This is a genomic window from Pseudomonas sp. KH_017, assembly GCF_057840285.1.
Window position 1 is genome coordinate 285,579 of sequence record NZ_CM174509.1, and the last position, 230,110, is coordinate 515,688.

Sequence of the window (230,110 nt, forward strand, 5' to 3'; positions counted from 1 at the left end):
TGCGTCGCTGTTGCAGGTGACTTCGGTGTTTGTCAGGCCGATTGTCACGAGGGGGAATGCCGCAAAGCCTTGTACGAGTTGGGCTGCAGCAGTGGTAGGAGCGCCCGTCTCTTTCCGGGAGAAAGAGACGGGCGCAGGTTGGCGCAAGGAAATGGCCAAGCGGATAGGTTGCTGCAGGGCAGCTATGAAAGGGGGAAGTTGCCGCAGTGGGCACACTGGTAAAAGTAGGCATCCATCACATCGCTGTGAGCGTGCGAGCCGCCGGACGCTAATCGCACTTTGGGAGAACCACCACGGTGTGGCGTAACCTTAAAGGTTCTGGCTACCTGGGTTGCTGTCAACGACAGCACTTGCCCGATCTTTTCTACGCCTGTGGACAATTTGGGTCAAGGCTCGAATTTTCGAGAGTTCTGCGGCTGTGGATGAAATTATTCACCTGTGGAAATCAGTGGTTTTCGACAGACAGTTGCGTGGGCTTTAGATTTTTTAAGTGAGGTCCATCCAAGCAGGGCGGCTTTGCAGCCCCGCTTGGATGGACCCGCGTGGAAGGGCGGACTGCGGTGATCTCATTGGCTTACCCACGTTTGGATGCGCCACGGCTATTTTTTAGGGTGGTGATGTTGTTGCCGACTGGGTGAGCGAATTCGTGAGGCGTTACATGGCCGCTGCGATTGGCATCAATGTAGTTGCTCCACCACGCCATGATCAGCCGGCGCTGCTCCAGAAATTCAGCTTTGTGGATATACGCGGCGCGCACACGGTTGCGTTCCTTGTGGCTCATTTGTCTTTCGATGGCTGCGTCGGTCCATAACCCGGACTCAAGCAGGGCGCTACAGGCCATGGTCCTGAAGCCGTGGCCGCACACGTCCTTGCTGGTGTCATAGCCGACGTTGCGGAGCATGGTGTTCACCGTGTTCTCGGACATGGGCTTCCAGTACTTGTGGTCGCCCGGTAGCACCAACTCTGAAAAGCGACTGAGGCTGCGCAGGCGCTCCAGTATTTCGATGACCTGCGGCGATAACGGAACCATTTGAATGTCGCCGTTCATCTTGGTCCCGCGTGTGGAGTTGCGTACCCCTTCAATCGACGCGCGGGTATCGGGGATTTCCCACATGGCGCGTTGGAGGTCGAACTCACTCCATCGAGCGAAACGCAGTTCGCTGGAGCGGACAAATACATGCAACGTCAACAGGACGGCAAGGCGCGTCAGTTCGCGGCCGTTGTAGTTGTCGATACGGTGTAGCAGTTCGGGTAGGCGGTTGAGGGAGAGGGCCGGGCGATGGACTGTGCGCGGCGCGTGAATCGAGCCTGCCAGATCCAGTGCAGGATTCATGGTGATCTGCCGGGCTCTTTTGGCCCCGCGCATGATGGTGGATAAGTAGTTCTGTACCCTTAACGCCACATCCATGGTGCCGCGTTCCTTGATGCGCTGGGTGATTTCTAGCAGGTCATGGGTATCGAGTTCAGCGATGGGGCGTTGGCCGATCAGCGGGAAGACGTGGGTGCGCAGTCGGCTCATTACGGTTTTTGCGTGGCCTTCGGTCCAGCGGCGGGACATATCAGCGTGCCACTCTAGGGCAACGGTTTCGAAAAGCAGTGCCGCCCGCTGGGCTACGATCTTGGCCTTCTTCTTTTCTTCCATTGGGTCGAGGTTGTCGAGCAGTAATGCCTTGGCTTCGTCTCGCTTACGCCGTGCGACTGAAAGGGTAACTATGGGGTAATTGCCGATGATGAGCGTACCTTCCTTGCCGTTGGGCTTGGTGTACTTCAAGCGCCAGGTCTTCACGCCATTGGGTTTGACGAAAAGGTACATGCCGCCGCCGTCGAACAGTTTGTAGGCGCGTTCGCGGGTTTTGGCCGTGCGGCATTGCAGGTCGCTGAGGGGGATCGCTAGACGTGGCATAGGGGTACGCGCTCCTGACCGGGAAATCGCAGTACCCCTAACATACCCTTGGGGAAGGGGGATTTTGTTGGATCCCGACAGAGGGTCCTGGAACGAAAAAACCCGCCAAAGGGCGGGTTTTCGGGGCTTCCAGAGCATTCAGTGGAATGCAATGGAGCCTAATGTGGTGCCGGCACCAGGAATCGAACCCGGGACCTACTGATTACAAGTCAGTTGCTCTACCATCTGAGCTATACCGGCGTGTCAGGGCGACGATTATAGCGATTGGTTGGCTTCTGTAAACCCCTGAATTTTGACTATTTTTGCGCGGGCTTCAGGTCAGGTGCGCAGCAGGGTTTTCTTGAGTTTCTGAATGGCTTGCCAGGTTCGACTGTTTTGCATCGCGCGCAGCTGTGCTTCGGCCTGTTCGGCGCGTTGCAGGGCGGCGGCGAGTTGGTGTTCGGCGTCGCTGACGGGGTGGCTGAAGTTGTGGCCTTTGCAGAACTGGAACTCGTCCAGGTTGCACGGCGGGATGTCGAAGGCGGGTTTGAGGTTCAGGTGTTCTTCGGCGAGGTAGTAGGTGTTGATGCCGTCGAACAGGATGGAGTGGTAGCCGGCGTCGGTGACGAGGGTTTCCCAGGTCTGGTCGCGGGCCCAAGGGGTTTCGATGAGGATCACCCATGGCCGCCATTGGCTGAAGTCCATGCCGCGCAGGACGGTTTCTTCGTGGCCTTCGACGTCGATTTTCAGGAAGTGAATGGCGCGGCCCTGGGCGTGTTCTTCGCAGATGGAGGCCAGGGTACGGGACTTGATCGTTTGGCTGCGCACGTCCATGCCGGCGTCTTTGTGCAGTTTGGCCATGGCCGGGTCGAGGGTCGAGAGGCCGGTGCCGGCGATGCCGTAGAAGGTCAGGTCGTCAGCGCTTTCCCCGGCCGCGCATTGCAGGTTGGTGTCTTTGGGGCGTTGCTGGCACAGGGCTTCGTAGTAGTTGGGCATCGGTTCGACGTTGATGCCGGTCCAGCCATGGTCATAGAACGCCTTTGTGACCGAATCATGGGTGGGATGATTTGCCCCGACGTCGATGTAGAAGCCGTTTTCGACGGTTTTGAGGGCGCGCCACAGGCGTATGTCTTCGAAATTCTGTGCGTAGGAAATGAACGTCACTGGCGCATCCTGTCGGAAGAATGTTCTTGTTCGTGGCCGCGCTGCTGGCGCCCTTGCATGTGTGTATATCAAGAGTAATGAAAGGGTGCAATTTCCCCTGTCTGCGGTCCGGGATTAGGCATTTATGTCGTTTTGATTAAATGCTTATGCACAATGCCATTGGCAGCGCACTGGGTTTAGGCCGAATTTGTGGATCTGTTCTCATTTGTCCGCAAATACCTGTTTTTTCGATTTTTTATGCCTGTGTATAAAAAATGAACAGTATGGATTTTGCCCTGAAACCGGCGTGGATATTGGATCCACGATAATTCCATCAACAGAGTTATCCACAGGTCGGATGCGTTTAGGCGCGTTCGGCCAGGAGCAGGAAATTACGCGGCGTGAGCGGGGTTTCGCAGAAGGTGCCGACGCGGACGCTGTAGCCCTGCTCGGCGAGGAAAAGTGCCCGGTCAAGGACCAGCCAAAGCTCCAGCGGGCGTCGGAAAAGTCCGCGCAGTAGTTCAAGGTTGCGCACTTCGGCCAGTCGCTGCCAGCCGGCGGCTTCGAGACTTGGCCAATCCTGCGGGCCGATTGTGGATAACTCTTTGAGTGCGGCCAGGTGATGGCAGTAATCGGCGAAGGGTTTGTCCAGCCAGGCGCTGGGCAGGGAAGGGGTTGGCAGGTACTCGTCCTTGCCGCGCAGTTGCCGTTGCAGCAAGTCGAAGCCCAGGCGCCGGGCCATGGAGGTGTCGCGTTGACGTCGCACGCGGGCACCGGCGGTAACGGTTTCACTCATGGGCAGCGCGAGGTCATCGAGCGATAGCTGTAGGCCAGAGCCTTTGGCGGCCGAGGAAATCGGCGAGTATTGGGCAAGACTGATCCGGTTGTAGCAGCACGGCGCAATGGCGAGCTGTTTACAGCCTGTGGCGCTGGCGAGTTGAATCAGCCGCACATGCAAATCACCGCAGGCGTGTAGTGCGACGGGCGTGTGATACGCACTCAGTAGACAAGCTGCGTCTGCCGCGAGCACATCCTGTTCGATATGCAGCGCATGCAGGTGATGGCGTTGGCTGAGTGCCTGGCCGCTGGTGACCAGTGCCGGGTCGTATTCCAGGCACGTCAGTTGTTGCCCCGGTTGCAGCAGGCGGCGCCCCAGATGTCCCTTGCCCGAGCACCAGTCCAGCCAATGCAGCGGAGCTTCGGAAAACTGCAATCGGCTGGCGAAGGCTTCGATCTGTTGCCATTTGCGCCCCGGTACATCGACGTTCAATCGATGGCCCGCCACTTCAAGCGCGCGTGCGGGCAATTCATCCACGGCACTCAAGGCAACGGACATCCTTGCCAAGGAAGCAAAGGGTTCCGGTGCATTCAGGAGGGCTGGTTGGTTGTGAGCGTTTTCCGCATCGTCCAGCGTTCGCTCACGTAGCCATGCGGCTAACTCTGGGTAGGACGCTTCCCAGGGTAACTGTAGATGAGTGAACGGCCGAGGTTTCCACAGTGCCTGATGCTCTGTCAGAAAAGCATCCAGCGCGGTGAAACGGGCGAGCAGATCCTCGCCCGTCAACACGCCGGTATCAACGCCCTTGGCAGGCATCGACGCGTAACCAGCGCTCCAGCAACTTGAAACCGCGCACCAGCACATAGGCCATTACCAGGTAGAACATGCCCGCGGCGAAGAAGATCTCCACCGGCAGGTAGGTCCGGGCAATGATGGTGCGGGCCATGCCGGTCAGTTCCAGCAGGGTCACGGTGCTGGCCAGGGCGCTGGCCTTGAGCATCAGGATCACTTCGTTGCTGTAGGCCGGCAGGCCGATGCGCGCGGCCCGCGGCAGGATGATGAAGAACAGCGCCTTGGGTCTGGACATGCCCAGCGCCCTTGCAGCCTCGATCTCGCCCGGTGGAATCGCCTGGATGGCTCCCCGCAGGATTTCTGCAATGTAGGCCGCGGTGTGCAAGGTCATGGTCGCCGTGGCGCACCAGAACGGATCGCGCAGGTACGGCCACATCGAACTGTTACGGATCGCGTCGAACTGCGCCAGGCCGTAGTAGACCAGGAACAGCTGAACCAGCAACGGCGTTCCACGGAAAAAGAAGATGTAGCCGTAGGGAAATGCCCGCACCCACCACAGGCGCGACGAGCGGGCGATGCCCAGTGGAATGGCCAGCAGCAAACCGGCGATCACGGCGATGGCCACCAGTTCCAGGGTCAGGGTTGCGCCCTGGGCCAGTTTCGGCAGCCACTTGATGATGACTTCCCAGTTCATTGGGTGCTCCTCGCGAAGCCGCGAGCGGCGCGTTTTTCCAGGAAGTGCATGCCGGTCATCGCCAGCACCGTCAGGCTCAGGTACATGAACGCGGCCACCATATAGAAGGTGAACGGCTGTTTGGAGACGGTCACGCCGATTTGTGCGTGACGCATGATTTCTTCCAGGCCGATCACCGACACCAGCGCGGTGTCCTTCATCAGGATCATGAACAGGTTGCCCAGGCCGGGCAGGGCGATGCGCCACATCTGCGGCATGATCAACTTGGTGAAGATGCGCCACTTCGACAGGCCCAGGGCCACGCCGGCTTCACGATGGCCTTTCGGGATGGCGAGGATCGCGCCGCGAAACACTTCCGTGGCGTAGGCGCCGAAGCACAGGCCCAGCGCAATCACGCCAGCGGCGAAGGCGTTGAGTTCAAGGTCGGGGTTGCCGAAGAACTCGCCCAGGGCACGCATCAGGTTGACTGTGCCGAAGTAGATCAACAGCACCCAGAGCAATTCCGGGATACCGCGAACCAGGGTCGAATAAGTGCCGCCAAGCCATTGCAGCGGCTTGTACGGGGAAGTCTTGGCCAAGGCGCCGAGCAGACCGAGTACCAGCCCCAGGCACAGGGCCGAGAGTGCCAGTTTCACAGTCATCAGCGCGCCAGCGGCGAGCGCCGGGCCGAATCCGTAGAGGTCGATAATCATGGATTTCTTTTCAAATCGCGGCAGGCAAGGCCGAGAACCGGCGCCATCAGGCGCCGGTCTGGCAGGTCAGTATCAATAGATGCTGAACGGGAAGTACTTGTCGTTGATCTTCTTGTAGGTGCCGTCAGCGACGATTTCTTTCAGCGCGGTGTTCAGCTTCGCGCGGATCGCATCGCCTTTTCGTACGGCAATACCGATCTTGTCGCTTTCTTCCACCGGGTCGCCCTTGAACTCGTAGCTACGGCCAGCGTCGCTTTTCAGCCATTCGTAGTTGACGTACTTGTCGGCCAGGATGCCGTCCAGACGACCGGAAGTCAGGTCGAGGTAGGCGTTTTCCTGGGTGTCGTAGAGCTTGATGGTGATGTCGTCACCATAGTTGTCTTCCAGGAAGGTGCCGGCCAGGGTCGCGCGCTGGGCGCCGATGATCTTGCCTTTGAGTGCGGCCTTGTCGGTTTTGAAGTCGATGTCTTTCTTGGCGATGAACTGCAGCTTGTTGGAGTAGTACGGGTCGGTGAAGTCCACCGCTTGCTTGCGCTCGTCGGTGATCGACATCGAGGAGATCAGGAAGTCGAACTTCTTGGCGTTCAGGGCCGGGATGATGCCGTCCCAGTCGGAGGTCACGACGGTGCACTCGACTTTCATCTTGGCGCACAGGGCGTCGCCGATTTCTTTGTCGAAGCCGACGACATTGCCACTGGCATCTTTATTGTTGAACGGCGGGTAAGCCGCTTCGATGCCCATCTTCAGGGTTTCGGCCATGGCACCGGCGCTGAACGCCAGGGTGACGGCGGCAGCCAGGAAGACCTTTTTGTAGTTCTGCATGTGGGTAGCTCCGTTAGCGGTTGCTGGACATGAATTGTTTGCAGCGCGCCGAAAGCGGGTTTTCGAACACCTGCTGTGGCGATCCTTGCTCTTCTACCAGGCCCTGGTGGAGGAACACCACTTCGCTGGAGACCTGACGGGCGAAGCCCATTTCGTGGGTCACGAGCAGCATGGTGCGGCCTTCTTCGGCCAGCGCGCGGATGACATTAAGTACTTCCTGGACCATTTCCGGGTCAAGCGCCGAGGTCGGCTCGTCGAACAGGATGACCTTGGGCTGCATGGCCAGGGTGCGGGCGATGGCCGCCCGTTGTTGCTGGCCGCCGGACAACTGCGCCGGGTAGGCATGGCGCTTGTCGGCGATGCCGACCTTGGCCAGCAGGGCTTCGGCCACTTCGATGGCTTCGGCCTTGCTCTGGCCGAGCACGCGGCGCGGGGCTTCGATGATGTTGTCGAGCACGCTCATGTGCGGCCACAGATTAAAGTTTTGAAACACAAAACCGATTTCGCTGCGCAGGCGATTGATCTGCTTGCCGTCGGCGGCCACCAGTTCACCGTTCTTCGCGGCCTTGAGCTTGAGTTCTTCGCCGGCGACCAGGATTTGCCCCTGGTGCGGGTTTTCCAGCAGGTTGATGCAACGCAGGAACGTGGACTTGCCGGAACCGGAGGAACCCAGGATCGAGATCACATCGCCGTCGCGGGCGGTCAGCGAGATGCCTTTGAGCACCTCCAGCGAACCGTAGCGTTTGTGCAAGTTGCGGATTTCAAGCGCGGGCGTGGCCTCAGCCATGTGCGTTCCTCATATATGTTGCGCTCCTGCTGTTGGCGGCCTTCCTGGCGAGGCGGCCAACCTAGCATAGCGTTTCAATGGCAGCCAACAGCGCTACGGACGGTAAACGGCTGGTGTGTGGCAGGTTGTCGCATCGGCGCAGCAGACTGTCGCCCCATCAACAACCGAACAACTGTTTGAACCTTGCCTGTCGATAAAAAGCGCGGTGGCTGCCGCAAAAAAAGGCGCGATGTTGCCAGCTTTGACAGGGTGTTGGAAGCGCTATCCGGCCAAATGCACCGCTTGTGCACTTTTAATGTGCGCGGAGCCATTTTCAGGTGTGTTTCCGGTGCGCTGATTCACCACACAAAGTGGGTGGCAGGGTAACGCTCTGGCGAAGTGCCATTAAATTCAATGGGTTGCGATGACTGTCCGGTCTGGTTGGAATCACCGGGCTAGAAGGATTTGAAATATTTTGGCGCAATTATTGCGTGCAGAATCCAGAACGCCCTGTTGGCTTCTTTTTACGAGAAGGTCCGCCGAACGGGATGCACGCATTCGCTTCTCCTTACAAAGGTAGTTTTAATGAGCAGTACCCAAAGCTCTAATGGCCTCGAACAGGGGCTCAAACCGCGCCACGTAACCATGCTATCGATTGCCGGGGTTATCGGTGCCGGCTTGTTCGTTGGCTCGGGTCACGCCATCGCCGCTGCAGGTCCGGCTGTTCTGTTGGCTTACGCCGCCGCTGGCATGTTGGTGGTGCTGGTGATGCGCATGCTCGGCGAAATGGCCGTTGCCTCGCCGGACACCGGTTCGTTTTCGACTTACGCCGACCGCGCGATCGGTCACTGGGCCGGTTTCACCATCGGCTGGCTCTACTGGTGGTTCTGGGTGCTGGTGATCCCGCTGGAGGCCAACGCCGCAGCGACCATCCTGCATGCCTGGTTCCCTGGCGTGGACATCTGGGCCTTCGCCCTGGTCATCACGATGCTGCTGACCGTGACCAACCTGTTCAGCGTGAAGAACTACGGTGAGTTCGAGTTCTGGTTTGCCCTGATCAAAGTGTTGGCCATCATCGGTTTCATTGTTGTGGGCCTCATGGCGATCTTCGGCTTCCTGCCGGGCAGCCAGGTCAGCGGCGTTTCCCATCTGTTCGACACCCAGGGCTTCCTGCCAAACGGTATGGGCGCGGTGTTGGGTGCCATCCTGACCACCATGTTCTCCTTCATGGGTACCGAGATCGTGACCATCGCGGCCGCGGAGTCGAAGAACCCAGGCAAGCAAATCTCCAAGGCCACCAACTCGGTCATCTGGCGGATCGGCTTGTTCTACCTCGTATCGATCTTTATCGTCGTGGCTCTGGTGCCTTGGAACGACCCGGTACTGGCAAGCCTGGGTTCCTACCAGACTGTGCTTGAGCGGATGGGCATCCCGAACGCCAAGATGATCGTCGACATTGTGGTACTGGTTGCTGTGACCAGCTGCCTGAACTCGGCGCTCTACACTTCGTCGCGGATGTTGTTCTCCCTGGGCAAGCGCGGCGATGCGCCGGCCATGTCCAACCGCACCAACAAAAGTGGTACGCCTTACTGGGCGGTGATGTTGTCCACTGGCGCTGCGTTCCTGGCAACTTTCGCCAACTACGTGGCCCCGGCTGCCGTGTTCGAGTTCCTGCTGGCCAGCTCCGGCGCCATCGCATTGCTGGTGTACCTGGTGATTGCGATTTCGCAACTGCGCATGCGTAAGCAGCGTATAGCGTGCGGCGAGAAAATCGCCTTCAGCATGTGGCTGTTCCCGGGCCTGACCTACGCGGTGATCGTCTTCATCGTCGCGGCGCTGACCATCATGCTGTTCCAGGATGCCCATCGCGTGGAAATTCTCGCGACCGGCTTGCTCAGTGCCCTGGTGGTAGCGACCGGCTTGCTGGTGGCTCGCCGTCGCAAGCTGGAAAAGCGTGGCGCGGTAGTGCTGAACTGATTCATGCCGCGTAATGCAAAACGGCCGCTGTCAGTGATGACGAGCGGCCGTTTTTGTTTCTGTCGATTGTTCTGTGTTCAGTCGACATGAACCCAGTCTTCTACACGTAACCCCAGAACGCGCTCGAACTCCCGCAGGTTGTTGGTGACCACGATAAACCCGCGTGAGCGTGCGTGCCCGGCAATCATCTGGTCGTACGGGCCTATGGGTTTGCCTGCCTTTGCCAGCTCGGATCGAATCATCCCGGTGTGTGCTGCTGCTTCGTTGTCGAAGGGCAGGACTTCAAGTCGGGCGGCGAAACCCTCGATGACCTCCAGGTTTTTTTCGGGGGCTGCCGATTTTTCCGCGCCGTAAATCAGCTCCATCAGCGTGACCGCACTGATGCACAGTTGACCGTGATGACGATTGAACGCCTCCCGTACCACCTGTGGTTTGTTCTTGATGGTGAAGATGCAGATGTTGGTATCGAGCATGTACTTGATCATCAGAACGACTCACGCTCCTGATCGGCGGGTTGCTCGCGATCGGTCATGAAGTCTGCCGTGATGCTTTCGCCATCGAACCAACTGTCCCAGGTTTCACCGGCGGGCGTGATGATGCGGCTTCTGCCGACGGCGACGACGTCGACTCGTTTCACGTCGCTTGGCATGGCTACAGCTTTCGGCAGGCGAACGGCCTGGCTTCGATTGCTCATGAAAAGGGTTGTCTGTTCCATTTGGACCTCCTGCGCTTTTGCTGGCGCGATGAGTCCAAAGGATAGGTTTTGCGTTGGATATGTCAACGGGATATACGTTGTGTCTGACGGAAGGAAAGTGCTCGATTCAGAGCCCAAAAAAGGCCGCTGTCAGTGATGACGAGCGGCTTTTTTTGTTTAAGTCGTAACCTTTACTCGGCTTTTTCTTCCGCTACTTCCAGCGACTCACGGTAGACATCCAGCGCAGCGCTGAAATCGGCGATGAACTGCGGCTCGCTCAGCCAGGCTTGGGCGGTCTCGCGATCCATGCCGTCGGCCCACATGCGGTAGTCGATCAGCATGTCGGCGGCCAGGTGGGTGGCGGCCATGCCTTCGTCGTCGGCGTTTTCCATGTCCAGCAGTTCTGGATGGTCGATGATGATAAAGGCGAGATTCGTCAGCAACACCGAGAGCATTTCGCTGCGGCTGACGGCTTCTGCGTCGCGCATTTTGCTGAACATCGCCAGGGTGTATTCCGGGATCGGCTCGGCGAGGTGACCAAGGTCATCGTCCAGCGCGGCGGGTTTGCGGCCGTGGATATTGATCTGCTTGGCTTTGGCTTTTGCGCGCTTGGCGCGTTTCTGTTGCTTGTTCAGGGAGGCCATGGGAACTCAGTTCGGTTTCTGTTGGGTTTGCGCGGCAATGGCGTCGGACGCCGCCACGTAGTCGGCCTGGAAGGCCGGTGATTCGATCCACGCCAGGGCGCCGGCTTCGTCGGTTTCGGCCGACCATTGGCGATATTCGATCAGAGCAGCGAGGATGAAGTCTGTCGCTGTTTCCTCACCTTCCTGCTCCAGTACCAGTGCGATAAGCGGATGTTCCAGAAAGGCCGCACACATGGCCTGCTGGCTGATCTTTTGTGCGTCGATCATCTCTTTGAACATGTCGGTCAGATCCACCGACTCGAAGTCGATGCGATCGTCGTTCGGGTCCAGTTCCACCGGCGCGGCAGCCCGCTGGGTGCGGTTCTGCTTGGCCTTGGCCTTGGCGCGGGAGGCGCGTTTGTGCTGCTTGTTGGCGGAGGCCATGGGTGTCGTTCCGTATTCGTTGAAAGGGCAAAAGGCCTAACTGCGTGGCACTCGCCGCCCGGGAGTATCGGGGGCCAGTTCGCCGTTTTGCAGCCAGGCCAATGCAATGGGCCATAGTGTGGCTTGGTATGCGCTGCGAAAAAAGGCGAAATGTCCGACTTCTTCTTCGCCGATGTCTTCGGGATGGATGCGCAGGTGAGAGTTTGTGCTGCTGGTGAAGTAGCCGAGCAGGCGTTCGATGGCCGGGACCGTGCCGTAGGGGTCGTCGCTGATGCTGATGGCCAGGGTTTGCGCGGTGACGCCGGCAAAGGGCAACGGTCCGGCGGCTTTGCTGATTGTGCGGCCGCTGGAGCGCTTCTCGAAACGGGCAGTGGAGAAGCTCCAGTCACGGACCACGCCGGCGGGTGTGTCTTCCAGCCAGCCAAGGCGTTTGCCCGGAAAGTAGCCGTAGATCATCGTCACCAGTGGCATCAGCACATGCCACTTGGCGAACATGCGCCAGCGATGGGCCGGCGCATAGTCGCGCCAGTAGGCGAATTGTGCACCGACCGTCACCAGACGCCGGATCAGGTGCCCGGACGCCCCCAGGCCCGCTGCACAGCCGCCAAAGCTGTGGCCGACCACATCGATAGGCTGCCTTGGGAACTCACGCTGTGCGCGCTTGAGCATCGCCTCGAAATCCAGCGCTCCCCAATCGGTCCACGAGGCTTGAAGCCCTTTGAGTGATGCCGGTCGCGACTCGCCGATGCCGCGGTAGTCATAGGTGATGACATCGAAGCCGTGGGCGAACAGGTAGTCGGCGAAGCGCGAGTAATGGCGACAACGGACCGAGGTGGCGGCATTGATGATCACGACCGGACGAGCGGCGTCCCGAGAAGGGTGTCGCCAGGTGAAGCCGCCGAGGATGAAACCGTCCGAAGCGGTTTCCTTGAACGGTTTGCCGGGGGTGGTATCCGGCAGTGGTAACTCGATGCGAGTGGGGGCCAGTGGAGGCGTGTCCTGCAAATTCATCGGCGTCAGTCCTTTGCGGGTAGCTGCCAACGATAGTCTTGATGCCGTTGATGAACAATCCATTCGCCTCAATGCGGTTGTTGATCGAGCAGTCGTTCTTCAAGTGCCGCCCGTTGCCGATCCAGTTCGTTACGCAGTTCCTCTTCACTCGGCAGGACAAGCTTGTACTTGCTGGCGAGTAGTTGCTCGTTGCCTTCCAGCACTGAGTAACGCACCACGGATTGATCCTTTTGCGCACAGAGAATGATGCCGACGGTGGGGCTGTCTTGCGTGCCGCGCTTGAGGTCGTCGTACATGCGCACGTACATGTCCATCTGCCCCACATCCTGATGGGTCAGTTCGCCGCGCTTGATATCGAAGATGACGAAGCACTTGAGCAAGTAGTTGTAGAACACCAGGTCGATGCAGAAATCTTTGCTGCCGATACTGATGCGTTGCTGGCGGGCAATGAACGCGAAGCCCTTTCCCAGTTCCAGCAAGAAGCCCTGCAGTTGTTCGATCAGCGCTTGTTCGAACTCGCTTTCCTGAAGCTTGCCGGCATTGGGTAAACCAAGAAACTCCAGTACCACCGGATCACGGATGAAATCCCGAGGGCTGGCCTTCATGTTTTGAATGTGGGTGGCGGCCTCCTGCTTGACGCTGCCGCGATCGCGGCTCGCCAGCAGGCGTTCGTAGTACAGCGTATTGATCTGGCGCTCCAGCGCTCGGCTTGACCAGTTTTGGGTGGCTGATTCGTTCATGTACCAGAGACGAGCGCTGTCGTTGTCGACCCGAAGCAGATGGCGGTAGTGGGTCCAGCTCAATTCGGGGTGCAGTGCGTCACGAATTGGAAAGGCTTGATAGAACAGACGCATATACCGAAGGTTGGAAGCGTCAAATCCCATTCCGAACTCCGCAGTTAGCACTTTGGCCAAGGTCGACAGTAACTCTTTGCCACGCCTCGCCCGTCGCGCGCCGCTCTGTTCGAACTCAACGATGTGCCGGCCAATTTGCCAACAGGTTTGCACTTGAGCGGTATCGACCGCCCGAAGCACCTTCTGACGTGCCTGATGGATCAATTTTCCAAGGTTGCCAGGCAGTGATGCGAGATTGCGGTCGTGAGTATCGTTGGGTGTGAGGGCCGTCATGAGGTCTTCCGCAGCAGGTTGAACAGCGAAAGAGAATGACAAGTGAGCACCCTTCGAAGATGCCGGGAGTTACTGAGAAACAGGCAGGAAATACCGGGTTCGTCGGCAGGACGGGTCTGAATTTGGGCGAGGGCTGAGGAACAAGTGGTGTAGTACGTTTCGTACTCAGGCCAAATCAATCTAAACCCCTCCCTCCGGCTGGAAATCCAAAGAGTGTAACGATTGGGTTCTGCAGAACCCGGGAGTCGTCATCATGAAATACCTCCCGGCAGGACGTTGCCGATGTTGGCAGTGGTGCAGTCCGTAACCTGGTTTTCCATTGGAATGATGCGAGTTAATCAGAGGCTCTGAACCATAGGTGCTCCAGGCTCAAGACCTGAAGCGACAAAACCCGTGATCCCGGTGATGGATGCACGGGTTTTCTCAAATGAAGATTGAGAGTCTGGCGACGTGGAGTGGGTGCATCGTCAGATCCCAAGCAAAAGGAGGCGCTGGTCATCACCGAGTGATGATCATAACGAAGCCAGTGTCTGGATGAGTGCAACGCGTAAAGGGTTGGTTTCTACGCTCAGCAGCTTGATGGCCAAGGCGCAGCAGACCACGATCAACATAGGTTTGATCAGCCGTGGTCCGACCCGGACAGCGGCCCGTGCACCCAATTGAGCACCGACGAAGGCCGCCAAAGCCATGGCAATGGCTACCGGCCAGATAATCACACCTTTGGTGATAAAGACCGACAGAGAACCGAGATTGCATGAGGCATTGGCAAGTTTGGTAAAGCTCATGGCCCGCATCATGCCCAAGCCGCAGAGCAGTACGAATCCGACGATAAAGAAAGAGCCCACACCGGGGCCAAATATACCGTCGTAGAAGCCAAGAGTCGGCGCAACGCTAAACGAAAAAAGCAGAATGCCGATTCTCTTGCGTCGATCTTCATTGGCCAGCTTTGGAGAGAGCGCAAAATAGATGGCTACCAGGATCAGCATGATAGGTACGCAAACTTCCAGATAGCGCTTATCAATAGAGCTGACCAGCAAGGCACCACTGGCGCCGCCAATAAATCCGCAGATAACCAGGAAGCGGCCTTCGCGCCACTCGATCATTCCTTTGCGAGCAAAGGTTACAGTTGCCGAAACAGTTGCCGAAGCGGCCTGGAACTTGTTCGTGGCAATCGCACTGATAGGGTCCACCCCAGCCAGAAACAGTGCAGGCAATGTGATCAATCCGCCCCCACCAGCTATTGCATCAAAAAAGCCGGCGCAAAATGCGACGAGCGCTAACAGGCTAATTACATCCCAAGACATTCCGATCCCTCTTTTACAGTTACTGGCAAGTCATCCCAAAGTCAGCCCTGCAGCCTCAGCGGGTCTTCTGAAATAACGATAGGAGACGAAAACTTCGACAGGCCAAAAATGCGAACTAGCACCCGTCTGTTGTCTTGGATGATGTCCCGGCCGTGGAGCGCCCGAACGTTATTGATGAGCAAGGCGGACTCTTGCGTCAGCGTGTATTCGATTGGAGTTGCTTCGCCTACGCTCTGGCAAAGAGCGGCGTAGGCCGTTTTGACAAAGCGAGAGGCGTTATCGCTGACCGAAAATCGGTATGAGTTGAAACGGGCCGCGAATCCGACCTTGTCATCGAACTCCAGTATCGAAACATTGCGCCCGTCCCCTCCCTTGCCACTGACGAAGGAGTCACTGCGGGTGAACTGAAAATTCCCTGTAGTCAGGGCGAGGCAGTTGGTTACACCGATTTTTTCCAGCACGGGTGGCAGCGCAATTACCGAAGTCGGTTCCAGGCTCGGGTTCCAAAGGGCGGAGAGTATGAGCGACGACGGCGATGGGGAGTGCCCGTTTTTTGCGTTTATGGCGCACCAGTAAGGCGCCTCGGTGTGTGGGCCGAGCGCCAGGCCTGAGTGGGAACTCAGTTCTTTGATGTCCGGCTCGGTAGGGATTTTGCTCAGTCCGCCCCCCTTGAAGTTGGCCACCAGTCGAACCAGTTTTCCTTCATTGTCCATGTCGTAGGCAAAGGCCCTGTTATCTACCAGTTTCAACAGGATCTGATTACGGGCGGCCAGACAAAGGACGTCGCTTCGGTTTTCCAGGGAAGTCTGGTCTGGTAGTTCATCTGGAGGGCAGACGTCTGAGATTTTTTGCAACCCATCAAAGATCAACGCGGAAACAAGGCCATCGGAATAGGCACTCAACAGTTCGCATTGGTCTTTCGAGAACGAGAACTTCAATTCAATAGCTGCCAAAGCGGCTTTGGACTTGGCTCCGGGTGCCTGCGGCCCGCCGATGGCGGCCAGTTCTTCGGCGAACATGTGCAGCAATGCTGACTGCTGGATATCAAAGCTGAACGTTCTGATTTCTTGTTCGGTAAAAAACTCAGCGGTTTCGACGTCTGGTTGAATGGCCTCAGTCATTGTCTTCCCTGTTGTGTCTCTGCTCCCGCCTGTGCGGCAGCTTATTCTCCGATTCTGCACAAGCCGATGATCAGCGTATGTCATCCAATTCCGTTAAAGCATACGGAGCGTTCCGACAAACCAAGACACTGTCAGGAAGGGCCGATTTCCAATGTCTGAAGCTTTTGGGGGGACTCAGCCCCGGCAACCATTACGGGCACTTGCTGGCGTGGCGAGAGGAAGTGGGGAAGTGTCGCTTCGATGGTGGCTGGACCGGTGCCTCATCAAATCGCAGGCATAAAAAAACCCTGAATCTTGCGATTCAGGGTTTTCGGTATTTGGTGCCCAGAGACGGAATCGAACCGCCGACACGGGGATTTTCAATCCCCTGCTCTACCGACTGAGCTATCTGGGCAACGGGGCGCATTAAACGGGTTTTTCAGGGGGTCGTCAAGCAAGTTTTCAAAAAAATTTTAATTATTACCGTCGCTTACGTTCCGACCCCCGATAAATCGGGGTTATTCCGACGGCGGCACGTAGCCTTCGGCCTTGGCGTAATCCTCGCCGGAGAAGTACTTGTCCATCTCGCCCTGAAGATATTTGCGATCTTCGGCGTTCATCATGTTCAGGCGTTTTTCGTTGATCAGCAGGGTCTGGTGTTTCTGCCAGTCAGCCCAGGCCTTTTGCGAGACGTGGTCAAAAATGTCCTGGCCTTTGGCGCCCGGGAACGGAGCGCGCTCCAGGCCTGGTAATTCTTCTTTGTACTTGCGGCACATGATGGTGCGGGTCATGACGACTCTCCTGCGTTCAATACGGCGGCCGCGCGTTCGAGCAAGGTTTTGACCGGGGCGGCAAGGCCCAGGCGCGGCGGGGTGGCGAGGTTATACCAGAGCCAGTCAGCCTCGGCCACGTGATGGCCGGACTCCTGGACCTGAACCAGCCAGGGTTCGATGGATAACTGAAAATGGCTGAAGGTGTGCACCAGGCTCGGTAGTGCCTGTTGGGTGCCCAGTTCCAGCGAATGCTGCGATGCCAGATGCGGCAGGTCGTCGAGGTCGTCGAGTTCCGGCAGGCTCCACAAACCGCCCCACAGGCCCGTGGACGGGCGACGGTAAAGCAGGATCGCACCCTCGCCGTTGGCGAGCATCGGCATCAATGTGCGTTTCTGCGGGATGGCTTTGCGCGGCTTGGGGATCGGGTAGCGGGTTTCCAGGCCGAGCATGCGCGCCTCACAGCCCTTTTCCAGCGGGCACAGCAGGCAGCTCGGTTTGCTGCGGGTGCAGAGTGTGGCGCCCAGGTCCATCATCGCCTGGGTGTAGGCGTTGACGCGGGTCTGCGGCGTAAAGCGCTCAGCGTTGGCCCAGAGCTGTTTGGCGACCTTCGGCTCGCCGGGGTAGCCCTCCTGCGCGGTAAAGCGCGCCAGCACCCGTTTGACGTTGCCGTCGAGGATCGGCGCGCGCAGGCCCATGCTGATGCTGGCAATGGCGCCAGCGGTGGACAGGCCGATCCCCGGCAGATCAGTGAGTTTTTCCACGTCCCGGGGGAATTCGCCGCCGTACTGCTCGACGACGATCTTCGCGGTCTTCTGCAAATTGCGCGCGCGGGTGTAGTAACCCAGGCCAGTCCATAGGTGCAGCACTTCATCTTCCGGTGCCGCCGCCAGGGCTTCGACCGTTGGCAACGAGGCCATGAAGCGGTCGAAGTAGTTCAGCACGGTGCTGACCTGGGTCTGCTGCAACATGATTTCCGAGACCCATACCCGATACGGGTTGATGTCTTGCTGCCAGGGCAAATCGTGCCGGCCGTGGCGGTCGAACCAGTCCAGCACCGCCGTTGAAAACTGCTCGGCTCTCATCGCTTGAACAGCTCCTTGAGCGCGTCTTTCATTTTCGGGTCGACCTTGTCGCCCCATTTCTCGTCGATTTTTTCGCTGATCCTGTCGCCAGCCAGTTTGGCCGCGACCTGGCTCATGCGGTCGTTATCCAAACGGCAAGCCTTGGCGCCCAGTTCCAGCGGGCCGCGGCAGCGCAGTGGCCACTCGACACCGACAAACTTGTCGCCAACCTGACAGGCCGGGTCCGGCATGGCGCTGGTATCGCCTTCGACGATGATGCCGACGCGGTAGTCCATGCCCAGCACGCGCAGATCGATGTCACCGTCACCGTTGACGGTCATGCCCGGGATGCGCGCTTTCAGGTCGGGGTTGCTGGCCACGCCGTTACGCAAGGTCAGGTTGCCCTTGAGCTCCTGGAACGGTGTGTCTTTGCCCCGCGGCTCACCGTTGAGGGATTTGCGGTTGAGCGTGGCGATGCCTTTGCACAGCTGTTGCTCAAGGTTGGCGTTGAGCAGCACGCCATTGTTGATGACAAAACTGGCATTGCCGTTGAGGGTTTCGATCAAGGCTTTCTGGCTGTTGCCGCTGCCGGTCAGGCTGCTGTTGAGCGTGACCAGGCCTTTGACCGGCGGGTTCTTGCCCTGGCTTTCGAGGATTTTTTCTGCCGGTACCCGGCTGATCTTCGTCTGCAGGTTCAGCGCCGGCACTGGCTGGCGTACATCGAGTGTGCCGGTGGTTTCGAAGTTACCCTCGTACAGGTCGCCGCGCAGGTTGGCCAGTGTCAGCAGGCCTCCCTGGCCGGTGGCCTTGAGCGCGGCGTTATGGATCGGCAGTTTTTGCAGGGTCAACTGGCCGAAGGTCAGGTCGGCGTCCACATCGAGCTTGCTCAAGCGTTCCACGGGCAACAGGCGCTCGCTGCTCCAGGCGTCCTTGGTCGGCGCGGGTGGTAATGGAGTGCTGCCGGCACCGGCCATGGCATTGGCTTCGGTGCTGGCGACTTCGGCCTGGCGTACTTGTGTCGCGCTATTGGCCTCGGCGGATTTCGGTGGCAGGTAACGGTCGACGTTGAAGGTGTCGGCCTTGAGCACGGCGCGCAGCGACTGCTTGGCGTAGTCTTCGACGGCAATGCGGCCGCTGAAGGTGCTGTCGTCGACTTTCAGGTTGAGGTCGTCGAACGCCAGGCTGGTGGGTGTTGCTGCCAGACGGCTGACCAGTTCGACCTTGCTCAGGCTGCCTTCGGCCATGGCCGGGAGTTTCTGGCCGATGCTGTCGACGAATTTCGCCAGGTCGAACTGGGCAATCGAGATACCGCCGCTGACCTGTGGGGTCTTGTCGAGGTCGTTGACCTTCAGTTCACCCAGTGCCCGCAGTTGGTTGGCGGAGATCTTGATGCCGGTCCACTCGGCGACATTGGCGGCCCTGTCCAGCACCAACTGGCCCTGGGCGGAGAAGGTCATGGTCTTGCCTTGCAGCGGGTCGCCGGTCACTTCGCCGGACAACTTCATGTCTTCGAGCTGATAGCGCTGCAGTGCACGTGCGATGCGCACCTCACCGTTGAGCTCGGTGCGCACTCGCAATGCCGGCTGGTTGGCTGACAGGAAAGCCGTGAGCTTGAGCGGAATGTTGACGGAGTCGTGAACCGCACCGGTGCTCAACTGAATGCTTTCGGCGCTGAAGCTCTTGCCGGTTTTTTCGTCGCTGTATTCGACCCGTGCGTTGTTCACGGTCAGGCTGTCGATGTCCAGGCGGATCGGCTGAGCCGGTTTTTCCGCCGCGACGCTGGCTTCGGGCGCAGGTTCGCCAGCGGCCGGCGGGGTGCTGGTCGCGTCGGAGTTGGCCGCTGCCGGCAGTTTGCCGACGTCTTGCCAATTGCCGTGGCCGTCCTTGTCGCGGATCAGGCGCAGGTTCAGGCCCTCGACGCGCACGTCGCTCATCTGCACTTCACGGCGCAGCAGCGGCAGTACGCGCACCGACAGGCCGAGCATCTGCAAATCGGCAAACGGCTCGGTCGGCTTGATCAGGGTCGCCACACTGGCGTCGTGCAGCTCCAGGCCCAGCCACGGGAACAGGCTCCAGCCGATATCGCCATTGAGCGTCAGCTCGATGTGGGCCTTGTCGCGGGCAATCTGGCGAATCTCGTCTTTGTAGTCGTTGGGATCGAAGAGGTGGGTCAGGGCAAAGCCCAGCGCCACAATGATCAGCAACAGCCCGAGAAGTACCAGACCCAGGATTTTGCCGAACGCTTTCATGGGCGAGTCCTTGTAGTTAATCGAATTCAAAATTTAGCCGAGGAGTATAGCGCCCCCGAACAGACGACCGGTCAGTGATCACGCCGGCAATACGTCCAGCGGCAGTTTCAGCTTGGCGGCCAGCGCCTGAGCCTCCAGATGTCCGGCAGGCGCGAGCAGGCGCAGGGTCATGCCCGATTGCGCAGCCATTTTCTGGGCTTCGGCGACCAGTCGTTCGGCAACACCACGGCGGCGGGTAATTTTTCGCACACATATTTGGGACAAGTGCCAGGCGTCTTGGTGCCTTTGCAAGCGGGCCGCGCCCAGCAGGCGATCATTGAAGCGTCCGGCGATCAGTGTGCCGTCGCGCAAACAGTCCTCGATCAACTGCGCTTCCCCGGAAAACGGCGCGAACAACCAGTCCGGGGCGTCGCGGTAGATCTTCTGCAGATCCTGCCGATCCTGGGCAGTGGCGTGGTTCAGCGGCTCGACAATGATCGGCATGGTGATTCCTGTGAGGTCATGAAGCGATGGAGATCAGATGACGTACAAAACGTGATGTCAGTTTGGTTTTTCTGCCACTTGCAGATGGTAACCTTTGCCCGTTCGTCCGTCCTTCTGCGACCTGTTGTCGCACAACTAGGCGCTCCACCGAAAAAAAACGGTCATGCCTGCGTGCATAAAGGCCGGGAGCGGACTGTGGCTGGCGAACCATACTGATAATTGGGGGATACACAATGACCACGAGCATCACGGCGGACGGCTTCAGTGCCGACCAGCCTGCGTTCCTGTCCAAGGAGCGGATCATCGCCAAGCCCGGTTTCAACCGTTGGCTGGTGCCACCGGCCGCGCTGGCCATCCACTTGTGCATCGGCATGGCCTATGGCTTTTCGGTGTTCTGGTTGCCGCTGTCCAAGGCGCTGGGCGTCACCGCTCCAGCGGCCTGCGCACCCGACATGAGTTTTATCGCACAAGTCTTTTCGTCCCAGTGTGACTGGCCGATCTCGATGCTTGGCTGGATCTACACCCTGTTCTTCATCTTCCTCGGTTGTTCGGCCGCCATCTGGGGTGGCTGGCTGGAACATGCCGGACCACGCAAGGCGGGTGTCGTATCGGCACTGTGCTGGTGTGGCGGCCTGCTGATTTCGGCGCTGGGGGTGTATACCCACCAGATCTGGCTGATGTGGATCGGCTCCGGGGTCATTGGCGGTATCGGCCTGGGCCTGGGCTACATTTCGCCAGTGTCGACCCTGATCAAATGGTTCCCGGACAAGCGCGGCATGGCGACCGGCATGGCGATCATGGGCTTCGGCGGCGGCGCTATGGTCGGCGCTCCGCTGGCGGCGGCGCTGATGGGGCATTTCGCTTCGCCAACCAGCGTCGGCGTGTGGCAGAGCTTCCTGGTGATGGCTGCGATCTACTTCGTGTTCATGATCGGTGGCGCGCTGTCCTACCGCGTTCCGCCAACTGGCTGGAGGCCAGAAGGCTGGACGGCCCCGGCGAAAAAAGCCTCGAACGCGATGATCACACATCGTCATGTTCACGTGAATGTGGCCTGGAAGACGCCGCAGTTCCGTCTGGTGTGGCTGGTGCTGTGCCTGAACGTATCGGCCGGTATCGGCATCCTCGGCATGGCGTCGCCGCTGTTGCAGGAAGTGTTCGCTGGCAAGTTGCTGGGCAATGACCTGACTTTCGGTCAACTGGACGCCTCGCAACTGGCTTCGATTGCCGCCATCGCTGCCGGCTTCACCGGTTTGCTCAGTCTATTCAACATCGGCGGGCGCTTCTTCTGGGCTTCGTTCTCGGACTACCTGGGCCGTAAAAACACTTACTTCGTGTTCTTCGCCCTGGGCTTTGCCCTGTACGGACTGATTCCGAACCTGGGTCACCTGGGCAGCATCGCGCTGTTCGTGGCGGCGTTCTGCATCATCCTGTCGATGTATGGTGGTGGTTTCGCGACTGTTCCGGCGTATCTGGCGGACCTGTTCGGTACGCAAATGGTTGGTGCGATTCACGGTCGACTGCTGACGGCGTGGGCTGCTGCCGGTGTGCTCGGTCCGGTGCTGGTGAACTATCTGCGTGAATATCAGCTGAGCATCGGCGTCGAGCGTGCGGCGGCTTACGACATCACCCTGTACATCCTCGCCGGCCTGCTGGTGCTGGGTTTCCTGTGCAACCTGCTGGTGCGTCCGGTGGCGGACAAGTACTTCATGACCGACGCCGAACTGGCCGCCGAACAGGCGCTGGGCCATGACAAAGGCGCTGACAGCAGCACCGTGCTGGAGTGGAAAGCCGCACCGGGCACCAAGCCGCTGGCGCTTGCGGCGTGGCTGGTGGTGGGCATTCCGCTGGCGTGGGGTGTTTGGGTGACCTTGCAGAAGACGGCGGTGCTGTTTCACTAAAATCAAGGTGAGCCGCAGCCCCTGTGGGAGCGGGCTTGCTCGCGAAGAGGGAGTATCAGTCGACTTAAGTGTGGGCTGGTCCACCGCTTTCGCGAGCAAGCCCGCTCCCACATTTGTTTTGTGTGACCTCAAATGGCTTGTACTGACATGTACATCGCCACCAGCGCCGAATTCACTCCGTCAGGGATATCACCTCGCGTGTTTCTGTTTGGCGCCCGCACGCCTATAATGGCTGCCTTTTTCGCCCAATGATTTTGCGGAGCTGGTGATGGCCGAACGTAAGGCGTCTGTCGAGCGCGACACTCTGGAAACCCAGATCAAAGCCTCGATCAACCTCGATGGCACCGGAAAGGCCCGATTCGATATCGGTGTTCCTTTTCTTGAGCACATGCTGGACCAGATCGCCCGTCACGGGTTGATCGACCTGGATATTGTCAGCAAGGGCGACCTGCATATCGATGACCACCACACGGTGGAAGACGTCGGTATCACCCTCGGCCAGGCATTTGCCAAAGCCATCGGCGACAAGAAAGGCATCCGCCGCTACGGCCACGCCTACGTGCCGCTCGATGAAGCGCTGTCGCGCGTGGTGATCGACTTCTCCGGTCGTCCAGGCCTGCAGATGCACGTGCCGTACACCCGCGCCACCGTTGGCGGCTTCGACGTTGACCTGTTCCAGGAGTTCTTCCAGGGCTTCGTCAACCATGCATTGGTCAGCCTGCACATCGACAACCTGCGTGGTACCAACACCCACCACCAGATCGAAACCGTGTTCAAGGCTTTCGGTCGCGCCCTGCGCATGGCAGTGGAGCTCGATGACCGCATGGCAGGGCAAATGCCATCGACCAAGGGCGTCCTGTAATGCAGACAGTCGCGGTTATCGATTACGGCATGGGCAACCTGCACTCGGTGGCCAAGGCCCTCGAGCACGTCGGTGCCGGCAAGGTCCTGATCACCAGCGATGCCAACGTGATTCGCGAAGCGGACCGGGTGGTTTTCCCCGGCGTCGGCGCGATTCGCGATTGCATGGCGGAGATCCGTCGCCTCGGCTTCGATTCGCTGGTGCGTGAAGTCAGTCAGGACCGTCCGTTCCTTGGTATCTGCGTGGGCATGCAAGCATTGCTCGACACCAGCGAAGAGAACGACGGTGTCGACTGCATTGGCCTGTTCCCGGGCGCGGTGAAGTTCTTCGGCAAAGACCTGCATGAAGACGGCGAACACCTGAAAGTCCCGCACATGGGCTGGAACGAAGTGAAGCAGAAGGTCAGTCACCCGCTGTGGCACGACATTCCGGACCTGGCGCGGTTCTACTTCGTGCATAGCTATTACATCGCTGCCGCCAACGCGCGGCAGGTGGTGGGTGGCGGTCACTACGGTGTCGATTTCGCTGCGGCGCTGGCCGAAGGCTCGCGTTTCGCCGTGCAGTTCCACCCGGAGAAAAGCCATACCCATGGCCTGCAGTTGCTGCAGAACTTCGCTGCGTGGGACGGTCGCTGGTAAATGGCAATCAAGAAGAAACCGCCGATCCTGACCCTCACTCCCGAGCAGGAGAGCGAGGCCAATCGCAAGATCAAGCGCTTCATGGAAGACCGCTTCGAACTCGACCTCGGCTCGTTCGAGGCGGCGGAGATTCTTGAGCTGTTTACCCGTGAAATTGCTCCGCACTATTACAACAGGGCGATTTTCGATGTGCAGGCGCACCTCAAAGAGAGGTTCGAAAGCATCGAAAGCGACCTGTGGGCGCTCGAGAAAAACTGATTTCCGAGCCAAGCTGAACATTCAAATTTGAAGGTTTGCCAGATGCTGATTATTCCCGCTATCGATCTTAAAGACGGTGCCTGTGTTCGTCTGCGCCAGGGCCGCATGGAAGATTCCACGGTGTTCTCCGATGACCCGGTGAGCATAGCTGCCAAGTGGGTGGAGGGCGGTTGCCGTCGTCTGCATCTGGTCGACCTGAACGGCGCCTTCGAAGGCCAGCCGGTCAACGGCGAAGTGGTCACTGCCATCGCCAAGCGCTATCCGAACCTGCCGATCCAGATCGGCGGCGGTATCCGCTCCCTGGAAACCATCGAGCATTACGTGAAAGCGGGTGTGAGCTACGTGATCATCGGCACCAAGGCCGTGAAAGATCCAGCCTTCGTCGCCGAAGCCTGCCGCGCGTTCCCGGGCAAAATCATCGTGGGTCTGGATGCCAAAGACGGTTTTGTCGCCACTGACGGCTGGGCTGAAATCAGCACCATCCAGGTGATCGACCTGGCCAAGCAGTTTGAAGCCGACGGCGTGTCTTCGATCGTTTATACCGACATCGCCAAAGACGGCATGATGCAGGGTTGCAACGTACCGTTCACCGCCGCACTGGCTGCTGCAACAAAGATCCCGGTGATCGCTTCCGGCGGCATCCACAACCTGGGTGACATCAAGACCCTGCTCGACGCCAAGGCGCCGGGCATCATCGGTGCGATCACAGGCCGTGCGATCTACGAAGGCACCCTCGACGTCGCTGAAGCGCAAGCTTTCTGCGATTCGTACAAAGGCTGAGGACTGATCATGGCGCTGGCCAAACGCATCATCCCTTGCCTGGACGTGGACAACGGCCGGGTGGTCAAGGGTGTGAAATTCGAAAACATCCGCGACGCCGGTGACCCGGTGGAAATTGCCCGTCGCTACGACGAGCAGGGCGCCGACGAGATTACCTTTCTCGACATCACCGCCAGCGTCGATGGCCGCGACACCACGCTGCACACCGTTGAGCGCATGGCCAGCCAGGTGTTCATCCCGCTGACCGTGGGCGGTGGCGTGCGTACCGTGCAGGACATCCGCAACCTGCTCAATGCCGGTGCCGACAAGGTCTCGATCAACACTGCAGCGGTGTTCAACCCGGAGTTCGTCGGCGAAGCCGCGCAGCATTTCGGTTCGCAATGCATCGTGGTGGCCATCGACGCGAAGAAAGTTTCCGGCCCGGGCGAAGCCCCGCGCTGGGAAATCTTCACCCATGGCGGTCGCAAGCCAACCGGCCTCGACGCCGTTGAGTGGGCGAAGAAAATGGAAGGCTTGGGTGCCGGCGAAATCCTGCTGACCAGCATGGACCAGGACGGCATGAAAAACGGTTTCGACCTGGGCGTCACCCGAGCGATCAGCGATGCGCTGGGCATTCCGGTGATCGCCTCCGGCGGTGTCGGCAACCTGCAACACCTGGCCGACGGCATTATCGAAGGCCACGCCAGCGCGGTACTGGCGGCGAGTATTTTCCACTTCGGCGAATACACGGTGCAGGAAGCCAAGGCCTACATGGCCCATCGCGGAATCGTGATGCGCTAAGCACCAAAATCGATACAGGCCAGTGGACACCATGGCGTACCCAAGGCACTCTTGGGTACGCCATGGATTTCGGTAGCCAGACATGCTTAAACGCTTTCTTCTCGTCCTTGCCAGCGCTTCTCTGTTGCTCATCAACGGGGCGCACGCTGCCGACAGCCGCGATACCGACCTGGTGTTGCTGACGGAAAACTTCCCGCCGTACAACATGGCGAAGAACGGCAAGAACTTCGCTCAGGACGAGAACATCAATGGCATCGCCACCGATATCGTCCGCGAGATGTTCAAGCGCGCCGACATTACCTACAGCCTGACGCTGCGTTTCCCTTGGGAGCGAATCTACAAACTCACCCTGGAGAAACCCGGTTACGGCGTATTCGTCATGGCGCGGTTGCCGGATCGCGAGAAGCTATTCAAGTGGGTCGGCCCGATTGGCCCGGACGACTGGATCATGCTCGCCAAGGCTGACAGCAAGATCACCCTCGAAACCTTGAATGACGCGCGCAAATACAAGATCGGCGCCTACAAGGGCGACGCCATTGCCGAGACCTTGGCCAAGCAAGGCCTCAACCCGATCGTTGTGCTGCGTGATCAGGACAACGCCAGGAAACTGGTCAACGGCCAGATCGACCTGTGGGCCACCGGTGACCCGGCCGGGCGCTATCTGGCGCGCCAGGAAGGGGTCAGCGGGTTGAAAACCGTACTGCGTTTCAACAGTGCCGAACTGTACCTGGCACTGAACAAGGACGTGCCGGACGAGACAGTGGCCAAGCTCCAGGCGGCGCTGGATCAGATGCGCAAGGAAGGTCGGGTGGACGAGATCATGGCGCAGTATTTATAACGATCCTGCACATACCAGTGTGGGAGCGGCGGTGCGACGATTCGACTTGCTCGCGAAAGCGGTATACCAGGCAACAATGATGTTGACTGACACGCCCTCTTCGCGAGCAAGCCCGCTCCCACAATTGTTCTGCGGTGCGCAGACTTAGCGGTATACCCCATCCTTGCCATGCGCCGCCGTCGCCCGGTTACCGCGCACACTGATCATCTGCCGGATATCAATCCACTCGATCCCCTGAGCCTTGAGCCTGGGTAGTTCGCGTTCCAGCACCGCCAATGTCTGCGGATACGGATGCCCGATCATCACCGCCGAACCCTGCTTGTGCGCGAGGCTGATCGCTGTCTGCAACTGGGTCAGGATCGCAGCTTCTGTACGCTCATCGTCGAGAAACACATCCCGCGAAACGCTCGCCAAACCGATCTTCTGCGCTTGGGCGGCGGCCACGGTCTGGGCGCTGGTGCGGCTGTCGACGAAGAATTTATGCCGACGCTGCAAATCCGCCATCAACCACGCCATGGCGGCTGGCTGTGCGGTCATGCGGCTGCCCATGTGGTTGTTGATGCCGCTGGTGTACGGGACCATTTTGAATGCGGCGTTCAGGCGTTTTTCCAGCTCGTCGACGGGCAACTCGGGATGCCAGGCGAACGGCCCGGTGGCCGGATCCATGGGCATGTGCAGGATGACGATCTTGCCGGCGCGATGGGCTTCGCGGGCGAATTCAGTGGCGTGGGGTGTGTCGGGCATGATTGCCGTGGTCACCGGGCCGGGCAGGGCGAGCACGCGGCGATCCCGGGGCAGGTTCTGCCCCAGGTCATCGATGATCAGGCTCAGGTAGGCTTTGTGGGGCGTCGATCCGGCGGGCTCTGCGTGAGCAACACCCGCCAGGCAACACAACAGACCGATCAGCAACCGCAGAAACATCTCAACGGCCGGAGGTGATGCTCAGCCCTTTGAGCAGGCTCAGGGCCTGGGCCAATTGGTAATCATCGTCCTGTGGCATAGGTTTGGCTTTGCCACTGGTGCCGGTCGGTTTGTCGGCGCCGCCGTTGCCGTTGCCCAGGTGACCCTGCAAGTCAGCTTCCTTGAAGTAATCGCTGTCCTGCTCGCTGGTGATCTTGGCCTTGCGTACTTCAATATCCGGCACGATGCCCTGGGCCTGGATGGAGCGGCCGTTCGGCGTGTAATACAGCGCCGTGGTGATCTTCAATGCGCGCTCGTTGTTAAGCGGCAGAACCGTCTGTACCGAGCCCTTGCCGAAACTGGTGGTGCCCATCAGCACGGCGCGTTTCTGGTCCTGCAGGGCGCCGGCGACAATTTCCGAAGCCGAGGCGCTGCCGCCGTTGATCAGCACGACCATTGGCACGGCTTCGCTTTCGTCCTTGCCGGTGGCAGAGAAGCGCAACTCGGAGTTGGCGATGCGGCCCTTGGTGTAAACGATCAGACCCTTGGTGATGAAGTGGTCGACCACTTCCACCGCTGCCTGCAACACGCCGCCCGGGTTGTTGCGCAGGTCGAGAATGATGCCCTTGAGCTTCTTGCCGTTGTCCTTGCGCAGCTTGGCCAGGGCCTTGGAGACTTCCTCGCCGGTCTTGACCTGGAACTGGGTGATGCGGATGTAGCCGTAGCCCGATTCCAGCAACTGGCTCTTCACGCTCTTCACCTGGATGACGGCGCGGGTCAGGGTCACGTCGAACGGCGTGCCACCGTCGCGCACCAGGGTCAGGGTGATTTTCTGGCCGATCTTGCCGCGCATCTTGTCCACGGCTTCGGTCATGCTCTGGCCACGGGTTGGCTGGCCGTTGATCTTGACGATGAAGTCGCCGGCCTGAATGCCGGCCTTGGAGGCCGGAGTGTCGTCAATGGGCGACACCACCTTGATGAAGCCGTCTTCGGCGCCGACTTCGATGCCCAGGCCGCCGAATTCACCGCTGGTGCTTTCCTGCAGCTCGGCGAAATCTTCAGGGCCCAGGTAGGCCGAATGCGGGTCGAGGTTGCTGAGCATGCCCTTGATGGCATTTTCCAGCAGGGTCTTGTCGTCCACTGGTTCGACATATGCGGCCTTGATCCGGTCCATCACCTCGGCAAAGGTGCGCAACTCATCCAGTGGCAGTGGCGCCTTGGTGGTCGCAGCAGTGCCCGCAGGCGCAACCGCCGGCGCTGGTTGAGCGGCAAACGCCAGAGGCGCGCCGATCACCAGGGCGATCGTCAGGGCCAGCGAGGTAAGGCGGGACAAATGCAGCATGTCTAACAAACTCCTGAATTAGGTAACGCACTTATCCTTGCGCGCGGCACCATTGCGCCGGATCACTCGGGTGACCCTGCTGACGAATCGCGAAATACAATGCCGGTGTATCTTGTCCGCCACTGCTACCCACAGTGGAGATGGACTCACCGGCTTTTACCACGTCACCCGCAGACTTGAGCAGCGTCTGGTTGTGACCATAAAGACTCAAAAAACCGTTGCCGTGGTCGAGGATCACCAGCAACCCGGCGCCTCGCAGCCAGTCGGCAAACACTACGCGACCACCATGCACCGCATGCACGGTGCTGCCGGCAGATGCGCCGATCATCACGCCATCCCACTTGGTCCGGGCATCGTCGCCACGGCTTTCACCGTAGCGCGCCAGCAGTCGACCATCGACAGGCCAGGGAAGTTTGCCGCGGGTTGACGCAAACGGGCCGCCGAAGGTCTCGCCGGAACTGGAAACCAGTGCGCCAGGTGTCGATCTGACCGGTTTGCGTGGGGCATCGTCGCTGGCATCTGCCTGCGCCTGGGCCTCACGTAAACGCTTTTTTTCGGCTTCCTGCTGGGCAATCAGCGCTTTTTGTCGCGCTTCTTCTGCCTCACGGGCCTGGCGGGCCAGGGTTTCTTCAATGGTTTTAAGGACTTTAGACAGGTCTGCCTGATCCTGCTCGCGCGCCGCCAGTTTCTGATCGCGAGCCTTTACGTCGTCATTGAGCTTGGCCAGGACTTGCTGGCGCTCCTTGCGGACTTTCTCGAGTTCGTCACGCTGGGTGTCGAGACTGCTTTGCTGCACCAGCAATTGCGCCTGCTGCATGGCGATGTCTTTCTCGACATTGGACAGTTGGCGCAGGGTTTCGTTGAAATTCTTCAACTGTTCCAGGCGAGCCTGGCTCAGGTAGTCGTAATAGGTGAGGGTGCGGGCGAATCTTTCCGGATTCTGCTGGTTGAGCAGCAGCTTGAGGTATTCCTGGCGACCGTTCTGGTAGGCCGCCCGGGCCTGAATGGCGATCAGTCGTTGCTGTTCAATGCGCGCGCTCTGGAGTTTTTTTTTCTCCGCATCGAGTCGCTGCAGCTCGGCTTCGCTTTTCTTCAGCTCTTTTTGCAGGGCATCGACCTGCTTCTCGAGCTTGCCCATTTCGGTTTCGGTGCCCTTGAGCTCTTTCTGCACACCGGACTTTTCTTCCTGCAGCTTGCCCAGCAGCTTCTTCAGCTCGGCAATGTCCTGACGCGTGGCGTCCAACTGTTGTTGGGTATCTGCGCGCTCGTCAGCAAAGGCCGGTTGGAGCAGGCATGTCAGAGCTAGGGCTATCAGGACGCGGAGCATAGGGGCGGGCGGCACCAGGGAAAGGGACGGCCTAGTATGCCCGCCATGGGCGGCAAAAAAAATGCCCATTTCTGACTGTGTGATGACTGGGCCGAAAAACACCGCAAAACCAATGTGGGAGCGGGCTTGCTCGCGAATGCGGTGTGTCAGGCAACGTTGATGTCGACTGGCACAATGCCTTCGCGAGCAAGCCCGCTCCCACAGGGTATTTCGGTGTTTGAGCGGCCGGGTTACACCAGTATCGAAGTCCCGGTCATTTCCGCCGGTTGTTCAAGGCCCAGCAGCTTCAGCATGGTCGGCGCCACGTCCGCCAGCACGCCGCCTTCGCGGACCTTCAGGTCGCGCTTGCCGACATAGATGAACGGTACCGGCTCGGTGGTGTGCGCAGTGTGCGCCTGGCCAGTGGTTGCATCGGACATTTGCTCGACGTTGCCATGGTCAGCGGTGATCAAGGCTTCGCCGCCGACTTTCTCCAGGGCATCGACGATACGACCCACGCACAGGTCCAGGCATTCAACGGCCTTGACCGCCGCTTCGAACACGCCGCTGTGGCCGACCATGTCGCCGTTGGCGTAGTTGACCACGATCACGTCGTAACGCTGGTTTTCGATGGCGTCGACGATGCGGTCGGTGACTTCCGGTGCGCTCATTTCCGGCTGCAAGTCATAGGTGGCGACTTTCGGCGACGGAATCAGGATGCGCTCTTCGCCCGGGAACGGTTCTTCGCGGCCGCCGGAGAAGAAGAAGGTCACGTGGGCATATTTTTCGGTTTCGGCGATGCGCAGCTGGGTCTTGCCGTTTTTTGCCAGGTAGTCGCCCAGCACGTTTTCCAGGCTGCCGGCAGCGAAAGCCGACGGCGCAGGGATGCTGGCGGCGTATTGGGTCAGCATGACGAAGCCGGCCAGTTTCGGCTGGCGGGCACGCTCGAACTCACTGAAGTTGTCTTCGACGAACACGCGGGTCAGCTCGCGGGCACGGTCGGCGCGGAAGTTCATGAACACCACGGCATCGCCGTCTTCGACTTTTACCGGCTCACCGATGGAGGTGGCCTTGACGAATTCGTCGCTCTCGCCACGCTCGTAGGCCGCTTGCAGGCCTTCCTGGGCGGTGGCGGCGTTGAATTCGCCCTGGCCATCGACAATCAGGTTGTAGGCCTGGGACACGCGGTCCCAACGGTTGTCGCGGTCCATGGCGTAGTAGCGGCCGATGATGCTGGCGATGCGGCCTTTGCCCAGGGCCTGGAAGGTCGCGTCGAGCAGTTCGATCGACGACTGCGCGCTTTTCGGCGGCGTGTCGCGGCCGTCGAGGAACGCGTGCAGGTAGATGTTTTGTGCGCCGCGCTTGAAGGCCAGTTCGGCCATGGCGACCAGGTGATCCTGGTGGCTATGCACGCCGCCATCGGACAGCAGACCCATGAAGTGCACGGCTTTGCCGGCAGCGACGGCTTTGTCCACGGCAGCGCAGATGGTCGGGTTCTCGAAGAACTCGCCGTCGCGGATCGATTTGGTCACGCGAGTGAAGTCCTGGTACACCACGCGGCCGGCGCCCAGGTTCATGTGGCCGACTTCGGAGTTGCCCATCTGGCCATCCGGCAGGCCGACGTCCATGCCGCTGCCCGAGATCAGGCCGTTCGGCACGGTGGCCCACAAACGGTCGAGTACCGGCTTCCTGGCCGCATAGATGGCATTGGATTCGGGGCTGTCACTGTGACCGAAGCCGTCGAGAATCATCAGGACCAAAGGTTTAGGCGTGGTAGTCATGGAATCCACTCGTGGCTGAGGTAAAAGGGGTAATGGAAAAGGGAGTCGCAGTTTAAAGCGAAGTTCCGGCCGCGTCACCGCCGGACGGGGTTTGGCCCACCATAGTGGCTGTGTATACTGGCCGACATTTTAACGCCCTGGAACCTCCTTCGATGGTTGCTCACCTGATTGAATTCGCCACTAACCACTACATTCTCGTCGGTATCTTCGTCGTTCTGCTGGCGTTGCTGATTGCCTATCAAATGCAGGGCGGCGGCCGCAGCCTGAGCACCGGCGAACTGACCGGCCTGGTCAACAAGGACGCAGGCGTAGTGATCGACATTCGTCCGACCAAGGATTTCGCCGCCGGTCACATTGTCGGTGCGCTGAACATTCCTCAGGACAAACTGACCGCCCGCGTTGGCGAGCTGGAAAAGCACAAGGCCAAGACCATCATCCTGGTCGACGCCATGGGCCAGACCGCTGGCACCCACGCCCGCGAATTGATGAAATCCGGCTTCACCGCCGCCAAGCTGTCCGGCGGTATCTCCAGCTGGAAAGCCGACAATCTGCCGTTGGTGAAGTGATATGAGTAGCGTCGTCGTCTATTCCAGCGATTACTGCCCTTACTGCTCGCGAGCCAAGTACCTGCTCGAGAACAAAGGCGTGGCCTTCGAAGAGATCAAGGTCGATGGCAAGCCGCAGGTGCGCGCTGCGATGGCCCAGAAGGCCGGACGTACGTCCGTGCCGCAAATCTGGATCGGCAGCACTCACGTGGGCGGTTGTGATGATTTGTTCGCCCTGGACCGCGCCGGCAAGCTCGACGCGCTGCTCAGGGCCTGACGGCAATACCCCAAACAAGCAAACCTAAATGAACACTGGATCAAGAAGGATCTGCGATGACTGACCAACAGAACACTGCTGCGAACGAAGAAGAAACTGCACCGCAATTCTCCTTGCAGCGCATTTATGTGCGTGACCTGTCCTTCGAAGCTCCGAAAAGCCCGGCGATCTTCCGCCAGCAGTGGGAGCCGAGCGTCGCTCTGGATCTGAACACCCGTCAGAAGACGCTGGAAGCTGACTTCCACGAAGTCGTGCTGACCCTGTCGGTTACCGTGAAAAACGGTGACGAAGTGGCGTTCATCGCTGAAGTGCAACAGGCCGGGATCTTCCTGATCAAGAACCTGGATGACGCTTCGATGAGCCACACCCTGGGTGCGTTCTGCCCGAACATCCTGTTCCCGTACGCTCGCGAAACCCTGGACAGCCTGGTGACTCGCGGTTCGTTCCCGGCACTGATGCTGGCTCCGGTGAACTTCGATGCGCTGTACGCGCAAGAGCTGCAACGCATGCAGGCTGCTGGCGAGACTCCGACCGTTCAGTAAGCATTTCTGAACGTCGAAGCAAGTCCAATGTGGGAGCGGGCTTGCTCGCGAAAGCGGTTTTTCAGTCAACATTCATGTTGAAGCTGATGACCCCTTCGCGAGCAAGCCCGCTCCCACATTTATTATGCGGTGTTATTTGAAGTCGTTCTGACGCCAGGCTTCGTAAACGGCCACCGCCACGGTATTCGACAGATTCAGGCTGCGGCAGCCCTCGCGCATCGGCAGGCGCAGGCGTTGCTCGCCGGGCAGGGCGTCCAGCACTTCGGCGGGCAAGCCCCGGCTTTCCGGACCGAACAGGAACGCGTCGCCCGGAACGAAGCTGGCATCGTGGAACGGCCGCGAGCCCTTGGTGGTGAAGGCGAACAGTCGTGGATGGCCGAGGCTCTCCAGGCAGCTGGCGAGGTCCGCGTGGCGTTGCAGGGTGGCATACTCGTGGTAATCGAGGCCGGCCCGGCGCAGACGCTTGTCGTCCATCTCGAAGCCCAGCGGTTCGATCAAATGCAGGTGGCAGCCACTGTTGGCGCACAGCCTGATAACGTTGCCGGTATTCGGCGGAATTTCTGGTTGGAAAAGGATGACGTGAAACATGCACGGCTCCGAAGGTAAAGATGACGCGCATTCTACGCCGCAAGCCGGCGTGCGTTCGAAACTATTCCTGCGGGTAATGGGCTCGCTGGCGATTGTCGGGGTGATGGTCGGGATGATGATCGGTCGCCTGACCACGCCAGACCCCAGTCAGTTGCAGCAGGTGGAAGTGACGAACGACGGGCTGGTGGTGTGGTTCAACAACGAACCCAAGACCCACGGCGAGATGGTTGATGGCAGTGTCGCGCTGCTGTTTGGCGCCGAGGGCAAGGCGCACAAAGGTCAGCTCAAGCTCGGCGGCAAGGACGTGAACTGGCGGGTACGTTTGAGCGATGGGGGGTTGTTGCTGACACTGGTAGCGGCCCGGCCCCTGCAGGGTGAGTGGGCCGGTAGTGAGGTCGATGACCGCTGGCGGCTGGAGATCCATCTCCGAGAGCAATAAAAGAGGGAATCCCCGGCCTGCCTGTACCAAGGTTCCCGAAACGGGAGGCTCGTCGCGAGTGCGGTGTGAGCCTGGTGTAAAGAAGGAACCCCTGACCTGCCTGTATCAAGGGCCCCAAAACGGCTGGGCTCGTCGCGGGTGCGGTGTGAGCCCGATGTAAAGAGGGGAATCCCCGGCCTGCCTGTACCAAGGTCCCCGAAACCGGGTAGGTGAACTGATTCACTTGAAAGGGTTATTGCAGGGGGCGTGCCAGGTTTTAACAATGCGAAACAAAAAATGCCTTAAAACGCTGAAAGCCCCGTAGAACGGGGCTTTCGTGTTTTTGGGTGGCAGGTTGTGTCGAGTTTTTCGGCGAGGTTTCAGGACAGTGTCCGTGCGCGATTGCGGTTCACGGTGCATTCAGTCGGTGCACGCAGCTCTGAATGTGGGAGCGGGCTTGCTCGCGAAGAGGCCATCAGATTCAACATCGATGTTGAATGACACACCGCTTTCGCGAGCAAGCCCGCTCCCACATTGTTTGGTGTGAACCACAAAGAGGTCCGTCACCAGCGATTGTTGAAGGGCTTAGCCCAACTTAACCCTCATCCCCCTCATCATCATCCCCGCCATCCACCTTCATCCCCAATTCCTTGATCTTGCGCGTCAGGGTGTTGCGGCCCCAACCCAGCAAGACGGCGGCATCGCGGCGGCGACCGGCGGTGTGCTTGAGGGCAGTCTCGATCATGATCCGCTCGAAGGCCGGCACGGCGCTGTCGAGCAGGCTCGACTGACCACGGGCCAGCGCCTGGTCAGCCCACTGACGCAGGGCCTGTTCCCAGTTGGTAACCGGTGCCGAGTCCTGCGGCAGGCTCAGCAGCTCCGGCGGCAGGTCGCCGATGTGCACTTCGCGACCCGAAGCCATCACCGTGATCCAGCGGCAGGTGTTCTCCAGCTGACGCACGTTGCCGGGCCACGGCAAGTTCTTCAGGTATTCCTCGGTTTCGCTTTTCAGCAGTTTCGGCTCGACCGCCAGCTCCTGGGCGGCGCGGCCGAGGAAGTGCTTGGCCAGGGTCGGGATATCTTCGCGGCGATCGGACAGGCGCGGGATATGGATGCGGATCACGTTGAGGCGATGGAACAAGTCCTCACGGAACTTCCCGGCGTGCACCAGGGTTTCCAGATTCTGGTGAGTCGCGGCGATGATGCGCACATCGACCTTCACCGGCACATGGCCGCCGACGCGGTAGAACTCGCCATCGGCCAGTACCCGCAGCAAGCGGGTCTGGGTATCGGCTGGCATGTCGCCGATTTCATCGAGGAACAGCGTGCCGCCGTCAGCCTGTTCGAAGCGTCCGCGACGCAGGTTGGCCGCACCGGTGAACGCGCCTTTCTCGTGGCCGAACAGTTCGGATTCCATGAGGTCTTTGGGGATCGCCGCCATGTTCAGCGCGATGAACGGCGATGCTGCCCGCGGGCTGTGACGGTGCAGGGCGTGGGCCACCAGCTCTTTACCGGTACCCGATTCGCCGTTGATCAGTACGGTGATGTTGGAGTGGCTCAAGCGCCCGATGGCGCGAAACACTTCTTGCATCGCCGGCGCCTCGCCGATGATTTCCGGGGTGCGGGTCAGGGTCGGGGCAACTTCCAGGCCTTGTTGTTCCTGAGCGTGCTGGTTGGCGCGCTTGACCAGGGAAACCGCCTCGTCGACATCGAACGGCTTGGGCAGGTACTCGAAAGCGCCGCCCTGATAGGACGCGACAGCGCTGTCCAGATCGGAGTGCGCGGTCATGATGATCACTGGTAGCCGTGGGTGCTGTTCGCGAATCCGCGCCAGAAGCTCCAGGCCGCTGGCGCCGGGCATGCGGATGTCGGAGATGATCACGTCCGGCTGCTGGCGCGCCAGACGGCTCATCACGCCATCGGCGCTGTCGAAGCTTTGCGTGGTCATGCCTTCCTGTTGCAAGGCTTTTTCCAGGACCCAACGGATAGAACGGTCGTCATCGACGATCCACACGGTTTCACTACGGCTCATGTCGATGTGGCTCCTTGTTCCAGTGGCAGAAAGATCGAGAAGGTGGTGTGGCCGGGGTGGCTGTCACATTCGATCAGGCCCTGGTGCTGGCTGATGATGTTCTGGGTAATGGCCAGGCCCAGCCCGGTACCGTCCGGACGACCGCTGACCATGGGGAAGAAAATGGTTTCCTGAAGTTCTGCAGGGATGCCCGGACCGTTGTCGATGATCTCGATCTTGGTCACCAGGCGATGGCGCACGTGGCCGATGGTGAACTGGCGCATGGCGCGGGTGCGCAGGCTGATGCGGCCCAGGCGCAGTTCGTTCTGGCTGCTGATGGCCTGCATGGCGTTGCGCACGATGTTCAGGACAGCCTGAATCATTTGTTCGCGATCGATCAGGACGTCGGGGATGCTTGGATCGTAGTCCCGCACCAAGGTGATGCAGCCCTGGCTTTCAGCCTCCACCAGATGGCAGACACGCTCAAGCACTTCATGGACATTGCACATGGCCAGCGACGGCAGCTTGTTGGAGCCGAGCATGCGATCGACCAGATTACGCAGGCGGTCGGCTTCTTCAATGATGACGTTGGTGTAGTCGCGCAGGCTTTCTTCCGGCAGCTCCCGGGCGAGCAATTGTGCCGCGCCGCGAATCCCGCCCAAGGGGTTCTTGATTTCATGGGCAAGGCCGCGCACCAGCATCTTGCTGGTTTCCTGTTTCGACAGCTGCGCTTCTTCCTTGGTGATCCGCAGCAGGCGGTCACGAGGGTGGACTTCGAGCAGCAGCAGCGTGTCGCCGTTGCTCAGGATCGGCGTTACCGCGTAGTCGACGGTCAGGGTCTGGCCGGTGAGGGCGGTGAGCATGGCTTCGCGCTTGGTGAACGGGTGCGCTTGCTCGACGGCCTGGCGCAACGAGTTCAGCGCCTCGGTCGACTCGGTGAACAACTCACTGATGAACTGCCCATGGCTGCGCTGGCCGCTGATGGCCAGCAGCATCTCCGCCGCCGGGTTCATGTACTCGAGGCGAAGTTCGGCGTCGAGCAGGATGGTGGCAGTGGTGAGGTTGTCGAGTAGCAAACGGTGGAGTGCGTCGCTAATGGTCATCGGGACCTCTTTTAGGGCAGAGCATGCGCAAAAAAAACGCTGGTACGGGCAAAATGCAAAAACCAAACCAAGGCTCCGAAAAGAAGCGTTCAGCGCCTGAAACAGGCGTTTGACGCTCGTTTGCGTGGCGCTCTGCCAGCTTTTGCGGGTACTTTCGAACCAAAATGGGTTGGAATGTGAGTACGGTGCAAGCAATTGCACCAATATAGTGCGCAAAGCTGAACGAGGTTAGAAAAGTCGCAGGAAAGGATTTTTTTCTTCGCCGGGCTTGTCGCTGAGCGGGCATTCCGGCCGCTGGCCGTAGTCTTCGAGAGTGCAGGGTTTGATCCTGCGCTTCTGGGCGAGAGACGTGCGCTGCATGTGGAAAGGTTGGTTGGCGGTGCGTTCGAGGATGCGCCCCTGTTCGTCGAGGATTTCCACAGACAGGGTATGGCTGCCGCGATCGATGTTGCTCAACGGGAACACCGGGCTCAGGCCGGGTTCGGCGGTGGGCTGGCCGTCGAGCAGCAAACGGTAGCGGTGACCGGGTTGCAGGGCGGGTTCGTTGGTGGCGCTGACGATGACTTCGCCGGTGTTGCTGCGGATGGTTGCGTCGGGTTCCGGGATCAGGATGCGCAGCACCTCATAGTGGAACAGCGCTTGTGCTTCGGGACTGCTCTGGGCAAGCAACGGCGCTGCACTGGAGGGTTTGGCCGCCATTCGATTGCTCGTTGTCAGCGGTACGCGCTTGGCGTTGCCGGGTTTGGGCTGGTCGGTGAAAACCCGATTGCCCTGGGCGTCGACATACATGAAGACCTCTGCCGACGCGGGCAGGGCGATCAGGCAGGCGATCAGTAGCCAGGCCTTCATGGCTTGTGCACCCGCTGTACAGTGAATGTCACCGCAGGGCTCTGCTGCACAACGTTTTCACCATCGATCACTTGCACGGCGAGGCGGTGTTCGCCGCGATCGATGTTCACCAGTTGCAGGGTCGGCACGTTGCCTGGCTGGCCGTAGGGCTGACCGTCCAGCAGCAGGCGCAGCAGGTGGGGACCTTGCAGGCGCGGTTTGATCAGCACACTTACCGTGAAAGTACCGTTGTTTGCGCGCAGGGCTTCGGTGGTGGGCAGGCCGGTGAGTTCCAGTTTTTTGTAGGCACCGTGGATTGGCTCGGCGTCATTACCTGCCTGAGGTTGTGCAGGATCGCTGGGCGGTTGGCGTTCGATGCTGTTGAGCGGCGGCAAATCAACCGCCCGGGCTTCAACACCCGCGGGCGGTTGATTGCTGTAGGCGGTATTACCGGTGGCATCGGTGTATTTGTAGATTTGGGCCATCACGGGAAAATTGAAGGACAGCAGTAGAAGTAATAACAGTGGCCGCATTCGGACTCCCTGTGTGAAGCAAAGACTACTCCGCCAATGGAATGCCTTCGCTGCCAGCATAGAACACAACAAGGTCTACCGGTTCATCGCCGGTGACGCCGCGATGAGTGATATTGACCATTTCGGCCAGCGCTTCGCCTTGTTTGATGCGCCGGGTCTGGCCGCTGTTCCTGTCTTCGACTGTCAGCTCGCCTGAGAGGATGTAAGCCGCGTTGGGAATCGGATGGGTGTGCCAGGGGAGTTTGCTATTGGCAGGGATCGTGAGTTTGAGCACTGTCAGCTCGGGCGCGGCATCCGGGTAGCGAATGTAAGGTGTGCTATCCCACGACTTGCTGCTTTGAAGCAGGATTTCCCGTTTGATTTCTGTCGATGGGGGTTTTGTGGTGCAGCCTAGAAGGGCGAGGGCGGTGAGAGCGGCCAGTAGCGTCTTGAGTGGGAAGGTTTTCATCATTCCATCCGTTGATTGCAGGTAGTGAGCAGGCTACGAGTCATTCAAGCTGGTTGATGCCGGACGATGCTGTGTGTGCCCGAGGAGATGTCGAGTTTCATTGTCGGAAGTTGCCCACAAAAAAGGCCTCCCGAAGGAGGCCTCTTTTTGTCACGCCGCGTATTGCGGCGCTACCGGATCAGCAGCTGTAGTACAGCTCGTATTCCAGTGGGTGTACGAAGGTACGTACCTTGATTTCTTCTTCGCTTTTCAGGGCGATGTAAGCGTCGATGAAGTCGTCGCTGAAAACGCCGCCTTTGGTCAGGAACGCACGACCTTTGTCCAGCTCTTCCAGGGCTTCTTTCAGGCTGCCGCAAACTTGTGGGATCTCTTTGGCCTCTTCAGGCGGCAGGTCGTACAGGTTTTTGTCAGCGGCGTCGCCAGGGTGGATCTTGTTCTGGATGCCGTCCAGGCCAGCCATCAACAGTGCGGCGAAGCACAGGTACGGGTTGGCAGCCGGATCCGGGAAGCGTGCTTCGATACGGCGGGCTTTCGGGCTCGACACGTAAGGGATACGGATCGAAGCGGAGCGGTTGCGAGCCGAGTAGGCCAGCATCACTGGAGCTTCGAAGCCTGGAACCAGACGCTTGTAGGAGTTGGTCGCCGGGTTGGTGAAGCCGTTCAGGGCCTTACCGTGCTTGATGATGCCGCCGATGAAGTACAGAGCGGTATCGGACAGACCGGCATAGCCTTCGCCTGCGAAGGTGTTCTTGCCATCTTTCCAGATGGACATGTGTACGTGCATACCCGAGCCGTTGTCGCCGTACAGAGGCTTAGGCATGAAGGTCGCGGTGCGGCCGTAGGCATCGGCTACGTTGTGTACGACATACTTCAGGGTTTGGGTTTCGTCGGCTTTCTTCACCAGGGTGTTGAACTTGACGCCGATTTCGTTCTGGCCGGCAGTTGCCACTTCGTGGTGGTGAACTTCAACGGTCAGGCCCATTTCTTCCAGTGCGTTGCACATGGAGGTACGGATTTCGTGATCGTGGTCGAACGGTGGAACCGGGAAGTAGCCGCCTTTGACGCCAGGACGGTGGCCTTTGTTGCCGCCTTCGATGTCCTGGTCGGACATCCACGAACCTTGTTCAGAGTAGATCTTGAACATGGAGCCGGAAATGTCGGACTTGAACTTGACCTGGTCGAAGATGAAGAACTCTGGCTCTGGACCGGCGTATACGGTGTCACCGATAGCGGTGGCTTTCAGGTGCTCTTCGGCGCGCTTGGCGATCGCACGTGGGTCGCGGTCGTAGCCTTGCATGCTCGAAGGCTCGATGATGTCGCAGACCAGGATCAGGGTCGGTTCTTCGGTGAACGGATCCAGAACAGCGGTGGAGTCGTCCGGCATCAGGATCATGTCGGAGGCTTCGATGCCTTTCCAGCCAGCGATGGAGGAACCGTCGAACATTTTGCCGACTTCGAAGAAGTCGTCATCCAGCGCATCGCGAGCCGGCATGGTCACGTGGTGCTGAGTGCCTTTGGTGTCCGTGAAGCGCAGATCAATCCACTTGACGTCATGATCTTTGATGAGTTGAACCGACTTCGACATAGTGTCCTCCGGGTGGCTTCGGGCTAGTAATGGATGCCCTTAAATGTGGGTGATGCCGGCGCGAATACTCTGCCAAGGCAACCTGCCTCACAAGGGAGCAAATTGCATGCCAGTGCCCCACCATGGGTTTTTTGCCCCAATTTCACGCCTGTCAGGCGGAAAAGTACCTTAAAGCGGAAAATCCCGCCCTACAATGTGGCGTTCATTTCAATAAATGACCTGTTTTGGTGCGCTCAAAACCTTCTGCACATTAACTGGTTAAACCTTGAGCAATTTCCGCTATAATCCGCGCCCCCCTTTTTCGGCAGGCAATGCGCGCGCTGTTTCCATGAAATTAATCGTAAAAGTCTTCCCCGAGATCACCATCAAGAGCCGCCCGGTACGGATGCGTTTCATCCGTCAATTGGCCAAGAACATCCGTGCCGTGCTCCGCGATCTGGACCCGGCCGTGGTGGTGAACGGCGTGTGGGACAACCTCGAGCTGGAAACCCGCGTCAGCGACCCCAAGGCCTTGAAGGAGATGGGCGAGCGCCTGAGCTGCATGCCGGGCATCGCGCATTTCCTGCAGATCGATGAATACCCGCTGGGCGATTTCGACGACATCGTTGAAAAGTGCAAGCAGCACTACGGTGATGCACTGGCCGGCAAGATTTTCTCGGTGCGTTGCAAGCGTGCCGGCAAGCACCCATTCAGCTCGATAGATATCGAAAAATATGTCGGCAGCCAGTTGCGCCGTCAGTGCGGTGCCGCCGGGATCGACCTGAAAAAGCCGGAAATCGAAGTCCGGATCGAAGTTCGCGACCAACGGTTGTTCGTGATCCACAGCCAGCACAACGGCATCGGCGGATATCCGCTAGGCGCGCTGGAGCAGACCCTGGTGCTGATGTCCGGCGGCTTCGATTCCACCGTAGCGGCCTACCAGATCATGCGCCGCGGCCTGATGGCGCATTTCTGCTTCTTCAATCTGGGCGGACGTGCCCACGAACTGGGCGTCATGGAAGTCGCGCATTTCATCTGGAAGAAGTACGGCAGCTCCCAACGCGTGCTATTTGTCAGTGTGCCGTTCGAAGAAGTGCTGGGCGAAATTCTCGGCAAAGTCGATAACAGTCATATGGGCGTAGTATTGAAGCGTATGATGTTGCGCGCTTCCTCCCAAATTGCCGATCGACTGCACATCGAGGCGCTGGTTACTGGTGAGGCGATCTCCCAGGTATCGAGCCAGACGCTGCCGAACCTGTCAGTGATCGATTGCGTGACCGACAAGCTGGTGTTGCGTCCGCTGATCGCCAGCCACAAGCAGGACATCATCGACCTGGCCAACGAAATCGGTACCGCCGATTTCGCCCGGCACATGCCGGAATACTGCGGCGTCATCTCGGTCAATCCGAAGACCGCGGCCAAGCGCTATCGCGTCGAGCATGAAGAGAAAGAATTCGATATGGCGGTACTCGAGCGTGCGCTCGAAAACGCCAAACTGGTGCCGATCGATCGTGTGATCGATGAATTGGGCCAGGACTTGCAGATTGAAGAAGTCAGCGAAGCGCTGGCCGGTCAGATCGTCATCGACATCCGTCACCCGGATGCCGCTGAAGACGACCCGCTGGAACTCGCTGGCATCGAGGTACAAACGATGCCGTTTTATGCAGTGAACGCTCGTTTCAAGGAACTGGACCCTACTCGCCAGTACCTGCTGTATTGCGACAAAGGCGTGATGAGTCGCCTGCATGCCCACCATTTGCTCAGTGAGGGGCATGCCAATGTGCGCGTTTATCGACCGAGCTAAGTGCCCGGGGCTGTTTGCCTGTGGCCTGCGTCACCGGCCCCCCGATGCCACCGTCAAGCTGTAACGGCTTTCACGGACGCTACTGTTAATCGCTGCCAAGACTTGTCAGCACACCGAATCCTCTGATCGAGATACACAAGTGATCGAAAATCTACGCAACATCGCCATCATTGCCCACGTTGACCATGGTAAGACCACCCTGGTAGACAAACTCCTGCGTCAATCCGGCACCCTGGAGCGCAACGAGCTCAACGACGAGCGCGTGATGGACTCCAACGACCAGGAAAAAGAGCGCGGTATTACCATTCTGGCGAAAAACACCGCCATCAACTGGAACGGCTACCACATCAACATCGTGGACACCCCGGGCCACGCCGACTTCGGCGGCGAAGTTGAACGTGTAATGTCGATGGTCGACTCCGTTCTGCTGCTGGTTGACGCTCAAGACGGCCCTATGCCGCAAACCCGTTTCGTGACCAAGAAGGCTTTCGAAGCCGGCCTGCGTCCAATCGTGGTCATCAACAAGGTTGACCGTCCAGGCGCGCGTCCGGACTGGGTTCTGGACCAGATCTTCGACCTGTTCGACAACCTGGGTGCTACCGAAGAACAGCTGGACTTCAAAGTCGTCTACGCCTCGGCCCTGAACGGTATTGCCGGTCTGGACCACACTGAAATGGCTGAAGACATGACCCCGCTGTACCAGTCGATCGTCGACAACGTACCAGCGCCGAAAGTCGACCGTGACGGTCCGTTCCAGATGCAGATCTCCGCACTGGACTACAACAGCTTCCTGGGTGTGATCGGCGTTGGCCGTATCGCTCGCGGTCGCGTCAAGCCGAACACTCCGGTCGTCGCTATCGACGCTGACGGCAAGAAGCGCAACGGTCGTATCCTGAAGCTGATGGGTCACCACGGCCTGCACCGCATTGACGTTGAAGAAGCTTTGGCTGGCGACATCGTCTGCATCAGTGGCTTCGACCAGCTGTTCATCTCCGACACCCTGTGCGACCCACTGAACGTCGAAGCGATGAAGCCGCTGACCGTTGACGAACCAACCGTTTCCATGACCTTCCAGGTAAACGACTCGCCTTTCTGCGGTAAAGAAGGCAAGTTCGTGACCAGCCGTAACATCAAGGAACGTCTGGACAAGGAGCTGCTGTTCAACGTTGCTCTGCGCGTTGAAGAAGGCGACACCGCCGACAAGTTCAAAGTCTCCGGCCGTGGTGAGCTGCACCTCTCGGTACTGATCGAAACCATGCGTCGCGAAGGCTTCGAAATGGGTGTTGGTCGTCCGGAAGTGATCATCCGTATGGTTGATGGCGTCAAGCACGAACCGTACGAAAACGTGACCATCGACCTGCCGGAAGAATCCCAGGGCGCGATCATGGAACAGATCGGTATCCGTAAAGGCGACCTGACCAACATGGTTCCGGATGGCAAGGGCCGTGTGCGCCTTGAGTACAACATCCCGGCCCGTGGTCTGATCGGTTTCCGTAACGAGTTCCTGACCCTGACCTCCGGTGCAGGCATCCTGACCTCGATCTTCGACCGTTACGACACCATGAAGTCCGGTGACATGTCCGGCCGTCAGAACGGCGTGCTGGTATCGGTTGCTACCGGTAAGGCACTGACCTACTCGCTGGAAACCCTGCAGTCGCGTGGCAAGCTGTTCATCGAACACGGCCAGGACATCTATGAAGGTCAAATCGTTGGTCTGAACAGCCGCGACAACGACCTGGGTGTTAACCCAACCAAAGGCAAGAAGCTCGACAACATGCGTGCTTCGGGTAAAGACGAAACCATCGCTCTGGTTCCGCCTGTACGCTTCACTCTGGAGCAAGCTCTGGAATTCGTACAAGAAGACGAGCTGTGTGAAGTCACGCCTAAGTCCATCCGTCTTCGCAAGAAGATCCTGGGCGAAAGCGAGCGTACCCGCGCTGCCAAGAAGTCCGGTAACTAAGTCATTTAGTTAGCTGACAAAAAAACGCCCCCGACCGCAAGGCCGGGGGCGTTTTTGTTTGTCTGGGGTTTATGTGGTGTTTGTGCTGGCCCCTTCGCGAGCAAGCCCGCTCCCACAGGGTTCAAGGTGAGGCACACATTGTGTGAACACCAAAAATACCTGTGGGAGCGGGCTTGCTCCGGGCGGCGTTCCGACGAAGGCGGCCGATCAACCGCTGCAAATTTCAGGAAATATCAGAACCGCTCGATACTCCGCGAATGACGCTCGCGCTCCACTTCCTTGGGCTTGTACGCGCAATACCCCGGCCGCGGGCCGATTTTCGGGTGATTGCGGCAGGTATCCGGGCGCTTTTCATAAATAGTGCACAGACGGCTCTTACGATCCAGATACAGGCAATCGTTGTTGCTCATGCGCTGGAGGGTAAAGATTCCTGACTTCTGGTTGAAGCGCTCGACCAGACCTTCCTTTTGCAGGCGCTTGGCGATGTTCTTCGGCGGATCGCCCAGCTCGAACTCATCGACCACGCCGATGCGAATCAGATCCTTGATCTTGACCTCGACCGGCAGGGTGCAGCAGCTGGACATGCACGAGCCGCACATCGGGGCAGAGTACTTGGCCCAGGTATCGAGGCGGTCGATCTCTGCGGCAGCGATCAGGTTCGGCTTCATCATCGTTTGTTACCAGCGTGTGCATCAGGGCGCGCGATCATACCGGGACTGGTGGATTTTTGAACAACCTTTCGCCAGTTTTTTTCACAGACGGCGCAAACAACCGGAAAATAGGCACGAGCCCTGCATTGATTCAGGCACAAGGCAACGCAATGTCGATCCAGCTCGCATTCAAAGGAAAAACTGCCGAACCAGAGCCTCTACCGCCTGTCAGACCGACTAGGCTCAGACAATTCCAAGCTCGCTCGAGGTCCTATCGATGACTCAAGAACCACTTGTTCGCGAAGCAGAGGTGGCCGCATTCCGCGACGCCGTCTTGACCAAACTCACTTATGCAGTGGGTAAAGACCCGGATCACGCCTTCGACCACGACTGGTTCGAAGCCATTGCCCTGGCCGCGCGGGATCACATGGTCGAGCACTGGATGGACCACACGCGGCAGATCTACCGCAAAGGCCAGAAGCGCGTTTATTACCTCTCCCTGGAATTTCTCATCGGCCGGTTGCTCTTCGACAGCCTGAGCAACCTCGGCCTGCTCGACGTGGCCCGCGAAGCCCTGACCGAACTCGGCGTCGACCTTGAGCGCATTCGCTTGCTGGAGCCCGATGCGGCCCTGGGCAACGGCGGCCTCGGGCGTCTGGCAGCGTGTTTCCTGGAAAGTATGTCGACCCTTGGCATCGCCGGTCATGGCTACGGTATTCGTTACGAACACGGCTTGTTCCGCCAGGCGATTGTCGACGGCTGGCAACAGGAGCAGACCGAACACTGGCTGGATTTCGGTAACCCGTGGGAGTTCGAGCGCCCGGAGGTGGTTTACCCGATCGGTTTCGGCGGCAGTGTCGAGACCGTGACCGATGAAAACGGCAAGTCCAGGCAAGTCTGGCACCCGGTGGAAACCGTACGGGCCATTGCGTATGACACGCCGGTGGTCGGTTGGCGCGGGGCAAGCGTCAACACGCTGCGTTTGTGGCGCGCACGGGCCATGGAAGATCTGCATCTGGAGCGTTTTAACGCCGGCGACCACCTGGGCGCCGTGGCCGAAGTGGCCCGGGCCGAAAGCATCTCTCGGGTACTGTACCCGGCGGACAGCACCGAGGCCGGCCAGGAATTGCGCCTGCGCCAGGAGTATTTCTTCGTCGCCGCCTCATTGCAGGATCTGCTGCGCCGCCATCGCAACATGCACACCTCGGTGCTGACCCTGGGCGATCACGCTTCGATCCAGCTCAACGACACCCACCCCTCGATTGCCGTGGCCGAACTGATGCGGCAGCTGGTCGACGTCTATGATGTGGCGTGGGATGCGGCGTGGCAGGTCACCGTCGATACGCTGTCCTACACCAACCACACGTTGCTGCCCGAAGCGCTGGAAACCTGGCCGGTCGGCTTGATGGAACGCATGCTGCCGCGGCACATGCAGATCATTTACCTGATCAACGCCCAGCACATCGACTCCCTGCGGGCCAAAGGCATCCACGACTTCGACGTGCTGCGCGCGGTGTCGCTGATCGAGGAAGACAACGGACGCCGTGTGCGCATGGGCAACCTGGCGTTTCTCGGTTCCCACAGCATCAACGGTGTGTCCGGGTTGCACACGCAACTGATGCGTCAAACGGTGTTCTCCGAACTGCACAAGCTCTACCCGGAGCGGATCAACAACAAAACCAACGGCATCACCTTCCGCCGCTGGCTGTATCAGGCCAACCCCGAGCTGACCTCGATGCTGGTCGATACCCTCGGGCCCGAAGTGCTGGATAACCCGGAACAGCGTTTGCTCGCCCTCGAACCGTTCGCCGAGAAAAGTGCATTCCGCAAGGCGTTTGCCGAGCAACGCCTGCACAGCAAGAAAGCCCTGGCGTACCTGATTCATGAGCGGTTGGGCGTGGCGGTCAACCCGGCGGCGATGTTCGACGTGCAGGTCAAGCGGATCCACGAATACAAACGCCAGTTGCTCAACCTGATGCACACCGTGGCGTTGTACCAGGCGATTCGCGCGGAACCTGAAATCGACTGGGTGCCACGGGTGAAGATCTTCGCCGGCAAGGCGGCCGCGAGTTATCACCAGGCCAAACTGATCATCAAGCTGACCAACGACATCGCCCGGGTGGTGAACAACGACCCGACCGTGCGCGGCTTGCTCAAAGTGGTGTTCCTGCCCAATTACAACGTCAGCCTGGCGGAGAGCATCATTCCGGCGGCGGATTTGTCCGAGCAGATCTCCACCGCCGGGTTCGAAGCGTCAGGCACCAGCAACATGAAATTCGGCCTGAACGGCGCGTTGACCATCGGCACCCTGGACGGGGCCAACGTGGAAATGTGCGACCGCATCGGCGCCGAGCACATGTTCATCTTCGGCCTCAGCGCGCAGCAGGTGGAAGCGCGCAAGCAGAACCATGAGTTCAACGCCACACCGGACATCGCTGCGTCCCATCGTCTGAACGATGTGCTGCAAGCGATTCGTGGCGGGGTGTTCTCGCCGGATGATCCGTCCCGTTATGCCGGGTTGATCGATTCGCTGGTGGACTACGACCGCTTCCTGGTCTGCGCCGACTTCGATTCCTACTGGCACGCCCAGATGCGCGTCGAAGCCCATTGGCACGATTCGAAGGAGTGGTGGCGTTCAGCGGTGTTGAGCACGGCACGGATGGGCTGGTTCTCGTCGGACCGGACCATTCGCGAGTACGCCACGGAAATCTGGAAGGCATTGGAGTAGTTTTACGCCCGTATTGCCGGGCTTGGTCGATATACTATGCGTCACCTTCATCCCCTGTGGGAGCGGGCTTGCTCGCGAAAGCGGACTGACATTCACTATCAATGGTGAATGTGATGTCCGCTTCGCGAGCAAGCCCGCTCCCACTTTGGGTTTGTGGTGCAGATGCAATCTGCTGTCACACTGGATTCCGGGTGTCTGGCCACTAGACTGAACCAGACGCTGTACCACCCGGACTTGCCCCACGATGGGGCCGCTTAGGGATATCGACCATGCAATGGATGTTCATGCTGATAGGGCTGGTGCTCGGCTGGATACTCGACGAGTCATTCAGCGATGCGCTGTTGGGGGCGTTACTCGGATTGGGTGTCGGCCAGGCCCTTCGCATGGCTCGCATGGACTCGCAGGCCGTCGAGCAGCAGCGTTTGCTGGAACAGGCGCAGGTCGCGCTGCACGCGGTCGAGCAACGGCTGGCGCTGCTCGAAGCATCGGGCGCCAAGGCTTCGGAAGCCCGCGAACCGCTTGTCTCACCTGAAACCATCCTCGATGAAGCACCTGTCGCGGCCCAGGATTTGCTCTGGGAACTGCCGCCCGAACTCGAACCGATCACCACAGCGACCACCGAAACCAACCGTTCGCAGCCCGCCGATGCCTGGAAGGCCGAGACGACCGCTCGCCAGTCACAACCACCTGTCCCCCCGCGTGGCCCGAACCTCATCGATCGCGCCATCAGCCGTGCCCGCGCCTGGTTGTTCGGCGGCAATACCGTGTTGCGTGTCGGCGTGGTGCTGCTGTTCCTCGGCCTGGCCTTTCTGCTGCGCTATGCCACCGAAGGCGTGGTGGTGCCGGTTGAATTGCGTTACGCAGGTGTCGCGGCGGCAGCCTTGGGGTTGCTCGGGCTGGGTTGGTGGTTGCGAGCGCGCAACAGCAGTTATGCGTTGATCCTGCAAGGCGCCGGGATCGCCGTGTTGTACCTGACGGTGTTTGCCGCGATGCGCCTGCATCCGCTGCTCGACCCTTCGGCGGGGTTTGGCCTGCTGGTGGCGGTGACGATCTGTTCAGCAATTCTGGCCCTTACCCAGGACTCCCTGGGGCTGGCCGCCGCTGCCGCACTGGGTGGATTCGCCGCGCCGCTGCTGGCCTCCACCGGCGCCGGCAGCCACGTCGCGCTGTTCAGCTACTTTGCCCTGCTCAATGCCGGCATCTTCGCCATCGCCTGGTTCAAGGCCTGGCGGCTGTTGAATGTCATCGGGTTCACCGGCACCTTCGGCATCGGTTTCGCCTGGGGTCTGCGCTCCTACTCGCCGGAGCAGTTGTGGAGTACCGAGCCGTTTCTGATTTTGTTTTTCCTGATGTACCTGGCCATTGGTTTGCTGTTCGCCCGGCGCAGGCTGCTGGAGATGGGCGATGCACCGGCAGAGGACAGTCGCGAATCGCTGCTGCAGTGGTCGGTGCGCAAGGGCGACTATGTCGACGGCACGCTGCTGTTCGGTCCGCCGCTGGTGGGTTTCGGCTTGCAGTTCGCCTTGGTGCAGCATCTGGAGTTCGCAGCGGCGTTCAGTGCCTTGGCGCTGGGCATGATTTACATGGGGCTTGCCCGCTGGCTGATGGCCGGGCGCACGCTGTTGCTGGGGGAAACCTGCCTGGCCCTGGGCGTGATCTTCGCCAGCCTGGCGATTCCGCTGGGGCTCGATGCACGCTGGACGACAGCGGCATGGGCGGTGGAAGGCGCGGGGATCTACTGGCTCGGCCTGCGCCAGCAAAGGCCCTTGGGCCGGGCGTTTGCCTTGCTGCTGCAATTGGGCTCGGCGCTGGTGTTTCTCAGCCAGCTGCACGACAGCGAAAGCAGCCTGCTCGGCGGTGTACCGCTAGGTGCGCTGTTACTGGGCGTCGCGTTGCTGTTCAGCTTCTACCTGTTGCGTAAAGCCTTGCCGGAACAGATCAGGCCTTGGGAACTGAAAGGCCTGCCAGTCCTGGCGTGCCTCGGGCTGGCGTTTCTTTATTTGCTGGCACCGTTGTTTTTCTTCAGCCACGGCACGGTGATCAGTTGGGCCTTGGCCGGGGCGCTGACGTTGTTGGTTGGCGTGCGCCTGCCATCGCGCACCTTCGTGTTCACCGCGCTCGCTGTGCAACTGTTGGGTGGCGCGCTGTTCCTGGCGACGGGGCCGCTGTTCAGTGAAGGGCTGAATCCCTTGGCTCATGCTGGATTCTGGGCGCCGCTGGTGCTGGGGCTGGCCGCGATGGTCGGGGCTTGGCGTTTGCAGATTGGTCATGTGCGTGGAGCGTTGGAAGGGCTGGGTCTGTTGCGATTGTCCCAGGCGTTGCTGGTATGGGGTGCTGGCTGGTGGGCATTGGCCTGGGTCATCGAAGTGCTGCATTTTGCGCCGCTGCCGACGCAGGCGACTTTGTTGTTGGGCATCGCTGCCGTGAGTGTGGCGCTGTGGGCGGTGTTGGCGCTGCGCCTGAAATGGCCGTCACTGGGTGTGCTCTGCACGGCGTTGATTCCCGCTGCAGCGTTGGTGCTGCTGGCGGCCTGGCACTCGCGTTATCACCCGGCGGCCAACGTCGGCTGGCTGGCGTGGGCCGCCGTGTTCGTGGTGCATTTCATGTCCCTGCGCCGCTTGGCACCCATGCTGCCGGCGCGGGTGACGAGCGTCGCCCATGTGCTCGGCTGTTGGCTGTTGATGGGTGTGCTGGCTCTGGAGCTGCGTTATGGCTTGCTGGTGTTGTCCGAGCAATACAACGCCTGGCGCTGGTTGGGCTGGGCGATTCTGCCAGGTCTTTATCTGGTGTTGATGGCGGCACCTCGCGCGTGGCCGTGGCCGGTGTCGGCGTATCCGCGCGAATACCGTGTATACGCCGCCGCGCCGCTGGCGTTGTTGATGCTCGGCTGGTTCTGGCTGGCGAATGTCGCCAGTGACGGCAACGCCGAGCCACTGCCTTACGTGCCATTGATCAACCCGCTGGAGCTGGGCCTGCTGTTTGCGTTGTTCGGCGTCTATGTCTGGTCCCGCAGCGCCATGACACAACTGGCGGTCCGCGAGGATTACGCCGTTATCGCCACGCAAGGGGTCGCGGGTGCCTCGCTGTTCGTGTTCTTTACGGCATTGGTGATGCGTACGGCGCACCACTGGAGCGGGGTGCCGTTCGAGCTGGACCTGTTGCTGGCGTCGATGCGGGTGCAGGCCGGCCTGTCCATCGTCTGGACCTTGATGGCCCTGAGCCTGATGATCGGCGGCCATTTGCGTCGCCGCCGCGAAGTCTGGTTGATCGGCGCGGCCTTGATCGGTGTGGTCGTGGCCAAGCTGATCTTTGTTGAATTGAGTAATCGCGGCGGGCTGGCGCGGATCGTGTCGTTTATCGGTGTCGGTGTGTTGCTGCTGGTGGTGGGTTATTTCGCCCCGTTGCCGCCCAAGCGCGCCGAAGCTGTGCCGGATATCGAGAAACCGGTCCCGGAATCCGAAGGAGTGTCGTCTTGAGTCAGAAGCTGAACCTGGGTTGGCTGGGCGCTGTTGCCATGGGCGTGGTGTTGTCGGCGGTTGCCCAGGAAAAACCGGCGGACTTCACCACCCAAGTGCCATTGTCGGTGGCGGGCGAAGGCCCCTGGTACCGCCTTGAACTGCCCCTGAACGTACAACTGAATGCACGGCAGGCTGACCTGAGCGACGTGCGTGTGTTCAACGCCGTGGGCGAAGTTCAGGCTTACGCCTTGGCCCGGGAGTCGGCGCGGAGCAATGAAACGCGCACCTTGACCGAGGTGAAATGGTTTCCGCTGTACAACTCGGTGGACGCCACTGAAACCGCGCCGAGCGTGCGGGTGCAATCGAACACCAACGGCACATTGGTCCAGGTGCAGCCCTCCAGTCAGCTGGAGGCGGGTGAGGAGGAGCTGCGCGGCTGGTTGCTCGACGCTTCCGCCATCAAGGCGCCGTTGCAGCAATTGATTCTCGACTGGACCAGCGAGCGCGACGGCTTCCAGCGTTTCACCGTCGAAGCCAGCGATGATTTGCAGCATTGGCAGTCCTGGGGTGAAGGGCAGGTGGCGCGCCTGACCTTTTCCGACGAGCGGGTCGAACAGCATGAAGTCAACCTGCCGGACCAGTCGGCGCGCTACCTGCGGTTGCTGTGGATCACCCCGCATTCGGCGCCGACACTGACTTCGGCGCAACTGCAGAGCGCCAGTACCCGCAGCCTGCCGCTGCCGTTGGTCTGGTCCCAGGCATTGGCCGGCAGCAGCGTGAAGGCGGGTGAATACACCTGGCAGTTGCCGATGGGGCTGAATGTCGAGCGGGTGCAGGTCGAGTTGAGCCAGCCCAACAGCCTGGCACCGGTGAGCCTGGCCGGCCGGCGCGACAGCAGCCTGCCGTGGCAGTCGTTGGGCAGCGGTTTGCTCTATCGCCTGACCCAGAACGGTCAGGATGTGGTGCAAAACCAATTGCAGCTGTCTGGGCAAATCGTCCAGCAATTAAAACTGACCGTGGACGAACGCGGCGGCGGCCTGGGTGATCAGGCGCCGACGCTGAAGTTTGCCGTGCGCGCCACGCAACTGGTGTTCCTGGCGCGCGGGCCGGGGCCTTACACGTTGGTCGTGGGCAATACGACGGCGAAGGCGGCGAACTTGCCGCTGTCGACGCTGATTCCGGATTACAGCCCGGCGAAGCTCGCGACTTTGGGCCGGGCCATGGTGGATGTCGGGGCGGTGGTCTCGAATGCATCGACAGAGAAAACGCTGGCGACGACGGACACCCAGTGGAAGAAGTTCGGCCTGTGGGCGGTGTTGTTGCTCAGTGTCTTGTTCCTGGCGGCGATGGCGTTCAGCTTGTTGCGCAAGCCACCAGCCAAGTCCTGAAGAAAGCCGGCGCTGCGCGCCATTCGCGGGCAAGCCCGCTCCCACAGGTATTGCGCTGTCCTTGTGGGAGCGGGCTTGCTCGCGAAAGCGTTCGCCCAGTCACTGAAAATGCCGAAATGACCGCAGTTCCCAGGCTCGCATCCAGCCCATTTCCTACTACGCTCATCCCCGCGCATGAACTCTCTTCAGCCGATCACGTCTGATAGGAGGAAATGCGCCCCGACTCGCGTTAAACTGCGCGGGTTTTTAGCCCCCCCCATTCCACCGGAGCCTTCCATGTCCCGCGTTACCTTGAGTCGCTATTTGATTGAGCAGACCCGCAGCAACAACACTCCTGCCGATCTGCGCTTCCTGATCGAAGTGGTGGCGCGTGCCTGCAAGGAGATCAGCCACGCCGTATCCAAAGGCGCCCTGGGTGGCGTTCTGGGCAGCATGGGCACTGAAAACGTCCAGGGCGAAGTGCAGAAGAAGCTCGACGTTATCTCCAACGAAATCCTGCTCGAAGCCAACGAATGGGGCGGTCACCTGGCCGGCATGGCGTCCGAAGAAATGGACAATGCCTACCAGATCCCTGGTAAATACCCAAAAGGCGCCTACCTGCTGGTATTCGACCCGCTGGACGGTTCGTCGAACATCGACATCAACGCCCCGGTCGGAACCATCTTCTCGGTACTGCGTTGCCCGAACGAATACCTGAGCCAGAACGAACCTTTGAATGAAAAGGCCTTCCTGCAGCCAGGCACTCAGCAAGTGGCCGCCGGTTACGCGATCTACGGTCCACAGACCATGCTGATCCTGACCCTGGGCGACGGCGTGAAAGGCTTCACCCTGGACCGTGAAATGGGCAGCTTCGTCCTGACCCACGAAGACATCACCATTCCTGAAAGCACCCAGGAATTCGCCATCAACGCGTCCAACCAGCGTCACTGGGAAGCCCCGGTACAGCGCTACGTCGACGAGTTGCTGGCAGGTGAGACCGGCCCGTTGAAAAAGAACTACAACATGCGCTGGGTCGCCGCGATGGTGGCCGACGTGCACCGCATCCTGACCCGCGGCGGTCTGTTCATGTACCCACGCGACAGCCGCGAGCCGTCGAAGCCGGGCAAACTGCGCCTGATGTACGAAGCCAACCCGATGTCGTTCCTGGTGGAACAAGCGGGCGGCGCGTCCACCGACGGCCACCAGCGCATCCTCGACATCCAGCCTGAAGGCCTGCACCAGCGTGTTGCGGTGTTCCTCGGTTCGAAAGAAGAAGTTGCCCGCGTCACGGCTTACCACAAGGAATAAACCATGACCGCGCCCTGGCAGCCGTTGCTTGATTGGTGGTTCGGAAGTTCCGGGTCAGCGAGCGAAGTGGCGGCGCAGAAGGGCAAGTTATGGTTTGGCAAGCGCGACAGCCAGGACCTCGAAGCGCGTGAGCGTTTCGGGGCCCAGGTCGAGCAGGCACTGGCCGGCGGATTGACCGAGTGGATGCAACGTCCCGAAGGTTGGCTGGCCCTGGTGCTGTTGCTCGATCAAATCCCGCGAATGATCTTTCGCGATACTCCCAAAGCCTTTGCAGGCGATCTCCGGGCGCAAAAGCTGGTAGCCCAAGGCATTGCTGCGGATTTCGATCGGCAGTTGCAGCCGATTCAGCGGGTGTTCATCTATCTGGTATTCGAGCACAGCGAGAACCTCGCGGTGCAGAACGAAGGCGTCTCGCGCTATATCGAATTGGTGGCGCAGCAGCCTGAAGGTGACCGGGCGTTGTTCGCAGATTACCTGGACTATGCCGAGCGGCATCAGCGGGTGATTGCGCAGTTTGGGCGGTTTCCCCATCGCAATGCGGTGTTGGGAAGGGAGTCTACGGCTGAGGAGTTGGCGTTTCTCTCCAAGCCGGGGTCGAGGTTCTAGATCTTCATTGCTGCTGATGCCGTCTTCGCGAGCAAGCCCGCTCCCACAGGGATCTTTGTTGCACTGGAGATCTACTGTGGGAGCGGGCTTGCTCGCGAAGAGGCCCGCTAGTGCACCTCAAATCCTGAAGCTACCAACCAGCTGCTTCAACCGCGCCGCCTGCCGCTCAAGATCGGCACACGCACGCAAGGTCGACTGCAGGTTCTCCACACCTTCCTGGTTCAGCGTGTTGATCTCGGTAATGTCGACGTTGATCGACTCCACCACCGCCGTTTGCTCTTCAGTGGCGGTGGCGACCGACTGGTTCATGCCATCGATCTCGCCGATGCGCTGTGTCACGCTGCCCAGGCGTTCGCCCGCCTGGTTGGCGATACCAACGCTGCTTTCGCTCTGGCGCTGGCTGTCGGTCATGATGCCCACCGCTGCCCGGGCGCCGACTTGCAGCTCTTCGATCATCGTCTGCACTTGCTGCGCCGAGTCCTGGGTGCGGTGAGCGAGGTTGCGCACCTCATCGGCCACCACGGCAAAACCACGGCCGGCTTCACCGGCGCGGGCCGCTTCGATGGCTGCATTCAGTGCCAGCAAGTTGGTTTGCTGGGAGATGCTGGTAATCACTTCCAGAATCTGCCCGATGTTGACCGTGTTGCTGTTGAGGGTTTCGATGTTGCCGCACGAGTCGCTGATCTTGGCCGACAGCTGTTGCATCGCCGCGATGGTTTTATCCACCACCTGTTGACCGTCTTCGGCCAGGCTGCGGGCATCGCTGGAATGTTGCGAGGCGAGGGCGGCGTTCTGGGCGATTTCCTGGGCGGCGGCACCGAGCTGGTTGATCGCCGCGGCCACGCTGCTGGTGCGCGAGGCTTGCTGGTCTGAGTTGAACATCGACGAGTTCGAGGCGGCGACTACCCGCAGCGCCACTTCGTTGACCTGGCCGGTGGCCGAGGACACTTCGATGATCGAGGTGTGAATGCGCTCGACGAAGCGGTTGAACGACAGCCCCAGCGCGCCGAATTCGTCGTGGCCGTGAATGGTCAGGCGTTTGGTCAGGTCCCCTTCGCCTTCGGCGATGTCGTGCATGGCGCGGCCCATGGTCAGCAGCGGCTGCATCAACAGGCTGATCAGCATGCCCAGCAGCACAATGATGATCACCACGGCAATCACCATGGCAATGATCGCCGAGGTGCGGAATTCGCTGAGCATCGAGAACGCGGTGTCCTGGTCGAGCACCAGCGCCACGTACCAGTCCGCCGATGGCACGCCGTTGACGTGGGTGAAGGAGATGAACTGGCGTTTGCCGTCGATCTCGACTGCTTTCATGCCCGGGCTGACTTTCGGCACTCCGTTGGGGTAGGCCTCGGTCAGGTTCTTGAGTACCAGCTTGCTGTCCGGGTGAATCAGGATCTTGCCGTCGGCACCGACGATGAACGCATGGCCGTGACCGCCGAAGTTCAGCGAGTTGATGATCGCACTGACGCTGGACAGGTCGATGTCGGCACCGGCGACACCGATCATCTGGCCCTGGTGCTGCACCGGGGTAGCCACGGTGATCACCAGTTTGCCGGAGGAGGCGGCGATGTAGGGTTCGGTGACGATGGTCTGTTGCGCGCTATTGGCCGCCTTGTACCAGCCACGGGCGCGCGGATCGTAGTCCGCCGCGCGGTTGCCCGCCGGGACCGAGAACATCACGCCGTCGGCGCCACCGAAGTAACTCAACTGGAAGTTGCCGGTGTAGGCGGGCAGGTCGATGATCCGTTTCAGGCTGGCGGGAGAATTGCCATCGGCAGAGACCTGTTGGGCCATCGACTGCAGCAATTGCATGCGGCTTTCCAGCCAGGTCTGGATGTTGCTGGTGGTCAGGCTGCCGAGTTCCTGCATCGAGGCTTCGGTACTGTTGCGCAAGGTTTCGCGCTGGCGATAGTCGTTGAACAGGATGAAACAAGCGAATGCGACGGCCACCACGAGGGCGGCAGCCAGCAATATCTTGTGGCTGAACTTCATGTTTCTGGTCATGGATGAGCTACCGCAGAGGGGCTGTTCTACAAAATGGGGAGCAAATGCCACCGACGTGGCTTTGCGTTGCATTTATGTCGACTGAACGGCGCCAAAGATTAGCGGAATCTCTGAAAAACGACGAAATGCTCGGTAAACAGGCAAAGTGGCTGATTTTCGGCAAAAGGTAGACGAGTGGCCCGATAAATAGCCTGCCGGGCAGGGAACCTGACAGGGGTTTTCTCTTCTAAGCTTCAGCTTGGCAGCCATGCCAATCCCCTACGCCCCCGGAGTTTCACCATGTCGTTGCGTTCCATCGCCCTGCTTTCGTTCTGCGTATTGCTCGCTGCCTGCAGCAAGGTCAATCAGGAAAACTACTCGAAGCTCTCTGCCGGCATGGCCAAGGCCGACGTGGAGACCCTGTTGGGCAAACCCGCCGATTGTTCAGGTGCGCTCGGCATGTCCAGTTGCACCTGGGGCGACAAGAACAGCTTTATCAGCGTGCAGTTCGCCGGTGACAAAGTGCTGATGTTTTCCGGCCAAGGCCTGAAGTAAACCGGGGCGATTGCCCACGGGAGAAAAATAATGAAGCGGTTATTGATCATCCTTTTTGCCGGCCTGGTGTTGGCCGGCTGTGCCACGTCTGGCCAGGACCCATTGGCCCCCAAGACTGTCAATAGCGTCAACCTCAAGCGCTACCAGGGCACCTGGTACGAGCTGGCTCGTATGCCGATGTACTTCCAGCGCGACTGCGCGCAGTCCGAAGCCCATTACACGCTCAAGCCTGACGGCAATGTCGCGGTGTTGAACCGCTGCCTGACGGCGCAGTGGCAATGGGAAGAGGTCAAGGGCACGGCTTATCCACAGGTGCCCGGCAAGGGTGACAAACTGTGGATCGAGTTCGATACCTGGTTTTCCAGGCTGATCCCGGGTACAGCGAAGGGCGAATACTGGGTGCTGTACGTCAGCGATGACTACAAGACCGCCATTGTCGGTGATCCGAGCCGGAAGTATTTGTGGCTGTTGTCGCGCACACCGACCGTGAACGGTGTGGTGCGTGAGGAGCTGCTGAGCAGGGCGCGCCAGCAGGGTTACGACACCACGCGGCTGATCTGGCGGGCGTCGGAACAGCAGATGGCCGAGACGTCGAACTAATCGTCAGCACATATCCAAATGTGGGAGCGGCGGTGCGGCGATCCGACTTGCTCGCGAAGAGGACATCACATTCAACAGAGATGTTGACTGACAGTCCGCCTTCGCGAGCAAGCCCGCTCCCACATTTTGTTTTGTATTAGCCTAAAAGTTCGCGCAGGACTTGAGTGAAGGCGCGGCTGCTTTCTTCCTCGTCAGCATGCCGCCCGTCACGCACCACCCACTGACCATTCACCAGCACATCCCGCACCTGGCGATCGCCACCGGCAAACAACCAGCGGTTGAGAATCCCGTCGCCGCTGGCCGTTGCCAGGTACGGGTCGTTGCCGTCGAGCACCAGCCAGTCGGCGCGCTTGCCGACTTCCAGAGCGCCAATCGGCTGACCCAGTGCCTGGGCGCCGCCATCCAGCGCGGCATCAAACAGCGTGCGACCGACCATTGGCTGGTCCGCGCCATACAAACGATTACGCCGCTGGTCGCGCAGACGCTGGCCGTATTCCAGCCAGCGCAATTCTTCCACCACGCTCAACGACACATGGCTATCGGAACCGATACCCATGCGACCGCCCTGGGCGAGGAAATCCACCGCCGGGAAAATCCCGTCGCCCAGGTTGGCTTCGGTGGTCAGGCACAGGCCGGCAATGGCACGACTCTTGGCCATCGACGTGACTTCTTCCGGGTTGGCGTGGGTCGCGTGGACCAGGCACCAGCGCTGATCGACGTCGATGTTTTCGTACAGCCATTGCAGCGGACGACGACCGCTCCAGGTCAGGCAGTCGTCGACTTCCTTCTGCTGCTCGGCGATGTGGATGTGCACCGGGCATTGCTTGTCGCTGGCTGCCAGCACTTCGCTGATCTGCTGCGGCGTGACCGCGCGCAGCGAGTGGAAACACAGGCCCAGGGCTTGCGCCGGCTGCTGCGCCAGCACCGGTTGCAGGCGCGATTGCAGCTTGAGGTAGTTTTCTGTGCTGTTGATGAAGCGGCGCTGACCTTCGTTCGGAGCCTGGCCGCCGAAACCGGAGTGGCTGTAGAGCACCGGCAGCAGGGTCAGGCCGATACCGGCGGAGCCTGCGGCCTGGCTGATACGCAGGGCCAGTTCGGCCGGGTCCGCATAAGGCTGGCCATTGATGTCATGGTGTACGTAATGAAATTCCGCCACCGAGGTGTAACCGGCCTTGAGCATTTCGATGTACAGCTGACGAGCGATGACGCCGAGTTGTTCCGGGCTGATTTTTCCGACGAGGCGATACATCAGGTCGCGCCAGGTCCAGAAACTGTCGTTCGGATTGCCCGCCACTTCCGCCAGCCCGGCCATGGCCCGCTGGAAGGCGTGGGAGTGCAGGTTCGGCATGCCAGGCAGCAGCGGACCGCTTAACCGTTCGGCGCCATCTGCGTTGGAATCGGCCTGAATATGGGTCAATACGCCGTCGGCGTTGACCTCAAGACGTACATTGTTGGCCCATCCACTAGGCAGCAGCGCGCGTTCGGCAAAGAAGGCGGACATGGTTCAGCACCCCATCGTGTGTTATTTGTATATACATATACAGACGTTTGCCTGCCCGGTAAACTCCGGCAAGCTAGCGACATTTACTAAACGACCAAGGATTAACCGTGCCGACTCCGCCTCCAGTCTCTCCGTTGGCCGCGAACATGGGCGACAGTCCGGCGCCCTTGTACGCCCGCGTCAAACAAATGATCACCCAGCAAATCGACAGTGGAAACTGGCCGCCGCACTACCGCGTTCCGTCGGAAAGCGAACTGGTCAGCCAGCTGGGCTTCAGCCGCATGACCATCAACCGCGCCCTGCGCGAGATGACTGCCGATGGCCTGCTGGTGCGCATGCAAGGCGTCGGCACGTTCGTCGCCGAGCCGAAAAGCCAGTCCGCCCTGTTCGAAGTGCACAACATCGCCGATGAAATCGCCTCTCGCGGCCATCGCCACACCTGCAAGGTCATCACTCTTGAAGAAGAGGCCGCCGGCTCCGAGCGCGCCCTGGCCCTGGACATGAGGGAAGGGCAGAAGGTGTTCCACTCGCTGATCGTGCATTTCGAAAACGACATTCCGGTGCAAATCGAAGACCGTTTCGTCAATGCGCTGGTGGCGCCGGACTACCTCAAACAGGACTTCACCCTGCAAACGCCCTATGCCTACCTGAACCAGGTCGCGCCGCTAACCGAAGGCGAGCACGTGGTCGAGGCGATCCTGGCCGAGTCGTCCGAATGCAAATTGCTACAGATTGAAAAGGGCGAGCCGTGCCTGCTGATTCGTCGCCGCACTTGGTCCGGTCGTCAGCCAGTGACGGCTGCTCGCTTGATCCACCCCGGTTCCCGTCATCGTCTGGAAGGTCGGTTTCATAAATGAATCAGTTGAAGGTTTTACGCGCCAAAGATTACCCGCGCATGCCCTGGAAAAACGGCGGCGGAAGCACCGAAGAAATCACCCGCGATGCTGGCACTGGCCTGGATGGGTTTGGCTGGCGTCTGTCGATTGCCGAGATTGGCGAGTCGGGTGGGTTTTCCATCTTCGCCGGTTACGAGCGGATCATCACCGTGTTGCAGGGCGACGGTATGACCCTGACGGTGGACGGCCAGGATACCCGCCCACTGTTACCGCTGGACCCGTTTGCCTTCAGCGGTGAAAGCAAAGTTTCCTGCACATTGCTGGGTGGGCCGATTCGCGATTTCAACCTGATCTACGCGCCGCAGCGTTACGGTGCGCGGTTGCAGTGGTTGAGCGGTGAGCAGCGGTTTTTCAGTTCGGCGGGCACGGTGTTGGTGTTCAGCATTGGCGATGCGCTGGACGTGGTGGTCGATAGCAACGCTTCGCAACTGGGCCGGCATGATTGCCTGCAACTTGTCGGTAACACCGGGTTGCTGGAGGTCTCCGTCAGCGGACCATGCTGTGTGATTGAAATGACTGAACGCTGATTTACAAACCTTGGAGGGTCGAAGTCTTCGGCAGCTCCGACGTATGGCAGCTTGCAACCAAGAACGGTCTGCTCGCAATCAATGTAATTTACGGCTTACATTGACTGCGAGTAGCCGATCTGGCTCAGATCGGCAAGAGCGACGCGAGCGCCTTGTAGTCTGCTCTGGTGCGAGCCACATCAAGCAAGACCACCCTCGGGCGAAAACGTTGCTACATTTTTGCGCAAATCTCCACATCAGCTTGAGTTTTTACCTCTGTTTCAATTCCCAATCTGTATTTGCAATAATCAATTATGTCCTGTCGTAACTCGTCGCTTAGTTTATCCACTTTTCGATATTCACCATCATTAGCGTGGATGTTGTAAAACTTCATCTGAAATGTCGGGTATTTCTTGATGAACAAAATGGTCTCAACATCACCATCTTCAAGGGCTTCGTAGTAACCGATGTAAAGCACAATCAGCGCTGCCAACACTGCCGCAGTTAATAGTTTTTTCATTCTCGCGGAGACGGTGGGGGCAACAGTTGGCCTTGGTTCTAAGGTCAAGGAAGTCGACTTTACTTTTTTTTTGCATTCTTCAAGTTCTCGTTGGCTTTGTAATGTTGTTGTTATGCCTAATCTATGCTTGCAGTACTGGATTATCAGATGCCGATCTGTATCGCTTAGCTCGTTTCAAATTTTTATCATCTGATTCATACGCGAAAATATTTTCAAATTTCATTTGAAGAGTCGGGCTTTTTTTGATGAAGAATACTTTTTCTGGATAGGCATTTTCCATCTTTTCGTAAAATCCTATATAGAGGGCAGCGACGAATGTGATGGAAAGAATGATAAGTACAGATTTCATGATGAAGGCGACCGTAAAAGATTGGTTTTAGCTCGGAGGTTCCTCACCAGTTCCATCCCAATGTTTACAGGGCAAATTTTCCCCTCGCCAGCTCACATAGGGAATTCACGGTGTCCCCCTAAAGTTGTCACCATGAAAACGCTTGTTAGGTGTAAGTGCTTGTAAACAAAAACAGCCGTGCTCGCAATCAGCGCACTTTTCGGCTCAAATTAACTGCGAATGAAAGGGCTGGGTTCATATCGTTAAACCCGTAGCGAGCATTTTGTCGCGTAGTTCAGCAGAGCGCGCCGTATCGAGCGCATTGCTAAACAGCGCCTTGATTTCGGCGGGCCTGGCGTCGAACTGCTCCACTAGATCCTTGGTGCGGTAGCCATGGCGTGTCAGCGTGGGTTCCAGGACATGCAGTTGCCACGAGAGCACGGACTCAAGGCCTGGAGGCAACAGTATGGCGCTGACACGGTTGAAAGCTGGCCTCATAAATAACCAGCGACTGCCTGTTAGCCTCACTGCTTAGCAAAAAGCCCCTAAAGGGCTTTTTTATTTGAACTCGAATAACGCATCTACTACTTGGCGCACATCACAATGTCGGCCTGTGTTTTCACCTCTGTTTCTATACCCAATCGGTACTTGCAGTAGTCCTTGATCTTCTGTCGTCGCTCATCGCTCAATGTTTCTATTTGCCGATAGTCTCCGTCATTGGCATGAATGTTAAAAAATTTTACTCTTAATGTAGGCGTCTTTTTTACAAAGAAAATGGTATATGTTTCATGCTCGGAGTGTTCCTCGTAATAGCCAACATTTAGAATCGCCAGCAAGGCAAGCACACCCGATAATATGAAGTACTTCATTTTGCGACTGCCCGAGGGGGTGGCAGTAGCTGCGTTTGGGTGCGAATATTTCTCACCAGTTCCATACCGATGTTTCCAGGGCAAATTTTTCCATCGTTGTCCTGACCTGGAAATTCTCGGTGCCCGCCAAATCGCTCGATGATAAAAACACTTTTCAAGGCTTCCACTAGGTGCAGCAGAGCGTCGATTTGTGTGGCGGGTATCACGTTTGATGTGTTGTTGCCGTAGTACTCAAGTGTTTCACGCCATTTAGCAACGACGTCCCCTCCCTCTTCTGCGGTTGTCAGATTATCCAGAAGCACGATTCCAATAACGCCTTTGTTGAACAATTTGACGCTTGAGGCCTGTAACCGAATATCACGCCCTTCCAGTACCGTGCCGTCACAAGCGATCCCGTAGTGGTAGCCAATGTCGTCAAAGTCTTTACCCATGTGGTCGGCTTGAACGCCCTGCATTTGCTTGACTCCCCCTGGAGTACATGCGTATGACCGGCCAGCATGGTGCAGTGCAATCATGGTGTAATCCCAATCCATGACCATGTCGGGCTTTTCTTTCACCGCTCCCCAAGATGATCGCTCGACGAAAGTTGCCTTTAGTGATCGCACCTTTTTGATGATGGCCTCGCGCGTGGCGGCGCGATCGTTAACGGTAATCGAGACAGGAGTTGCCCGCTGACCGGGCTTCACTTCCTGTGCCCTCGTTGTTGTTGTAAAGGTCACTCCACTCATACGATCTCCTCCGAAAATTCAGTCAGCTCGCGAGCAGGAGCCTTGAACATCACATGAAGTTCGATCACAGAGCTGGCAGTAGATGCCTCGACTGAGGCTATGCCGTTAGAGTCCGTGACCCCTAGCTTTCGATGTCCATCAACCAGCGCAATATAAGTGCGATTGGCCAGCGGTTTGCCGGTGTGGCTATCGGTAACGGCAAAAGATTGAGAGTAGGATTTCTTGAAGTGGGCAGGTGCAGGGGTGTGATTTTCGGGTGTCGATGTTTGAGTAGGAGTATGTGCAGAGTTGGATGCGACAGTGGTGTACTGAGTAGTTGACGCGTACACAACGTGATCGGAGCACCCACAGGCTACCTTGTCGCCCATTGCAACGTAGGGTTGTTGTTCTGACCAGTCGTAAGCCGTCCCTATGATGGGAAACGCCCCCTTGCACTGACTGCATCGAGCAAGGTCGCCCGATTGAGCAATTGGTTTGTTACCTTCAAACGATGTTGCTGAGGCTGTTATGACCTCACCGTATGTGGTTTTGTCTCCAAGACAAGCTAATGCTCTCAATCTGAATCCCTCCGGGAAGATGAATTGACTCATCCATGTCTGACTAGATTATTGGTCGACTCCGACGCTCCGAATTGGTCGAAAATCAACGCAATGAGGGCGAAACCATAGGGCTTTGATTACCTAAAGTAAGTAGGACGCTTCTGAAATTGCCTGTTGGAATGCAACGTCCACTGAATGTGCCTGCCGAAGATTGGCATTGAGATGCGCATTTGGGCCGGTTTCTTCGCTTTGTCTTTGGGCCCGAGCGATTCAAGGTCGCCGTGGATGACCACGGGGGCAGTGTCGGCGCAATTTTTTAATGACCCCCAATCCTTTCAGGATCTGCGAAGCCTGCGAGATTTTTTGCTTTTCAGCGTTCCCCAAAGCGCACTATTTTGTTACCGAACGCCCCAGCGTGGCGCAAAACCACGCTCCAGTAACAAAATCCCCGCCCCACAAAAACCCTCCCGAAAAATTTCATCTGCGCCAGAACCCTTGTTCCAGGCGCTCTCCAGCCGTTTCAGAATTTTTCTTGAATACTCATCCAACAAGTTGGCCGCTTGATTGCATATGCTTGTATGTACAAGTAAAGACGTATGCGTATGAGTCACGAGGACTCAACCATCGTCCACTGATTCGCTGGTGTGCACTGATGCCCATTGGCTTGCTCGCCCACTGCCTGGGTTGGTTTGGATTGATTGCTGAGGAGTCTTTTTCGTGACTGACATTAAACGTACCAAGTTTCGTGACGTTGAAATCCGTGCCGCACGCGGTAACAAGCTGACCGCCAAGAGCTGGCTGACCGAAGCGCCGCTACGCATGCTGATGAACAACCTCGACCCGGAAGTCGCCGAGAACCCTAAAGAACTGGTGGTTTACGGTGGTATCGGTCGCGCTGCACGTAACTGGGAATGCTACGACAAGATCGTCGAAAGCCTGACCAACCTGAACGACGACGAGACCCTGCTGGTGCAATCCGGCAAGCCGGTCGGCGTGTTCAAGACCCACAGCAACGCCCCGCGCGTACTGATCGCCAACTCCAACCTGGTTCCACACTGGGCGAGCTGGGAACACTTCAACGAACTGGACGCCAAAGGCCTGGCCATGTACGGCCAGATGACCGCCGGCAGCTGGATCTACATCGGCAGCCAGGGCATCGTCCAGGGCACCTACGAAACCTTCGTCGAAGCCGGTCGCCAACACTACAACGATGACCTGAAAGGTCGTTGGGTCCTGACTGCAGGCCTCGGTGGCATGGGCGGCGCCCAGCCTCTGGCTGCAACCCTGGCCGGCGCTTGCTCGCTGAACATCGAATGCCAGCAGGTCAGCATCGACTTCCGTTTGAAAAGCCGTTATGTCGACGAACAGGCTACCGACCTCGACGACGCTCTGGCCCGCATCGCCAAATACACCAAGGAAGGCAAGGCGATTTCCATCGCGCTGCTGGGCAACGCGGCTGAAATCCTGCCGGAACTGGTCAAGCGTGGCGTGCGCCCGGACATGGTCACCGACCAGACCAGCGCCCACGACCCGCTCAACGGCTACCTGCCGGCCGGCTGGACCTGGGACCAGTACCGCGCTCGCGCCAAGACTGAACCTGCCGCTGTGATCAAGGCCGCCAAGCAATCGATGGCCGTGCACGTCAAAGCGATGCTCGACTTCCAGAAAATGGGCGTACCGACCTTCGACTACGGCAACAACATCCGTCAGATGGCGCAGGAAGAAGGTGTGGAAAACGCATTCGACTTCCCGGGCTTCGTACCGGCCTACATCCGTCCGCTGTTCTGCCGTGGCATCGGCCCGTTCCGTTGGGCTGCACTGTCGGGTAACGCTGAAGACATCTACAAGACCGACGCCAAGGTCAAAGAGCTGATCCCGGACGACGCCCACCTGCACAACTGGCTGGACATGGCCCGCGAGCGCATCAGCTTCCAGGGTCTGCCGGCACGTATCTGCTGGGTTGGCCTGGGCCTGCGCGCCAAGCTGGGCCTGGCATTCAACGAAATGGTCCGTAGCGGCGAGTTGTCCGCGCCAATCGTGATCGGTCGCGACCATCTGGACTCCGGTTCGGTATCGAGCCCGAACCGCGAAACCGAATCGATGCAGGACGGTTCCGACGCTGTTTCCGACTGGCCACTGCTCAACGCCTTGCTCAACACCGCGAGCGGCGCGACCTGGGTTTCCCTGCACCACGGCGGCGGCGTCGGCATGGGCTTCTCCCAGCACTCCGGCATGGTGATTGTCTGCGACGGTACTGACGAAGCGGCCGAGCGTATCGCTCGCGTGCTGCACAACGACCCGGCCACTGGCGTTATGCGTCACGCCGATGCCGGTTACCAGATCGCCATCGACTGCGCCAAGGAACAAGGGCTGAACCTGCCGATGATTACCGGCAAGTAACGCAGATTGCATTACCTGTGGGAGCGGGCTTGCTCGCGAAGAGGCCGGCACATTCAACATCTGTGCTGGCTGATCCACCGCTTTCGCGAGCAAGCCCGCTCCCACAAAAAAGCAGTTCCACAATGGCTTCCCATAACAATCCACAGAGGTTGAATCATGGCTGTTAACAGCGAACGTGCAGGCAGTAAACCGTTGATCGAGACGCGCTCGATCGACTACATCCCGGAAGCGGAAAGACACGGTCGTCTGTTAAGCCAGTTCACCCTGTGGATGGGTGCCAACCTGCAAATCACCGCGATTGTCACCGGTGCCTTGGCAGTGGTGCTTGGCGGTGATGTGTTCTGGTCATTGATCGGTCTGTTGATCGGTCAATTACTGGGTGGCGGCGTGATGGCGCTGCATGCCGCGCAAGGCCCCAAGCTGGGTCTGCCGCAGATGATCTCCAGTCGCGTGCAGTTCGGCGTTTATGGTGCGGCTATCCCGATCGTGCTGGTGTGCCTGATGTACCTGGGCTTCACCGCGACGGGCACCGTGCTGTCCGGTCAGGCGCTGGGTCAGTTGTTTGGCGTCAGCGACACCGTCGGTATCCTCCTTTTCGCCAGTGTCATCGTGCTGGTCACGGTGCTCGGTTACCGGGTGATCCATTGGATCGGCCGTGTTGCCAGTGTCATTGGCGTGATTGCCTTTGTTTATCTGTTCAGCCGCCTGATGAGCCAGGTTGACGTTGGCGCCCTGTTGGAAATCCGCCACTTCAGCTGGAGCAGTTTCCTGCTCGCGGTGTCGCTCGCGGCGTCCTGGCAGATCGCCTTCGGCCCGTATGTGGCTGACTATTCCCGTTACCTGCCGAGCAAGATTTCCTCGGTGAAGACCTTTTTTGCCGCAGGCGCAGGTTCGGTCATCGGTGCTCAAGTGGCGATGGTCCTTGGCGTGTTTGCTGCAGCTTCTGCCAATGGGCAATTCGCCGGGCACGAAGTGGCCTACATCGTTGGTTTGGGCGGTACCGGTGCCACCGCGGCATTGCTGTACTTCAGCATCGCGTTCGGCAAGGTCACCATCTCCACGCTGAACTCCTACGGCAGCTTCATGTGCATCGCGACCATCATCAGCGGTTTCCGTGGTGAGCTGAAGGTAACGCGCTTGCAGCGTCTGGTGTTCGTGCTGGTCATCGTCGGCGCTGCGACCCTGATGGCGTTGCTCGGCCAGCACTCGTTCCTCGGTGCATTCAAGTCCTTCATCCTGTTCTTGCTGGCGTTCTTCACACCATGGAGTGCGATCAACCTGGTGGATTACTACTGCATCACCCGCGAACGCTATGACGTGCCGGCGCTGGCCGATCCGAACGGTCGCTACGGCCGCTGGAACACTCTCGGGATCAGCGTCTATGTGTTCGGTGTGTTGGTGCAGCTGCCGTTCATCTCCTCCAAGTTCTATACCGGTCCGCTGGTGGATGCCCTGGGTGGTGTGGATATTTCCTGGATCATCGGCCTGGTGCTTCCTGCAGCCCTGTATTACCTGTGTGCGAAACGATGGCACGGCAGCGTGCCCGATCAATTGATTCTGCCGGTCGAGCAGGACAGCGTTGTACAACCTAAAACAAGCGAGGCTGGTCGCGCTGCGGCGCAGGCCTGAGTGGACGTGGACAGGGCTGGATGCCTCTTGACTGCCGTAAGCCAATTCATGATTAGGAGCGTCATTACAATGAAATCGAACAAGACCCTGCTGACCACTTTGCTTTCCATGGGCCTGCTGGCCAGTGCCGGCGCCACTCAGGCGGCGGGTTGGTGCGAATCGGGGAAACCTGTGAAATTCGCCGGCCTGAACTGGGAAAGCGCCATGCTCCTGACCGACGTGATGCAAGTCGTGCTGGAGAAAGGCTACGACTGCAAGACCGACAGCCTGCCGGGCAACTCCATCACCATGGAAAACGCCCTGAGCAGCAACGATATTCAAGTGTTTGCCGAAGAATGGGTCGGCCGTAGCGAAGTCTGGAACAAGGCCGAGAAAGCCGGCAAGGTCGTCGGTGTCGGCGCGCCGGTTGTTGGCGCAATTGAAGGCTGGTACGTGCCGCGCTACGTGATTGAAGGCGACGCCAAGCGCAAGCTGGAAGCCAAGGCCCCAGACCTGAAAAACATTGCTGACCTGGGCAAATACTCCGCGGTGTTCAAGGACGCCGAAGAGCCTTCCAAGGGCCGTTTCTACAACTGCCCGGCCGGTTGGACTTGTGAGCTCGACAACAGCGAAATGCTCAAAAGCTACGGCCTGGAAAGCACCTACACCAACTTCCGCCCAGGCACCGGCCCGGCGCTGGATGCCGCCGTGCTGTCGAGCTACAAGCGTGGCGAGCCGATCCTGTTCTACTACTGGTCGCCAACGCCGCTGATGGGCCAGATCGACGCGGTGAAACTCGAAGAGAAACCAGGCGTGAACAAGACCGTGACCATTAAGGTCGGCCTGTCCAAGACTTTCCACGACGAAGCGCCTGAACTGGTGGCCGTGCTGGAAAAGGTCAACGTGCCAATCGACCTGCTGAACCAGAACCTTGGGCGCATGAGCAAAGAGCGGATCGAATCACCAAAACTGGCCAAGATCTTCCTGAAGGAACATCCTGAAGTCTGGCACGCGTGGGTGAGCGAAGACGCAGCCAAGAAAATCGACGCGGCCTTGTAGGTTGAGCTTCTCCGGCTGTCGGCAACGGCAGTCGGATGCTTGATCGCAACCCCTTGATTGAGAGTCTCTTATGTTTCCCGAAAGCTTTACCTTTTCCATCGCCGACTGGGTCAACGGTTGGGTCGATTCGCTGGTCACCAACTACGGCGACGTGTTCCGCAGCATCTCCGACACCCTGTTGTGGGCCATCGTCAATCTCGAAGGCCTGCTGCGCGCTGCACCCTGGTGGCTGATGCTGGCGATCGTGGCCGGTGTGGCCTGGCACGCGACTCGCAAGGTCGTGACCACTGCCGTCATCGTCGGTTTGCTGTTCCTGGTGGGTGCGGTCGGCCTCTGGGACAAGCTGATGCAGACCCTGGCGCTGATGATGGTGGCGACGATCATCTCGGTGTTGATCGGCATTCCGCTGGGCATTCTCTCGGCCCGCAGCAACCGCCTGCGTTCGATACTGATGCCGTTGCTGGACATCATGCAGACCATGCCGAGCTTCGTGTACCTGATCCCGGTGCTGATGCTGTTTGGCCTGGGCAAGGTCCCGGCGATTTTCGCCACCGTGATCTACGCCGCGCCGCCGCTGATCCGCCTGACCGATCTGGGCATTCGCCAGGTCGACGGCGAAGTGATGGAAGCGATCAACGCCTTCGGTGCCAACCGCTGGCAGCAACTGTTCGGCGTGCAACTGCCGCTGGCCCTGCCGAGCATCATGGCCGGGATCAACCAGACCACCATGATGGCCCTGTCGATGGTGGTGATCGCCTCGATGATCGGTGCCCGTGGCCTGGGTGAAGACGTGCTGGTGGGGATTCAGACCCTCAACGTCGGACGCGGCCTTGAAGCCGGTCTGGCGATCGTGATTCTGGCTGTGGTGATCGACCGCATTACACAGGCGTACGGTCGCGCACGGCATGAGGTGAGCAAATGAACAACGCAACCGTGAGCAAGATCGAAGTCAAGAACGTCTTCAAGATTTTCGGCAACCGTGCCAAGGACGCGCTGGCCATGGTCGGCCAGGGCAAGACCAAGGACCAGGTGCTGGCCGAAACCGGCTGCGTGGTCGGCGTGAATGATCTGTCGCTGAGCATCGGCAGCGGCGAGATCTTCGTGATCATGGGCCTGTCGGGTTCCGGCAAGTCGACCTTGGTCCGCCACTTCAACCGCCTGATCGACCCGACCAGCGGCGCGATCCTGGTGGACGGCGTGGACATCCTGCAATACGACATGGAAGCCCTGCGCGAATTTCGTCGGCGCAAGATCAGCATGGTGTTCCAGAGCTTCGGCCTGTTGCCGCACAAGAGCGTGCTGGACAACGTCGCCTACGGCCTGAAAATCCGTGGCGAAAGCAAAGCCATGTGCGCCGAGCGTGCGCTGCACTGGATCAACACCGTGGGCCTCAAGGGCTACGAAAACAAATACCCGCACCAGCTCTCCGGCGGCATGCGTCAGCGTGTGGGCTTGGCCCGCGCCTTGGCGGCGGACACCGACATCATCCTGATGGACGAAGCGTTCAGCGCCCTCGACCCGCTGATCCGCGCCGAGATGCAGGACCAGTTGCTGGAACTGCAAAAGACCCTGCACAAGACCATCGTCTTCATCACCCACGACCTCGACGAGGCCGTGCGCATCGGCAACCGCATCGCGATCCTCAAGGATGGCCGCCTGATCCAGGTCGGCACGCCGAGAGAGATCCTGCATTCGCCGGCGGATGAGTATGTCGACCGCTTTGTGCAGCGTCGGGCGGCGGTGGTTTAAAAGGTTTGTGCCGGCTGTGCTGGCCCCATCGTCGGAACGCCGCCCGGAGCAAGCTCGCTCCCACAGGGATTTTGTGAACACCGGAGATCCATTGTGGGAGCGAGCTTGCTCGCGATGAGGCCGGAAAAGCTGCATCAAAATTCAAGTTTGTACGCAGAGGTTGAAGATGTCCCAGGCTGAAAAAATCGTTATCACCGAGGCGCAGGTCAGTTGGCAGGACGTGGTCGCCGTTGCTCGTCATGGCGCACAGCTTGAGCTGTCGGCGCCGATCTGGGCGCGCATCGAAAACGCGCAGGCCATCGTCCAGCGCATCGTCACCAGCGGCGAACGTGCCTACGGCATCAACACCGGCCTGGGCGCGCTGTGCAACGTCTCGCTGCAGGACGAACAACTCAGCCAGTTGTCGCGCAACACCTTGCTCAGCCACGCCTGTGGCGTTGGCGCGCCACTGACCAACGAGCAGACCCGCTCGATCATGTGCGCCGCCGTCGTCAACTACAGCCATGGTAATTCCGGCTTGCACCGTCAGGTCGTCGAAGCACTGCTGGCGCTGCTCAACCGTGGCATCACCCCGCAAGTACCGTCCCAGGGTTCCGTGGGCTACCTGACCCACATGGCGCACATTGGCATCGCGCTGCTGGGTGTCGGCAATGTCAGCTATCGCGGCCAGGTCGTTTCCGCGCAGCAAGCGCTGGCCGAAGAAGGCCTGCAACCGGTCAAGCTTGGTGCCAAGGACGGTTTGTGCCTGGTCAACGGTACGCCATGCATGACCGGCCTGAGCTGCCTGGCGATTGCCGATGCCACGCGCCTGCTGGAATGGGCTGACGTGATTGGTGCCATGAGCTTCGAAGCCCAGCGTGGGCAGATCGACGCGTTCGATGCCGAGATCATCGCGCTCAAGCCGCATCCGGGCATGCAACAGGTCGGGATCAACCTGCGGGCCCTGCTCGACGGCAGCGAAGTGATTGCCCAGAGCAAAGGCATACGTACCCAGGATGCCCTGAGCATTCGCTCGATCCCGCAGGTACACGGCGCCGCTCGCGACCAATTGGTACACGCGACCAGGCAAATCGAAACCGAACTCAATGGCACCACCGATAACCCGATGGTGCTGGGCACCGCGGACAATTACCGCGTGGTGTCCCAGGCCAACCCCCACGGCCAGTCCGTGGCAATGGCGGCGGACCTGCTGGCGATTGCCATGGCGGAAATCGGCTCCATCGCCGAGCGTCGCCTGGACCGCTTGATCAACCCGCACGTCAGCGGTCTGCCGGCGTTCCTGGTGGCCAACCCGGGGGTGAACTCCGGGATGATGATCGTGCAATACGTCGCCGCTTCGCTGTGCGCGGAGAACCGTCAACTGGCACAACCGGCGGTGCTGGATAACTTCGTGACGTCGGGCCTGCAGGAAGATCACCTGAGCCTGGGCACCAACGCCGCGCTGAAGCTGCACCGCGCGCTGGAAAACTGCACGCAGATCCTCGCCATCGAGTATTTGCTGGCGGCCCAGGCGTTCGAGTTCCTCAAAGAACAACGCTTCGGCGCGGGCACCGATGCTGCCTGGCGTCTGCTGCGCGAGCACGTTGCCCCCTACGACCAGGATCGCTGGTTGGCACCGGACATCGCCGCCGCTGCCGCGGTATTGAAAGACCCGATTTTGCTGCACAACGCTTTTCCAGAACTGAACTGATTTCAATAACACCAGCGTGCCAAGGCGCGTCTCCCCAAAAGGCAGACGCGACGGACAACGGACATCTCCGGAGCGTCTGGTGAGTTAATAACAACTCTCAAAAGGAGCACAAAATGACTGCGCTAAACCTGATTCCCGGCCAACTGACCCTCGCCCAACTGCGTGACGTCTATCAGCAGCCGGTGAAACTGACCCTCGACCACAGCGCCTCGGCCCAGATCGAAGCCAGCGTTGCCTGCGTGGAACAGATCCTCGCCGAGAACCGCACCGCCTACGGTATCAACACCGGTTTCGGCCTGCTGGCCTCGACCCGCATCGCCAGCGAAGACCTGGAAAACCTGCAGCGCTCGCTGGTGCTGTCCCACGCCGCCGGTGTCGGCCAGCCGATCAGCGATGAGCTGGTGCGTCTGATCATGGTGCTCAAGGTCAACAGCCTGAGCCGTGGTTTCTCGGGTATCCGCCGTGTGGTGATCGACGCGCTGATCGCCCTGATCAACGCCGAGGTTTACCCGCACATTCCATTGAAAGGTTCGGTCGGTGCTTCCGGTGACCTGGCGCCGCTGGCCCACATGTCGCTGGTACTGCTGGGCGAAGGCAAGGCGCGCTACAAAGGCGAGTGGATGGAAGCCACCGAAGCGCTGAAAGTTGCCGGTCTGACCCCGCTGACCCTGGCCGCGAAAGAAGGCCTGGCGCTGCTCAACGGCACTCAGGTGTCCACCGCTTTTGCCCTGCGTGGCCTGTTCGAAGGCGAAGACCTGTTCGCCGGTGCCTTGGCACTGGGCGGCCTGACCGTTGAAGCGGTCCTGGGTTCGCGTTCGCCGTTCGATGCCCGCATCCACGCTGCCCGTGGCCAGAAAGGCCAGATCGACGCCGCCGCCGCTTACCGCGACTTGCTGGGCGAGCGCAGCGAAGTCTCCGACTCCCATGAAAACTGCGAGAAGGTACAAGACCCGTACTCCCTGCGCTGCCAGCCACAAGTCATGGGCGCCTGCCTGACCCAGTTCCGTCAAGCGGCCGAAGTGCTGGCGATCGAAGCCAACGCCGTTTCCGACAACCCGTTGGTGTTCGCCGCTGAAGGTGACGTGATCTCCGGTGGCAACTTCCACGCCGAACCGGTGGCCATGGCGGCTGACAACATGGCGCTGGCCATCGCTGAAATCGGTTCCCTGAGCGAACGCCGTATCTCGCTGATGATGGACAAGCACATGTCGCAACTGCCGCCGTTCCTGGTGGCCAACGGTGGCGTGAACTCCGGTTTCATGATTGCCCAGGTGACTGCGGCGGCACTGGCCAGCGAGAACAAGGCGCTGTCCCATCCGCATTCGGTGGACAGCCTGCCGACTTCCGCCAACCAGGAAGACCACGTATCGATGGCTCCGGCGGCTGGCAAGCGCCTGTGGGAAATGGCCGAGAACACCCGCGGGATTCTCGCCGTGGAATGGCTGGCGGCGGCTCAGGGCCTGGATCTGCGCGACGGCCTGAAAACCTCGCCAAAACTGGAAAAGGCTCGTGCCATTCTGCGTAACGAAGTGCCTTTCTATGAGAAAGACCGCTTCTTCGCGCCGGACATCAATGCGGCGACTGAATTGTTGGCCTCGCGTTGCCTGAACGAGCTGGTGACGGCGAAGTTGCTGCCTAGCCTGTAATGGCCCCTTCGCGGGCAGGCCTGCTCCCACATGGATCGCGCTGAACCTGTAGGAGCTGGCTTGCCAGCGATTCGATTTTGCGTCGAATAACAATAATTAGGGACGAGAAATGCAACAGCCAGAAAAAGGTTTGAAACGCGGGCTCTCTGCCCGACATATTCGCTTCATGGCGCTGGGGTCGGCGATCGGCACCGGGCTGTTTTATGGATCTGCCTCGGCCATTCAAATGGCCGGGCCTGCAGTACTGCTCGCTTACCTGATCGGTGGCGCGGCGGTGTTCATGGTCATGCGCGCCCTCGGTGAGATGGCGGTGCACAACCCGGTGACCGGCTCTTTCGGCCAGTACGCCAGCACCTACCTGGGGCCAATGGCGGGCTTCGTCCTCGGCTGGACCTACGCATTCGAAATGGTCATCGTCGGCATGGCCGACGTTACCGCGTTCGGGATTTACATGGGCTTCTGGTTCCCGGAGGTTTCCCGCTGGATCTGGGTGCTGGGTGTCGTTTCCATCGTTGGCGGCCTGAACCTGTGCAACGTCAAAGTCTTCGGTGAAATGGAGTTCTGGTTGTCGCTGCTCAAGGTCGCGGCCATCGTCGCGATGATCCTGGGTGGTTTCGGCATCATGTGGTTCGGCATCAGCTCGGCACCCGGCCAAGCGACCGACATCAGCAACCTCTGGAGCCACGGCGGCTTCATGCCCAATGGCATGGGCGGTCTGATTGCTTCGTTCGCGGTGGTGATGTTTGCGTTTGGCGGTATTGAAATCATCGGCGTAACGGCAGGTGAAGCCAAGGACCCGCAGCACGTGCTGCCCCGGGCGATCAATGCTGTACCGTTGCGGATCCTGCTGTTCTACGTACTGACGATGCTGGTGCTGATGTCGATCTTTCCATGGCAGCAGATCGGTAGCCAGGGCAGCCCGTTCGTGCAGATCTTCGACAAGCTGGGGATCAGCTCGGCAGCCACCATCCTCAATATCGTGGTGATCACGGCGGCGATTTCGGCGATCAACAGTGACATCTTCGGCGCTGGCCGCATGATGTTCGGTCTGGCCCAGCAAGGGCATGCACCCAAGGGCTTCGCCCGCCTGTCGCGCAATGGCGTGCCATGGATGACGGTGGTGGTGATGAGTGCCGCGCTGTTGCTGGGCGTGTTGCTGAATTACCTGATCCCGGAAAACGTGTTCCTGCTGATCGCTTCCATCGCGACCTTTGCCACGGTATGGGTCTGGCTGATGATTCTGGTGACCCAAGTGGCCATGCGCCGGTCCATGAGCGCCGAGCAGGTTGCACAACTGAAATTCCCGGTACCGCTCTGGCCCTATGCGCCGGCGGCGGCGATTGCCTTCATGCTGTTCATCTTCGGCGTGCTGGGCTATTTCCCTGACACCCAGGCAGCGCTGATCGTCGGCGTGGTCTGGATCGTGTTGCTGGTGCTGGCTTACCTGACGTGGGTGAAACCGGCGGCGGGCCAGGCAGCCCTGGTGACGCAGGATCCTACTTTTTCTCATCGATAACCTAATGGAGGCCAAGGATGAAAACTCTCTGGCAACACTGTCACGTCGCAACCATGGCACAAGGCGTCTACTCGATCATCGAGGACGCGGCCATCGTGACGTCAGGAGCGCACATTGAGTGGATCGGCCCGCGCGGTGAGTTGCCGGCGGGCGAGTACCCGGCCGTCAATGATTTGAACGGGGCCTGGGTCACACCGGGCCTGATCGACTGCCACACTCACACGGTGTTCGGCGGTAACCGCAGCGGCGAATTCGAACAGCGCCTGCAAGGCGTCAGCTACGCGCAAATCGCCGCCAGCGGTGGCGGCATCGCCAGCACCGTGCGCGCCACCCGCGCGGCCAGCGAAGACGAGTTGTTCGCCAGTGCCACCAAACGCCTGAAAAGCCTGATGCGTGATGGCGTCACCAGCATCGAAATCAAGTCCGGCTACGGCCTGGACCTGGCCAACGAGCGCAAGATGCTGCGTGTTGCCCGTCGCCTCGGCGCCGAACTGCCGGTCAGCGTGCGCAGCACCTGCCTGGCGGCTCATGCCCTGCCGCCGGAGTACAAGGACCGCGCTGACGACTATATCGATCACATCTGCGCCGACATGCTCCCGGTCTTGGCCGCCGAAGGTCTGGTGGACGCGGTGGATGCATTCTGCGAATACCTGGCGTTCTCGCCTGCGCAGGTTGAGCGTGTATTCCTCACCGCCCAGAAGCTGGGCCTGCCAGTGAAGTTGCACGCCGAGCAATTGTCGTCGCTGCATGGTTCGAGCCTGGCGGCGCGTTATCACGCGTTGTCCGCCGATCACCTGGAGTTCATGACCGAGGACGACGCCATCGCCATGGCCAAGTCCGGCACGGTCGCGGTGCTGTTGCCCGGCGCCTTTTACTTCCTGCGCGAAACCCAATTGCCGCCGATGGAAGCCCTGCGCAAGCACGGCGTGAAAATCGCCATCGCCAGCGACCTCAACCCGGGCACCTCGCCGGCACTGTCGTTGCGCCTGATGCTGAACATGGCTTGCACTTGTTTCCGCATGACCCCGGAAGAAGCCCTGGCCGGCGCGACGATTCACGCCGCCACCGCGCTGGGCATGGCCGACACCCATGGTTCGCTGGAAGTCGGCAAGGTCGCGGATTTCGTCGCCTGGCAAATCGATCGTCCGGCCGACCTGTGTTATTGGCTGGGCGGCGACCTGGAAAAACGCGTCGTGCGCCACGGCGTCGAATCAAGTCTGTAGGAGATCTGTTGTGGATAAGGTTCTGAACTTCAAACAAGGCCGCGTGCCGCTGCTGATCAGCATGCCTCACGCTGGTGTACGCCTGACGCCTGCGGTCGAAGCCGGGTTGATCCCTGACGCGAAAAGCCTGCCGGACACCGACTGGCACATTCCGCAGTTGTACGATTTCGCCGCTGAACTGGGTGCCAGCACCTTGGCCGCCGAGTACTCGCGATTTGTCATCGACCTGAACCGGCCATCCGACGACAAGCCGTTGTACGTCGGCGCGACCACCGGTCTGTATCCGGCCACGTTGTTTGACGGCATACCGTTGTTCCGCGAAGGCCTGGAGCCTTCTGCCGATGAGCGCGCGACCTATCTTGAGCAGATCTGGACGCCGTACCACAGCACCCTGCAGCAGGAACTGGCGCGATTGAAAGCCGAGTTCGGCTACGCGCTGTTGTTCGATGCGCACTCGATCCGCTCGATCATCCCGCACCTGTTCGACGGCAAGTTGCCGGACTTCAACCTCGGCACCTTCAACGGCGCCAGTTGCGATCCACAACTTGCGACCCGACTGGAAGCGATCTGCGCGCTTCACGACAATTACACCCACGTACTCAACGGGCGCTTCAAGGGCGGGCACATCACCCGCCATTACGGCAACCCGGCCGAGAACATCCACGCGGTGCAACTGGAGCTGGGGCAGTGCACCTACATGGAAGAGTTCGAGCCGTTCCGTTACCGCCAGGACCTGGCGGAGCCGACGCGGGTGGTGTTGAAGGAGTTGCTGCAAGGGCTGTTGGCCTGGGGCGAAAAACACTACCAGCGCTAAAGCCTGGCGCAAAACCCTGTGGGAGCGAGCTTGCTCGCGATAGCGGACTGGCAGGCAACATCAATGTTGAATGTCATGGCCTCATCGCGAGCAAGCTCGCTCCCACAGGTTTTCATATGCCTCAATATCTGCTCATGACAGTCGCCACCGTGCAAAACACGGTCGCCACAGGTCGCTTCCACCGCTCGTCTGCTGCGTAATGTTCTGGCCACGGTGCACAAAGACACCGCCCCGACAATAATCCGCTGCCGCACGAGAATGCTCTCCATGACAAGCCCCAAAGGTCTGTTCACCCGCTGTCTCTCAATCTTCTGCGGTACCGCTCTGTTGAGCGCCGGCGCCATGGCCGCGGACGACGCCTCCTGCAAAGCCGTACGCATGGGCGTGGTCAACTGGACCGACGTGATCGCCACCAGTGGCATGGCCGATGTGCTGCTCAACGGTCTGGGTTATGAAAGCAAGCAAACCAGCGCCGTGCAGCAAATCATCTTCGCCGGCATCCGCGACAAGCGCCTGGACATCTTCCTCGGTTACTGGAAACCGGCGATGGATAAAAACATCGCCCCCTTCGTGGCTGCCAATCAGGTCAAGGTCATGGACAAACCGAGCCTGGCCGATGCCCAGGCCACCCTCGCGGTTCCTGACTATGTGGCAGCGGCTGGTCTGAAAACCTTCTCCGACATCGCCAATTTCAAGGAACAGCTCGGCGGCAAGATCTATGGCATCGAGCCGGGCAGTGGCGCCAACACCACGATCAAGACCATGATCGAAACCAATCACTTTGGCCTCAAGGACTTCAAGCTGATCGAGTCCGGTGAAGCCGGCATGCTCGCGGCCGTGCAGCGCGCCGTGAATCGCAAGGAGTTCGTGGTGTTCGTCGGCTGGACCCCGCACCCGATGAACATCAACATGAAGATCGACTACCTGACCGGCAGCGAAGACGTGTACGGGCCGAATGAAGGCGCCGCGACCGTTTCCACTGTAATCGCACCGGATTACGCCCAGCGCTGCCCGAACGTCAATCGGCTGCTGGAAAACCTGACCTTCACCGCCGCCCAGGAAAGCCAGTTGATGGTGCCGATCATGGAGCGCCAAACGGCTCAGGATGTCGCGAAAAAATGGCTGCGTGACCATCCCGAAGACTTGCAGCGCTGGCTGGCGGGTGTCAGCAGTTTCGATGGCAAGGATGGCGTAGCCACGGTTCAGGCCAGCCTGAAGAACTGACCCCCGTCTGCTCTGTGCAAGACCTGTGGGAGCGAGCTTGCTCGCGATAGCGGTAGGACATTCAGAATTGATGTCGACTGACACGCCGCCATCGCGAGCAAGCTCGCTCCCACAGGGTGGGTCCCACACATTTCCCTGAACGGGCACCCGGCTCATGGCTCAATACCCGCTTTCCAAGCAAATGACAGCTTTCGTCGACAAAACCCTGAGTTTCAACAGCACCGACAGCAGTATCACCGGATTGCGCCAGGCCTACAGCGAGATGTGCCGGGCGTTTACCCCGGCACGCCCCGCCGGGTTGCATGTGGTCGATTTCGAGTTGGCCGGTGTTGCTGTTCGTTCCTATCAGCCACTGGTCAGCGGTGCGTCGTGCATCGTTTATCTGCATGGCGGCGGCTGGGTGCTGGGGGACCTGGACTCCCACGATTTCATCTGCGCCGAATGGGCATCGACACTCGGTGTACGGGTGATCGCCGTCGATTACCGCCGGGCACCGGAGCATCCGTTTCCCGCCGCGTTCGATGATTGCCTGAAGGTCTGGCGAGCACTGCGCGCCGGGCCGTTTCAACTCGATCCTTCGCGCACGCTGGTGGCCGGCGACAGTGCCGGTGGCAACCTCGCGGCGGCGTTGTGCCTGGCGCTGCGCGATGCCGGCGAGCCGCTGCCGTGCGCGCAGGTGCTGATCTATCCGGGGTTGGGTGGCGATCACCGGCTGCCGTCGCGCAGCGAGTGCATCGACGCGCCGTTACTCAGCAGCAGTGACGTCGATTGCTATCACGCGCTTTACCTGCAAGGCACCCGTCATCCGAACGCCTGTGCCATGCCACTGCTCGCCACGGATTTCAGCGGACTGCCACCGGCATTGATCGCCGTGGCGCAATTCGACCCGTTGCGTGATGACGGCGTGCTGTATGCCGAGCGACTGAATGCCGCGGGCGTTGCTGCCACACTGTATGTCGGCGAGGGTTTGGTCCATGGCTGTTTGCGGGCCCGAGGGCAGGCGGCCGAGGTCGATGCGCTGTACGAAACCTTGTTCGGATATCTGTCGGCAAAACTCTGACTCTGCACGGGCATGCTCATTGACGTAATTCGGGTTTATGATGCCGGACGGCAGAATAATAGAAGTCCCCCCAGGGATGACCTCGACCCCTTACGGAGTGCGCAATGCAGACTTTGTACCCGCAGATCAAACCCCACGCCCGGCACGATCTGGCCGTCGACGAAACCCACACGCTGTATGTCGACGAAAGCGGTTCACCGGAAGGTTTGCCGGTGGTGTTCATCCACGGCGGCCCCGGTGCCGGATGTGATGCCCAGAGTCGTTGCTTCTTCGATCCCAATCTCTATCGCATTGTCACTTTCGATCAGCGCGGCTGCGGTCGCTCCACGCCCCATGCCAGCCTGGAAAACAACACCACCTGGGATCTGGTCGCCGACCTGGAGCGGATTCGACAGCACTTGGGCATCGACAAATGGGTGCTGTTTGGCGGCTCCTGGGGTTCGACCCTGGCACTGGCTTACGCGCAAACCCATCCTGAGCGTGTGCACGGCCTGATCCTGCGCGGGATCTTTCTCTGCCGTCCGCAGGAAATCGAATGGTTCTACCAGGCCGGCGCCAGCCGCCTGTTCCCCGATTACTGGCAGGACTATATCGCGCCGATCCCGCTGGACGAGCGCGACGACTTGCTCACCGCGTTCCACAAGCGCCTGGTCGGCAACGACCAGATCGCCCAGATGCACGCGGCCAAGGCCTGGTCCACCTGGGAGGGCCGCACCGCGACCCTGCGTCCCAACCCGCTGGTAGTCGACCGTTTCTCCGAGCCACAACGTGCGTTGTCGATTGCCCGCATCGAATGCCACTACTTCAGCAACCACGCCTTCCTGGAGCAGAACCAGCTGATCCGCGACATGGGCAAGATCGCCCATTTGCCCGGCGTGATCATCCATGGTCGTTATGACGTGATCTGTCCGCTGGATAACGCCTGGGAATTGCATCAGGCCTGGCCGAACAGCGAACTGCAGGTCATCCGCGATGCCGGTCATGCCGCTTCCGAGCCGGGCATCACCGACGCGCTGGTACGCGCCGCCAATCAGATGGCCCGGCGTCTGCTCGATCTGCCGCCTGAAGAAGCATGAAGGGCTTGCTGCAACGGGTGCGCGGCGCACGGGTCGAGGTCGCGGGCGAGATCGTGGGTGCCGTCGATCAGGGATTGCTGGTGCTGGTAGCCGTCGAGCCCGACGATACGCGGGCCAGCGCCGACAAACTTCTTAATAAACTGCTTAACTATCGGGTGTTCAGTGACGCTGAGGGCAAGATGAATCTGTCCCTGGCGGATGTGGGCGGCGGACTGCTGCTGGTCTCTCAGTTCACCCTGGCTGCCGATACCAAAAGCGGGCTGCGTCCGGGTTTCTCGACCGCGGCCCCTCCGGCGCTGGGCGAGGAACTGTTCGACTATCTATTGAACAAAGCGAAACAGGTGCATGGCACTGTGGCATCAGGTAGATTCGGCGCGGATATGCAGGTGCACCTGGTCAATGATGGCCCGGTAACCTTCCTGTTACAGACCTGAAAGCGTTTGAAACAAGTTTTTACGTTCATTTCGACTGAAAACAGGGCTTTTTCGCGATAAATACTTTGTTACCCCTGATGCGTTGTAACGCGGCCTACTAGATAATCCCGCGCTACGGGGATCAGCGTTCGTTGGTCCATTTTGACTTAGGTAGAGACTTGTCCGAATCCGATTGGGGAATCATTTCGCCCCAGCGGAGTCGGAACAATGCTCGCCAACTTGGCAAGAGTGGTTTGCAAGGGCGGTTTTTTCATACCGTACACCGTGCAGGCCCTTTAACTGGCCGTTGGTTTTTTGATCTGTTTTCGGCGAGGGTTGCTCGTGATTGTTAGTCCCTGTAACGCACCAAAATTGTCTGCCAAACGGTTACGCAGCGCCCTGGTAGCGGGCTCTGCACTGCTCTGCCTGCTCAGCGCCGGTCAGCTTTGGGCATTCAGTCTGGATGATGTATCGGCCAAGGCAAAAGAGCTGGCCGCGCAGAAATACGAAGCGCCGCGCAGTAACCTGCCGAACGAGTTCCGCGACATGAAATTCGCGGACTATCAGAAAATTCGTTTTCTGACGGAAAAAGCCGAGTGGGCTGATCAGAAGACGCCGTTCAAGCTGTCCTTCTATCACCAGGGCATGCATTTCGATACGCCGGTGAAAATCAACGAAATCACCGCGAACACCGTCGAAGAGATCAAATACGATCCGAGTCGTTTCGACTTCGGCGACATGCAGTTCGATCCCAAGGCCACTGAACAACTGGGTTATGCCGGTTTCCGTGTGCTGTACCCGATCAACAAGGCCGACAAGCAAGACGAAATCATGACCATGCTCGGCGCGAGCTACTTCCGCGTCGTCGGCAAGGGTCACGTCTATGGTTTGTCCGCTCGCGGCATGGCGCTTGATACCGCATTGCCGTCTGGCGAAGAATTCCCGCGTTTCCGCGAATTCTGGATTCAGCAGCCCAAGCCAGGCGACAAGCACCTGGTGATTTTCGCCCTGCTGGACTCGCCTCGTGCCACCGGCGCCTATCGCCTGACCCTGCGTCCGGGCAGCGACACCATCGTCGACGTCAAGGCGCAGATGTTCCTGCGTGACAAGGTCGGCAAACTGGGCATCGCTCCGTTGACCAGCATGTTCCTGTTCGGCGCCAACCAGCCGTCGAAAGTACTGAACTACCGTCGCGAGCTGCACGACTCCAGCGGTCTGGCGATCCATGCCGGCAACGGCGAGTGGATCTGGCGTCCGCTGAACAACCCGAAACACCTGGCCGTGAGCAACTTCAGCGTGGAAAACCCGCGCGGCTTCGGTCTGCTGCAACGTGGCCGCGACTTCAGCCACTACGAAGACCTCGACGACCGGTACGACAAGCGCCCAAGCGCCTGGATCGAGCCGAAGGGTGACTGGGGCAAGGGCACAGTCGACCTGGTCGAGATTCCGACCGCCGACGAAACCAACGACAACATCGTTGCCTTCTGGAACCCGGAAAAACTGCCGGAACCTGGCCAGCCGCTCGATGTCGCTTATCGTATGCACTGGACCATGGATGAAGCCTCGATTCACGCGCCGGACAGCGCCTGGGTCAAACAGACCCTGCGTTCCACCGGTGACGTCAAACAGTCCAACCTGATTCGTCAGCCGGACGGCAGCGTTGCCTACCTGGTGGACTTCGAAGGCCCGTCCCTGGCGGCATTGCCGGCTGATGCGGAAGTTCGCAGCCAGGTCAGCGTCGGTGACAACGCCGAGCTGGTGGAAAACAGCGTGCGCTATAACCCTGAAACCAAGGGCTGGCGCCTGACCCTGCGGATGAAGATCAAGGATCCGAGCAAGTCCACCGAGATGCGTGCCGCGCTGGTGCAGAACATCGTGCCGGCGGACCTGGCCAAGACTTCGATTCCGTCGTCGAACTCGTCGGTTGCCAAGGCCGACAAGGTTGCCGCCAAGCAACAAGAGAAAGCGGACAAGGAAGCCAGGCAAGCGGAGGCCAAGCAGGCCGAAGCGAAGCCTGTTGCAGATGCCAAGGACAAGGCCAATCAAGACGCCAAGCAGCCTGCCGCTGCCGACGCGGCCCCAGCCACACCGGAATCGGCCCCGACTGAAGAAGTCCTGACCGAGACCTGGAGCTATCAGTTGCCTGCCGATGAGTAACTCACAAGTACGGCCAGAAACTCTTTCCGAGTATCTGGCGCATCTGCCGATGACCGACCAGCAGCGCGCGGAACTCGCAGGCTGCCAGTCTTTCAGCGAATTGCATGAACGCCTGTCATCGTCGACGTTCGACGCCCCGACCGAAGCCGCCCAGGCTTCGGTGGGCAAACGCCTGACCCTGAGCACTGCCGAAGAGCTGCAGGACGCGGAAATGCTGGTGCTCGACGCCAACGGCCGGGTCTGCCTCAAGGCGACCCCGCCGATCCGGCGGACCAAGGTCGTGCCGGAGCCGTGGCGCACCAACATTCTGGTACGTGGCTGGCGCCGGATGACCGGTCGTACCAACCCGCCGAAGCCGCCGAAGGACGAACGTGTCCTGCCGGCCGCGCGCTGGCGTACCGTAGGTTCGATCCGTCGCTACATCCTGTTGCTGCTGATGCTCGGCCAGACCATCGTCGCCGGCTGGTACATGAAAGGCATCATGCCGTACCAGGGCTGGTCGTTCGTCGACCTCAACGAAGTGCTGCACCAGCCACTGCTGCAAACGGCCACGCAAGTGCTGCCGTATGCGTTGCAGACCAGCATCCTGATCCTGTTCGGGATTCTGTTCTGCTGGGTGTCGGCCGGTTTCTGGACCGCGCTGATGGGCTTCCTGGAATTGCTGACCGGCCACGATAAATACCGTATCTCCGGTAAAAGTGCCGGCAACGAGCCGATTCCAAAGGATGCGCGCACCGCACTGGTGATGCCGATCTGCAACGAAGACGTGCCACGGGTATTCGCCGGCCTGCGGGCGACCTTTGAGTCGGTGGCGGCCACTGGCGACCTGGACCGTTTCGACTTCTTCGTTCTCAGCGACAGTAACGACGCTGATATCTGTGTCGCCGAGCAACAGGCCTGGCTGGACGTCTGCCGTGAAGCCGGGGGCTTCGGCAAGATCTTCTATCGCCGTCGTCGCCGTCGCGTTAAGCGTAAAAGCGGCAACCTCGACGACTTCTGCCGTCGCTGGGGCGGTGACTACAAGTACATGGTCGTACTCGACGCCGACTCCGTGATGAGCGGTGAGTGCCTGACCAGTCTGGTGCGCCTGATGGAAGCCACGCCGGACGCCGGGATCATCCAGACCGCGCCACGGGCGTCGGGCATGGACACCCTGTATGCGCGCATGCAGCAGTTCGCCACTCGCGTGTATGGCCCGCTGTTCACCGCCGGCCTGCACTTCTGGCAACTGGGCGAGTCGCACTACTGGGGCCACAACGCGATCATCCGCATGAAGCCGTTCATCGACCACTGCGCCCTGGCGCCGTTGCCGGGTAAAGGCGCGTTCTCCGGCTCGATCCTGTCCCACGACTTCGTTGAAGCCGCGTTGATGCGCCGTGCCGGCTGGGGTGTGTGGATTGCCTACGACTTGCCGGGCAGCTACGAAGAACTGCCGCCAAACCTGCTGGACGAACTCAAGCGTGACCGTCGCTGGTGCCACGGTAACCTGATGAACTTCCGCCTGTTCCTGGTCAAGGGCATGCACCCGGTGCACCGCGCGGTGTTCCTGACCGGCGTGATGTCCTACCTGTCGGCGCCGTTGTGGTTCTTCTTCCTGGTGCTGTCGACCGCGCTGCTGGCGGTCAACACGCTGATGGAGCCGCAGTACTTCCTCGAACCGCGCCAGCTCTATCCGCTGTGGCCGCAATGGCACCCGGACAAGGCGATTGCGCTGTTCTCGACCACCATCGTGCTGCTGTTCCTGCCGAAACTGCTGAGCATCATCCTGATCTGGGCCAAGGGCGCGAAAGAGTTCGGCGGCAAGTTCAAGGTGACCCTGTCGATGCTGCTGGAGATGCTGTTCTCCATGCTGCTGGCGCCGGTGCGGATGATTTTCCACACCCGTTTCGTCCTCGCCGCGTTCCTCGGCTGGGCCGCGACCTGGAACTCGCCGCAACGTGACGACGACTCCACACCATGGAGCGAAGCGGTCAAGCGCCACGGCCCGCAAACCCTGCTGGGCTTCTTCTGGGCCATGCTGGTGATCTGGCTGAACCCGAGCTTCCTGTGGTGGCTGGTGCCGATCGTCGGTTCGTTGATGCTGTCGATCCCGGTTTCGGTGATCTCCAGCCGTGTCGGCCTGGGTCTGAAGTCCCGTGACGAGAGCCTGTTCCTGATCCCTGAGGAATACAATCCGCCACAGGCCTTGCTGGCCACCGACCAGTACACTCACGAAAACCGCTGGCACGCGCTGAACGACGGCTTTGTCCGTTCGGTAGTCGATCCACAGCAGAACGCCCTGGCGTGCTCGTTGGCGACTTCCCGGCACAATCAGGCCGAGCCGATTGAATGGCTGCGGATCGAGCGGGTTCGCCACGCGATGAAGGTTGGCCCGGAAGGGTTGACCAACAACGAGCGTGTGCAACTGTTGAGCGACCCGGTGGCATTGGCGCGCCTGCATGAGCAGGTCTGGAGCGAAGGTCACCCAGAGTGGCTGGGCGCATGGCGCAAATCGGTCAAGGCCGATCCGCACGCGCCGCTGCTGCCGCTCAAACCGATGAGCGAACAGCCTCAGTTGGCATAATAAAAAAACCCGCGAAAGCGGGTTTTTTTATGGCTTGAAGTTTGTTCTTGAACTTGCACCAGATGCTGTACCGGCAGCGTCTGGTCGGACGCTTTCGCGGGCAAGCCCGCTCCCACAAGGTTGTGTGTACAACGCAATTCCCTGTGGGAGCGGGCTTGCCCGCGAAGGCATCACCTCGGTCCTGAGTAAACCGAGGTATGCAGATCACCTCAAACCCTGAACTTTCCCACCAACATCTGCAAATGCGTTCCCAACCTTGCCAGCTCAACGCTCGACGCCGCTGTCTCTTCACTCGCCGCAGAAGTCTGATCCGACACATCCCGCACATTCAACACACTACGGTTGATCTCCTCAGCCACCGCGCTCTGCTGCTCGGCGGCCGCCGCGATCTGCTGGTTCATCGCCTGGATCGCCGACACCGTGCGGGTGATGCTTTCCAGTGAGCCACCGGCGCGGCGGGTCAGTTCGACGCTGCTGTCGGTCAGGGTGCGGCTGTTGTCCATGATGGTCGCGACTTGCTGCGTGCCGTTTTGCAGGCCGACGATCAGCTCTTCGATCTCTTCGGTGGACTTCTGGGTGCGCTGGGCCAGGCTGCGGACTTCGTCTGCCACCACGGCAAAACCACGCCCGGCTTCACCGGCACGGGCAGCCTCGATGGCCGCGTTGAGCGCCAGCAGGTTGGTTTGCTGGGCCACGGACTTGATGACGTCGAGCACGCTGCCGATCTTGTCGCTTTCGCGCTGGAGTTCGCCCATGGCTTCGGTGGAGTGGCCGACTTCCTTGGCCAGACGTTCGATCTGGGCGATGGCTTCGCCGACCACTTTATCGCCCTCACGGGCCTGCTGGTCGGCGGCGACGGCGGCTTCAGAGGCTTCTTCGGCGTTGCGCGCAACTTCCTGCACGGTGGCGGCCATTTCGTTCATGGCAGTGGCGACCTGATCGGTCTCGACCTTCTGGCTGTTGACCCCGGCGCTGGTCTGCTCGGTGACCGCGGACAACTCTTCGGCGGCGCTGGCGATCTGCGTGACGCCATCGCTGATGCCGCCGATCAGTTCGCGCAAGCCCTGGGTCATGCTCTGCATGGCACGCTGCAACTGGCCGAGTTCGTCGCGGCGCTGCGACGTCAGGTTGTGGGTCAGGTCGCCACTGGCGACGCGCTGTGCCACGACCAGGGTCTGGTTCAATGGAATGATGATCTGCCGGGTGATCGCCCAGGCGGCCAGCAAGCCGAAGGCGATGGCCAGAGCGGTGGCGAGGGTCAGCATGTTCTTGGCATGGGCGGCGTCGGTGTCGCGCACGACGGTTTGCGAGACGGTGAGTTTCTGGCTCATGTCCACCAGGATGTCGCCTTGGGCAGACATGCGTACCAGGGCCTTGGCGCTGGCCACCTGGGAGTCGCGGAACTGGCTGACGGCGGCACGGTAGGCCTTCAGTGAATCAGTCGCCTGCTGCAGGTTGGCGATGTGTTCTTCAGGCAGTTTGGCCGGCAGGCTCTCGAGGTTCTTCAGGGCGTTGTCGATCGCGTCGAGGGCTGGCTGTTCGGCTTCGCTCTTGCCGCTGTAGGTGTAGCCGCGAACCTGGAAACGCGCCTGCTGGATCAGTTTGCTCAGGTCGATCACGCTGTTGAACGCCGCCACGCTGTCGCCTTGGAGTATGGATTTCTCCACTTCGGCGACGCGGGCCACGGCATTGTCGGCGGTGGCGCCGAGTTTGCTGCGGGCGTCTTCACGCTGGGCGCCGGCCTGGCCCATGTCGCTGAAGGCGCGACGGAATTCAGCGACCGCGGCCAGTTGTTGATCGACCATGGCCGTATCAGCCGGTTGCTCGATCAGGCCGCGGGCGGTCTGCAGGCCGCTTTCGAGTTTGCCCAACAGATCGTTGACGGCGCCGGGACCTTGTTCAGCGCGACGCATCTCGTAATCCAGGCGTGCAATGCGCAGGTCCTTGGTCAGGTCGTTGAGACTGGCGATGAACCCCAGTTTATCGCCACGGCTGGTCACGCCGCTCAGGCCGCTCCAGCCGGTGAAGGTGATCAGCAGGGTCAGCAGCAGCACCAGACCGAAGCCGATGCCCAGCTTGCGTTTGACGCTGACGTTTCCCAGATTCTCGGCTAGCCATTGATACATGCTGAAACTCCCCGGACCGCAATTTGGTTTTATGGGGGATATATCGGCAGGGGCGCGGGGTTCTGTAGGCGCTGCCCGATATACGGGCGGGTGATTATCTTGAGTAGAAGTTGGACCTGTGGGAGCGGGCTTGCTCGCGAAAGCGGAGTGTCAGTCACTTCAATGCCGACTGATACACCGCCTTCGCGAGCAAGCCCGCTCCCACAGGGGGAATTGTGTAGGGGATTTAGAAAAGTCGTGCCAGCAGTGCGGTCACGGCGGTTTCGACGCGCAGGATGCGCTCGCCCAGCTGCACCGGTTGCAGCCCGGACTTGCCCAGCAGGTCGATTTCGTAGGGAATCCAGCCACCTTCCGGGCCGATGGCCAGGGTCACCGGTTCGCTGAGTGCGCGAGGGCAGGGCGGGTAATTGCCCGGATGCCCCACCAGGCCGAGGGTGCCTTCGGTGATCGCGGGCAGACGGTCTTCGACGAACGGCTTGAAGCGCTTCTCGATCACGACTTCCGGCAGCACGCTGTCCCGCGCCTGTTCGAGGCCGAGGATCAACTGCTCGCGAATCGCCTCTGGTTCCAGGAATGGAGTCTGCCAGAAGCTCTTCTCGACGCGATAGCTGTTGACCAGCACGATCCGTGGCACACCCATGGCCGCCACGGTCTGGAACACCCTGCGCAGCATCTTGGGCCGTGGCAGGGCCAATACCAGGGTCAATGGCAGCTTGGCTGGTGGCGGCTGGTCGAGGGTGACGCGCAATTCCGCTTCATCGGCGTCCAGGCGCAGCACTTCGGCTGAACCCATCAGCCCGCCGATCCGCCCGACGCGCATGCTGTCACCGACTTCGCAGCGGTGGACTTCCTGCATGTGGGTCAACCGGCGATCACGCAGGACCACCCGGTCGGCCGCAATGAAATCGGCCTCTTCAAGAAGCAGCAGGTTCACGCTTGGGTCGCTGGCGGCTGGTCGTTATGGTCGTCAGCCGGCTGATCATCCGGGTGCTCGCCACGTTTGCTGATCAGGCTGCCAAACAGGATGCCGATCTCGAACAGCAGCCACATCGGCACGGCCAGCAGGGTCTGCGAGAAGATGTCCGGCGGTGTCAGGATCATGCCGACCACGAAGCAGCCGATGATCACGTACGGGCGGATTTTCTTCAGGTATTTGACGTCGACCACGCCGATCCACACCAGCAGCACCACGGCCACCGGGATTTCGAACGCCACGCCAAAGGCGAAGAACAGCGTCATGACGAAATCGAGGTAGCTGGTGATGTCGGTCATCATTTCCACGCCGGCCGGGGTGGCGGCGGCGAAGAACTTGAAGATCAGCGGGAACACCAGGAAATAGGCGAACGCCATGCCGGCGTAGAACAGAAAGATGCTGGAGACCAGCAAGGGCACGGCGATGCGTTTTTCATGCTTGTACAGGCCCGGGGCGATGAAACCCCAGATCTGGTGCAGGATCACCGGGATCGCCAGGAACAGCGAAACCATCATCGTCAGCTTCAGTGGCGTCAGGAACGGCGACGACACGTCGGTGGCAATCATCGTCGCGCCGGCGGGCAGGTACGCGCGCAGCGGTGTGGAGACGAAGGTGTAGATCTGCTGGGTGAAGGCGAACAGCCCGGCAAAGATGATGAAGATCGCCGCTACGCAGCGCAGCAGACGGGTACGCAACTCGGTGAGGTGCGAAACCAGCGGCATGTGCTGGTCGTTTTCAGGAAGATCGCTCATGGGGCTCGCGGCGGCAGTGTTGGGTCATGAGGGGCCGGCGCAACGGGCGCAGCCGCAGGTGTAACGGGTTCAACCGGAGTGGCTGCAACAACGGGCGCAGGTTCAACAGGCGCTACAACGGGAGCAGGTGTCGGGTCGACGGCAGCGGCAGGCGCATGAATCGTCTGCGCGCCCACGTGCTCCACCGGTGTCGGCTCCTGCTGGGTCGGCGTGAAGATCTTCCGCGCCTCCTGCTCAAGCGACAGGATGTGCTCGTTGTGCAGTTGCCGACGAATCTCGTCGGCACCGATTTCACGTTCAACTTCCTGTTTGATTGCGTTGAAGCTGCGCTTCAGACGCCCGACCCACAGGCCAGCGGTGCGCGCAGCGCCCGGCAAGCGCTCGGGACCCAGCACCAGCAGGGCGACGAGGCCGACGAGCAGCAGTTCAGAGAAGCTGATACCAAACATTAGTCAGTGCTCACACGTCTTTGCGGATCGGCTCTTCGACTTTCTGTGCCTGCACGTCGATGGTGTGCGGCTGGTTCACGGATGCCTGTGGCTGAACCGGAGGAACCGGTTGGGCCGGGGTCGCATTCGGATCGGCCGGTTTTTCGTCGTCGTTCATGGCTTTCTTGAAGCCCTTGATCGACTCGCCGACGTCGGTGCCGAGGTTTTTCAGCTTCTTGGTGCCGAATACCAGGACCACGACAACCAGGATGACGATCCAGTGTTTCCAGTCAAAAATGCCCATGCTGCTGCTCCTCTCTAATAGTTATTCAGGCGGACGGGCGCGAGGCTTTCTCGGCGTGTCCGGAGAGACCGAAACGACGGTCCAGTTCATCGAGTACAGCCTGTGGATGCTGCCCCAATTGGGCGAGCATGACCATGCTGTGGAACCACAGATCGGCGGTTTCGTAGATCACATCGCTGCAGTCGCCGCTGATGGCGGCGTCCTTGGCGGCAATGATGGTTTCGACCGACTCTTCGCCGACTTTTTCCAGAATCTTGTTCAAGCCCTTGTGGTACAGGCTGGCGACGTACGAGCTGTCGGCGGCGGCGCCTTTGCGCTCCTCCAGTACCTCGGCGAGGCGGGTGAGAGTGTCACTCATGTTTATGCCCTGCGGAATAGATGGCGTGCGGATCTTTCAGGACCGGGTCGACGGTTGTCCAGTCGCCGTTCTCATAGACGCGGTAGAAGCAGCTCTGGCGGCCGGTATGACAGGCGATGTCGCCGATCTGCTCGACCATCAGGATGATGACGTCGGCGTCGCAGTCCAGGCGCATCTCGTGCAGGGTTTGCACATGGCCAGACTCTTCGCCCTTGCGCCACAGCTTGCCACGGGAACGTGACCAGTAAATGGCGCGGTTCTCGGCAGCGGTCAGTTCCAGTGCTTCGCGGTTCATCCAGGCCATCATCAGGACGCGCCCGGTCTTGTGATCCTGGGCGATGGCCGGCACCAGGCCGTCAGCGTCCCACTTGATCTCGTCCAGCCAGTTTTTCATCTACGACTCCGATACGGGCCCGCACTTCAATAATCGGGGGGCCTACGTTCAATGCAGCGTCCAAACAGTGTGCCAGCGTGTTGCGCGACTGGCTATCGGCGCACGACCAGATACAAACCGACCGCCATCATGATGCCAGCTGGCCAATAGTCCAACTGATTCAGCGGTCCGCCAGCGGCAAGGATGGCGCCTCCGGCCAGATGGGCCGTGCCGAGCAGGCGCAGGAACCAGTCGTCTCGGCGTCGATGCCACGCTGGCGGCGGGACGTAGGCGTGGGGTTGGGACATGCGTTCGAGCAGGTCGCGGGCCATGTTGGCCAGGTGCGGGATCTGTTCGAACTGGCTGTGCACGTTGCCGAGCAGGGCTTTGGGGCTGACCCGCTCGCGCATCCAGCGTTCGAGGAACGGCTGCGCGGTGTTCCACAGATCGAGGTCCGGGTACAGCTGGCGGCCCAGGCCTTCGATGTTCAGCAGGGTTTTTTGCAGCAGGACCAGTTGCGGCTGCACTTCCATGTTGAAGCGGCGCGCGGTCTGGAACAGGCGCATCAGCACCTGACCGAAGGAAATATCTTTTAACGGTTTTTCGAAGATCGGCTCGCACACGGTACGGATCGCTGCTTCGAATTCGTTGAGTTTGGTTTCCGCCGGCACCCAGCCCGAATCGATGTGCAACTGCGCCACGCGACGGTAATCGCGCTTGAAGAAGGCGAACAGGTTGCGCGCCAGATAATCCTGGTCTTCCGGGGTCAGGCTGCCGACGATGCCGCAGTCGATCGCAATGTATTGCGGGCTCCACGGGTTCACTGTGCTGACGAAAATGTTGCCGGGGTGCATGTCGGCGTGGAAGAAGCTGTCGCGGAACACCTGGGTGAAGAAAATCTCCACGCCACGTTCGGCGAGCATTTTCATGTCGGTGCGCTGGTCGGCCAGGGTCGCCAGATCGGTCACCTGAATGCCGTAGATGCGTTCCATTACCAGCACTTTCGGCCGGCACCAGTCCCAATAGACTTGCGGCACGTACAGCAACGGCGAGCCGTCGAAGTTGCGCTTCAACTGGCTGGCGTTGGCCGCCTCGCGCAACAGGTCGAGTTCGTCGTAGATGGTTTTTTCGTAATCGCTGACCACGTCCACCGGGTGCAGCAGGCGCGCATCGGCGGAGAGTGTTTCGGCGGCGCGGGCGAGGATGAACAGCCACGCCAGGTCCTGGGCGATCACCGGTTTGAGGCCCGGGCGGATCACCTTGACCACCACTTCTTCACCGGTTTTCAGTTGCGCGGCATGCACCTGCGCCACCGAGGCCGAGGCCAGCGGCTCGACGTCGAAACGGCTGAACACGTCGCTGATTTTCTTGCCCAGCTGTTCTTCGATCAGTTTGACCGACACTTGCGAGTCGAACGGCGGCACGCGGTCCTGCAGCTTCATCAGTTCGTCGGCGATGTCTTCGGGCAACAGGTCGCGACGGGTGGACAGGATCTGCCCGAACTTGATGAAGATCGGCCCCAGGTCCTGAAACGCCAGGCGCAAGCGCGCGCCACGGCTCAGGTCCAGGGTCTTGCGCGGGAACCAGCGCCACGGCAAGGCATAACGCAGCGCCCGCAAGAACCAGGGCAGCGGCAGGGCGAACAGCAGGTCATCGAGGCGGTAGCGGATCACGACGCGCTGGATGCGCAACAAACGGCGGACGGCAAGCAGCTTCATGCGTTATCGCTTGGGTCGAGGGATCGGGAAAGGCGCTCGAAACGCGCCTCGAGACGTTCCAGATCGAGCTTGATCTGGTCCAGTTCACTGAATCGGGCTTCGGCTTCGCGCTGGCCGACGAGGGTGCGCGATTCTTCGGCCAAGTATTCGCCCAGGTTCTGGCCCAGGCTGGCAAAGCCTTGCTGATACCAGCGGGCGCGGCTGCGCAGGTGACCGCCGACCAGTTGCGTGGCCACCGGGCCCAGCACGCGTGCGAGTTCGTACTCCCAGTCCAGCTCAAGGTCCTGGAGGATCGCCGCCAGTTCCAGCAGCACGCCGCTGTCGCCGTCGAGTTCGACTTCAGGGCTGTGCAGGATCGAGGTCTTGTCCTTGCTCATGGCCAGCTTCAGCAGGCTCGAGGCGGGTGCACGCAAGGTGCAGTCGGCGCCGGTTTCCCACTGGGAGGCGAGCATCAGGCCTTCGTCGCTGGGCAGGATGAACAGTTGCAGCGCCGGGCTGCGACAGTCGACGGCAATCACTCTGCCGCTCAAATGCGCCAGCCGCGGCAGCGCCGTGCTGTCGAGGCGCAGCACCCGGTTCAGGCCGAGTTCAACGCTGGCGAGCAGGCCGGCGAGCAGCATCAGGGTTTGATGCCGCGGTGCAGGGCAACGATGCCTGCGGTCATGTTGTGATAGGTCACGCGGTCGAAACCGGCCTCGACCATCATCGACTTCAGGGTTTCCTGGTTCGGGTGCATGCGGATCGATTCGGCCAGGTAGCGATAGCTTTCCGAGTCATTGGTGATCAGCTTGCCCATCAGCGGCATGAAGGCGAACGAGTAGGCGTCGTAGGCCTTGGACATCAGCGCGTTGGTCGGCTTGGAGAATTCCAGCACCAACAGGCGGCCACCAGGTTTGAGCACGCGCAGCATCGAGCGCAGGGCATCTTCCTTGTGGGTCACGTTGCGCAGGCCGAAGGCGATGGTCACGCAGTCGAAATGGTTGTCCGGGAACGGCAGCTTTTCCGCGTCGGCCTGGACGAATTCGACGTTGCCGGCCACACCGAGGTCCAGCAGGCGGTCACGACCGACCTTGAGCATGGATTCGTTGATGTCGGCCAATACGACCTGGCCGGTCGGGCCTACCAGATGCGAGAACTTTCTGGTCAGGTCGCCAGTGCCGCCGGCGATGTCCAGCACGCGGTTACCGGCGCGAACGCCCGACAGTTCGATCGCAAAGCGCTTCCACAGACGGTGCATGCCGCCCGACAGAAGGTCGTTCATCAGGTCGTACTTGGCGGCTACCGAGTGGAAAACCTCAGCGACTTTTTCCGCTTTCTGGCTTTCCGGAACGTTTTTGAAGCCGAAGTGAGTGGTGGGTTCGGCATCGCTGCCTTTGCGCTGATCAGTCATATCGCTGTCACCAAAAGAGAATGCGCGACATTCTAATCCCCAAGGCATGCTTTGTCTTGGCAAGGCTGAAGGTAAGATGGGCAACCATCGGGACGTTTTGACGCAGCAGAGGTCAAGATGCCTCGGGAAAGCATCCATAAAGCAGGAGTCATTCGATGGCCCGTATTAGTGTTGAACGTGCCCATGGCCTGGGTAAGGAAGCCGCTCGCGAAAAGGCCGACAAGCTGGCGCAGAAACTTTCCGATCAATATGGCCTGGAGCCGCAGTGGTCCGGCGACACCCTGAACCTCAAGCGCTCGGGTGTTAAGGGCGCAGTGCATATCAGTGAAGACTCGATCAAGGTCGACGTGGAGCTGGGCCTGATGATGTCGGCCATGAGCGGCATGATCAAAGCGGAAATCGAAAAGGCGCTGGATAAGGTCCTGGTCTGATTTCCCCTTGAAATGAGATCCCCTGTGGGAGCGGGCTTGCTCGCGAAAGCGGTGTGTCAGTGAAATTTCTATCAACTGATACACCGCTTTCGCGAGCAAGCCCGCTCCCACATTTTGGTTTGTGGTGTGACCAAGGCTTTATGTCATTTGTTAGGGTGCCGTTTCTAATTTTTCTCCCTACTTTGTGCCAGAGCCCGACACTTACCCGGGCAGTTCCTCAAACCTTCTGCGCGTGAGGTGCACCATGGCCAAAGTTATTTTGAAGAAAAAAATCGACCCGTCGACCGGCACGCTGAGCGACGTCAAATCCTATGCCCGCAAGATCTGGCTGGCAGGCCTGGGTGCCTACACCAAGGTCGGCCAAGAGGGTAGCGAGTACTTTCAAGAGCTGATCAAAGCGGGTCAGGTTGTTGAAAAAAAAGGCAAAAAGGTAGTTGCTGAGAAACTTGAAGCGGCCAATGCCGAGATCGATGAAGCCAAGAGTGAAGTCAGTACTTTCAAAGGCCGCGTCGAAGTTCAACTCGACAAGGTCGAGAAGGCGTTTGACACGCGTGTCGCAAGTGCCTTGAATCGTATCGGTATTCCGTCTAAACATGACGTTGAGGCACTCTCTGCTAAGCTCGATGAGCTGACGGCATTGCTCGAACGTGTCGCGCGTAAATCTTAAGGAGAACGGGATGGCTGTTAAAAAGAACACCGAAAAAGAAGGCAGCTCGTGGATCGGGAAGGTTGAAGATTACTCCCGAAAAATCTGGCTGGCTGGTTTAGGCGTGTACTCGAAGATCGACACTGACGGCAGCAAACTCTTCGATGCATTGGTTAAGGACGGCGAGAAAGCCGAGAAGCTCACCAAGAGCGCTGTTGGCAAGACTGTCGACGCCGCCAAGGACTCCGCTTCTTCGGCCAAGTCGCGTATCAGCGGCGTGAAAGATCGCGCACTGGGCAAGTGGGATGAGCTGGAAGGTGCTTTCGACAAGCGTCTGAACAGCGCCATTTCGCGTCTGGGCGTACCGAGCCGCAACGAAGTCAAGGCACTGCACAGCAAGGTCGATACCCTGACCAAGCAAATCGAAAAACTGACCGGTGCCAAGGTTGCGCCTGTTGCGGCGAAAACCGCGGCAGCCAAGCCTGCTGCCAAGCCGGCCGCCAAAACCGCAGCCAAGCCACTGGCAAAAGCAGCGGCCAAACCTGCTGCCAAGCCTGCGGCTAAAACTGCAGCCGCCAAACCGGCCGCCGCAAAAGCCGCCGCCAAACCAGCGGCTAAACCGGCCGCCAAGCCTGCAGCAAAAACTGCAGCGGCCAAACCCGCTGCGGCGAAAAAACCAGCGGTGAAAAAGCCGGCCGCTCCAAAAGCCGCCGCGCCAAAACCAGCAGTGGCAGCTGCCAAACCGGCAACGCCGGCAGCTCCGGTCAGCGCATCGAACTCCGCTACCGCACCGACCCCTGCTGTCACCCCGACTGCCGCGCCGGCTCCATCGACGCCAACCAGTCAGTCCTGATTCTCAGGGCTCAAGAAAACGCCCGGCCTGTGAAGGCCGGGCGTTTTTGTTTGTGAGTGCATTCGGGAACACGACAAAGATCCACTGTGGTAGCGAGCAAGCCCGCTCCCACAGGGAATAGTTGTGGTCAGGGTTATTCGTGGTCTTCCAGATACTCCATTGCCATCTGTTCGGTTGCAGCCTTCATCGACGGCAGCAGGTGCGGCGCCACCAGCATCATGATCTGGTAAACCACCAATCGCACCTCGCCCTGACGATCAAGAATCCGCTGGTAATCCAGCGAGAACAGCAGGGTCATGGTGATCTGTTCCACCAGTTGCCCCAATGCCTGGGTATCGCTGACCAGCAGCCCTTGCGCCTGCAATCGTGCCAGCAGCGATGCCAGTGTGCGCTTGAGTGCATTGAGCAAGTTGCGAATGCCCTTGGCCAATTTCGGCAGGCGCCCGGCGAGGTTCGACAGGTCCTGGAACAGGAACCGGTAATGGGACAGGCGTTCGACGATCAGGTGCAGGAACAGCCAGTATTCTTCGGGTGCCAGTTCAGCATCGGCCGGTGGATCGAGCAAGGGCGCCAGTTCGCCCTGAAAACGCTCGAACAGCCCGAGAATCAGCGGTTCCTTGCCGTGGAAGTGGTAGTAGAGGTTGCCCGGGCTGATGCCCATCTCATTGGCAACTTCCATGGTGGAGACATTCGGTTCGCCCTTTTGATTGAACAACTGCAGGGCACATTCGAGGATCCGGTCGCGGGTTTTCATCCAGTCTTCTTAATGATCGGGTCTTGCCACGGCCGGCAGAGGCCGTGGCTCGTTGAACGTCAGCGCACGCGCACGTAAGTACCGGGTGCTGCCTCCATCGGTGGATAGTTCTGGTTGCCGAGCGCCATGTGGGTTTCTTTCTGCGCGCCGGAACGTTCCTGAATCCAGCTCAGCCATTGGGTCCACCAACTGCCGTCGACATGCTTGGCGTCGTAGTACCAGGCACGGGGGTCGCTGCTCAGTTTGCCGTTCTCGACGTAGTTGGCTTTCGGGTTGCTCGGCGGGTTGAGGATGCTCTGCACATGACCGCTGTTGGACAGCACGAAGCGCCGCTCGCCACCGAGCAACAGCGTCGAGCGATACACCGCGTCCCACGGTGTGATGTGATCGTTGATGCCGGCGACGCTGAAGCTGTCGACGGTGACCTTTTGCAAATCGATCGGCGTGCCACACACTTCCAGCCCGCCCGGGTGGGTCAGCGGGTTGTGCTTGAAGAAGTCCAGCAGGTCGCCATGCAGGGCGGCCGGCAGGCGCGTGTTGTCGTTGTTCCAGTAGAGAATGTCGAACGCCGGTGGCTCCTTGCCCAACAGGTAGTTGTTGACGAAGTAGCTCCAGATCAAATCGTTGGGGCGCATCCACGCGAAGACCTTGGCCATGTCGCGGCCGTCCAGCACACCTTTCTGATAGGAACGGCGCTTGGCGGCTTCCAGAGTCTGTTCGTCGGCGAACAGCGTAGCGGGGCTGTCCATCTGACTGTCGAGCAAGCTCACCAGGTAAGTCGCGCTGGACACCCTGCGCAGCTGCCGCTTGGCCTGCAAGTGACCCTGCAACGCGGCAATGGTCAGCCCGCCGGCGCAGGCGCCCATCAGGTTGACCTCGCGTGCGCCGGTGATCGCCCGGCAGACATTCATGGCCTCTTCCACGGCTTCCACGTAGCTCGAGAGCCCCCATTCGCGGTGACGCACATCCGGGTTGCGCCAACTGATCATGAAGGTTTGCAGGCCGTTTTTCAGGGCGTACTGGACAAAGCTGTTATGGGGGCTCAGATCGAAAATGTAGTACTTGTTGATTTGCGGCGGCACCACCAGCAGGGGCTTGGAATACTGCTTTTCGCTCATCGGCTTGTACTGGATCAACTCCAGCAGCTCGTTGCGAAACACCACGGCACCGGTGGTGGTGGCGACCGTCTTGCCGACCTCGAACGCTTGCTTGGTGACTTGCCGTGGCAGGCCGTCGTTGTGCAGCAGATCGTCCACCAAATGGCTGATGCCACGCACCAGGCTGTTACCGCCGGAATTGAACAGTTCCTTGACCGCCAGTGGATTGAGCAGGGTGTTGGAGGGCGATACGGCATCGTTGAGCAGGGCGAAAGCGAAGTGGGCGCGGGCGCGGTCGTCCGGGCTCATGTCGCTCTCGTCGATCCAGCTCTTGACCTGTTTCTGCCAGCTCAGATAGGCCTGCAGGCTACGGCGATAAAACGGGTTGAGGCTCCACGCCGGGTCGGTGAAGCGAGCGTCCTGCGGGTTGGTCGGGTGCAGGGTTTCGCCCAGCAGCACACGGCCAAGCTGACCGCCGAGTTTGAGGGCATGTCGGGCACTGTGTACCGGATTGCGCAAGCCATGAGCGGCCACACTGCGCAGGGTCGACAACAGATCCCGACCGCGCAGGCCGGTAATCGCACTCTGTGCATTGATGAACGCGGCGGGAGTCGGTAGGGAATCCCTCGCTGGTTTCTCGCGCATGAGTCAACACTCCTTCGTCTTCAGGCCAAAAACAAATACACCGAACCAGAACACCATAGACGCTGTAACGGGTTGTTGCGCGGCGTGACGTCCTGCCGACCGCTGAGGCAGCGGTTTAGCTGCCCAATGGTGCCGGACGCGGATGCATCACCGCGCGCTGGCGCTCCTCTTCCAGGAATTTCATGATGATCGGGGCCACCGCTTCGGCCCGGGTAATCAGGAACAGATGCCCGTCATCGATGATGTGCAGCTGGGCGTTGGGAATTCGCCAGGCCAGCAAGCGCATGTTGACCAACGGGATCAGTGGGTCATCGTCGCCGGCCAGTACCAGGGTCGGCTGGCGGATCTTGTGCAACCAGTGAATGCTGGTCCAGCCGAGGCCGGCGAACAGCTGCCAGTAGTAACCGAGCTTGCCCGCTGAACGCACCTTGGCCGCATGGCTGGCGGCCAGCGTCGGGTCGCGACGGAACGCACCACCGTAGATCATCGGCGCAATGCGGATCACGTGGGACGGCTGGATGTAACGTCGCGGGCTGGCCATCATCCACAGCACTTTCGGTTTGCCCGGCACCATCACCGCACCTGCCGCCGTTGCGGCCAGCACGAGTTTCTTGCAGCGCTCCGGATAGTCGAAGGCGAACTGCTGGGCCAGGGCGCCACCCCAGGACACGCCGATGACGTTGACCTGCCCGTAGTCGAGATAGTCGAGCATCCGCGCCGTAAGTTTCGCCAGGCTCGGAAAACGATACGGCCGGTTCGGTGTCGACGAACCGCCGACGCCGGGTACGTCGAAGGCGATGACTTCCAGGTCCGGGTCCAGCGCCGCGATGAACGGAAACACCAGCTCCAGGTTGGCGCCGATGCCGTTGAAAATCAGCAGGGGCGTCAAGTGAGGCTTGCCGGGGCGTACCGCCGTGCGAAGCGTCTGGCCATCCAGATCGACGGTACGGAATATGAAGGGTTGCGGCATGCTTCTGGCCCTGTGGGTCGCTATCTCAAATTCTTCCTCGATCCCCTTGTGGGAGCGGGCTTGCTCGCGAATGCGTCAGGTCAATCGACATCAATGTTGAATGATCAATTGCTTTCGCGAGCAAGCCCGCTCCCACAGGAGGATGAGGTGTGTCAGTTACCGCTCATGCACATAGGTGCCTGGCGCGGCTTCACCCGCTGGATAGGCCTTGTTGCCCAACTTCAGTGGTGCTTTTTTCAGGTTGCCCGCACGCTGTGCCTGCCACGCCTGCCAGTGCAGCCACCAGGAGTCGGCGTGCTTGGTCGACTCCTCTTGCCAGTCATCGGCATTGGCGGTCATTTCGGTGCTGGTCATGTAACGCGATTTCGGATTGCCCGGCGGGTTCAGGATGCTCTGGATGTGCCCGCTGCTGGACAGCACGAATTCAACGTTGCCGCCGAACAGTTGCGCCGATTTGTAGCAGGAACGCCACGGGGTGATGTGGTCGTTGGTGCCGGCCAGCGAGAAGATGTCGGCGGTGACCTTCTTCAGATCGATTGGCGTGCCGCACACTTCCAGTGCATCGGCACGGGTCAGCGGGTTACTTTTGAACATCTCGATCAGGTCGCCATGGAACGCAGCGGGCAACCGGGTGGTGTCGTTGTTCCAGAACAGAATGTCGAATACCGGCGGTTCGTTGCCCAACAGGTAGTTGTTGACCCAGTAGTTCCAGATCAGGTCGTTGGGGCGCATCCAGGCGAAGACTTTCGCCATGTCGCGGCCTTCGAGGACACCGGCCTGGTAGGAGTGACGCTTGGCGGCTTCGAGGGTTTGCTCGTCGACGAACAGGGCCACGTCGCTGTCCAGGGTGGTGTCGAGCACGCTGACCAGCAGGGTCAGGGCGTTGACCTTGTTCTCACCGATTGCCGCGTAGTGGCCCAGCAGCGCGGTGCAGGTGATGCCGCCGGAGCAGGCACCGAGCATGTTCACGTCTTTGCTGCCGGTGATCGAGGTGACCACATCAACCGCTTCCTTGAGCGCTTCGATGTAGGTCGACAGGCCCCACTCGCGCTGCTCCTTGGTCGGGTTGCGCCAGCTGACGATGAAGGTCTGCACGTTGTTGCGCAGGCAGAACCGCGCCAGGCTCTTTTCCGGGCTCAGGTCGAAAACGTAGAACTTGTTGATCTGCGGCGGTACCACCAGCAGTGGGCGTTCATGCACCTGTTCGGTGATCGGCTTGTACTGGATCAACTCCAGCACGTCGTTGCGAAAGACCACCGCACCCTCGGTCACGCCAAGCGTCTTGCCGACCTCGAATGCGCCCATGTTGACCTGGCTCGGCATGCCGCCGTTATGCACCAGGTCCTTGGCCAGATGCGAGAGGCCATCGAGCAGGCTCTTGCCACCGGTTTCGAAGAAGCGCTTGACCGCCGCCGGGTTGGCCGCCGTGTTGGTCGGGGCGAAGGCTTCGGTCATCAGGTTGATCACGAAGTGCCCGCGGCTGACGTCCTTGGCCGGCAGGTTGCTGTCGTCGATCCAGTCGTGGAGTTCCTTGCGCCACGCCAGGTAGGTTTGCAGATAACGTTTGTAGAGCGGGTTCTGGCTCCAGGCCGGATCCGCAAAGCGACGGTCATCGCTGCCCGGTTGCAGCTCGGATTTGCCGAACAGCACGTTCTTGAGTTCAAGGCCGAAATGAGCGACATGTTTGGCGCTGTGAATCGGTTGTTTGATGGCCTGCCTGAGCACCATTCGAGCAGAAGCCAGTAGATCCTTTCCACGCAGTCCAACGACAGGATTCAGCCCCAAGGTGTTTTCCGAGGCTTGACTCTTCAAGTCATCGTTATTCTTGTTACTCATCTACGACGCTCCATTGTCCTGAGACGAGTACCGGGTCCTGCTGTGTAGTCACACAGCCAATGCCAGGTACTACTGCTCGGGGTGACCGTTAATACTGCATCGCTGCTTTTTTAATGCAGAGAGCACTGCAGGGAACTTGCCAGTTCCATTGGTTACCCGAGTTTAATTTTTTTCGCAAGCAGGCCAATCGGCGGCCCTGAAGCGGAGCATTCAAACAGATGAAATTAGAAAATGCCCTCTAAAGAGCAAGAGGCTCGGATTAGAGCATCAGCTTGACGACGGATTCGTTCGGATCGCGGGTTTTTCCGGCGGCTTTGAGCTCGGCCAGATAATCTTCCCAGAGTGCGTCATAACGTCGCCCCAGCTCGTACAGATATTCCCAGGTGAACAAGCCGCTGTCGTGGCCGTCGTCGAAGGTCAGTTTCAGTGCGTACTGACCGGCCGGTTCTACCTTGGTGATGCCGACATTGATCTTGCCGAATTGCAGGATGGGTTTGCCGTGGCCCTGGACCTCGGCGGAAGGCGAGTGCACGCGCAGGAACTCGGCGGGCAGGGTGTATTCCTCGCCGGACGCGTATTTCAGCGACAGGGTTTTCGAGGCTTTGTGCAGCTTGATGTCGGTGGGGAGTTGAGTCATGAGCGGATGTCCGATTGTGTGTGGGACCCCGATTCAAATGTGGGAGCGGGCTTGCTCGCGAAGGGGCCTTAACATTCAACAGTGATGTTGATTGTCAGACCGCTTTCGCGAGCAAGCCCGCTCCCACAGGGTCCGTCATCGTTGTAAGTATGGCTTACAGGATATAACGGGACAGGTCTTCGTTCTGCGCCAATTCGCCCAGGTGGCTGTTGACGTAGTCGGCGTCGATCTGGATCACCTTGCCGTCATGAACGCTGGCCAGGTCGCCGGCGCTGAACGACACCTCTTCGAGCAAGCGCTCAAGCAACGTGTGCAAACGGCGGGCACCGATGTTTTCGGTTTTCTCGTTGACCTGCCAGGCGATCTCCGCGATGCGCTTGATGCCGCTCGGCTGGAACTCGATGCCCAGGCCTTCGGTTTTCAGCAGTGCGCAGTATTGCTCGGTGAGCGAAGCGTGAGGCTCGCTGAGGATGCGTTCGAAGTCTTCCGGGCTCAGGGCCTTGAGTTCGACACGAATCGGCAGGCGGCCTTGCAGCTCGGGCACCAGGTCGCTCGGCTTGCTCAGGTGGAACGCACCCGAAGCAATGAACAGGATGTGGTCGGTCTTGACCATGCCCAGCTTGGTGTTGACGGTGCAGCCTTCGATCAGCGGCAGCAGGTCGCGCTGCACGCCTTCACGGGACACATCGATGCCACCCGAATTACCGCGCTTGGCCACCTTGTCGATTTCGTCGATGAACACGATGCCATGCTGCTCGACCGCTTCCAGGGCCTTGGCCTTCAACTCTTCATCGTTGACCAGGCGGCTGGCTTCTTCGTCGCGCACCAGCTTGAGCGCTTCCTTGACCTTGAGCTTGCGGGCTTTCTTCTTGCCCTTGCCCATGTTGGCAAACAGGCTTTGCAGCTGGTTGGTCATTTCTTCCATGCCCGGTGGCGCGGAGATATCGACGCCGGCCATTTCGGCGACTTCGATTTCGATCTCCTTGTCATCCAGCTGACCTTCGCGCAGGCGCTTGCGGAACAGCTGGCGGGTGTTGGAGTCGGCAGTCGGGGCGTCGTCGTTGCTGAAGCCCATGCGTGCCGGTGGCAGCAGGGCGTCGAGGATGCGCTCTTCGGCGGCGTCTTCGGCGCGGTGGCGAACCTTGACGATTTCCTGCTCGCGCAACAGCTTGATCGCGGCATCGGCCAGGTCACGAATGATCGATTCGACGTCGCGGCCGACATAGCCGACTTCGGTGAACTTGGTCGCTTCGACCTTGATGAACGGCGCATTGGCCAGTTTTGCCAGGCGACGGGCGATCTCGGTTTTACCGACGCCGGTCGGGCCGATCATCAGGATGTTCTTTGGTGTTACTTCAACACGCAGCTCTTCAGGCAGCTGCATGCGGCGCCAGCGGTTGCGCAGGGCAATGGCGACGGCGCGCTTGGCATCGTCCTGGCCGATGATATGGCGATTGAGTTCGTGGACGATTTCACGGGGAGTCATGGACATAATATTCAGTGGACCTCAAGCAAGAATGAGCCGTGGCGCGATGGCTGCACGGGCTTACTCGGCGCAGTCCTGCTCCTCAATGGTCTGGGTGTGATTGGTGAATACGCAGATGTCGGCGGCGATGCCGAGGGCGGTTTCGACGATTTCCCGGGCCGACAGATCGGTTTTCTTCAGCAGCGCGCTGGCAGCGGCCTGGGCGTAACCGCCGCCGGAACCCATGGCGATCAGGCCTTCTTCGGGTTCAACCACATCGCCGTTGCCGGTGATGATCAGGGAGGCGTCTTTGTTGGCGACGGCGAGCATGGCTTCGAGGCGGCTCAGGGAGCGGTCGGTGCGCCATTCTTTGGCGAGTTCGACGGCGGCGCGCACCAGGTGACCCTGGTGTTTTTCAAGCTGGCCTTCGAAACGTTCGAAGAGGGTAAAGGCGTCAGCGGTAGCGCCGGCAAACCCGGCAATGACCTGACCGTGGTACAGGCGGCGAACTTTTTTCGCGTTGCCTTTCATCACGGTATTACCAAGGGAAACCTGGCCGTCGCCGCCCATGACGACTTTGCCGTGGCGGCGAACTGAAACGATGGTGGTCAAGGGAAGAGTCTCCACGCAGCGGGGCGAAAATGCCTTATGCCCATTCATATGGGGGTGGTGGAGTGGATTTCAACTGTAGGAAGGGAGAGGGGACGAGTGGTGTGAGTCAGATGGGGCTGTGGTGTTTGTCAGGGCCCCTTCGCGAGCAAGCCCGCTCCCACATTGGAATGCGGTCGAATGTGGGAGCGGGCTTGCTCGCGAAGAACGATAACGCGGTGATCCTGAAGGAGTCAGCGGCTCTGGCGTTGTTGTAACAACAGATTGCTGAAGCCGGCACCGGCCAATTGTTTCTGCGCGGTGGTCAGTTGTTCGCGGTTGCTGAACGGTCCGACCAATACTCGATACCAGGTTTCGTCTTTCACCGTGCCGGACTCAACCGCCACGGCCTGGCCCAGCAGAATGATCTGCGCCCGCACCTTGTCCGCATCAGTCTCTTTGCGGAACGAGCCAGCCTGCAGGAAAAACTTCGTCACAGGTGCAGCCTTGACCGGTGGCGCAGGAGGCGGAGTAAGCCCGGCCAGGGCTGCCTGGGCGCGAGCCGTGTCGATCTTCGCCGCTTCGGCCGGGGTGACCGGCGTTGTCGGGATGGCCGGTACTTGCGGCGTCGGCAGGGTTTTTTCCGGCACGGCATCCGGCGGCACGATGACTTCCGATTCCGGCAGCAAGGTGTAGAAGTCGTACTTCGGCTTCACCGGTTGCGTCGGGCTTGGCGGGGTCTTGTTGGCCTCGGCGATCTTGCTGGCTTTCTGCTGTTGCTCGACTTTCTCACGCTTGACCGTGTCGCTGCCCTTGCCCGGCTCCAGTTTCATCAAAAACACAAGGAACGCGCCGACCGTGAGGCCGATGACCATCCACAACCAACCCGGAATCGGTTGCTTTGCAGGAGCTTGGTAACGGCTGGCGCCACGCTTGGGTGCAGGTTTTTTCTTGGCAGCCAACTTACATACGCTCCAGAGTTTCCAGGCCCAAGAGTTCCAGGCCTTGCTTGAGAGTGCGTCCGGTCAGCGCGGCGAGGCGCAGACGGCTCTGCATTTGTGCCGGGGTATCGGCGGCGAGGATCGGGCAGTTCTCGTAGAAGCTGGAGAACAGGCCGGCGACGTCGTACAGGTAGGTGCAGAGGATGTGCGGGGTGCCTTTTTCGGACACGTTGTTCAGGATCTCGCCAAACTGCGCGAGCTTCGCTGCCAGTTCGTGCTCGTGCGCTGCTTCGAGGACGATCTGGCCGTCGACTTCGCTGAAGTCCTTGCCGAGCTTGCGGAATACGCCGGCCACGCGGGTGTAGGCGTACAGCAGGTACGGTGCGGTGTTGCCTTCGAAGTTGAGCATCAGGTCGAAGTTGAAGCTGTAGTCACTGGTGCGGTGCTTGGACAGGTCCGCGTATTTCACCGCGCCGATGCCCACCACCTTGGCGATGTTGCGCAACTCGGCTTCGGCAAGTGTAGGGTTCTTGTCCTTGACCAGGGTGTAGGCGCGTTCCTGGGCTTCGGTCAGCAGGTCGATCAGCTTCACGGTGCCGCCATCACGGGTCTTGAACGGACGACCGTCCGCGCCGTTCATGGTGCCGAAGCCCATGTGTTCCATTTCCATCGGATGGGTCACGAAACCGGCCTTGCGCGCCACGGCGAACACTTGCTGGAAGTGCAGGGCCTGACGCTGGTCGACGAAGTACAGCGCGCGATCGGCCTTGAGTTTGCCGCTGCGGTAGCGCACGGCGGCCAGGTCGGTGGTGGCGTAGAGGTAGCCGCCGTCGGCCTTGACGATGATCACCGGCAACGGGTCGCCGTCGGCGTTCTTGAACTCGTCGAGGAACACGCACTGGGCGCCGTTGCTCTCGACCAGCATGCCTGCGGCCTTCAAGTCGTTGACCACGTTGATCAGGTCGTCGTTGTAGGCGCTTTCGCCCATCACGTCGGCCATGGTCAGTTTGACGTTGAGCAGTTCGTAGATCTTCTGGCAGTGGGACAGCGAGATGTCCTTGAACTTGCTCCACAGCGCCAGGCAATCGGCGTCGCCGGCCTGTAACTTGACCACCAGGCCACGGGCGCGGTCGGCGAACTCTGCGGATTCGTCGAAGCGTTGCTTGGCGGCGCGGTAGAAGTTCTCCAGGTCCGACAGCTCGTCGCTGGTGATCGGGTTTTCCTGCAGGTAAGCCATCAGCATGCCGAACTGGGTGCCCCAGTCGCCGACGTGGTTCTGACGGATCACGGTGTCGCCGAGGAATTCCAGCACACGGGCCACGCCGTCGCCGATGATGGTCGAGCGCAGGTGGCCGACGTGCATCTCTTTGGCCAGGTTCGGCGCCGACAGGTCGACCACGGTGCGCTGCACCGGGCCGGCCTTGCGCACGCCGATGTGGGCGTCGGCCAGGGCGGCGTCCAGGCGGGTCGCCAGGGCGTCGGTGTTCTGGAAGAAGTTCAGGAAGCCCGGGCCGGCGATTTCGGTCTTGGCGACATTTTCGTCAGCCGGCAGCGCGGCGATGATTTTTTCCGCCAGATCGCGCGGCTTCATGCCGGCCGGCTTGGCCAGCATCATGGCGATGTTGCTGGCGAAATCGCCGTTCTTCTTGTCGCGGGAGTTTTCCACCTGGATCGCCGGCGACAGGCCTTCAGGCAACACACCTTCGTTGACGAGTTGGGTGATGGCTTGTTGGATCAGCTGGCGAATGGTGTCTTTCATGGTCTTCTCTTTCGACCGCAGGTGCGGCGGCGCATCATGCGCTGGTGGAAAAACTGGGCATTATCCGTTGCGAAGACGGGCTTGCCAACCATAGCAGGCAGGATATGGATGTGTGGTGACAATTAGGGCCTCTTCGCGAGCAAGCCCGCTCCCACAGTAGATCCTGGGTGTGCATAGGTTCTGCATTCAGCACAATTCCCCCTGTGGGAGCGGGCTTGCTCGCGAAAGCGATCTCAAAATCAATATAGATCTACGGGATCGACATCCAAAGACCAGCGCACCGCCCGTCCGCTCGGCATCTGCTCCAGTACCAGCAACCAACTGGCCAGCAATCGATGCAAGGGTGCCCGCGCCGTAGCCTGTACCAACAGTTGCGCACGATAACGCCCGGCCCGGCGCTCCATCGGCGCCGGGACCGGTCCCAGCAATTCAATGCCGGTCAGATTCTGCTCGGCCAGCAAACGTTCGGCCTCGCTGCACGCCTCATCCAGGAATCCTTCGGCCTGACCCGGTTTATGCGCCTCGGCCCGCAGCAGCGCCAGGTGCGCAAACGGCGGCAACCCGGCCGCACGGCGTTCACTCAAGGCCTGTTCGGCAAAGGCGAAATAGCCTTGCTCGGTCAATTGCACCAGCAGCGGATGGTCGGCCAGGTGCGTCTGGATAATCACCTTGCCCGGCTCTTCGGCGCGACCTGCGCGGCCGGCGACCTGCACGATCAGCTGAGCCATGCGCTCACTGGCGCGGAAGTCGCCGGAGAACAGGCCGCCGTCGGCGTCGAGGATCGACACCAGCGTCACCCGTGGAAAGTGGTGACCTTTGGCAAGCATCTGCGTGCCGATCAGGATGCACGGCTGGCCTTTTTGAATGGTTGCGAACAACTGGTTCATCGCATCCTTGCGCGATGTGCTGTCGCGGTCGACCCGCAGCACCGGATAGTCCGGAAACAGAATCGCCAGGCGTTCCTCGGCCCGTTCGGTGCCGGCGCCCACGGGGCGCAGATCGACCTTGTTGCACTTCGGGCACTGGCGCGGCACGCGTTCGACGTAGCCGCAATGGTGGCAGCGCAGCTCGCCGTAACGCTGATGCACGGTCATCCGCGCGTCACAGCGCTGGCACTCGGACATCCAGCCACAGTCATGGCACAGCAGGGTCGGGGCGAAGCCGCGGCGGTTGAGGAACACCAGGACTTGTTGTCCGGCGGCCAGGGTCTGGCCGATGGCTTGTTGCATCGGCCCGGAAATGCCGCTGTCCAGCGGGCGGCTTTTGACATCCAGACGCAGGAAGCGCGGCTGTTTGGCGCCGCCGGCGCGCTCGTTCAAACGCAGCAGCCCGTACCGCCCGGTGTAGGCGTTGTGCAGGCTTTCCAGCGAAGGGGTGGCGGAGCCGAGGACAATCGGGATGTTTTCCTGTCGCGCCCGCACCAATGCCAGATCACGGGCGTGGTAGCGCAAACCTTCCTGCTGTTTATAGGAACCGTCGTGTTCTTCGTCGATGATGATCAGGCCGGGGTTCTTCATCGGTGTGAACAGGGCCGAGCGGGTGCCGATAATGATATCGGCCTCACCGTCCCGGGCGGCCAGCCAGGCCTCGAGGCGTTCGCGGTCATTGACCGCCGAATGGATCAGCGCGATACGGGCATTGAAACGCTGTTCGAAGCGCGCCAGGGTCTGCGGGCCGAGGTTGATTTCCGGGATCAGCACCAGCGCTTGCTTGCCGGCCTCGAGGGTTTCGCGGATCAACTGTAGATAGACTTCGGTCTTGCCGCTGCCGGTGACGCCGGCCAGCAGGAACGCGTGATAACTGTCGAAGCCGGCGCGAATCGCCTCATAGGCGGCGCGCTGCTCCGGGTTCAGCGGGAGTTCCGGTTGCGCCAGCCAGTGTTCGTGGCGCGCGCCCGGGGCGTGCCGGCGGATCTCGACCTGCACCAGATCCTTGGCCAGCAGCAAATCCAGGCTGTCCTTGCTCAGCATCAGTTTGCTCAGCAATTGATGGGCGACGCCATGGGGATGCTGGGCCAGCGTGGCCAGGGCTTCGCGCTGGCGCGGGGCGCGGGCGATACGCGGATCATCGAGGCGGGCCCCCGGCGCGGCGGACCAGAAACGCTCCTGGCGCGCTTCGGCCAGCTCGCCCTGGCGCAGCAGCACCGGCAGCGCCCAGCTCAAGGTGTCGCCGAGGCTGTGCTGGTAATACTGGGAGGTCCACAAGCACAGCTTGAACAGCGCTGGCGGCAGCGGTGGCGTAGCGTCGAGCAGGGCCAGGGCCGGCTTGAGCTTCTCGGCCGGGACTTCGCTGGTGTTGGTGACTTCCACCAGAATACCGATCATCTCGCGCCGGCCGAACGGTACCCGCAGGCGCATGCCGGGGTGCAGCTGGGTGCGCAGGACGCCGGCCGGAGCGCGGTAGTCGAACAGGCGGCGCAGCGGCGAAGGCAGGGCGAGGCGCAGAATGGCGTCGGGCACGCGGGGGGATCTCGATTAGCAGGCAACAAAAGAAGGGGTGGACGCGGATCAATTGTGGGAGCGGGCTTGCTCGCGAAGAAGGAGTGTCAGTCAACGCATTTATCGCCTGACACACCGCTTTCGCGAGCAAGCCCGCTCCCACAGGGGAATGCGCTTGAGGCCGGGAGCCTAGCAGACGGTCGGTCTCAGCGACAGCTTGCGTGAATGGGATTGTCTGGTAGAATCCGCGGCCTAATTACGTGCGGTATTCAACAATAGTGTTGGGTGGCGGCACGCTAGCCCGAGGAAGACACCATGAAAGCTGATATCCATCCAGAATACCCAGCAGTTGCTGTTACCTGCAGCTGCGGCAACAAGTTCGAAACCCGTTCGACCTTCGGCAAAGCCCTGGCGATCGACGTTTGCAACGAATGCCACCCGTTCTACACCGGTAAGCAGAAGACTCTGGACACTGGCGGCCGCGTTCAGCGCTTCGCCGACCGTTTCGGTGCTTTCGGCAAGAAAGCTCCAGCTGCTGCAGAGTAAGGTTAAAAAGCCTTATGGGCTTTTCCTTGCTGTTAAAAAAGGCGTCCCTTGCGGGCGCCTTTTTTGTGTCCGCGATTTGGCTCTCCGGCGCCCAGGCTTTCTGCCCGGCACCCGAGGGGCTGGCCTCTGTCGCCGTGGAGCGGGTGGTCGATGGCGACACTCTGCGCCTGGACGATGGCCGCAACGTGCGCATGATCGGCCTTAATACGCCGGAGCTGGGCAAGAAGGGCCGTTCCGACGAACCGTTCGCAGTGGCGGCGCGCAAGCGTCTCGAAGCGCTGGTCGCGGCCAGCGACGGGCAGGTCGGTTTGTTGCCCGGTAAAGAAAGCAAGGATCGCTACGGCCGCACCCTGGCCCACGTCTATGGTGCAGATGGCGCTAACCTTGAGGCGCAAATGCTCGCCGAGGGCCTCGGTTTCCTGGTGGCGGTAGCGCCGAATGTCGATCTGGTCGCGTGTCAGCAGGCGGCGGAGCGTAGCGCCCGTCAGGCCGGGCTCGGTGTGTGGCGCCAGTCACCTGTACTGAAGGCGGATCAGATCAGTGCGTCCGGGTTTGCCGTGCTCAGTGGTCGTGTGAGCAAGGTTCAGCGCAATCGCGGCGGGGTTTGGATCGAGTTGCAGGATTCGGTTGTATTGCGTGTTGCACCCAATCAACTGGCGCGATTCGATATCGCCTCGCTGGAACGCTTGGAAGGCAAGCAGGTCGAGGCGCGCGGCTGGGTGCTGGACCGTTCGCGCCGCGGCGGACTCAAGGAAGGCCAGCCGCGCTGGATGTTGCCCTTGACCGACCCGGCGATGCTTCAAGCGGTACAGTAACAAAAAATTGTAGACATTTTTTCTGTCGATTGTGAACAGTCTATCCCTTGTGTTCCGTGGCTCTTGGCCCAAAGTCGTAGGGGTCGGCGCTTGACAGGGGTGACCGGTCAGTCTTGTGGGGACTTTGCGAGGCGCGTATCCTCGCTGACCAGTCTGTCCAACAGTAAAAGCGGAATGCCAAAATGTCTGATCTGAAAACTGCCGCTCTCGAATATCACGCCAATCCTCGTCCAGGGAAGCTGAGTGTCGAGCTCACCAAGGCCACTGCTACCGCTCGCGACCTGTCGCTGGCGTACAGCCCGGGCGTAGCCGAACCAGTACGCGAGATCGCCCGCGATCCTGAACTGGCCTACAAGTACACCGGCAAAGGCAACCTGGTTGCAGTCATTTCCGATGGCACCGCGATTCTCGGCCTGGGTAACCTCGGCCCATTGGCTTCCAAGCCAGTGATGGAAGGTAAAGGCGTGCTGTTCAAGCGCTTCGCCGGCATCGACGTTTTCGACATCGAAGTCGACTCCGAAAGCCCGCAAGCCTTCATCGACACCGTCAAGCGCATCTCCATCACCTTCGGTGGCATCAACCTGGAAGACATCAAGGCGCCAGAGTGCTTTGAAATCGAACGCGCTCTGATCGAGCAGTGCGATATTCCGGTGTTCCACGATGACCAGCACGGCACCGCTATCGTGACGGCGGCCGGCATGATCAACGCCCTGGAAATCGCTGGCAAAACCCTCGCTGATGCCAAGATCGTCTGCCTGGGCGCCGGTGCGGCCGCCATCTCCTGCATGAAATTGCTGGTGAGCATGGGCGCCAACATCGAAAACATCTACATGGTCGACCGTACCGGCGTGATCCACTCCGGCCGTGACGACCTGAACCAGTACAAGGCAGTGTTCGCTCACGCGACCGACAAGCGCACCCTGGCTGACGCCCTGCAAGGCGCTGACGTGTTCGTTGGCCTGTCCGGCCCGAACCTGCTGAGCGCTGAAGGCCTGCTGTCGATGGCGCCTAACCCGATCGTGTTCGCCTGCTCCAACCCGGATCCGGAAATCTCCCCGGAACTGGCGCACGCCACCCGTAACGACGTGATCATGGCCACCGGTCGTTCCGACTACCCGAACCAGGTCAACAACGTACTGGGCTTCCCGTTCATCTTCCGTGGTGCCCTGGACGTTCGCGCCAAGCGCATCAACGAAGAAATGAAAGTGGCTGCGGCCAACGCCCTGCGTGAACTGGCCAAGCTGCCAGTACCTCAGGAAGTGTGCGACGCCTACGGCGGCATCAAGCTGGAATTCGGTCGTGAGTACATCATTCCGAAGCCAATGGATGCCCGTCTGATCACCCTGATCTCCGATGCCGTGGCTAAAGCCGCCATCGAGACCGGTGTGGCGACCCTGCCGTATCCGAAGAACTACCCGCTCAAAAGCGTGGATGACGTGTTCAACGGCTAAGCCGTTGTAGCGCTTCGATGAAAAGCCCCGGCTTGTGAGAGTCGGGGCTTTTTTGTACCTGACAGTTTTGTGCCGCCTGTGAGGGCCTCTTCGCGAGCAAGCCCGCTCCCACAGGGTTAGAAGCGTACATAAAACCTGTGCTCACCATCGCCCAATGTGGGAGCGGGCTTGCTCGCGAAGAGGCCGGGCCAGACAGCATCAAAACCGGCAGGCAAAAAAAGCCCCGCACTTCTTTCGAAGACGGGGCTTTTCAGTGCTGCGGCAATCAGAACAAATCGATCGGCGCCGCTTCATCCGCCGGCAGCGGGCTGCCAGGTGCCAGGCCGTTGCCCAGTTCGTTCCCCGACGGTGGTGTATCTTCGACCTTGAACAGTTCGAAGTAGGCCCCCGGCGTGCCCGGGCTGGCTGCGCGGCCGCTGATCGGGTCGACTCGCAGGCTGAGGATGCCTTCCGGCTCCTGTTGCGTATGCGGCGGTTTGCCTTTGAGCGCGGCGCCCATGTAGTTCATCCAGATCGGCAGCGCGACGGTGCCACCGAACTCCTTGCGACCCAGGCTTTCCGGCTGATCGAAACCGGTCCACACGGTGGTCACGTAATCGGCGTTGTAGCCGGAGAACCAGGCGTCCTTGGATTCGTTGGTCGTACCGGTCTTGCCGGCAATGTCAGGGCGGCCCAGGGCCAGCGCGCGGCGGCCGGTACCGAGCTTGATCACGTCCTCAAGCATGCTGTTGAGGATGTACGTGGTGCGCCCGTCAACGATGCGTTCGGCCACGGCGGGAGCTTGTGGCGCCTGCGTAGCGCCCGGGGCTTCGCCTGGCGTTGCGTTGACCGTGAAGGCTTGAGGGGCGGGCACGGCAATGCCATCGCTGGCCGCACCGCCCTGAGGCACGCTCCGCGGGTTGGCGACGAACAGTGTGTCGCCGTTGCGGCTTTCGATCTTGTCGATGATGTACGGGGTGATCTTGTAGCCGCCGTTGGCGAAGGTGCTCCAGCCAGTGGCGATTTCCATTGGCGTCAGGGTCGCGGTGCCCAGCGCCAGGGACAGGTTGGGTGGCAGGTCCTGTTTGTTGAAGCCGAAGCGCGTGATGTAGTCGATGGTCTTGCCAACGCCCATCGCTTGCAGCAGGCGGATCGATACCAGGTTGCGCGACTTGTACAGCGCTTCACGCAGGCGGATCGGGCCGAGGAAGGTGTTGGTGTCGTTCTTCGGACGCCAGACCTTGTCCAGGTACTCGTCGACGAACACGATCGGTGCGTCGTTCACCAGGCTGGAGGCGGTGTAGCCGCTATCCAGTGCGGCGGCGTAGACGAAGGGTTTGAAGCTCGAACCCGGCTGGCGCTTGGCCTGCAATGCGCGGTTGTAGTTGCTCTGCTCGAAGGCGAAACCGCCGACCAGCGAACGAATGGCACCGTTCTGTGGGTCCAGGGATACCAGCGCGCCCTGGGCCTGCGGGATCTGGCTGAACTTCAGCGATTTGTCCGGCTGACGCTGCACGCGAATCAGATCGCCGACCTGGGCCACGTCCGAGGGTTGTTTCGGGTTGGCGCCCATGCTGTTGGTATTCAGGAACGGCCGGGCCCACTTCATGGTGTCCCAGTTCACGTGTTCCTGGCCGGTGCGGGTCAACACTTGCAGGCCGTTCTTGTCGACCTGGGTCACGATGGCCGGTTCCAGGCCACTGATGGTGCGTTGTTTGGTCAGTTCGGTGGCCCAGGCTTCGCGAGTCTTGCCCGGCAGCCGCGACTCTGGCCCGCGATAGCCGTGGCGCTGATCGTAGGTCATCAGGCCTTCATGGACCGCAGTGTTGGCCAGTTCCTGGAGGTCGCTCGGCACCGTGGTGGTGACGCGGAAGCCTTCGGTATACGCCTCGCTGCCATAACGCCCGACCATTTCGGCACGGGCCATTTCGGCGATGTACGGGGCGTTCACTTCCGGGGTCGGCACGTGATAGCTGGCGTTCAGCGGCTCGTTGATCGCAGTGGTGTAGTCGGCCTCGCTGATTTTTCCGAGCTTGTACATGCGTCCCAGGATCCAGTCACGACGCTCCTTGCTGCGCGCCGGATTGGCCAGCGGGTTGAAACGCGACGGCGCCTTGGGCAGACCGGCGATCATCGCCATCTGCGCCAGGCTGACATCGCGGATCGATTTGCCGTAATAGACCTGTGCCGCCGCCTCGATGCCGTAGGCACGGTTACCCAGATAGATCTTGTTGACGTACAGCTCGAGGATCTCGTCCTTGGTCAGCTGCCGTTCGATCTGCAGGGCCAACAGGATCTCGGTGGTTTTGCGCGAAAAGCTGCGTTCGCTGGTCAGGAAGAAGTTCTTTGCCACCTGCATGGTGATCGTGCTGCCGCCGGACTGGATGTGTCCGCTTTTGATCAGCTGGGTCGCGGCACGCATCAGGCTGCTCGGATCGACGCCATAGTGGTTGGCGAAATTGTCGTCTTCAGCACTTAGTAACGCATTGATGAAGTTGGGGGGAATTTCGGCGAAACGGATCGGTGTGCGGCGCATTTCGCCGAATTCTGCGATCAACTTGTTATCGCTGCTGTAGACCCGCAAAGGGATCTGCAACTGGATGCTTCTCAGCGCCTCCACGGACGGTAGTCCGGGACTAAGGTAAAGGTACGCCCCGCTCAGACCCAGAAGGAGTCCGCAGAAAACCGCGACGATGGACCAACCGAAAAACTTCAGCAGACGAATCAAGGCTTTTGGATATCCAGGGCAAAAATGAATTGGGCAACAGGGTTCGGGCTAAATGAGAACGACCTGCGCTTGAGCAAATGCGGAAAAAAAACGTTGGGCATTATAAGCATTTTTCTGATCGGGAGCGTCATTGGCGCTGCTGTCAAGACGGGTGGATTGAACGCAATGGATATTGCAGAGTCCGTAACTCACGGAAAGTCATAGGGAATTGGTAGTGCTAGGACTCTTCAACAAAAAATCCAATACGCTCCTGGGAATCGACATCAGCTCCACCTCGGTGAAACTTCTTGAGTTGAGCCGTCAGGGTGAGCGTTTTCGAGTCGAGGCCTATGCGGTCGAGCCGTTGCCGGTCGGCGCGGTGATCGAAAAGAATATCGCTGAGCTTGAAGGCGTGGGGCTGGCCCTCGCGCGCGCGCTGGCCAAGGCCAGAACCGGCCTCAAGAACGCGGCCGTGGCCGTGGCGGGCTCAGCGGTGATCACCAAGACCATCGAGATGGATGCCGGTCTGTCCGAGGACGAGATGGAAAGCCAGCTGAAGATCGAGGCTGATCAGTACATTCCTTATCCCCTGGACGAAGTCGCGATCGACTTTGAAGTCCAGGGCACCTCCGTGCGCAATCCGGATCGCGTCAAGGTGCTGCTAGCCGCTTGCCGCAAGGAAAACGTCGAAGTCCGCGAGGCAGCCCTGGCCCTGGCGGGGCTGACCGCCCGCGTGGTCGATGTCGAGGCCTACGCGCTGGAGCGTTCATTCGAATTGCTGGCCAGTCGGCTCGCGGTTACCGAGGAGCGTTTGACGGTCGCAATGGTGGACATCGGCGCCACCATGACCACCCTGAGCGTCCTGCACAACGGGCGGATTATCTACACCCGCGAACAACTGTTCGGCGGTCGGCAGTTGACCGAGGAAATCCAGCGTCGCTATGGCCTGACGCTGGAGCAGGCGGGGCTGGCGCAAAAGAAGGGCGGTCTGCCGGATGACTATGCCACTGAGGTCTTGCAGCCATTTCGAGAGGCACTTGTGCAGCAGGTGTCGCGCTCGTTGCAGTTCTTCTTTGCCTCAGGCCAGTACAGCGCCGTCGACCATGTCCTGCTGGCCGGCGGTACCGCGTCGATCCCGGGGCTGGACCGTTTGATCGAGCAGCAATTGGGTACGCCGACCCAGGTCGCGAATCCTTTTTGCGAAATGACTCTGGGCAGCAAGGTCAATGGTGCTGCCCTGGCGAGTGATGCCCCGGCGTTGATGATCGCCTGTGGTCTGGCCCTCAGGAGCTTCGACTGATGGCACGGATCAACCTTTTACCTTGGCGTGAGGAGCGGCGTGAAGTCCGTCGCAAGCGCTTCCTGCTGGTCCTGGTGGCCGTGATGGTGGGCACGATGGGCGCGGTGCTGGTCGCGAACCAGGCCATCAGCGGTGCCGTCGACCGGCAAGTCGCCCGTAACGATTACCTCGGCAAGCAAGTCGCCGTAGTCGATGAGCGGATCAAACAGATCAATGATCTCAAGGCGCGCCGTCAGCAACTGGTCGAGCGCATGCGCATCATCCAGGACCTGCAAGGCAATCGCCAAATCAGCGGGCGAATATTTGACCAGCTGGCGCGAGCCCTGCCCGACGGCGTGTATTTCACCGAAGTGAAAATGACCGCAAAGACCTTGTCCATCACCGGCGCTGCGCAATCCAACAACCGTGTTTCAGACTTGATGCGCAACCTCGAAGCATCAGACTGGTTCGACGCGCCGAGCCTGACCGAGGTCAAGGCCACAGCTGCCGGCCAGGTGGTGCAGGCTAATGTCTTCCAGTTGACCGTTCGCCAGGTTCAGCCCGCAACACCGGAGGGGGGTAAATGAGTCCGTCCGAATGGTTCGAAGAGCTGCGCAAGATCGACATCAATGATCTGGATACCAGCAACATGGGTTCCTGGCCGCCGGCGATCAAGTTTCTGGTGGCTGGTTTGCTCGTGCTTCTGGTGCTGGCCCTGGGCTACAACTTTTCCAGTCGCGACCTTATGAGTCAGCTCGATCTCAAGCGCGAGGAAGAGTCGACACTCAAGGAGCAGTTCGCCGACAAAGCCCGCATGGCGGCGAATCTGGATCTCTATACCCGGCAGTTGAAGGAGATGGAGAACGCCTTCGGCGTGCTGTTGCGGCAACTGCCCGGCGACACCGAAGTGCCCGGCTTGCTGGAAGACATCACGCGTACGGGCCTGGGCAGTGGCCTGGAGTTCGAAGAGATCAAGCTGCTGCCGGAGGTCGCCCAGCCGTTCTATATCGAACTGCCGATCCAGATCACGGTCACCGGGGATTACCACGACCTGGCCACCTTCGTCAGTGGTGTGGCCGGGTTGCCGCGAATCGTCACCTTGCACGATTTCGATCTTGCGCCCGTCAGCCCCGAGGGTGGTCCGAAGCTGCGCTTGACCATCCTCGCCAAGACCTACCGCTACAACGACAAGGGACAGCATCAATGAGCCCGGCACGTTGTTTTTTTGTGGTGGTGTTGCTGTCTGCCCTGTCCGGTTGTGGCGCGGGCGATGACTACACCGATCTGGACGCGTACATGAACGAAATGCGCCTGCATGGGCCGGGGAAGATTGAACCAACGCCGGTATTCCGGTCTTACCCGGCATTCACTTACAACGTGACGAATCTGCGCAGCCCGTTTTCACCGCAGATCAGCACTGATCTGGCGGCCCGGCGGCGGGGTTCGCATAACGTCAAACCCGACCCTGGTCGGGTCAGGCAATACCTCGAAGGCTTCAACATCGAGCAATTTGAAATGGTCGGTACCCTTTCCAATGCAACGGGCTCCTATGCCTTGCTGCGCGGGGCGGGTGGGGTGCACCGGCTGAAAGTCGGCGATTACCTGGGGCGTAACGACGGACGGATCGTTGCGATCAGCGGCTCGCAAGTCGATGTGGTTGAAATTGTCCCTGATGGTCAGGGTGCTTGGCTGGAGCGTCCCCGGACCATTTCTTTGAAAGAGCACTCATAGTGGAACTCCAATAATGAACAGGATTCTTTCCACCGTCGGCCTTTCGCTATGGATAGCGTTGTTGTCGCCGATGGTACAAGCGGCCAATCTCAAGGCGCTGGATGTCGCGGCGCTGCCGGGTGACCGTGTCGAGTTGAAGTTGTCGTTCGATGCGCCGCCCCCGGTGCCCCACGGCTACACAACGGATTCACCGGCCCGGATTGCCCTGGATTTGCCGGGTGTCGCCAGTCGGCTGGCCAGCAAGACTCGCGATCTCGGCAGTGGAAATGCCCGCAGTGCTACGGTGGTGGAAGCCAGGGACCGTACGCGATTGATCATCAACCTGACCCAGCCGGCCCCATACGACTCGCGAATTGAAGGCAACAATTTGCTGGTAGTTGTCGGGCAGGGAGTCAAACCGTCGACATCCAGGCCGGCGGCCGCAGCAATGCCGGTTCCGGCACGAGCCGCCGCGACGGCAGGCAAGGCCATTCGGGGTGTGGATTTCCAGCGGGGAACCCAGGGCGAAGGCAACGTGGTGATCGACTTGTCGGATCCATCGATTGCGCCCGACATACAAGAGCGCGAGGGCCGGATCATCGTCGGGTTTGCCAAAACCCGATTGCCTGAGGCATTGCGCGTGCGTCTGGACGTGAAGGATTTCGCCACGCCAGTGCAGTTCGTCAATGCCAGCGCGAGCGGCGATCGAGCCACCATCAGCATTGAACCCGGAGGCACGTTCGATTACTCGACCTATCAAACTGACAATAAGCTCACGGTCAGCGTTCGCCCGGCGACGGTCGACGAGCTGCAAAAGCGCAATGCCGGGCAACAGGCCTACAGCGGCGAGAAGCTTTCGCTGAATTTCCAGGACATCGATGTGCGCTCGGTGCTGCAACTGATCGCCGATTTCACCAACCTCAATCTGGTGGCCAGCGACACGGTACAGGGGGGAATTACCCTGCGCTTGCAGAACGTGCCGTGGGATCAGGCGCTGGATCTGGTGCTGAAAACCAAGGGGCTGGACAAGCGCAAGGTCGGTAATGTCCTGCTTGTTGCGCCGGCCGATGAAATTGCTGCCCGTGAGCGTCAGGAGCTCGAATCACAGAAGCAGATTGCCGATCTGGCGCCGTTGCGTCGGGAGCTGTTGCAGGTCAACTACGCCAAGGCGGCGGACATCGCCAAGCTCTTTCAGTCGGTGACCAGTGCCGAAGCGAAACCCGACGAACGAGGGTCGATCACCGTCGATGAGCGCACCAACAACATCATCGCCTACCAGACTCAAGACCGGCTTGATGAGCTGCGCAGGATCGTCACGCAACTGGATATCCCGGTGCGCCAGGTGATGATCGAGGCGCGCATTGTCGAAGCCAACGTCGACTATGACAAAAGCCTCGGGGTGCGCTGGGGCGGTTCGATACAGAACAAGGGCAACTGGAACACCTCCGGCGTCAGCAACGGACTGAATGGGTCATCGACCATCGGCACGCCCGGCAGTACCAGCACCAACTCACCGTTCGTCGACATGGGCGTAGCCAACAACACCTCGGGAATCGGCATCGCGTTCATCACCGATAACGTCTTGCTGGACCTGGAGCTGACGGCGATGGAGAAAACCGGTAACGGGGAAATCGTCTCGCAGCCCAAGGTGGTCACGTCCGACAAGGAAACCGCGAAAATCCTCAAGGGCACCGAGATTCCCTATCAGGAAGCCAGTTCCAGCGGCGCGACTTCGGTGTCGTTCAAGGAGGCTTCGCTGTCGCTGGAGGTGACGCCGCAGATCACGCCCGACAATCGGATCATCATGGAGGTCAAGGTCACCAAGGACGAACCGGACTTCCTGAACAAGGTCCAGGATGTACCGCCCATCAAGAAAAACGAAGTCAACGCCAAGGTCCTGGTCAACGATGGCGAGACCATCGTCATTGGCGGGGTTTTCTCAAATACTCAGAGCAAGGTTGTAGATAAGGTGCCATTTCTTGGCGATGTGCCGTATCTTGGCCGCCTTTTCCGGCGTGACGTGGTTTCGGAGAAAAAATCCGAGCTGTTGGTATTCCTCACTCCGCGTATCATGAATAATCAGGCGATTGCTGTGAGTCATTGATTCTGTGCGAAATTTGATTCTTGTTGGACCGATGGGTGCTGGAAAAAGCACCATCGGCCGGTTGCTGGCCAAAGAGCTGCGCCTGCCATTCAAAGATTCCGATAAGGAAATTGAATTGCGCACGGGCGCCAATATCCCTTGGATCTTCGATAAAGAAGGCGAACCGGGCTTTCGTGATCGCGAGCAGGCAATGATTGCCGAGCTGTGCGATTGCGACGGTGTGGTGCTGGCGACAGGCGGGGGCGCGGTCATGCGCGAAGCCAATCGTCGGGCACTGCATGCCGGTGGGCGGGTGGTTTATCTGCATGCGTCGGTCGAGCAGCAGGTCGGCCGCACGTCCCGCGACCGCAATCGACCACTGTTGCGTACCGCCGATCCGGCCAAGACCCTTCGGGATCTGTTGGCGATCCGCGATCCGCTTTATCGGGAAATTGCCGACCTGGTGGTCGAAACCGATGAGCGGCCGCCACGAATGGTCGTACTCGACATTCTAGAGCGCTTGCAGCAGTTGCCACCCCGTTAAAGCGCCGCGCGAAATGCGCTATCCTCGGCGTCCCGCCATGACCGCTCAAGGTTGTGGCGGATGGCTACCGAACGGCGTCACACCAGCAGAGGCCGTGGATATTCGTTAACTCAAGGCAGAACGCCTGATTCCATCTTCACTGTGGGGACACATGCAGACACTCAAGGTCGATCTAGGCGAGCGCAGCTACCCGATTCATATTGGCGAAGGTTTGTTGGATCAGCCCGAACTGCTGGCCCCGCACATCCGCGGACGGCAAGTAGCGATCATCTCCAACGAGACTGTTGCGCCGCTCTATCTCGAGCGTCTGACCCGCAGCCTGGCGCAGTTCTCGGTGATTTCCGTGGTACTGCCCGACGGTGAAGCCTTCAAGACCTGGGAAACCCTGCAACTGATTTTCGATGGTCTGCTGACCGCCCGGCATGACCGCCGTACCACGGTGATCGCCCTCGGTGGCGGTGTGATCGGTGACATGGCCGGCTTTGCCGCCGCCTGCTACCAGCGCGGCGTCGATTTTATCCAGGTTCCGACCACGCTGCTGTCGCAGGTCGACTCCTCGGTGGGTGGCAAGACCGGGATCAACCATCCGCTGGGCAAGAACATGGTCGGCGCCTTCTATCAGCCGAACGTGGTGCTGATCGATACCGCCAGCCTCAATACCCTGCCGGCGCGCGAACTGTCCGCCGGGCTGGCCGAAGTCATCAAGTACGGGCTGATCTGTGATGAGCCGTTCCTGACCTGGCTCGAAGACAACGTCGATCGCCTGCGCAGTCTGGACCAGCAAGCCCTGACCTATGCCATCGAGCGCTCCTGCGCGGCCAAGGCGGCGGTGGTCGGTGCCGATGAGAAAGAGACGGGCGTTCGTGCCACATTGAACCTGGGCCACACGTTTGGCCACGCCATCGAAACCCACATGGGCTATGGTGTATGGCTTCATGGTGAGGCGGTGGCTGCTGGCACTGTAATGGCGCTGGAAATGTCCGCGCGACTGGGCTGGATCAGCGAGCAGGAACGTGATCGCGGCATTCGTCTGTTCCAGCGTGCGGGGCTGCCGGTCATTCCGCCGGAAGAGATGACAGAAGCCGATTTCCTCGAACATATGTCCATTGATAAAAAAGTGATCGACGGTCGTTTGCGCCTGGTGCTGCTGCGCCACATGGGTGAAGCGGTGGTGACCGACGATTATCCGAAAGAGGTTCTACAGGCCACGCTGGGGGCAGACTACCGCGCCCTGGCCCAGCTTAAAGGTTAATAAGAACACGATGACTAGTTTGCATGCCGACGAGGCTTTCCTCGGCCATTACCAGTTGAGTCATGACCCTTTTGCTCCACGGGTGCCTGGCTTCAAATTTTTCCCGGCCCAGCGCAAACCCGTGCTGGGGCAACTGCATCACCTGGCGCGTTATAGCCAGTTGTTGCTGGTGGTCACTGGCCCTCAGGGCAGCGGCAAGACTCTGCTGCGCCAGGCCCTGGTGGCCAGCACCAATAAGCAATCGGTACAGAGTGTGGTGGTTTCCGCCCGTGGTGCCGGTGATGCGGCGGGCATCCTGCGTCAGGTCGCCCAAACGTTGAACGTGGCCCACGCCGAGATCGACACGATCCTGGGTCAAGTGGTGCAGCTTGCGCTTACCGGTCAGGAAGTCTATTTGCTGGTGGATGATGCCGAGCAGCTCGACGAATCTGCGCTCGAAGCCTTGATGGCCCTGGCTGCTGGTGCACCGGAAGGGCGACCCCATGTGTTCCTGTTCGGCGAGTCGTCGCTGATCGCTCAGCTTGATGCTTTGCACCTTGAGGAAGAGCGTTTTCACGTCATCGAGTTGCAGCCCTACACCGAAGAAGAGACCCGCGAATATCTGGATCAACGGCTTGAGGGGGCGGGTCGGGGTATCGAACTTTTCACCGCGGATCAGATCTCTGATATTCACGAAAGCTCCGACGGTTGGCCTGGCAACGTCAACCAGGTTGCCCGCGATGCAATGATCGAAGCCATGATTGCCAGCCGTTCAGCGGTGAAGCGTCCAAAAATGGGGTTCAATATGCCGAAGAAACACGTATTGGCGATTTCCGCCGTCGTCGTGGTCGCGGTAGCTGCCGCTTGGTTGATGCCGGGTCGCAACAAGGCACCGACCACAGGTGCACCGGCCAACGAACAGGCGCAATTGCCGCTTGGTCAGGGGCAGCCACCAGCAAATGGCGGTGCTCCGGCCGTCGAATTCGCCGGCAACACGCAGCCGATGCCATTGCCGTTGGTCGGTAACTCGCAACCGGTCATGCGCGGTCCGCTGGCTGAAGCGGCGGGTGGCATTACCGAGGGCGACGATGGCGTGCCGGTTGAAGGCTCCAGCGCCACACCGCCGACGGTGACCACCACTGCGCCTCCTGTGGGCGTTCCTGCCGGCCCTGCGCCGACGCCAGCGGCCAAGCCGGTGCCTGCGCCAACTCAGGTCGCCACCGCCAAGCCAGCGCCTGCTCCAGTGGCCAAGCCAGCCCCAGCCAAGCCAGCCGTTGCTGCGGCGGCCAAGCCTGCCGAGAAACCGGCTCCGGCTCCGGCGGCCAAGGCTGCAGGCGGTACCTGGTACGCCGGTCAGGCACCGGGCAACTACGTGGTGCAAATCCTCGGCACCAGCTCCGAAGCGTCCGCACAAAACTTCGTCAAGGAGCAGGGCGGCGAGTACCGTTACTTCAAGAAAGTCCTCAATGGCAAGCCGCTTTACGTCATCACCTACGGTAACTTCGCCAGCCGCGATGCAGCCGTAACCGCCATCAAGGCCTTGCCAGCGAAGGTTCAGGCTGGTAAACCTTGGCCTCGCACTGTCGCCAGCGTCCAACAGGAACTGGCAACAACTCGCTGAAGATTCGGCGGCCTTACCCAGGCCGCCTCTCCAAGCACCTCAAAATTTCTACAAGTGCGCGCCGCCTTCCGGGCTGCGTGCCTTGTGGTGTCTGCGTCATAGTAGCTTTTGAGTCGTAGCGGTCAAAATTAAAAAAAGTTTTGACTAGCACAGCAGATCGCTTTAAACCTTTCACAAATGCGACATAGATTTGCGACATTTCGTCGTCAAATTTGTGGGGCTAAGTGTCGGTGTGTACAATGACCTCCCTTTTGCTCCCGCAAAGCTGGCGTACGTTCGGCGTGGATTGCAAGTGGTTGAATTGAAAAGAAATTTGCCTCGAAAAGAGGCAGCCTGGTGAGAAAGTGTCTATGAAAGCAGGTCTGTACCAACCAGATGAATTCAAGGATAACTGCGGTTTCGGCCTGATTGCTCATATGCAGGGCGAGCCCAGTCATACCCTTTTGCAAACGGCCATCGAGGCCCTGACCTGCATGACCCACCGCGGTGGGATTAATGCCGACGGCAAGACCGGTGACGGTTGCGGTCTGCTGATTCAAAAGCCGGACGTGTTCCTGCGAGCCATCGCCCAGGAAACCTTCGGCGTCGAAATGCCCAAGCAATATGCAGTGGGCATGGTCTTCTTCAACCAGGACCCGGTCAAAGCCGAAGCCGCTCGCGAGAACATGAACCGCGAGATCCTGGCCGCCGGCCTGCAACTGGTCGGCTGGCGCAAAGTGCCGATCGACACCAGCGTCCTCGGCCGCCTGGCCCTTGAGCGCCTGCCGCAGATCGAGCAAGTGTTCATCGGCGGTGAAGGCCTGAGCGATCAGGACATGGCCGTCAAGCTGTTCACCTCCCGTCGTCGCTCGTCGGTGGCCAACGCCGCTGACACCGACCACTACGTGTGCAGCTTTTCGCACAAGACCATCATTTACAAAGGCCTGATGATGCCGGCGGACTTGACCGCCTTCTATCCGGACCTGAGCGATGAGCGCCTGCAAACTTCGATTTGCGTGTTCCACCAGCGCTTCTCCACCAACACCCTGCCGAAATGGCCGCTGGCTCAACCGTTCCGCTTCCTGGCGCACAACGGCGAGATCAACACCATCACCGGCAACCGCAACTGGGCCGTGGCCCGTCGCACCAAGTTCACCAACGATCTGATGGACCTGGAAGAGCTCGGCCCGCTGGTCAACCGCGTGGGTTCCGACTCCTCGAGCATGGACAACATGCTCGAGTTGATGGTCACCGGTGGCATCGACCTGTTCCGTGGCGTGCGGATGATCATTCCGCCTGCGTGGCAGAACGTCGAGACCATGGACCCGGATCTGCGTGCGTTCTACGAATACAACTCGATGCACATGGAGCCGTGGGACGGTCCGGCCGGCGTGGTAATGACCGACGGTCGTTACGCGGTGTGCCTGCTCGACCGTAACGGTCTGCGTCCGGCGCGTTGGGTCACCACCAAGAACGGCTTCATCACCCTGGCCTCGGAAATCGGTGTCTGGAACTACCAGCCTGAAGACGTGATCGCCAAGGGCCGTGTGGGGCCGGGCCAGATCTTTGCCGTGGACACCGAAACCGGTCAGATCCTCGACACCGACGCCATCGACAACCGTCTGAAGTCCCGTCATCCGTACAAGCAATGGCTGCGCAAGAATGCCCTGCGCATCCAGGCGACCATGGAAGACAACGACCACGGTTCGGCGTTCTATGACGTCGATCAGCTCAAGCAATACATGAAGATGTACCAGGTCACGTTCGAAGAGCGCGACCAGGTGCTGCGTCCGCTCGGCGAGCAAGGCTACGAAGCCGTGGGCTCGATGGGCGACGATACGCCGATGGCCGTGCTGTCCCAGCGCGTGCGCACGCCGTACGACTATTTCCGCCAGCAGTTCGCCCAGGTCACCAACCCGCCGATCGACCCGCTGCGTGAAGCCATCGTCATGTCGCTGGAGATCTGCCTCGGTGCCGAGCGCAACATCTTCCAGGAGTCGCCGGAACACGCCTCGCGCGTGATCCTCAGCTCGCCGGTCATTTCCCCGGCCAAGTGGCGCTCGCTGATGAACCTCGATCGTCCGGGCTTCGAGCGCGCGATCATCGACCTCAACTACGACGAAAGCGTCGGTCTCGAAGCGGCGATCCGCAACGTGGCCGATCAGGCTGAAGAAGCCGTGCGTTCTGGTCGTACCCAGGTCGTGCTGAGTGACCGTCACATTGCCCCGGGCAAGCTGCCGATCCACGCGTCCCTGGCCACCGGCGCGGTGCACCACCGCCTGACCGAGAAAGGCCTGCGTTGCGACTCCAACATCCTGGTGGAAACCGCGACCGCTCGCGATCCGCATCACTTCGCCGTGTTGATCGGTTTCGGAGCCTCTGCCGTCTATCCGTTCCTGGCCTACGAAGTGCTGGGCGACCTGATCCGTACCGGTGAAGTACTGGGCGACCTCTACGAGGTGTTCAAGAACTACCGTAAAGGCATCACCAAGGGCTTGCTCAAGATCCTGTCGAAGATGGGCATCTCGACCATCACTTCGTACCGTGGTGCGCAGTTGTTCGAAGCCATCGGCCTGTCCGAGGAAGTCTGCAACCTGAGCTTCCGTGGCGTGCCAAGCCGTATCAAGGGCGCGCGTTTCGTCGACATCGAAGCCGAGCAGAAAGCCCTCGCCACCGAAGCCTGGAGCCCGCGCAAGCCGATCCAGCAGGGTGGTTTGCTGAAGTTCGTCCATGGTGGCGAATATCACGCGTACAACCCGGACGTGGTCAACACCCTGCAGGCCGCCGTGCAGCAGGGCGACTACAGCAAGTTCAAGGAATACACGTCGCTGGTGGACAACCGCCCGGTGTCGATGATCCGTGACCTGCTGAAAGTCAAAACCCTCGACACTCCATTGGATATCAGCGAGATCGAACCGCTGGAATCGGTGCTCAAGCGCTTCGACTCCGCCGGTATTTCGTTGGGCGCCCTGTCGCCAGAAGCTCACGAAGCCCTGGCCGAAGCCATGAACCGCCTCGGTGCGCGTTCCAACTCCGGTGAAGGCGGCGAAGACCCGGCGCGCTACGGCACAATCAAGAGCTCGAAAATCAAGCAGGTTGCCACCGGTCGTTTCGGTGTAACCCCGGAATACCTGGTCAACGCTGAAGTGCTGCAGATCAAGGTCGCCCAGGGCGCCAAGCCCGGCGAAGGTGGTCAACTGCCGGGCGGCAAGGTCAACGGTCTGATCGCCAAGCTGCGTTACGCAGTGCCGGGCGTGACCCTGATCTCGCCACCGCCGCACCACGACATCTATTCGATCGAAGACTTGTCGCAGCTGATTTTCGACCTGAAACAAGTCAACCCGAAGGCACTGGTCTCGGTGAAGCTGGTTGCAGAAGCGGGCGTCGGCACCATCGCCGCCGGTGTGGCCAAGGCCTACGCGGACCTGATCACCATCTCCGGCTACGACGGCGGCACCGGTGCATCGCCGCTGACCTCGATCAAATACGCGGGCGCTCCGTGGGAACTCGGCCTGGCCGAAACCCACCAGACCCTGCGCGGCAACGACCTGCGCGGCAAAGTCCGGGTGCAGACCGACGGCGGCCTGAAAACCGGCCTCGACGTGATCAAGGCGGCAATCCTCGGCGCTGAAAGCTTCGGCTTCGGCACCGCGCCAATGATCGCCCTGGGCTGCAAATACCTGCGCATCTGCCACCTGAACAACTGCGCCACCGGCGTCGCGACCCAGAACGAGAAGCTGCGCAAGGATCACTACATCGGTACCGTCGACATGGTGGTGAATTTCTTCACCTACGTCGCCGAAGAAACCCGTGAGTGGCTGGCCAAGCTGGGCGTGCGCTCCCTCGAAGAGCTGATCGGTCGTACCGATCTGCTGGAAGTCCTCGAAGGCCAGACCGCCAAGCAGCATCACCTGGACCTGACCCCGTTGCTGGGCAGCGACCACGTGCCGGCGGACAAACCGCAGTTCTGCGGTGTGGAACGCAACCCGCCGTTCGACAAAGGCCTGCTGGCCGAGAAAATGGTCACCATGGCCACCTCGGCGATCAATGACCTGAGCGGCGCCGAGTTCGACCTGGAAATCTGCAACTGCGACCGTTCCATCGGTGCACGGATCTCCGGCGAAATCGCGCGCAAGCACGGCAACCAGGGCATGGCCAACGCGCCGGTCACGTTCCGCTTCAAAGGCACGGCCGGGCAGAGCTTCGGCGTGTGGAACGCCGGTGGCCTGCACATGTACCTGGAAGGCGACGCCAACGACTACGTCGGCAAGGGCATGACCGGCGGCAAGCTGGTCATCGTTCCGCCGAAGGGCAGTGTCTACCGCACCCAGGACAGTGCCATTATCGGCAACACCTGCCTGTACGGCGCCACCGGCGGCAAGCTGTTCGCCGCTGGTACCGCGGGCGAGCGTTTCGCCGTGCGTAACTCCGGTGCCCACACCGTCGTGGAAGGCACTGGCGATCACTGCTGCGAGTACATGACCGGTGGTTTCGTCTGCGTATTGGGCAAGACCGGTTACAACTTCGGCTCTGGCATGACCGGTGGTTTCGCCTACGTGCTCGACCAGGACAACAGTTTCGTTGACCGGGTCAACCACGAACTGGTGGAAATCCAGCGGATCAGCGGCGAGGCAATGGAAGCCTACCGTAGCCACCTGCAACGCGTGCTGAACGAGTACGTCGAGGAGACCGACAGCGAGTGGGGTCGTGAACTCGCCGAGAACCTCGATGATTACGTGCGCCGTTTCTGGCTGGTCAAGCCCAAGGCTGCCAACCTGAAGTCGTTGCTTTCCAGCACCCGTGCCAACCCGCAGTGATATGCGCCTGAAGAGTTTGATGAGGTTTTAAAATGGCTGAACGTCTGAATAATGACTTCCAGTTCATCGAGGTCGGGCGCAAGGATCCGAAGAAGAAACTGTTGCGTCAACGCAAGAAAGAGTTCGTGGAAATCTACGAACCCTTCAAACCCCAGCAGTCGGCCGACCAGGCCCACCGCTGCCTGGGTTGCGGTAACCCGTATTGCGAATGGAAGTGCCCGGTGCACAACTTCATTCCCAACTGGCTGAAACTGGTGGCCGAGGGCAATATCCTCCAGGCCGCCGAGCTGTCGCACCAGACCAACACCCTGCCGGAAGTCTGCGGCCGGGTGTGCCCGCAGGACCGTCTGTGCGAGGGTGCCTGCACCCTCAACGACGGCTTCGGCGCGGTGACCATCGGCTCGGTGGAGAAGTACATCACCGACACCGCGTTTGCCATGGGCTGGCGCCCGGACATGTCCAAGGTCAAGCCGACCGGCAAACGTGTCGCGATCATCGGTGCCGGGCCTGCGGGCCTGGGCTGTGCCGACGTGCTGGTGCGTGGCGGTGTGACTCCGGTGGTGTTCGACAAGAACCCGGAAATCGGCGGTCTGCTGACCTTCGGCATCCCCGAGTTCAAGCTGGAAAAGACCGTGCTGAGCAATCGTCGCGAAGTCTTCAGCGGCATGGGCATCGAGTTCCGCCTCAACACCGAGGTGGGCACGGACGTGACCATGGAGCAATTGCTCGAAGAATACGATGCGGTATTCATGGGCATGGGCACCTACACCTACATGAAAGGCGGCTTTGCCGGTGAAGACCTGCCGGGCGTGTACGACGCGCTGGACTTCCTGATCGCCAACGTCAACCGCAACCTGGGCTTTGAAAAGTCGCCGGAAGATTTCGTCGACATGAAAGGCAAGAAGGTCGTGGTACTCGGCGGCGGCGACACGGCGATGGACTGCAACCGCACCTCGATCCGTCAGGGCGCCAAGTCGGTGACCTGCGCCTATCGTCGTGACGAAGCGAACATGCCGGGCTCGCGCAAAGAGGTGAAGAACGCCAAGGAAGAGGGCGTGAAGTTCCTCTACAACCGCCAGCCGATCGCCATTGTCGGTGAAGACAAGGTCGAAGGCGTGAAAGTGGTCGAGACCCGTCTCGGCGAGCCGGACGCCCGTGGCCGTCGCAGCCCCGAGCCAATCCCGGGTTCCGAAGAGATCATCCCGGCCGACGCCGTGGTCATCGCTTTCGGCTTCCGCCCAAGCCCGGCGCCGTGGTTCGAGCAGTTCGAGATCCAGACCGACAGCCAGGGCCGCGTGGTGGCGCCGGAACAAGGTCAGTACAAGCACCAGACCAGCAACCCGAAAATCTTCGCCGGTGGCGACATGGTGCGCGGTTCCGACCTGGTGGTGACGGCGATCTTCGAAGGCCGTAATGCCGCCGAAGGGATCCTGGATTACCTGGGGGTCTGATTACTTTCCTGAATTGGAATGCAATCAAATGTGGGAGCGGGCTTGCTCGCGAAGGCGGTTTGTCAGTCAACATCTCTGTTGAATGTGACGACCTCTTCGCGAGCAAGCCCGCTCCCACATTGGTTTTGCGGTGTTGCGCAAACCGCATTTAACCGCGACAAATTGACCGGATAGACAAAAGGCTGACCTGCAACCGTGCCTTTTGCGCCCGGCTCTGAGAAAATGCCCTCACTTTTTTTCCGGATGCCGACATGACTGCCCTGAAGAACGACCGTTTCCTGCGCGCCCTGCTCAAGCAACCTGTAGACGTCACCCCCGTGTGGATGATGCGTCAGGCCGGTCGCTACTTGCCTGAATACCGCGCCAGCCGTGCCAAGGCCGGCGATTTCATGAGCCTGTGCATGAACCCGGCGTTCGCTTGCGAAGTCACGATGCAGCCGCTCGACCGTTATCCACAACTGGACGCGGCGATCCTCTTCTCCGACATCCTGACCATCCCCGATGCCATGGGCCAAGGCCTGTATTTCGAAACCGGCGAAGGTCCGCGCTTCAAGAAAGTCGTCAGCACCCTGGCCGACATCGAAGCCCTGCCGATTCCTGATCCACAGAAAGACCTGGGCTATGTGATGGATGCGGTCAGCACCATCCGCCGCGAACTGAACGGCCGTGTACCGCTGATCGGCTTTGCCGGCAGCCCATGGACCCTGGCAACTTACATGGTCGAAGGCGGCTCGTCGAAAGATTACCGCAAGACCAAAACCATGCTCTACGACAACCCGCAAGCCTTGCACCTGCTGCTGGACAAGCTCGCGCAGACGGTCACCAGCTACCTCAACGGCCAGATCATGGCCGGCGCGCAAGCGGTGCAGATCTTCGACAGCTGGGGCGGCAGCCTCTCTGCTGCGGCGTATCAGGAATTCTCCCTGGCCTACATGAAGAAAATCGTTAGCGGCCTGATCCGTGAGCACGAAGGCCGCAAGGTGCCGGTGATCCTGTTCACCAAGAATGGCGGCCTGTGGCTGGAAAGCATCGCCGATGCTGGCGCCGACGCATTGGGCCTGGACTGGACCTGCGACATCGGCAGTGCCCGCGCCCGCGTGGGCGATAAAGTCGCGTTGCAAGGCAACATGGACCCGACCGTGCTCTACGCAAAACCGGAAGCCATCCGTACCGAAGTCGGGCGCATCCTGGCCAGCTACGGCAAAGGCAGCGGCCACGTGTTCAACCTCGGCCATGGCATCACGCCGGAAGTCGATCCGGAACATGCTGGCGCGTTCCTGCGCGCGGTACATGAGTTGTCGGCGCAGTATCACGAATAACGCTTGACCCCGTTTTCGCAAAAACCTGTCCCGCCTCGTGCCGGACAGGTTTTTTTGTGCCGTTTAAAAGCTCAATCGATAAAGCATCACTAGCTGTAAGAATGTTTTCTTTCTTTGTCGGGCCGAGGAATGGAGAGACTGTTCCTGCCTCGCGCGGTGATTACTCCTACATAGAATTTTCCTCCATCCCCGTAAGGTTCCAGGCCCTTGTCCGGCGTATTGCCGAACAATCACGAAGCGAACAGGGGCGCCCACAAGGCGCCCTGTTTTCGATAAGCAGTCTGGAATACATCATGAAAATTACATTTGATAAAAGAAGTACTTTAACGGCCTGCACTTCATCGATGATCCTGTTATCGGCAATGCTGGCCTCTCAAACCGTTTCCGCCCATGGCTATCTGGAAGTGCCGCCTTCGCGCGCGTTGGCTTGCCAGAAAGGTTTGAACACTAACTGCGGTGGCGCCCAGTACGAGCCGCAGAGTGTCGGTGAAACCTTCAAAGGCTTTCCGGCGGGCGTCGGTGGTGCTCCCTTGCAGGGGCCGGTCGATGGCAAGATCGCCAGCGGTGGTCACTCGCTGTTCTCTGCCATGGACGCACAGTCCGCCACCCGTTGGCACCTGACGGAAATCAAGGACCGCAACATCGATTTCAAGTGGCATTACACAGCGGTTCACCCGGCCACCAAGCACGAGTATTTCATCACCCGCAACGGCTGGAATCCGAACGAATCACTCAAGCGCGCCACTTTCGAAAGCACGCCTTTCTGCACTATCGACGGCGGTAACAAGCGTCCGGAGTCCAGCGACAAGCACAACTGCAACATTCCGGCAGACAAGTCTGGCCATCACGTCGTCCTGGCCATCTGGACCGTGGGCGATACCGATGCCGCGTTCTACAACGCCACGGATCTGAACATCCTGGCGGAGCCTGAGCTGCCTGGCGGCTGGTCCTCCGTAGGCAGCATTGCGCCTTCTACTGCGCTGCTGGTGGGCGACAAGGTCAAGGCCCGCGCGTTCACCGCCAATGGCGAGAGCCCGGACTACAGCGTCGAAATCAGCATCGATAACGCTGAAGACGGCACGCCGCAAAACTGGTCGTTCAAGCTGGCCGAAAAAATCAACCAGACCCACACCCTTGTTCGCGCCGGTATCCGCGACGAGAGCGGCAATGTCGAGCCGATCAAAGGCACCAACAGCCTCTACGCACAAAAAGAAAGCGGAGTGGTCCGCTACGAAGTGCAACTGGACATGAAGGAAGACACCGCTGCGCGCATGGCGGTGGCCTCGCAGCAAGCCGAATACGTTCTGGATAAAGGCCGGGCGAAGGTCGAGTTCAGCATGATCGCGAACCGTGCGATGAACGTCGAAGCCACCTTGCTCGACCAGAACAACAAACCGGTAGGCACCACCTCGGCACAAGTGGCCAGTGGCTCCACCTCGCTGTCCATGGATGTGCGCAGCAATCCGGGCGCACACACTCTGACCCTGGTCGGCACCACCCTGGATGGCCGCACGACCCGTCAGGACACCCAGACCACCCAACTCACCGGTGAAGGCGCGGGCATCGAATACGACTTCGTGTTCCCTGAAGGTCTCAGCGACTACACCGCCGGCACCAAGGTGCTGCATCCGAAGACCAACGAAGTCTTTGAGTGCAAGCCATTCCCCGAGTCGGGTTACTGCAAGCAGTACAGCCCCTCCGCCAACGGCTTCGAACCGAGTGTCGGTGCTCACTGGCACATGGCCTGGAACAAGTTGTAAGTCCCCCTCGTAGCACTTCAGGCGATCGGTAGCCGATCGCCTGAAGCTTTATTCCCTTGATGTTGATCGAGTTGAAAATGACGGTTTCGGGTTATTCCAGGCAGCGACGGATTGCGCCTGTGTGGCAAGCCTGGGTCCGGGCGACTTGAGTGAGGCCATGGTGAGGTTTTCGCGCGAACGTTTGACCGGACTGGCCTTGCTTCTGAGCAGGGCGAGCCTGCTGGTCGTGCCGCTGGCCTATGGGGCGTTCCTGGGCTGGCAGGAGTGGCGCTATCGCGAACAGTTGGTGCTGCCGGCACCGGTCGCAACCTCGCGAACCGCTCCTGCACCCCGTCAAGCGCTCGACGCAACGGCGGTTGCAACGGTGCTCGGTCTGACGACTGGTGCCGAATTGCTGCCAAGCGCGGAACCGCTGACCTTGCAGGCGAGCTTCGTCGTCACTCACGGCTTGTCCCGGGTGCTGCTGGCGGACTCGCAAGGCGCGCGCATCTACCAGGTCGGCGAGCGCTTGCCGGGTGGCAGCGTCTTGCGTCGCATCGAGGCCGATCATGCGGTGTTGTGGAGCAAGGGCCGGGAAGAACTGTTGACGCTCCAGCCTCCCGTCACGGGTTTTCTGCAACGGTTCGACCCTCACGGCAAGCCCCAAGTGCCCAGCGGTTCTCCGCGTTTTTTTAGCCCGTTTGCCGGGTCGACAGAGTGATCAAGTTCATGAATAGCTTTCTCGGTGCGCAAGCACTGCGACCGGTGATTTTTTTCGTCGCCATGGTGGTAACGCTTTCCCACGGCGCGCTTCAGGCCGAGGAAGAAAAATGGCAGCTGGCGATGAACAACGCTGAGCTGCGCGACATCGTCGAAGAGATCTCCGGCATTCTGGGAACCACCGTGGTGCTGGACCCCAAAGTCTCCGGTCGTATCACCGTCATGTCCCGGCAGGCCCTCGATCGTGAGGGGGTGCGTCGGTTGTTCTATTCAGTGCTCGACGCCCACAACTTCACGGTGATCGATGAGGGCGACCGGATTCTCATCACCCCGGTTGCCGAGGCCAAGACCCGGGCCGGCCAGGGCACGGTGAAAACCACTACGGCGTCGCAGTTCGTGACCGAGGTCATCGGCTTGAACACCAGCAGTGCCTCCGATATCGCCGGGCTGGTGCGACCGTTGGTGTCTGCCAATGGTTATGTCGGCCCTTCGGTGTCGGCCAACGCCTTGGTGCTGACCGATACGGCTGCCAATGTGAAGCGCATTGCCCGGGTGATCCGCGAGCTGGACTCCGGGCAGAACAACCTGCACGCGGTGGTTCAGCTCAAGCATGCCCAGGCGGGCGATGTCGCGCCGGTGATCGAGGCGTCCATGGGCAAGCGCAATGCCGAGTCAGCCATACAGGTACTGGCTGACACCAGGGCCAATCGCCTGATTTTCATCGGCCCGCCGGTCGTTCGCCAGCGCTTGATCGAACTGGCCCGAGGTCTCGATACGCCGGCTACCACGACGCTCGACAATGCCCGGGTGATTCGCCTGCGTCACAGCGATGCCAAGCAGTTGGCCGAGATCCTGGAGTCGATGGGGCAGGGCAGAAAGCAGACTTCCGCCGTCGGCAGCGCCAAGGACACGTCTGGCGCTGCAACCTTCATGATCAAGGCCGACGAAAGCCAGAACGCGCTGGTGCTGATTGCCGAACCGGCGCAGGTGCGGACCATCGAAAACATCGTGCGTCAACTGGACCAGCCACGGGCCCAGGTGTTGATCCATGCCGCCATCGTCGAGATTTCCGGCGACATCGCCGAGGCCGTCGGCGTGCAGTGGAACCTCAATACAGGCGACGCCAAGGGCTTCATCAACTTTCCCGGCACCGACATTCCGATCGTCGGCGGGCTGAAGTTCGACGAGAAAAGATCGGCGCCGGAAGGGGCGATCCTGCAACTGGGCGGCGACCGCTTCGGTGCGCTGGTTTCGGCCCTGGCCAGCAACACCCACAGCAACCTGCTGTCCACGCCAAGCCTGTTGACCCTGGACAATCAGGAAGCCGAAATCATCGTCGGCCAGAACGTGCCGTTCAAGACCGGCTCCTACGCCACCAACAGCAACGGCGCGGAGAATCCGTTCACCACCGTCGAGCGCAAGGACGTCGGCATCAGCCTGAAGATCAAGCCTTACATCAACGAAGGGTCGACGTTGCGCCTGGAGGTCGAGCAGGAAGTGTCGGACATCGCGCCGTCGGTGTCGGGCATTGATTCCTCGGACCTGATCACCAACAAGCGAGCGCTCAAGAGCACCATCCTTGCCGACGATGGCGAAATCATCGTGATCGGCGGCCTGATCAGGGACAGCGTGCGCACCCAGAAAAGCGGCGTGCCGCTGCTGCGTGACATTCCCTACCTCGGCGCGTTGTTCCGCTGGAGTCGCGACACCCAGACCAAAAGCAACCTGATGGTGTTCTTGCGCCCGACCATCGTGCGCAGCAAGGAAGACCTGTCCCAGGTCAGCCAGCAGCGTTACAACGCGCTGCGTGACTTGAGCAAATCAGGGGCGGGGGAAAACAACTCGTTGTTGCTGCCGTCCGAGGCGCGCGGGTTGTTCGAACCGGCCAGCGACGCGCCAGTGTTCGATTTGCGCGGCAAGGCGCAGTGAATCCATGAGCGAACTATGCGAGCAATTGCCCTTCGGCTTCGCCCGGCTTTTTGGCGTGTTGCTGGAGCATGACGGCGACGACCTGCGCCTTGCCCTGCGCAGTGATGCGCCGCTCACCGCATTGGCGGAAGCGCGGCGGGTCTGCGGACGCGCATTGCCGTTTCAAATTGTCGAGGCCGATGAGTACGCCTCGCGCCTGGCGGCGGCCTATCGCGAGGGGCACAGTGCGGTGGAGCAGGTTGCCCAGGGGCTGGACGAAGAACTGGACTTGCTCAGCCTGGTCGATCAGGTCCCGCAAACCGCCGACCTGCTGGAGCAACAGGGCGACGCGCCGATCATTCGCCTGATCAACGCGCTGCTCGGTGAAGCGGTGCGTGAGCATGCCTCGGATGTGCACCTGGAAACCTTCGAGCAGTACCTGTCGGTGCGCATGCGGGTGGATGGCCAACTGCGTGAGATGCTCAGGCCCAAGCGCGAACTGGCGACGCTGCTGGTGTCGCGGATCAAGGTCATGGCGCGCCTGGACATTGCGGAAAAGCGCGTGCCCCAGGATGGGCGAATGGCCTTGCGCCTGGCCGGGCATGAAGTCGATGTGCGGGTCTCGACGCTGCCTTCGGCCCATGGCGAACGGGTGGTGCTGCGCCTGCTCGACAAGCAGGCCGGGCGCCTGGACCTGCATCGGCTGGGCATGCCGGACGATACCCTCGCGGTCCTGCGCCAGTTGTTGGGCAAACCCCACGGCATTTTGCTGGTGACCGGGCCGACCGGCTCCGGCAAGACCACCAGCCTGTACGCCGCGCTGAGCAGCCTGAATGACCAGACCCGCAATATTCTCACAGTCGAAGACCCGATCGAATATCACCTGCCGGGTGTCGGCCAGATGCCGGTCAATCCGAAGGTCGACATGACCTTCGCCCGGGGCCTGCGGGCGATTTTGCGCCAGGATCCGGACGTGGTGATGGTTGGCGAAATTCGTGACCGCGAAACCGCCGAGATCGCTGTCCAGGCGTCCTTGACCGGGCATCTGGTGCTCTCGACCCTGCACACCAACAGCGCGGCCGGCGCGGTCACGCGGCTGGTAGACATGGGCGTCGATGCCTATCTGCTGGCGTCCTCGCTGGTGGGCATTCTGGCCCAGCGCCTGCTACGCACTTTGTGCCCCCATTGCAAGGTTTCGTACCTCGCCGACGCGGCGGCCTGCCAGCGCCTGGGGCTCGACACGAGCACGCCGCACACCCTGTTCAAGGCCTCGGGCTGTGAACAGTGCCAGCACGGGTATCGCGGACGTATCGGCATTTACGAACTGATCAGCGTGACACCCACCGTCTCGGCGCTGATCCATCAGGGCGCCCGCGAGCAAATCCTCGTCGACGAAACGCGCAAGGTCTCGCGCAGCCTGTTTCAGGACGGGCGCCAGCGGGTGCTGGAAGGATTGACCAGCCTCGATGAGTTGCTGCGTGTGACGCAGGAGAACTGACCGGTGCCGACCTTCGACTACCGCGCCCACGACGCCCAGGGACGATCCTGCAGGGGACGACTGGAGGCCGATGGACCCCGCCATGCGCGACAGTTGTTGCGTGAGCGCGGCTTGTGGCCACGTGTGTTGACCGAAGTCCGGATCGGCAGTGGCACAGGCAGGCAACCTCGCGGAGGAAGCCTGAGCGCAGCTGATCTGGCGCTGTTGACGTTGCAATTGTCAACGCTGGTTCAGGCCGGACTGCCCCTGGAAGAAGCGCTTGATGCGGTGGCGAAGCAGAGCTCAAAGCGCAAGGTGGCGGGCTTGCTCTCGGCGGTCAGGAGCCGGGTGATGGAAGGCCACGCCCTGGCCTCGGCGTTGGGGCAGTTTCCCAGGGCCTTCCCCGAGTTGTTCCGCGCCACCGTTGCCGCTGGAGAACGCTCGGGGCATCTTGGCCATGTGCTGGAGCAACTGGCGGCCTACACTCAGGCCCGCCAGGCCTCGCGGCAAAAGATCCAGATGGCCCTGGTGTACCCGTTGATCCTGATGTTGGCCAGCCTGGCAATCGTCGGTTTTCTGCTCGGTTATGTGGTACCGGATGTGGTGAAGATCTTCGTCAACAGCGGCCAGCCGTTGCCCTGGCTGACCCAGGCGCTGATCGGCGTGAGCAACGGCCTGCGCAACCATTTCCTGTTGTTGATGAGCGTGCTGGCGACGTTGTTCGGCCTGTGGCGCTGGAGCTGGCAGCAGCCGCAGTGGCGTCTGCGCTGGCATCGTTGGGTGCTGAATGCACCAGTCATCGGTGAAGTGCTGCGTGCCATGGAAGCCGCGCGGTTTGCCAGCACCCTGGCAATCCTCGGCAAAAGTGCCGTGCCGTTGGTGGACGCACTGGAAATTGCTGCCGCGGTCATTGGCAACCTGACCATCCGCGCGCGGATGGTCGATGTCGCCCGCTCGGTCCGCGAAGGCGGAACACTGACCCGTGGCCTTGAACTGAGCGGGGACATCCCGCCGATGATGCTGCACATGATCGCCAGCGGCGAACGTGCCGGCGAACTCGACCGCATGCTCACCCGGGCCGCCGAACAACAGGAAAACACCCTCGCCGCGCGCATTGCGCTGGTGGTGAGCCTCTTCGAGCCGGCGATGCTGGTGCTGATGGGCGGCGTCGTGCTGCTGATCGTCATGGCCATCCTGCTGCCGATTCTCAGCCTCAACCAATTGGTGAATTGATCCATGCAACCTGTCCGTAAAAACCTTTCCCGCGTCCAACGCGGTTTTACCCTGATCGAAATCATGGTGGTGGTGGTCATCATCGGCGTGCTGGGGGCTATCGTGGTGCCACAGTTCATGAGCCGCCCTGATCAAGCCAAGGTCACTGCCGCCAGAATCGATATCCAGGCCATCGCCACCGCCCTGGAAATGTATCGCCTCGACAACGCTCATTACCCTTCGACCCAGCAAGGCCTGGAAGCGTTGGTCAAACGTCCCTCCGGACTGCCCGCGGCACGGGGCTGGAACCCTCAGGGTTACCTCAAGAGCATGCCGGTCGATCCGTGGAGTACGCCTTACCAGTACCTCAATCCGGGTGTGCGATCGGCAGATGGCACTTACGACCTTTTTTCCCTGGGCGCTGATGGCATTGCGGGCGGCGAAGGGTTTGCAGCCGAAATCGGCAATTGGGGCAATTGATCCGTGGGCTACCGCTGTCGGGGGTTTACGTTATTGGAGCTGATGATCGTGATTGTCGTGGTTGGCGTCTTGCTGGGCATGGTGAGCTTTGTCGGTGGGGGCAGTCCCGCGCGCGAGGTCAGGCAGGAAGCCGAGGCGATGGTGCAGGTGATTCATCAATTGCGTGAGCGTGCGGTGTTCGAGGGGCAGGAGTATGGCTTGCGGCTGGGTACCGATGGCCACCGGGTGATGCGCCGGGGTGATGGCGGGTGGGAGCCGGTGGAGGAGCTGACTGCCTGGCCTTTGAGCGTGCGAGTACGTTTGCAGCAGGACGGCTATGGGGTAGAGCTGGACGCTGAAGAAGGCGCGCCGCAGTTGCTGTTGCTCAGCAACGATGAAACCAGTGCCTTCACGCTGACATTCGAGTCCGGCAACAGGACCTGGCTGAGCGTGACCGGCGATGGCATCGGCGAGGTGGCGATCGATGACTAGCCGGCCATCCTTGTCGTCCATGGCTGGCTTCACGCTGCTGGAAATCATGGTGGCCCTGGCGGTCTTCGCGACACTGGCGGCAGCCGTGCTGTCGGCCAGTCAATACGCGGTGAAGCAGCGCGGCGCAGTTGAGGAGCGACTGTTTGCGGCGTGGCTGGCGGACAACCGGTTGAGCGAGCTACGCCTGCAATCCGGCCTGGCGGCCGGTCAGCAACAACAGGTCGTGTCCATGGATCAGCGTGACTGGGTGCTGCAACAGCGCATCAGCGCCACCGGCGATCCGCGTTTGCTCCAGGTCGACATCCAGGTCAGCCCGGCGAACAGTGCGCACGCCTTGCATCGTGCCAGCGGCTGGATACTCGCGGTTCATGAATAAGCAGCGCGGGTTCACCTTGCTGGAGCTGGTCATCGCCATGGCCATCTTCGCCGTGCTGGGGCTGGCCAGTTGGGGCTTGTTCGATAGCGTGCTGCGAGTGCAACAGGGCACGACAGCCCACGAGCGAGCACTCAGGAGCCTGCAACGAGCGATGGCGGTGATCGAGCGGGATCTGCTGCACGTCACCGCACAGCCGATGGTGCTCGCACCGGCGCTTTTGCAGTTCCGGCGCAGTCACTGGCGCAATCCTCTGGACCAACCGCGCAGTGAGCGTCAGGCGCTGACCTATCGACTCGATGGCGGCGTGCTGTGGCGCGAAAGCCAGGGTGAAGGTACGGAGTTCGTGCAGCGGCGAAAACTGCTCGAAGATGTTCGTGAGTTGCGCTGGCGTCTGTTCGACAGCCAGTCCGGCTGGGCCGCTCATTGGCCGGCCGGGCAGGACGCGAAGGCGCCCATGGCGCTGGAAGTGCAAGTGTCGGTCGGGCGCTTCGAATCGATTCGTCGGGTGTTGCCGATGCCGGGTGCATTGCCGTGAACGGTCGCCAACGCGGCATTGCGTTGATCAGTGTATTGCTGGTCATGAGCCTGGCACTGCTGATCATTGGTGGCGTGTTGCGCAGCCATCACCTTGCGCTGCAAAGCAGTGGGCAACAGTTGCAGCAGATACAGCTGCGGCAACTCGCATTGGGCGGGGAAACCTGGGCGTTGTTGCTGTTGCGCGATGCGTTGCAGGACGCGAAAAAACCCGTCGAGCGGATTCAAGGCTGGACGGCCATGGCACCGGGTTTCGACGTTGAAGATGCACAGATCCGAATCGATATCGATGACCTTGCCGGGCGCTTCAATCTCAATGCTTTGTTACGCCAGGGGCAGGTGGATCAAGTCACCCTCAACCGTTGGGCGCACCTGCTCGAGCTGCTCGAACTGCCTCCTCTGCAACTGAGCCAGGTCGGGCCGCTGGAGGAACTGAGCCAGCTGCGCTTGCTGCCTGACATTGACGCTCGCCTGCTGCAGCGGCTGGAACCCTGGGTGGCGCTGTTGCCCACCGACGCCGCCTTGAACATCAACACCGCACCGTCGCTGCTGTTGAGAACGCTCGGCGAGGTGGACGCCGCGACCGCCGATGCGCTGGCGCGTCAGGCTGCAACGACACCCTGGGCGAGCGTCCAGGCGTTTACCCAGGACCCGTTGCTCTCCGGGCAGGGCCTGAGCAATCACGGACTTGGTATCCAAAGCCGCTGGTATCGGATAAGGGTGCAGGTGACCCGGGGCGGTCGCGAACTGCACCTGGCCACGGATGTCGGGCACGACCCCAAGACTCAACAGCTGTCGGTGCTGCAACGACGATTTCTTCCCATGAATAGCCACGAGAGGTCGCGATGAACACTTGGCTTTACCTGACCGCCGAAGGCCAGGACGCGCCATCGAGCCTTTGGCCTTGCGTCCTGTGGTCACAAACCGGTCAACGCCAGCCGATGCCCTTGAATCAGGTGGCCTCGGCATTGAAGGGGCAGGCGGTCGATGTGCTGCTGCCCATGGAACTGTGCAGTTGGGTTCGCAGCGAGCCATGGCTGGCGCGGCGTAAACCTGAGGCCCAAGCCATAGCCTTCGCCGTGGAAGATCAACTGAGTGAAACGCTGGAGAGGGTGCATCTGAGCGTTGGTGCTCGTGATCGTGACGGCTGCTACCCGGTCATGGTCATTGGCCACGAACGCTTGGCCGCCGTGCTCGACTTGCTGCACGAGGCGGGTATTGAGGTGCGCGGGGTGTTCGTCGATGCCGATCTATTGTCCGGCGATCAGCCGTGCGGCGCATGGTGGTTCGGTCGCTGGTTGTTGGGGGCAGGCCTGTCGGCGCGCCTGGCGATGTCGCAAGACCACCTAGCACTCCTCACCCCGTTATTGCCCAAGGACATGCAATGGCTGGACGACCGTGAGGACCCCGCTGTCATCGACCAATGCCTGACCCACCGCCCAACCCGGGCCATCAACCTGCTGCAAGGCGCATTCGCCCCACAGGGCAAGCGTCTGCCATGGCGTGCCGGCGGGTGGGTGCTGTTGATGCTGGCGCTGTTGACCTGGGGTGCCAGCGAGACGCGGATCCGCTTCCTCGACAGCGAAGCCCGTCGCCTGGCCGCCCAAAATGAACAGCGATTCAAGGCGCTTTACCCGGAGCAAAGCCGCATCGTCGATATGGCAGCGCAACTCAAGGCCCTGCAAAACCAGCCTGTGGATTCGCAAAACGCCCGCATTGCCGGACTGCTCCAGTTGATTGAGCAGGTGATTGGCGCCAGCCCGGTCGAGGTCCAGCGCATCGAGTTTCGAGCAGGCGAAGGCTGGAAAATCCAGCTGACCGCCAGCGGCTTTACCGAGCTGGAGCAGTTGCGGGAACGCGGGCGACAACAAGGCATGCCCGTCCGGCTCGACAGCGCTAATAAAGCCGCTGACCGGGTGCACGCCACCCTTACTGTGGAGGACGAAGCATGAAGCAGGCATGGCGGCGCATTTCCGCGCGCGAACAACGGCTGTTGCAGGTGTTGGGGGCTTTTTTGTTGGCAGTTGTGGCTTTCAGCCTGATCTGGCAACCAACCCGGCAGCGGCTGGAAACTGTCGAACGACAATACCAACAGCAGACAGGGCTGGCCGCGCAACTGCAGCGGGCATTACCGCGCAGCCATGTCCCCGTCGACAGCGAAAAACCGCTATCGCTGCGCATCAGCGAAAGCGCCACGACGGCGGGGCTGGAAATCCGTCAGATGGAGAGCGACAGCGATCTGCTGCGTCTGACCCTCAATGGCAATGCGCAGCCCTTGATGCTGTGGCTCGATGGCATGGAGCGCGATGGAGTCGCGCTGCAAACCCTGACGCTGGAGAAGCGTGACGATGCCCTGGAGGCGCGGGTGGTGCTCAAGTAGTTGCACTACCGCTCAATGAAAAACACCCGGCTTATGCTGGGCGTTTTTCAATGTGCAGATTTTCAGTGTCCAATGAGCTGTTCGGCGTAGCGGGCGATCACGTGATCGAAAGCTTTTTGCTCAAGGATACTGTTAGAACGAATAGCAGCAACGAGGCGGACCAGGTCTTCCTCACTGGCCTGTGTGATGAACTCGTCATCGAATAAGCCACGGATTGTGCTCTGTCGGCGATTGTTGAGGTAGGCAATATTGAGTGCCAGTACTTCAATCATTTTCGTTGCCGGCAGATCGTCCCGCTCGGTTGCTTGAATTTCGCCGGTCTGCAAATAACGGAAACGGTGCTCGCAATGCTCATCCATCGGTGAGATATGTTGCGCTTCGTCAAACCAGTTGCCTTTGCGATGACCGCAGTGCAATGGATTGCCAGGTGTTGTCTCTCGCAGGCAGGAGGCGTGGAGGTTATGGTACTCCAATGCCAACTCCTCATAGTGTTCTTGAGGCCTGAAGTGTTCGATATGACTGCTGGCAGCATCTATCTCTCTACCGCAGTAGCAACAGAAGAAGCCTTGTTCTTGCAGCAAACTGTTGTGCAAATCACGCTTTTGCGGATTTTGCAGTGTTGGATAAGTAGGACTCCACTCTTCGTTTGCCGAGCTTTTCCATCTTGTAAATGAAGCGGGTTCAATTCCTTTGAGCACTCGTTTCATTTGCCGAGGATCTCCTTGCGTCTGATCAGCGCCTCTGCTCCAGCGAATTCCGGAAGATCAGGGGCTCTCAACTTCAGTGCCTTGAGTTGCGCCTTGGCTTTCTTCAGGTCGTTGTCTTCCAGTGTTGAAAACAGTTCCGAGAGCATTTTTTCAATTTCGGGTTCGCGTTGGGTAACCCCCATCACTTCCTCCAGCACGCTGCTGGAGTCCAGACCGTAGGTGACCCGTGGGTGGGACGGATCGCCGTTGTGCAGAATGATGACTTCTTCGGGTTGGAGGCTGCCGATGATTTGAGGGGAGTGGCTGGCGGCGATGAATTGGACTTTCGGGAAAGCTTGTTTCAGCGCAGGCACGATGTTGCGTTGCCAGGCTGGGTGAAGATGGATGTCCAGTTCGTCGATGATGACTACGCCTGAAGTGTTTTTCAGGACGTCCTTGCCCATGTGAGGGTTGAGGATGCACATGCGGCGGGCGATGTCTGCGAAGAGGGCGACCATGCCTCGCTGGCCGTCACTAAGGTTGTTGAAGGGAATGGTTATGCCTCCTTCAACATCTATCAATAGGCTTTGAAGCCTGAGGTCGTAACGAAGGTTTTTAGCATTCGGCAGAGCTATCCCGATTGCTTGATTGACCAACGTCAGTTCGTCATCGAATGTCGGTATTGCCGTTTTTGAATCCAGCAAACTTTGCATGCGTTCGAGCGTCTTGCCGATCAGCCAGCTTTCGAAGTCTTTTAAGTCGGTAACTGCATCAAACCAATTCGTATATCCGTCCAGGCGGGAGATTTTTTGCTGTGCCGCAAACTCGGCCGAAATATTTGCGCCTTTCCATTGACGATTAGATCGATAGAAAGCGAGAACGGGTAGCTCGACACTTTCTCCGAGATCGAACTTTGCGAGCTGTTTATCTGTTGCAAGCATTAACTCAAGATCTACCAAAGGTGGGAGATGCTCACCCGCTTGAGTGGTTTCCCATTTATTGACTCCTAAAATATCTCCCTGAGCTGCAAGCAGAAGCGGGAACTTTCTTTCGAAGCGGCTACGGCTTTCAAATTTGTTGATGACAAAGCGCACGTCGTTCAGGTCTAAGCCGATGGGCTGTAGTTTTATCGAATTCGCATATTCAATGAACGAAGCGGCCGCAGCCTGCAGCAATGAAGTCTTCCCGCTCCCATTAACCCCCACCACCAGATTGAAACCCGGTTGAAAGTCGAAAGTGACATCTTCGTAACAACGAAAATTCTGAATGTGGAGACGGTCCAGGCGCATTCTGGCTTCCCTTTACCAAGACTGACGAATGCCGTCAGTGTACCTTGGCTCGCGATTACCGCTAGGGTGCAGTTGTGGCTAAACCTTCGCTGTACCCGGCAACAACGGCAACTTCGCCAGCTTCAACGCGACCAGCAGCGCAATCACCAGCAGCGTGCCGATGAACAACCCGATGCCGTTCCAGCCGCCCAGGTGCCAGAACACGCCACCCGCCGTACCGGCGATGCTTCCCCCGGCGTAGTAGCTGAACAGGTACAAGGACGATGCTTGCCCCTTGGCCCTGGTGGCGCGGCGGCCGATCCAGCTGCTGGCCACCGAGTGGGCGCCAAAGAAGCCGAAGGTAAAGATCAGCATGCCGATGATCACCAGCGGCAAGGGCGTAAACATCGTCAGGGCCAGGCCGCCGATCATCAGCGCGATGGTGCTCCAGAGCACTTTGCGGCGACCGAGTCTGTCGGCCAGCGAGCCGATTTTCGCTGAGCTGTAGATGCCCGACAGGTACACCACCGAGAGCAAGCCGACGAAGGCCTGTTCCATGTTGTACGGCGCGGCCAGCAGGCGATAGCCGATGTAGTTGAACAGCGTGACGAACGCGCCCATCAGCACAAAGGCTTCGAGGAACAGCAACGGCAGGCCGGCGTCGCGAAAGTGCATGGTGAAACCGTCGAGCAGGCTGCGCGGGTGCAGTGAGCGGGCGCGGAAGTTGCGTGATTCGGGGAGGATTTTCCAGAACACTGCCGCGGCAATCAACGCCAGGCCACCGATCACCAGCATCGCCGTGTGCCAGCTGACGAAGTCGATCAATACCCCGGTGATCAAGCGTCCGCTCATCCCGCCAATCGCGTTGCCACCGATGTACAAACCCATGGCGAGGCCGATGTGCTGTGGGTGGATCTCTTCGCTCAGGTAAGTCATCGCAACCGCGGCCAGACCGCTCAACGACAATCCAATCAGCGCACGCATCAGCAGCACACCGTGCCAGCTCGGCATCATCGCACTGGCCATGGTGCACAGCGCAGCGGCGAACAGTGCGGCCACCATCACCGGTTTGCGCCCGACCCGATCGGAAATCGGGCCAGTGATCAGCAGGCCGATGGCAAGCATGCCGGTGGCGATAGACAGGATCAGGCTGCTTTGTGCTGCGTTGATGGAATACTCATCGGACAGCAGCGGCATCATCGGCTGCACGCAGTAGAGCAGGGCGAAAGTCGCGAAGCCGCCGCAGAACAACGCCAGCACCGTTCGCATGAACGCCGGGGTGCCTTTTTCGATGTAGATCTCTGCCAGCTCAGCGGCGATAGCGTCCGGCACTGAAGGTGAAACTTCATGGGCGAGTGGGGCAACAGCAGTTTTCACGTTGGACCTCGGAGGACGCAGCCGGTCAGGCAATGAAAAAAGCATATAGCTGGCTAATGATTCAATCCAATATATTGTTCGACCTGTTTGATAGCTTTAACGACCTAATGGGGTTTCCATGGAATTGCGTCATCTGCGCTACTTCATCGCCGTTGCCGAAGAACTGCACTTCGGCCGCGCCGCACAGGTGCTGGGCATCTCCCAGCCACCGCTGAGCCAGCAAATTCAGGCGCTGGAACAGGAAGTCGGCGCCCGGCTGTTCGAGCGTACCAATCGTCGGGTCGAGCTGAGCGAGGCCGGTCGGTTGTTTCTGCAAGAGGCGCGACTGGTGCTGGCGCAGGTCGACAAAGCGGCGGATGTCGCGCGACGGGCGCAACTGGGCGAGTTGGGTGAGCTGAAAATCGGCTTCACCTCGTCGGCACCCTTCAACTCGACCATTCCCCAGGCAATTTTTTCTTTTCGTCAGCGCTTCCCGGCGGTGCACCTGAACCTGCGGGAAATGAGCAGCACCCAGGTGGCCGATGCGCTGGTGGACGAGTCGATTGAAGTCGGCATCATGCGTCCGCTCGGGCTGCCGGACTGCCTCAGCGTGGTCGAGTTGATGCGCGAGCCGCTGGTCGCGGTGCTCAGCTCAAAGCACCCGTTGGTAGAAGGCAGCGAGGAGGGCTTGTTCTTGTCAGCACTGGCGCTTGAGCCCTTTGTGTTTTTTCCGCGCAGCTATGGCAGTGGCCTGTATGCGCAGTTGCTCAGTCTGGCCCGGGACTCCGGCTTCACTCCGCATTTTGCACAAGAGGCTGGCGAGGCGATGACTATCATCGGGTTGGTGGCCGCGGGTCTTGGCGTCTCGGTGATGCCGGCGTCTTATCAGCGGATGCGCATCGACGGTGTGGTCTATCGACCGTTGCTGGATCCAGCAGCGGTGTCGGCGGTGTGGCTGGTTCAGCGCAAGGATCAGAAGTCGGCGATGGCCAAAGCGTTTGTTGAACTGCTGACGCGCAAGGTTGAACCACTGAAGCCGTGACGGCTGCGCCGTCCATTCGCGAGCAGGCTCGCTCCCACTGGTTTCAGCGGTGTGAGAACAATGTTCCCTGTAGGAGCGAGCTTGCTCGCGATGGACTAAAGAACGCCACGTTCACCCAGGAAACACGCGCCATCGTTAGCGACCATCGCGAGCAAGCTCGCTCCTACAGATCAGAGTTTTCGCCGCTGCCCGTGGGACATTTCTGAACTACCACCGGCAGGCTACAGCGCCTTGCGACGTTGCCTGCAACTACTCCAGAATCCGCCGGCTTGTGCGCTTTGAGGGCCATCGCTAACTTGACTCATGTCACTGATGGTCAGTGATCGGGTTTAGTAGCCCGTGTTCTCGCTAAGTGCATTTGCGCTCCTGATAGGCAGGTATGTCCATACCTGCCCTTGACGGTAGCTGTGCGCAGGGCGCCTTCGGGCGCGCCGGTTTGGCGAAAACCCGGTCTACTAACCTGCGTACAGCTGCCACCCTTTTGATTCGTAGCGACTCGGTGTTGGCTCCTCTTTTCTGGGCACTGAATCATGACCAATAAAGCAAAAAATCCGCCGGACACTCCACGCCAACCCAGCAATATCTTCTTGATCGCCCCGGATATCGACAACCACACACTGCTTGAATACGCCTGTGTGTCGCTGGCCTCAGCGAATGTCATGGCGAGTGATTTCGCGAGGAGTTTGAACGGGTCGCAGAGCAACACCCTGCTGGGTATTCAGCAGTCGATCATGCTGGGGGAAATGGCGGTGAATCGGGTGTTGGATAACCTCGATCCACCGTAAACCTCTGTAGGAGCGAGCTCGCTCGCGAAAAACGTCCGGGCAGCGCGTTCATTCAGGCAGCACGCGTTATCGTTGACGTCCATCGCGAGCAAGCTCGCTCCTACAAAGGTTACGACCAGCGCTTGAAAATCAGCGAAGTATTCACCCCGCCAAACGCAAAATTATTGTTCATCACATACTGATTTTTCATCTGCCGAAACTCGCCGCGCAGGTAGTCGAGCTTGCCGCAATGCGGGTCGACTTCGTCGAGGTTGAAGGTGTGGGCGTACAGGTCGCGGTTCATCATTTCAATGCTGAACCAGGACTCCAGCGCACCACAGGCGCCGAGGGTGTGGCCGAGGAAGCTTTTCTGCGAACTGATCGGCATGTGTTCGCCGAACAGGCTGCTGGTGGCCAGGGTTTCGGCGATGTCGCCCTGTTCGGTGGCGGTGCCATGGCCGTTGACGTAGCCGATATCCGACGGTTTCAGCCCGGCGTCTTCCAGGGCCAGTTCCATGGCTCGGCGCATGGTGACTTGTTCGGGACGGGTGGTGTGCTGGCCGTCGGCGTTGCTGCCGAAACCGACGATCTCGGCATGGATGTGGGCGCCGCGGGCCAGGGCGTGTTCCAGTTCTTCGAGCACCAGCATGCCGCCGCCTTCGCCGATCACCAGGCCGTCGCGTGCGCTGTCGTAAGGGCGCGGGCTGCGTTGTGGGGTGTCGTTTTTCAGGCTGGTGGCGTAGAGCGCGTCGAAGACCATGGCTTCGGTCGGGCACAGTTCCTCGGCGCCGCCGGCGAGCATCAGGGGCAGGCGCCCGAACTTGATCGCCTCGTAGGCATAGCCGATGCCCTGACTGCCGCTGGTGCAGGCGCTGGATGTCGGGATCAGGCGGCCGGTGAGGCCGAAGAAGATGCTGATATTGGCTGCCGTGGTGTGCGGCATCATGCGCACGTAGGAGTTGGCGTTCAGGCCTTCGGCCACCGAGTTGAGCAGCATGTTGCCGAACGCCTTGATCTCGTCGGTGCTGCCGGTGGAAGAACCGCAGGCAACGCCCATGCGCCCGTCCTTGATCGACTCGTCACCCAACAGACCGGCGTCGGCCAGTGCCATCTCCGCCGCACCCACAGCAAGCCGCGAAACCCGGCCCATGCTGCGCAGTTGCTTGCGGGTCCAGTGGCTCGGCACCTTGAAGTCATCGATGGGGCCAGCCAGGCGCGTGTTGAGCTCGGTAAAACGATCCCACTCGTCCATCCGGCGGATGCCGCTGCGGTTGGCCGCGAAGTTGCCGGCGATGGTCTCCCAGTCGCTGCCCAGTGAGGTGATGCCGGCCATGCCGGTGACGACGACGCGCTTCATCAGCACAGGCCTCCGTTGACGGCCAGAACCTGCCGGGTGATGTACGAGGCTTCCGCCGACATCAGGAAATTCACCGCGCCGGCCACCTCTTCAGGGGTGCCCATGCGTTGTGCTGGGATCATTTTCATCAGTTCTTCCACCGGCACGTTTTCGTCGAGCATGGCTGTGTCGATCAGGCCGGGTGCGACACAGTTAACGGTGATTTTGCGCTTGCCCAGCTCGATCGCCAATGCCTTGGCCGCGCCGATCAACCCGGCCTTGGAGGCACTGTAGTTGACCTGGCCACGGTTGCCGATCAGCCCCGACACCGAAGTGATGCAGACAATCCGCCCGGCGGCGCGACGACGGATCATCGGCATCATCACCGGGTGCAGCACATTGTAGAAACCGTCGAGGTTGGTGCGCATCACCACATCCCAATCCTCCTCGCTCAGGGCCGGAAAGGCACCGTCGCGGGTCAGGCCGGCATTGAGCACCACGCCGTAATAGGCGCCGTGGGTTTCCACGTCGGCCTCGAGAATTTCCTTGCAGCGGGCGCGGTCGGACACGTCGAATTGCAGGATGCGCGCACGACGGCCCAAGGCCTCGACTTCGGCCTTGACCGCTTCGGCGTCGGCCAGGCCGCTGCGGCAATGCAACACGATGTCGTGCCCGGCCTCGGCCAGGCGCAAGGCGATGGCGCGGCCGATGCCTCGGCTGGAACCGGTGACCAGTACGGATTCAGTCATCACTGGGCTCCTTCGGGTTCATGGAGATATTGAGCGGCCTGGGGTGGGCGGAACACATTCAGACGGGCGGTGACGTGTATGCCGGGGGCGTTGATGTGGCATTCGAACACGCCCATGCCGTTATCGTCTTCCAGGGAGCGAATCCCGTGGATGGTCAACTCGGTACCGGCCGGAAAACTTTCAACGTTGCATTCGAACTTTCGGCTGCCGAGCAGGAAGCCCAATTCCACCGCATCACCGCGCTGGCGCGCATGGCAACCGGCGAAGGCGGCCACACTCTGGGCCATCAGTTCGATGCCGACCCAGGCCGGCAGGCTGCCGTCGGGGAGGTTGAACAGGCCATCGGGCTTGACGGTCAGGCGCGTGTGAATCTGCTCTTCATCGAACGCCAGGATCCGGTCGATAAGGATCATATCGCCAGCGTGGGGCAGCAATTCGGCGAGCGGCCAGTCAATCATGGGGCGTCTCCGATAATCAGGCTGACGTTGTTGCCACCGAAGGCAAAGGAATTGCTCATCAGGTAGCGGGGTGCAATGGACGTCAGGCGCGTGGCCGGGGTCACCCATTGCAGCGGTGGCAGTTCGGGGTCGGGCTGTCCGTCCCAGACGTGCGGCGGCAGGGCATGCTCGCGATTGTCCGGGCTCAGGCTCAACCAGCAGAATGCCGCTTCCAGCGCCCCGGCGGCACCGAGGGTGTGGCCGGTCATGGGTTTGCTCGACGAGCAGGGCACGCCGGCCGGGAACAACGTCGCCACGGCCTGGCTTTCCATGGCGTCGTTGTGCTGGGTGGCGGTGCCGTGCAGGTTCAGATAAGCGATCTGCTCCGGTTGCAGGTTGGCGCGGCCCAAGGCTTTGCGCATCGCTTGCAGGGCGCCACGACCGGTCGGCTCCGGGGCGGAGATGTGATGCGCATCGGAACTGGCGCCGCTGCCGAGCAGGGCAATCGCTTGGCTGTCGCCTGCACGCTTGGTCATCAGGAACAGCACCGCCGCTTCGCCAATGTTGATGCCATTGCGGTTCACCGAAAACGGATTGCAGCGCTGTTCCGAGACCGCTTCGAGCGCCGAGAAACCGTTGAGGGTCAGCTTGCACAAAGTGTCGACACCGCCACACAGCACCGCGTCGCAAATGCCCAGGTCCAACAGGCGCTGGGCGCTCATCAAGGCCCGGGCGCTGGAGGTGCAAGCCGTGGAAATGACATAGGCCGGCCCGCTCAATTGCAGCCACTCGGCGAGGAAGTTCGCCGGTGCCCCGAGTTCCTGTTGCTGGTAGTCGTACTCGGCAGGGAACTGCTTTTCGCGCAGGTAATGCGCCAGGCCCTGGCTGGCCTCGTCGATACCCGAGGTGCTGGTGCCCAGCACGACACCGATGCGGTCGCGGCCGTAGGTCTGGATCGCGCTGTCGATGTCCGGGCGGATTTGCAGCGTGGCTTCGAGCAACAACTGATTGTTGCGACTGTGATGGCGCGACAGATCGGCTGGAATGCTTGCCAGTTTGCCCCGGACCGCACCGACCGGCAGCGTGCGTTGCGGCACCCATCCGGCTTGTTCGCGCATGCCGCCGCAGTCGCCGGCAAACAGGTTGCGGGCAACTTCCTGCCTGTCGCGGCCCAGCGCGCAGACCAATCCGAGGGCGTTGAGGTAGGCCGTCATGGCGTTTCACCGCTCAGGGGGGTGACTTGATAGCTCGGACCACGCGGTAGCTTCAATTCAAAATTCTGCGGTTGTGCGTAGCGGATGTCCCAGCGCTCGGGCAGGTACCGTTGCCTGCCGTGCTGCCAGGCGCCGGGATAGTTGGCCGCCAGTTCGTCTTGCGGCGTCAGCGCAAACAGCAGCGCCGCGAACAGCTCCCGGGCTTGCGGATTGGGCGGCAGGAAACCATCGGACTCCCAGGTTTTATCGATCAATTTCTGGCGGGCCTGGGGAATGCCCAACAGGTCCATCATCGACCAGCGGATACCCGCCTCTTCACGCTGGATCACCAGCACCCAGTCCTCGCGTTCGTCGGCCTGCCCGCGCTGGATGTGCAATTGCAGCGGCAACGGCAGGTCCGGATTGTGCTCGGGCAGCGGCGCCCGACCGGCGCAGGCGCTCAGCAGCAGGGTGGCGGCGACTAACAGCAATCGAAATGCACCGATTACCCCTGTGGGAGCGAGCTTGCTCGCGATGGCGGCGGCAAATCCGGCATATCCGCTGGCTGACCCACCGCTTTCGCGAGCAAGCCCGCTCCCACAGGTTTGGTGTTTCAAGCGGTTGGCAATGAACATCACACAGTTCCTTCAAAAGGTTTGCGCGCCACCACATTGACCAGGGTTTCTTCCCGTTGGCCAAAGGGTTTTGGCTTGCACACACCCAAGTGTTCGAGCAGGCCGAAATCCTTGGCGCGACTCCACCACAGGTACGGATAAGACACGTTTTGCGCGGTAAATTCGAAGCCCTGCTGGTGAATCATTTGCAGGTACTGCGCAGCGCTTTTCTGCACGTGCATCGGGTGGCGGAACAACCAGCGGATCACCCAGGTATCAATGTAAGCCTCGGTGGATTCGGCGAACAGCAGATAACCGCCGGGTTTGAGCACGCGGTAGAACTCGGCCAATGCCTGTTCCTGTTCCACCAGATGATGGAAGGTCTGGTGACAGAACAGCAGGTCGATACTGGCGTCCGGCAGGTTCAGGCTGGCACAGTCGCCGCCGATCAACTCCACTTCCATGCCCTGGCGGGCTGCTTCTGCGCGGCTCTGGTCCAGGCTCTGGGGATCAGCATCGACGCCAATCAGGCGACCGGGCGCAAAGGCCTGGCGCAGCAGCGGGAATGACTTGCCCTGACCACAACCGGCATCCAGCAGCACCGGGCTAACCGGTAGCGCTTCGCTGAACAGGCTGCGCAAATCGTCGATCGCCAACCGCAGCACATAGTGTTGCCAGATCTGACTGCGCAGGAACCACAAGCCGAAACGGGTTTCTTCGACGTACTTGTCGCTCAAGTAGTTCATGACGCATCCCTTGCACAGAACTCCGATATCACCTTCAACCGGCGCCTGGCTTCGCTGACGAACGGGTTGCTTGGGTCCCAGGCATAGCCGGCAAGAATGGAGCTGATCATCCCGCGGATTTCCGGTGAACTGCCCTCATGGAAAATCACGTCCTGGAAGGTCCCGGCGTACCAGCCTTCGACGTAGCAACGGAACGTATCGACGCCGCGCTTGAGCGGTTCGGCGAACTCGGTTTGCCAGTCGACGGCTTCGCCTTGCAACTGACGGTGCAAGACCCCGGCGGCCATGCTCGCCGAACGCATGGCGATGGTCACGCCGGAGGAGAATACCGGGTCGAGGAATTCCGCGGCATTGCCCAGCAGCGCGAAGCCCGGGCCGTGCAGGGTTTTGACGTTGGCCGAGTAACCGCCGATGGTTCGCGCCTCGGTGTCCCACTGCGCATTTTGCAACACGCTGGCCAGGCTTGGCGTCTCGGCGATAAAGCTGCGCAGGCACTCATCCAGATTGTCGCTGCGGCCGGCGAAACGCTCCTCTGCCGCGACCACGCCGACCGAGCAGCGCCCGTTGCTGAACGGGATGGTCCAGAACCATACGTCGCGCTGGGTCGGATGAGTGGTCACGAGGATCTTGCTGCGGTCGAAGGTCGGGAGGTCGATACGGTCTTCGACGTGAGTGAACACGGCCTGACGCACCGGAAAATTCGACGGCGCCTCGAGGTCGAGCAAGCGCGGCAGCACGCGGCCGTAACCACTGGCATCGAGCAGGAAACCGGCCTCGACGCGGTACTCGCTACCGTCTTCGCGGCGCACGCCGAGCTGCGGTTTCCCCGGGTCGATGTCAACGCTGACGATGGTTTCGCCATAGCGGATCTCCACGCCTTGCAGCGTGGCCTGATCGGCCAGCAGCTTATCGAAATCGGCGCGCTGGACCTGAAACGTCGTCGATTTGCCGTGGCTGAACGTTTCGCCGAAATCGAACGCGCTGTAGCGCTCGCCCCAGGCAAACGCGGCACCGGTTTTCAGCTGGAAGCCGGCCGCGTTGACGGCGTCGAGCATGCCCGCTTCTTCGACGAAATCCAGGCAGTGGGCCAACAGGCTTTCACCGATGGAAAACCTCGGGAAATGCTGGCGCTCGATCACCAGCACATCGTGTCCCTTGCGCTTGAGCAGCGCGGCGGCGATGGCCCCGGATGGACCGGCGCCGATGACCACGACCTGACGACATTCCATTTCAACGGTTGGCATGGGGGCTCCTTGCCGGGACAGCGGCTTTCAGGGGGATTCGGTGCATGCCGGTCAGGGCCGGCAGCAGTGTGGCGATCAGGCCCATCAGCATCAGGGCAAAGTACAGCGGCGGGCTGATGAGTTGCTGTTGCAGCAGCAGGTTGAGAAAAACGATTTCGCTCAAGCCACGGATGTTCAGCAGCACACTTTCCCGCCAGCGGCTGGCGCCCTGGAACGAGGCTCCGGCCCAGCCGAGGCCGAGCCAGTTACCCAGCAGTTTGCTCAGCATCGGCAACAGCAGCAGGGCGACCAGTTGTACCCAGCCGAGGCTGTCCATCGCGCTGTGTACGTTGATCTGCACGATGCCGAACGTGAGGATCAACGGGATGGCGATGTATGTCTGCAAGCGGCCCATCCACACGGCCGGCAGCGGCAGGACCAGTGGGGCTTTCAGCGCGGCCATGATCAACACATAGCCAATGCCGAAAATCAGCGCATTGAGCTTGAAGTGTTCAGCGACGACCAGCAGAGCGAAAAAGCTCAGGCTGTAGAGCCATGTCTGGCGCAAACCGAGCAACCGCAGCAGCACCGGCAGGCACGCGCCGGCCAGGGGTAGCAACAGGCTGCTCAGGTGCAGGCTGCCCTGGGCGATGCCGAACAGCGTCCAGCAGGCGAGGTCGATGAGGATCGCGGTTTGCACCAGTCGCCGGGTGGCGGCGGGTGGGTAATCGATGTGCCGCAGGTACAGGTACAACACCGGGATCGCGGTGATGGCGAACAACAGGCCGACGGCCAGCGAGCTGATCCACGGTTGCGCCGGCAACAACCAGACCGCCGTGGCCAGGCCGCAGGCAAACGGAATGCAAAAGCTGGGCAGGGCAATTTTCAGGCTTTGGCGATCCAGTTGCAGGTCGATCACATCGCTGAGGATGTAGCCCAGCAACAGGGCAAAGCTCAGGCTGTAGAGGTTCTTCAGCCAGCCCGGCGACACCAGCAGCGCACCGCTCAATTGCCATTGGGGCTCGATCCAGAAATACATCAACAGCGGCAAGCCGAGGGTCGCCAGCAACAACTGGCTGACGATGGGAATCAGGCCGAAATGCCGGCCGACGCGAGTCGCCACGGCGAACAACACCAGCGCCATCGCCCAGAACAGAACGACCATCACGTTGCCCGCTCCACGGCCGTGGGCTCATGCACCTGGCGACCGGCCCACGGCGCGAGCAGGAAGCTGAAGATCAGGCCCAGGCTCACCGACAGTCCGAAATTGCTCACCGCCGGGGTGCTCGACACCGCCAGCAGGCCGAACGACAGCCAGGTGGTCAACGCCGCCAGCAGGGTGCCCAGCAGGCTCACGGCCGCGCCACCGACCTGTTCGCGCATCAGGATCGCGTAATCGACACTGATCGCCGTTACCAGCAGCAGGCCGAACAGGCTGAACAGGGTCAACGGCTGCCCCAGCCAGCCGAGGCTGGCCAGGCTGCACAACGCCGCCAGCAGGGGCAGGGACACGATACGCAACGCGCCGCCGAGGCCGAATGGCAGGATCAGCACCAGCACGATCAACACACAGGAGGCGAGTTTCAGTTCCGCAGCACTGATTTGGGTGGCCGCGAAGACGTTGTTCAATTCACCCAGTCGATCCACCAGTGTCACGCCGGGTAAGTCCTCACCCTGGAGCCGCAGCAGGGCCGGGTTGTTGATGCCTTGCAGGCTGACCATCGCCGCCACGCCGTCATCGGTCGGCCCCAGCCACAGGGGCCGGTAGGGTTCTGCCAACGGGCCGCCGAGCGCTGCGTCGATGTCCACGGTCGGCAATGCCTGTAGCTTCGCAAGCTCCGCTTGCAGCGCCTCGGCCGGTACGCCGATGTCGAGCAAGGGTTGCCAGAACGAAGGCAGTTTGCTCAGCGCGTCGCGCACCTGTTGCTGTTCGTTCGGCGGGCTGACCAGTTGATTGAGCGACAGATAACCCTGGAGCTTTTCCAGGCCAATCAATTGATCCAGTCGCTCTCTCAGGGCGGTCTGGCGTTCGAGCAGTTGCTGCTGATTGGCGGCGCGTATCAGGAAGAACTGGCTGGTGGGCTGATAGCCAGTGATCCGGGCAATGGCTTGGGCTTCGTCGGTCAATTTTTGCGGTGCGCTGATCCACTGACGGATGTCGTTTTTGCTGCCCAGTTGCAACAGGCCGCCCACGCAAAAGGCGATCAGCAGCGTCAGCAAGACTGGCGTTTTCAGCTGTTTGAGCAGCGCTTCACGACAGTCCAGCAAAAGCTCGCACATGCGCAATGGCCACTGCGCCGGGCGCAGGTCTACGCCCTTGAGCAATGCCGGCAACAGGCACACGGCGGACAGATAGGCACCGAGCAAACCGGCGGCAGAGAACGCGGCAATCTGGGTCAGCGCCGGGAAGGGTGTCCAGGCCAGGGCCAGATAACCGATGCCGCTGGTGATCAGGCTCAGGGTCAAGCCGGGCAAGGTCAGGCGCAGTGCAGGCCAACTGTGCCAGGGTTTCAGGCTCCAACTCTTGGACAGGTAGTGCAGCGGGTAATCGACGGCAACACCGATCAGGCTCGAACCCAGCACCAGCGTCATCACGTGCATATGGCCGAACAACGCCACGCAGGCCACCGCACCGAAGAGCATGCCCACCAGCACCGGCACGAACGCCAGCAAGACGCGCCAGCGCCGGAAGGCCAACAGCAGCAGTAACAAAATCCCCACGGTGGCACCGCCACCGACCCAGGTCATCTCCCGGGCGGCCTGCTGTTGCCCGCTGGCTGCGTACAACAGACCGCTGGCGGCGAGCAGTTGCACGTCGTGCCGGGCGGCTTCCTCGCGGCTGTGCTCGAGCAGGTCGGCCACTTGCAGCGGCAGGTTCATGTCGAAGGCGTTGCCAGTGGTGCGCGCGCGCAGCAGCACCCAGCTCTTGCCGTCGGCATCGGCGACCAGGGCGCCGCTGCCGATGTCCAGTTGCACCGAACCGCGTTGCGGCTGGCTGTTCTGGATGCGCCCGGTCAGGCCCAGCCAGTCGTCCTGGCTGGGCACCAGGCTGTAACCGTTGAACGGGTCGAACAACGCCTGCACCCGTTGCTGGATAAAGGTGTCGGGGTGTTCGATCAGCAGTTGTCGGTCCGCCGCCTGGAGCATCGCCAGGCGACCTTGCAGCAACTGCGTGCGCAGTGCCGGCAAGTCGGCTTGCAAGGTCCACTGGACCTTTTCGAACAAGCCGCTGACTTGCCATTGCTCGCCGAGTGTCTGCGCCATGGCGACGGCCTGCTGGCGATCGCTGTGGCCGACCAGCACCAGCATTTCGCGGTTCAGCGGTTCTTGCATGCGTTGTTCGGCGCGCAGTTCCAGGGCATCGGGTGCCGTGCCGGGCACCAGATCCATCAGGTTGGCCGACAGCGGTGCGGCGTCACGCCATTGCCAACCGGCGAGCGCCAGTACTGCCAGCAGCAGGAGCAGAAACAGTCGTGGCAACCACCGTTCACTCGGCAAAGTCATGTTGCTCCGCGTCGCTCAACGGTTGGGTGCTGGTGCTGTCCCGCATGCGCAACAACGTACTGTCGCCCTGGGTCTCGAGCAGTTCGATGCTGTGCACCAGTTCTGCGCCGGTAATGTTGATCTGGTTGAACACCTGCTTGAGCAGCATCGAGCGCGGCAGTAGCGTGAGTTTCCAGTTCTGCGCGTCGCCGCTCAGGGACAGCTCGAAATCCCGTTGCAGGCCACTGCTGTCGCCTTGCAACACGGCGAGGAACAAACGGTTCTGCTCGGCACCGGCGCTTTTGCCCGGCAGCATTTGCCAAACACTGCCGTCACGCCGGGCGATGCCTTTGGCGGTGATGCGATAGTCCTGTTGCAAGGGTGTTTTCAGCAGCCACAACAAGCCGTGGTTTTTTGCCAGCACGAACGTGCCCTTGCTGGTCAGCGGCTGGGGCAGGGCGCGCAGGTGTTTTTCCTGGATGAAACTGCCGTGGATCACCTCGGGCCTGGCCAGTTGATCGCTGAGTTGTTGCAGGTCGAAGGCATGGGCCAGTCCAGGAATGCCCAGTAGCACGCAGAACACTGTAGGAGCGAGCTTGCTCGCGAAAAACCTGAGGGCGCCGCGGACTGTCAGGTGCCCAGTGTCATCGTTAACGACCATCGCGAGCAAGCTCGCTCCTACAGGGGAGCGGGAGGGGCAGAAAATCATCGCAGAGCTCTCTCAACCGCGTCGGTGAACACTGTCGGCGAGACCAGTTGCATCTCGCGGCTGGCGAGATCGACGGCCACCTGTACCGACAGGGCCCGGGTCAGGCGCTCACCGGTTTGCAGGTCGCTGATCAGGTAGTTGATCTTCAGGCGGTTCTCCCACTCCACCAGGTTGGCGCGCACGTTGAGTGTCTGGCCGAACACCGCACCGCGCACGTAGCGCAATTGCAGGTCGATCACCGGCCAGGCATAACCTGATTCGTTCATCGCCGTGTAGTTGTGGCCGATCTTGTCCAGCAGCGCACAGCGGGCGACTTCCAGGTATTTGACGTAATGGCCGTGCCAGACCACGTGCATGCTGTCGACGTCAAAGAACGGTACGACGATTTCCGTGTCGGTGTAGAGAAATCCCTTGCTACGCATGCAGCCTCCAGTGTTGTTCGGCGATGCGTTGCAGGCACAGGCGCAATTCGCCTTCCAGCGCGCGGTCTTCGATGACCGGGGGGAAGTCCTTGGCCAGAGCTTGATGCATGGCAGCCAAAGCGGGTGGCAGTGGCCGTGCATCTTCGGCCTGGCCGCGCAGCCAGACGCCCTGATTGGCCGCCAGCAGCGTGGCGGCTGCCACCTGTTCGGTGAGTTCCAGCACGCGGATCGCATCCCGGGCGGCAATGGTGCCCATGCTGACCTTGTCCTGGTTGTGGCATTCGGTGGAACGCGAGAAGACGCTGGCCGGCATGGTGTTCTTCAACGCTTCGGCGGTCCAGGCACTGGTACCGATCTGCACTGCCTTGAAGCCGTGGTTGAGCATGGCACGGTCGGCCGTGGCGCCGGACAGGTTGCTCGGCAAGCCATGGTTGTAGCGCTCGTCCACCAGCAGCGCGAGTTGCCGATCCAGCAGGTCGGCGACGTTGGCCACGAGGTTTTTCAGGCTGTCCATGGCGAAGGCGATATGGCCGCCGTAGAAGTGCCCACCGTGCAGCACACGCTCAGCCTCGGCGTCGATGATCGGGTTGTCGTTGGCGCTGTTGAGCTCGATTTCGATGAACGAGCGCAGCCAGTTCAGGCTGTCGGCCAGCACGCCCAGCACATGGGGTGCGCAGCGCAGGGAATAGCGATCTTGCAAGCGATGCAAGGGCGCGGTCGGCGCGTCGATGGCCAGGTCCTGGCGCAACCACGCGGCGACCTGCATCTGCCCCGGGTGTGGCTTGGCGGCGAACAGGCGCTCGTCGAAGTGCTCCGGGTTGCCTTGCAGGGCGACCACGTTCAGCGCGGTGATGCGTGTGGCCAGATGCAGCAGGTAATCGGCGCGGGCGTAGGCCAGACAGGCCAGACCGGTCATCACCGCGGTGCCGTTCATCAGCGCCAGGGCTTCTTTCGGACGCAACACCAGCGGCTGCCAGCCGAGTTCGCGGTGCACATCGGCAGCCTGCCGGCGCTCGCCACGGAACATCACCTCGCGTTCGCCGGACAGCGTGGCGGCAACGTACGAAAGCGGCGTCAGATCACCACTGGCGCCCACCGAACCTTCTTCCGGAATCAGCGGCAGGATGTCGTGTTCAAGGAACGCCTGCAGGCGCTCCAGCAACTCCACGCGCACCCCCGAAACACCGTGGCACAACGACTGCAAACGCGCGGCCAGTACCGCGCGGGTGGCTTGGGCGTCGAGCAGTTTGCCCAGGCCACAGCCGTGGAAAGTGTACAGATGACGGGGCAGCGCCTCGACGTGATGCAGCGGTACCGCGACCACGCAAGAGTCGCCGTAACCGGTGGTCACGCCGTAGATCACGCCTTCCTTGTCCAGCAGAGAGTCGAGAAAACGCGCACCCTTGGCGATGCGCTCGCGGTAGGCGGGATCGCTTTGCAACTGCGTCGGCACCTTGCGGTTGGCCAGTGCCAACACGTCTTCAATGCGCAAAGGGCGTTCGCCGAAGGTTACCGGCTCAAGCGTTGGCGTCGTCATCGGTCTTCCAGAAAGGGTAAAAGTTGAACCATTGTTGGGGCGCTTCGAGGCAATAGTGACCCAAGCGTTCGGCGTAGCGGGAGGCCCACTGATGAATGACCTGTTCGCGGTCGCTGCGCTTCCAGGTGATTGCCTCAGCGAAGGGTTCAATGCTCAGTCGATAGTCGCCGTCGGGCTTTTTCAGGCACAGCAACAGGTTGACCGGGCATTTCAGCAGGCCGGCCAGCAGCCACGGGCCCTGGGGGAACCTGGCCGGATGACCGAGGAAGTCCACGGTCGCGCAGCGTCCGCCATGCAACGGCACGCGGTCGCCGGCAATCGCCAACCACTCGCCACGCTCCAGGCGCTCGCTCAGTTGCAGCATGATCCCGGGGTCTAGTTCGCTGACCTGTATCAGGCGCAAATTGGTCGCCCCGGCTTCGCCCAGCAAGCGGTTGAATTGTTCGGCGTGTTTGGTGTGCACCAGCACGTTCATCGTGACCTTTTCGCCGATCTCCGCCAATGCGCGGCAGACTTCCAGATTGCCCAGGTGTGCGCCCACCAGCATCTGCCCGCGGGCACCGCGCAACTGGTCACGCAGCAGCGCCGGGTCGATGATCTCGATCTGTTCGATGCTCAGCTTGCCGTTCCATACGTCGAGTTTGTCGAGCATGGAATCGGCGAAAGCCATGAACTGGCCGAACACCCGCCAATGGCTCGGGCGCAGTTCGCTGCGCCCGCTCCAGTCGGTCAGGCGTTGCTGGTATTGCCAGGCACTGTGTCGGGCGCTGCGGCCGAACAGGAAAAAGTACAACACGATGCCATACAACACTGGGCTCAGTACCCGACGGCCCAGCACTTTGGCGCCGAACGCGGTGAGCTTCATCAGCCAGAAACTGCCCCGTTCTTCGCGGTCGGCCCAGTGTTGCTTGTCTGAACTCATGCCCGCCACCGTCGCCAGAGGATCACTGGCGCACGCAGCAACATGCCGAAGAACAGCCGCGTGTGCATGCTGGAAATCAGGACGTTGTCGTGGAACATCCGAAAATGCGAAACGCCATCGAGCGGGTAATGGACTTTGGTTTGCAGCCATTGCATCGGCTGATTGCGCCAGGCCAGTCGCACCAGGATGTCCGAGTCGAAGTCCATGCGCTTGCCGATTTTCGCTGACTCGATCAGCGCCAGGACCGGTGGCAATGGGTAAACCCGAAAACCGCACATGGAGTCGCGAATCTGCAGCGACAGGGTGTTGATCCAGACCATGACGTGAGTCAGGTAGCGCGCATACAAGCGGCCTTTCGGTACGCTGGCGTCATATTGCGGATAACCGCAAATCACCGCCTGTGGGTGGCAGCGTGACTGTTCGATGAAGCGTTGGACGTCCTGCAAATCGTGCTGGCCATCGGCATCCACCTGCAAGGCATGGCTGAAACCCAGGCGCGAAGCTTCGCGCAAACCGGTCATGACCGCGCCACCCTTGCCCTGGTTTTCGGCGAGGCGGATCAGGTAAACCATGTCACGTTGGGCCAGGCGATCCAGCACCTTGGCGCAGCGCGGGCTGCTGGCATCGTCCACCAGAATGCACGGCAGATGGCTGGCGATCAGCGCATCGACCACCGTGGTGATGGCTGTTTCGTGGTTGTACACCGGGACGATGGCGCAGGGGCTATGCATGTTGGTGTACACCTGAAAGACCGAGGTGTCTGCTTCGCGAGCAAGCCCGCTCCCACACTGGATTTGTGAACGACACAGCCCCCTTGTGGGAGCGGGCTTGCTCGCGAAGGAGTGCGCAGCACTCACCCAGCTTATGCATTTGCCGCCTCCAGCAAGATCCGCCCGCTGGAGCAGGTGGCGGTTTCGTTGCGATAGGCGAAATACAATTTGCCCCGCGCCGGGTCGAAGCGCAGGTGCAGTTGGATCTCATCTCCCGGGCGCACCAGTTGCTGGAACTTCAAGACTTCCATGCCGGCGAATTTTTTCGGCAGGTTCATCAGTTGCTGGCCCAGGCTCAGCGCCCAGTCCACCTGCACCACGCCAGGCAACACCGGCGCCTTGGGGAAATGACCGCTGAAGTAGGCCAGGTCCGGTGGCACGGCCAGTTGCAGGCTCCACTCGCCATTGCTTTCGACTTGCTCCAGCACCTCAGGCGCTTTGGGGCGCGGCGCCAACAGCAGGGCGTCGACGTCGGCCTGGGGCAGTTTGCCTTGAGTGTTCAGCGGCAGTTGTCGCAGCAGACGCCAGCGTCTTGGCAGGGCCAGGGCTTCGCAGTGTTGGCTCAGGTGTTGGCGCAATTGCTCGGTGAGGCTGCGTCGACCCTGATTGCGCAGCACATGCAAACCGGCCTCGCTCAGCACCAGCAACGCCCCCAGGGAGGCGCGGTTTTCCTGAACGACGCCGAGCCGCGCTTCGACGACCCATTCATGGGCCGTCAGCGCCTGTTCCAGCATCGGCAGCGAGATGCGTTTTTCTTCCAGTTTGACGATCCGGTCCAGTCGCCCAAGCAACTCGAAGCGACCATCGATGGCGATGCGCGCTGAATCGGCAGTGTGTTCGACATGGCCATTGGGCAAATACGGCGAAGCGATCAGCAGCGCACCCTCACTGTCCTGGGTCAGCGTGACATCGACAAAGGGCTGCCAGAGTTCCGCGCCCTGACGCCAGGCGATGCCGCCGGTTTCCGAACTGCCGAAGATTTCCGTTGGCCACTGCCCCAGACGCTCATGCAGGCTCTGTGCGGCCTCGACCGGCAATGCACCGCCGGAGGAAAACACCCGGCGTACGGAGCTCAAGGCCGGCCAGTCGAGGTTGTCGCCCATGCGCTTGAGTAGCGCCGGGCTGGCCACCCAGGCGAAGGCCGGGTACTCGCGGCTGGCGCGTTGCAGGTCCTCTGGAAAGGCCAACTGTCGACGTACGAACGGGCGGCCAGCGCACAGCGGCCACAGCACCCGGAACAGCAGACCGTAGATGTGCTGGGTGGCGACGCTGCCGATGATGCACGCCGGGCCCAGGTCCGCGCCCCACAGCTGTTCCAGGGCTTCGACTTCATTGGCCAGTTGGCGCAGGTTCTTTTCGATGCGCTTGGGTTCGCCACTGGAGCCGGATGTGCACAGGCTGAGTCGGCAGTCATCCAGGTCCAGGGCGGCGGCACTCAGTGGCGGATGACGAAACTCGCTCAGGTGCGCATCGTCGGGCTGATCGCTCAGCCACAGATCAACTTCGCCTGACCAGCGTTGGCGGGTCTGCGGTTGCAGGTCGGACGGCAGCAGCACGCTGACCCCGGCACGCCAGGCGCCGAGCAGGGCAATCGCCAGGTCGGCGGCATCCTCAAGGTGCACGGCCATCTGCCGTACACCCCGGGCTTGCAGGCCGGCGGCCAGGCGCAGCGCCTGTTCGCACAGTCGGGCGTGATCCAGTGCCGGAGCGGTCGTTACGGCGCGCTCCGGCTGAGCCTTGAGCAGCAGGTGCTCAAGTTTTATCCAATTCATGGGCGGCCTCGTACCCGTTGTCGTATGAGCCATTCAATGGCAAACATCAGGCCTATCAATCCGTAGGAAATCAGGCCGGTGTACAGCGTCCACCAGCTCAGCGGTGCCCAGAGGGTCAGGACGGCGGCACACAAACCGTTGCATAGAAAAAAAACGCTCCAGGCGATGGTCACCTGACGGGTATAGCGAATGCCCTCGGCGGGCAATTGTGGCTCGCGTACCCGGGCCAGGTGTTCAACGATCGGTGGGCCGAATGTCAGGCTCGATCCGAACAGCACCAACATGAAGCTGCTGATCAACACCGGATACCAGCGCAACAGCACCGGGCTGTCGAACAGTGCCAGCAACAGACAGAACACAATGGCCACCGTGGCCATCCACAGGCTGCCAGGCCGTCGTTTGCCAGTCAGCGCCCGGGCCAGCCACAGTCCGCCCAGCAGCAGCCCGAACTGCCACGGGGCGAAATGCTCCATGCCGAAATACACTGCGAAGGGATACAAAAGACCCGCCAGCAGCAGGCCGAGGCCAATCAGTCGATTCATGCGGCCGGTTGAACCAGACGGTAGACCGCCTCGACCACGTCACTGACGGTACGCACCGATTTGAATTCTTCGGCGGCGATTTTCTTGCCGGTCTGACGTTTGATGTGATCAATCAGGTCGACCGCGTCGATGCTGTCGATTTCCAGGTCCTGATACAGGTTGGATTCCAGGCTCACACGCTCCGGGTCCAGTTCGAAAAGCTCGACCAAGGCATCGCGCAGGGTGTTGAAAATGTCGTCACGAGTTTGCATGGTCCGGTCTCAAGCTGCCTGTTTTGCGCTGACGAACGCCGCAAGGCTCGCCACGTTACTGAAGTGATTACGTGTGTCCTTGGCATCGGCGTCGATTTTGATGCCGTACTTTTTCTGAATGGCCAGGCCCAGTTCCAGGGCGTCCACCGAGTCCAGGCCCAGGCCTTCGCCGAACAGGGTCTGGTCATTGCCGATGTCGTCGGCACTGATGTCTTCGAGGCCAAGGGCGTCGATGATAAGCATTTTGATATCACGGTGCAGATCGCTCATCTTCGGCGAGCTCCTTAATAAAGTAAGAATGTAGATATTCGTTGAGCTTGCGCGAGGCCTGCGGAGCCGGCCCCTGCGTGGCGAAGGTCTGTGGGTCTATATCGGCCCCGACCCGGAAACTGAAGTGCACGCGCCGCTTGGGGATGCGATACCAGGGTTCGGCCTTGGTCAATGTGGTCGGGCTGACCTTGATAATGACCGGGGTGAGGATTTTCGCACCACGCAGGGCGATTGCCGCGCCTCCCCGATGAAAGGCCGGTGCCTGGCCGGGTTGGGTGCGCGTACCTTCCGGGAAAATGATCAGGGTCTGGCCGTCTTTCAGCGCGTCGGCAGCCGCGTCGAGCATGTCCATGCTGCCGTCGTTGCTGATGTATTCGGTGCAGCGCAGTGGTCCGCGGGTGAAAGGATTTTCCCAGAGGCTTTGCTTGACCACGCAGTTGGCGTGACGCACCAGACCGATCAGAAAGACCACGTCGATCAGCGATGGGTGATTGGCAATGATCATTTGCCCGGGACGACCGAGCTTTTCCGCGCCTTCAATGTTGTAGGTCAACACCCCGGTACGGGCCATGAAACGCACAAAAATCCAGAAACAGCGGCTGACCGTTTGCCGGGCCCGCAGCCGATGGGTCTGGGCGTCGCCGGGCAGGCAGTTCAGCACAGGGAAAATCACCAGGCGCAGGCACAGCCCGCCCAGCCCGAACAGGGCAAAGCTCGCGGCGGTGGCCAGCAAGCGCCAGTAGTAGGCGTCGCGGTTTTTCTCGGTCACGGGTTGCGTTGCCAGGTCCATACACGATTTTTCCAGGCATGTTGGCAGGTGGTTTGCTGGCCAAGCAGCGCACACAACAGATTCAGCGCGTGGGGCCAGCGGGATTTGGACAACGCATCCGAGGAGCTGTTCAGGGACAACTGCCAGTCGGTGCCGGGTGTGATCAGCAGGCCGACGGCATAAGGGAACGGCACGTCGTCGATCCAGGTCGAGTAAGCCTCGGGCGGCCGCTCTTCGGTGATCACCAGCAGTACTGCGGGAGCGCCTTCAGCCAGCAGCGCGGCAGCTTCGAGCATGCCATGTTCCAGGCCATCGCCTGCGGCGGCCAGGGCGGTCATTTCGCTGGTTTCACCACGCATGATCGACCACAAACCAATGATCGCGTTATGCACAGACAAGCTGAACTGGGTCGGCGACAGCGGCTGGTCGGCGGCCAGATCACTAAGAATCTCGACCGTGCGGGGTGTTTCGCCATGACGGGAAACAAAGACCAATGGCAAATCCTGCCGACCTTCGGCCAATGGCCAGCCGACACTGAAGGCCATCCGCGCCAGGCGGCTGAGTCGCCGGCGCTGCATGGCCGGCAGAAAGGAAACGTCGGGAGCGGCATCGCTGTCCGGCAGCACGACCGGTTGTCGGCACCATGCCTGCCAATCGTTCACGCTTTCAAGCCCCGGGGCCCAGGCGCGCCATTGGGCGATGTTGAAGTTGATCACAGACATTCATCCCACCCTCACGGGCTTACTTGACGCGGGGGAGTGGCCGAGAGCCGGGACTTACCCTGCGTGGCGTTTGGCGCCGAGTGGCGCGCATTATCCCGGTGCCGGGAACGTGTAGCAAATGCTGGTTACATTTTGCTCAGCAAGCTGAAGCGGCTGGCTCGTAAAAATTGAACGATTGGTAATTATTCACAAATTTTTACTCCGTCTGTCGGTTCTGGCGTTGAATTACCGAGCCGTTCAGGGCTTTTCAAGCAAGAGAAGGCAACTGACTGTGTAGTCCCTTTGCCGACAAGGTAGCGAAGCAATGCGGTGGACCACTACACTCGGTCATTCTTTGATACACGGAGGTTTTGACATGCGGCGCGTGGTGTTCAATCAGAAAGGTGGCGTTGGCAAATCCAGCATTGCCTGCAATCTGGCGGCGGTCAGTGCCAGCGAGGGTTTTCGCACCTTGTTGGTGGATCTCGATGCCCAGGCAAACTCCACTCAATACCTGACGGGGCTCACCGGTAACGACATCCCGATGGGCATCGCCGACTTCTTCAAGCAGACGCTGTCTTCCGGGCCGTTCTCCAAAAAGAATCAGGTCGACATCTACGAAACCCCCTTCGATAACCTCCACGTTGTTACTGCCACCGCCGAGCTGGCGGACTTGCAGCCAAAGCTTGAAGCCAAGCACAAGATCAACAAGCTGCGTAAGTTGCTGGAAGAGCTGAGCGAAGACTACGACCGGATTTACCTCGATACCCCGCCAGCGCTGAACTTCTATGCGGTTTCAGCGTTGATTGCCGCCGATCGTGTGTTGATTCCCTTCGATTGCGACAGCTTTTCACGCCAGGCACTGTACGGCCTGATGGCGGAAATCGAAGAGTTGAAGGAAGACCATAACGAAGGCCTGGAAGTCGAAGGCATCGTCGTCAATCAGTTCCAGGCCCGCGCCAGCCTGCCCCAGCAAATGCTCGATGAGCTGATCGCCGAAGGCCTGCCGGTGTTGCCGGTGTACCTGGCCAGCTCGGTACGCATGCGCGAATCCCACCAGGCCAATACGCCGCTGATTCATCTCGACCCGCGGCACAAGCTGACCCAGCAATTTGTCGAGCTGCACAACCTGCTGGAAAACGCCTGACTCTAGCTGTCAACACAGAACCCCTTGTGGGAGCGGGCTTGCTCGCGAAGAGGCCATTACATTCAACATCTAAGTTGACTGACACGACGCCTTCGCGAGCAAGCCCGCTCCCACAGTGGGATTCGGCTAGTCCTTAGATCCCCTGGCTACGCAACCAGCTCATCAGTTGCGGTAACGGGAAGGCCCCGCTCTGCCGGGCGACCTCCCGGCCGTTCTTGAACAGGATCAGGCTCGGAATCGAGCGAATCCCCAACTGCGCCGACAACTGCTGGTTCGCCTCGCTGTCCAGCTTGGCCAGTCGGCACTTGCCCGCCAGTTGCCCGGCTGCCTGCTCGAACACCGGCGCAAACGACTTGCACGGCCCGCACCAGTCGGCCCACACATCCACCAGCAGCGGCAGATCGCCCTTGATCTGGCTGGCGTAGTCGCCTTGCTTCAATTCAAACGGCTTGTTCAGCAGGACTTCGGCCTTGCAGCGCCCGCATTTCGGGTGGTCGTTGAGGCGCTCGGCGGGAATGCGGTTGAGGCCGTTGCAGTGGGGGCAGGGGATGAGGAGTGGGTCGGTCATGAGCAAGATCCAATGGGAAGCTGATAACACTTAGTTGGAGACGTTTGCTCATGTTTTCAATCGAGCAGTGTCCGGCAATGAAACTAGGCTGGGTCGTGCCGAGCCACACCGCTGGTCTGCCAAGGATTATCGCAACTTGCGATATTTTTGATCTGTGATTAACTCACCATAGCAAAATGCGATAAGGATGTTGCATGCATGTTCTCACCGAAAAAAGAGTACGTGAAGCCAAGGCCAAATGGCCAATGGCAGCCAACGCGCTGGATCATTGGTATCAATTAGCCAAAGGAAGCAAACCGCCGGATTTTGCGGCGATGAGAGCCACATTCCCTGCTGTCGACAAGGTAGGTGAGTTTCATGTTTTCGATATCGGTGGCAACAAGTTGCGGCTGATAGCTTTTGTCAGATATCGATCGCAAAAGCTTTATATCAAGCATGTGCTGGATCACCGCGAATACGACCGCGGCAAATGGAAGGAGGAAAGAGCATGAGTGTCCTGATCAAAAGAGTTGCCGAGCACTGGGAATTCGTCTCACCGCTGCTTCGAAAGCCGAAAAGCGAAGATGACTATGACCTGCTGGCGCATGCGCTGGACGAGTTGCTCGAGATGACCGGCGATGATGAGTCCCACCCGCTGATGAGTCTGGTGGATATCATCGGTGACTGGATTGAGGAGTGGGACCATAAGCATCACCCGATGCCGAAGCCTGGCGGGGTCGAGGTTCTTGGCTACTTGATGCGTGAACACGGCCTGAGTCAGAGTGACCTGCCTGGCATCGGCCCTCAGTCTGTGGTTTCCGAGATCCTGAGCGGCAAGCGCCAGCTCAACTTGCGACAGATCCGCTGGCTGGCCGAGCGCTTTGGTGTGTCGGCAGAGGTCTTTATCTGACCCGCCTCACGACGAACAACTGATCTCCAGATGCTTGCCCCATTCCGGTGGTCGCTCGGCATAGCTTTCCATCCCCGGTTGTTCCTCGAACGGGTTGCTCAGCACAGCGTGCAGCCGACGGACTTCCGAGTAGTCGCCGTTCTGCGCTGCCTCGATGGCCTTTTGCGCCAGGTAGTTGCGCAGGATGTACAGCGGGTTGACCGCGTGCATCCGCTGGCGACGTTGCTCTTGATCAAGCGTGCCGTCACGGGCCACTCGGGCGACGTAGAGTTCGCCCCAGGCGTCAAAGCCCTTGAGGTCGACGAAGTCGTCACGCAGGCGGGTGATGGCCTGTTCCGGTGCTTCATCACCTAAACGGCGGAAAAACAGGCTGTAGTCGACGCCGCTGTTTTGCATCAGTTGCAGCAGGTTCTCCAGCAATTTCTGGTCGTCATCCTCCGCCGTGGTCAGGCCGAGGCGGCGGCGCATCAGGTCCAGGTAATGGGCCTGGAACAGCGGCAGGTACAGACCGAGGGTTTCGCGCAGGGCTTCGACGCTGATGAACGGCGTCAGGGCCTGGGCCAGGGCGCTGAGGTTCCACTGGCCGATCGGCACCTGGTTGCTGAAGGAGTAACGGCCCTGGTCGTCGGAGTGGTTGCAGATGAAGTTGGCGTCGAAATCGTCGAGGAAGGCGAACGGGCCGAAATCGAAGGTGATGCCCAGGATCGACATGTTGTCAGTGTTCATCACCCCGTGGCAGAAGCCATAGGCCTGCCACTTGGCGATCAGTTCGGCATTGCGCTCCACCACTTCGCGGAACATCGCCAGGTACGGCTCCGGTTGTTCCAGGCACTGCGGGAAGTGCATGGCCAGCACGTGATCACCCAGCTCTTTCTGCTGCTCGGGGCGCTTGGTGTAGTAGAAGTATTCGAAGTGCCCGAAGCGCACATGGCTCGGCGCCAGGCGCAGGACCATGGCCGCACGCTCCTGCTTTTCGCGCCACACCGGGGTATCGGAGCCGATCACGCACAGGGCGCGGGTGGTCGGGATATTCAGGGCGTTCAAGGCTTCGGAAGCGAGGAATTCGCGGATCGACGAGCGCAATACCGCCCGGCCATCGCCCATGCGTGAAAACGGCGTCTGGCCGGCGCCCTTGAGGTGCAGGTCCCAGTGTTCGCCGGCCTGGTTGTACACCTCGCCGAGCAACAGGCCGCGACCGTCGCCCAGTTGCGGGTTGTAGGAGCCGAACTGATGCCCGGAATAGACCATCGCCCTTGGAATCGCGTCGGCCCAGAGCTTGTGGCCGCTGAACAGTTCGGCGAACTCCGGGGTTTCGGCCTCGGCCGGGTCGAGGTCCAGCAGCGCCATGGCAGCGGGGCTGGCCACGACCAGGCGCGGATTATCGATGGGCTCAGGCAGCACATGGGCGGAAAACGCATCGCCCAGGCGGTCGAAGCGGTTATCGAAGGTGAGTTCGTCGAGGGCTTTCAAGGGCCGGCTCCAGCAGAATGTCCGAGCATTCTGCTGGGGAAAGGCCGGTTAGTCGAGTTTGGCGGCCGGCGGTTGTTGCGACGACTTGCCGTCGACGATCGGCACGATGGTTTTCGCTTCCGGCTCGATCGGCACCATCTTGTATTCCTGGCCGTGCAGGTTCTTGAGGTAGACCTCCATCTGCCGGAACGAGATGTTGATGTGCTGCTTCTTGAACTCGCGGTTGATGAAGCGGTTGACCTCGTCGAGCACCGGGTTACGGTCGCCGAGGTCGCGCACGTGCATGCGCAACTCGTGGTCGAGGGTGCTTTCGCCGAAATTCAGGAAGTACACGTGCGGTTCCGGGTCTTTCAGCACGCGCGGGTTATCGCGCGCGGCCTTGAGCAACAGCTCTTTCACCAGGTCCAGGTCCGAGCCGTAGTCGACGCCGAGCTTGAGGGTCACCCGGGTGATGGTGTCGGTCAGCGACCAGTTGATCAGTTGCCCGGTAATGAACGTCTTGTTCGGGACGATGATGTCCTTGCGGTCGAAGTCGGTGATGGTCGTGGCACGGATACGGATCTTGCTCACGGTGCCCGACAGGTTGCCGATGGTGATGGTGTCACCGATCCGCACCGGGCGTTCGAACAGGATCATGATGCCGGAAATGAAGTTGGCGAAGATCTCCTGCATGCCGAAACCGAGGCCGACCGACAGCGCCGCCACCAGCCATTGCAGCTTGTCCCAGCTTACGCCGAGGGTCGACAGCGTCGAGACGAAACCGACGCCGGCGATCACGTACGACAGCAATGTGGTAGTCGCGTAGGCGCTGCCCTGGGCCAGGTTGAGCTTGGACAGCACGAACACTTCGAGCAAGCCCGGCAGGTTGCGCGCCAGGGCGAAGGTGATGCCGATGATGATCAGCGCGCCAAGCATGTCGCCGATGCTGATCGGTACCATGCTCATGTTGGCGCCGGTACCGCTGGTGTATTCGTAGAGGGTGACGTTGTCCAGGTACGAGAACACCGTGATCAGGTCGGCCCAGACCCAATACAGTGCCGCCATGAAGCCGCCGAGCAGCGCCAGACGGATCAGGCGCAGGGACTGCTCGTTGACCTTCTCGATGTCCATGGTCGGTTCTTCGATCACCGCTTCGCCATCGCCGGCCTCTTTGGCGGCCAGCCGCTTGGCCAGGGCGCGCTGGTAGGCCAGGCGCCGGGCCGCCACACTGAGGCCGCGCACGAAGGTGGCTTCGATCACCAGCCAGAACATCAGCAGGTACAGGGTGTTGATCAAGCGGTCGCTGAGTTTCAGCGCGGTGTAGTAGTAGCCGAAGCACACCGCCACGAACAGCGCGACGGGCAGGGCAGTGAACAGGATCCCCACCAGTTTGCGGAACAGCGAAGCGTTTTCGTGGGTCGGGCTGCTGATGAGCAGGCGGCTGAGCAGCAAGGTCATCAAGGCGTAGCAGATCAGTACCACTGGCATGCCGAGCACGTCATCGGCCAGTGCCGCCGGTTGCAGTTCGGCTACGGCGACGACGGTCACCAGTGCCATGACCACGATGCCGAGGCGGCGGATCCATCTGCGCAGGAACTCCACCTGGGGCTTTTCCCAGCGGAAATGCAGTTCCGCCACGCCACCTGGCGCGAGGATCCGGTAGGCGGTGTAGAACACCAGCCAGGCTCCGGCCATTTGCAGCAGCGCCGCGCCCATATTGGCGTTCTGCCCGCGGGCGTCGATTTGCAGGGCCAGCCCGCACAAGGCGAGGCCCAGGGAAACCGGCATCGCCAGCAGAATGTTGATCAGAATCGCCTGCGGCGTGTGCCACTGGCTATCGCGCTTGAAGTGACCGATGTCCTGGTGAACCTTGATCAGTCGCGCGTACAGATTCTTGCGCCGCCACAGCAGCGCACCGATCAGCAGTGCCAGTGGCAGGAACAGCAGCGGGCGTTGGGTCAGGCCATCGGTCAGTTCGCTCAGGCTTGAAAGTACTGGCAGCGAATCGAGTTGCCGCTCGAGGCGATCCGGCACACTGTGAATCCACTCCAGGTCCAGCGGCTTGTTGCTGGGAATCCAGAACATCTGCTCATCGAGGGTCGCCCGCAGGCTTTGCGCGGTGCTGAGCAATTGCTTCTGGTTCAGTTGCAGGGTGATGGATTCATTGAGCACCGCGCTCAGTTCGCGGTTCAGTCGCTCCAGCAGGTCGGCGCGGGTGGTGGCCAGTTCCACCAGGCTTTTGCGCAGCTGCGGCGTGACTTGCTCGGGGGGTTGGGTCGACAGCAGGTTTTCGACGTAGGTGGTCGGATTGCTCAGCAATTCCCGTTGCTGGCTGACTTCGAACTGATACAGGCGAATGTCGGCAATCTGATCCGCCAGGTTGCGGTCGAGCCGCAGGCGCGGTAACGCCTGTTTCTGTTTGTAGAGAATCTTCGAGAGCAGCAGGCTGCCTTTGAGCACGTTGATTTGCTCGTCCAGGGCCGCATCGCTCTGGGTCAGGCTGTCCAGTTGCTGCTTGGTCTGCAGGTTCTGCTGGGTGACTTCGTTCAGGCGGTCAGTGCTTTTGAGCAGGTAGTCCGAGAGCTTCAGGTTGGCCGCGCTTTCGGTGGCCAGAAGGCTGCTGCCGCCGGCTTTCTGCGCTTCGATGGATTGCTGGGTGACCGTTTCCTGGGACAGCGCCAGACGCTTCTGGTTGATCAGGGTTTGCAGTTCCTGGATTTCCTTATCCAGGCGATCGGATCGCTCCGACAACAGGTCATGCTGGCTGCTGCCGAGGTCTTGCAATTGGGTATTGCCGGCCAGTTCCTGGCGCCGCAGCGGGATCAGCGCGTTCAGCGCCGCCAGCTCGGCATTGAGCTGGTCGCGCTGCTCGGCGCTCAGGGTCTTGCCGGCGTCCTTGCCGTTCTTGAGGATGGTGTTGATCTGCTGAATGCGCGTCTGGCTGCTGGATATCTCCGCCTGGGCGCGCTCGGGGCGGGTCTGGGCGGTGATGATCAGGCTGTTGGCATCGGCCAGGGCCTTTTGCAGGTCGCTTTGCTGGGTGGAACGCTCGGTGAGCAATTGTTCCAGCTGCTGGATCGGTTCCTTGGCGAAACGCTGCGCCACCGGCACCACGGAACTGGCCTTGAGGCGGGTCAGTTCACGCTGGTTCTCGATGGTCTGTTTGGGCGCACTGCTCAATTGCTGCTTGAGCGCGACCAGCTTCTGCTCGTAGTCACGCTTGTTGTTGAGCTGGCTCAGCGTGCCTTGCAGGACGGATTGCAGGGCCTTCTGATCGGCTTCCGGCAGTTTGCGGTCGGCGATCTTGTCCAGGCTCGCCTGCACGGCTTCGCTGGAAGGCGGTTCGGCCGCTTGCGCCGCTTGCGATAAACCAAGGGTGCCGACAGAGAGACTCAAGCCCAAAAGGGCGATGGCGAAAATGGAGCGCAGGTTAGGCATAAAGACCGGTCAAGCAAGTGATAGTGGAAGCAGTTTAGAGGAAGAGTCCGGGACCCGGGCGACTTCCTTCGGGGAATCTGACGCCCACTTTACCGATCTTGTTCCCGTCCATGACGGCCACGGTCCAAATGGTGTTGTTCCATTCCACCTGGTCACCCACCACCGGCGCGCCGCCAACCTTCTGGGCAATGAAGTGGCCCAGGGACATATCCGGATCGATGCCTTCGACCTTCAGGCCATACAGGGCCGCAACCGCGGCCAGCTGGGCGTCTCCTTCGAGTACGAAGTCGCCGAAGAAGCGCAGGTCGAGGCCCCGTTGTGGCGCCTGGCTGAAGAGTTTTCCGAGGGCCGGCAGGTTGTGTTCATGGCCGATAACACACAGCAAATCATCGACTTCCAGCACCGTACTACCCGACGGATGGAGCAATTGTTTGCCGCGAAACAGGGCGGCGATACGGGTGCCTTCAGGCATTTTCAGCTCGCGAAGGGGCGAACCGATGCACCATTTTTCCGCGCCGAGGCGATAAACGAACAGCTCCCACTCGCTGGTGACGTGCACTTCCAGGGCCGAGCGGGAGATGGGCGCAGGCTCCGGGGGCACCGTCACCTTCAACAGCTTGGCGACCCACGGCAGGCTCGTGCCCTGAACCAACAGCGACACCAGCACGATAAAGAACGCGAGGTTGAAGTACAGCTGGGCGTTGGGCAGGCCGGCCATCAGCGGGAACACCGCCAGAATGATCGGGACCGCGCCGCGCAAGCCGACCCAGGAGATGAACGCTTTCTCACGACCATGGAACGCCTTGAACGGCAGCAGGCCAACCATCACCGACAGTGGCCGGGCAAACAGAATCATCCACAGCGCCAGGGCCAGTGCCGGCAAGGCGATAGGCAGCAGGTCGTGAGGCGTCACCAGCAGCCCCAGCACCAGGAACATGCCAATCTGCGCCAGCCAGGCCATGCCGTCGAGCATGTGCAAAATGCCGTGGCGGCTGCGCACCGGACGGTTGCCGATCACCAGGCCGCAGATGTACACCGCCAGGAAGCCGCTGCCGTGCAGGGCGTTGGTCAGGGCAAAGACGACCAACCCGCCAGCGATGACCAGAATCGGATACAAACCGGTGGCCAGATTGATGCGATTGACCAGTTGCAGCATCAGCCAGCCACCGCCCAGGCCGATGACGCCACCGATACCGAACTCGCGGATCAGATGTGTCAGCAGGCTCCAGTGCAGGCCGGTCTGGCCGCTGGCGAGCATGTCGATCAGGGTGACGGTGAGGAACACCGCCATCGGGTCGTTGCTGCCGGATTCGATTTCAAGGCTGGCGGTTACCCGTTCGTTCAGGCCTTTGCCACCCAATAGGGAGAACACCGCCGCGGCGTCGGTGGAGCCGACGATGGCGCCGATCAGCAGGCCTTGAATCAGGTTCAGGTCGAACAGCCACGCGGCCGCCATGCCGGTCAGCCCGGTGGTAATCAGTACCCCGACCGTGGCCAGGGACAACGCCGGCCATAACGCCACGCGGAAACTCGACACCCGGGTGCGCAAGCCGCCGTCGAGCAGGATCACCGCCAGCGCGAGGTTGCCGACCAGATAAGCCGTGGGGTAATTATCGAAAATAATGCCGGCGCCATCGACACCGGCCGCCATGCCGACGGCCAGGATGATCACCAGAATCGGGATACCGAGACGGGACGAAAGTGAGCTCACCAGAATGCTCGCACCTACCAGCAACGCGCCGATCAAGAACAGGCTGTTGATGGTCGTCGCATTCAAAGGCAGTACTCCAGAAAGCTGAAAGGCGGGCGCAAACTGACCATGCAGTCTGCGTGCCAGCGATTCTAACCTGTTGAAATGTGATGCTGTCAAAAAGGTTTTGTGTCATCACAGAGCGCCGGACTGAGGTCTTGAGCGCGGTTCGTTTCCACCGGTTGCACCTTGTGGCGACGAAGTGCAGGAACCAGATTGGCCAATCACAGTCTTTAAAACTCGCGAGGAAGGTCGCCCGTCAGCAATATCAAGGCTTTGCGCCTGTATAACCCTGGCATCCAGAGTGACTTTTCTTTATCGTACGCGCCCTTTGAAAAAGCCCGGAAAATCAAAATGTTGGAAGCATCCCTAAGCCAATTGGAACAACTGGTCAGCGACCTGGTGCAACAGAACCAGAACCTGACCGCGGAACTGGCCCAGGCCAAAGATGAAAACGAAAGCCTGCAACTGAGCCTGATGGAACACGAAGAGAAGCAAGGCGCCACGGCGGCTCGCATCCAGGCCCTGGTTGAGCGCGTCAGCGCAGGCCCTGTCAGCGCATGAGTTACAACGCCGCAGGGGTAAAGGTCGTCTCGATCCTGGGGGAGGACTATTCGATCAAGGCACCGGTCGGGGAAGAACAAACCCTGCTGGACGCCGCGATGATGTTGAAGGCAGCCCTGGCCGAAACCAAGAGGAAGTACCCGACGCTGATCGGTGACCGACTGCTGGTGCTGGCGGCGATGAATCTGTGCTCCCAGCAGATCGAAATGCAGAAACAGCACAAGCTCGAACTCGACCGTTACCAAGAGCAAGTCAGCGCCACGGTTGAAGTGATCTCCAAGACGATCAATCAGGCCTGATCGGCTTTGCGCACAACCAAAGAATAGATTGTCGGTTGGTTTGTATACAATCGGCACGGCTGTTGCAGTGTTTCAGCCTCTTATTCTTTGGGGGTGCTCCATGCAGTTCTGGCGACGCAGTATTCAATGGCAGTTGATCCTGAGTATGGGCACCGCCCTGCTCGTCAGTATCCTGATCGTGGTTGGCATTTATACCCTGGTGCTCAACCGCCTCGCCCAGAGCTATCTGGTCGAGCAAGCCTTGCCGTCGAGCATCGAAGCGATGCGCAACGACATCGAACGGATCCTCGTTCAACCTCTCACCGCCGCCAAGGACATCGCCAGCAACAGCATGGTGCGCGACTGGTTGGCCGGGGGTGAAGACAGTGCCCAGGCCGGCGCGTTTACTACCTATCTCGAAGGTGTTCGCGCCGAGCACAAGGCCTTTACCGCGATTATTGTCGGCACCGCGTCCAACCATTACTTCACCGAAAAAGGCCTGGACCGGACCCTCAGTCGTTCCAATCCCAAAGACGCCTGGTTCTATTCCTTTCTCGATAGCAACCAGCCGCGCACCCTCAATATCGACAATGACACGGCGACCGGAGAATTGGCGCTTTTCATCGACTTCAAAGTCGAGCAGGCCGGTAAAGTCGTGGGTGTTGCCGGGCTTGGCCTGAGCATGAAAGAGCTGTCGGAGCTGATTCACAACTTCAACTTTGGGGAGCTTGGCAAGGTCTATCTCGTGCGTTCCGACGGTTTGATCCAGGTGCATCCCGAGGCGCAATTCAGTGGCAAACGCAACCTTACGGAGCAAATAGGCGCTGCGGCGGCACAATCGGTGATGAGTCAAAAAGCTGCCACCAGCCGCGGCTTCCAGCGTGACGGTGAAGACTTCCTCGCGTTAAGCCTGCCATTGCGCGATCTCGGCTGGACCCTGGTGGCCGAAGTGCCGCAATCACAGATCTACGCCGAAGCCCGCCGCGCCATGTGGATGAGCAGCGGCATCGGCCTGGCGGTGGCGATTGTGTGTCTGCTGCTGGTGGTATTGCTGGCCCGTGGGTTGGTACGACCGATTCGTCAGGTAACAGCGGCATTGGTGGCCATCGGTAGCGGTGGTGGAGATTTGACCCGACGGTTAGATTCCAGTCGCGCCGATGAGCTGGGCGATCTGGCTCGCGGTTTCAATCGGTTCCTGGATAGCCAGCGCGACATGATCGGCGAAGTGCTGGCCACCAGCGAACGTTTGCGCACGGCTGTGGGGCAAGTGGCCCGAGTTGTGGACAACACCGCTGAACGCTCGGGCCGCCAGCAGGAAATGACCGACATGGTCGCCACTGCTGTCCATGAAATGGGCCTGACTGTTCAGGAAATCGCCCAAAACGCCGGTAATGCGGCGGTCGCGTCGCAAACGGCTCGGGATGAGGCGATGCAGGCACGGGAAGTGGTGGGTGGCTCGATCCGGCATATTGAAAGCATGTCCGACGAAATCGGCGTCGCCGCCAGCGCTGTGGGTGAATTGGCGCATCAGGTGGCGTCGATCGATCAGGTGCTGGCGGTGATCCGCGGGATTTCCGAGCAGACCAATCTGTTGGCGCTCAATGCCGCCATCGAAGCGGCGCGGGCCGGGGACATGGGTCGCGGGTTTGCCGTGGTCGCCGATGAAGTGCGCACCCTGGCGCGACGTACGCAATCGTCCACCGATGAAATCCAGCAGATGATCGGTAGCCTCAAGCAGGGTGCGGAAAACGCCGTGTCGTCGATGCATTCCGGGCAAGCGGCGACGGGTACGGGTGTCGAGTCGAGCCAGCGTACCGGCGCCTCGTTGACCGCGATTACTGGGCAAGTGGAGCGCATCAGTGACATGAACCATCAGGTGGCGACGGCGACGGAAGAGCAATCGGCGGTGACAGAAGAGATCAACCGTAATGTGCAGGGGATTTCCGATCTGGCGCGGGCGACGGCGGGGGAGGTCAGGGCCTGTCGGGATGATTGCCAGACGTTGCAGCGGTTGGCGGATGATCTGGCGCGGCAGATGGGGGGGTTCAAGCTGAAGTGATGTGTTGTTTATTCTGACGCCTTCGCGAGCAAGCCCGCTCCCACATTTGATTCAGGGTGCTCACCTATTATGTGTTCAACCCTGAACCAGTGTGGGAGCGGGCTTGCTCGCGAATGGATCTAAGCAGCACTACAAATACTTGGGGTTAGAACCACTCATCCTGCATCCCCAGGCACACATCATCCCGAGCCTCAAGAATCGCCAGTTCATGGTGGCAACCCGGCACTTCCCAGGTCAGGAAGTAGCGCGCCGCCTGCAGCTTGCCTTTATAGAAGGCCACATCCGCGGCATTCCCCTTCGCCAGACCTTCCTCTGCACGGATCGCCTGTTCCAGCCAGCGCCAGCCAATCACTGTGTGCCCGAACACTTTCAGGTACAGCGCCGAGTTCGCCAGACTGCTGTTGACCTTGCCTTGGGCCAGATCAGTCAGCAGGCCGATGGTCACGGTTTGCAAGTGGGCAATCAGTTTCTCCAGGGGCTCGCGCAGTGGCGTTAGCGACTCAAACGCCTGTGCTCGCTCGCCAGTATCAGCGATCAGGCGGATCAGTTGCTTGAGCCCCGCACCGCCGTTCTGTGCCAGTTTGCGCCCCAGCAGGTCCAGCGACTGAATGCCGTGGGTGCCTTCGTGGATCGGGTTCAGGCGGTTGTCGCGGTAGTACTGCTCCACCGGGTATTCGCGGGTGTAGCCGTGGCCGCCGAGGATCTGGATCGCCAGTTCGTTGGCCTTCAGGCAGAACTCCGACGGCCAGGATTTGACGATCGGCGTCAGCAGGTCCAGCAGCTCATGGGCCTGCTTGCGTTCGGCCTCAGTCGCAAGCGTGGTGGTGTCATCGAACAACCGCGCCGCATACAGGCCGAGGTCGAACGAACCTTCGACGTAAGCCTTTTGCGTCAACAGCATGCGTTTCACGTCAGCGTGCTGAATGATCGCTACTGGCGCTGTATTCGGGTCCTTGCTGTCCGGCACGCGGCCCTGCGGACGCTCGCGGGCGTATTCCAGCGAATACAGATAGCCCGCGTAACCAAGCATCACCGCACCCATGCCGACGCCGATCCGTGCTTCGTTCATCATCTGGAACATGTAGCTCAAGCCCTGGTGCGGCTTGCCCACCAGATAGCCGACACACTCACCGTTATCGCCGAAGTTCAGCGCCGTGGACGTGGTGCCACGCCAGCCCATCTTGTGGAACAGTCCGGCCAGCAACACATCGTTGCGCTTGCCGAGGCTGCCATCATCGTTGACCAGGAACTTGGGCACGATGAACAGCGAAATGCCCTTCACCCCGGCCGGCGCGTCCGGCAGCTTGGCCAGCACCATGTGCACGATGTTTTCCGACAGCGGGTGATCGCCACCGGAAATGAAGATCTTGTTGCCCTTGAGGCGATAAGTGCCGTCGGACGCAGGTTCCGCGCGGGTACGAATATCCGACAGCGACGAGCCGGCGTGGGGTTCGGTCAGGGCCATGGTGCCAAAGAAGCGGCCATCGATCATCGGTTGCAGGAAGCGGCGCTTCTGCTCATCGGTGCCAAAACTTTCGATCAGGTTCGCCGCGCCCATGGTCAGGAACGGATAGGAGGTCGATGCGGCGTTGGCCGATTGAAAGTGCGCGAAGCAGGCCTGGGACAGCAGTGTAGGAAGCTGCATGCCGCCAGCGTCGAAACTGCGCGCGGCGTTGAGGAAGCCGGCTTCGAGGAAGGCGTCCACCGCCGGTTTCACTTCCGGAATCAGAATCGCCTGACCGTTCTCATAGCGCGGCTCGTTCTCGTCGCCCTTGCGGTTGTGCGGGGCGAAGAACTTCTCGGCGATGCTGCGGGCGGTACCGATGGCGGCATCGAAGGTTTCGCGGTTGTGCTCGGCGAAACGCCCACGCTGGGTCAGGCCCTCGGCATCGAGGACTTCATACAGCTCGAAAGCCAGATTGCGGGAACTGAGCAACGTCTCGGACATGGCGGCCTACCTTTTGTTGGAATGGGCCGAGTCTAGGCGTGGGAATAAAGACTGAACAGGATGATTGATGAGCGTGATGGTGGGGCAGAGCAGCGACTTGGCAGGCACCACAAAACAAATGTGGGAGCGGGCTTGCTCGCGAAGAGGCCGGCACATTCAACATCTATGTTGAATGACACACCGCCTTCGCGAGCAAGCCCGCTCCCACAGGGGTTTTGCATTTCAGGCGCCCATTACGGGCGCCTGATTTGTTGCGGTTTAGCCGATCGTCATCAGGCTGGCATTACCACCCGCCGCAGCGGTGTTGACGCTCAACGCCCGCTCGATCACCAGGCGTTCCAGCGCAATGTTGGATTCGCCTTGCGACAGGCCCTGCACGCCAACGATGGCGCCGGCACGCTTGGCAACCTGCTGGCACACCGCACGCAACTGGTCGGAATGGCCGTGATGCACAACCGCATCAAACACCACTTCGTCCTTGTTCCAGTCGGAAACCAGCTTGATGCGCGCCTGAATGTCCTTCGGCAGGCGTGCGAACAAGGCCTTGGTCATGTCAGCTTCCGGCCATACCGCCGAACCGCCGACTGCCAATACCGCTGCCAGTTGAGTCAGCAGATCGCCTTCGACTTCCGCCAGGCACAGCACGTGTTCCCGTGGCAGGATCGCGTAGCTGTTGCGCTCGCCGGTCGGGCCGGCCAGGAGGCGGGTGATGCCGCTTTGCGATTGCGCGGCGAACTGCACGCACAGGGTGCTCAGGTCGGCGAACTTGTGGCTGTCGGCCCAGGCTTTCAGGGCGGTCAGCGGCTTGCTCATGGCGTCGCGCAGACGAACGTCCGGTGCTGCGGCAGCATCGCCACGAGCGAAGGATTGTTCGATCGCATCCGCAGGGCGGGTCGACAACAGGCGGTACAGGTACAGCGGGCCACCGGCTTTCGGGCCGGTACCCGACAGGCCTTCGCCGCCGAATGGCTGCACGCCTACTACTGCACCAACGATGTTGCGGTTGACGTAGACGTTACCGGCGTTGACGTTGTCGATCACCTTGGCGATGGTCTCGTCGATGCGGGTGTGCACGCCCAGGGTCAGGCCGTAGCCGGAAGCGTTGATCTGGCCGATCAGTTGATCGATGTCTTTGCGCTTGTAGCGAACCACGTGCAGCACCGGGCCGAAGATCTCCCGCTGCAGTTCGTCGAAGCTTTCCAGTTCGATCAGTGTCGGCATCACGAAGGTGCCGCGTTTGACTTCTTCAGCATCGGCGATGGCCACCTGGTACACGCTGCGACCTTTGTCGCGCATGGCCTGGATGTGCTTCTCGATGCCAGCCTTGGCTTCGGCGTCGATCACCGGGCCGATGTCCACGGACAGACGCTCAGGGTTGCCGAGACGGCTTTCGGCCATCGCGCCCTTGAGCATTTCGATGACGCGATCAGCGGAATCTTCCTGCAAGCACAAGACACGCAGGGCTGAGCAACGCTGGCCGGCGCTGTCGAACGCCGACGAAACCACGTCGATCACGACTTGTTCGGTCAGTGCCGAAGAGTCGACGATCATTGCGTTCTGACCACCGGTTTCGGCGATCAGCGGGATCGGACGGCCCTGGCTGTCCAGGCGGCCGGCGATGTTGCGTTGCAGCAAGCGCGCGACTTCGGTGGAGCCAGTGAACATCACGCCTTTGACGCGCTCATCACCCACCAGACCGGCACCGACGGTTTCACCGCGGCCCGGCAGCAATTGCAGCACGCCTTCCGGGATGCCGGCTTCGAGCAGCAGGCGCACGGCTTGAGCCGCAACCAGTGGAGTCTGTTCCGCAGGCTTGGCCAATACCGGGTTACCGGCGGCGAGGGCAGCAGCCACTTGACCACTGAAGATCGCCAGCGGGAAGTTCCACGGGCTGATGCATACAACCGGACCCAATGGACGGTGAGCGTCATTGGTGAAGTCGTTACGTGCCTGCACCGCGTAATAACGCAGGAAGTCCACGGCTTCACGCACTTCGGCGATGGCGTTGGCGAAGGTCTTGCCGGCTTCGCGAGCCAACAGGCCCATCAGCGGCTGGATCTCGGCTTCCATCAAATCAGCAGCACGTTCCAGGATCGCGGCGCGTTCGGCTGGCGGGGTGGCCTGCCAGATCGGCGCAGCGTTCAGGGCGCACTGGATGGCGTTGTCGACGTCTTCGACGGTCGCTTCCTGCACATGGCCGACCACATCACGCAGATCGGATGGGTTCAGGACTGGTGCCGGAGCTTCGGTGCTGGAGGCGCAACCGAGCATCGGCGCGGCTTTCCAGTGGTTGTGTGCGGTAGCGAGCAGGGCACAGGACAGGGATGCCAAACGATGTTCGTTGGCCATGTCGATGCCGCTGGAGTTGGCGCGTTCTGAACCGTACAGGTCACGCGGCAACGGAATACGCGGGTGCGGCAGGCCGAAACCACCTTCCACGGTTGCCATCTGTTCGATGCTCGCCACCGGGTCGGCCACCAGTTCCTGGATCGAAATCGACTGGTCGGCGATGCGGTTGACGAACGAGGTGTTCGCGCCGTTTTCCAGCAGGCGACGCACCAGGTAGGCCAGCAGGGTTTCGTGGGTGCCGACCGGAGCGTACACGCGGCACGGACGGTTCAACTTGCCTTCGGAAACTTTGCCTACAACCTGTTCGTACAGCGGTTCACCCATGCCGTGCAGGCACTGGAATTCGTACTGGCCCGGGTAATAGTTCTGACCGGCGATGTGATAAATGGCCGACAGGGTATGGGCGTTGTGCGTGGCGAACTGCGGGTAGATGACTTCCGGCACCGACAGCAGCTTGCGGGCGCAAGCGATGTAGGACACGTCGGTGTACACCTTGCGGGTGTACACCGGGTAGCCTTCCAGGCCTTCGACCTGGGCGCGCTTGATCTCGCTGTCCCAGTACGCGCCTTTCACCAGACGGATCATCAGGCGATGACGGCTGCGGCGAGCCAGGTCGATCACGTAGTCGATCACGTACGGGCAACGCTTCTGGTAAGCCTGGATGACGAAACCGATGCCGTTCCAGCCAGTCAGCTGCGGCTCGAAGCACAGGCGCTCGAGCAGATCCAGCGACAGCTCGAGGCGGTCGGCTTCTTCGGCGTCGATGTTCAGGCCGATGTCGTATTGCTTGGCCAGCAGGGTCAGCGACAGCAGGCGTGGGTACAGCTCGTCCATCACGCGCTCGTATTGGGCGCGGCTGTAACGCGGGTGCAGGGCGGACAGCTTGATCGAAATGCCCGGGCCTTCATAAATCCCGCGACCGTGGGAGGCTTTGCCGATCGAGTGGATGGCTTGTTCGTACGAGGCCAGGTACTTCTGCGCGTCGTGCTCGGTGAGTGCGGCTTCACCCAGCATGTCGTAGGAATAGCGGAAACCCTTGGTTTCGAACTTGCTGGCGTTGGCCAGGGCTTCGGCGATGGTTTCGCCGGTCACGAACTGCTCGCCCATCAGGCGCATGGCCATGTCGACGCCCTTGCGGATCATCGGCTCGCCGCTCTTGCCGATGATGCGGCTCAGGGACGACGTCAGGCCGGCTTCGTTGTGGGTCGACACCAGTTTGCCGGTCAGCAGCAAGCCCCAGGTGGCGGCGTTGACGAACAACGACGGGCTGTTGCCCAAGTGCGGCTGCCAGTTGCCGGTGCTGATCTTGTCGCGGATCAGCGCATCGCGGGTGCCTTTGTCCGGGATGCGCAGCAGCGCTTCGGCCAGGCACATCAGTGCCACGCCTTCCTGGGACGACAGGGAGAATTCCTGCAGCAGGCCCTGAACGATGCCGGCACGGCCGCCAGCGCTCTTCTGGTTGCGCAGTTTTTCAGCAATCGAGGCGGCGAGTTTGTTGGTGGCTTCGGCCATCGGTGCTGGCAGGCGTGCCTGCTCGATCAGCATCGGCACGACTTCCGGCTCAGGGCGACGGTAAGCGGCGGTGATCGATGCGCGCAGTACCGATTGCGGCAGGATGCTTTCGGCGAATTCGAGGAAGCACTGGTGGGCGTGATCCAGAGGCGCGTCGACGCTGTCGTCGGAATCCTTGGTCAAACCGCTCAGCTCGGTCAGGGTTGCACCACCCTCGAGTTTTTCCAGGTAATTGAAGATTGCCTGCTTGATCAGCCAGTGCGGCGTGCGATCAATCGAGGTCGCGGCGGCCTTGAGGCGTTCGCGGGTCGGGTCGTCAAGTTTGACCCCAAGGGTGGTGGTAGCCATGTTTTTATCCTCATGTTTGCCACGACTGCGTGGCATCAGCTGGCGGCAAGATTAGCCGTGCGACTGTTGAGGTGCAACCGGGTGCAACCCTTTTTTTGTCGGAATATTACGCAGCTCGTCAGGAAATAAATTCTGGTACGGCTGTGCTGCATTTGCTTGGTGCTTTTTCAGAGAGTTAACACTCGTTTTTGCTCCGAAAAGGAGCAAAAAACGATTTTTAACGTTTATTTCCGACTAGGTGCAACTTATTCTCAAGAAACTGGTTGCACCTTATTTACTTTGTTGAATAGCATTCGCGCCCAAGGTGCAACCCGGAAAAATCCGGGTGCTCCGGCTGATGGCTTTCCTGGGGAAACATCAGTCATAAATGCGCGGGAATCCGGATCGTCTGTCAAACGTATGCGTTTGCGAGCGGTTCACCAGCCGCCGCTACATAAAAACAAAGCCAGGGCGTAACTTAATGAGCGTAAGCAATCCAACCCTGATCACGTTCGTGATCTACATCGCAGCAATGGTGCTGATCGGCTTGATGGCCTATCGCTCCACCAACAACCTTTCCGACTACATTCTGGGCGGCCGTAGCCTGGGCAGCGTCGTGACCGCACTGTCCGCCGGTGCCTCCGACATGAGCGGCTGGTTGTTGATGGGCTTGCCCGGCGCGATCTACATGTCCGGCCTTTCCGAAAGCTGGATCGCCATCGGCCTGATCGTCGGCGCCTACCTGAACTGGCTGTTCGTCGCCGGCCGTCTGCGTGTACAGACCGAGCACAACGGTGATGCACTGACCCTGCCGGACTACTTCGCCAGCCGTTTCGAAGACAAAAGCGGCCTGCTGCGGATCATCTCTGCGGTCGTGATCCTGGTGTTCTTCACCATCTACTGCGCTTCCGGCATCGTGGCCGGTGCCCGTCTGTTCGAAAGCACCTTCGGCATGTCCTACGAGACAGCGCTGTGGGCCGGTGCTGCGGCGACGATTGCCTACACCTTTATCGGCGGATTCCTGGCCGTGAGCTGGACCGATACCGTACAAGCCACCCTGATGATCTTCGCGTTGATCCTGACGCCGGTTATCGTGCTGCTGGCCACTGGCGGCGTCGACACCACTTTCCTGGCCATCGAAGCGCAAGATCCAAGCAACTTCGACATGCTCAAGGGCACCACTTTCATCGGCATCATCTCGCTGATGGGCTGGGGTCTGGGCTACTTCGGCCAACCGCACATCCTGGCGCGTTTCATGGCTGCCGATTCGGTTAAATCGATCGCCAAGGCCCGCCGCATCTCCATGACCTGGATGATCCTGTGCCTGGGCGGCACCGTGGCAGTCGGCTTCTTCGGTATCGCCTACTTCTCGGCGCACCCGGACATGGCGGGCGCAGTCTCCGAGAACCACGAGCGTGTGTTCATCGAACTGGCCAAGATCCTGTTCAACCCATGGATCGCGGGTATCCTGCTGTCGGCCATCCTGGCTGCGGTGATGAGTACCCTGAGCTGCCAGTTGCTGGTGTGCTCGAGCGCCCTGACCGAAGACTTCTACAAGACCTTCCTGCGTAAATCCGCTTCGCAGCTGGAACTGGTCTGGGTCGGCCGTGCCATGGTGCTGCTTGTTGCCCTGGTTGCGATCGCCCTGGCGTCCAACCCGGAAAACCGTGTACTGGGCCTGGTGAGCTACGCCTGGGCCGGTTTCGGTGCCGCATTCGGTCCGGTCGTGCTGATCTCCGTGATCTGGAAAGACATGACCCGCAACGGCGCACTGGCCGGTATCCTGGTCGGCGCGATCACCGTGATCGTCTGGAAACACTTCGAACTGCTGGGCCTGTACGAAATCATCCCTGGTTTCATCTTCGCCAGCCTGGCGATCTACTTCGTCAGCAAAATGGGCACGCCGACTGCCGGCATGTTCCAGCGTTTTGCTGCTGCAGAGAATGATTACCGCCTGAACAAGTGATGAGTGATGGGTTGAACTCTACCCATCCCTGATAAAAGAACGGCTCGCAGCTTTAACAGTGCGGGCCGTTTTTTTTGCTTCTCCGATATCCGTGGTGCGAATTTTCCGGGCAGGGTCCTCGGACGTTTCCTTCAAAACGTAGTGGTTTTCATGAAGTGGTGCGATGCGAGTTCCGTCGATAGTCTTTGGCGGTCACTGACAATTCAGTGGTGGGGTGTAGGAACCTCTCAAGACCGTTAGAGCTACTTTGGCGTCACAGCCTGGTTTGCGGCCGTTTGCATGCGGCCGTAAGATCAGTTGCGGCGGCTATGCGCGGGCACGCTTTGGCGTGGTCGAGTTTTGCTCTAAGGGTCTCGATATTCCTACCCCGTGCATAGCTGCCACCCTAGCCCGTAGGAAGGCTAATGGCAGGTCCATTTCTTCCTTAGAGCGTTAAAAATGAAATCAATACATCCCGATCCACCCTACGAAAAACCAATCCCCCATCCCGACAACCGCTTCATGGCATTGACCAGCAACTGCACCGATATGCCCACCCTGTTCGTCGATACCCACGCGCCACTCGACATCCTCACCGACGCTGCCAACTACCGAATTCGTGCAGTCACCCAAGTGCTTGAGAACCTGTCCATGCGCGGTTCGATCGAGTGCGAGTCCTTCATCCTCAGCGATTTCGCCTTGCTCTGCGCCATTGCGTTGCGCGATGGCTGTGATGTGCTGGATGTGGTTGGGCGGCGGTTGCGGGCGCAGACGTCGGCTTAGCGCAGAAGGCTTTTGTGGTGAGGGGGTGTGCAGTGCCTCAACTGGCCGCTCGGCTGCGACCCCCTGACTTGCCGGCCGGTAAAAGGTAAACTTCCCGGCCTTCGCAGGAGCAGCCATGAATTATCGTCACGCCTTCCATGCCGGCAATCACGCCGATGTGTTCAAACACCTGACCTTGACCCGCCTCATCGCCCTGATGTCGCGTAAGGAGCAGCCGTTTGCCTATCTCGACACTCACGCCGGCATCGGTCTGTATGACCTTCAGGGTGATCAGGCCAACCGTACCGGTGAGTACCTGGAAGGCATTGCGCGTTTGTGGGATCAGCCGGATCTGCCGATCCTGACCGCTGATTACATGCAAGTGCTGCACGAGATGAACCCGGATGGCCAGTTGCGCTATTACCCGGGGTCGCCGGAGTTGGCGCGGCGCCTGACCCGTCCGCAGGACCGTGTGTTGCTCAACGAGAAGCATCCGGAAGACGGTGTGCTGCTCAAGGACAACATGGCTGGTGATCGCCGGGTCAAGGTGCACCTGGGCGAAGGCTGGCATGTGCCGCGAGCCTTGCTGCCGGTGCCGGAGAAGCGTGCGGTGATGCTGATCGATCCGCCATTCGAGAAGCTCGACGAGATGCAGCGCTGTGCCGCGTCGTTGAAGGAAGCGATTGGCCGGATGCGCCAGACCGTTGCGGCTATCTGGTACCCGGTAAAGGATCAGCGCGCGCTGCGCCGCTTCTATCAGGACCTGGCCGGTACCGGTGCGCCGAAGTTGTTGCGGGTGGAGTTGCTGGTGCATCCGCTGGATACGCCCAACAGCCTGAACGGTTCCGGGCTGGCGATTGCCAATCCGCCGTGGGGACTGGAGGAAGAGTTGCGTGAGCTGCTGCCGTGGTTGTCCCAGAAGCTGGGGCAGACCCAGGGTGGGTGGCAGATGGATTGGTTGATTGCTGAGAGTTGATCAGTTGTTTCAGTGGCGTCTGATCTGACGCCTTCGCGGGCAAGCCCGCTCCCACAGGGATTTGTGTCGATCACAAAACCTGTAGGAGCGGGCTTGCCCGCGATGCTTTTCAGGCCTGCAAATCAGATAGGGCAGGTCACGCCAGTACCACCGATCCCGCAATAGCCTTCCGGATTTTTCGCCAGGTACTGCTGGTGATACGTCTCGGCAAAGTAGACGGTCGGGGCCTGGTCGATTTCGGTGCTGATTTCACCGAGACCGGCCTTGGACAGCTCGACCTGGTAGGTTTCCTTGCTCTTGAGCGCCGCGTCCAGTTGTTCCTGGCTAGTGGCGTAGATCACCGAACGGTACTGGGTGCCGATGTCATTGCCCTGGCGCATGCCCTGCGTCGGGTTGTGCAGTTCCCAGAACATCGCCAGCAGCTCTTCGTAGCTGACCTTGGCCTTGTCATACACCACCAGCACCACTTCGGAGTGGCCGGTCAGGCCCGAGCAGACTTCTTCGTAGGTCGGGTTCGGCGTGAAACCGCCGGCGTAGCCGACCACGGTGCTGACCACGCCTTCACGCTGCCAGAAGCGGCGTTCCGCACCCCAGAAGCAGCCGAGGCCGAAGATCGCGAAGTCGACATCTTCGAAGAACGGGCCGAGCAAGGGGGTGTCTTTAAACACAAAGTGCTTTTCAGGCAGGGTCATCGCGGTTTCGCGGCCAGGCAGAGCTTGTTCTTTAGTAGGGAGCACGTTTTTGTTCACCAGAATTTCCGAGCGCAGAACCATGATCAGTCCTCTCAGTCAGGTTGGGTTGTAAATAAACAGACTGTCAGTGTGCCCAATACCTGCTTGATACGCACTACCTTGTGGGAGCGGGCTTGCTCGCGAAGGCGTTGAGTCAGTCAGTAACCACGGCTCTGACACACCGTATTCGCGAGCAAGCCCGCTCCCACAGGTTTTGTGTCATCCACAGGTTCTGTGTCTGTCAGGCGATTGGGCCACGCGGGTAGCGTTTGAGCTTGTCGATCAGCTCATTGCCCGGGATCGGGCGGTCGAACAGGTAGCCCTGGCCGACGTCGCAGCGGTGACGGCGCAGGAACGACAACTGCTCGGCAGTTTCGATGCCTTCAGCCACGACCTTGATTTTCAGGTTGTGCGCCATGGCGATCACCGCGGAGGTGATTTCCATGTCGTCCTGGTTGTCCGGGATTTCGTGGATGAAGCTTCGATCGATCTTGATGATGTCGATGGGGAATTTTTTCAAGTAACTGAGCGACGAGTAACCGGTGCCGAAGTCGTCCATGGCCAGGGTCAGGCCCAGGCGCTTGAGCTGGTCGAGCTGCAAGTGGGTGTCTTCGGTGGCTTCCAGCAGCAGGCCTTCGGTCAGCTCCAGCTCCAGCAAATGAGCTGGCAGGGCTTCTTCCTTGAGGATGTTGGCAATGGAGGCCACCAGGTCCGGATCGGAGAACTGCTTGGGCGACAGGTTGATCGCCACTTGCAGGTTGCCCAGGCCGGCAGCGGTCAGCGCTTTGCTCATGCGGCAGGCCTGGCGGGCGATCCATTTGCCGATCGGAATGATCAGCCCGGTTTCTTCGGCGACGCTGATGAACTGATCCGGGCGGATCATGCCCTTTTCCGGATGATCCCAGCGCAGCAACGCTTCCATCCCCAGCAAGCGCCCGCTGCGCAGGCACAGTTTTGGCTGGTAGAACACGTCGAGTTCGTTCTGGGTCAGGGCGCGGCGCAGGTTGTTTTCGACGAACAGCTTGTAGCTGGCCTCGGCGTTCAGCGCTTCGGTGAACACTTGCACCTGGTGTTTGCCGTTGGCCTTGGCCTTGTGCAGCGCCAACCCGGCGTTGCGCATCAAGGTTTGCGGATCGCGCCCGTGCAACGGCGCGCAGGCCAGGCCGACGGAGCCGGTGACGCTGATCAACTGGTTGTCGACGAACATCGGCTTGTCGAGTGTTGCCAGCAATTGGTTGGCCACTTGCTGGCCCGTCGACAGGTCAGTGTTGTCCAGCAGCACGGCGAATTCGTTACTGGCGAATCGCGCCAGGCTGCCGCTCGGGATCAGGCTGTTGCGCAGGCGCCGGGCCAGGCTGATCAGCAGTTTGTCGCCGGTCTGGTGGCCGAGGCTGTCGTTGATCCGCTTGAAGTTGTCGATGTCCACCAGCAACAGGCTGATCGGCGCGTCGCTGTCCCGGGCGAAGCGTTCATCGAGGTTGCGAATGAACGCCGGGCGGTTGCCGAGATTGGTCAGGTTGTCGGTGTAGGCCAGGCGCTCGATGCGTTGCTGAGCGAGCTTGGTCTGGGTGATGTCTTCGTAGATGCCGATGTAGTGGGTCAGCTCGCGGTTGTCGCCGTAAACCTTGGAGATCGACAACTGGCCCCAATAGGGTTCGAGGTTTTTCCGGCGGCTCTTGAATTCGCCTTGCCAACTGTTGCTCTTGGCCAGTGCCGAAGGCGCATCGAACAGCAGTTCGCTGAGGTTCTCCAGGGCCGGCAGTTCTGACAGGCGCTGACCGTGCACTTCTTCGGTGGAATATTGGGTGATCGCGGTGAAGCTCGGGTTGACGTATTCCACCACGCCGTCGCAGTTGACCAGCAGAAAGGCGTTGGCACTTTGTTCGACCGCGCGCTGGAACAGGTGCAGGGCGCTGGTGGCGGTTCGCCGGTTGTGGTTGCTGATGACCTGGGCAAACTGGTCCGCCAGTTCTCCGGCGAAGGCGATTTCATCCGACTGCCAGGCGCGGGTCGCGCCGGTTTGTTCCAGGCACAAAACGCCGACCACCTGGCCATCGACGCGGATGCTGGCGTCGAGCATTGCATTGACGTCGCGCGGGCGCAGGCTTTCGGCCATCTCCCGGGTGCGCGGGTCACGCATGGCGTTATGGGCGTCGATGGCGCGGCCGGTGTGCAAGGCGTCGAGGTAATCGGGGAACACGCTGACATCGATCGGCTGCGGCAGCAGGTATTCCTGAGTCGTGCGGTGATAGGCCGAGATCGGCACCAGCATCGAGCCTTCGAGGTGCCACAGGCTGGCGCAGTCGATTTCGTAGATGTCGCAGGCGCTGCGGGTGATCAACTCGGCGGCTTCGCGCAAGGAGTTGTTGCTGCTGTAGCGTTGACGGGTGAGCAGCAGGATCAGGTCCTGTTGGGCACGCACCCGGTCCAGATGCAGCAGTTGTTCCTGCTGGGCACGCTGATTGAGTTCCAGGGCGATTTGCAGGCGCGAGTTCTGGGTTTCCAGATCCAGGGCCGGTTGCAGCGGGTCATCCTCGAACAGGCCGTCGATGACCAGCAGGTAGCCGCGTAACAGGTGGCGATTGTGTTGTTTGTAGGCTTCGCCCAGCTCCAGCAGACTCAGGGAGCCAGAGGCGGTGTGCAGGGTGTAGCGGATCAGGTAGTGCGTGCTTTCGCTCAGTTGCTGCTGGATCGCGTCGTGCAGTTCATAGCGCGCTTGCGGCTCCATCAGGCTGGCATAGGGCGAACCCACCAGCGCACACAGTTCAACGGCGGGCAGGCCGAACTGGCGTTCGCAATTGGGATCGAGAAACAGCAGTGCCCAGCTGGGTTCATTAAGCCGTTCGAAACGCAGCATGCCGAGCCGCGAGGGCACAGGCAACTGCGTCACTACCTCGGCCACCATACGGCTGGCGGCATCGGGTTGGCTTTTCATGGAGGGAAACTCGCTTCGAATATGCTGAACGCGCTGGGCTCTCGCCCTCTTGACTGTTGCCTGCGGCAAGGTTGCATCATTGCGACACCGACTGACAAGAGAGATGAAGGCCAAGTGCTATAAGAATATGTCGGCAGGCGTGAAGATTTCTGCAGTTCTCGGCAGAAAGTATTGTTATTGATCAGATCGCAGCCTTGGGGGGCGTCCCGAAGGCTGTGATTTTTTGCCATCAGCGCAAACTGATGCCTGTCGATTGCAGCAACTTGCCATCCCGATCGTGGTAATTCACCTGAATGCGTTCCGCATCGATGACCAGGTGCGCGAAGTTATCCTGACTGATGACTTTGCCGGTCAATTCTTGTCGATATTCGCCTGCGGCGTTGCGTGCCAACGGCCGGTCGAGGATAAAGCTGGATTGACTGGCATAGGGCATCAGTTTGATGTTGCACAATGGCGACGACACGATGGTGTGCACCTCAAAGTCCGGGTCTTCGCTGTGGGTCAGTCGACTGGTCAAGGAGCCGTGGACGTCACCGGAAACGAAAATGACATTCTTCAACCGGTGCGAACGAATGGTCTCCAGCAACCGCAGCCGTTGCCCGGGAAAACCGGCCCAGGCGTCATCCCCGTTGTGTTTGGCGTCGGGATAGAACATCACGCTGGTGACCACCAACTTGACCCGGGCGGGGCTGTGGATCAGCCATTGGCACAAGGCATATTCCTGTTCAACATCAAGGATGCGTCGATCATCGGCGGACAGATTACGCTGGGTGCGGCTATCGGTGACGAACCATTCGATATCGCCATCGGTGAACTGATACCAATAGTGCTTCGGATGCCGGCGGATCCGCCCATCGTCAAGTAATTCAAATGCCGGGCTGTGGCTGGCTTGATATAACTCATAAGCAGTGATGGCGTTTTTATATAGAGCATCATCGCCTGATCTTTTCTTGGTCGGCCAGTTATCTTCAATTTCGTGATCGTCGAGGATCATGTAAGTCGATAGGTTGGCCATTAACCTGGAAATATGCGGCTGGGAGAAAGCTGCACGGTATTTTGCGAGAATTTGCTGATATTCGCGGTCAGGCGCGAAAAAATTCAAATCATCGACATAGATCTGATCGCCAGTCATCAACATCGCGCTGACCGGCGGGTCGGCTTGCTGTGCCAGTTGTGTCATCGAGGCAAATATCCGGTCGCCCAGATGTGGCGCCGACGGGATGCCGGCGGTCATCCGCAAGTAACGACATGAGCCAACGAAATAGGCTCGTGGCGTGCCGAGCGTGCCGGATCGGGTGCGCAAACGATAGAGTTCTTGCGGCCATTGCAGCGGCAGTTCTTGCAGTGAATCCGCAGAGTGCCCGGCACTCGTGGTGCTGAACCAGCCGGCCTGGTATTCGTATTCGGTATCGGCCGCCAGGTTATTGAGAGTAATGACATCGGACATGTCTTGCAGGCTTGTCAGCCTTGCAAAGGTAGTTTTAAGCCATTGTTCTTGCCCGGACTGCCGATAACGGATACCGGCAAACACGGGTGCATCTTTTTGCGCTTTGCCGCGCACAAAAATACGCGCGTGATCAGTTGTAGTGTGCCCAACTATTGGGCCGACAGAGAGTTTTAGCATGTTCGAATCCATTCGAATAATGAACTAATCAACCAGTGGCTTTAAAAGTTGCCATCGTAGTTTTGGGCGTTAAGGCTAAGTGTTTGCTGGCGGGAAAATATCGGGCAAAAAGGGATGGGGGGTGTGGGGCAATCAAACCAGGCATGTAGGACATTGCCTGCGTTTCGTGCAGGCAAAAAAAGCCCCGCCAAATTGGCGGGGTTGAGGTACGAGCGTGGCGCTCGGAAACGTGGAACGCAACAGGCCCTCCGGTGAAGGAGGGCCGGTCGGTGTTACAGGAGCATGGTGCGGATGTCGCCCAGCAGGTCGCTCAGACGCTTGGTGAAGCGTGCAGCAGCGGCGCCGTTGATCACGCGGTGATCGTAGGACAGCGACAGCGGCAGCATCAGTTTCGGCTGGAAGGCTTTGCCGTCCCAGACTGGCTGGATGGTTGCCTTGGAAACACCGAGGATCGCCACTTCCGGCGCGTTGACGATCGGCGTGAAGCCGGTGCCGCCAATGTGGCCGAGGCTGGAAATGGTGAAGCACGCGCCTTGCATCTCGTCCGACGAGAGCTTCTTGGTCCGGGCTTTTTCAGCCAGGGAAGCAGCCTCGGCAGCCAGTTGCAGCAGGCTCTTCTGGTCGACGTTCTTGATGACCGGTACCAGCAGGCCATCCGGGGTGTCGACGGCGAAGCCGATGTTCACGTATTTCTTGCGGATGATCGCTTTGCCGCTTGGCGCCAGCGAGCTGTTGAAGTCCGGCAGTTCCTTGAGCAGGTGCGCGCAGGTCTTGAGCAGCAACGGCAGGATGGTCAGCTTGACGCCGGCCTTCTCTGCAACGGCTTTCTGGGCAACACGGAACGCTTCGAGTTCGGTGATATCCGCCGAGTCGAATTGCGTCACGTGCGGCACGTTCAGCCAGCTGCGGTGCAGGTTGGCGGCGCCGACCTGCATCAGGCGGGTCATCGGCACTTCTTCGATTTCACCGAAGCGGCTGAAGTCCACGACCGGAATCGGCGGGATGCCCGCGCCACCGGTTGCGCCAGCAGCAGCGGCCGGTGCTTCCTTGGCCTTCTGCATCATGGCCTTGACGTAAACCTGCACGTCTTCTTTCAGGATGCGACCGTGCGGACCGCTGGCACCCACTGCGTTCAGCTCGACGCCGAATTCACGGGCCAGTTGACGCACGGCAGGGCCGGCGTGAACTTTCGCGCCAGGCTTGGCTAGAGCAGCAACCGGGGCAGCAACAGGTGCGGCCGCGGCAGGTGCAGCAGCGGCTGGAGCCGAAGCAGGAGCGCTCGGAGCAGCAGCGGCAGATGCGGTCGCAGCAACAGGTGCGGCCGGCGCAGCGCCTTTGACTTTCAGCTTGAGGATCAGGTCGCCGGTACCGACTTCGTCATCGAGCTTGATGGAAACGCTTTCCACCACGCCAGCGGCAGGCGACGGGATTTCCATGCTCGCCTTGTCGGATTCCAGGGTGATCAGCGACTGGTCGGCCACAACGGTGTCGCCGGCCTTGACCAGGACTTCGATGATCTTGGCCTTGCCCGCCGAACCGATGTCCGGAACGTGGATGTCCTGAACGCTGTCGGCAACCGGTGCAGCCGGAGCTGCTGCAGGAGCAGGCGCAGCGGCGGCAGCTGGAGCGGCAGCCTGGGCCGGAGCAGCAGCCGGTGCAGCAGCACCTGCCACTTCCAGATCCAGGATCAGGTCGCCGGTGCCGACTTCGTCGTTGAGCTTGACGCTGATGGCCTTGACCACGCCAGCGGCAGGCGACGGGATTTCCATGCTCGCCTTGTCGGATTCCAGGGTGATCAGCGATTGATCAGCCGCGACGGTGTCGCCGACCTTGACCTGGATCTCGATGATCTGGGCCTTGCCCGACGAACCGATGTCCGGCACGTGCACTTGCTGAACGCTGGCGGCAGCCGGCGCAGCAGGAGCAGGGGCGGCGGCAGGTGCAGCAGCCGGTTTGGCTTCAGCCTTGGCCGCCGGTGCGGCTGCCGCAGGGGCCGCAGCAGCGGCACCTTCGACTTCCAGCTCCAGCAGTTCGTCGCCTTCTTTCAGGCGATCGCCCAGCTTCACTTTCAGGCTCTTGATGATACCGGCCTTCGGCGCAGGCACTTCCATGCTCGCCTTGTCCGACTCAAGTGTCAGGATGCTCTGGTCGGCTTCGATACGGTCGCCGACCTTCACAAACAGTTCAATTACTTCACCTTCACCGCTGCCGATGTCAGGTACGCGAATGAGTTCGCTCACAGAATCTCTCCTCAGCAGTCCAGTGGGTTGCGTTTTTCCGGGTTGATACCGAACTTGGCAATGGCTTCAGCCACAACCTTAGGTTCGATGTCGCCACGGTCAGCCAGTGCTTCCAGGGCTGCCAACACCACGAAATGACGGTCGACTTCGAAGAAATGACGCAGTTTCTTGCGGCTGTCGCTGCGGCCGAAACCGTCGGTGCCCAGGACTTTGAATTCCTTGGACGGTACCCACTGACGGATCTGCTCGGCGAACAGTTTCATGTAGTCGGTAGAGGCGATGACCGGACCTTTACGGCCGTTCAGGCACTCTTCGACGTAGCTCAGCTTAGGCTTTTGGCCCGGGTGCAGACGGTTGGTGCGCTCAACGGCCAGGCCGTCGCGACGCAGTTCGTTGAAGCTGGTAACGCTCCACACGTCGGCGCCGACGTTGAACTCTTCGCGCAGGATCTTCGCCGCTTCACGGACTTCACGCAGGATGGTGCCGGAGCCCATCAGCTGAACGTGGTGCGCCGCTTCGCGGTTGTCTTCTTCGAGCAGGTACATGCCTTTCTTGATGCCTTCTTCGGCACCGGCCGGCATGGCTGGCTGCTGGTACGACTCGTTCATCACGGTGATGTAGTAGAAGACGTCCTGTTGCTCTTCGGTCATCTTCTTCATGCCGTCCTGAATGATCACCGCCAGCTCGTAGCCGTAGGTTGGATCGTAGGTGCGGCAGTTCGGGATGGTCGAGGCCAGCAGGTGGCTGTGACCGTCTTCGTGTTGCAGGCCTTCACCGTTCAGGGTGGTACGGCCGGCGGTGCCGCCGATCAGGAAGCCACGGGTGCGGCTGTCGCCAGCGGCCCAGGCCAGGTCGCCGATACGCTGGAAGCCGAACATCGAGTAGAAGATGTAGAACGGCAGCATCGGCTGGTTGTGGCTGGAGTACGAAGTACCGGCAGCGATGAAGGAGCTCATGGCGCCCGCTTCGTTGATGCCTTCTTCGAGGATCTGGCCCTTCTGGTCTTCCTTGTAGAACATCACCTGGTCTTTATCGACTGGCTCGTAGAGCTGGCCGACGGAGGAGTAGATGCCCAACTGACGGAACATGCCTTCCATACCGAAGGTACGGGCTTCGTCCGGGATGATCGGCACGATGCGCGGGCCGATTTCCTTGTCCTTGACCAGTTGCGCGAGGATCCGCACGAAGGCCATGGTGGTGGAGATTTCGCGGTCGCCCGAGCCGTCCAGGATCGCCTTGAGGGTGTCCAGTGGCGGAGTCGGGATGTTGAAGCTCTTGGCGCGACGCTGAGGTACGAAGCCGCCCAGTGCGGTACGGCGCTCGCTCAGGTAACGGGCTTCGGCGCTGCCTTCTTCCGGTTTGAAGAATGGCAGGTTTTCCAGTTCATCGTCCTTGACCGGGATGTCGAAGCGGTCGCGGAACAACTTCAGGCTTTCGACATCGACCTTCTTGGTGTTGTGCGCAGTGTTTTTCGCTTCGCCGGCACCGGTGCCATAACCCTTGATGGTCTTGGCCAGGATCACGGTCGGTTGTTCTTTGTGGTTGACCGCTTCGTGGTACGCCGCGTAGACCTTGTACGGGTCGTGGCCGCCACGGTTGAGTTTCCAGATCTCGTCGTCGGACAGGTCTTCGACCATCGCCTTGAGTTCAGGCGTGTTGAAGAAGTGTTCACGCACGAACGCGCCGTCTTTGGCTTTGTAGTTCTGGTACTCGCCGTCGATGACTTCGTCCATACGGCGTTGCAGGATACCGTCGACGTCCTTGGCCAGCAGTGGGTCCCAGAAACGGCCCCAGATGACTTTGGTCACGTTCCACTGAGCACCGCGGAACACGCCTTCGAGTTCCTGGATGATCTTGCCGTTGCCACGAACCGGGCCGTCGAGGCGCTGCAGGTTGCAGTTGATGACGAAGATCAGGTTGTCCAGCTTCTCGCGGCCGGCCAGGGAGATCGCGCCCAGGGATTCCGGCTCGTCGCACTCGCCGTCGCCCAGGAAGCACCAGACTTTCTGTTTGCCTGGCTGGATGAAGCCGCGATGTTCCAGGTACTTCATGAAGCGTGCCTGGTAGATCGCCTGGATCGGGCCCAGACCCATGGATACGGTCGGGAACTGCCAGAAGTCAGGCATCAGCCAAGGGTGCGGGTAGGACGACAGGCCCTGACCGTCGACTTCCTGGCGGAAGTTGTTCATCTGGTCTTCGGTGATGCGGCCTTCCATGAATGCACGGGCGTAAACGCCTGGCGAGGTGTGGCCCTGGAAGTAGATCAGGTCGCCGCCGTGTTCGTCGCTCGGGGCCTGGAAGAAGTAGTTGAAGCCGATGTCATACAGGGTCGCACTGGAGGCGAAGCTGGAGATGTGACCGCCGAGGTCAGAATCTTTCAGGTTTGTACGCATTACCATGGCCATCGCGTTCCAGCGTACCAGCGAGCGAATGCGGCGTTCCATGAACAGGTCGCCAGGCATGCGTGCTTCGTGGGTTACCGGGATGGTGTTGCGGTAAGGCGTGGTGATGGCGTAAGGCAACTGCGAACCGCTGCGGGTCGCCAGTTCACCCATACGGGTCATCAGATAGTGAGCACGGTCTTCGCCTTCTTTGTCGAGAACCGATTCCAGGGCGTCCAGCCATTCCTGGGTTTCGACGGGATCGAGGTCTTGCATGGCTTGCTCCAGGGCGGAAAGGCTTCCAGAATCGGTTGCCTGAGTTTGCGACTGGCCTTGTGGGCAGACGATATAAATTCTTGGATTGCCGATAGGTTGTTCCGGCGGCGTGTAGTTTTACTACAAATCTTCCGGCATTTCAGCCCGGCTAATGTATATACGAGTAGTAAAACTACAGAAGAGCGGCTTGTGGCCCCCGGCTGCGTTGTGAGAATAATCGTTAAGGTTGGTCTTTTTCCAACTACAGAAGGTAAAAGCTTGATGCTGGCTGCCAAAATTAAAGAAATTTCAGCTATTTCTAACTTTTGTTCGACAGTCCCTCAGGTAGTGGATTTTCGCAAACCACTACATGCAGTCCGTTGTACGCCGATCAAGGATAGACCATGAGCCTCCCTTCGCTTGCCGAACTGCCCGCCATTCTCCTGCCGTTTGTCACCCGCGCCGAGCAGTCGTTCCGGGCTGCCGTCGCCGCTCTGGACGATGACCACGGGCTGTCTGCCTGGACGCCGGAACGCTGGGCGCAATTTGCCCGCGTCACCGCCGCCAGCGATTTCGTGATTGAACAGTGTGTTCGTGACCCTTTGATGTTGCTGGAACTGGTGCAGTCCGGCGAACTGGACCGCGGCTTCGCTCCCGGCGAGTTGTGCGGGCAGATCGCGGCCGCCGTGAGCGTGGCCGAGACCGACGATCTGCTTGGCCGCGCCTTGCGCCGCCAGCGTGCGCGCCATCAGGTGCGGATCATCTGGCGCGACCTGACCCGCCAGGCCGATTTGATCCAGACCTGTCGCGACCTTTCGGACATGGCCGATGCCAGCATCGATCAGGCCTATCAATGGTTGTACACGCGGCATTGCCAGCAGTTCGGCGTGCCGACCGGGCGGCGCAGCGGCGAGCCGCAGCAGATGGTCATTCTCGGCATGGGCAAGCTCGGTGCCGTGGAGTTGAACTTGTCGTCGGACATTGACCTGATTTTCGCCTATCCCGAGGGTGGCGAAACCGTCGGCGTCAAACGCCCGCTGGATAACCAGGAGTTTTTCATCCGTCTGGGCCAGCGGCTGATCAAGGCCCTGGACCCGATGACTGTCGACGGCTTTGTATTCCGCGTCGACATGCGCTTGCGTCCCTACGGTTCGGCGGGCGCACTGGTGCTGAGCTTCAACGCGCTGGAGCAGTATTACCAGGATCAGGGGCGCGACTGGGAACGTTACGCGATGATCAAGTCGCGGGTGGTGGCCGGGGATCAAGTAGCCGGGGCGCAACTGCAAGACATGCTGCGGCCATTCGTTTACCGGCGTTACCTGGACTTTTCGGCCATCGAAGCGCTGCGCACCATGAAGCAGCTGATCCAGCAGGAAGTGCGGCGCAAGGGCATGGCCGACAACATCAAGCTCGGTTCCGGCGGAATTCGTGAAGTCGAGTTCATTGCCCAGGCCTTTCAGTTGATCCACGGCGGCCGCGATCTGAGCTTGCAGCAGCGCCCACTATTAAAGGTGCTGAGCACGCTGGAAGGTCAGGGTTACCTGCCGCCGGCCGTGATCAGCGAGCTGCGTGAAGGTTACGAATTCCTGCGTTACACCGAACACGCGATTCAGGCGATTGCCGATCGCCAGACGCAAATGTTGCCCGTTGGCGAGCAGGATCAGGCGCGCATTGCCTTTATGCTGGGTTTCGCCAACTGGACGGCGTTCCACGAGCAACTGATGTATTGGCGCGGCCGCGTGGCCTGGCACTTCGGGCAGGTGATCGCCGATCCCGACGAAGAGCAGGGCGCCGAAAGCGAAGTGGTGGTCGGCGGTGAGTGGTTGCCGCTGTGGGAAGAGGCCCAGGACGATGAGGCCGCTTGCCGCCAACTGGAGGAGGGCGGTTTCAAGGATGCTCCCAAAGCCTTGAGAGCCCTGGCCGGCTTGCGCGGTAGCCCGCAATTGAGGGCAATGCAGCGTCTGGGTCGCGAACGTCTCGATGCTTTTATTCCGCGTTTGCTGGCACAAGCCGTGGAGCATGACAATCCGGACCTGGTACTGGAACGGGTGCTGCCGCTGGTCGAAGCCGTGGCCCGTCGTTCCGCGTACCTGGTGCTGTTGACCGAGAACCCCAGTGCGTTGCGGCGTTTGCTGACGCTGTGCGCGGCGAGCCCGTGGATCGCCGAGCAAATCACCCGCTTCCCGTTGCTGCTCGACGAATTGCTCAACGAAGGCCGGCTGTTCAAACCGCCACTGGCGCCAGAACTGGCGGCAGAGTTGCGCGAGCGCCTGACACGGATTCCCGAGGACGACCTCGAACAGCAAATGGAAGCCCTGCGCCACTTCAAACTGGCGCACCGCTTGCGGGTGGCCGCTTCGGAAATCGCCGGCAGCCTGCCGCTGATGAAAGTCAGCGATTACCTGACCTGGCTCGCCGAAGCGATCCTGGAGCAAGTGCTGGCACTGGCCTGGCGCCAGACCGTGGCCAAGTACGGCACGCCGCTGCGCACCGACGGCACCTTGTGCGATCCCGGCTTCATCATTGTCGGTTATGGGAAAGTCGGCGGCCTGGAACTCGGGCATGGTTCGGATCTGGACCTGGTGTTCATCCACGACGGCGATCCGCAGGCTGAAACCGATGGCGTCAAACCCATCGATGGCGCGCAATTTTTCACCCGGCTGGGGCAGCGGATCATTCACTTGTTGACGGCGCAGACCAACTCCGGGCAGCTGTATGAAGTGGACATGCGTCTGCGGCCGTCCGGTGCGTCGGGCTTGCTGGTGAGCTCCCTGGGGGCGTTTGCCCGTTATCAGGAAAACGAAGCCTGGACCTGGGAACACCAGGCGCTGGTGCGGGCGCGAGTGCTGGTGGGCAGTCAGGATGTCGGCCAGGCCTTCGAGAAAGTCCGCGCTGCGATATTGGGCAAGACGCGTGATCTGCCGACCCTGCGCCAGGAGGTCAGCGAGATGCGCGCCAAGATGCGCGATAACCTCGGCAGCAAGAGCACGGCGGCCGGCACCGGGGCAAATGCCTTCGAAGCCACGGCGCCGTTCGATATCAAGCAGGACGCCGGAGGTATCGTCGATATTGAATTTATGGTGCAATACGCGGCCCTGGCGTGGTCCGAAACACACCCGCCATTGCTGCGCTGGACGGACAACATCCGCATTCTGGAAGAGCTGGAGCATGAAGGGCTGATGCCCGTCGAAGATGCCAGCCTGTTGCGTGAAGCGTATAAAGCGTACCGTTCCGCCGCCCACCGGCAGGCCTTGCAGAAGGACCCCGGGGTGATTCCGGGCGATCAGTTCGCGGACGAACGGCGGCAGGTCATGCGGATCTGGCGCGAGCTGGGGCTAAGCTGAAACGGGATATTTGATACGCCAATATTCCCTGTAGGAGCGAGCTTGCTCGCGATGGTCGTTAACGATAACGCGGCGAGCCTGACACCCTGAGGGGGCTCAGGTTCATCGTCGGATCGCCGCCCGGAGCAAGCTCGCTCCTACAGCAGATTTGCGTTGTTCTGTAGAATTCTCGAGGCGGGGAGGCGTAGGCCTCCCCGGTTCGTTTATGGAAACCACATGAAAATTCTGATCGTTGGGCCCAGTTGGGTCGGTGACATGGTGATGGCGCAGACACTTTTCCAGTGCCTGAAACAACGCCACCCGCAATGCGAAATCGACGTGCTGGCCCCCGAGTGGAGCCGGCCGATTCTTGAGCGCATGCCCGAAGTTCGCCAGGCCTTGAGCTTTCCGCTCGGTCACGGTGTCCTGGAGCTGGCGACACGTCGGCGCATCGGCAAATCCCTGGCTGGCCAGTACGACCAGGCGATCCTGTTGCCCAACTCCCTTAAGTCGGCGCTGGTGCCGTTCTTTGCCGGCATCCCGAAACGCACCGGCTGGCGTGGCGAATTTCGCTATGGCCTGCTCAATGACGTGCGCACGCTGGACAAGGATCGTTATCCGCTGATGATCGAGCGCTTCATGGCCCTGGCTTACGAGCCGGGCGTTGAACTGCCAAAACCCTATCCGCGTCCGACACTGCAGATCGACCCGGTTACCCGCGAAGCGGCGCTGGCCAAATTCGGCCTGACCCTCGACCGCCCGGTGTTGGCCCTGTGCCCCGGCGCCGAGTTTGGCGAGTCCAAGCGCTGGCCGTCCGAGCATTACGCCAAGGTTGCCGAAGCGAAGATCCGCGAAGGCTGGCAAGTCTGGCTGTTCGGTTCGAAAAACGATCACGCCGTGGGCGAAGACATCCGCGCGCGGCTGATTCCCGGTCTGCGTGAAGAGTCAGTGAACCTCAGTGGCGGCACCTCGCTGGCCGAAGCCATCGACCTGATGTCCTGTGCCGATGCGGTGGTGTCCAACGACTCCGGCCTGATGCACGTCGCCGCCGCGCTGAACCGTCCGCTGGTCGCTGTCTACGGGTCGACGTCGCCGGGTTTCACGCCACCGTTGGCCGAGCATGTCGAAATCGTACGCCTGGGCATCGAGTGCAGCCCGTGCTTCGATCGCACCTGTCGTTTCGGCCATTACAACTGCCTGCGTCAGCTCATGCCGCAGGCCGTGAACGAAGCCTTGCAGCGGTTGCAAGGCACTGTGGTCGAGGTCAAATAGCTTGCGGGTTCTGTTGATCAAGACTTCTTCGCTGGGCGACGTCATTCACGCGTTGCCGGCGTTGACTGACGCGGCGCGGGCGATTCCCGGCATCAAATTCGACTGGGTGGTGGAAGAAGGCTTTGCCGAGATCCCGACCTGGCATCCGGCGGTGGGCAAGGTGATTCCGGTGGCGATCCGTCGCTGGCGCAAAAACATCTGGCAGACCATCAAGAACGGTGAGTGGAGGCGCTTCAAGCAAAGCGTTCGCGCCACCCAATATGACTTGGTGATCGACGCCCAGGGCTTGCTGAAAAGCGCCTGGCTGACCCGTTACGTCAAGGCTCCAGTGGCCGGCCTCGATAAAAACTCGGCGCGCGAGCCCATCGCTGCGCGCTTTTACGATCGACGCCTGGCCGTTGCCCGTGGGCAGCACGCGGTGGAGCGAGTGCGTCAGTTGTTCGCCATCGCGCTGGGCTATGACTTGCCCAAAGGCCTGGGCGATTACGGACTGAATATCGAGCGTCTGGTGGAATTGCCGCGCAAGAATCCGTACGTGGTGTTTCTGCATGGCACCACCTGGGACACCAAGCACTGGCCCGAAGCCTACTGGCGTGAGCTGACCGAACGGGTCGGCTACCTGGGTGTCGGGGTGAAGTTGCCGTGGGGCAATGCCCTGGAGAAAGCCCGGGCCGAGCGCATCGCTGCCGGTTTCAAACACGCCGAAGTGTTGCCCAAACTGAACCTGGCCGGTGTCGGCAAGGTGCTGGCGGGCGCACAGGCCTGCGTGGCGGTGGACACCGGCCTGGGCCATCTGGCCGCCGCACTGGATGTGCCGACGCTGTCGCTGTTCGGCCCGACCAATCCGGGCCTGACCGGCGCCTATGGCAAAGTGCAGATTCACATGGCCAGCGACTTCCCTTGCGCGCCGTGCCTGCAAAAGAAATGCACTTACCAACCGACGGCCGAAGATGGTCGTCAGTTTGACCTGAAACGCGAGTGGCCCCTGTGCTTCACGCGTCTGAATCCCGAGCGTGTCGCCAGCCGACTGAGCACGTTGTTAATGGCTGAGGAGCTGCGCTGATGCAATTGGCATTTGTCCTGTACAAATACTTTCCCTTTGGTGGCCTGCAGCGCGATTTCATGCGCATTGCCCTGGAGTGCCAGAAGCGCGGCCATCAGATTCGCGTCTACACGCTGATCTGGGAAGGCGACGTACCGCCGGGTTTCGAAGTGCTGGTGGCGCCGGTCAAGGCGTTCTTCAACCATCGCCGCAACGAGAAGCTCAGCGAGTGGATGGAGGCGGACCTGGCCAAGCGCCCGGTGGACCGCCTGATCGGCTTCAACAAGATGCCGGGCCTGGACGTCTACTACGCCGCCGACGGCTGCTTCGAAGACAAGGCGCAGAACTTGCGCAATTCGCTGTATCGCCGTTGGGGCCGTTATCGCCACTTCGCCGAATACGAGCGGGCGGTGTTCGCCAAAGAGGCAAAGACCGAAGTGTTGATGATTTCCGAAGTCCAGCAGCCGCTGTTCATCAAGCATTACGACACGCCGCTGGAACGCTTCCACCTGCTGCCACCGGGTATCGCCCAGGACCGTCGCCGACCGGCCGATGCCGGTGAAATTCGCGCAGGGTTCCGCGCTGAGTTCGATCTCAAGGACGACGAACTGCTGCTGGTGCAGATCGGCTCCGGGTTCAAGACCAAAGGTGTGGACCGCAGCCTCAAGGCATTGGCGGCATTGCCTGCCGAACTGAGGAGGCGCACCCGGCTGTTTGTAATTGGCCAGGATGACCCCAAATTATTCCAGATGCAGAGCGCGACATTGGGGCTGGGCGACAACGTCACCTTCCTCAAGGGGCGCAGCGATATTCCGCGCTTCCTGTTGGGTGCCGACCTGTTGATCCATCCGGCGTACAACGAAAATACCGGCACCGTGCTGCTCGAAGCCCTGGTGGCCGGCCTGCCGGTGCTGGTGAGCGCGGTGTGCGGTTACGCTCATTACATTGCCGAGGCCGATGCGGGCCTGGTGCTGGACGAACCGTTCGATCAGGCACAACTGACGCAGTACCTGACCGGCATGTTGAACGACGCTCAAGCAAGGGCGGCCTGGAGCCGCAACGGTCTGGCCTTCGCCGAAACGGCCGACCTCTACAGCATGCCGCAGCACGCGGCCGATGTGATTCTGGCGGAGCACGCTTAAATGAAGTTGATGCTGGCTGAACCGTTCAAGAGCCTCTGGGCCGGACGCGACCCGTTCGCCGAAGTCGAGGGGCTCAAGGGCGAGGTGTACCGCGAGCTGGAAGCGCGCCGGACATTACGCACGGAAGTCGACGGCAACGGGTTTTTCGTGAAAATCCACCGTGGCATCGGCTGGGGCGAAATCTTCAAGAACCTGCTCACTGCCAAGCTTCCTGTGCTGGGTGCCGGTCAGGAGTGGAAGGCCATTCAGCGCCTGCAGGAAGCCGGCGTGCCGACCATGACCGCCGTCGCGTATGGCGAGAAGGGCAGTAACCCGGCCGACCAGCACTCGTTCATCGTCACTGAAGAGCTGGCGCCGACGGTTAGCCTCGAAGACTTCAGTATCAACTGGATCAAGCAGCCACCGGAGCCAATACTCAAGCGCGCGCTGATCGCCGAAGTCGCACGCATGACCGGCATGATGCACCGCGCCGGGGTCAACCACCGCGACTGCTACATCTGCCATTTCCTGCTGCACACCGACAAGCCGGTGACCTTTGATGACTTCAAGCTTTCGGTAATCGACCTGCACCGAGCCCAGACCCGCCCGACGATCACCTCGCGCTGGCGTAACAAGGATCTGGCGGCCCTGTACTTTTCGGCCCTGGACATTGGCCTGACCCGCCGCGACAAGCTGCGTTTCCTCAAGGGCTATTTCCAGCAGCCGCTGCGTCAGATCCTGAGCGAAGAAGCTGGGCTGCTGAGCTGGCTCGACGGCAAGGCCAACAAGCTCTACGAGCGTAAACAGCGATACGGGGATGCGCTCTGATGTCGGGTTGGAAACTGGATCCGGCCTACAGCGAGCTGGCCGATGACTTTGGCAGCCTCGAGGCTGTGTTTGCGCTGCAAGGCGAGCGTTTGACCAGTGACGTGCTCTCGGAGGTCATCCGTGTCGAGCGCAATGGCGTCAACTATTACGTCAAACGGTATGTGGGCGCTGGCAAAGGCTTGCGGCGTTACCTGGGCAAGCCTCGGGTGAAGATGGAATGGCAGAACCTCAAGCGCTTCGCCAAGTGGGGCATCCCCACTGCCGAAGTGGTGGCCTGGGGGCTGGAACGACGCGGTGCGGCCTACGCTCGCGGCGCGATGATTACCCGGGAGCTGCCGCGTACCGAAGACTTGTCGGCATTGGCCGAGCGGCGCGATCCGAAATTGTCGGATCGCGCCTGGGTCGATACCGTCAGTCGTCAGCTGGCCCAATACACCCGGACCATGCACGACCACCGCTTCACCCATAATGATTTGAAGTGGCGCAACCTGCTGATCGACGATGAGGCTCGAGTGTTTTTGATCGATTGCCCCAACGGCGATTTCTGGCGCGGTTTCTGGCTCAAGTACCGTATTACCAAAGATCTGGCGTGCCTGGACAAGGTCGCCAAGTATCAACTGTCGGCTACCCAGCGCCTGCGCTTTTACCTGCAATACCGCAACCGGACCCGGCTCAATGCTGCGGACAAGAAACGCATCCGGCACGTGGTGAGATTTTTCGAGGGACGCGAATGACTGATTTTCTGGCCGCTGAAGACCGTGCGCTGCTTGAGCGCCATGGCCTCGGCACGTTCGAGGCGCTCTGGGCCAAACAGCTCGATGCGGTGGACGAACCCAACACCGGTCGCGGCGGCTGGAGCAGCGTGTTTCGGCTGGATCTGGAAGGTCATGGTTTCTACCTCAAGCGCCAAAGCAACTACCTGACCCGCACCTTGCGCGCGCCGTTCGGCGAGCCGAGTTTCGCTCGCGAGTTTCGCAACATCTCCCGTTACCGGAAGATGGGCATTCCGGCGCTGGAAGCGGTGTTCTACGGGGAGCGCAAGGTCAATGGCGAGGTCCGCGCGATCCTGCTGACCCGCGCCCTGGACGGTTGGGACGACCTCGACTCGCTGTTGCAGCGCTGGGCTCAATTGAGCCCTGAGCAGCACTCGGAAATCCTCAAGGCCAGTGGCGAACTGGCCCGGCAACTGCACGCCGCACGCCAGGTGCATGGTTGCTTCTATCCCAAGCACATTTTCATGCGCGCCACCGGCAATGGCTATCAGGCTCAATTGATCGATCTGGAAAAGACCCGGCCGCTGCTGTACGGGCAGCGTGACCGAATCAAGGACCTGGAACCGCTGACGCGTCGCGCGCCCGAGTGGGGTGAGTCGCAACTGCGGCAATTGCTGGCCGCCTATCTGGATCAACCGCAGGACAGCTCGCTGATCGACAACTGGCTGCAGCGTTTGACCGCGCGGCGCAGCCAGAAGGGGCCGCGCTGATGCGTTTATCCGAGTTGAAGTCCGCCGGCCGCAATCCGGTTTTGCCGCTGAGCGTTTCGCTGGCCGACGCCGCTGGCCCCGCCGAGCTGCAACTGCTGAGCCTGTTGCGGGTGTTGCCGGGGCAGCGTTATGTCGGTGCCGGCGTCTGGCGTGGTCGGCCGGTGTTGGCCAAATTGTTGGTCGGCAGCAAGGCCGCACGGCATTTTCAGCGTGAACTGGATGGCGTGCGCCTGCTGTCCGCCCAGGGGCTGACCACGCCGCAACTGTTGGCCGATGGCCTGAAGGAAGGCGAGGGTGGCTGGCTGCTGTTTGATTTCCTTGAGCATGCCGAAAGCCTGGGCGACACCTGGAAGCAGGTTGAGCAGCAGCCCGTACTGTCCGATGGGCAAGGCGCGGTGCTGGCCGAGGCGTTGGGTGCGATCGGTCAGATGCATCGCAAGGGCCTGTGGCAGGAAGACCTGCATCTGGACAACTTGCTGCGCCAGGGCGGTCGCCTGTACCTGATCGATGGCGCGGGCATCTGCTGCGAGACGCCTGGCCAGCCGCTGTCCCGGCAGAAGGTTCTGGAAAACCTCGGGGTGTTCTTTGCCCAGTTGCCGAAGTCGATCGAACCCTTCATTGAAGAGTTGCTGGTGTATTACCTGCTCAGCAACGGCGAGCACGCCTTGCCCATGGAAGCGCTGCAGAAGCAGATCGACAAGGTCCGCAGTTGGCGTCTCAAGGACTTCCTGATCAAGGTTGGCCGCGAGTGCACGCTGTTCAGCGTCCAGCGCGGGGCCTTCGGATTGCGGGCGATTCGCCGCGAGGAAGAGTCGTCGATGGTGCCGGTGCTGGAGCAGGCCGACGCCTTGCTCGATCAGGGGCATCTGTACAAGACCGGCGGTGCGGCGAGTGTCGGCAAGGTCGAGGTGGATGGCCGCACACTGGTGATCAAGCGCTACAACATCAAGGGTTTTGCCCACTGGCTCAAGCGCTTCTGGCGCCCGAGCCGGGCCTGGCATTCATGGCGCGAAGGCAACCGCCTGGCGTTCCTCGGGATTGCCACGCCCAAGCCGCTGGCGTTGCTGGAAACGCGTTTTCTGTGGCTGCGCAGCCGGGCTTACCTGATCACCGAGTACCTGCCGGGGCCGGACATCATCGAGCGTTTTGCGCCGTATGTTGAGCGTGGCGATGCACCGGAAGCCGAGCTGGTGGCACTGGATCATCTGTTTGCCGAGTTGATTCGCGAACGCATCAGCCATGGCGACTTCAAGGGGCATAACCTGTTCTGGGAACAGGATCGCTGGGCGTTGATCGACCTCGACTCGATGTGCCAGCACGGTTCTCTCGGCAGTTTCGCCCCGGCGTATGCCAGGGATCGCGCGCGGTTCATGCGCAATTGGCCTGAAGGCAGCGCCCTTTACCAGGTCATCGATCAGCGTCTGCCCAAGGACATCTCCAGCGCGACCTGAATCGGACCTTCGGTCCTTTCGCGAGCAAGCCCGCTCCCACAGTAGTTCCGGTCGTTCAGATATCCCTGTGGGAGCGGGCTTGCTCGCGAAGGGGCCGGAACTGCCAACCAAGAAAGCAGACAGGTTCTTGTGATCCGTCCTACGCGATCTTGGGAAGTCATGAACTGTGGCCCAAATCGCCCCGATGCTAGTTTGCCTGACGTTCTCGGAGGTCAGGCTGTGACGATCAAAATGGCAGTTTCAGCGGGTGTTTTATCGGTGTCGCTAATGGGCTGCGGAACCGCCGCCACCGTCCTGCAGGATGAAGCCGACGCAGCGCAGGGGCTGCGCAGGCAAAAGACCTATTGCCAGTCCATTCCCCGGGTCTACAGCGGACTGGCTTACGACTTCTGTGTATTAAATGCGCCACCAGACCCTGCGGGTTTCCTTGTGCCGCTCGTTTTAGTGGACTTGGCCCTGTCTGGCGCGCTGGACACCGTGGTCTTGCCGTACACGATTTACCGGCAAAGCGTGGACGGCAGTATCTCTATCTATTGGCGACCTGCGCGCGGATAAAAATACCGCGAGGTCCCCGCCGCAGTTGCTTGCCGCTTGCGGCTAGAGGCTTGCCGCCGCTTTTACGCTATAATCCCGCCCTTTAGCTGTCTCTCGCCCATTGCGAGGGCACATTAATTTTTGAGGCGCTTGCGCCTGCATGCAGACTAAAGAGGCTAGACCCCTGTGGCATTGACGATTCTTGGCCTGTCCGGCGCCCTTAGCCATGATCCTTCCGCAGCCCTGTATATCGACGGCAAGCTGGTCGCGGCGGCTGAAGAGGAGCGCTTCGTACGCGATAAACATGCAAAGAACCGCATGCCCTACGAATCGGCGAAATTCTGCCTGGAACAGGCCGGTATCAAGCCGTCCGATGTCGACGTGGTCGCGATCCCGTTCGCTCCGATCAGCCTGTTCGGCAAGGCCCGCTGGCAGTACGCCAAGCGTTACTGGTACGCCCCGGACCGTGCACTCGACGCGATCCTGATGGGCAACCGTCGCTACAAGCGCTATCGCAACAAGATTGTCTGGTGCCTGGAGCAACTGGGTTTTGATCCGAAGAAGATCAAGATCGAGCCGGTCGAACACCACCTGGCCCACGCCTCCAGCGCCTATCACTGCTCCGGTTTCAAAGAGAAAACCGCGATCCTGGGCATCGACGGCAAGGGCGAGTACGCCACGACCTTCTTCGGTTACGGCGAAAACGGCAAGATCCACAAGATCAAGGAATTCTTCGATCCGGACTCCCTCGGCGGCCTGTATGGCGCGATCACCGAGTTCCTCGGTTTCGATATGCTCGACGGTGAGTTCAAGGTCATGGGCATGGCGCCGTACGGTGACGCCAGCAAATACGATTTCTCGCGCCTGGCTTCGTTCGAAAACGGCGAGTTGGTAATCAACACCGACTACGCCAACGTCATCGGCCTGCGTCGCTACAAAGAAAAGGGCAAGGGTTACTACTTCTCGCCGAAGCTGATCGAGTGGCTGGGTCCCAAGCGCGAAGGCGACATCGCCGACGAGCCTTACATCCACTACGCCGCCAGCATTCAAGCGCTGTTCGAAAAAATTTCGCTGCAGATGATCGACCACTACCTGGGCGACGTGCTCAAGGAAACCGGCAAACTGGCCTACGCCGGTGGCTGTGCGTTGAACGTCAAGCTGAACCAGAAAATCATTGCCCGCGACGACGTCAAAGAGCTGTTCGTACAGCCTGCATCCGGAGATGCCGGCACAGCAGTCGGCGCGGCAGCCTATGTGTCCCACGCCCGTGGCGTACCGGTCGAGAAGATGGAACACGTCTACCTCGGCCCGTCGTACAGCAACGAAGACGTGATTGCCGCCTGCGCCCGTCACGAGAACAAGCCGACCTGGCGCAAGCTCGACAACATGCCGGAGCAGATCGCCAAGATCATGGTCGACGGCAACCCGGTGGCCTGGTTCCAGGGCCGCATGGAGTTCGGTCCGCGTGCACTGGGTGGTCGCTCGATCATCGGTTGCCCGAGCATTGCTGGCGTGGCTGACCGCATCAACCACCAGATCAAGTTCCGCGAGCGCTGGAGGCCTTTCTGCCCGTCGATGCTCGACACCGTGGCGCCGCAGATGATCAAGATCGATCACCCGGCTCCGTTCATGACCTTCACCTTCGAAGTGGCGGAAGAATGGAAGACCCGCGTGCCGGAAGTTGTCCATGAAGATGGCACCTCCCGCGCCCAGGTGCTCAAGCGCGAATACAACCCGCGCTACTACGACATGATGAAAGCGCTGGAAGTGCTCACCGGCAACGGCGTGTCGCTCAACACCTCGCTCAACCGTCGCGGCGAACCGATGATCTGCTCGCCGACTGACGCCCTGAACATGTTCTTCGGTTCGGATCTACAGTATCTGATCATGGAAGACATCCTGGTGGTCAAAGAGGGCGCAAACGCCTATGACACGTTCGGCTGAACGTCATGTGCTGCAGTTCTGCCACGGCTATGACGGGCCGTTCCTGGACTGCGCACGGCAGTACGCCAGCCTGTTCGCGGGGACCGGTTATCGAGTGACCACGGTGTTTCTCACCGGGGTTGCCGATGCCGAAGTCGCCGCGGGCTGTGCTTCCGATGAAGTGTTGTTCATGGAGTACAGCTCCAAGGCCATTCGCGGCCTGAAGCTGGGTGCCATCGGCGATCTGCGCAAGATCGCCGCGTCGCGCAACTTCAGTTTCTGCATCGCCCACCGCTTCAAGCCGATCTATATCGCCTTGCTCGGCACGTCGTTGCCGGTGATTGGCGTGCATCACGCTTTTGACGATTACAAACGTGGCAGCCGTAAACTGTTCGCGCATATTTTCCGCAAGCGTTTGAGTTTGCTCGGTGTGTCCGACGCCGTGCGCGACGACATGCGCCAATGCCTGCCGAAGTGGCCGGCCTCGCGGATTCAGACCTTGTACAACCGTATCGATGTGGACGCCTTGCAGGCGACCCAGGTGTCGGCTCGCGAGGCCCGGGAAACCCTCGGGCTGGCGGCGGATGCCTGGATCGTCGGCAACGTCGGGCGGCTGCATCCGGACAAGGACCAGGCCACGCTGTTGCACGGTTTTGCCGAGGCGTTGCCAGGGTTGCCGGACAACAGCCAGCTGGTGATTCTCGGCAAGGGGCGCCTGGAGGAAAACCTCAAGGCCCAAGCCCGGGAACTGGGTATCGGTGACCGGGTTCTGTTCCTCGGTCAGGTGCCGGATGCGCGTAACTACTTCCGGGCTTTTGATGTATTCGCCCTGAGTTCCGATCACGAACCGTTCGGCATGGTGCTGCTGGAGGCCATGGCCGCTGGCGTTCCTTTGCTGGCCACGGCGTGCGGCGGAGCGAAAGAGGTGGTTGAAGGCGTGGGCATCCTGTTCCCGTTGGGCGATGCCGAGCGTCTGGCCCAGGGGCTGCAACATCTGCTCGGCATGGATGATCAGCAACGCCGGCAGTGTGCCGAGTTGATGCTCGAGCGCTTGCGCGAACGCTTCTCCGATCGCGCAGTGCGCGATGCTTTCTGGCACTTGCCGCACGTTACCGAACTGGCACCGAGGGGCTGATGCTCAACCGATTTCAAGGCTGGCGCGAGCGTGGCTGGGCGGTAGTCGACGCCTCGACTTACGCCGAAACCTGGCAGCGTTATGGCGGCAGCGTCGCGACTCATCCCGTGGTGGTCGAGCGGCTGGCGCAACTGGCCGACATTCCGGTGCGTTACCTGGCCTGGGTGCAGGGTGATGAGGTCAAGGCGGCGATCCCGACCTGGGGCCGCGACCTGGCCTTGTCCAAGGACGTGCTCAAGCGTCGCGGCAAGAAAGGTCTTTTCGACCTGGGCAACGCCGAGATCATCCTGCCGGCCGCTGCCGATACCCAGGCGCCTTTGCGCCATCGTGCGCGGTATCTGTCGGCGCTGAACGAAGGCCGTTTCACTGGCATCAAGTTGCAAACCGAACAACTGGCCATGGCCCGCACGCCCGAAGAATTGTCGAAAAAATTTCGCTATAACCAACGCCGCGAATTGCGCTTGCTGGAAGAGGCCGGTGGCGTGGTGCGGCCGGTGTCCGAATTTTCCAGCACTGAGCTGGCGGCGATTTACTGCGACCTGTTCCAGCGCCGCTGGGGCTTCCCGGCGACGGGAGCCGAACGCATGGCCGAGGTCATCGAGTTGCTGCGCGAGTTGCTGATCGGTTCGGTGATTTTCCTCAACGATGCGCCGATTGCTATTCAGCTGGTGTACCGAGTCGAAACCCCGCAGTGGATCAGTGTCGAGTACATCAACGGCGGGGTCGATCCGCAAACCCGTGAGTTCAGCCCCGGCAGCGTGCTGAGTTTCCTCAATACGCAAAGTGCCTGGGAGCATGCCCGGGCGCAGGACAAGCCGTTGCGCTTTTCCTTCGGTCGCGCCGACCGTGAATACAAGGATCGCTGGTGCAACCCCGTGCCGGTCTTCACCGTATGAACCAAGCCATGAGCCGCAAACAGCAACTGCTCAAGCGCCATCGGCGCAATAAACGTATCGGCCTGCTGATTGCGTTGGTGCTGTTGATCGTCATCGGTGTGCTGGTGGCCTGGTGGTTGCCGCTGGTGCTGGCGGTTCTGGGCTGGATTGCCCATGAAGCCTGGTTTGCCGACCATCTGTTCTACTCACCGAAAGACGATTACCAGTACAGCTTTCCCCCCTACACGCCCCAGCCCAAGGTGCACCTGAACGGTGAACATTTGCGGCTGGACGAGGGCGTGATGCTGGTCGACGACGCGACGCTGGTGCTGGCCCTGCGGGTAAAAAGCACCTGGCTGGGTCGTTTTTTCGATCCGGTGGTCGAGTTGGCGGGGGGCGAAAACCCGGACCGACAAACCTTCGAACGGGGCGTAAACGGCCTGCGTTACCTCAATCTCAGTGGTCAGGCTCAGGCGCTGTCCCGTGGTGAGCTGCGCTTGCGCGGGCGTTTCTGTCGGGTGTTCGGTGAGCCTGTGCTGTGGGCGCTGGAACATCCGGATTACCGGCGTCAGCGGGTCATGGTCATCGCGCCCCACGCCGATGACGCCGAGCTGGCGGCCTACGGTTTGTACAGCCAGGCCGACGAAACCTGGATCGTCACGCTGACAGCGGGTGAAATCGAAGCTGAACACTATCAGCAGATGGGCCTGTACAAGGTCGATGCGGCCCGCTTGAAAGGCCGTCTGCGCACCTGGGACAGCATCGCCGTGCCACGTTGGGCCGGTGTACCCGAGGCCCACTGCGTACAACTGGGTTACTTCTGTCTGCAACTGGCGAGCATGCAGGCCGCGCCTGCGGTGGCGGCGGGATCGCGGGAAGCTGACCTGAGCGACACCCGGCTGTTCCGTCAGTTGAATCCTTTTGCGCTGCCCGGTGATGCCGATGGCGCGCCGACCTGGAACAACCTGCTGGCGGATCTGCGTGAGTTGCTGCTGCGGGCCCGGCCCGAAGTTATCGTCCTGCCGCATCCGACCCTGGATCCGCATCCCGATCATATCTGCGCCCAGGCAGCAGTCCTCGAAGCCTTGCAAGGCCTGGACTGGCAGCCGACCACGCTATTGGGCTATGCCAACCACCTGCACGACAACGACCGTTGGCCGATGGGCGATACCGGTGATGGCATCGCCTTGCCGCCCGCCTTCGATCCGGCCCAGCCGATGCAGCCTTATTGCCTGCCCTTGCCGCTGGAGCAACAGCGAGACAAGGCCATGGCGTTGGGCATGATGCACGACCTGCAGCCGGCGATGCCGTTCAAGCGTCGCTTGCGTCGGTTGATACAATGCGTGTTGGCCGGCCGGTTGCCGCCCACCTATGGCGAGAACGAGTTCTTTCGCAAGGCAGTCCGGCGCCACGAGCTTTTGTGGTCCATCAAGCACACACCAGGCAACGTTTCTCAGCGGGGAGAGTTATGAGTCAGCGGTCAAAGGTCCTGCAACTGCAGCCTGACTACAACGTCAAAGCCCATGATTTCGCCGACCTCGCGGAGCAAATCGTCAAGGCCCTGCCCAGTGATCGCTATGAAGTGACCGCTGCGTTTTTGCGCGGCAAACCCGGGCCGGGCGAAGCGGTGAGCCGAGCCGACCGTTCGGTGTACTTCGAATTTTCCGACAAGTCCCTCAAGGGCATGCGCCTGCGGGCCATGTGGCAGCTGTACAAGTTCTGCCGTCGGGAAAAATTCGATGTGGTGATCTGCAACCGCTTCAAGCCGGTGAACATGATGCTGGCGCTCAACCGCTGGTTGAAAGTGCCGTTGTGCATCGGCATTTCCCACGGCTTTGGCGAGTACGACCGTTTTTACCGGCGCCGCCAGACCCAGCGCCTGATCGATCGTCACTGGCGCTTCGTCGGCGTGTCGCCAGCGGTGAAACAGTATCTGCTGGACTGTGACTGCGGCTTCACCGACCAGAACACCTACGCCATCACCAATGCCATCGACATCGAGCAGGCCGAAGGTCTGCAACACAGTCGTGAAAAGGCCCGTGAACTGTTGGGCATCGATCCGTCGGTGCGGCTGATCGGTGCGTTGGGGCGACTGGTGCCGGTCAAAGGCCATATCTATTTGCTACAGGCCTTTGCCGCGCTCAAGGACAAATACCCCAATACCCAGCTGGCGATCATCGGTGCCGGCCGCGAGGAGTCGCGTCTGGCGGCGGAAATCGACCGCCTCGGCCTCAGCGGTCGCGCCCATTTGCTGGGGTTCAAGGAAATTGCCCTGCAGTACATTCGCGCTTTCGATATCTGGACCATGCCTTCTTTGGCCGAAGGTCTCGGGCTGGCGCTGCTCGAAGGCATGAGCGGGCATTTGCCGGTGATCGCCTCGAACGTGCCGGCCATGTTGCCGCTCATCGAAGGGGCTGGTGGCCTGGCGATTACGCCGAAGGATGTGCCGACGCTGCAGGCGGCGCTGGACACTTACCTCGGGCTGTCGGATGACGAGCTCAAGGCCAAGGGCGAGCAGGCCTTCCGTTATTTGCAGCAACACCATGACATCGAGGAGTTCCGTCGCGAATACCTCAATCTGATCGACTCCGGCCTGGAACAGGCCCGCAAGGAACAGCCATGAACGACGCGCAACCCATCGTCACGGTCATTATCGCGTCGTACAACCACGCCGCTTACATCGAGGAAAGCATTCTCAGCGTCCTCAACCAGACCTACCAGAATATTGAGTTGCTGGTGGTCGACGATGGCTCGAAAGATGACAGCGTCGAGCGGATCAAGGCGTTGCAGGCCATCCATGGTTTCGACTTCCGGGTCCAGGAAAACCAGGGGCTGACCAATACCCTCAACGGTGCGATTGCCCGGGCCAAGGGCAGCCTGATCGTGCCGTTCGGTTCGGATGACATCATGCTGCCGGAGCGAATCGCCACCCAGGTCGCGCATATGGACGGCAAGCCCGAGGTCGGCATTTGCGCCGGTAACATCGAGCTGATCGATGCCGACGGCAACCTCTACCCGGAGAAGCGCCAGCGCCGGGATGTGCCGTTCCGTCGCCTGGACTTCGATGACATGTTCCTGGAGCGCAAGCCCTATCCTCCGGCTCCCACCCTGATGATCCGTCGCGAAGCACTGGAGAAGGTGGGCGGATTCGACCCGACCATTCGCCTGGAAGACTTGCTGATCGAGCTGAAGGTGACCCATGCCGGTTACTTCATCGACGGTCTGAACGTGTTGATGGCGCGCTATCGCAAGCACGCCACCAACTCCTACAAGAACCACCGCTTCATGATCGACAGCATCCTGCGCACCTACGCGCTCTTCAGCGATCACCCGCTGTATGACGAGGTGCGCTACAAGTTTCTCAATTCCATGTTCCTCAAGACCGCCAACCGTGATCGCAAGCTGGCGCGGGAGTTGCTGGCGCAGATTCCGTTCAAGGCCTGGAACAAGAAAACCTGGCGTGGGTTGGGTCGGATGTATTTCTCACGGCTGGAGAAAAACTGAGCCAAAGGCTGGATTCAAGGGGGGCGGAAGGCGGGGCATTGTCCTCGATGATATGCCCCGGCAATGGCTCAACGTTGTTGAGCCGTCTCCTCCAAAAGTTCTTTCCTCGGCTTCCTCTTCTGGCGTAACCAGTGCAGGGTTTTCTTGCCTGCATTGATACCGGGCTTTTCGAGGTACAGGTAAGTCAGGCTGCTGATGATGATCAGCAGGCAACTGCACACGGCCATCAACGGCAGGAAGACCCAGGCTTGCCGGGCGTCAAGATGCAATACCGGCGGCAGTCGCTGCACCAGTACCCAGAGCACGAAACCGTGCAGCAAATACGTGCTGTAGCTGATTTCCCCCAGCCAGCGGATGCTGCGTGGCCTCAGGGCGCCGAATAAGGTGTTGCCGGACGCCACGATCACAAAGAACAGTGAAAGCAGCAGCAGCGCTCCCAGGTTGAATGCCCGGTTGAACGCCGTAAAGGCGATCGCCAAGGCAAGCAGAGCGATGATGCCCGCCGGCGGAGACAGGCTCCAGGCGACCCATTGTGGACGGCGAACCCAGTACGCCGCAGCGATGCCGCCGAGGAAACTGGCCAGGAAGTGCTTCTTCAGCGAGTGTTCCCAGCCGACCACCTCGTACAAGGCGTAGATGCCGATCAGGCACAGCACCGTCTGCATCCGGCCGCCGCGATAAATGAACACCCTGGCGGCCAGTGGCAGGGCCAGGTAGAAAAACAACTCGTACCCCAGCGTCCAGGTGACGTTGGAGATCAGCATGCCGGTCTGGTGGTACTGGTTGACGTCTGGCCGGTCGAAGATCAGCCAGGCCAGGGTCTGGCCAATGAGCTGGGTGCCGGAGTCCTTGAGTTCCCAGTCCTGCAAATAGAACACACAGACAAACACGGTCAACATCAGCGGCAGGTAGAGCGGGTAGAGGCGAAACAGCCGGGATACCGCAAATGCCAGCCAGTCGTGTTGCCGTCCGTGGGTGAGCAAGCGGTCCCAGAACAGAAAGCTGGTGATCATGAAAAAGAGGGCGACGCTACCCTGGCCCAGCTGCGAGTAGAAGTTGCTCGGCGGAAAATCGATCACGCCGGTTTGCAGAAAGATCCAGGTAATGATCGAGTGGTGCACGAACACGCCGAAGGCCAGATACCCGCGTAAGCCGTCGATGCCGGCAAAGCGGCTTTCACCGCAATGCTCCAGCTGTCGGGTGAATCTCGGCACGCTGCGCAACAGTAGCGCAGCGGTCGCAATGGCGAGCAGGTAGGCCGTCATCGCGATAAGCGGGTTGGTTTCTATCATCAGTGAGCCTGTGCCGGAGGACTCCCGGCCAGCACGTGCCTGTGCAAATTATCCACGTCGGCTTTCGAAGCCGCTGCGGCGTATCCCTGCAGCAGCGCTTCGAAGTGATCCTCGAACAGCCAGCGCCGATCTTCTGCGTAGCGCTGCATGTGGCGCAGATTACGCCGACGCAGGGAAGGGCTCAATGATGAAGGGTAAATTCGCAGGTCGGCCAGATCGATCAGGCCAAACTCGCCGTCCTCCAGCACCAGCACATTGCCCAGGTGCAGGGAGCGGAAGTAGACCCCTTGCTGATGCAGTTGAGCCATGAATTTGCCGAAGCGCTCCACCAGTGCCTGGCGCACCGCCGGGGCGGTGATGCCTTGCAGGATCTGGCGTAGCGTGTTGCCCGGCAACGGAGAGTAGTGCACAGCGGTGCTGCCGTCTTCGAACCGGTAGAGGTCGAGGATGTGCGGTGTCGGGATGCCCATGCTGCGCAGTTGCATGCTATTGACCGCAAAACGATCGGAGTAGGGCGTGAAACTGCCCGAGGTATACCAGCGGCGGCGGCGGAACAGCTTGAGAAAGCTGCCATCGCTCAGGCGCAGGACTTTGGGGCCCAGACCATCCTCTTCGATAACCCGGGCATCGGCAGTCAGCTGTTGCAGGGCGCTTGGTGTCGCGGTCTTGATCGGCGTGTGCAGCAGGCGCCGGGCCCGTTGATTGATGCTCAATGCGGCAATCAGCGCCAAGGGGATCCACAGAAGGAACCAGTGCTCCTTGGGGCGAGAGATGATCCCGCCACCTTCAGTCAGGCCTGCACCGATACCGAAGGCCAGCCAGGCGGAGGCAATGACAAACAGCGGTTGCACGCGATGGCGCCAGCTACTGATGAAGCTCCACGCGAGGAAGAACAGCCATGGCAGCAGACCGATAATGCCAACGTAGTAGAGCACGCCCAAGGCAAAGCTATGGGGTTCCTGAAGGCTGTAGCCGACGCCGGGGTCCAGGGTCAGTCTGGCGTTGTAGCCGTGCCCGATCCATGGGTGCTCAGCGATCCTGCCCAGGGTCAATTGCCAGAGCTCGATGCGGAAGGAACTGCCTCTTTCGATGATCTTGTCCGCAAACAACGCGAAAGTCGCCGTACCGGCGATGAACATGGCGCCAAGCATGAAGACCGAGCGTCGATTCCAGCAGATGAAACACAGCCATAGCGCAGCCAGCGTCAGTGCAACCAGTGGGGTCCTGGAACCGGTGGCCAGCACTGTGGCGAACATGATCGCCATCGCCGGTATGCTCAACCAAAGTATCTGGCGTCGCCTGCAGGTCATGCTCAGGCTCAGCCAGTAGGTACAGAAGAAGCCGAATAGGTGGGAACTGAGCAGTGGATTGTCGAAAGCGCCTACACCGATCAGACGCATTTCCGGTTGGTAGAACTGGTCGAACCTGTACAGGTTGTAGGTAGAGACGACCAGCGCCACCGTCGCGGCGCAGAACAGCAGGGGCTGGATGATTTCGCTGCGATAGCGCACCAGCAGGTAGCAGCCAACGAACAGCATCAGGGTATGCAATGACGGTTTGAAGTGACCAGGCTCGATGTCGTCGCCCGGCCCCCAGTACAGGCTGAGCAGTGCCCACGCCACAAACAACAGAGCTGCGATGACGATCGGTTCGTGCAGCAGTTCTTTGCCGAACCGCGGTCGCAGGCACAGTGCAATCAGTGCCGGTATGCTGAACAGACCATAGTAAAGCTTGTGAAGCACACTGCGCCCCGGCAGGAAAAACAGTGCACAAAGCAGCAATAAATAACCGAGCGGAAGGATCCACAGACAAATGAAATCGAAGATTCTATTGGACGTGCTGTTCAAAGCGTTTAATTGCATGCTGAGTAACTTATTCCTGAATTGAGCGACCATACCAAGGCAGGGACATCTGGTGGCTATTTGACGCGCCACAATACACAGACTGTATGCGATTGCCAGAACCCTGGGGAAGCTGTGGTAAAGTCAGCGTCCTTTTCATCGACATTCGCGTGATATGACCGACTCCAGTCTCTGCGCAAGCCCATCGAGCTTGAAAATCTACTTCCGCCTGCTCGGCTATGTCCGGCCGTACATCAGCCTGTTCCTGATCAGCATCGTCGGTTTTCTGATTTTCGCTTCGACGCAGCCAATGCTGGGCTACATCCTCAAGTACTTCGTCGACGGTCTATCCAACCCTGAAGCGGTGCTGTTTCCAACCGTGCCCTACCTGCGGGATCTGCAACTGCTGCAAGCGGTGCCATTGTTGATCATCCTCATCGCCGCGTGGCAGGGGTTGGGGTCGTACCTGGGCAACTACTTCCTGGCCAAGGTTTCCCTGGGCCTGGTCCATGACTTGCGGGTCCAGTTGTTCAACAACCTGCTGGTGCTGCCAAACCGGTATTTCGACAAGCATAACTCGGGGCACCTGATTTCACGTATCACCTTCAACGTGACCATGGTCACGGGGGCGGCAACAGATGCGATCAAGGTCGTAATCCGTGAAGGCATGACGGTGATCTTCCTGTTTGCCTCGCTGTTGTACATGAACTGGCGCCTGACGCTGGTCATGGTCGCCATCCTGCCGCTGATCGCCCTCATGGTGCGCACGGCGAGCAAGAAATTCCGCAAGCAGAGCAAGAAAATCCAGCTGGCCATGGGGGACGTGACGCATGTAGCGTCCGAAACGATCCAGGGTTATCGCGTGGTGCGCAGCTTCGGCGGTGAAAAGTACGAAGAGAAACGCTTCTTCGACGCCAGCCAGGGCAACACCGACAAGCAATTGCGCATGACCCGCACCGGCGCCATCTACACGCCGCTGCTGCAGTTGGTGATCTACACCGCCATGGCTGTGCTGATGTTCCTGGTGCTGTTCCTGCGGGGTGATGCGTCCGCCGGCGACATGGTGGCCTACATCACCCTGGCTGGCTTGCTGCCCAAGCCGATTCGCCAGCTGTCCGAAGTCAGCTCGACCATCCAGAAAGGTGTGGCCGGTGCTGAAAGTATCTTCGAACAACTGGATGTCCAGCCTGAAGTCGATACCGGCACCGTCGAGCGTGATGTCGTCAGCGGTCGCCTGGACGTGCGCAACCTCAGCTTTACCTACCCTGACACCGAGCGTCAGGTGCTCAATGACATCAGTTTCTCGGTCGAGCCCGGGCAAATGGTGGCGTTGGTGGGACGTTCGGGCAGCGGCAAGTCGACCCTGGCCAACCTGATTCCGCGTTTCTATCACCACGACAAGGGCGAAATCCTCATCGATGGCGTCGAAGTGGAGCAGTACAAGCTGTTGAACCTGCGTCGGCATATCGCCCAGGTGACTCAGCACGTGACCCTGTTCAGCGACACCGTGGCCAACAACATCGCCTATGGCGACCTGGCCGGCGCACCCCGCGAAGACATTGAAAAAGCGGCCAAAGATGCCTACGCGATGGACTTCATTGCCCAATTGCCCGAAGGCCTGGACACCCAGGTCGGGGAAAACGGCGTGCTGCTGTCCGGTGGCCAGCGCCAGCGCCTGGCGATTGCCCGGGCACTGTTGAAAAATGCTCCGCTGCTGATTTTCGATGAGGCGACTTCGGCACTCGATACCGAGTCCGAGCGGCATATTCAGGCAGCCCTGGATCAGGTCATGAAAGGTCGTACCACGCTGGTGATCGCTCACCGCCTGTCGACCATCGAGAAGGCCGACCTGATCCTGGTCATGGATCAGGGGAAAATCGTCGAGCGCGGCACCCATGAACAACTGCTGGCGCAAAACGGCTACTACTCGCGCCTCAACGCGATGGGCCTCGACGCCCCGGCCGAAGACATCGCCTGACCCCGAAAGGGCGAGCCTGGCTCGCCCTTTCGCACACCCGGCGTGCAACGCGCCCGGTGATTTGTATTCAGACCTTTATGTTTCTTGCCCGATCAAGGATTTCACCGCTATAGACAGCCCCTACGAGGCGCCGCTGCATGCCGAGTGCGAAATCGATGCGCAAGCGATGGGGATGAGCGATGCGTGTTGTCGTCTGGCGGATCTGCTGCTCAAAAAATGAGCAAAAAACCCCGGCGAATCATCCGCTTGCAGCCACCGCACAAGCCGGCGCCAACCCTGTGCTAATATCGCGCCCCTGTTCATTCTGTATGTGGGTTGCACCATGAAGTTGTCCATGCCGCGATTCGATCAAGCCCCTGTCTTGGTAGTCGGCGATGTCATGCTCGACCGTTACTGGCATGGTGGTACCTCACGGATTTCTCCTGAGGCGCCGGTGCCGGTGGTCAAGGTCGATCACATCGAAGACCGCCCGGGCGGTGCTGCCAACGTTGCCTTGAACATTGCCGCCCTGGGGGCTCCGGCCTCGCTGGTCGGTGTAACCGGCGACGATGAAGCCGCCAACAGCCTGGTCAACAGCCTCAAGGGCGCCGGCGTGCGGGCCATTTTCCAGCGCATTGTGCACCAGCCGACCATCGTCAAGCTGCGGGTCATGAGCCGTCACCAGCAACTGCTGCGTATCGACTTCGAAGAACCCTTCGCCACCGACGCGCTGGCGCTGGCCGCGCAGGTCGACGAGTTGCTCGAAGGCATCAAGGTGCTGGTGCTGTCCGACTATGGCAAAGGCGCGCTGAAAAACCATCAGGCGCTGATCCAGGCCGCCCGTGCCCGAGGCATTCCGGTGCTGGCCGATCCCAAGGGCAAGGATTTCTCGATCTACCGCGGTGCGAGCCTGATCACGCCAAACCTCAACGAGTTCGAAACCATCGTCGGTGGTTGCGCCGATGAGCACGAATTGGTGAGCAAGGGTGCGCAGCTGATGCACGACCTGGACCTCGGTGCCTTGCTGGTGACCCGTGGCGAGCACGGCATGACCTTGCTGCGCCCGGATCATCCGGCGCTGCACTTGCCGGCCCGGGCCCGTGAAGTGTTCGACGTGACCGGTGCCGGCGATACGGTGATTTCCACCCTGGCGGCCGCGATTGCCGCTGGCGAAGAACTGCCCCACGCGGTGGCGCTGGCCAACCTGGCGGCGGGCATCGTGGTCGGCAAACTCGGTACGGCGGCCATCAGTGCGCCGGAACTGCGTCGTGCGATTCAGCGCGAGGAGGGTTCCGAACGCGGTGTACTGGGCCTTGAGCAGCTGTTGCTGGCGGTCGATGATGCCCGCGCGCACAACGAGCGGATCGTGTTCACCAACGGTTGTTTCGACATCCTGCACGCTGGTCACGTGACCTATCTGGAGCAGGCGCGGGCCCAGGGCGATCGCCTGATCGTCGCGATCAACGACGATGCTTCGGTCAGTCGCCTGAAAGGGCCGGGCCGTCCGATCAACAGTGTCGACCGGCGCATGGCCGTACTGGCCGGCCTGGGTGCGGTGGACTGGGTCATCAGTTTCTCGGAAGGCACTCCGGAAAGCCTGCTGAGCGCGGTCAAGCCGGACGTGCTGGTCAAGGGCGGCGACTACGGAATCGACCAGGTGGTCGGCGCGGACATCGTGACGGCCTATGGCGGTACCGTGAAAGTGCTGGGGCTGGTGGAGAACAGCTCCACTACCGCGATTGTCGAGAAGATCCGCAAGTCCTGAATGTGGCGCGGGTTTGTTGTGGCCAGGGGGCAAGCCCCTGGTCACAACAAACCCACTTGATCTTGCTATCGTGCCGCCTTGCGCGGCACGATTTTCTTCAGCAGCAATTTGGCCTTCCCGCGCAACCGCGCCAACCCTGAATCCTTCACCGGCGGGGTCAGACCCTGCTGCCTCACCCAGTCCTTCCAGCGAATTCGCTCATCGCGCACCAGCCAGCCTTCCTGTCGGGCAAAACTCTCGGCCAGATACAGTCCGCGCGTGCTGGCCGGGTATAGCTGATCCTTTTTCAAGGTGTACAGCTCAGCCATCGGGTGGCCGTCCTGCAAGGGCATCAAGTACAGGTCGGGTCGCTTGCGGTCGAGGCGGGCGACGAGTTGATCGCCTTCCAGCCTTTCATCGACATGGAACAGGCTCAGGGATTTGGCTTCCTTGGGAACGTCCAGGCGCAAGTCGTAGATCAGTTGCAGCGAGGCCGTTGGCAAATGCACGTAAGCCCGCGGGCGCTCTATCAGCATCAGGTTGGCGCAACGTACCGGCCGCGCCGAGCCGGATAGTGGCGACAAGCGAAACGGCAGGGCTTCACGGTAATGCAGGGCGGCCGAGTAGGGCGCTGGCAGCCAGGTGTCGTTGAACCGCCCACCGAGCCAGCCCTCCGGGGTTTCCAGCAGGCATTCTTCGGCTATCTCCTGGATCGCCGTGTGCAAGGGCAGGTTCAGTTCATGGGCCGGCACGTACCCGGAGATCAGCTTGAGCACCACATCGCCACGGTCCTGCCGGCGTTGGCGCACCAGCACCCAATAGTCGCGATTCTGCCAATGCAGGGTCAGGCGCACCGAAACCCCGAGATTGGCCAGTTCCAGGGCAAACCGTTCGCTGTTGCCGACCGTCACCGGCCGACGACGTTGCAGGGTCTGGGAGAAATTCAGCGGCCTGCCGACGCTCTGATAAGCCAGGCCTTCGGGGGTCGCTTCGACGAATAACGGCAGGGTCTTGAAGTTGCTCGGGTTCTTTCTGATGAGCGTACGCGACATGTCGGCTCCTGCTTAAGGCCGCGCGGGCGGCGTCAGTGGCTACGTAGGACCTGGGCAACGGTCGCGACATTGTGGGCGAGGTGCAGCGGATTGATGGTCCCGACAATAGCACTGGCAACACCCGGATGTTCAAACAACAACTCGAAACTGGCGCGCACCGGATCCACGCCCGGACTCAGGCAGACATGACCACTGGCGAGGGCTTTTTTGACCAGAATGGCTTTGCCGTGTGCAGCAGCATAGTCAATGACGGCCTTCTCGTTTTGTTCGTTCAGATTGTAGGTGATCATCGCGCAGTCGCCTTGCTCCAGCGCCTTCAAGCCACCGTCGACGGTTTTTCCGGAAAAGCCGAAACCGCGAATCTTGCCTTCGGCCTTGAGCTCGGCGAGAGTCTCGTAGACTTCGCAGTCATTGAGGATTGCCAGGTCATTGCCATCGGAGTGCACCAGCACCAGGTCGATGAAGTCCGTTTCCAGGCGTTGCAGGCTGCGTTCCACCGACATGCGTGTGTGTGCGGCGCTGAAATCGTGACGGGACTGGCCGTCGGCAAACTCTTCGCCGACCTTGCTGACAATCACCCAATCCTGACGCTGACCGCGCAGCAACGGGCCGAGGCGTTCTTCGCTGCGACCATAGGCCGGGGCGGTGTCGATCAGGTTGATACCCAGGTCGCGGGCGAGTTTGAGCAGCATGCGTGCTTCATCGTCATCGGGGATCTGGAAGCCGTTGGGGTACTTCACCCCTTGGTCGCGGCCCAGTTTCACCGTGCCCAGGCCCAGGGGTGAAACCAGCAGGCCGGTGCTGCCCAGCGGGCGATGCAAGTCGTGCAGGGTCGGTTGGCTCATGGCAGCAGTTGCTCCCAGGCAGGTACGCCCATCGGTGGCTTCGGCAGCTCAGGCAGTGCTGCCGGGGGGCTTGGCTGGATACCGTCGCGGGTCAGGCTGGCGATCACACGGTCGGCGAAGTCCGGCGCCAGGGCGAGCTTGGTCGGCCAGCCCACCAGCAGTCGGCCTTCCTCGGCCACAAAGGCGTTGTCGGGACGGGTCAGGCCTGATTGCAGCGGTTCGGCGCGATCCACGCGCAAGGTCGCCCATTGCACCGTGCTCAGGTCGATCCATGGCAGCAATTGGCCGAGTTCTTTCTGTGCGGTGGCGATTTGCTCGGCGGGCTCACGGGTCACGCCTTCGGATTCGGCGATATCGCCGCCCAGGTACCAGACCCATTGACCATCTGCCGCCGGGTGCGTGGTCACAGTGATACGCGGTTTGGTGCCACCACCCAGGCAGTGGGCGTACAGCGGTTTGAGGCTCGGCCCCTTGGCGATGATCATGTGCAACGGGCGGCGCTGCATGGCGGGTTGGCTCAGCCCCAGCGTTTCAAGCAATGCTGCGGTTCCGGCGCCGGCGCTCAGGACGATGCGCTGGGCACGGATCTCGCGCTCGTCCACCTTCAGGCCGACCAGCACGCCGCCTTCGAGCAGAGGCTCGATCTTCTGCCCGGCGAGCAAGCCATCTCCGGCCAGGTCGGCCAGGCGCTGGATCAGGCTCGGCACGTCGACCACCAGTTCCGCCAGGCGATAGACCTTGCCCTTGAAGCGCTTGTCTTGCAGGGCCGGCGGCAATTGCTCGCCCTTGACCTGATCGACGCGACCACGCACGGCTTTGCTGGCAAAGAAACTGGTGAGGTTGCCGGCGAGGGTGCCGGGGGACCAGAGGTAATGGGCTTCGGACAGCAGGCGCACGCCGGACAGGTCCAGCTCGCCGTTACCGGCCAGGGCTTCACGCCAGCGGCGCGGCATGTCGGCGATGGCTTCCGAGGCGCCGGTCAGGGCGCCGTGCAGCGCGTATTTGGCGCCGCCGTGGATGATGCCCTGGGACTTCACACTCTGCCCGCCGCCGAGGCTGGCGCTTTCCACCAGCACGGTCGAAAAACCCTGGCGCCGCAGGCGCGCATTCAGCCAGAGGCCGGCGACACCAGCGCCGACAATCAGAACGTCGGTGGAAATAACGGATGGCATGCAGCGACCTCTGTGTTCAAGACGAGGGCGCAGTATACAGACTCAATGTGCCGGGGAGAGGTGAACGCAGAACCTGTGGGAGCGGTGGTGCGGCATTCCGACTTGCTCGCGAAGACGGTGTGTCATTCAGCATTGATATTGACTGAACTGACGACTTCGCGAGCAAGCCCGCTCCCACATTAATGGACCTCACTTCGGGCTTAATGGCCGGCAGTCTTGGAGAACAGCTGGATGACCACAACACCCAGCACAATCAACGCCATTCCCAGCATCGCCGGCACGTCCAGCTTCTGCCCATAGATAAACAGCGCAGCGACGCTGACCATCACGATCCCCATGCCGGCCCACACGGCGTACGCCACGCCCACCGGAACGCTGCGCACCACCAGGGTCAGCATCCAGAAGGCAATGCCGTAACCGACGATGACCAGCACCAGTGGCAGCGGGGTGCTGAAGCCTTTGACCGCTTTCATCGAAACAGTGGCAATCACTTCGGCGCAGATGGCAATGGCCAGGTAGTAGTAGGCGGTCATGGGTCAATCCTCGTGTGAAGTGTTGCTCTCTGAGGTCGGCATTCTAGAGATTCGCCAGATGCGGTAAAGTTATTACCTATCTGCTTTGAAGATGGGTGGAGCAATGAACATGCAATGGAATCTGGAGCAGCTGCGGTTGTTTGTCAGCGTGGCGGAGCAGCGTTCGTTTTCTGCCGTGGCACGGGATCAGCGCAAGGCGCAGTCGGCGGTCAGCAGTTCGATAGCGTTGTTGGAAGAAGACCTGGGCGTCAGCCTGTTCGACCGCAGCAGCGGCCGGCAGCCGAAACTCACTGAAGCCGGCACGGCTTTGCTGGACGAAGCGCGGGAGGTGTTGCGCCAGTGCGAACGGCTCAACGGCCGGGCATTGGCGATGATGCGCGGGCAGGAAGCGCGACTGCGTGTGGCGCAGGATGAGGCGATGCCTTATCAGCCGATCATTGAAAGCTTCGAGGCCCTGGCGGAAAAATTTCCCAGCCTTGAAGTGCAACTGACCAGTGCCGCCCAAGGCGATGTCGCACGCAAGCTGGTGGAGCGGCGCGCCGATCTGGGGCTGCTGTTCTTTCACGATCAGATTCCCGAAGCACTAGAGCGGCGGGTGCTGGGCAGCGTGGAAATGGTCACGGTGTGCGGCAAGGATCATCCGTTGGCGCGCAAAGGCGCAGTGGACGGCCAACAACTGGCGCAACATCGGCAGTTGCTGATGTCCACGGAGTCGAGCATTTATCCCGGCAGTGATCCCGCCAGCCCGCAGGTGTGGCGCGCCGACAGCTTCTATGTGATGGCCGAATGGCTGGTGCGCGGCCTCGGCTGGGCCTGGTTGCCACGCCACGTGGTGCAGTACCCGACTTATCAGAACCAGATGGTCGAACTGGTCAGCGAATGGACCCCGCCGGCCCTGGTGGTGGAGCTGGTATGGCGCCGGGATGAACCGCTCGGTCCGGCTGCGCGCTGGCTTGCCGAACGTTTTGCCGTGCACTTGCAGACGATTGGCGAAAAAAGCCGATAAACTCCGCCGCCATGAATAGAACTCTCTACACCGCGCTGTTTTATCTGGGGCTGCCATTGGTAGCGATTCGGCTTTGGCTGCGCGCGCGCAAGGCGCCGGCATATGCCAGGCGCATCGGCGAGCGCTTTTCCTGTGGGATGCCGGCGATGAAACCGGGAGGCATCTGGGTGCACGCCGTGTCGGTGGGCGAAAGCATTGCGGCCGCGCCGATGATCCGCGCCTTGCTGGCGCGTTATCCGGATCTGCCGATCACCGTGACCTGCATGACCCCGACCGGTTCGGAACGCATCCACGCACTGTTCGCCAATGAGCCGCGCATCCAGCACTGTTATCTGCCTTACGACCTGCCTTGCGCTGCCCGGCGTTTCCTCGATCGGGTCCAGCCGAAGCTGGCGGTGATCATGGAAACCGAGCTGTGGCCCAACCATATTCATCAATGCGCCAAACGCGGGATCCCCGTGGCGCTGGCCAATGCGCGGCTATCCGAGCGTTCGGCCAGGGGATACGGCCGGTTCCCCAGGCTGACCCAGCCGATGCTGGCCGAGATGAGCCTGTTCGCGGTGCAGACCGAAGCCGAGGCGCAACGCTTGCGCAACCTGGGCGCGCGGACGGAAACCGTCGAAGTGACCGGTTCGATCAAGTTTGACCTGACCATCGCCCCGCAACTGCTGGAGCGCGCCGTTGAGCTGCGCGGGCAATGGCAGGCGCTGGAGCGGCCGGTGTGGATCGCGGCCAGTACTCACGAAGGTGAGGATGAAGTGGTGCTGGCAGCCCATCGTCAGTTGCTGGTCAGTCATCCCGATGCCTTGCTGATTCTGGTGCCGCGTCATCCGGAACGCTTCAATTCGGTGTACGGGTTGTGCCAGCAACAAGGGTTTGCCACGGTCCGGCGTTCCAGTGGCGATGCGGTCAGCGCGAATATTTCAGTGCTGCTGGGCGACACCATGGGCGAGTTGCTGTTTCTCTACGCCCTGGCTGACAGTGCATTCGTCGGCGGCAGCCTGGTGCCGAATGGCGGGCATAACCTGCTGGAGCCGGCGGCTCTCGCCAAGCCGGTGTTGAGCGGTCCGCATCTTTTCAACTTCCTCGAAATCGCCGCGCAGTTGCGCAATGCCGGAGCGTTGCAGGAGGTGGAGGATGCCGAAGGGCTGGCGGTGGCGGTGCAGCGGCTGTTCGAACTGCCGCGAGATGCGCAGCGCATGGCAGAGGCCGGGTTGAACGTGATGCGCGCCAATCAGGGGGCATTGCAGCGCTTGTTGGACGGGTTGGGACGGTTGATCGACCAATAGACCACGCTGCCTTCATTCACGAGCAAGTCGGATCGCCGCACCGCCGCTCCCACATTGGATCTTCTGTGAACACAGGTTTTGTGTACGACAGCAGCTCAATGTGGGAGCGGCGGTGCGGCGATCCGACTTGCTCGCGAAGCTTTTGCTTTTACTGATCAGGCCGCGCTTTCAACTGCTCCTCTGCCGCCTTGGCCAGATCCGGTGGCAGGAAGTCCTTGTCCGGGTTGTAGTTCGGATTGAGCCAGCGTGCCAGGACTTGCAGATCCCCCGGATTCAACGTGCCGGCCTGTTGCTTCAAGCGCAGGTTGTCGAGGATGTAGTCGTAGCGGGTGTTGTTGTAGTCGCGCACCGAGGTGTAGAGCTGACGCTGCGCATCCAGCACGTCGACGATGTTTCGCGTACCCACCTGATAGCCGATTTCAGTCGCTTCCACCGCGCTCTGGTTGGAGATGATCGATTGCTTGCGCGCCTGTACCTGCTCGACATCGGTGTTCACCGCGCGGTACAGGTCGCGGGTGTTTTCCACGATGCTGCGGCGCAGGGATTCGCGTTGCTGCTCGGTCTGGTCCAGTTGTGCATAGGACTGACGCACCTGGGAGTTGATCAAACCACCACTGTAGATCGGGATGTTCAGTTGCAGGCCCACGGTCGTTTGGTCGACGTTGCCACCGTACGCCTGCGGCAGGTTATTCGGGTTGCTGAAGCCCAGTGCGTCGTTGTCGCCTTTCTCGTACTTGGCGACCGCGTCAACCGTTGGCAAGTGCCCGGACCTGCGCTGCTTGAGGGTTTGCTCGGCGGCGCTGACAGCATAGTTGCTGGCCAACAGATTGAGGTTCTGCCTGCCCGCGGTTTCGACCCAGGCCTTGGCGTCGTTCGGTACTGGCGGCAGGATCGGCAGGTTATGGCTGATGCCCCAGATCGAGTTGTACTGGCGGTTGGTCAGGGTGATCAATGCTTCAAAGGCGTCGTCCACCTGGCGCTGCGCAACGATGCGGTTGGCGCGTGCGGTGTCGTAGCTGGCCTGTGAGTTCAATACGTCGGTCTTGTCCGAGAGGCCGACATCGAAGCGCTCGTTGGATTGATCGAGCTGGCGTTTGAACGCCGCCTCTTCGGCCTTGGTCGA

200 protein-coding genes, 2 tRNA genes and 3 pseudogenes (1 of these 205 running past the window's edge) are annotated in these 230,110 nt (G+C 60.5%); 100 read left to right on the forward strand and 105 right to left on the reverse strand.

What is annotated here, in order from left to right; genetic code table 11:
* Positions 1-574 precede the first annotated feature (574 nt).
* The 8 genes from AC3IT6_RS01300 to AC3IT6_RS01335 form a co-directional block, all read right to left on the reverse strand.
* On the reverse strand, positions 575-1,903 hold the full coding sequence (locus tag AC3IT6_RS01300) for a tyrosine-type recombinase/integrase (RefSeq protein WP_489354045.1): 1,329 nt from the start codon (positions 1,901-1,903) through the stop codon (positions 575-577).
* Positions 1,904-2,067: 164 nt separating this feature from the next.
* Positions 2,068-2,143: transfer RNA gene (locus AC3IT6_RS01305), tRNA-Thr, on the reverse strand.
* Between the two features lie 78 nt (positions 2,144-2,221).
* Entirely contained in the window at positions 2,222-3,046 is an 825-nt protein-coding gene (locus AC3IT6_RS01310) for an FkbM family methyltransferase (protein ID WP_489354046.1), read from the reverse strand.
* Between the two features lie 343 nt (positions 3,047-3,389).
* On the reverse strand, positions 3,390-4,619 hold the full coding sequence (locus tag AC3IT6_RS01315) for a methyltransferase (protein ID WP_489354047.1): 1,230 nt from the start codon (positions 4,617-4,619) through the stop codon (positions 3,390-3,392).
* Entirely contained in the window at positions 4,600-5,289 is a 690-nt protein-coding gene (locus AC3IT6_RS01320; RefSeq protein ID WP_489354048.1) for an ABC transporter permease, read from the reverse strand. Before AC3IT6_RS01320 ends, AC3IT6_RS01315 begins: the two co-directional genes overlap by 20 nt.
* The gene (locus AC3IT6_RS01325; protein WP_057712425.1) at positions 5,286-5,981 is read right to left on the reverse strand and encodes an ABC transporter permease; all 696 of its coding nucleotides are present in this window, start codon (positions 5,979-5,981) and stop codon (positions 5,286-5,288) included. The genes AC3IT6_RS01320 and AC3IT6_RS01325 overlap by 4 nt, the downstream gene beginning before the upstream one ends.
* Positions 5,982-6,053: 72 nt before the next feature.
* Positions 6,054-6,803: an ABC transporter substrate-binding protein gene (locus AC3IT6_RS01330; protein WP_489354049.1), complete on the reverse strand. Its 750-nt coding sequence runs from the start codon at positions 6,801-6,803 to the stop codon at positions 6,054-6,056.
* A 13-nt stretch (positions 6,804-6,816) separates the two neighbouring features.
* Positions 6,817-7,590, reverse strand: coding sequence for an ABC transporter ATP-binding protein (locus tag AC3IT6_RS01335; RefSeq protein ID WP_007972784.1), 774 nt, complete (start codon positions 7,588-7,590; stop codon positions 6,817-6,819).
* A gap of 564 nt (positions 7,591-8,154) precedes the next feature.
* On the opposite strand from AC3IT6_RS01335, the gene gabP reads away from it, so the two are divergent.
* Positions 8,155-9,546, forward strand: coding sequence for a GABA permease (gabP, locus tag AC3IT6_RS01340; RefSeq protein ID WP_489354050.1), 1,392 nt, complete (start codon positions 8,155-8,157; stop codon positions 9,544-9,546).
* Positions 9,547-9,623: 77 nt separating this feature from the next.
* Here the strand turns inward: gabP and vapC are convergent, their stop codons facing one another.
* From vapC to AC3IT6_RS01405, 13 genes are all read right to left on the reverse strand, one after another.
* Entirely contained in the window at positions 9,624-10,031 is a 408-nt protein-coding gene (gene vapC / locus AC3IT6_RS01345; protein ID WP_489354051.1) for a type II toxin-antitoxin system tRNA(fMet)-specific endonuclease VapC, read from the reverse strand.
* Positions 10,031-10,261, reverse strand: a complete 231-nt coding sequence (gene vapB, locus AC3IT6_RS01350) for a type II toxin-antitoxin system VapB family antitoxin (RefSeq protein WP_056725827.1) — start codon at positions 10,259-10,261, stop codon at positions 10,031-10,033. Before vapB ends, vapC begins: the two co-directional genes overlap by 1 nt.
* Before the next feature lie 170 nt (positions 10,262-10,431).
* Positions 10,432-10,884 carry a hypothetical protein gene (locus tag AC3IT6_RS01355; RefSeq protein ID WP_489354052.1) on the reverse strand — a complete coding sequence of 151 codons (453 nt, stop codon included), beginning with the start codon at positions 10,882-10,884 and terminating at the stop codon, positions 10,432-10,434.
* 6 nt (positions 10,885-10,890) lie between these two features.
* Complete coding sequence (locus AC3IT6_RS01360) at positions 10,891-11,307, reverse strand: hypothetical protein (protein WP_150726507.1); 417 nt, start codon at positions 11,305-11,307, stop codon at positions 10,891-10,893.
* Between the two features lie 36 nt (positions 11,308-11,343).
* A complete protein-coding gene (locus AC3IT6_RS01365; protein WP_489354053.1) occupies positions 11,344-12,318 on the reverse strand; it encodes an alpha/beta hydrolase family protein in 975 nt (324 codons plus the stop codon).
* Positions 12,319-12,386: 68 nt separating this feature from the next.
* Entirely contained in the window at positions 12,387-13,445 is a 1,059-nt protein-coding gene (locus AC3IT6_RS01370; protein WP_489354054.1) for a PDDEXK nuclease domain-containing protein, read from the reverse strand.
* Positions 13,446-13,957: 512 nt separating this feature from the next.
* Positions 13,958-14,749 (reverse strand): TSUP family transporter, encoded by a 792-nt coding sequence (locus AC3IT6_RS01375; RefSeq protein ID WP_489354055.1) that lies wholly within the window; start codon positions 14,747-14,749, stop codon positions 13,958-13,960.
* Positions 14,750-14,790: 41 nt separating this feature from the next.
* Positions 14,791-15,870, reverse strand: coding sequence for a hypothetical protein (locus AC3IT6_RS01380; protein ID WP_489354056.1), 1,080 nt, complete (start codon positions 15,868-15,870; stop codon positions 14,791-14,793).
* 318 nt (positions 15,871-16,188) lie between these two features.
* Positions 16,189-16,264 (reverse strand) — tRNA-Phe (locus tag AC3IT6_RS01385).
* 103 nt (positions 16,265-16,367) lie between these two features.
* Complete coding sequence (locus tag AC3IT6_RS01390; RefSeq protein ID WP_007989188.1) at positions 16,368-16,640, reverse strand: oxidative damage protection protein; 273 nt, start codon at positions 16,638-16,640, stop codon at positions 16,368-16,370.
* Positions 16,637-17,704: an A/G-specific adenine glycosylase gene (gene mutY, locus AC3IT6_RS01395; protein ID WP_223443225.1), complete on the reverse strand. Its 1,068-nt coding sequence runs from the start codon at positions 17,702-17,704 to the stop codon at positions 16,637-16,639. The genes AC3IT6_RS01390 and mutY overlap by 4 nt, the downstream gene beginning before the upstream one ends.
* Positions 17,701-19,932, reverse strand: coding sequence for an AsmA family protein (locus tag AC3IT6_RS01400; protein ID WP_489354057.1), 2,232 nt, complete (start codon positions 19,930-19,932; stop codon positions 17,701-17,703). Before AC3IT6_RS01400 ends, mutY begins: the two co-directional genes overlap by 4 nt.
* Positions 19,933-20,010: 78 nt before the next feature.
* Positions 20,011-20,415 carry an acetyl-CoA sensor PanZ family protein gene (locus AC3IT6_RS01405; protein WP_150726515.1) on the reverse strand — a complete coding sequence of 135 codons (405 nt, stop codon included), beginning with the start codon at positions 20,413-20,415 and terminating at the stop codon, positions 20,011-20,013.
* Between the two features lie 233 nt (positions 20,416-20,648).
* Here AC3IT6_RS01405 and AC3IT6_RS01410 point away from each other — a divergent pair, with 233 nt between their 5' ends.
* The 7 genes from AC3IT6_RS01410 to AC3IT6_RS01440 all read left to right on the forward strand — a co-directional run bounded on the left by AC3IT6_RS01410 (position 20,649) and on the right by AC3IT6_RS01440 (position 26,469).
* Positions 20,649-22,313 (forward strand): OFA family MFS transporter, encoded by a 1,665-nt coding sequence (locus tag AC3IT6_RS01410; protein WP_489354058.1) that lies wholly within the window; start codon positions 20,649-20,651, stop codon positions 22,311-22,313.
* Positions 22,314-22,581: 268 nt separating this feature from the next.
* On the forward strand, positions 22,582-23,175 hold the full coding sequence (gene hisB / locus AC3IT6_RS01415) for an imidazoleglycerol-phosphate dehydratase HisB (RefSeq protein WP_003218037.1): 594 nt from the start codon (positions 22,582-22,584) through the stop codon (positions 23,173-23,175).
* The gene (gene hisH / locus AC3IT6_RS01420; RefSeq protein WP_057712412.1) at positions 23,175-23,813 is read left to right on the forward strand and encodes an imidazole glycerol phosphate synthase subunit HisH; all 639 of its coding nucleotides are present in this window, start codon (positions 23,175-23,177) and stop codon (positions 23,811-23,813) included. Before hisB ends, hisH begins: the two co-directional genes overlap by 1 nt.
* The gene (locus AC3IT6_RS01425; protein ID WP_093227621.1) at positions 23,814-24,071 is read left to right on the forward strand and encodes a DUF2164 domain-containing protein; all 258 of its coding nucleotides are present in this window, start codon (positions 23,814-23,816) and stop codon (positions 24,069-24,071) included. It abuts the gene before it with no gap.
* A 42-nt stretch (positions 24,072-24,113) separates the two neighbouring features.
* Positions 24,114-24,851: a 1-(5-phosphoribosyl)-5-[(5-phosphoribosylamino)methylideneamino]imidazole-4-carboxamide isomerase gene (hisA, locus tag AC3IT6_RS01430; protein WP_489354059.1), complete on the forward strand. Its 738-nt coding sequence runs from the start codon at positions 24,114-24,116 to the stop codon at positions 24,849-24,851.
* 9 nt (positions 24,852-24,860) lie between these two features.
* Entirely contained in the window at positions 24,861-25,631 is a 771-nt protein-coding gene (gene hisF, locus AC3IT6_RS01435; RefSeq protein ID WP_095127562.1) for an imidazole glycerol phosphate synthase subunit HisF, read from the forward strand.
* Between the two features lie 82 nt (positions 25,632-25,713).
* Positions 25,714-26,469, forward strand: a complete 756-nt coding sequence (locus AC3IT6_RS01440; protein WP_489354060.1) for a substrate-binding periplasmic protein — start codon at positions 25,714-25,716, stop codon at positions 26,467-26,469.
* Between the two features lie 144 nt (positions 26,470-26,613).
* Here AC3IT6_RS01440 and AC3IT6_RS01445 read toward each other — a convergent pair whose 3' ends face one another.
* The 4 genes from AC3IT6_RS01445 to gpmI form a co-directional block, all read right to left on the reverse strand.
* Positions 26,614-27,390 (reverse strand): divergent polysaccharide deacetylase family protein, encoded by a 777-nt coding sequence (locus tag AC3IT6_RS01445; protein ID WP_489354061.1) that lies wholly within the window; start codon positions 27,388-27,390, stop codon positions 26,614-26,616.
* 1 nt (position 27,391) lies between these two features.
* Positions 27,392-28,711: a S41 family peptidase gene (locus AC3IT6_RS01450; protein ID WP_150726520.1), complete on the reverse strand. Its 1,320-nt coding sequence runs from the start codon at positions 28,709-28,711 to the stop codon at positions 27,392-27,394.
* 31 nt (positions 28,712-28,742) lie between these two features.
* The gene (locus AC3IT6_RS01455; RefSeq protein ID WP_008047725.1) at positions 28,743-30,038 is read right to left on the reverse strand and encodes a murein hydrolase activator EnvC family protein; all 1,296 of its coding nucleotides are present in this window, start codon (positions 30,036-30,038) and stop codon (positions 28,743-28,745) included.
* A gap of 230 nt (positions 30,039-30,268) precedes the next feature.
* Positions 30,269-31,798, reverse strand: coding sequence for a 2,3-bisphosphoglycerate-independent phosphoglycerate mutase (gpmI, locus tag AC3IT6_RS01460; RefSeq protein WP_489354062.1), 1,530 nt, complete (start codon positions 31,796-31,798; stop codon positions 30,269-30,271).
* 152 nt (positions 31,799-31,950) lie between these two features.
* Between gpmI and AC3IT6_RS01465 the strand changes: the two genes are divergently transcribed.
* Genes AC3IT6_RS01465 through secB form a run of 3 tightly spaced genes read left to right on the forward strand, consistent with a single transcriptional unit; the run spans position 31,951 to position 33,162 of the window.
* On the forward strand, positions 31,951-32,364 hold the full coding sequence (locus AC3IT6_RS01465; protein WP_053153177.1) for a rhodanese-like domain-containing protein: 414 nt from the start codon (positions 31,951-31,953) through the stop codon (positions 32,362-32,364).
* A 1-nt stretch (position 32,365) separates the two neighbouring features.
* A complete protein-coding gene (gene grxC / locus AC3IT6_RS01470; protein WP_150726523.1) occupies positions 32,366-32,620 on the forward strand; it encodes a glutaredoxin 3 in 255 nt (84 codons plus the stop codon).
* Positions 32,621-32,676: 56 nt separating this feature from the next.
* Positions 32,677-33,162: a protein-export chaperone SecB gene (gene secB / locus AC3IT6_RS01475; protein ID WP_057397192.1), complete on the forward strand. Its 486-nt coding sequence runs from the start codon at positions 32,677-32,679 to the stop codon at positions 33,160-33,162.
* A gap of 132 nt (positions 33,163-33,294) precedes the next feature.
* Here the strand turns inward: secB and AC3IT6_RS01480 are convergent, their stop codons facing one another.
* Positions 33,295-33,750, reverse strand: coding sequence for a tRNA (cytidine(34)-2'-O)-methyltransferase (locus AC3IT6_RS01480; protein WP_150755639.1), 456 nt, complete (start codon positions 33,748-33,750; stop codon positions 33,295-33,297).
* Between AC3IT6_RS01480 and AC3IT6_RS01485 the strand changes: the two genes are divergently transcribed.
* A complete protein-coding gene (locus AC3IT6_RS01485) occupies positions 33,749-34,189 on the forward strand; it encodes a hypothetical protein (RefSeq protein WP_223446425.1) in 441 nt (146 codons plus the stop codon). The two genes, AC3IT6_RS01480 and AC3IT6_RS01485, sit on opposite strands and share 2 nt — an antisense overlap.
* Positions 34,190-34,763: 574 nt before the next feature.
* Here the strand turns inward: AC3IT6_RS01485 and ntrC are convergent.
* The 6 genes from ntrC to glnA form a co-directional block, all read right to left on the reverse strand.
* Positions 34,764-36,200 (reverse strand): nitrogen regulation protein NR(I), encoded by a 1,437-nt coding sequence (ntrC, locus tag AC3IT6_RS01490; protein WP_046040882.1) that lies wholly within the window; start codon positions 36,198-36,200, stop codon positions 34,764-34,766.
* Entirely contained in the window at positions 36,197-37,282 is a 1,086-nt protein-coding gene (gene glnL, locus AC3IT6_RS01495) for a nitrogen regulation protein NR(II) (RefSeq protein WP_150756808.1), read from the reverse strand. Before glnL ends, ntrC begins: the two co-directional genes overlap by 4 nt.
* 228 nt (positions 37,283-37,510) lie before the next feature.
* Positions 37,511-38,131 (reverse strand): DUF4124 domain-containing protein, encoded by a 621-nt coding sequence (locus AC3IT6_RS01500; RefSeq protein ID WP_489354063.1) that lies wholly within the window; start codon positions 38,129-38,131, stop codon positions 37,511-37,513.
* Complete coding sequence (locus tag AC3IT6_RS01505) at positions 38,128-38,643, reverse strand: DUF4124 domain-containing protein (protein ID WP_489354064.1); 516 nt, start codon at positions 38,641-38,643, stop codon at positions 38,128-38,130. Before AC3IT6_RS01505 ends, AC3IT6_RS01500 begins: the two co-directional genes overlap by 4 nt.
* A gap of 25 nt (positions 38,644-38,668) precedes the next feature.
* Positions 38,669-39,091, reverse strand: a complete 423-nt coding sequence (locus AC3IT6_RS01510) for a cupin domain-containing protein (RefSeq protein ID WP_489354065.1) — start codon at positions 39,089-39,091, stop codon at positions 38,669-38,671.
* Between the two features lie 178 nt (positions 39,092-39,269).
* A complete protein-coding gene (glnA, locus tag AC3IT6_RS01515) occupies positions 39,270-40,676 on the reverse strand; it encodes a type I glutamate--ammonia ligase (RefSeq protein WP_008002929.1) in 1,407 nt (468 codons plus the stop codon).
* A gap of 328 nt (positions 40,677-41,004) precedes the next feature.
* Here glnA and thiI point away from each other — a divergent pair, with 328 nt between their 5' ends.
* Together thiI and typA are read left to right on the forward strand one after the other, a co-directional pair.
* Positions 41,005-42,459, forward strand: coding sequence for a tRNA uracil 4-sulfurtransferase ThiI (gene thiI, locus AC3IT6_RS01520; RefSeq protein ID WP_150756804.1), 1,455 nt, complete (start codon positions 41,005-41,007; stop codon positions 42,457-42,459).
* A gap of 139 nt (positions 42,460-42,598) precedes the next feature.
* Positions 42,599-44,419 (forward strand): translational GTPase TypA, encoded by a 1,821-nt coding sequence (gene typA, locus AC3IT6_RS01525; RefSeq protein ID WP_046041316.1) that lies wholly within the window; start codon positions 42,599-42,601, stop codon positions 44,417-44,419.
* A gap of 233 nt (positions 44,420-44,652) precedes the next feature.
* Here the strand turns inward: typA and AC3IT6_RS01530 are convergent, their stop codons facing one another.
* On the reverse strand, positions 44,653-45,090 hold the full coding sequence (locus AC3IT6_RS01530; protein ID WP_046041314.1) for a YkgJ family cysteine cluster protein: 438 nt from the start codon (positions 45,088-45,090) through the stop codon (positions 44,653-44,655).
* A 256-nt stretch (positions 45,091-45,346) separates the two neighbouring features.
* On the opposite strand from AC3IT6_RS01530, the gene AC3IT6_RS01535 reads away from it, so the two are divergent.
* From AC3IT6_RS01535 to AC3IT6_RS01555, 5 genes are all read left to right on the forward strand, one after another.
* Positions 45,347-47,797: a glycogen/starch/alpha-glucan phosphorylase gene (locus AC3IT6_RS01535; protein WP_489354066.1), complete on the forward strand. Its 2,451-nt coding sequence runs from the start codon at positions 45,347-45,349 to the stop codon at positions 47,795-47,797.
* Positions 47,798-48,066: 269 nt separating this feature from the next.
* Positions 48,067-51,273 (forward strand): DUF2339 domain-containing protein, encoded by a 3,207-nt coding sequence (locus AC3IT6_RS01540; RefSeq protein WP_489354067.1) that lies wholly within the window; start codon positions 48,067-48,069, stop codon positions 51,271-51,273.
* A complete protein-coding gene (locus tag AC3IT6_RS01545) occupies positions 51,270-52,643 on the forward strand; it encodes a DUF3999 domain-containing protein (RefSeq protein ID WP_489354068.1) in 1,374 nt (457 codons plus the stop codon). The genes AC3IT6_RS01540 and AC3IT6_RS01545 overlap by 4 nt, the downstream gene beginning before the upstream one ends.
* A 276-nt stretch (positions 52,644-52,919) precedes the next feature.
* Complete coding sequence (locus tag AC3IT6_RS01550; protein WP_223446438.1) at positions 52,920-53,930, forward strand: class 1 fructose-bisphosphatase; 1,011 nt, start codon at positions 52,920-52,922, stop codon at positions 53,928-53,930.
* Positions 53,931-53,933: 3 nt separating this feature from the next.
* The gene (locus tag AC3IT6_RS01555; protein ID WP_489354069.1) at positions 53,934-54,536 is read left to right on the forward strand and encodes a DUF924 family protein; all 603 of its coding nucleotides are present in this window, start codon (positions 53,934-53,936) and stop codon (positions 54,534-54,536) included.
* Between the two features lie 117 nt (positions 54,537-54,653).
* Here the strand turns inward: AC3IT6_RS01555 and AC3IT6_RS01560 are convergent, their stop codons facing one another.
* Together AC3IT6_RS01560 and AC3IT6_RS01565 are read right to left on the reverse strand one after the other, a co-directional pair.
* A complete protein-coding gene (locus AC3IT6_RS01560; protein ID WP_411740587.1) occupies positions 54,654-55,418 on the reverse strand; it encodes a methyl-accepting chemotaxis protein in 765 nt (254 codons plus the stop codon).
* A gap of 141 nt (positions 55,419-55,559) precedes the next feature.
* Positions 55,560-56,618, reverse strand: a pseudogene (locus AC3IT6_RS01565) (cache domain-containing protein); the annotation flags it as partial.
* Between the two features lie 207 nt (positions 56,619-56,825).
* Between AC3IT6_RS01565 and AC3IT6_RS01570 the strand changes: the two are divergent.
* Together AC3IT6_RS01570 and AC3IT6_RS01575 are read left to right on the forward strand one after the other, a co-directional pair.
* Positions 56,826-57,080, forward strand: coding sequence for a hypothetical protein (locus AC3IT6_RS01570; RefSeq protein ID WP_007975531.1), 255 nt, complete (start codon positions 56,826-56,828; stop codon positions 57,078-57,080).
* Positions 57,081-57,110: 30 nt separating this feature from the next.
* Complete coding sequence (locus tag AC3IT6_RS01575) at positions 57,111-57,680, forward strand: lipocalin family protein (RefSeq protein WP_489354070.1); 570 nt, start codon at positions 57,111-57,113, stop codon at positions 57,678-57,680.
* Between the two features lie 136 nt (positions 57,681-57,816).
* Here the strand turns inward: AC3IT6_RS01575 and AC3IT6_RS01580 are convergent, their stop codons facing one another.
* Positions 57,817-59,181, reverse strand: a complete 1,365-nt coding sequence (locus AC3IT6_RS01580) for a formimidoylglutamate deiminase (protein ID WP_489354071.1) — start codon at positions 59,179-59,181, stop codon at positions 57,817-57,819.
* Positions 59,182-59,327: 146 nt separating this feature from the next.
* On the opposite strand from AC3IT6_RS01580, the gene hutC reads away from it, so the two are divergent.
* A complete protein-coding gene (gene hutC, locus AC3IT6_RS01585; protein ID WP_173677901.1) occupies positions 59,328-60,038 on the forward strand; it encodes a histidine utilization transcriptional repressor HutC in 711 nt (236 codons plus the stop codon).
* Positions 60,035-60,604, forward strand: a complete 570-nt coding sequence (locus AC3IT6_RS01590) for a HutD/Ves family protein (RefSeq protein WP_489354072.1) — start codon at positions 60,035-60,037, stop codon at positions 60,602-60,604. Before hutC ends, AC3IT6_RS01590 begins: the two co-directional genes overlap by 4 nt.
* A 211-nt stretch (positions 60,605-60,815) precedes the next feature.
* Here AC3IT6_RS01590 and AC3IT6_RS01595 read toward each other — a convergent pair whose 3' ends face one another.
* The 3 genes from AC3IT6_RS01595 to AC3IT6_RS01605 form a co-directional block, all read right to left on the reverse strand.
* Positions 60,816-61,103, reverse strand: a complete 288-nt coding sequence (locus tag AC3IT6_RS01595; protein WP_489356459.1) for a hypothetical protein — start codon at positions 61,101-61,103, stop codon at positions 60,816-60,818.
* 121 nt (positions 61,104-61,224) lie between these two features.
* Entirely contained in the window at positions 61,225-61,452 is a 228-nt protein-coding gene (locus AC3IT6_RS01600; protein WP_489354073.1) for a hypothetical protein, read from the reverse strand.
* Positions 61,453-61,686: 234 nt separating this feature from the next.
* Complete coding sequence (locus AC3IT6_RS01605; protein WP_489354074.1) at positions 61,687-61,872, reverse strand: phosphoribulokinase; 186 nt, start codon at positions 61,870-61,872, stop codon at positions 61,687-61,689.
* Between AC3IT6_RS01605 and AC3IT6_RS01610 the strand changes: the two genes are divergently transcribed.
* Positions 61,852-61,935 (forward strand): hypothetical protein, encoded by an 84-nt coding sequence (locus AC3IT6_RS01610; protein WP_489356462.1) that lies wholly within the window; start codon positions 61,852-61,854, stop codon positions 61,933-61,935. The two genes, AC3IT6_RS01605 and AC3IT6_RS01610, sit on opposite strands and share 21 nt — an antisense overlap.
* Positions 61,936-62,015: 80 nt before the next feature.
* Here the strand turns inward: AC3IT6_RS01610 and AC3IT6_RS01615 are convergent, their stop codons facing one another.
* The 3 genes from AC3IT6_RS01615 to AC3IT6_RS01625 are packed head-to-tail and all read right to left on the reverse strand — an operon-like array spanning position 62,016 to position 63,618.
* The gene (locus AC3IT6_RS01615; protein WP_489354075.1) at positions 62,016-62,300 is read right to left on the reverse strand and encodes a hypothetical protein; all 285 of its coding nucleotides are present in this window, start codon (positions 62,298-62,300) and stop codon (positions 62,016-62,018) included.
* Positions 62,297-63,028: an N-acetylmuramoyl-L-alanine amidase gene (locus AC3IT6_RS01620; protein ID WP_489354076.1), complete on the reverse strand. Its 732-nt coding sequence runs from the start codon at positions 63,026-63,028 to the stop codon at positions 62,297-62,299. The genes AC3IT6_RS01615 and AC3IT6_RS01620 overlap by 4 nt, the downstream gene beginning before the upstream one ends.
* Positions 63,025-63,618, reverse strand: coding sequence for a PAAR domain-containing protein (locus tag AC3IT6_RS01625; RefSeq protein ID WP_489354077.1), 594 nt, complete (start codon positions 63,616-63,618; stop codon positions 63,025-63,027). Before AC3IT6_RS01625 ends, AC3IT6_RS01620 begins: the two co-directional genes overlap by 4 nt.
* A gap of 666 nt (positions 63,619-64,284) precedes the next feature.
* Between AC3IT6_RS01625 and hutU the strand changes: the two genes are divergently transcribed.
* The 16 genes from hutU to mdoH all read left to right on the forward strand — a co-directional run bounded on the left by hutU (position 64,285) and on the right by mdoH (position 85,765).
* Entirely contained in the window at positions 64,285-65,967 is a 1,683-nt protein-coding gene (gene hutU / locus AC3IT6_RS01630; protein ID WP_489354078.1) for a urocanate hydratase, read from the forward strand.
* A 156-nt stretch (positions 65,968-66,123) separates the two neighbouring features.
* Entirely contained in the window at positions 66,124-67,596 is a 1,473-nt protein-coding gene (locus AC3IT6_RS01635; RefSeq protein WP_223446452.1) for a purine-cytosine permease family protein, read from the forward strand.
* Between the two features lie 69 nt (positions 67,597-67,665).
* The gene (locus AC3IT6_RS01640; RefSeq protein ID WP_223446454.1) at positions 67,666-68,634 is read left to right on the forward strand and encodes an ABC transporter substrate-binding protein; all 969 of its coding nucleotides are present in this window, start codon (positions 67,666-67,668) and stop codon (positions 68,632-68,634) included.
* Between the two features lie 70 nt (positions 68,635-68,704).
* A complete protein-coding gene (locus AC3IT6_RS01645) occupies positions 68,705-69,556 on the forward strand; it encodes an ABC transporter permease (RefSeq protein ID WP_150726542.1) in 852 nt (283 codons plus the stop codon).
* Positions 69,553-70,383 carry a quaternary amine ABC transporter ATP-binding protein gene (locus AC3IT6_RS01650; RefSeq protein WP_007975542.1) on the forward strand — a complete coding sequence of 277 codons (831 nt, stop codon included), beginning with the start codon at positions 69,553-69,555 and terminating at the stop codon, positions 70,381-70,383. The genes AC3IT6_RS01645 and AC3IT6_RS01650 overlap by 4 nt, the downstream gene beginning before the upstream one ends.
* A 166-nt stretch (positions 70,384-70,549) precedes the next feature.
* Complete coding sequence (gene hutH, locus AC3IT6_RS01655) at positions 70,550-72,073, forward strand: histidine ammonia-lyase (protein ID WP_223446456.1); 1,524 nt, start codon at positions 70,550-70,552, stop codon at positions 72,071-72,073.
* A 113-nt stretch (positions 72,074-72,186) separates the two neighbouring features.
* Positions 72,187-73,719, forward strand: a complete 1,533-nt coding sequence (gene hutH / locus AC3IT6_RS01660; RefSeq protein ID WP_489354079.1) for a histidine ammonia-lyase — start codon at positions 72,187-72,189, stop codon at positions 73,717-73,719.
* Between the two features lie 109 nt (positions 73,720-73,828).
* Positions 73,829-75,235 (forward strand): amino acid permease, encoded by a 1,407-nt coding sequence (locus AC3IT6_RS01665; protein ID WP_489354080.1) that lies wholly within the window; start codon positions 73,829-73,831, stop codon positions 75,233-75,235.
* Between the two features lie 17 nt (positions 75,236-75,252).
* Positions 75,253-76,458, forward strand: coding sequence for an imidazolonepropionase (hutI, locus tag AC3IT6_RS01670; protein WP_489354081.1), 1,206 nt, complete (start codon positions 75,253-75,255; stop codon positions 76,456-76,458).
* Positions 76,459-76,468: 10 nt separating this feature from the next.
* Positions 76,469-77,272: an N-formylglutamate deformylase gene (gene hutG / locus AC3IT6_RS01675; protein ID WP_489354082.1), complete on the forward strand. Its 804-nt coding sequence runs from the start codon at positions 76,469-76,471 to the stop codon at positions 77,270-77,272.
* 267 nt (positions 77,273-77,539) lie between these two features.
* Positions 77,540-78,496, forward strand: coding sequence for a choline ABC transporter substrate-binding protein (gene choX / locus AC3IT6_RS01680; RefSeq protein ID WP_489354083.1), 957 nt, complete (start codon positions 77,540-77,542; stop codon positions 78,494-78,496).
* A gap of 154 nt (positions 78,497-78,650) precedes the next feature.
* Positions 78,651-79,556, forward strand: a complete 906-nt coding sequence (locus AC3IT6_RS01685) for an alpha/beta hydrolase (protein WP_489354084.1) — start codon at positions 78,651-78,653, stop codon at positions 79,554-79,556.
* 104 nt (positions 79,557-79,660) lie between these two features.
* Complete coding sequence (gene pip, locus AC3IT6_RS01690; protein ID WP_150726550.1) at positions 79,661-80,632, forward strand: prolyl aminopeptidase; 972 nt, start codon at positions 79,661-79,663, stop codon at positions 80,630-80,632.
* The gene (gene dtd / locus AC3IT6_RS01695) at positions 80,629-81,066 is read left to right on the forward strand and encodes a D-aminoacyl-tRNA deacylase (protein WP_223446469.1); all 438 of its coding nucleotides are present in this window, start codon (positions 80,629-80,631) and stop codon (positions 81,064-81,066) included. The genes pip and dtd overlap by 4 nt, the downstream gene beginning before the upstream one ends.
* Positions 81,067-81,387: 321 nt before the next feature.
* Entirely contained in the window at positions 81,388-83,202 is a 1,815-nt protein-coding gene (locus AC3IT6_RS01700) for a glucan biosynthesis protein G (protein ID WP_489354085.1), read from the forward strand.
* The gene (mdoH, locus tag AC3IT6_RS01705) at positions 83,195-85,765 is read left to right on the forward strand and encodes a glucans biosynthesis glucosyltransferase MdoH (RefSeq protein ID WP_489354086.1); all 2,571 of its coding nucleotides are present in this window, start codon (positions 83,195-83,197) and stop codon (positions 85,763-85,765) included. The genes AC3IT6_RS01700 and mdoH overlap by 8 nt, the downstream gene beginning before the upstream one ends.
* A 209-nt stretch (positions 85,766-85,974) precedes the next feature.
* Here the strand turns inward: mdoH and AC3IT6_RS01710 are convergent, their stop codons facing one another.
* From AC3IT6_RS01710 to ubiE, 11 genes and pseudogenes are all read right to left on the reverse strand, one after another.
* On the reverse strand, positions 85,975-86,847 hold the full coding sequence (locus tag AC3IT6_RS01710) for a methyl-accepting chemotaxis protein (RefSeq protein WP_489356464.1): 873 nt from the start codon (positions 86,845-86,847) through the stop codon (positions 85,975-85,977).
* 30 nt (positions 86,848-86,877) lie between these two features.
* A pseudogene (locus AC3IT6_RS01715) lies at positions 86,878-87,891 on the reverse strand (methyl-accepting chemotaxis protein); the annotation flags it as partial.
* 226 nt (positions 87,892-88,117) lie between these two features.
* Positions 88,118-88,825 (reverse strand): 16S rRNA (uracil(1498)-N(3))-methyltransferase, encoded by a 708-nt coding sequence (locus tag AC3IT6_RS01720; RefSeq protein WP_460155473.1) that lies wholly within the window; start codon positions 88,823-88,825, stop codon positions 88,118-88,120.
* Positions 88,822-89,616, reverse strand: a complete 795-nt coding sequence (gene tatC, locus AC3IT6_RS01725; protein WP_103397258.1) for a twin-arginine translocase subunit TatC — start codon at positions 89,614-89,616, stop codon at positions 88,822-88,824. The genes AC3IT6_RS01720 and tatC overlap by 4 nt, the downstream gene beginning before the upstream one ends.
* Positions 89,613-90,065, reverse strand: a complete 453-nt coding sequence (tatB, locus tag AC3IT6_RS01730) for a Sec-independent protein translocase protein TatB (protein ID WP_150755665.1) — start codon at positions 90,063-90,065, stop codon at positions 89,613-89,615. Before tatB ends, tatC begins: the two co-directional genes overlap by 4 nt.
* Positions 90,066-90,075: 10 nt before the next feature.
* Positions 90,076-90,348 carry a twin-arginine translocase TatA/TatE family subunit gene (locus tag AC3IT6_RS01735; protein ID WP_007989280.1) on the reverse strand — a complete coding sequence of 91 codons (273 nt, stop codon included), beginning with the start codon at positions 90,346-90,348 and terminating at the stop codon, positions 90,076-90,078.
* A gap of 25 nt (positions 90,349-90,373) precedes the next feature.
* The gene (locus tag AC3IT6_RS01740) at positions 90,374-90,706 is read right to left on the reverse strand and encodes a phosphoribosyl-ATP diphosphatase (protein ID WP_008047820.1); all 333 of its coding nucleotides are present in this window, start codon (positions 90,704-90,706) and stop codon (positions 90,374-90,376) included.
* Positions 90,699-91,100 (reverse strand): phosphoribosyl-AMP cyclohydrolase, encoded by a 402-nt coding sequence (hisI, locus tag AC3IT6_RS01745; protein WP_007989281.1) that lies wholly within the window; start codon positions 91,098-91,100, stop codon positions 90,699-90,701. The genes AC3IT6_RS01740 and hisI overlap by 8 nt, the downstream gene beginning before the upstream one ends.
* Positions 91,101-91,192: 92 nt before the next feature.
* Complete coding sequence (ubiB, locus tag AC3IT6_RS01750) at positions 91,193-92,797, reverse strand: ubiquinone biosynthesis regulatory protein kinase UbiB (protein ID WP_489354087.1); 1,605 nt, start codon at positions 92,795-92,797, stop codon at positions 91,193-91,195.
* Complete coding sequence (locus AC3IT6_RS01755) at positions 92,794-93,417, reverse strand: ubiquinone biosynthesis accessory factor UbiJ (RefSeq protein ID WP_150726560.1); 624 nt, start codon at positions 93,415-93,417, stop codon at positions 92,794-92,796. The genes ubiB and AC3IT6_RS01755 overlap by 4 nt, the downstream gene beginning before the upstream one ends.
* Positions 93,417-94,187 (reverse strand): bifunctional demethylmenaquinone methyltransferase/2-methoxy-6-polyprenyl-1,4-benzoquinol methylase UbiE, encoded by a 771-nt coding sequence (gene ubiE / locus AC3IT6_RS01760; RefSeq protein ID WP_007975568.1) that lies wholly within the window; start codon positions 94,185-94,187, stop codon positions 93,417-93,419. Before ubiE ends, AC3IT6_RS01755 begins: the two co-directional genes overlap by 1 nt.
* A 155-nt stretch (positions 94,188-94,342) precedes the next feature.
* On the opposite strand from ubiE, the gene AC3IT6_RS01765 reads away from it, so the two are divergent.
* The 3 genes from AC3IT6_RS01765 (at position 94,343) to AC3IT6_RS01775 (ending at position 96,117) form a co-directional block, all read left to right on the forward strand.
* Complete coding sequence (locus AC3IT6_RS01765) at positions 94,343-94,618, forward strand: polyhydroxyalkanoic acid system family protein (protein WP_150756793.1); 276 nt, start codon at positions 94,343-94,345, stop codon at positions 94,616-94,618.
* A gap of 244 nt (positions 94,619-94,862) precedes the next feature.
* The gene (locus tag AC3IT6_RS01770; RefSeq protein ID WP_150726562.1) at positions 94,863-95,285 is read left to right on the forward strand and encodes a phasin family protein; all 423 of its coding nucleotides are present in this window, start codon (positions 94,863-94,865) and stop codon (positions 95,283-95,285) included.
* A gap of 10 nt (positions 95,286-95,295) precedes the next feature.
* Positions 95,296-96,117, forward strand: a complete 822-nt coding sequence (locus tag AC3IT6_RS01775) for a phasin family protein (protein ID WP_489354088.1) — start codon at positions 95,296-95,298, stop codon at positions 96,115-96,117.
* Positions 96,118-96,250: 133 nt separating this feature from the next.
* Here the strand turns inward: AC3IT6_RS01775 and AC3IT6_RS01780 are convergent, their stop codons facing one another.
* From AC3IT6_RS01780 to AC3IT6_RS01825, 10 genes are all read right to left on the reverse strand, one after another.
* Positions 96,251-96,871 carry a TetR/AcrR family transcriptional regulator gene (locus AC3IT6_RS01780; protein WP_223447394.1) on the reverse strand — a complete coding sequence of 207 codons (621 nt, stop codon included), beginning with the start codon at positions 96,869-96,871 and terminating at the stop codon, positions 96,251-96,253.
* A 59-nt stretch (positions 96,872-96,930) separates the two neighbouring features.
* Entirely contained in the window at positions 96,931-98,613 is a 1,683-nt protein-coding gene (gene phaC / locus AC3IT6_RS01785; protein WP_489354089.1) for a class II poly(R)-hydroxyalkanoic acid synthase, read from the reverse strand.
* A 115-nt stretch (positions 98,614-98,728) separates the two neighbouring features.
* A complete protein-coding gene (gene phaZ, locus AC3IT6_RS01790) occupies positions 98,729-99,583 on the reverse strand; it encodes a poly(3-hydroxyalkanoate) depolymerase (RefSeq protein ID WP_150726566.1) in 855 nt (284 codons plus the stop codon).
* A gap of 156 nt (positions 99,584-99,739) precedes the next feature.
* Positions 99,740-101,419 (reverse strand): class II poly(R)-hydroxyalkanoic acid synthase, encoded by a 1,680-nt coding sequence (phaC, locus tag AC3IT6_RS01795; RefSeq protein ID WP_489354090.1) that lies wholly within the window; start codon positions 101,417-101,419, stop codon positions 99,740-99,742.
* Between the two features lie 259 nt (positions 101,420-101,678).
* A complete protein-coding gene (locus AC3IT6_RS01800; RefSeq protein ID WP_223447400.1) occupies positions 101,679-102,056 on the reverse strand; it encodes a gamma-butyrobetaine hydroxylase family protein in 378 nt (125 codons plus the stop codon).
* A gap of 154 nt (positions 102,057-102,210) precedes the next feature.
* On the reverse strand, positions 102,211-103,548 hold the full coding sequence (gene hslU, locus AC3IT6_RS01805) for an ATP-dependent protease ATPase subunit HslU (protein WP_489354091.1): 1,338 nt from the start codon (positions 103,546-103,548) through the stop codon (positions 102,211-102,213).
* Between the two features lie 54 nt (positions 103,549-103,602).
* On the reverse strand, positions 103,603-104,133 hold the full coding sequence (gene hslV, locus AC3IT6_RS01810; RefSeq protein ID WP_046031180.1) for an ATP-dependent protease subunit HslV: 531 nt from the start codon (positions 104,131-104,133) through the stop codon (positions 103,603-103,605).
* A 230-nt stretch (positions 104,134-104,363) separates the two neighbouring features.
* Positions 104,364-105,071: an SPOR domain-containing protein gene (locus AC3IT6_RS01815; RefSeq protein ID WP_489354092.1), complete on the reverse strand. Its 708-nt coding sequence runs from the start codon at positions 105,069-105,071 to the stop codon at positions 104,364-104,366.
* A 1-nt stretch (position 105,072) separates the two neighbouring features.
* Entirely contained in the window at positions 105,073-106,809 is a 1,737-nt protein-coding gene (gene argS, locus AC3IT6_RS01820; RefSeq protein WP_489354093.1) for an arginine--tRNA ligase, read from the reverse strand.
* A 239-nt stretch (positions 106,810-107,048) separates the two neighbouring features.
* Positions 107,049-109,268, reverse strand: a complete 2,220-nt coding sequence (locus tag AC3IT6_RS01825) for a primosomal protein N' (RefSeq protein ID WP_489354094.1) — start codon at positions 109,266-109,268, stop codon at positions 107,049-107,051.
* 294 nt (positions 109,269-109,562) lie between these two features.
* Between AC3IT6_RS01825 and rpmE the strand changes: the two genes are divergently transcribed.
* From rpmE to AC3IT6_RS01840, 3 genes are all read left to right on the forward strand, one after another.
* The gene (gene rpmE, locus AC3IT6_RS01830) at positions 109,563-109,793 is read left to right on the forward strand and encodes a 50S ribosomal protein L31 (RefSeq protein WP_053153366.1); all 231 of its coding nucleotides are present in this window, start codon (positions 109,563-109,565) and stop codon (positions 109,791-109,793) included.
* A 14-nt stretch (positions 109,794-109,807) separates the two neighbouring features.
* Positions 109,808-110,608 carry a thermonuclease family protein gene (locus tag AC3IT6_RS01835; RefSeq protein WP_223447406.1) on the forward strand — a complete coding sequence of 267 codons (801 nt, stop codon included), beginning with the start codon at positions 109,808-109,810 and terminating at the stop codon, positions 110,606-110,608.
* A gap of 182 nt (positions 110,609-110,790) precedes the next feature.
* Positions 110,791-112,059 carry a malic enzyme-like NAD(P)-binding protein gene (locus AC3IT6_RS01840; protein WP_053153375.1) on the forward strand — a complete coding sequence of 423 codons (1,269 nt, stop codon included), beginning with the start codon at positions 110,791-110,793 and terminating at the stop codon, positions 112,057-112,059.
* 265 nt (positions 112,060-112,324) lie between these two features.
* Here AC3IT6_RS01840 and AC3IT6_RS01845 read toward each other — a convergent pair whose 3' ends face one another.
* Positions 112,325-114,763 (reverse strand): penicillin-binding protein 1A, encoded by a 2,439-nt coding sequence (locus tag AC3IT6_RS01845; RefSeq protein ID WP_489356466.1) that lies wholly within the window; start codon positions 114,761-114,763, stop codon positions 112,325-112,327.
* Between the two features lie 217 nt (positions 114,764-114,980).
* Here AC3IT6_RS01845 and AC3IT6_RS01850 point away from each other — a divergent pair, with 217 nt between their 5' ends.
* The 23 genes from AC3IT6_RS01850 (at position 114,981) to AC3IT6_RS01960 (ending at position 142,076) form a co-directional block, all read left to right on the forward strand.
* Positions 114,981-116,045 (forward strand): pilus assembly protein PilM, encoded by a 1,065-nt coding sequence (locus tag AC3IT6_RS01850; RefSeq protein WP_489354095.1) that lies wholly within the window; start codon positions 114,981-114,983, stop codon positions 116,043-116,045.
* A complete protein-coding gene (locus tag AC3IT6_RS01855; protein WP_489354096.1) occupies positions 116,045-116,611 on the forward strand; it encodes a PilN domain-containing protein in 567 nt (188 codons plus the stop codon). Before AC3IT6_RS01850 ends, AC3IT6_RS01855 begins: the two co-directional genes overlap by 1 nt.
* On the forward strand, positions 116,608-117,231 hold the full coding sequence (gene pilO / locus AC3IT6_RS01860; RefSeq protein WP_489354097.1) for a type 4a pilus biogenesis protein PilO: 624 nt from the start codon (positions 116,608-116,610) through the stop codon (positions 117,229-117,231). Before AC3IT6_RS01855 ends, pilO begins: the two co-directional genes overlap by 4 nt.
* A complete protein-coding gene (locus AC3IT6_RS01865) occupies positions 117,228-117,755 on the forward strand; it encodes a pilus assembly protein PilP (protein WP_489354098.1) in 528 nt (175 codons plus the stop codon). Before pilO ends, AC3IT6_RS01865 begins: the two co-directional genes overlap by 4 nt.
* A gap of 13 nt (positions 117,756-117,768) precedes the next feature.
* Complete coding sequence (locus tag AC3IT6_RS01870; protein ID WP_489354099.1) at positions 117,769-119,838, forward strand: type IV pilus secretin PilQ; 2,070 nt, start codon at positions 117,769-117,771, stop codon at positions 119,836-119,838.
* 4 nt (positions 119,839-119,842) lie between these two features.
* A complete protein-coding gene (gene aroK, locus AC3IT6_RS01875; protein WP_057712350.1) occupies positions 119,843-120,361 on the forward strand; it encodes a shikimate kinase AroK in 519 nt (172 codons plus the stop codon).
* Between the two features lie 151 nt (positions 120,362-120,512).
* Positions 120,513-121,613: a 3-dehydroquinate synthase gene (aroB, locus tag AC3IT6_RS01880; RefSeq protein WP_489354100.1), complete on the forward strand. Its 1,101-nt coding sequence runs from the start codon at positions 120,513-120,515 to the stop codon at positions 121,611-121,613.
* Between the two features lie 10 nt (positions 121,614-121,623).
* On the forward strand, positions 121,624-123,213 hold the full coding sequence (locus AC3IT6_RS01885) for an AAA family ATPase (RefSeq protein ID WP_489354101.1): 1,590 nt from the start codon (positions 121,624-121,626) through the stop codon (positions 123,211-123,213).
* A gap of 350 nt (positions 123,214-123,563) precedes the next feature.
* Positions 123,564-128,009, forward strand: coding sequence for a glutamate synthase large subunit (gene gltB / locus AC3IT6_RS01890; RefSeq protein WP_489354102.1), 4,446 nt, complete (start codon positions 123,564-123,566; stop codon positions 128,007-128,009).
* Positions 128,010-128,041: 32 nt separating this feature from the next.
* Positions 128,042-129,460, forward strand: a complete 1,419-nt coding sequence (locus AC3IT6_RS01895) for an FAD-dependent oxidoreductase (RefSeq protein ID WP_489318029.1) — start codon at positions 128,042-128,044, stop codon at positions 129,458-129,460.
* A 251-nt stretch (positions 129,461-129,711) separates the two neighbouring features.
* Positions 129,712-130,779 carry a uroporphyrinogen decarboxylase gene (gene hemE / locus AC3IT6_RS01900; RefSeq protein ID WP_103397284.1) on the forward strand — a complete coding sequence of 356 codons (1,068 nt, stop codon included), beginning with the start codon at positions 129,712-129,714 and terminating at the stop codon, positions 130,777-130,779.
* A gap of 293 nt (positions 130,780-131,072) precedes the next feature.
* On the forward strand, positions 131,073-132,539 hold the full coding sequence (gbpA, locus tag AC3IT6_RS01905) for an N-acetylglucosamine-binding protein GbpA (protein WP_489354103.1): 1,467 nt from the start codon (positions 131,073-131,075) through the stop codon (positions 132,537-132,539).
* Between the two features lie 157 nt (positions 132,540-132,696).
* Positions 132,697-133,239, forward strand: a complete 543-nt coding sequence (locus AC3IT6_RS01910; RefSeq protein WP_489354104.1) for a hypothetical protein — start codon at positions 132,697-132,699, stop codon at positions 133,237-133,239.
* An 8-nt stretch (positions 133,240-133,247) separates the two neighbouring features.
* Positions 133,248-135,167, forward strand: coding sequence for a type II secretion system secretin GspD (gene gspD / locus AC3IT6_RS01915; RefSeq protein ID WP_489354105.1), 1,920 nt, complete (start codon positions 133,248-133,250; stop codon positions 135,165-135,167).
* A 4-nt stretch (positions 135,168-135,171) separates the two neighbouring features.
* Positions 135,172-136,644: a type II secretion system ATPase GspE gene (gspE, locus tag AC3IT6_RS01920; RefSeq protein WP_489354106.1), complete on the forward strand. Its 1,473-nt coding sequence runs from the start codon at positions 135,172-135,174 to the stop codon at positions 136,642-136,644.
* Positions 136,645-136,647: 3 nt separating this feature from the next.
* Positions 136,648-137,856 (forward strand): type II secretion system inner membrane protein GspF, encoded by a 1,209-nt coding sequence (gene gspF / locus AC3IT6_RS01925; RefSeq protein ID WP_489354107.1) that lies wholly within the window; start codon positions 136,648-136,650, stop codon positions 137,854-137,856.
* A gap of 3 nt (positions 137,857-137,859) precedes the next feature.
* Positions 137,860-138,315 (forward strand): type II secretion system major pseudopilin GspG, encoded by a 456-nt coding sequence (gene gspG / locus AC3IT6_RS01930; protein WP_458370572.1) that lies wholly within the window; start codon positions 137,860-137,862, stop codon positions 138,313-138,315.
* Between the two features lie 3 nt (positions 138,316-138,318).
* A complete protein-coding gene (gene gspH / locus AC3IT6_RS01935; RefSeq protein WP_489354108.1) occupies positions 138,319-138,786 on the forward strand; it encodes a type II secretion system minor pseudopilin GspH in 468 nt (155 codons plus the stop codon).
* On the forward strand, positions 138,779-139,162 hold the full coding sequence (gspI, locus tag AC3IT6_RS01940) for a type II secretion system minor pseudopilin GspI (protein ID WP_458370574.1): 384 nt from the start codon (positions 138,779-138,781) through the stop codon (positions 139,160-139,162). Before gspH ends, gspI begins: the two co-directional genes overlap by 8 nt.
* Positions 139,155-139,697 carry a type II secretion system protein GspJ gene (locus AC3IT6_RS01945; RefSeq protein ID WP_489354109.1) on the forward strand — a complete coding sequence of 181 codons (543 nt, stop codon included), beginning with the start codon at positions 139,155-139,157 and terminating at the stop codon, positions 139,695-139,697. Before gspI ends, AC3IT6_RS01945 begins: the two co-directional genes overlap by 8 nt.
* Positions 139,694-140,545 carry a type II secretion system protein GspK gene (locus AC3IT6_RS01950; RefSeq protein WP_489354110.1) on the forward strand — a complete coding sequence of 284 codons (852 nt, stop codon included), beginning with the start codon at positions 139,694-139,696 and terminating at the stop codon, positions 140,543-140,545. The genes AC3IT6_RS01945 and AC3IT6_RS01950 overlap by 4 nt, the downstream gene beginning before the upstream one ends.
* Complete coding sequence (gene gspL, locus AC3IT6_RS01955; RefSeq protein ID WP_489354111.1) at positions 140,542-141,648, forward strand: type II secretion system protein GspL; 1,107 nt, start codon at positions 140,542-140,544, stop codon at positions 141,646-141,648. The genes AC3IT6_RS01950 and gspL overlap by 4 nt, the downstream gene beginning before the upstream one ends.
* A complete protein-coding gene (locus AC3IT6_RS01960) occupies positions 141,645-142,076 on the forward strand; it encodes a type II secretion system protein M (RefSeq protein WP_489354112.1) in 432 nt (143 codons plus the stop codon). The genes gspL and AC3IT6_RS01960 overlap by 4 nt, the downstream gene beginning before the upstream one ends.
* Positions 142,077-142,138: 62 nt before the next feature.
* Here the strand turns inward: AC3IT6_RS01960 and AC3IT6_RS01965 are convergent, their stop codons facing one another.
* From AC3IT6_RS01965 to AC3IT6_RS01975, 3 genes are all read right to left on the reverse strand, one after another.
* Entirely contained in the window at positions 142,139-142,783 is a 645-nt protein-coding gene (locus AC3IT6_RS01965; protein WP_489354113.1) for a retron system putative HNH endonuclease, read from the reverse strand.
* A complete protein-coding gene (locus tag AC3IT6_RS01970) occupies positions 142,780-144,051 on the reverse strand; it encodes an AAA family ATPase (protein ID WP_489354114.1) in 1,272 nt (423 codons plus the stop codon). Before AC3IT6_RS01970 ends, AC3IT6_RS01965 begins: the two co-directional genes overlap by 4 nt.
* Positions 144,052-144,129: 78 nt before the next feature.
* On the reverse strand, positions 144,130-145,407 hold the full coding sequence (locus AC3IT6_RS01975; RefSeq protein WP_489354115.1) for an MFS transporter: 1,278 nt from the start codon (positions 145,405-145,407) through the stop codon (positions 144,130-144,132).
* 118 nt (positions 145,408-145,525) lie between these two features.
* On the opposite strand from AC3IT6_RS01975, the gene AC3IT6_RS01980 reads away from it, so the two are divergent.
* Entirely contained in the window at positions 145,526-146,428 is a 903-nt protein-coding gene (locus AC3IT6_RS01980) for a LysR family transcriptional regulator (RefSeq protein WP_489354116.1), read from the forward strand.
* 530 nt (positions 146,429-146,958) lie between these two features.
* Positions 146,959-147,213 carry a DUF6124 family protein gene (locus AC3IT6_RS01985; RefSeq protein WP_489354117.1) on the forward strand — a complete coding sequence of 85 codons (255 nt, stop codon included), beginning with the start codon at positions 146,959-146,961 and terminating at the stop codon, positions 147,211-147,213.
* Between the two features lie 109 nt (positions 147,214-147,322).
* Here AC3IT6_RS01985 and AC3IT6_RS01990 read toward each other — a convergent pair whose 3' ends face one another.
* The 20 genes from AC3IT6_RS01990 to AC3IT6_RS02085 form a co-directional block, all read right to left on the reverse strand.
* Positions 147,323-148,549: a beta-ketoacyl-ACP synthase gene (locus AC3IT6_RS01990; RefSeq protein ID WP_489354118.1), complete on the reverse strand. Its 1,227-nt coding sequence runs from the start codon at positions 148,547-148,549 to the stop codon at positions 147,323-147,325.
* The gene (gene fabG, locus AC3IT6_RS01995) at positions 148,549-149,277 is read right to left on the reverse strand and encodes a 3-oxoacyl-ACP reductase FabG (protein ID WP_489354119.1); all 729 of its coding nucleotides are present in this window, start codon (positions 149,275-149,277) and stop codon (positions 148,549-148,551) included. Before fabG ends, AC3IT6_RS01990 begins: the two co-directional genes overlap by 1 nt.
* A complete protein-coding gene (locus tag AC3IT6_RS02000) occupies positions 149,277-149,735 on the reverse strand; it encodes a hotdog family protein (protein ID WP_489354120.1) in 459 nt (152 codons plus the stop codon). Before AC3IT6_RS02000 ends, fabG begins: the two co-directional genes overlap by 1 nt.
* Positions 149,732-150,928, reverse strand: coding sequence for a beta-ketoacyl-[acyl-carrier-protein] synthase family protein (locus tag AC3IT6_RS02005; protein WP_489354121.1), 1,197 nt, complete (start codon positions 150,926-150,928; stop codon positions 149,732-149,734). The genes AC3IT6_RS02000 and AC3IT6_RS02005 overlap by 4 nt, the downstream gene beginning before the upstream one ends.
* Positions 150,925-151,542: a hypothetical protein gene (locus tag AC3IT6_RS02010; protein ID WP_489354122.1), complete on the reverse strand. Its 618-nt coding sequence runs from the start codon at positions 151,540-151,542 to the stop codon at positions 150,925-150,927. Before AC3IT6_RS02010 ends, AC3IT6_RS02005 begins: the two co-directional genes overlap by 4 nt.
* Positions 151,542-152,267 carry a class I SAM-dependent methyltransferase gene (locus AC3IT6_RS02015; RefSeq protein WP_489354123.1) on the reverse strand — a complete coding sequence of 242 codons (726 nt, stop codon included), beginning with the start codon at positions 152,265-152,267 and terminating at the stop codon, positions 151,542-151,544. Before AC3IT6_RS02015 ends, AC3IT6_RS02010 begins: the two co-directional genes overlap by 1 nt.
* Positions 152,264-153,511: an NAD(P)/FAD-dependent oxidoreductase gene (locus AC3IT6_RS02020; RefSeq protein ID WP_489354124.1), complete on the reverse strand. Its 1,248-nt coding sequence runs from the start codon at positions 153,509-153,511 to the stop codon at positions 152,264-152,266. The genes AC3IT6_RS02015 and AC3IT6_RS02020 overlap by 4 nt, the downstream gene beginning before the upstream one ends.
* A complete protein-coding gene (locus AC3IT6_RS02025; protein ID WP_489356468.1) occupies positions 153,498-154,655 on the reverse strand; it encodes a sodium:proton antiporter in 1,158 nt (385 codons plus the stop codon). The genes AC3IT6_RS02020 and AC3IT6_RS02025 overlap by 14 nt, the downstream gene beginning before the upstream one ends.
* Complete coding sequence (locus tag AC3IT6_RS02030; protein WP_489354125.1) at positions 154,655-156,994, reverse strand: MMPL family transporter; 2,340 nt, start codon at positions 156,992-156,994, stop codon at positions 154,655-154,657. Before AC3IT6_RS02030 ends, AC3IT6_RS02025 begins: the two co-directional genes overlap by 1 nt.
* On the reverse strand, positions 156,978-157,682 hold the full coding sequence (locus tag AC3IT6_RS02035) for an outer membrane lipoprotein carrier protein LolA (RefSeq protein WP_489354126.1): 705 nt from the start codon (positions 157,680-157,682) through the stop codon (positions 156,978-156,980). The genes AC3IT6_RS02030 and AC3IT6_RS02035 overlap by 17 nt, the downstream gene beginning before the upstream one ends.
* Positions 157,679-158,104 carry an acyl-CoA thioesterase gene (locus AC3IT6_RS02040; protein WP_489354127.1) on the reverse strand — a complete coding sequence of 142 codons (426 nt, stop codon included), beginning with the start codon at positions 158,102-158,104 and terminating at the stop codon, positions 157,679-157,681. Before AC3IT6_RS02040 ends, AC3IT6_RS02035 begins: the two co-directional genes overlap by 4 nt.
* A complete protein-coding gene (locus AC3IT6_RS02045; protein WP_489354128.1) occupies positions 158,097-159,641 on the reverse strand; it encodes an HAL/PAL/TAL family ammonia-lyase in 1,545 nt (514 codons plus the stop codon). Before AC3IT6_RS02045 ends, AC3IT6_RS02040 begins: the two co-directional genes overlap by 8 nt.
* The gene (locus tag AC3IT6_RS02050) at positions 159,622-160,563 is read right to left on the reverse strand and encodes a lysophospholipid acyltransferase family protein (RefSeq protein WP_489354129.1); all 942 of its coding nucleotides are present in this window, start codon (positions 160,561-160,563) and stop codon (positions 159,622-159,624) included. Before AC3IT6_RS02050 ends, AC3IT6_RS02045 begins: the two co-directional genes overlap by 20 nt.
* Positions 160,560-161,294: a glycosyltransferase family 2 protein gene (locus AC3IT6_RS02055; RefSeq protein ID WP_489354130.1), complete on the reverse strand. Its 735-nt coding sequence runs from the start codon at positions 161,292-161,294 to the stop codon at positions 160,560-160,562. The genes AC3IT6_RS02050 and AC3IT6_RS02055 overlap by 4 nt, the downstream gene beginning before the upstream one ends.
* Before the next feature lie 131 nt (positions 161,295-161,425).
* The gene (locus AC3IT6_RS02060) at positions 161,426-163,105 is read right to left on the reverse strand and encodes an ApeI family dehydratase (RefSeq protein WP_489354131.1); all 1,680 of its coding nucleotides are present in this window, start codon (positions 163,103-163,105) and stop codon (positions 161,426-161,428) included.
* Positions 163,102-163,647, reverse strand: coding sequence for a COG4648 family protein (locus tag AC3IT6_RS02065; RefSeq protein WP_489354132.1), 546 nt, complete (start codon positions 163,645-163,647; stop codon positions 163,102-163,104). The genes AC3IT6_RS02060 and AC3IT6_RS02065 overlap by 4 nt, the downstream gene beginning before the upstream one ends.
* Positions 163,644-163,898 carry an acyl carrier protein gene (locus AC3IT6_RS02070; protein ID WP_007992314.1) on the reverse strand — a complete coding sequence of 85 codons (255 nt, stop codon included), beginning with the start codon at positions 163,896-163,898 and terminating at the stop codon, positions 163,644-163,646. Before AC3IT6_RS02070 ends, AC3IT6_RS02065 begins: the two co-directional genes overlap by 4 nt.
* Before the next feature lie 9 nt (positions 163,899-163,907).
* On the reverse strand, positions 163,908-164,168 hold the full coding sequence (locus tag AC3IT6_RS02075; RefSeq protein WP_489354133.1) for a phosphopantetheine-binding protein: 261 nt from the start codon (positions 164,166-164,168) through the stop codon (positions 163,908-163,910).
* Positions 164,149-164,958: a lysophospholipid acyltransferase family protein gene (locus AC3IT6_RS02080; RefSeq protein WP_489354134.1), complete on the reverse strand. Its 810-nt coding sequence runs from the start codon at positions 164,956-164,958 to the stop codon at positions 164,149-164,151. Before AC3IT6_RS02080 ends, AC3IT6_RS02075 begins: the two co-directional genes overlap by 20 nt.
* Positions 164,934-165,659 carry a beta-ketoacyl synthase chain length factor gene (locus tag AC3IT6_RS02085; RefSeq protein ID WP_489354135.1) on the reverse strand — a complete coding sequence of 242 codons (726 nt, stop codon included), beginning with the start codon at positions 165,657-165,659 and terminating at the stop codon, positions 164,934-164,936. The genes AC3IT6_RS02080 and AC3IT6_RS02085 overlap by 25 nt, the downstream gene beginning before the upstream one ends.
* A 355-nt stretch (positions 165,660-166,014) precedes the next feature.
* On the opposite strand from AC3IT6_RS02085, the gene AC3IT6_RS02090 reads away from it, so the two are divergent.
* On the forward strand, positions 166,015-166,785 hold the full coding sequence (locus AC3IT6_RS02090) for a ParA family protein (protein ID WP_489354136.1): 771 nt from the start codon (positions 166,015-166,017) through the stop codon (positions 166,783-166,785).
* Positions 166,786-166,918: 133 nt separating this feature from the next.
* Here the strand turns inward: AC3IT6_RS02090 and trxC are convergent, their stop codons facing one another.
* Positions 166,919-167,353 (reverse strand): thioredoxin TrxC, encoded by a 435-nt coding sequence (gene trxC / locus AC3IT6_RS02095; RefSeq protein WP_030129872.1) that lies wholly within the window; start codon positions 167,351-167,353, stop codon positions 166,919-166,921.
* Positions 167,354-167,547: 194 nt separating this feature from the next.
* Here trxC and AC3IT6_RS02100 point away from each other — a divergent pair, with 194 nt between their 5' ends.
* A complete protein-coding gene (locus AC3IT6_RS02100; protein ID WP_108216275.1) occupies positions 167,548-167,844 on the forward strand; it encodes a type II toxin-antitoxin system HigB family toxin in 297 nt (98 codons plus the stop codon).
* Entirely contained in the window at positions 167,841-168,242 is a 402-nt protein-coding gene (locus tag AC3IT6_RS02105) for a helix-turn-helix domain-containing protein (RefSeq protein ID WP_489354137.1), read from the forward strand. The genes AC3IT6_RS02100 and AC3IT6_RS02105 overlap by 4 nt, the downstream gene beginning before the upstream one ends.
* A gap of 6 nt (positions 168,243-168,248) precedes the next feature.
* Here AC3IT6_RS02105 and selO read toward each other — a convergent pair whose 3' ends face one another.
* The 3 genes from selO to AC3IT6_RS02120 are packed head-to-tail and all read right to left on the reverse strand — an operon-like array spanning position 168,249 to position 174,906.
* Positions 168,249-169,712, reverse strand: a complete 1,464-nt coding sequence (gene selO, locus AC3IT6_RS02110) for a protein adenylyltransferase SelO (protein WP_489354138.1) — start codon at positions 169,710-169,712, stop codon at positions 168,249-168,251.
* Positions 169,713-169,760: 48 nt separating this feature from the next.
* Entirely contained in the window at positions 169,761-173,129 is a 3,369-nt protein-coding gene (mscK, locus tag AC3IT6_RS02115; RefSeq protein ID WP_489354139.1) for a mechanosensitive channel MscK, read from the reverse strand.
* A 34-nt stretch (positions 173,130-173,163) separates the two neighbouring features.
* Positions 173,164-174,906, reverse strand: coding sequence for a potassium/proton antiporter (locus AC3IT6_RS02120; protein WP_489354140.1), 1,743 nt, complete (start codon positions 174,904-174,906; stop codon positions 173,164-173,166).
* A 327-nt stretch (positions 174,907-175,233) separates the two neighbouring features.
* Between AC3IT6_RS02120 and AC3IT6_RS02125 the strand changes: the two genes are divergently transcribed.
* The 4 genes and pseudogenes from AC3IT6_RS02125 to AC3IT6_RS02140 all read left to right on the forward strand — a co-directional run bounded on the left by AC3IT6_RS02125 (position 175,234) and on the right by AC3IT6_RS02140 (position 177,780).
* Positions 175,234-175,443 carry a hypothetical protein gene (locus AC3IT6_RS02125; protein ID WP_095943263.1) on the forward strand — a complete coding sequence of 70 codons (210 nt, stop codon included), beginning with the start codon at positions 175,234-175,236 and terminating at the stop codon, positions 175,441-175,443.
* Positions 175,440-175,742 (forward strand): cell division protein ZapA, encoded by a 303-nt coding sequence (locus tag AC3IT6_RS02130; protein ID WP_150754767.1) that lies wholly within the window; start codon positions 175,440-175,442, stop codon positions 175,740-175,742. Before AC3IT6_RS02125 ends, AC3IT6_RS02130 begins: the two co-directional genes overlap by 4 nt.
* A gap of 262 nt (positions 175,743-176,004) precedes the next feature.
* Positions 176,005-176,868: pseudogene (locus AC3IT6_RS02135) on the forward strand (cache domain-containing protein); the annotation flags it as partial.
* 204 nt (positions 176,869-177,072) lie between these two features.
* A complete protein-coding gene (locus AC3IT6_RS02140) occupies positions 177,073-177,780 on the forward strand; it encodes a methyl-accepting chemotaxis protein (RefSeq protein ID WP_489356470.1) in 708 nt (235 codons plus the stop codon).
* 145 nt (positions 177,781-177,925) lie between these two features.
* On the opposite strand, the gene AC3IT6_RS02145 is transcribed toward AC3IT6_RS02140, so the two are convergent.
* The gene (locus AC3IT6_RS02145; RefSeq protein WP_489354141.1) at positions 177,926-179,728 is read right to left on the reverse strand and encodes an acyl-CoA dehydrogenase; all 1,803 of its coding nucleotides are present in this window, start codon (positions 179,726-179,728) and stop codon (positions 177,926-177,928) included.
* Between the two features lie 258 nt (positions 179,729-179,986).
* Positions 179,987-183,937 carry a trifunctional transcriptional regulator/proline dehydrogenase/L-glutamate gamma-semialdehyde dehydrogenase gene (gene putA / locus AC3IT6_RS02150; RefSeq protein ID WP_489354142.1) on the reverse strand — a complete coding sequence of 1,317 codons (3,951 nt, stop codon included), beginning with the start codon at positions 183,935-183,937 and terminating at the stop codon, positions 179,987-179,989.
* 460 nt (positions 183,938-184,397) lie between these two features.
* Between putA and putP the strand changes: the two genes are divergently transcribed.
* The 3 genes from putP (at position 184,398) to AC3IT6_RS02165 (ending at position 187,599) form a co-directional block, all read left to right on the forward strand.
* Entirely contained in the window at positions 184,398-185,882 is a 1,485-nt protein-coding gene (gene putP / locus AC3IT6_RS02155; RefSeq protein WP_223447510.1) for a sodium/proline symporter PutP, read from the forward strand.
* Between the two features lie 438 nt (positions 185,883-186,320).
* Positions 186,321-186,644, forward strand: coding sequence for a hypothetical protein (locus tag AC3IT6_RS02160; RefSeq protein WP_489354143.1), 324 nt, complete (start codon positions 186,321-186,323; stop codon positions 186,642-186,644).
* Between the two features lie 115 nt (positions 186,645-186,759).
* Positions 186,760-187,599, forward strand: a complete 840-nt coding sequence (locus tag AC3IT6_RS02165) for a 23S rRNA (adenine(2030)-N(6))-methyltransferase RlmJ (protein WP_347910228.1) — start codon at positions 186,760-186,762, stop codon at positions 187,597-187,599.
* A 122-nt stretch (positions 187,600-187,721) separates the two neighbouring features.
* On the opposite strand, the gene msrA is transcribed toward AC3IT6_RS02165, so the two are convergent.
* The 5 genes from msrA to aceE all read right to left on the reverse strand — a co-directional run bounded on the left by msrA (position 187,722) and on the right by aceE (position 197,786).
* Complete coding sequence (msrA, locus tag AC3IT6_RS02170; protein ID WP_489354144.1) at positions 187,722-188,372, reverse strand: peptide-methionine (S)-S-oxide reductase MsrA; 651 nt, start codon at positions 188,370-188,372, stop codon at positions 187,722-187,724.
* Positions 188,373-188,571: 199 nt separating this feature from the next.
* On the reverse strand, positions 188,572-191,265 hold the full coding sequence (locus tag AC3IT6_RS02175; protein WP_489354145.1) for a sensor domain-containing phosphodiesterase: 2,694 nt from the start codon (positions 191,263-191,265) through the stop codon (positions 188,572-188,574).
* Positions 191,266-191,494: 229 nt separating this feature from the next.
* Positions 191,495-192,889, reverse strand: a complete 1,395-nt coding sequence (locus tag AC3IT6_RS02180; RefSeq protein ID WP_489354146.1) for an alkaline phosphatase D family protein — start codon at positions 192,887-192,889, stop codon at positions 191,495-191,497.
* 272 nt (positions 192,890-193,161) lie between these two features.
* Complete coding sequence (gene aceF, locus AC3IT6_RS02185) at positions 193,162-195,129, reverse strand: dihydrolipoyllysine-residue acetyltransferase (RefSeq protein ID WP_489354147.1); 1,968 nt, start codon at positions 195,127-195,129, stop codon at positions 193,162-193,164.
* Between the two features lie 11 nt (positions 195,130-195,140).
* Positions 195,141-197,786, reverse strand: a complete 2,646-nt coding sequence (aceE, locus tag AC3IT6_RS02190) for a pyruvate dehydrogenase (acetyl-transferring), homodimeric type (protein WP_353741964.1) — start codon at positions 197,784-197,786, stop codon at positions 195,141-195,143.
* Positions 197,787-198,169: 383 nt separating this feature from the next.
* Here aceE and glnE point away from each other — a divergent pair, with 383 nt between their 5' ends.
* The 15 genes from glnE to AC3IT6_RS02265 all read left to right on the forward strand — a co-directional run bounded on the left by glnE (position 198,170) and on the right by AC3IT6_RS02265 (position 216,256).
* The gene (gene glnE / locus AC3IT6_RS02195) at positions 198,170-201,109 is read left to right on the forward strand and encodes a bifunctional [glutamate--ammonia ligase]-adenylyl-L-tyrosine phosphorylase/[glutamate--ammonia-ligase] adenylyltransferase (protein ID WP_489354148.1); all 2,940 of its coding nucleotides are present in this window, start codon (positions 198,170-198,172) and stop codon (positions 201,107-201,109) included.
* Between the two features lie 216 nt (positions 201,110-201,325).
* Positions 201,326-202,360 carry a lipopolysaccharide heptosyltransferase II gene (gene waaF / locus AC3IT6_RS02200; RefSeq protein WP_489354149.1) on the forward strand — a complete coding sequence of 345 codons (1,035 nt, stop codon included), beginning with the start codon at positions 201,326-201,328 and terminating at the stop codon, positions 202,358-202,360.
* A 1-nt stretch (position 202,361) separates the two neighbouring features.
* Positions 202,362-203,423 (forward strand): lipopolysaccharide heptosyltransferase I, encoded by a 1,062-nt coding sequence (gene waaC / locus AC3IT6_RS02205; RefSeq protein ID WP_489354150.1) that lies wholly within the window; start codon positions 202,362-202,364, stop codon positions 203,421-203,423.
* Positions 203,423-204,544, forward strand: coding sequence for a glycosyltransferase family 4 protein (locus AC3IT6_RS02210; RefSeq protein WP_489354151.1), 1,122 nt, complete (start codon positions 203,423-203,425; stop codon positions 204,542-204,544). The genes waaC and AC3IT6_RS02210 overlap by 1 nt, the downstream gene beginning before the upstream one ends.
* Complete coding sequence (rfaP, locus tag AC3IT6_RS02215; protein ID WP_489354152.1) at positions 204,545-205,351, forward strand: lipopolysaccharide core heptose(I) kinase RfaP; 807 nt, start codon at positions 204,545-204,547, stop codon at positions 205,349-205,351. It abuts the gene before it with no gap.
* The gene (locus AC3IT6_RS02220) at positions 205,351-206,085 is read left to right on the forward strand and encodes a lipopolysaccharide kinase InaA family protein (RefSeq protein ID WP_046039745.1); all 735 of its coding nucleotides are present in this window, start codon (positions 205,351-205,353) and stop codon (positions 206,083-206,085) included. Before rfaP ends, AC3IT6_RS02220 begins: the two co-directional genes overlap by 1 nt.
* Positions 206,082-206,834, forward strand: coding sequence for a lipopolysaccharide kinase InaA family protein (locus AC3IT6_RS02225; protein WP_223447536.1), 753 nt, complete (start codon positions 206,082-206,084; stop codon positions 206,832-206,834). Before AC3IT6_RS02220 ends, AC3IT6_RS02225 begins: the two co-directional genes overlap by 4 nt.
* A complete protein-coding gene (locus AC3IT6_RS02230) occupies positions 206,834-208,285 on the forward strand; it encodes a lipopolysaccharide kinase InaA family protein (RefSeq protein ID WP_489354153.1) in 1,452 nt (483 codons plus the stop codon). The genes AC3IT6_RS02225 and AC3IT6_RS02230 overlap by 1 nt, the downstream gene beginning before the upstream one ends.
* A 219-nt stretch (positions 208,286-208,504) precedes the next feature.
* Complete coding sequence (locus AC3IT6_RS02235; protein ID WP_489354154.1) at positions 208,505-208,840, forward strand: YceK/YidQ family lipoprotein; 336 nt, start codon at positions 208,505-208,507, stop codon at positions 208,838-208,840.
* Between the two features lie 165 nt (positions 208,841-209,005).
* A complete protein-coding gene (locus tag AC3IT6_RS02240) occupies positions 209,006-210,763 on the forward strand; it encodes a carbamoyltransferase family protein (RefSeq protein ID WP_150727926.1) in 1,758 nt (585 codons plus the stop codon).
* Entirely contained in the window at positions 210,747-211,877 is a 1,131-nt protein-coding gene (locus tag AC3IT6_RS02245; protein ID WP_489354155.1) for a glycosyltransferase, read from the forward strand. Before AC3IT6_RS02240 ends, AC3IT6_RS02245 begins: the two co-directional genes overlap by 17 nt.
* Positions 211,877-212,773 (forward strand): antimicrobial resistance protein Mig-14, encoded by an 897-nt coding sequence (locus AC3IT6_RS02250; protein WP_489354156.1) that lies wholly within the window; start codon positions 211,877-211,879, stop codon positions 212,771-212,773. The genes AC3IT6_RS02245 and AC3IT6_RS02250 overlap by 1 nt, the downstream gene beginning before the upstream one ends.
* Positions 212,774-212,781: 8 nt before the next feature.
* Positions 212,782-214,224, forward strand: coding sequence for a PIG-L family deacetylase (locus AC3IT6_RS02255; protein WP_489354157.1), 1,443 nt, complete (start codon positions 212,782-212,784; stop codon positions 214,222-214,224).
* Positions 214,221-215,375 (forward strand): glycosyltransferase family 4 protein, encoded by a 1,155-nt coding sequence (locus AC3IT6_RS02260; protein ID WP_223447546.1) that lies wholly within the window; start codon positions 214,221-214,223, stop codon positions 215,373-215,375. Before AC3IT6_RS02255 ends, AC3IT6_RS02260 begins: the two co-directional genes overlap by 4 nt.
* On the forward strand, positions 215,372-216,256 hold the full coding sequence (locus tag AC3IT6_RS02265) for a glycosyltransferase (RefSeq protein ID WP_489354158.1): 885 nt from the start codon (positions 215,372-215,374) through the stop codon (positions 216,254-216,256). The genes AC3IT6_RS02260 and AC3IT6_RS02265 overlap by 4 nt, the downstream gene beginning before the upstream one ends.
* Before the next feature lie 68 nt (positions 216,257-216,324).
* Here the strand turns inward: AC3IT6_RS02265 and AC3IT6_RS02270 are convergent, their stop codons facing one another.
* Both AC3IT6_RS02270 and AC3IT6_RS02275 read right to left on the reverse strand, forming a co-directional pair.
* The gene (locus tag AC3IT6_RS02270; protein ID WP_489354159.1) at positions 216,325-217,548 is read right to left on the reverse strand and encodes an acyltransferase family protein; all 1,224 of its coding nucleotides are present in this window, start codon (positions 217,546-217,548) and stop codon (positions 216,325-216,327) included.
* Positions 217,548-219,410: an O-antigen ligase family protein gene (locus AC3IT6_RS02275; RefSeq protein ID WP_489354160.1), complete on the reverse strand. Its 1,863-nt coding sequence runs from the start codon at positions 219,408-219,410 to the stop codon at positions 217,548-217,550. Before AC3IT6_RS02275 ends, AC3IT6_RS02270 begins: the two co-directional genes overlap by 1 nt.
* Positions 219,411-219,564: 154 nt before the next feature.
* Here AC3IT6_RS02275 and msbA point away from each other — a divergent pair, with 154 nt between their 5' ends.
* The gene (msbA, locus tag AC3IT6_RS02280) at positions 219,565-221,367 is read left to right on the forward strand and encodes a lipid A export permease/ATP-binding protein MsbA (RefSeq protein WP_489354161.1); all 1,803 of its coding nucleotides are present in this window, start codon (positions 219,565-219,567) and stop codon (positions 221,365-221,367) included.
* Positions 221,368-221,689: 322 nt separating this feature from the next.
* Complete coding sequence (hldE, locus tag AC3IT6_RS02285) at positions 221,690-223,111, forward strand: bifunctional D-glycero-beta-D-manno-heptose-7-phosphate kinase/D-glycero-beta-D-manno-heptose 1-phosphate adenylyltransferase HldE (protein ID WP_223447556.1); 1,422 nt, start codon at positions 221,690-221,692, stop codon at positions 223,109-223,111.
* 65 nt (positions 223,112-223,176) lie between these two features.
* Here the strand turns inward: hldE and AC3IT6_RS02290 are convergent, their stop codons facing one another.
* The 4 genes from AC3IT6_RS02290 to AC3IT6_RS02305 form a co-directional block, all read right to left on the reverse strand.
* Positions 223,177-224,142 carry a metal ABC transporter ATPase gene (locus AC3IT6_RS02290; RefSeq protein ID WP_223447559.1) on the reverse strand — a complete coding sequence of 322 codons (966 nt, stop codon included), beginning with the start codon at positions 224,140-224,142 and terminating at the stop codon, positions 223,177-223,179.
* Between the two features lie 32 nt (positions 224,143-224,174).
* Complete coding sequence (locus AC3IT6_RS02295) at positions 224,175-224,987, reverse strand: aldo/keto reductase (protein ID WP_223447561.1); 813 nt, start codon at positions 224,985-224,987, stop codon at positions 224,175-224,177.
* Positions 224,984-226,159: an NAD(P)/FAD-dependent oxidoreductase gene (locus tag AC3IT6_RS02300; RefSeq protein ID WP_223447563.1), complete on the reverse strand. Its 1,176-nt coding sequence runs from the start codon at positions 226,157-226,159 to the stop codon at positions 224,984-224,986. Before AC3IT6_RS02300 ends, AC3IT6_RS02295 begins: the two co-directional genes overlap by 4 nt.
* Before the next feature lie 200 nt (positions 226,160-226,359).
* Positions 226,360-226,692 carry a DMT family transporter gene (locus AC3IT6_RS02305; RefSeq protein WP_015093202.1) on the reverse strand — a complete coding sequence of 111 codons (333 nt, stop codon included), beginning with the start codon at positions 226,690-226,692 and terminating at the stop codon, positions 226,360-226,362.
* A 103-nt stretch (positions 226,693-226,795) separates the two neighbouring features.
* Between AC3IT6_RS02305 and AC3IT6_RS02310 the strand changes: the two genes are divergently transcribed.
* Both AC3IT6_RS02310 and waaA read left to right on the forward strand, forming a co-directional pair.
* Complete coding sequence (locus AC3IT6_RS02310; protein WP_489354162.1) at positions 226,796-227,698, forward strand: LysR family transcriptional regulator; 903 nt, start codon at positions 226,796-226,798, stop codon at positions 227,696-227,698.
* A gap of 11 nt (positions 227,699-227,709) precedes the next feature.
* Positions 227,710-228,987: a lipid IV(A) 3-deoxy-D-manno-octulosonic acid transferase gene (waaA, locus tag AC3IT6_RS02315; RefSeq protein ID WP_489354163.1), complete on the forward strand. Its 1,278-nt coding sequence runs from the start codon at positions 227,710-227,712 to the stop codon at positions 228,985-228,987.
* 148 nt (positions 228,988-229,135) lie between these two features.
* Here the strand turns inward: waaA and AC3IT6_RS02320 are convergent, their stop codons facing one another.
* Positions 229,136-230,110: the 3' portion of a TolC family outer membrane protein gene (locus tag AC3IT6_RS02320; protein WP_489354164.1), read on the reverse strand. 465 nt of this gene lie beyond the right edge of the window; the window shows 975 of its 1,440 coding nt (coding positions 466-1,440); its start codon lies off the right edge, out of view; it ends in the stop codon at positions 229,136-229,138.

Excerpts from the sequence above, each read along its gene's own strand:
- AC3IT6_RS01300 (WP_489354045.1), bottom strand. The coding sequence starts at position 1,903 with ATGCCACGTCTAGCGATCCCCCTCAGCGACCTGCAATGCCGCACGGCC.
- AC3IT6_RS01315 (WP_489354047.1), bottom strand. The coding sequence starts at position 4,619 with ATGCCTGCCAAGGGCGTTGATACCGGCGTGTTGACGGGCGAGGATCTG.
- AC3IT6_RS01320 (WP_489354048.1), bottom strand. The coding sequence starts at position 5,289 with ATGAACTGGGAAGTCATCATCAAGTGGCTGCCGAAACTGGCCCAGGGC.
- AC3IT6_RS01325 (WP_057712425.1), bottom strand. The coding sequence starts at position 5,981 with ATGATTATCGACCTCTACGGATTCGGCCCGGCGCTCGCCGCTGGCGCG.
- AC3IT6_RS01330 (WP_489354049.1), bottom strand. The coding sequence starts at position 6,803 with ATGCAGAACTACAAAAAGGTCTTCCTGGCTGCCGCCGTCACCCTGGCG.
- AC3IT6_RS01335 (WP_007972784.1), bottom strand. The coding sequence starts at position 7,590 with ATGGCTGAGGCCACGCCCGCGCTTGAAATCCGCAACTTGCACAAACGC.
- gabP (WP_489354050.1), top strand. The coding sequence starts at position 8,155 with ATGAGCAGTACCCAAAGCTCTAATGGCCTCGAACAGGGGCTCAAACCG.
- vapC (WP_489354051.1), bottom strand. The coding sequence starts at position 10,031 with ATGATCAAGTACATGCTCGATACCAACATCTGCATCTTCACCATCAAG.
- vapB (WP_056725827.1), bottom strand. The coding sequence starts at position 10,261 with ATGGAACAGACAACCCTTTTCATGAGCAATCGAAGCCAGGCCGTTCGC.
- AC3IT6_RS01355 (WP_489354052.1), bottom strand. The coding sequence starts at position 10,884 with ATGGCCTCCCTGAACAAGCAACAGAAACGCGCCAAGCGCGCAAAAGCC.
- AC3IT6_RS01360 (WP_150726507.1), bottom strand. The coding sequence starts at position 11,307 with ATGGCCTCCGCCAACAAGCAGCACAAACGCGCCTCCCGCGCCAAGGCC.
- AC3IT6_RS01365 (WP_489354053.1), bottom strand. The coding sequence starts at position 12,318 with ATGAATTTGCAGGACACGCCTCCACTGGCCCCCACTCGCATCGAGTTA.
- AC3IT6_RS01370 (WP_489354054.1), bottom strand. The coding sequence starts at position 13,445 with ATGACGGCCCTCACACCCAACGATACTCACGACCGCAATCTCGCATCA.
- AC3IT6_RS01375 (WP_489354055.1), bottom strand. The coding sequence starts at position 14,749 with ATGTCTTGGGATGTAATTAGCCTGTTAGCGCTCGTCGCATTTTGCGCC.
- AC3IT6_RS01380 (WP_489354056.1), bottom strand. The coding sequence starts at position 15,870 with ATGACTGAGGCCATTCAACCAGACGTCGAAACCGCTGAGTTTTTTACC.
- AC3IT6_RS01390 (WP_007989188.1), bottom strand. The coding sequence starts at position 16,640 with ATGACCCGCACCATCATGTGCCGCAAGTACAAAGAAGAATTACCAGGC.
- mutY (WP_223443225.1), bottom strand. The coding sequence starts at position 17,704 with ATGAGAGCCGAGCAGTTTTCAACGGCGGTGCTGGACTGGTTCGACCGC.
- AC3IT6_RS01400 (WP_489354057.1), bottom strand. The coding sequence starts at position 19,932 with ATGAAAGCGTTCGGCAAAATCCTGGGTCTGGTACTTCTCGGGCTGTTG.
- AC3IT6_RS01405 (WP_150726515.1), bottom strand. The coding sequence starts at position 20,415 with ATGCCGATCATTGTCGAGCCGCTGAACCACGCCACTGCCCAGGATCGG.
- AC3IT6_RS01410 (WP_489354058.1), top strand. The coding sequence starts at position 20,649 with ATGACCACGAGCATCACGGCGGACGGCTTCAGTGCCGACCAGCCTGCG.
- hisB (WP_003218037.1), top strand. The coding sequence starts at position 22,582 with ATGGCCGAACGTAAGGCGTCTGTCGAGCGCGACACTCTGGAAACCCAG.
- hisH (WP_057712412.1), top strand. The coding sequence starts at position 23,175 with ATGCAGACAGTCGCGGTTATCGATTACGGCATGGGCAACCTGCACTCG.
- AC3IT6_RS01425 (WP_093227621.1), top strand. The coding sequence starts at position 23,814 with ATGGCAATCAAGAAGAAACCGCCGATCCTGACCCTCACTCCCGAGCAG.
- hisA (WP_489354059.1), top strand. The coding sequence starts at position 24,114 with ATGCTGATTATTCCCGCTATCGATCTTAAAGACGGTGCCTGTGTTCGT.
- hisF (WP_095127562.1), top strand. The coding sequence starts at position 24,861 with ATGGCGCTGGCCAAACGCATCATCCCTTGCCTGGACGTGGACAACGGC.
- AC3IT6_RS01440 (WP_489354060.1), top strand. The coding sequence starts at position 25,714 with ATGCTTAAACGCTTTCTTCTCGTCCTTGCCAGCGCTTCTCTGTTGCTC.
- AC3IT6_RS01445 (WP_489354061.1), bottom strand. The coding sequence starts at position 27,390 with ATGTTTCTGCGGTTGCTGATCGGTCTGTTGTGTTGCCTGGCGGGTGTT.
- AC3IT6_RS01450 (WP_150726520.1), bottom strand. The coding sequence starts at position 28,711 with ATGCTGCATTTGTCCCGCCTTACCTCGCTGGCCCTGACGATCGCCCTG.
- AC3IT6_RS01455 (WP_008047725.1), bottom strand. The coding sequence starts at position 30,038 with ATGCTCCGCGTCCTGATAGCCCTAGCTCTGACATGCCTGCTCCAACCG.
- gpmI (WP_489354062.1), bottom strand. The coding sequence starts at position 31,798 with ATGACTACCACGCCTAAACCTTTGGTCCTGATGATTCTCGACGGCTTC.
- AC3IT6_RS01465 (WP_053153177.1), top strand. The coding sequence starts at position 31,951 with ATGGTTGCTCACCTGATTGAATTCGCCACTAACCACTACATTCTCGTC.
- grxC (WP_150726523.1), top strand. The coding sequence starts at position 32,366 with ATGAGTAGCGTCGTCGTCTATTCCAGCGATTACTGCCCTTACTGCTCG.
- secB (WP_057397192.1), top strand. The coding sequence starts at position 32,677 with ATGACTGACCAACAGAACACTGCTGCGAACGAAGAAGAAACTGCACCG.
- AC3IT6_RS01485 (WP_223446425.1), top strand. The coding sequence starts at position 33,749 with ATGCACGGCTCCGAAGGTAAAGATGACGCGCATTCTACGCCGCAAGCC.
- AC3IT6_RS01480 (WP_150755639.1), bottom strand. The coding sequence starts at position 33,750 with ATGTTTCACGTCATCCTTTTCCAACCAGAAATTCCGCCGAATACCGGC.
- ntrC (WP_046040882.1), bottom strand. The coding sequence starts at position 36,200 with ATGAGCCGTAGTGAAACCGTGTGGATCGTCGATGACGACCGTTCTATC.
- glnL (WP_150756808.1), bottom strand. The coding sequence starts at position 37,282 with ATGACCATTAGCGACGCACTCCACCGTTTGCTACTCGACAACCTCACC.
- AC3IT6_RS01500 (WP_489354063.1), bottom strand. The coding sequence starts at position 38,131 with ATGAAGGCCTGGCTACTGATCGCCTGCCTGATCGCCCTGCCCGCGTCG.
- AC3IT6_RS01505 (WP_489354064.1), bottom strand. The coding sequence starts at position 38,643 with ATGCGGCCACTGTTATTACTTCTACTGCTGTCCTTCAATTTTCCCGTG.
- AC3IT6_RS01510 (WP_489354065.1), bottom strand. The coding sequence starts at position 39,091 with ATGAAAACCTTCCCACTCAAGACGCTACTGGCCGCTCTCACCGCCCTC.
- glnA (WP_008002929.1), bottom strand. The coding sequence starts at position 40,676 with ATGTCGAAGTCGGTTCAACTCATCAAAGATCATGACGTCAAGTGGATT.
- thiI (WP_150756804.1), top strand. The coding sequence starts at position 41,005 with ATGAAATTAATCGTAAAAGTCTTCCCCGAGATCACCATCAAGAGCCGC.
- AC3IT6_RS01530 (WP_046041314.1), bottom strand. The coding sequence starts at position 45,090 with ATGATGAAGCCGAACCTGATCGCTGCCGCAGAGATCGACCGCCTCGAT.
- AC3IT6_RS01535 (WP_489354066.1), top strand. The coding sequence starts at position 45,347 with ATGACTCAAGAACCACTTGTTCGCGAAGCAGAGGTGGCCGCATTCCGC.
- AC3IT6_RS01540 (WP_489354067.1), top strand. The coding sequence starts at position 48,067 with ATGCAATGGATGTTCATGCTGATAGGGCTGGTGCTCGGCTGGATACTC.
- AC3IT6_RS01550 (WP_223446438.1), top strand. The coding sequence starts at position 52,920 with ATGTCCCGCGTTACCTTGAGTCGCTATTTGATTGAGCAGACCCGCAGC.
- AC3IT6_RS01555 (WP_489354069.1), top strand. The coding sequence starts at position 53,934 with ATGACCGCGCCCTGGCAGCCGTTGCTTGATTGGTGGTTCGGAAGTTCC.
- AC3IT6_RS01560 (WP_411740587.1), bottom strand. The coding sequence starts at position 55,418 with ATGTTCAACTCAGACCAGCAAGCCTCGCGCACCAGCAGCGTGGCCGCG.
- AC3IT6_RS01570 (WP_007975531.1), top strand. The coding sequence starts at position 56,826 with ATGTCGTTGCGTTCCATCGCCCTGCTTTCGTTCTGCGTATTGCTCGCT.
- AC3IT6_RS01575 (WP_489354070.1), top strand. The coding sequence starts at position 57,111 with ATGAAGCGGTTATTGATCATCCTTTTTGCCGGCCTGGTGTTGGCCGGC.
- AC3IT6_RS01580 (WP_489354071.1), bottom strand. The coding sequence starts at position 59,181 with ATGTCCGCCTTCTTTGCCGAACGCGCGCTGCTGCCTAGTGGATGGGCC.
- hutC (WP_173677901.1), top strand. The coding sequence starts at position 59,328 with ATGGGCGACAGTCCGGCGCCCTTGTACGCCCGCGTCAAACAAATGATC.
- AC3IT6_RS01590 (WP_489354072.1), top strand. The coding sequence starts at position 60,035 with ATGAATCAGTTGAAGGTTTTACGCGCCAAAGATTACCCGCGCATGCCC.
- AC3IT6_RS01595 (WP_489356459.1), bottom strand. The coding sequence starts at position 61,103 with ATGAAAAAACTATTAACTGCGGCAGTGTTGGCAGCGCTGATTGTGCTT.
- AC3IT6_RS01600 (WP_489354073.1), bottom strand. The coding sequence starts at position 61,452 with ATGAAATCTGTACTTATCATTCTTTCCATCACATTCGTCGCTGCCCTC.
- AC3IT6_RS01610 (WP_489356462.1), top strand. The coding sequence starts at position 61,852 with ATGCAGTTGCCACGAGAGCACGGACTCAAGGCCTGGAGGCAACAGTAT.
- AC3IT6_RS01615 (WP_489354075.1), bottom strand. The coding sequence starts at position 62,300 with ATGAAGTACTTCATATTATCGGGTGTGCTTGCCTTGCTGGCGATTCTA.
- AC3IT6_RS01620 (WP_489354076.1), bottom strand. The coding sequence starts at position 63,028 with ATGAGTGGAGTGACCTTTACAACAACAACGAGGGCACAGGAAGTGAAG.
- AC3IT6_RS01625 (WP_489354077.1), bottom strand. The coding sequence starts at position 63,618 with ATGAGTCAATTCATCTTCCCGGAGGGATTCAGATTGAGAGCATTAGCT.
- AC3IT6_RS01635 (WP_223446452.1), top strand. The coding sequence starts at position 66,124 with ATGGCTGTTAACAGCGAACGTGCAGGCAGTAAACCGTTGATCGAGACG.
- AC3IT6_RS01640 (WP_223446454.1), top strand. The coding sequence starts at position 67,666 with ATGAAATCGAACAAGACCCTGCTGACCACTTTGCTTTCCATGGGCCTG.
- AC3IT6_RS01645 (WP_150726542.1), top strand. The coding sequence starts at position 68,705 with ATGTTTCCCGAAAGCTTTACCTTTTCCATCGCCGACTGGGTCAACGGT.
- AC3IT6_RS01650 (WP_007975542.1), top strand. The coding sequence starts at position 69,553 with ATGAACAACGCAACCGTGAGCAAGATCGAAGTCAAGAACGTCTTCAAG.
- hutH (WP_223446456.1), top strand. The coding sequence starts at position 70,550 with ATGTCCCAGGCTGAAAAAATCGTTATCACCGAGGCGCAGGTCAGTTGG.
- hutH (WP_489354079.1), top strand. The coding sequence starts at position 72,187 with ATGACTGCGCTAAACCTGATTCCCGGCCAACTGACCCTCGCCCAACTG.
- AC3IT6_RS01665 (WP_489354080.1), top strand. The coding sequence starts at position 73,829 with ATGCAACAGCCAGAAAAAGGTTTGAAACGCGGGCTCTCTGCCCGACAT.
- hutI (WP_489354081.1), top strand. The coding sequence starts at position 75,253 with ATGAAAACTCTCTGGCAACACTGTCACGTCGCAACCATGGCACAAGGC.
- choX (WP_489354083.1), top strand. The coding sequence starts at position 77,540 with ATGACAAGCCCCAAAGGTCTGTTCACCCGCTGTCTCTCAATCTTCTGC.
- AC3IT6_RS01685 (WP_489354084.1), top strand. The coding sequence starts at position 78,651 with ATGGCTCAATACCCGCTTTCCAAGCAAATGACAGCTTTCGTCGACAAA.
- pip (WP_150726550.1), top strand. The coding sequence starts at position 79,661 with ATGCAGACTTTGTACCCGCAGATCAAACCCCACGCCCGGCACGATCTG.
- dtd (WP_223446469.1), top strand. The coding sequence starts at position 80,629 with ATGAAGGGCTTGCTGCAACGGGTGCGCGGCGCACGGGTCGAGGTCGCG.
- mdoH (WP_489354086.1), top strand. The coding sequence starts at position 83,195 with ATGAGTAACTCACAAGTACGGCCAGAAACTCTTTCCGAGTATCTGGCG.
- AC3IT6_RS01710 (WP_489356464.1), bottom strand. The coding sequence starts at position 86,847 with ATGCAGAGCATGACCCAGGGCTTGCGCGAACTGATCGGCGGCATCAGC.
- tatC (WP_103397258.1), bottom strand. The coding sequence starts at position 89,616 with ATGAGCGATCTTCCTGAAAACGACCAGCACATGCCGCTGGTTTCGCAC.
- tatB (WP_150755665.1), bottom strand. The coding sequence starts at position 90,065 with ATGTTTGGTATCAGCTTCTCTGAACTGCTGCTCGTCGGCCTCGTCGCC.
- AC3IT6_RS01735 (WP_007989280.1), bottom strand. The coding sequence starts at position 90,348 with ATGGGCATTTTTGACTGGAAACACTGGATCGTCATCCTGGTTGTCGTG.
- AC3IT6_RS01740 (WP_008047820.1), bottom strand. The coding sequence starts at position 90,706 with ATGAGTGACACTCTCACCCGCCTCGCCGAGGTACTGGAGGAGCGCAAA.
- hisI (WP_007989281.1), bottom strand. The coding sequence starts at position 91,100 with ATGAAAAACTGGCTGGACGAGATCAAGTGGGACGCTGACGGCCTGGTG.
- ubiB (WP_489354087.1), bottom strand. The coding sequence starts at position 92,797 with ATGAAGCTGCTTGCCGTCCGCCGTTTGTTGCGCATCCAGCGCGTCGTG.
- AC3IT6_RS01755 (WP_150726560.1), bottom strand. The coding sequence starts at position 93,417 with ATGCTGCTCGCCGGCCTGCTCGCCAGCGTTGAACTCGGCCTGAACCGG.
- ubiE (WP_007975568.1), bottom strand. The coding sequence starts at position 94,187 with ATGACTGATCAGCGCAAAGGCAGCGATGCCGAACCCACCACTCACTTC.
- AC3IT6_RS01765 (WP_150756793.1), top strand. The coding sequence starts at position 94,343 with ATGGCCCGTATTAGTGTTGAACGTGCCCATGGCCTGGGTAAGGAAGCC.
- AC3IT6_RS01770 (WP_150726562.1), top strand. The coding sequence starts at position 94,863 with ATGGCCAAAGTTATTTTGAAGAAAAAAATCGACCCGTCGACCGGCACG.
- AC3IT6_RS01775 (WP_489354088.1), top strand. The coding sequence starts at position 95,296 with ATGGCTGTTAAAAAGAACACCGAAAAAGAAGGCAGCTCGTGGATCGGG.
- AC3IT6_RS01780 (WP_223447394.1), bottom strand. The coding sequence starts at position 96,871 with ATGAAAACCCGCGACCGGATCCTCGAATGTGCCCTGCAGTTGTTCAAT.
- phaC (WP_489354089.1), bottom strand. The coding sequence starts at position 98,613 with ATGCGCGAGAAACCAGCGAGGGATTCCCTACCGACTCCCGCCGCGTTC.
- phaZ (WP_150726566.1), bottom strand. The coding sequence starts at position 99,583 with ATGCCGCAACCCTTCATATTCCGTACCGTCGATCTGGATGGCCAGACG.
- phaC (WP_489354090.1), bottom strand. The coding sequence starts at position 101,419 with ATGAGTAACAAGAATAACGATGACTTGAAGAGTCAAGCCTCGGAAAAC.
- AC3IT6_RS01800 (WP_223447400.1), bottom strand. The coding sequence starts at position 102,056 with ATGACTCAACTCCCCACCGACATCAAGCTGCACAAAGCCTCGAAAACC.
- hslU (WP_489354091.1), bottom strand. The coding sequence starts at position 103,548 with ATGTCCATGACTCCCCGTGAAATCGTCCACGAACTCAATCGCCATATC.
- argS (WP_489354093.1), bottom strand. The coding sequence starts at position 106,809 with ATGAAAGACACCATTCGCCAGCTGATCCAACAAGCCATCACCCAACTC.
- rpmE (WP_053153366.1), top strand. The coding sequence starts at position 109,563 with ATGAAAGCTGATATCCATCCAGAATACCCAGCAGTTGCTGTTACCTGC.
- AC3IT6_RS01835 (WP_223447406.1), top strand. The coding sequence starts at position 109,808 with ATGGGCTTTTCCTTGCTGTTAAAAAAGGCGTCCCTTGCGGGCGCCTTT.
- AC3IT6_RS01840 (WP_053153375.1), top strand. The coding sequence starts at position 110,791 with ATGTCTGATCTGAAAACTGCCGCTCTCGAATATCACGCCAATCCTCGT.
- AC3IT6_RS01855 (WP_489354096.1), top strand. The coding sequence starts at position 116,045 with ATGGCACGGATCAACCTTTTACCTTGGCGTGAGGAGCGGCGTGAAGTC.
- pilO (WP_489354097.1), top strand. The coding sequence starts at position 116,608 with ATGAGTCCGTCCGAATGGTTCGAAGAGCTGCGCAAGATCGACATCAAT.
- AC3IT6_RS01865 (WP_489354098.1), top strand. The coding sequence starts at position 117,228 with ATGAGCCCGGCACGTTGTTTTTTTGTGGTGGTGTTGCTGTCTGCCCTG.
- AC3IT6_RS01870 (WP_489354099.1), top strand. The coding sequence starts at position 117,769 with ATGAACAGGATTCTTTCCACCGTCGGCCTTTCGCTATGGATAGCGTTG.
- aroB (WP_489354100.1), top strand. The coding sequence starts at position 120,513 with ATGCAGACACTCAAGGTCGATCTAGGCGAGCGCAGCTACCCGATTCAT.
- AC3IT6_RS01885 (WP_489354101.1), top strand. The coding sequence starts at position 121,624 with ATGACTAGTTTGCATGCCGACGAGGCTTTCCTCGGCCATTACCAGTTG.
- gltB (WP_489354102.1), top strand. The coding sequence starts at position 123,564 with ATGAAAGCAGGTCTGTACCAACCAGATGAATTCAAGGATAACTGCGGT.
- AC3IT6_RS01895 (WP_489318029.1), top strand. The coding sequence starts at position 128,042 with ATGGCTGAACGTCTGAATAATGACTTCCAGTTCATCGAGGTCGGGCGC.
- hemE (WP_103397284.1), top strand. The coding sequence starts at position 129,712 with ATGACTGCCCTGAAGAACGACCGTTTCCTGCGCGCCCTGCTCAAGCAA.
- gbpA (WP_489354103.1), top strand. The coding sequence starts at position 131,073 with ATGAAAATTACATTTGATAAAAGAAGTACTTTAACGGCCTGCACTTCA.
- AC3IT6_RS01910 (WP_489354104.1), top strand. The coding sequence starts at position 132,697 with ATGGTGAGGTTTTCGCGCGAACGTTTGACCGGACTGGCCTTGCTTCTG.
- gspD (WP_489354105.1), top strand. The coding sequence starts at position 133,248 with ATGAATAGCTTTCTCGGTGCGCAAGCACTGCGACCGGTGATTTTTTTC.
- gspE (WP_489354106.1), top strand. The coding sequence starts at position 135,172 with ATGAGCGAACTATGCGAGCAATTGCCCTTCGGCTTCGCCCGGCTTTTT.
- gspG (WP_458370572.1), top strand. The coding sequence starts at position 137,860 with ATGCAACCTGTCCGTAAAAACCTTTCCCGCGTCCAACGCGGTTTTACC.
- gspI (WP_458370574.1), top strand. The coding sequence starts at position 138,779 with ATGACTAGCCGGCCATCCTTGTCGTCCATGGCTGGCTTCACGCTGCTG.
- AC3IT6_RS01945 (WP_489354109.1), top strand. The coding sequence starts at position 139,155 with ATGAATAAGCAGCGCGGGTTCACCTTGCTGGAGCTGGTCATCGCCATG.
- gspL (WP_489354111.1), top strand. The coding sequence starts at position 140,542 with ATGAACACTTGGCTTTACCTGACCGCCGAAGGCCAGGACGCGCCATCG.
- AC3IT6_RS01960 (WP_489354112.1), top strand. The coding sequence starts at position 141,645 with ATGAAGCAGGCATGGCGGCGCATTTCCGCGCGCGAACAACGGCTGTTG.
- AC3IT6_RS01965 (WP_489354113.1), bottom strand. The coding sequence starts at position 142,783 with ATGAAACGAGTGCTCAAAGGAATTGAACCCGCTTCATTTACAAGATGG.
- AC3IT6_RS01970 (WP_489354114.1), bottom strand. The coding sequence starts at position 144,051 with ATGCGCCTGGACCGTCTCCACATTCAGAATTTTCGTTGTTACGAAGAT.
- AC3IT6_RS01980 (WP_489354116.1), top strand. The coding sequence starts at position 145,526 with ATGGAATTGCGTCATCTGCGCTACTTCATCGCCGTTGCCGAAGAACTG.
- AC3IT6_RS01985 (WP_489354117.1), top strand. The coding sequence starts at position 146,959 with ATGACCAATAAAGCAAAAAATCCGCCGGACACTCCACGCCAACCCAGC.
- AC3IT6_RS01990 (WP_489354118.1), bottom strand. The coding sequence starts at position 148,549 with ATGAAGCGCGTCGTCGTCACCGGCATGGCCGGCATCACCTCACTGGGC.
- fabG (WP_489354119.1), bottom strand. The coding sequence starts at position 149,277 with ATGACTGAATCCGTACTGGTCACCGGTTCCAGCCGAGGCATCGGCCGC.
- AC3IT6_RS02000 (WP_489354120.1), bottom strand. The coding sequence starts at position 149,735 with ATGATTGACTGGCCGCTCGCCGAATTGCTGCCCCACGCTGGCGATATG.
- AC3IT6_RS02005 (WP_489354121.1), bottom strand. The coding sequence starts at position 150,928 with ATGACGGCCTACCTCAACGCCCTCGGATTGGTCTGCGCGCTGGGCCGC.
- AC3IT6_RS02010 (WP_489354122.1), bottom strand. The coding sequence starts at position 151,542 with ATGTTCATTGCCAACCGCTTGAAACACCAAACCTGTGGGAGCGGGCTT.
- AC3IT6_RS02015 (WP_489354123.1), bottom strand. The coding sequence starts at position 152,267 with ATGAACTACTTGAGCGACAAGTACGTCGAAGAAACCCGTTTCGGCTTG.
- AC3IT6_RS02020 (WP_489354124.1), bottom strand. The coding sequence starts at position 153,511 with ATGCCAACCGTTGAAATGGAATGTCGTCAGGTCGTGGTCATCGGCGCC.
- AC3IT6_RS02025 (WP_489356468.1), bottom strand. The coding sequence starts at position 154,655 with ATGGTCGTTCTGTTCTGGGCGATGGCGCTGGTGTTGTTCGCCGTGGCG.
- AC3IT6_RS02030 (WP_489354125.1), bottom strand. The coding sequence starts at position 156,994 with ATGACTTTGCCGAGTGAACGGTGGTTGCCACGACTGTTTCTGCTCCTG.
- AC3IT6_RS02035 (WP_489354126.1), bottom strand. The coding sequence starts at position 157,682 with ATGATTTTCTGCCCCTCCCGCTCCCCTGTAGGAGCGAGCTTGCTCGCG.
- AC3IT6_RS02040 (WP_489354127.1), bottom strand. The coding sequence starts at position 158,104 with ATGCGTAGCAAGGGATTTCTCTACACCGACACGGAAATCGTCGTACCG.
- AC3IT6_RS02045 (WP_489354128.1), bottom strand. The coding sequence starts at position 159,641 with ATGACGACGCCAACGCTTGAGCCGGTAACCTTCGGCGAACGCCCTTTG.
- AC3IT6_RS02050 (WP_489354129.1), bottom strand. The coding sequence starts at position 160,563 with ATGAGTTCAGACAAGCAACACTGGGCCGACCGCGAAGAACGGGGCAGT.
- AC3IT6_RS02055 (WP_489354130.1), bottom strand. The coding sequence starts at position 161,294 with ATGCATAGCCCCTGCGCCATCGTCCCGGTGTACAACCACGAAACAGCC.
- AC3IT6_RS02060 (WP_489354131.1), bottom strand. The coding sequence starts at position 163,105 with ATGAATTGGATAAAACTTGAGCACCTGCTGCTCAAGGCTCAGCCGGAG.
- AC3IT6_RS02065 (WP_489354132.1), bottom strand. The coding sequence starts at position 163,647 with ATGAATCGACTGATTGGCCTCGGCCTGCTGCTGGCGGGTCTTTTGTAT.
- AC3IT6_RS02070 (WP_007992314.1), bottom strand. The coding sequence starts at position 163,898 with ATGCAAACTCGTGACGACATTTTCAACACCCTGCGCGATGCCTTGGTC.
- AC3IT6_RS02075 (WP_489354133.1), bottom strand. The coding sequence starts at position 164,168 with ATGAGCGATCTGCACCGTGATATCAAAATGCTTATCATCGACGCCCTT.
- AC3IT6_RS02080 (WP_489354134.1), bottom strand. The coding sequence starts at position 164,958 with ATGGACCTGGCAACGCAACCCGTGACCGAGAAAAACCGCGACGCCTAC.
- AC3IT6_RS02085 (WP_489354135.1), bottom strand. The coding sequence starts at position 165,659 with ATGTCTGTGATCAACTTCAACATCGCCCAATGGCGCGCCTGGGCCCCG.
- AC3IT6_RS02090 (WP_489354136.1), top strand. The coding sequence starts at position 166,015 with ATGCGGCGCGTGGTGTTCAATCAGAAAGGTGGCGTTGGCAAATCCAGC.
- trxC (WP_030129872.1), bottom strand. The coding sequence starts at position 167,353 with ATGACCGACCCACTCCTCATCCCCTGCCCCCACTGCAACGGCCTCAAC.
- AC3IT6_RS02100 (WP_108216275.1), top strand. The coding sequence starts at position 167,548 with ATGCATGTTCTCACCGAAAAAAGAGTACGTGAAGCCAAGGCCAAATGG.
- AC3IT6_RS02105 (WP_489354137.1), top strand. The coding sequence starts at position 167,841 with ATGAGTGTCCTGATCAAAAGAGTTGCCGAGCACTGGGAATTCGTCTCA.
- mscK (WP_489354139.1), bottom strand. The coding sequence starts at position 173,129 with ATGCCTAACCTGCGCTCCATTTTCGCCATCGCCCTTTTGGGCTTGAGT.
- AC3IT6_RS02125 (WP_095943263.1), top strand. The coding sequence starts at position 175,234 with ATGTTGGAAGCATCCCTAAGCCAATTGGAACAACTGGTCAGCGACCTG.
- AC3IT6_RS02130 (WP_150754767.1), top strand. The coding sequence starts at position 175,440 with ATGAGTTACAACGCCGCAGGGGTAAAGGTCGTCTCGATCCTGGGGGAG.
- AC3IT6_RS02140 (WP_489356470.1), top strand. The coding sequence starts at position 177,073 with ATGGGCCTGACTGTTCAGGAAATCGCCCAAAACGCCGGTAATGCGGCG.
- AC3IT6_RS02145 (WP_489354141.1), bottom strand. The coding sequence starts at position 179,728 with ATGTCCGAGACGTTGCTCAGTTCCCGCAATCTGGCTTTCGAGCTGTAT.
- putA (WP_489354142.1), bottom strand. The coding sequence starts at position 183,937 with ATGGCTACCACCACCCTTGGGGTCAAACTTGACGACCCGACCCGCGAA.
- putP (WP_223447510.1), top strand. The coding sequence starts at position 184,398 with ATGAGCGTAAGCAATCCAACCCTGATCACGTTCGTGATCTACATCGCA.
- AC3IT6_RS02160 (WP_489354143.1), top strand. The coding sequence starts at position 186,321 with ATGAAATCAATACATCCCGATCCACCCTACGAAAAACCAATCCCCCAT.
- AC3IT6_RS02165 (WP_347910228.1), top strand. The coding sequence starts at position 186,760 with ATGAATTATCGTCACGCCTTCCATGCCGGCAATCACGCCGATGTGTTC.
- msrA (WP_489354144.1), bottom strand. The coding sequence starts at position 188,372 with ATGGTTCTGCGCTCGGAAATTCTGGTGAACAAAAACGTGCTCCCTACT.
- AC3IT6_RS02175 (WP_489354145.1), bottom strand. The coding sequence starts at position 191,265 with ATGAAAAGCCAACCCGATGCCGCCAGCCGTATGGTGGCCGAGGTAGTG.
- AC3IT6_RS02180 (WP_489354146.1), bottom strand. The coding sequence starts at position 192,889 with ATGCTAAAACTCTCTGTCGGCCCAATAGTTGGGCACACTACAACTGAT.
- aceE (WP_353741964.1), bottom strand. The coding sequence starts at position 197,786 with ATGCAAGACCTCGATCCCGTCGAAACCCAGGAATGGCTGGACGCCCTG.
- glnE (WP_489354148.1), top strand. The coding sequence starts at position 198,170 with ATGAGCCTCCCTTCGCTTGCCGAACTGCCCGCCATTCTCCTGCCGTTT.
- waaF (WP_489354149.1), top strand. The coding sequence starts at position 201,326 with ATGAAAATTCTGATCGTTGGGCCCAGTTGGGTCGGTGACATGGTGATG.
- AC3IT6_RS02210 (WP_489354151.1), top strand. The coding sequence starts at position 203,423 with ATGCAATTGGCATTTGTCCTGTACAAATACTTTCCCTTTGGTGGCCTG.
- rfaP (WP_489354152.1), top strand. The coding sequence starts at position 204,545 with ATGAAGTTGATGCTGGCTGAACCGTTCAAGAGCCTCTGGGCCGGACGC.
- AC3IT6_RS02220 (WP_046039745.1), top strand. The coding sequence starts at position 205,351 with ATGTCGGGTTGGAAACTGGATCCGGCCTACAGCGAGCTGGCCGATGAC.
- AC3IT6_RS02225 (WP_223447536.1), top strand. The coding sequence starts at position 206,082 with ATGACTGATTTTCTGGCCGCTGAAGACCGTGCGCTGCTTGAGCGCCAT.
- AC3IT6_RS02230 (WP_489354153.1), top strand. The coding sequence starts at position 206,834 with ATGCGTTTATCCGAGTTGAAGTCCGCCGGCCGCAATCCGGTTTTGCCG.
- AC3IT6_RS02245 (WP_489354155.1), top strand. The coding sequence starts at position 210,747 with ATGACACGTTCGGCTGAACGTCATGTGCTGCAGTTCTGCCACGGCTAT.
- AC3IT6_RS02250 (WP_489354156.1), top strand. The coding sequence starts at position 211,877 with ATGCTCAACCGATTTCAAGGCTGGCGCGAGCGTGGCTGGGCGGTAGTC.
- AC3IT6_RS02255 (WP_489354157.1), top strand. The coding sequence starts at position 212,782 with ATGAGCCGCAAACAGCAACTGCTCAAGCGCCATCGGCGCAATAAACGT.
- AC3IT6_RS02260 (WP_223447546.1), top strand. The coding sequence starts at position 214,221 with ATGAGTCAGCGGTCAAAGGTCCTGCAACTGCAGCCTGACTACAACGTC.
- AC3IT6_RS02265 (WP_489354158.1), top strand. The coding sequence starts at position 215,372 with ATGAACGACGCGCAACCCATCGTCACGGTCATTATCGCGTCGTACAAC.
- AC3IT6_RS02270 (WP_489354159.1), bottom strand. The coding sequence starts at position 217,548 with ATGATAGAAACCAACCCGCTTATCGCGATGACGGCCTACCTGCTCGCC.
- AC3IT6_RS02275 (WP_489354160.1), bottom strand. The coding sequence starts at position 219,410 with ATGCAATTAAACGCTTTGAACAGCACGTCCAATAGAATCTTCGATTTC.
- msbA (WP_489354161.1), top strand. The coding sequence starts at position 219,565 with ATGACCGACTCCAGTCTCTGCGCAAGCCCATCGAGCTTGAAAATCTAC.
- hldE (WP_223447556.1), top strand. The coding sequence starts at position 221,690 with ATGAAGTTGTCCATGCCGCGATTCGATCAAGCCCCTGTCTTGGTAGTC.
- AC3IT6_RS02290 (WP_223447559.1), bottom strand. The coding sequence starts at position 224,142 with ATGTCGCGTACGCTCATCAGAAAGAACCCGAGCAACTTCAAGACCCTG.
- AC3IT6_RS02295 (WP_223447561.1), bottom strand. The coding sequence starts at position 224,987 with ATGAGCCAACCGACCCTGCACGACTTGCATCGCCCGCTGGGCAGCACC.
- AC3IT6_RS02300 (WP_223447563.1), bottom strand. The coding sequence starts at position 226,159 with ATGCCATCCGTTATTTCCACCGACGTTCTGATTGTCGGCGCTGGTGTC.
- AC3IT6_RS02305 (WP_015093202.1), bottom strand. The coding sequence starts at position 226,692 with ATGACCGCCTACTACTACCTGGCCATTGCCATCTGCGCCGAAGTGATT.
- AC3IT6_RS02310 (WP_489354162.1), top strand. The coding sequence starts at position 226,796 with ATGAACATGCAATGGAATCTGGAGCAGCTGCGGTTGTTTGTCAGCGTG.
- waaA (WP_489354163.1), top strand. The coding sequence starts at position 227,710 with ATGAATAGAACTCTCTACACCGCGCTGTTTTATCTGGGGCTGCCATTG.